The sequence below is a fragment of the Curtobacterium sp. 1310 genome (genome assembly GCF_017834105.1).
Taxonomy (GTDB): domain Bacteria; phylum Actinomycetota; class Actinomycetes; order Actinomycetales; family Microbacteriaceae; genus Curtobacterium.
In genome coordinates this window covers 286,780-517,465 of sequence record NZ_JAFICY010000002.1, presented here as the reverse complement: position 1 = coordinate 517,465, position 230,686 = coordinate 286,780, and the positions used below count along the sequence as shown (strand labels likewise).

Below are 230,686 nucleotides of genomic sequence, written 5' to 3'. Positions count from 1 at the left end.
GTCGGCAGCGTGTACTGCTTGCCGTCGAACTCGCCGGTCGAGAGCATGCCCTCGGTGAAGCTGTCCTTCGTGACGTCACCGCTCGACAGGTGGTCCTCGAGCGGCAGGACCTTGCCGGTCTGGATCACCTCGCCGGTCTGCTGCGGGGTGCTGTCGCCGAGCACCATGTCGGGACCGGTGTCGTTCTTCAGCGCGTTGATGAGCTTCGCGTCGAACTGGTCGGACGAGGCCGCGTACTGGGGCTGGACGTCGATCTCGTCCTGCGAGGAGTTGTACTCGTCGATGAGCTTCTTCACCTCGGTGGCCTGCGGCCCCGTGTAGTTGTGCCAGACCGTGATCGTGGTCTTGCCGCCGCTGCCGCCGGAGTTGCCGGTGACGGAGCCGCCGGAACACCCGGACAGGGCCAGTGCGGCACCCACGGCGAGGGCCGTGGCGCCGAGCAGTCGCTTGCGCATGAGTCGTCCTTTCTCGGACTTCGGGTGGAGCGAAGGGTGCCTCCGCGTGGAGCGGAGGGTGATGAGGAGGAGTGGAGCGAGGGGCGGTGCGGGATCAGCGGAGTCCGCCGGCCATGGCCGACACGATCTGCTTCTGGAAGATGATGAAGACGATGAAGACCGGCAGGATCGCCAGCGTCGAGCCGGCCATCAGCAGGTTGAAGCTCTGGCTCGCGTTCGCGGACTGCAGCTGCGTGAGGCCGACGGAGACGGTGAAGAACTCGGTCCGCGACGCCACGAGGAACTGGAAGAAGAAGTTGTTCCAGTTGTAGACGAACGACAGGACCGCGAAGGACCCGATCATCGGGGTCGCCATCGGCGTCACGACGGACCACATCCGCCGCCACACCCCGGCACCGTCCACCCGGCTGGCGTCCTCGATCTCGCTCGGGAACGACGTGAAGAACTGCCGGAAGAGGAAGGTGCCGAGGATCGACGGGATGTTCGGGACGATGAGGCCCTGGTAGCTGTTCAGCCAGTGCAGCGAGGACAGCAGGGTGATGAGGGGCGTGAACACGACCTCGAACGGCACGAGGAGCGCGGCGAGCAGGACGACGAAGACGATGTTCTTGCCGGGGAACTTCAGGCGCGAGAACGCGAAGCCCGCAGCCAGGCTCGTCACGATCTGCCCGAGGGTGGTCGCGATCGCCACGACCGTCGAGTTGAAGAAGTACAGCCCGAAGGGGGCGACGGTGAAGATGTCGGTGTAGTTCGACAGCTCCCACTGCCGCGGCAGGAAGGTCGGCGGGAAGGCGAGTGCCTCCTCCGAGGACTTGAAGCTCGTCAGCAGCATCCAGAGGAACGGGCCGAAGAACAGCACGACCGCGACGAGCAGGATGACGTGCCGCAGGACGGCGGGTGAGTGCTTGCGGAACAGCACGCCGAACGGGCGGCTGCGGTGCGGACGGGAGGCGCGGTGTGCGTCCGCCGGGAGGGTGCGGGAGGTGATCTGGGTCACGGTGGCGGTCCTAGTTCAGCTCGACGGGATCGCGGCGGTTGATGACCCGCAGCTGGACGACCGCGACGAGGATGCCGACGATGAGCAGGAGCACGGCGGCAGCGCTGGCCGAGCCACCGTGGAAGAACACGAAGCCCTGGTTGTAGATGTAGTAGAGGATCGTCTCGCTCGAGTTGATCGGGCCGCCCTGGGTCAGGACGTAGACCTGCGTGAAGACCTGCAGCGCGCCGATCACGCCGGTGATCGCGAGGAAGCCCGTGGTCGGGGCGACCAGGGGGAGCGAGATCCGGAAGAAGCGGCGGATCGGCCCGGCGCCGTCGAGCGTCGCGGCCTCCATGTAGGACGCCGGGATGTTCGTGAGCGCGGCCGAGTAGATGATCATCGTGTAGCCGACGCCCTGCCAGATCGAGAACACGATCACCGAGACCAGGGCCCACGGCTCGGACGTCAGGAAGCCGATCGGGGGAGCACCGAGCGCGGTGACCACGCCGTTCACCAGACCACCGAGCGGCGACAGGATGAAGCTGAAGATCAGCGCGCTGCCGACGATCGGGGCGATGTACGGCACGAAGAGCAGTGCCCGGTAGACGCCGCGACCGCGGAACGGCTGCGCCAGCAGTGCCGCGAAGAACAGCCCGAGGGCCATCGTGATCGGCACCACGACCACCACGTACAGCGCCGTGTTGCCGGCCGCCCGGACGAACTCGCCGTCCTGGAACAGCCCGGTGAAGTTCGACAGGCCGACGAAGCCGTTCGTCTCGCCGGACGCGGGGTTCCAGTCGGTGAACGAGTAGAAGACGGTCTGCGCCAGTGGGTACAGGTAGAACAGCGCCAGCAGCACCGTCGTCGGGGCGATGAGCACGTAGCCCGCTCGGCCCTCGCGTCGTTCCATCCGGCTCGCGTCCGCAGTGGACGACCGTCGACCGGGGACACGCACCCGGGCCGGGTTCTCAACCGCACTCGTCATGCGGACCTCCTCTTGGCTCGTCGTTGAACGCTAGGAATCGGCTGTTTCGAGCAGATTACCGTTCGATCACCAAAAGTAAACAGTCGAATCTGCAACGACTTCGTTCGATAATCGACCGTTTCGTCGCTACAGTGTCGGCATGCACGAGCAGCACTTCCAGGACATGGACCGGAACCCCGGGTCCGTCGGGGACGTCCTCCGACTGATCCGCGTCTCGGACACGACCTCGCGCTCGAGCATCGCCAGGAGCACCGGACTCGCACCGTCCACGGCCTCGGCCCGGGTCGACGCACTGACCGCGCTCGGGCTCGTGCGCGAGAGCGGCGCCGAGGGGTCCCGCGGCGGCAGGCGTGCCCGGCGGCTCGAACTCGTGGCGGACGCCGGCTTCGTCGCCGCGGCCGACCTCGGCGCCCACCACGTGCGCATCGTGCTCACCGACCTGGCCGGCCGGATCGTCGCCGACACCGACGCCCTCGAGCACGGCGCCGCGACGGTGCCCGTCGCCGCCGGACCGCGGGCGTCGGTCGCCGCGCTGTGGGACCGGTTCGTCGAGCTCGCCCGCGACGCCGGCCTCGACACGACCCGCTTCCGCGGCGCCGCGATCAGCGTCCCCGCGCCCGTGTCGTACCCGGGCGGCAGCATCGCGACCCCGTCGTTCGAGCCGTCGTGGCACGGTGCCGTGCTGCCCGAGCTCTTCGCCGAGCACACCGACGCCCCCGTCCTCGTGGAGAACGACGCGAACCTCATCGCCCTGGCCGAGCGTCCGGGCCCCGACCGCACGGGCACGCTCGTCGCGGTGAAGCTCGGCACCCGCATCGGCTCGGGGGTGCTGCTCGACGGGCGCCTGCACCGCGGGGTGAGCGGTGCCGCCGGCGAGATCAGCCACACCCCGGTCGACGGCCAGGCCGCGATCGGCTGCACCTGCGGCGTGCCGGACTGCCTCGAGTCGGTGGCGTCCGGGGGAGCGATCGCGGCGCGGCTGCGCGCGGGCGGACGGCAGGTCGGCGGGACGAGCGACGTGCTCGCGCTCGCGGCGCAGGGCGACGCGGTCGTCCTCGACGAACTCCGCCGGGCGGGGGAGCACATCGGCCGCGTGCTCTCCGGCATCGTGAACTTCTGCAACCCGAGCGAGGTCGTGCTGGCGGGGGCGATGTCGGCGTCGTCCGTCCTGGTCGCGACGATCCGCGGGGAGCTCTACCGGTCGTGCCTGCCGATGGTCGCGGACGCCCTCGACGTCCGGGCGAGCTCGTCCCCGCGCGACGCCGGCATCCGCGGGGCGACGGTGCTCGCGATCGACGAGGTGCTCGCACCGGCACGCGTCGACGAACTCGCCCGCGCGGCGACGGAGCGGACGGCATGAGCGCCGCGGGCACGGGCTCGCACGGCGGCCGGGAGTCATCGGGCGCGGTCGTCGCCGTCGACGTCGGCGGCACCACCGTCAAGGGGATGGTCCGGGTCGGTGACGTCGTCCTCGACCGCGCGGTCGTCCCCACCCTGGCGCCGGTCGCGGCGACCGACGCGCACGCGGCGGCCACGGACGCCACCGTGGGCGGTCCGGCGCTCGCCGCCGTCACCGCCGTCGTCGACCGGCTCGCCGCCGCCGCGGCCACCGCCGGGCACCCGCTCGCCGCCATCGGTCTCTGCACGCCCGGGGTCGTCGACGCCGAGACCGGGACGGTGGTCGTCGCGGTCAACCTCGACTGGCACGACCTGCCCCTCGCCGGACTCCTGCGCGACCGGTACGGCGTCCCCGTCGCCGTCGCGCACGACGCCCGCGCTGCCGCGACGGCCGAGATCGCAGCACGCACCGCGGCAGGCCGGGACGTCGCCGAGCTGGTCTTCATCCCGATCGGGACCGGCGTCTCCGCGAGCCTGGTCGTCGACGGGCGCCTGGTGGTCGGGGCAGCCGGAGGTGCCGGCGAGGTCGGACACGTGTGCGTCCGCCCGGGGGGCGAGCCCTGCACGTGCGGGCAGCGCGGGTGCGTCGAGGTGTACGCCTCCGCACGGAACATCCGACGGCGCTACCGCGCGGCCGGCGGAACGATCGACGGCGCGACCGAGGAGATCGTCGCCGCCGTGGACGCCGACCCCGTGGCCGCCGCGGTCTGGGCCGACGCGGTCGACGCGCTCGCCGCCGGGATCGCGATCCTGTCCGCCGTGCTCGACCCGGCGGTGGTCGTCGTCGGCGGCGGACTCGGCGAGTCCGGGGAACGCCTGCTCGCCCCGCTGCGCACCGCGGTGGACGCGCGGCTCGGCTGGCGTCCCGCGCCCCGCATCGAGCAGTCCCTCGCGGGCGCCGGTGCCGGCCTGGCGGGAGCAGCCCTGCTCGCCCGCACCGCTGCGCAGTCGACCGCAGCGCAGTCGACCGCAGCGCAGTCGACCGCAGCGCAGTCGGCCCCTGCGCCGCCTGCCGCCACCACCGCTGCCCACGGCGCCGAACCCACCACGGACACCGCACCACCACGAACCAGGAGGACCCCATGACCGCTCAGCGACTCCGGATCGGCCTCGTCGGCGCGGGGGTGATCGCCCACGCGCACCTGCCGAACCTGCTCCGGATCGGGGACGTCGTCGTCTTCTCCGAGGTCGGCGCCGAGGACCTCGTCGCAGCACACGGCGGCGAGGTGGTCGACTCGCTCGACGAACTCCTCGCCCGCGTCGACGTGGTGGACGTCGTCGTCCCCACGTACGCCCACGCCGAGGTCGTGCGCGCGGCGCTCGCCGCCGGCAAGGACGTCATCAGCGAGAAGCCGCTCGCCCGCACCGACGCGGACGCCGACGACCTGGTCCGGCTCGCGCACGAGGCCGGTCGCCAGCTCTACCCGGCACACGTGGTCCGCTACTTCCCCGAGTACGTCCGTCTCAAGGCCGCGGTCGAGGCCGGGCAGCTCGGCGAACTGGCCGTCCTGCGGTTCGTCCGCTCGGGTGCGTTCCCGACCCGCTCCGCCTGGTTCGCCGACCCCGAGCTCTCGGGCGGCATCATCATGGACCAGATGATCCACGACCTGGACATCGCACGGTGGATCGCCGGCGACGTCGTCCGGGTCAGCGCGGTGCACGTCCGCAAGGGCACCGTCGACCACCCGGTCGAGGCGGCGCACGTGCTGCTCACCCACGCGTCCGGGGCGATCAGCCACGTCGCGGGCATCTGGGGGCCGGCGCACCTGCCGTTCGTCACCGAGTTCTCGGCGACCGGCACCCTCGGGTCCCTGTCGCACGACTCCCGCGCCGAGCGGAACTACACGGCGGAGCTCCTCGACGAAGCCGGGGTCGGCGGCGACCTGCCCGAGCTCGACCCCGCCGAGGACCCGTACTTCCTCGAGATCCGCGAGTACCTCGGGGCCTTCCGTGGCGGCGCGGCGCCCCGCGTGTCCGCCGAGGACGGCGCCACCGCGGTCCGCATCGTCAACGCCGCGCTGCGGTCGGTCGCGACGGGGCAGCCCGTCGACCTCGAGCCCGCGCCGGCGGCCGGGACGCACGAGGGGGCGACGGCGTGACCGCCCTGCGCATCGGCGTGCTGTCCTTCGCGCACACGCACGCCCTGTCCTACCTGTCCGCGCTGCAGGCGATGCCCGACGTCGAGGTCGTCGGCACCGACCCGGACGGCACCTCGACGGGCAACGACCTGGTCGACCTGCGCGGTCGTGCACTCGCGGATGCCCTCGGGGTCGCGTACGTCGACACCGTCGAGGAGCTGCTGGCGAGCGGGGTCGACGCCGTGGTGGTCACGAGCGAGAACGCCCGGCACCGCGCCCTGGTCGAACAGGCCGCCGCCGCCGGGGCCCACGTGCTGTGCGAGAAGCCGCTCGCCACGACCTGGGAGGACGGGCTCGCGATGCGCGCCGCCGCCGAGGCCGCCGGCGTGCTGCTCATGGTCGCCTTCCCGGTCCGCTTCGCGAGCACCTTCGCCCGGCTCGCCGCGACGAAGCGGTCCGGCCGCCTCGGCGAGGTGTTCTCGGTCCGCGGTGCCAACAACGGCATGCTGCCGCTGACCCGCTCGTGGTTCACGGAACCCGGACTGTCCGGCGGCGGCGCGATCGTCGACCACGTCGTGCACATCGCGGACCTGCTCGACGAGCTCCTGGACGGCACGCCGGCCGAGACCGTCACGGCGGTCACGAACCGGGTGCTGCACGCGTCGCGCGCGCAGGCCGAGACCGCCGGTCTGGTCACCATCACCTACGCCGACGGCACGATCGCGGCGATCGACTGCTCGTGGAGCCGTCCGGACACCTCGCCGGCGTGGGGTGGGCTGGCCCTCACCGTCGTCGGGACCGAGGGATCGGTGGACGTCGACTTCTTCCGGCCCAGCGTCCGCGGGCTCGACGCCGCGAGCGGCCGGTCGGTCGTCCTGCCCTACGGGCCGGACTTCGACGCCGCGATGCTCGACACGTTCGTCGCCGCGGTGCGCTCCGGCGAGCAGCCCCAGCCCGACGCGGCCGTGGGACTGCGCACCCTGGCGATCGTGCTGGCAGCGCAGGAGTCGGCCGCGACCGGCGAGACGGTGCGGGTGCGGTCCGTCTGACCCGACCCGCTGACGGCCTGGAGGCGCGGTGCCGGCCGGCGCCGCGCCTCCAGTCCGTCAGCGGGTGCGGCCCGACCGCCGGGCGGTCGCGTCAGGAGCCACCGGCCGCCGCCCACAGGCGGCGTGCGTTCGCGAGTCCGCGCTCGACCGCGTCGACGTCGTCCTCGAGTCCCTCGAACTCGATCGACACCGGCCCGTCGAACCCGCTGGCGACGATCCGCTCGACGATCCGGCCGAGCGGCAGGTCGCCGTGCCCGACCACCGTGCCGAGGACGGCGCGACCGGCCAGCGTGGTGAGCCACCCGTCCGCCGCCGGCGGGGTCTCGCGCACCAGGAAGTCCTTGAGGTGCACGACCGCCGCGACCGGCAGCACCCGCTGCACCGCGCGCAGCGGGTCGTCGTCGAGGCAGACGAAGTTGCCGACGTCGAGCAGCGCGCGGAAGCCCGGGTGGTCGACCTCGTGCACCAGCCGCAGGATCCGCTCGCTGTCGTTGAAGGCGAAGCCGTGGTTCTCGACCATCGTCGTGATGCCGAGCGTCGCGGCGTGCTCGGCGACCGCGCGGCAGACCGGCACCACCTGCGCGAGCACCCGCTCGAACTCCGCGTGGTCGGCGTCCCGCCAGGCCCAGGGGACGACGTCGTGGCGGAGGTGCGTGATCCCGAGCCGGTGTGCGACGTCGAGGTGCTCGTGGACGCGGGCGACCTCGGCGTCGACGGTCGCCGGGTCCGAGAAGTCCGCACCGATCACGTGGTTCGCGAGCCCGATCCCGCGGGCGGCGGCGTGCTCGCGCAACCGGTCGACGAGCTCGGGCTGCCGGGGGAGGTCGTCGCCGAACCCGCCCGCGGCGATCTCGAGGTGCTCGCCACCGGCGTCCGCGACCCGGTCGACGACGTCGAGGATCGTCAGTGCACCGCGCTGGAGCGAGCGGGCGTAGCTGTAGGAGGACACTCCGAGTCGCATGGCGCGACCCTAGCCGCAGTCGGTGCGCCGCCACCAGGGGTGCTGCCCTGGCGTTGCGGGGACCACGGCAGGCGGCGGAAGAGCGGCATGAGCGGCTGCACCATCGGGCCGATCGCGAACGCCGCGACCACCGTGCCGGCCCCGACGTCGCCGCCGAGGAGCCATCCCACCACGACGACGGTGACCTCGATGACGGTACGGGCGAGCCACAGCGGCCAGCCGAACCGCTCGTGCACGCCGACCATCAGGCCGTCCCGGGCGCCGGTGCCGAGCCCGGCGCCGATGTAGCAGGCCGTCGCGACGGCGAGCAGCGCGAGCCCCGCGGCGAACAGCAGGATCCGGGGGACCAGGCCGTCGGGCTCCGGCACGAGCCAGAGCACCAGGTCGGCCGACGGGCCGATCGCCAGCACGTTGCAGAGCGTGCCGATGCCGGGCTTCTGGCGGAGCGGGATCCAGAGCAGCAGGATGACGACGCTCGACGCCACGGTGATGACGCCGAACGACCAGGGCAGCACGTTCTCCAGGCCCTGCGTCAGGACCGTCCACGATCCGACGCCGACCACGGCGCGGACCTGCAGCGCGGTCGAGGCGCCGTAGAGGAAGAGCCCGACGGCGAGCTGGACGGAGCGGAGCACGAGGGCGGTGGAGCGGCGCATGCACCGATGCTCCCGCCGGATTGGCCTGGCCGTCGAGAGCCAATCGGGCTAGCGTGGCCCCGTGCCCCCGGTCTCCCTCAGCGCCCGTGCCGCCGCCCTCCTGCTCGCCGACTGGCGGGACGGCACCGACGCCCCCGCGTACGAGGCCCTGTCCGACGCCGTCCGCGTGCTCGTCATCGACGGTCGGGTGCCGCTGGGCGTCCGGTTGCCCGCCGAACGCGGGCTCGCCGAGGCCCTCGGCGTCTCCCGGACGACCGTCGCGAACGCCTACGCCCGGCTGCGGGACGACGGGTTCGTGGTGTCGCTGCGCGGGTCCGGCAGCGTCGTGCACCTGCCGCGCGACCTGGCCGGTCGGCCCGACCCCGAGCGGCTCGGCGGCGTGGTGCCCGGGGACCTGCTCGACCTGCGGAAGGCCGCCCTGCACGCCGCACCCGAGGTCGCCGACGCCGTCGAGCGGGCGGTCCGGTCCGTGCCCGCCGCGCTCGCCGGCACCGGCTACGACACCGTCGGCGACCCCGGGCTCCGCGCAGCGATCGCGGACCGGTACACCGAGCGCGGGTTGCCCACCGACCCCTCGCAGGTGATCGTCACGATCGGTGCCCAGCACGCGATCGCACTGCTCGCCCGCGTCCTCGTGCGCCGCGGCGACACCGTGCTCGTCGAGTCGCCGACGTACCCGCACGCGCACGAGGCCTTCCGCGAGGCCGGTGCGCGACTCGTCGGTGTGCCCGTCGACGCCCGCGCCGGCTGGGACGCGGCAGCGCTCGAGACGACCCTGCGCCGGACGGCCCCGGCGGTCGCCTACGTCATGCCCGAGCTCCACAACCCGACCGGGGCGACCATGACGGCCGACACCCGGCGGCTGCTGCTCGACGTCGCCGCGACGACCGGCACGACCGTGGTCGCCGACGAGACGATGGGGGAGCTCCGCATCGACGGGGACCCCGCGCCGCCGCTCGCCGCGGCCGACCCGTCGGGCGCCTCGGTCGTGATGATCGGCTCCGCCGCGAAGGTCTTCTGGGGCGGCCTGCGCATCGGTTGGGTCCGGGCCGCACCGGAGCTCCTCCAGCGCCTGCTGCTCGCCCGCCCGACGGGCGACCTCGGCACGCCGGTCCTCGACCAGCTCGTCGCGCGCGAGCTCGTGCCGCGCACGGCGGCCGTCCTGGAGGGGCGGCGCACCTTCCTGCGCGCCGGTCGCGACGAGCTCGTGGCCGGCCTGCGCGCCCGGCTGCCCGAGTGGGACGTCCCGTCGCCGGCAGGCGGGTTGACGACGTGGGTCGGGCTCGGCCGTCCGGTGTCGAGCGCACTCGTCCTGGCCGCGCGGGCCGAGGGGGTGCTCCTGGCATCGGGTGGGGTGTTCGGCCCCGACGGCGGGTTCGAGCGGTTCCTCCGGGTGCCCTGGACGACGGCCGCGGCGGACCGGGAGCGCCTGGTCGACGTGCTCGGGCGCGCGTGGTCGCGGATCGGTGGCGAGGCAGCGGGCGCCCGGGGGTCGCTCGCCGCGGTGGTCTGAACGCCCGGTCGTCCACAGGTGCACGTTCGTCCACGGACCTGCGCCGGGCGGTCTGGTTCGCAGGTGGAACTGCGAGGATCGGCACGTGCACCTCCTCTCGGTCTTCAGCCTCCGGAACCGCGCCCTCATCGCGCTCGTCACGATCGTCGTCGCGGTGTTCGGCGGCGTCGCCCTGACGAACCTCAAGCAGGAGCTCATCCCGAGCGTCCAGTTCCCCCAGGTGGCGATCGTCAGCGCCTACCCCGGCGCGACGCCGGAGGTCGTGTCGAACGACGTCTCGACGAAGATCGAGCAGGCCATCCAGGTCGTGCCGAACCTCGAGTCGACGAGTGCGACCTCCTCGACCGGGCAGAGCGTGGTGTCCGCCTCGTTCGACTACGGGTCGAACCTGGCCAGCGCCGAGGACAAGATCCAGACCGCGGTGAACGCCCTGTCGCTGCCGGACACCGTGCAGACCCAGATCGTCACCGGGTCCTTCGACGACCTGCCCGTGCTGCAGCTCGCCGTCACGGCCTCGGGCAACCAGGAGCAGCTCGTCGACCGGCTGAACGCCACGGCGGTGCCCGACCTCGAGAAGCTCGACGGCGTGCGGCAGGCCGACGTCTTCGGCAACCCCGGCCGCCGCATCGTGATCACCCCGGACGAGGACGAGCTCGCGGCACGGGGGCTCACGACGCAGTCGATCTCGGACGCCCTCGACGACAACGGCACGCTGATCCCCGGTGGCACGATCACGCAGGACGGCACGACCCTCTCGGTGCAGACCGGGCAGCGCATCGCGTCGCTCGACGACATCCGCGGGCTGCCCCTGACGGCGTCGAGCGGGTCCGGGTCGTCCGGCTCGTCGACCGGTGGATCGTCCGCGGGCGGTGCTGCGACGGACTCCGGCAGTGCCGCGGGCGCTCCCGGCAGCACCGGCACGGCCACCGGCTCCGCGGGTTCCGGGGACGGCACCGCGGGCGGGACGGCCGCGGGCCAGGGCCAGACCGGTGCGACCGGCACCGGGACGACCGCGACCGGCGGTGCGGGCGGGAGCACCGCCTCCACGCCGACCTCGCTCGGTGACGTCGCGACGGTGCAGATCGAGGAGTCGCCGCGCACCTCGATCAGCCGCGTCGACGGCAAGACCGCGCTGACCATCGCGATCACGAAGACGCAGGAGGCGAACACCGTCGACGTCTCCGAGACGGTGAAGGCCGCACTGCCCGGCATCGAGGCCAAGGTCACCGGCGACCCGCAGTTCACCGTGGTGTTCGACCAGGCTCCCTACATCCAGCAGTCCATCGACTCCCTGGCGGAGGAGGGCCTGCTCGGCCTCGGGTTCGCGGTCGTCGTCATCCTGGTGTTCCTGCTGTCGTGGCGGTCGACGCTGGTGACCGCGATCTCGATCCCGACCTCGGTGCTGCTCGCCGCGATCGGCATGCAGGCCGCCGGCTACACCCTCAACATCATCACGCTCGCCGCGCTCACCATCGCGATCGGCCGCGTGGTCGACGACTCGATCGTCGTCATCGAGAACATCAAACGGCACCTGCAACCCGGCGTCGACCGCGGGCGGGCGGTGCTCGACGCCGTGCGCGAGGTCGCCGGGGCGGTCACCGCCTCGACGCTCACGACCGTTGCGGTCTTCCTGCCGGTCGCGTTCGTCGCCGAGCTCGTCGGCGAGCTGTTCCGGCCCTTCGCGCTCACGGTCACGATGGCGTTGCTCGCGTCGCTGTTCGTGTCGCTGACGATCGTGCCCGTGCTCGCGTACTGGTGGCTCCGGGCGCCGAAGACGCACCGGCACGCGGCGGTGCCGACCACCGGATCGACCGAGACCGGGTCGACCGAGACCGTGCCCGCGAGCTCGTCGGCACCGGTGTCGGCTGCGTCCGGGGCGGCTGGACCGACGTCGACCGGGGCGCTGACCTCGGCCGACGACCTGCACGACGCCGGGACGTCCGACCGGCTGCGTCGCGGGTACCTGCCCGTCCTCCGCTGGGCGGTCGGCCGCCCGGCGCTCGTCCTCGTGCTCGCCCTGGTCGTCCTCGGCGGCACCGCAGCGGCCGTGCCCTTCGTCAAGACGAACTACCTCGGCGACTCCGGGCAGAACACCTTCACCGTGACGCAGGACCTCGAGCCGGGCACCAGTCTCGACGAGCAGTCGGACGCCGCGCGCAAGGTCGAGCGGGTGCTGCAGGACGTCTCCGGTGTCGAGACCGTGCAGACCACGATCGGGTCGAGCGGCCAGTCCATCCAGGCCGCGTTCGGCGGCGGCGCATCTGCCTCCGTGCAGTACAACGTCACGACCGACGCCGGGGTCGACCAGACGACGATCCAGTCCGAGGCCCGCGACCGCATCGAGCGGATCGACGGCGTCGGCGAGGTCAGCCTGTCGAGCGCCGGTGGCGGCTTCGGCGGGTCGAGCGACATCGAGGTGGACGTCACCGCGCCGACCCAGGCCGAGCTGCAGACCGCGGCGGAGAAGGTCCTCACCGAGATGCGCGGCGTCGACGGCACCACCGCGGCGTCGAGCAACCTGTCCGCCGCCGAGCCGTACCTGGCCGTCCGGGTCGACCGGACGAAGGCCGCCGAGCGCGGGCTCACCGAGACCCAGGTCGGCGGGATCGTCGCCGCTGCGGTCTCGCCGCGGGACACCGGCAGCGTCGAGATCGACGACGCCACCCTCGACGTCTACATCGCCGACCCGGAGCCGCCGACCACCATCGACGCGCTGAAGTCGCTGTCGATCCCGACCGCGAGCGGCGAGGTCCCGCTGACCGACGTCGCGACGGTCGAGCAGTCCGACGGTCCGACCACCATCACCACGTCGAACGCCGTCCGCACGGCGACCATCACGGTCACGCCCGACTCGACGAACCTCGGACAGGCGGTGCAGAACGTCACGACGGCCGTCGATGCCCTCGACCTGCCGAAGGGTGCGTCGGCGACGATCGGCGGTGTGGCGTCGAGCCAGTCGTCGGCGTTCAGCCAGCTGCTGCTCGCCGTGCTCGTCGCGATCCTGATCGTCTACGTGATCATGGTCGCGACCTTCCGGAGCCTGCTGCAGCCGATCCTGCTGCTGCTCTCGGTGCCGTTCGCGGCGACCGGTGCGCTGCTCCTGCAGATCGTCACGGGCATCCCGCTCGGGGTCGCGTCGCTCATCGGCCTGCTCATGCTCGTCGGCATCGTCGTCACGAACGCGATCGTGCTCATCGACCTCGTCAACCAGTACCGCCGCCGGGGGCTCCGCGTCCGCGAGGCACTGATCGAGGGAGCGACCCGCCGCCTCCGGCCGATCCTCATGACGGCGCTCGCGACGATCTTCGCGCTGCTGCCGATGGCGGTCGGGCTGACGGGGAAGTCGGGCTTCATCTCGCAGCCGCTCGCCCTGGTGGTGATCGGCGGTCTGGTGTCCTCGACGCTGTTGACCCTCGTCGTGCTGCCGGCGCTGTACTCGGTGGTGGAGGGCTTCCGGGAACGCCGGGCCGACCGGCGGGCGGAGCGGGAGGCGGCAGCAGAGCACTGACACCGGGCGCCGGGGTCCGGACGCTCGAGGCGTCAGTCGCGGGTGCCGGACCGAGGGCGCCGGACCGCGGGCGCCGGGTGTTGGGCGTCAGACGGCAGACGCCGGGGTCCGGATGCCCGAGACCCGCGTCAGTCGCGGGTGCCGGACTCCTCGGCGTCGACCTGCCGGAACCACGACACGAGCACGCAGGTCAGGGTCACGAGGAACACGACGGCGGCACCCTGGGCGGCGATCGCCATGTGGCCGGTGGCCGCCGAGTATCCGCCGAAGGCCACGGCGGCGGCGAACGACAGCCCGAGCAGCAGCTCCGCGTACGTCCGGACGGAGGTCCGGGTGGGCCACTCGGTGACGGGGCGCGCGGGACGGCTCGTGGTGTCGGTCACCCCTCGAGTGTGCGCGGACGCCCCAGCCCCCGCACACCCGAGTCCGGGTGCCACCCGCACGGGGCACGGCCCGGCCGGACCCGTCAGCGGAGACGGTCGCGGAGGAACGCCACCACCCGCTCGCTCATCGCCCGGTCGAGCTGGGCGATCGAGTGCGCCGTCCCCTCGACCGCGACGAACGTCACGGGGACGTCGTGCTCGCGCAGGGTGGCGACGAACTCCTGCGACTCCCACAGCGGGATGAACTCGTCGGTGGAGTGCCCCACGAAGAACGGAGCGGTCTCGTCGGTGACGTGGTACCCCGGCGAGGCCGCCCGTGCCGCCGGGCACGTCGTGTAGTCCCGGCAACCGAGGTAGAGCAGCTGCTTCCGCTGGAACGACGCCGACACCCCGTCCGGCTCGGTCGACCGCGTCGTGAGGTCGGTCGGACCGCTGAGGTCGACGACCGCGCGGATGCGGTCACCGGCGGCCCACGCGGCCGACTCGTGGTCGGTCACCGCGAGCATCGCCACGAGGTTGCCTCCCGCGCTGCCGCCGAAGAGCCCGACGCGGTCCGGGTCGATGTCGTAGGTCCCCAGCGTCGCGGGTCGGAATACCCAGTCGAGCGCTCGGCGGACGTCGTCGAGCCCCGCCGGGAACGGGTCCGTCGGTGCGAGGCGGTAGTCCACGTTCACGGTGACGAAGCCCTCGGACGCCAGGTACTGGCACACCGCCCGGTAGGCGGCGGTCGCCTTGTCACCGTGCGACCAGCTGCCCCCGTGGACGAGCATCACGGCCGGTCGGCCGCCGGCAGCACGGGTGTCCCGTGCGTCCGCGCGCGCAGTGGCGTCACCGGCCGGCGTCGCTGGCGTCGACGTCGGGGCCGTCGGGGTCGCCGTGGTGTCCGGTGCGCTGTCGGGCGGCAGGCACACGTCGAGGCGCTGCAGCGGTTCCCGACCGTAGGGCACGTCGGCGACGACCTCGATGCCGGGGTAGCGCAGCGACAGCGGGTAGATCACGGGGTCGGCGGTGACGACGTCGTCACGGTCGCCCGCCGGTGTGCCGCTGCACGACCCGAGCACGGCCGTCGCCACGAGCGCGGTGAGGAGCGCGAGCAGGGTGCGGCCGGTCTTCATCGACGTCCACGCTAATCCCGCCCGCTCGGCGCTGCGTCCGCCGTCCGGACGAGTGGGCTCCTCCCCGCGGTCGAGCCGGGCACACCTGGTCGGACCGGGCGTACCTGGTCGAACAGATCGACCAGGTGTGCCCGATCTCGCCAGGTCCACCCGAAGTCACCGGGCGCCCGGGCCGCCCGATCTCGCCAGGTACGCCCGATCTCACCAGGGACGCCGGGATCCGCCGGGTGCCAGGATGGGCACGAGACCCGCAGGAGGACCCGTGAGCCGTCGCAAGGCCTGGAACACCGACCCCGAACCGCTGCTCCGCGTCGAGGAGGGTTTCCGCCTCGACCGCGTCGACCCCGACGGCACGCCGGGCTTCCCCGGCCGCAAGATCGACGGGCTCGAGGCTCTCGCCGCCGGTGCCGACCGCCTCGCCGCCCTGCAGGAACGCCTGCACGCCGCGAGCACCGCCGGCGACCAGCGTCGTGTGCTCCTCGTGCTGCAGGCGATGGACACCGCGGGCAAGGGCGGCATCGTCTCGCACGTCGTCGGCGCGGTCGACCCGAACGGCGTCCACTACGCGGGCTTCGGGGTGCCCACCGCCGAGGAGCGCGAGCACGACTTCCTCTGGCGCATCGAACGGCAGCTCCCCGCGGCGGGGCAGCTCGGTGTGTTCGATCGATCCCACTACGAGGACGTCCTCGTCCAGAAGGTGCGCGCGTTCGCCCCGCCCGAGGAGATCGAGCGTCGGTACGGCGCGATCGTCGACTTCGAGGACCGTCTGGTCGAGCAGGGCACGACGATCGTCAAGGTCATGCTGCACATCTCGAAGGACGAGCAGCGCGAGCGCCTCGGCGACCGGCTGGACCGCCCCGACAAGCACTGGAAGTTCACCCCGGGCGACATCGACGAGCGTCTGCGGTGGGACGAGTACCAGCAGGCGTACCAGACGGTGTTCGAGCGCACCTCGACGGCCCGGGCACCCTGGTACGTCGTCCCCGCGAACCGCAAGTGGTACGCCCGACTCGCCGTGCAGCAGCTCCTGCTCCGCGCGCTCGAGGACCTCCAGCTCACCTGGCCCGCCGCCGACTTCGACGTGGCCGAGCAGCGACGGCGGCTCGCGGAGTCCTGATCCCGCTCACCGTCTGGAGGCCCGGCACCCCTCCGCCCCGCGGCCGACGGCCCGCGCGCGGCCGGTAGCCGGTCGATCGGGGCTGGCCAGGCGGGCTCGTGTCACGTAGACTCGATCGGTCGGCCTTCGGCACCGCGGTATGTGACCGCGGGTTTCGTTTGGGTGTGTGTGCGCTCGAGGGCTGGATTCACGTCGATCCGCGACGGGAAGAACCCCCTCCCCGCTGAAGAGCCCCCGCCGATGTCGCTGCCGGGCGCTGTGGGACGTCTGCACCCCGGAAAGTAGCAATGGCCCCGTACGACAAGGGCGCGCGTCAGCGTGCCGACGACCGAGTCCGCCACGCGAACGGCACGCCCGCCGCTCGCAGCAGCAAGCACCGCGGGTACCGCGCCGCCGACCCGGCCCAGCCGCGGCAGAAGCAGCGCTGGGACGCCGAGGAGCGTCGCGGCCGCGCATCGCAGGGCGAGCGCCCGGCTCGCCCGAACTGGGAGCCGCGCGACGGCGGCCAGCGCCGTGACGACCGCGGCGGACGCGGGTTCGACCGTGACCGTGGTGGTCGTGGCCACGACCGCGACGACCGTGCTCCGCGTCGGTTCGACCGTGACGACCGTGCCCCTCGTCGTGACGACGACCGTGGTGCTCGTCGGTTCGACCGCGACGACCGTGCTCCGCGTCGGTTCGACCGCGACGACCGCGCTCCCCGTCGTGATGACGACCGTGCCCCGCGTCGATTCGACCGTGACGACCGTGCTCCGCGCCGGTTCGACCGCGACGACCGCGCTCCCCGTCGTGACGACGACCGTGCCCCGCGTCGGTTCGACCGTGACGACCGTGCCCCGCGTCGGTTCGATCGTGACGACCGTGCCCCCCGTCGCGATGACGACCGTGCCCCGCGTCGGTTCGATCGTGACGACCGTGCCCCCCGTCGCGATGACGACCGTGGTGCTCGTCGGTTCGACCGTGACGACCGTGCCCCGCGCCGGTTCGACCGCGACGACCGCGCTCCCCGTCGTGACGACGACCGTGGTGCCCGACGCCCCGACCGCGACGACCGTCCGCAGCGCCGGTCGTTCGACCGTGACGACCGTGCCCCGCGTCGCTTCGACCGTGACGACCGTGCCCCGCGCCGGTTCGACCGCGACGACCGCCCGCAGCGCCGCTCCTCCGACGACGACCGCGCGCCCCGCCGCGACCGCGACGACTCGCGCCCGGCCTACGTCCCCGCGGACGACGTCAAGCTCGAGAAGCTCCAGGCCGAGGCGACCGTCGCGGCCGACGTCGAGGGCGTGACCTTCGCCGACCTCGGCATCGGCGGCAACATCTCCCGCGCCCTGGCCGAGATGGGCGCCACGGCCCCGTTCCCGATCCAGGCGGCGACGATCCCCGACGTGCTGTCCGGCAAGGACGTCCTCGGCCGTGGCCGCACCGGTTCCGGCAAGACGATCGCGTTCGGTGCGCCCCTGGTCGAGAAGCTCATGGAGCACGGCGGCGGCACGAAGCGCAAGATGGGCCGCGCCCCGCGTGCGCTCATCCTCGCCCCGACGCGTGAGCTCGCCCTGCAGATCGACCGCACGGTGCAGCCGATCGCCCGTTCGGTGGGCCTCTTCACGACGCAGATCTACGGCGGTGTGCCCTACGGCCGCCAGGAGGGTGCCCTCGAGCGCGGCGTCGACATCATCGTCGGCACGCCCGGCCGGGTGCAGGACCTCATGAACAAGGGGAAGCTCGACCTCAGCGAGGTCGTCGTCTCCGTGCTCGACGAGGCCGACCACATGTGCGACCTCGGGTTCCTCGAGCCGGTGCGCGAGATCCTCTCCGCGACCGCCGAGGTCACCCCGCAGGGCAACCGCGCCCAGAAGCTCCTGTTCAGCGCCACGCTCGACGCCCAGGTGGCGTCGCTCGTGTCCGAGTTCCTGCACGAGCCGAGCGTCCACGAGGTCGCCGGCGAAGACCAGGCGTCCTCGACCATCGACCACCGCGTGCTGGTCGTCGAGCAGCGCCAGAAGGACCAGGTGCTCGAGGAGCTCGTCGCCGGCGACGGCAAGACGATCGTCTTCGCCCGCACCCGGGCCTACGCCGAGCGCCTGGCCGACCAGTTCGAGGACGCCGGCATCCGGGCGACCTCGCTCCACGGTGACCTCAACCAGTCGCGCCGCACGCGCAACCTGCAGCTGCTCACGAGCGGCCGGGTGAACGTCCTCGTCGCGACGGACGTCGCGGCGCGCGGCATCCACGTCGACGACGTGTCGCTCGTCGTGCAGGCGGACGCCCCGGACGACTACAAGGCGTACATGCACCGCTCCGGCCGCACCGGCCGTGCCGGCAAGGAGGGCACCGTCGTCACGCTCGTCCCGCGTGGCCGCGTCCGGAAGATCGAGGGCATCCTCGAGAACGCCGAGATCGAGGCGGACCTCGTGCAGGCCGCCCCCGGCGACGGCATCGTCGCGGAGCTCGCGGCGCGCTAGACGCGACCACCTCGACGGACGGGAGGCACGGAGCCAGCTGGCACCGTGCCTCCCGTCCGTCCGGAAGGGGTCAGCGGCTGAAGAAGAGCAGGCCGCGCACGTAGCCGGCCTGGCCGGCGTGCTGCGTGCAGTCGTCGAGGATGCTGACGAGCCGTGCGCCGCGGGTCACCGGCGGGTCCCAGGCGTCGTCGACGACGGCGTCGAGGTCCTCCGGCGCCAGCGTCGCGACGTACGCGACAGTCCGCTCGTGGACCGCGCGGAGGTAGCCGTTCAACAGGTCCGCCGAGGCGCGCACGCGACCGACGTCGTCGCGCGACATCCCGTACCCGAGCGCGTCGGCCGGGAACGGCAGGTCGAACCGATCGACCCAGCCGTCCGCGGTCCAGACCTGCTCGGAGCCGGCGAGGTCGGCGACCTGCGCGTCCTGCCCGCGAGCGATGTGCCAGGCGAGCCACGCGAGGGTGTTCGCGCCGGCCGCCGGGCGAGCGGCGAGCTGGTCCGCGGACAGACCGTCGAGCGCACGCTCGACCGTCTCGGGGACGCGGGAGAACGCTTCGGTGAGGAGTTCGGCAGGGGTCATGCGGCCGACGCTACGCGGCGGGTGCGGGCCCTGCTCCAGGGCACCGGTCCGCGCTCAGCGGGCGGTGGCCGCGCGGTGCCGCCGGTCGAGCGCTGCGCCGATGTCCTCGAGGGCAGCCGCGACGCCGTTCCGCTCGGTGGCGGGGACGGCCTCGCTGAAGGCCGAGGCGTACGCGGCGCTGACGGCCCGTGCGACGGCTGCGCCCGACGGCGTCAGGTGCACGAGGATGCTCCGCCGGTCGCCCGGGTTCGGGCGTCGCTCGAGGTGCCCGTGGCGCTCGAGCCGGTCGAGCAGCGAGGTCATCGCACCGGTGCTCAGCTCGAGGACGTCGCCGGCCTGCTTCGGTGTCGTCGCCTGCCCCTCCGATGCCGCGAGGTGCACCAGGAAGCGCGTGTCGGTGATGCCGAGGCCCTGCGCGGCGCTCTCGTGCGCGAGGACCCGAGCGTGCCGGACCTGCAGGACCCGGAAGGCCGCGATCATCCGTGCGAGCCCGGCGTCGTCCGCGGCCGTGCCGACACGGTGCGCCGGTGCCGGGTCGCCGATCGCGAGGTCGCTCGCGAGGTCGCTCTCGAGGTCGATCTCGACGTCGGGGGAGACCGGGGCCGGGGGGAGGCTGGTCGTGACGGTCAGGGGAGGCAGGGCGGGGGAGGTGTCCGTCACGGGGTGGCTCTTCTCGGGTGGTGATCGCGGCGGCGATCGACGGGACGCGGGCGGACCCGGGTCAGAGGTCCATGCAACAAGTATCTCAACGATTGAGACACCCCCCAACAATGGGGTCATTGCTTCCCTTGTCATCAACACGTTCGACAAGTAGCTTGATCGCCGTAGTACACAGGCACCGTAGCGCGACCAACCACCGCGGGTCCGGAGCCACCACCGATCAGAATCTCTCCTCCGGAGGACAACCATGTCCCGTGTGTCCCCTCGCGCCGCCCGTCTCGCCGCCTGGATCGCCGTGCCCGCCGCCCTCGTCGCCTCGGGCGTCGTCGTGTCGACCGCCTCGTACTCGGCCTTCTCGGCCACCACCACGAACCCCACCAGCAACTGGACCGCCGGCACCGTCGCGCTGTCGGACGACGACGCGAACACCGCGCTCTTCACCGCTGCGAACCTCAAGCCCGGCTCCGTCGACAGCAAGTGCATCACCGTGACCTCCACCGGGTCGCTGCCGTCGACCGTGAAGCTCTACGCGACCTCGCCGTCGACCTCGAGCGTGCTCGCACAGAACACCACGATCAAGATCGAGCAGGGCACCGGCGGCGGCCTCTCGTCGTGCTCGGGCTTCACCCCCGCGGCGACCGGCGGGACCCTCTTCGAGAACACGCTCCCGACCCTCGGGACGCAGGCGACGAACTTCGCCTCGGGCCTCGGCGCGTGGACCACGACCGGTGCCGCCAGCGAGACCCGGGTCTACAGGGTCACGTACACCGTCTCCGCGAACACCCCGAACGCGGCGCAGGGCACCAACGCCCAGATCGGTCTCACCTGGGAGGCCCAGAACAACTAGCAGGGCACCTCGCCCGTCACCACGCCCCCGGTCGAAGGCAGTCATGGTCAGCATCGCAGTGCACGGTGGTCACACCCCGCACGACGTGCTCCACGACGTCGTCGACTGGGGGCGTGTCGTCGTCGCGACCGCGGCTCGGGCCGTCGTCGCGACGCTCCTCGGGCTCGCGCTGTGGTCGGCCGCCCCGGCGCTCCTCGGCTGGCACCCGACCACCGTGATGACCGGGTCGATGGCACCGCGCCTCGCGCCGGGCGACGTCGTGGTGTCGCGGCCGGTCGCCTCGGCGGAGATCCGGCCCGGGCAGATCCTGCTCGCGGACGACCCCGACCAGCCGGGACACCTGCGGATGCACCGGTTCGTCGAACCCGGCCCGGACGGCACCGTCGTCACGAAGGGCGACGCGAACCCGCAGGTCGACTCGACGCCGATCGAGCGTTCCGCCGTGCACGGGGTCGGCTTCCTGCGGGTGCCGTCCGTCGCCACCCCGGTGCTCTGGGTCCGTGAGGGCCGCTGGGTCGAGGTCGGCACCGTCGCCCTCGCGCTCGTCGCGGTGCTCCTGCTCTGCACGGTCGACGCTCCGCTCCGTCGACGCGGTCCGCGGCACCGCGGCGACGGTGGGCACGCGGGTGACGGCGGGGCCGCGGGCCACGGCCGGGAGGCACGGCTCGCCTCCGCCGGGCAGGTCCCCCGCGGTGCTCACGCACCGGCGCACCGGACCCGACGGACGAGCCGCAGCAGCGGGGTGGTGCGCCGCGGCGTCGTCGCTGGGCTCGCCGTCATCGTCACCGGTGCGGCTGCCGTGACAGCCGGACCGGCGCAGGCCGCGCCCTTCGGCCGGACCACCGGCACCCTGGTCGGACTGACCGCCGGCGTCACCGCGAAGGCGACCGCCCTGACGTGCCGGAACGCCAACGGTTCGGTGGTGATCGGGTGGTCGTACAGCGGGGACGCGCCCCGGTCCTTCTCCGTCCTCGACACGACCGACGGCACGGTGCTCGCGACGACGACCAGCGGGACGGCCTCCGCCCAGACGGTGCAGCTCAGCGGACTGCTCGGACTCGGGGTGAACCACGCCGTGAAGGTGCAGACGAACGACCTGGGCTCGTGGACGGCGACCTCCACCGAATCGGTGCCGGTCAAGTTGGTGACGATCGCGGGCATCGGGACCGGGACGAGCTGCGGGCCCTGAGCCCGTGACTCCTGCACACCACCGCGCGGTGTTCCCCACGCCACAGCCGGAGCGCGGTGCCTCGGTGATGTCCCCGGCCGCCGCTACCGTGGCGGCATGCGGATCCTCCACACCGGCGACTGGCACCTCGGCCGCACGCTGCTCGGTGCGGACCTGCTCGGACACCAGTCGACCTTCGCGGACTTCCTCGTCGAGACCGTCCGCGACCGCGCGGTCGACCTGGTCGTCATCGCCGGCGACGTCTACGACCGTGCGATCCCACCGGTCGACGCCGTCCGGCTGCTCTCGCGGACGCTCGAACGTCTGGCCGAGACGGCGACGGTCGTGCTGACCCCGGGCAACCACGACTCCGCCGCCCGGCTCGGCTTCGGCGCGGGGGTCATGCACGACCGCGTGCGGATCCTGGCGGAGCCGACGGGCATCGGCACGCCGGTGCTGCTCGACGACGAGCACGGCCCGGTCGCCGTGTACGGGATCCCGTACCTGCACCCCGACCTGACGCGCTACGCCCTCGCGGACGTGCCGGACGAGCCCCTCGCCCGGTCCCACCAGGCGGTCGTCGGAGCAGCCACCGCACGGATCCGAGCAGACCTCGCCGAGCGCGCCGGCACCCGCAGCGTCGTCGTCGCGCACGCCTTCGTCGGCGGGGCTGCTCCGAGCGACAGCGAGCAGGACATCCGGGTCGGCGGGGTCGACCAGGTCGCTGCCTCGGTGTTCGACGGCATCGACTACGTCGCGCTCGGACACCTGCACGGACCGCAGCGCGTGGGCGCGGGGGACCGCATCCGGTACGCCGGGTCGCCGCTCGCGTTCTCGTTCGGGGAGCGGCAGCAGCGCAAGAGCGTCACCCTCGTCGAACTGGCGGCCGACGGTGGGGTCTCGGTGGAGCTGGTACCCGCTCCCGTGCCCCGGCGCCTGGTCGACGTCCGGACGAGCATGGAGGCGATCGAGTCCGGCGCGCACCGCGCGGACGCCGACGCCTGGGTCCGCGTCGCGGTCACCGACACCGTCCACCCCGAGCGGCTCTACGCCCGGGTGAAGGACCACTTCCCGCACGCGCTGGCGATCACGCACGAGCCCGCCGACCGCCCCGACCGGCAGGCGGCGCGGGCGGTCACGGCGACCTCCGACCCGGTCGAGGTCGCGGCCGACTTCGTCGCGTTCGCCACCGGCGCGACGCCGGGCGACGACGACCGCGCGGTCCTGACCGAGGCGTACGAGGCAGCGGTCCTCGCGATGCACGACGACCGGGGGCGCTGATGTACCTGCACCGACTCGAACTCCGGGCGATCGGGCCCTACCCCGAACTCGTGACGATCGACTTCGCGGCGCTCGCCGCCTCCGGGGTGTTCCTGCTCGAGGGCCCGACCGGCTCCGGCAAGTCGACCATCATCGACGCCGTGGTGTTCGCCCTGTACGGCGGGCTCGCGGGCGAGGGATCGACGCACGACCGCCTGCACAGCCAGCACGCCGACCCCGGGGTGGAACCCTTCGTGGAGCTCGTGTTCGAGACCGGTGCCGGCGTGTACCGGGTCCGCCGGACGCCGCAGTACGACCGGCCGAAGCAGCGCGGCGCAGGGACGGTGCGACAGCAGGCGTCGGCGCAGCTCTTCCGGCTCGCACACTCCGGCGACGTCGTCGGTGAGCCGGTGTCCTCGCGGATCCCGGAGATCGGGCTCGAGGTCGCTCGGGTCGTCGGACTCGACCGTGCACAGTTCCTGCAGACGGTCGTGCTCCCGCAGGGCGAGTTCGCTCGCTTCCTCCGGGCACCGGGCGAGGACCGCCGGAAGCTCCTGCAGTCGCTCTTCGGCACCCAGGTCTACGACCGCACGGCGGACGAGCTCGCCGCCCGCCGCCGAGAGGTCCAGGCCGAGGTGGAGTCCGCCGACGCCCGGGTGCGGGACGCGCTGAGCCGCTTCGCCCAGGCCGCCGGTGTCGTCGACGCCGACGAGGCCTCGGTGCCGGGGACCCTCGACGCGCTGCGCGCCGTGGCCACGGCGACCGCAGCAGATCGCACCGAGGCGGTCGCGGCGGCGGAACGCGCCCGGGTGCACGAGCACGACGTGGCCGCGCGACTGCAGGCCAGGGCGCGACGTGCCGTGCTCCTCGATCGTCGCCGCGCCCTCGACGACGCCGCACCCCGGGTCGAGGCCGCCCGCGCCCGGCTCGCGCTCGCCGAACGGGCCGTCCGGGTCACGACGCCGGCACAGGGGCTCGACGCCGCCCGTTCCCGTGCTGACGAGCACCGTCGCCGAGCGCACGACCTCCGTGCGCGCCTCGGTGTCCCGTCGGACGTCGACACCGCCGCACGCCGCACCGACCTGGCCACCTGCGTCGCGGCGGTCCGGCACCTCGTCGCGGTCGAGGCCACGCTCGACGACCGCCGACGAGCCCGCACGGACGCCGCCGACCGGGCCGCACTGCTCGTCCGACGGGTGGCCGAGCTCGACCGTGCGCTCGAGGCGCGTCCCGCCGGTCGGGCCGCGCTCGTCGAGGAAGCCCGGACCGCGGCCACCGCCGCGGGCGACGCCGAGGCCGCCCGAGCCGAGGTCGAGCGCCTCCGGCAGCTGCGCGCAGACCTCGACGCCCGTGACGCCGCAGCCGCCGCCGTGCACCGGGCGGAGCAGGTGGTGGCGGACCGCCGCGTCCGCGCCGAAGCGCTCCTGCGGACCGAGCAGGCCCTGCGTACCCGCCGCATCGCCGGACTGGCGGGCGAACTCGGCGCGGCACTCGTCCCGGGCGACCCCTGTCCCGTGTGCGGCGCGCTCGAGCACCCGGACGTCGCCCTGCCGCAGGACGACCACCCGGACGCAGCCGCCGTCGACGAAGCCGCCGACGCATCACGTGTCGCCGACGGCGCCCTCGCCGAGGCGGCGTCCGCGCTCGCCGTCGAGCGTGCCGCCCTCGAACGACTGCGCGCCGCCGTCGGGGAGACGGACGCCGACGCCCTGGCGACCCGAGCCGCGGCCGCCGACGCCCGCGTGCAGGCCGCCCACGCGGCGGCAGTCCGCGTGGCCGAGGTCGAGCAGCAGCGGACGGCGTACGACGACGAGACCCGGGCACTCGAGCGCGAGCACAACACCGTGCAGGCCGACCACGCCGTTCTCGTGGCGACGAGCGGGGCAGAGGGATCGCGGCTCGACCAGGACGCCGCTGCCGTGACGGACGCCCGACAGCGCGCAGCGACCGTCGCCGCGGGCTCCTGGGACGCATCCGCCGACACCGACGGCCGCATCGGTGGGACGTCGGACGACCGCTCCCTCGCGCAGCTGGTCCGGCAGCTCGACGACCTCGTCGCACGAGCCGACGAGGTCGCCGTCGCCGAGTCGCAGGCGACGACGGCGGCACAGGCCGTGCGCGAGCGGTCCGCCGAGGTCGACCTGGCGCTGACCGAGCAGGGCTTCGACACGCTCGACGCGGCCCGGGCAGCACTGCTCCAGCCGGATGCCTCGGCCGCGCTGCAGGCCGAGGTCGTCGCCGCCGAGCGGGAGCGTGCCGTCGTCGACGCCGGGCTCGTCGAACCGGCGGTGGTGGCGGCCGCCGCCGACGAGGGCTCCGCCGCCGGGGCCACCGTCGCGCTCGACCTGGACGCCGCCCGCACCGCGACCGTCGCCGCTGCCGAGCGTGCGGACGAGGCCACCCGCGCGGCGGTGTCCGCGTCCGACCGGTCGGAGGCCGCAGCCCGCTGTGCCGCCGAGGTGGTCCGGGCCGTCCGTGCTCGCGACGACACGTCGGCACGCAGCCGCGCCGTGGTCCGCCTGGCAGACGTCGCGAACGGTGTCACCGCCGTGAACCCGAGCGGGATCACCCTCGGTACCTACGTGCTCATGCGGCGCTTCGAGGACGTCGTCGCCGCAGCCAACGACCGGCTGCGGGGGATGCTCGGAGGGCGGTTCACCCTCGAGACGTCCGACGAGCGCGAGGCCGGGTCACGGGCCCGCCGGACCGGCCTCGCGCTGGCCGTCCACGACCACACCACCGACACCCGGCGCGCCCCGGGGAGCCTGTCCGGCGGCGAGACCTTCACGGTGTCGCTCTGCCTGGCACTCGGGCTCGCCGACGTCGTGCAGGCCGAGGCCGGCGGGGTCTCGCTCGGCACCCTGTTCGTCGACGAGGGGTTCGGCACGCTGGACCCGGAGACGCTGGACGACGTCATCGGGCAACTCGCACGCCTGACCGCCGGCGGACGGCAGGTCGGCATCGTGAGCCACGTCGAGGAGCTCAAGCAGCGCATCCCCGAGCGCATCGCCGTGCGGCGCACCGCCGAGGGCGGCTCGCGGGTCACGACCACGGTCTGACGGTCCGCGCGGGCAGCGGGCGGCGGGCAGCGGGCAGCAGACGTCGGACCGCAGACCGCCGCTGCGGACCTCGCGGGCGGTCGACGGACGGCTGTGGTCAGGGCGACGGCGGCGCGTCCACCGTGCCGTCGGGCGGCGGCAGGATGTCGGCGGCGATCCACGGGAAGACCCACGTGAACAGCGCGTACACGATCACCGCGAGCAGCACGAGCAGCTCGAGGACCTTCAGGGCAGCAGGGCCGGGCAGGATCCGCCAGACGAACGGGAAGATCACTTCGGCGTCTCCGAGAGTTCCTTGGGGGTGCCCTCCGAGACGGGCATCCAGTAGTCGAGCTTGGCGTGGGTCACGTAGCGCTCCTTGGCGGACCACATGGGGTGGCACGCGGTCAGGGTGAGCCAGCGGTCCTCGGCCGAGGGCGTGACACCCGGCTGGTTCGGCACCGGCGCGATCGTCTCGATCTTGTCCGGCGTGACGATCTGCGAGTCGGTGACCTTGTAGACGTACCAGACGTCGAAGTCCTTCTCCTCGTCGGTCACCCGGACGACGATCGCGTCGTCGGTCTTGAGCTCCGCGATCTGGTTGAGCGGCTTGCCGTACGTCACGCGGTGCCCGGCAACGGCGAAGTTGCCCTCGGCGCCCGGCATCGCGGTGTCCTGGTAGTGCCCGAGCCCGATCGTGTTGAGCACGCGCTCGCGGTCGGTGCCCTCACCGATCGGACGGAGGTAGTCGGCGCCGAAGCGGGGGATCTGCATCGTGCCGAACACGCTCGTGACCTCCGGCGGTTCGGCGAGCACGGGCGCCTCGCCCCGGTGCTCCGAGCCCTCGACCTTCGGCGCCGCGCGCTGCCCGAGGTCGTCGACGAGCTTCGTCTGCTCGTTCACGGCGACGACGTCCGTCCACCACGCGGTCCACACCACGTAGAGGCCCGTGCCGGCACCGGCGATGATCAGGAGCTCGGCCAGCAGCGAGACGAGCGCCCCGCCGACGGTCTGACGGCGTCGAGGGCGTCGTGGCGGCCGCGTGGCCTCGTCCTCGCGCGCCGAGCGGCGCGTCGGGGCGGTGTCGTGTGCGGTCACGGTGCTCCTGATCCGGATGGGGTGGTCGGACAGGTCTATCAGACCACGCCGACGAACAGGTGACGAGTCCTCGTACCTGTGGATGCCCACGGGGCCCGCTAGCGTGGACGGATGACCCCGGTGTTCCGACCGTTCCGCCCCGAAGACACCGAGGCGGTCGTCGCCCTGTGGGAAGCCTGTGGGTTGCTGCGTCCATGGAACGACCCGCGTCGTGACATCGCGCGGAAGGTCGCCGAGCAGCCCGAGCTCTTCCTGGTCGCCGAGCAGCCCGACCAGCCCGAGCAGCCCGAGCACGACGACGAGCGCACGGTCGTCGGCGTCGGCATGGCTGGGTACGACGGGCACCGCGGCTGGGTGAACTACCTGGCCGTCCGTCCCGACCTGCAGGGCTCCGGGCTCGGTCGCGCCTTCATGGCCGAGTTCGAACGGCTGCTCACCGAGCGCGGGTGCCCGAAGGTCAACGTGCAGGTGCGCGAGGGGAACGAGCAGGTCCTCGGGTTCTACGCCTCGCTCGGGTACGCCCCGGACCGCGCGGTCTCGCTCGGCAAGCGCCTCATCGCCGACGACTGACGCACGACGCCCGACGCCCGACGCCCGAGGCTCGACGCCCGCTAGGCCAGCGCCAGTCCGACCGCGGCCACGAACGCGAGCACGATCCCCGTCCACTGCACCGCGGTCAGCCGTTCGCGCAGCACGACGCCGGCGAGCACCACCGTGCCGATCGGGTACAGCGCGTTGAGGACGCTCACCACCGGGAGCGTGGCGTCGCCCGAACCGACGTGCAGCGCCGCCTGGATGCAGGCGTTCGCGAGGGCGTCGAGCACCCCGCACGCCACCACGGCGACCACCGTCGGCCGTGACCAGCGCGGCCAGCGGAACGGACCCCGCCACCGCACCGGCCCCGACCGCGCCGCCACCGCGACCGCCACGGCGCCGAGCAGCACCGTCTGCACCACCCGCCCGACCAGGAGCGTCGCGACCCCGGCGTCCCCGGGTGCCGCGTCGTACGCGAGCACGATCCCGCCGAACCCGCACCCCGCCACCGCTGCAGTGGCCACCCCGACCGCGGTCACCCGCGCACCCGAGGAGTCCCGCACCGCCGCGACCAGCACGACCGCGAGCACCGCGACCACGAGCGCGACCGACGCCGCGAACGACAGCACCGTCCCGCCCAGCAGCGCGACGACGACCGGGGTGAGCGCGGCGAACACCGCCGTCAGGGGCGACAGCACGCTCATCGGGCCGACGGCCAGCGCCCGGTACAGCAGCAGCACCGCCACGGACCCGGAGACACCCGCGGCCGTCCCCGCGACCACCGCGCCGGTCGAGAACGTCGCGCCCACGAGCGGCACCCCGGCACCGAGCGGGACCAGCCCGACCGCCGCAGCGGCGGCCGCGACGACCACGGCCCGGACCCGGCGTGCGGCGAGGCCGCCGAGGAAGTCGGCCGCCCCGTAGACGACCGCACCGGTCAGGCCGAGCAGGACGGAGAGCACGGCTCCCATCCTGCCCGTGCCGGTAGCCTGCGCGGGTGAGCGTTCCCTACCACCGCCTGCCCCGTGTCGATGCCCGTTGGCGCTGGTGGCGTCCGCTGGTCGCGCTCGCGTTCCTCGTCGGGTACTACGTCGTGACGCAGATCGTCCTCGCGGTGGCGTACTTCGTGCCGATCGGTGCGACGCAGGGCGCCGAGGGGCTGATCGGGTTCCAGGACGACCTGACGAGCGGCGCCCTCGACCCCACGGACCCGCTCATCCTGTCGCTGACCCTGCTGTCGCTCGTGGTGCTGCTGCCCGGCATCCTGCTCGCGGTGAAGATCGCCCGGATCGGCCCGGCGGGCATCCTGTCGTCGACGCGCTTCCGGGTGCGCTGGCGGTGGACGCTGTGGTGCCTGCTCCCCACGCTCGTCATCGCGATCCCGATGTTCCTGCTGCAGACGTGGGGGATGTTCTCGTTCGACGGCGGCTTCGGCTGGGACCATGACGCCATCGGGCAGTCGACGGTCTCGCCCGCCACCCTGACCTTCACGATCGTGATGGTCCTGGTGCTCGTGCCCTTCCAGGGTGCAGCGGAGGAGTACGTCTTCCGCGGTTTCCTGGTCCAGACGATCGCATCGTGGATCCCGGTGCGGATCGTCGGCGTCGTCGTCGCCGTCGCGGTGTCGACGGTCGTGTTCGCCGCGGGGCACATCCCGAACGGCTACAACGTGTGGGGCATCCTCGACGTCGGCTCGTTCGGGCTGATCGCCGCGATCATCGTGCTGCGGACCGGGGGCATGGAGGCCACCGTCCTCCAGCACGCCTTCAACAACATCATGATCTTCGTGCTGCAGGCCCCCGGCTGGTCGAAGGTCGACCTCGACGCCTCGGACGGCACCGCGGGTGGCTTCCTGGTCACGCTCGCGACCTCGCTCGCGTTCTGGGGCATGATCGAGCTCCTCGCGTGGTGGCGGGGGCTCGACCGTCGCTTCCCGGGACACGAGGCGCCCCGCTTCCGCGGTCCGGTTCCGGTCTGGGCGGGCGGTCGGCAGTGGACCCTGCCGGGAGGCACGGGCTGGGCAGCCGCACCGGCCCGCGGTCCCGAGACGGACCGGGACACGTCGGCGGCCGGCCCGGACGACGCGGTGCCTGTGGACGAGACGGTGGGTGTCGCCCCGCGCTCGTAGGCTGGGTGCATGAGCACGACGACCACGACCTCGCCGTCGCGGGCTGCCGCGCTCGACGTCCTGCACCGCGTGTGGGGGTACGACGCCTTCCGCGGCGAGCAGGCCGCGATCATCGACCAGGTCGTCTCCGGCGGCGACGCGCTCGTGCTCATGCCGACCGGTGGCGGCAAGTCGCTCTGCTACCAGGTGCCCGCGCTCGTCCGTGACGGCGTCGGCGTGGTCGTCTCGCCGCTCATCGCCCTCATGCAGGACCAGGTCGACGCCCTCGCCGCCAACGGTGTCCGCGCCGCGTTCCTCAACTCCACCCAGGGCCCCGACGAGCGCGCCCGGGTCGAACGGGCGGTCGTCTCCGGCGAGGTCGACATGCTCTACCTCGCGCCCGAGCGCCTGCGACTCGAGTCGACCCGATCCCTGCTCGACCGCGCACGCATCGCCCTGTTCGCCATCGACGAGGCACACTGTGTGGCCCAGTGGGGCCACGACTTCCGCCCCGACTACCTCGAGCTCAGCGTGCTGCACGAGCGCTGGCCGACGGTGCCGCGCGTCGCCCTCACCGCGACAGCGACGCCGCAGACCCACCGCGAGATCTCCGGCCGCCTCGGGCTCGACGACGCCGCGCACTTCGTGGCCGACTTCGACCGGCCGAACATCCAGTACCGCATCGAGCCGAAGACCGGTGCGCTGCAGCAGCTGCTGACGTTCATCCGCACCGAGCACAGCGGCGACGCCGGGATCGTCTACTGCCTGTCCCGCAACTCGGTCGAACGCACCGCGGCCGCCCTCGCCGACCAGGGGATCCCGGCGCTGCCGTACCACGCCGGCCTCGACGCGAAGGTCCGTGAGCGCAACCAGTCGACGTTCCTCCGTGAGGACGGCATCGTCATGGTCGCGACGATCGCCTTCGGCATGGGCATCGACAAGCCGGACGTGCGGTTCGTGGCGCACCTCGACCTGCCGAAGTCGGTCGAGGGGTACTACCAGGAGACCGGCCGTGCGGGTCGTGACGGGCTGCCCTCGACGGCGTGGCTCGCCTACGGGTTGAACGACGTCGTGCAGCAGCGCCGGATGATCGACCAGTCCGAGGGCGACGCGGCGCACCGGCGGCAGCTCAGCGCCCACCTCGACGCCATGCTCGCGCTGTGCGAGACGATCGAGTGCCGCCGGGTGCGGTTGCTGGCGTACTTCGGGCAGGAGTCCACGGCCTGCGGGAACTGCGACACCTGCATTGCGCCGCCCGAGCCGTGGGACGGCACCGTGCCCGCGCAGAAGTTCCTGTCGACCGTGGTCCGGCTGGAGCGTGAGCGCGGCCAGCGGTACGGCGTCGCGCACCTCGTGGACATCCTGGTCGGCAAGCAGTCGCCCCGCGTGCAGGAGCTGCGGCACGACTCGCTCGCCACGTTCGGCATCGGCAACGACCTGGGCGAGGGGGAGTGGCGTGCGGTCGCCCGGCAGCTCCTGGCGCAGGGCTACGCGGCGGTGTCGGGCGACGGCTTCGGCACGATCGTCCTCAGCCCCACGAGCGCCGAGGTCCTGAGCGGTCGTACGCGCGTGCTGATGCGTCGCGACCCGGTGAAGGCTCCGCGGGGTCAACGGGTGCGACGTCAGGCGGTCACCGACGTGCCGCAGGAGGCGCTCGGCCTGTTCGAGGCGCTGCGTGCCTGGCGTGCGGCGCAGGCCCGGGAGCAGGGGGTCCCCGCCTACGTGGTGTTCAACGACGCGACGCTGCGGGGGATCGCTGCGGTGAAGCCGGCGGACGAGGACGCCCTCAGCGAGATCTCCGGCATCGGCGGCGCGAAGCTCGAGCGCTACGGGCGCGCGGTCCTCGACGTGGTCGCAGCGCACGCGGACTGAGCCGCCGGCGGTCGCCACGCAGATGCATTCCGCAGACGGAATGTGGCCCGCCCGACGCTCACTACACTCGGAACCTCCCACGACGAGGAGGCCCGGTTGCCCGGTACGACGAAGTTCGCCACCACGATGAGCCGTGCGGTGGTGACCCCGCTCGCGCGCCTGGTCTGGCGACCGCGCATCGTGGGACGGAAGAACGTACCGAAGCACGGGCCGGTCATCCTGGCGAGCAACCACAGGTCCTTCATCGACTCCCCGGCGATCACCCTCATGGCGCCGCGCAAGGTGTCCTTCCTGGCCAAGCAGGAGTACTTCACCGGGACCGGTCTGCGCGGTGCGGTCTCGCGCGCGTTCTTCGGCGGGATCGGTGCCATCGGGGTCGAACGCGGAGCGGGAGCCGCGGCGCAGCACGCCCTCGACCTCGGGCTCGAGCGGCTCGAGGCCGGCGAGGCCTTCGCCATCTACCCCGAGGGCACCCGGTCCCTCGACGGTCGGCTCTACAAGGGTCGGACCGGCGTGGCCTGGCTGGCGCTGACGAGCGGGGCGCCGGTGGTGCCGGTCGCACTCACCGGCACCGAGGACGTGCAGCCCGTCGGCTCGCGGCTGCCGCGGCTCGCCCGCGTCACCATCGAGTTCGGTGCACCGATGGACCTGTCCCACTTCGGCGAGGCGTCGTCCGGCCGTGCACGGCGCCACGCGACCGACGCCGTGATGGACGCGATCCAGGCGTTGAGCGGGCAGGAACCCGCGAACGCCTACAACAATCCGCCGTCGACGATCGTCGAGCGGGTCAAGCAGGTGCTGCGGCGCGACGACCCGACGCAAGCGGTCGAGCCCGACTGATCCAGAACGCGCTATTGCACATTCGGAATATCAGTGGTTGAATCGTCCTCGTGCCCGAGGCACGAGCCCAGTCGGACCGCCCAGGACGGCCCGATCCACCACTGACCGGAAGGCAAGCAGCATGTCCTCCACGCCCCTCTTCGACTCGATCTCGCGTCGGGCCTCCCGCGCCGCGACCACGGCTCCGGAACAGGCGCAGCCCGCGGTGACCCTTCCGGCGGCACCGGCACCGGCCCCGACGGCGACGCCCGCTCCGGCAGCAGCGGTCTCCGTCACCGCCGCACGCACCCGGGTCGTCCCCGCACCCACCTCGCCGCTGACGGCTCCCGTGTCCCCGATGCGGTCCGCCCTGGTGCCGGCTGCCCTCGTCGCCGCGATCGACGAGATCCCGCAGCGGGTCGGGACCGCGCTCCCGAACGAGGTCGCCGTCACGCCCGACCAGCTCGCCCTGGTCGAAGCGGTGACCGATGCGATCACCCGCGCGGTCGTCGACGCCGTCGTCGGGGAGCTCGAGCGCATCACGCGCGACGGCGTCGTCCGCGGCTGAGCCGACCGGCACCGCCACCGATGACGGACGACGTCCGAACGTCCCGACACACCCGATCCCGACACACCCCATCCCGACCCACCCGATCCGACCTCCCGACACGATGACGACGACCACGACCGACAGCGCCCCCGGCTCGGCGCCGGCGGCACCGATCCGCCCCCGCGGAGCGGCCCGCCGAGCGGCGAACGACGCCACTGCCCGGTCCGTCCGTGTCGGCCACCAGACCGCCGAGGCGGCGGTCCCCCCTGCCGCCGCCTCGGTGTCCACCACCACCACCACCGCCATCGACGACGCTCGGTCCGGAGCAGCCCTGCCGAGTCGTCGTGACCTCCGCACCCCTCGCCGGTCCGCCGATCGTCCCGGCAGGCTCGGCAAGCACAACAAGCACAACAAGCACAACAAGCACGGCCTGCGCGTACCCGACCTGCGCGTGCCCGACCCGCGCATCTCCGGGCGACCCGGGCGTGACCGGCGCGTCCCCGAGCTCCGCAGGGGCGTCGCTGTCGGTCGGCCTCAGCGTCCCGCGGCGCTGCCGGCGGCCCGATCGGGGTCGTCCTCGCGACTCCTCCCGGTGACGGCGTCCGCCCTCGCAGCCTGCCTGGTCGTCTCCGTGTCGACCCCGGCCGCCGCACTCGACGACCCCACCGGGTTCGGTCTCGGCGCCGCACCCGCATCCGCACCCGCGCACCAGGTCGCCCCGGCGCCGGAGCAGCACTACCGCGTCGCGTCCGGCGTCACCGTCACCGTCGTCCGCGACGGCTTCGACGTGCAGGCGACCCGGGCGGGTGGCGATCGACACGGCCGCGTGCAGATCACGACGGGCTCGGACGTGGTCCGTCCCGTCGCGGGGACGATCCCGACCGCCGGAGGCTTCGGCGGTCGGCAGGTCGCCGGGTGTGGTGCGTGCTCGACGAACCACCACGGGCTCGACTTCGCCGCGGCATCCGGAACGCCCGTCGTCGCCGCGATGCCCGGACGGGTCGTGTCCGCCGGGCCGCTCGGCGGGTACGGCAACCAGGTGCTCCTCGCACATCCGGACGGCACGCAGACGCGGTACGGGCACCTGTCCCGCATCGACGTCCTGCCCGGGCAGACGCTGTCGGCCGGCGAACAGCTCGGCGCCGTGGGCAGCACCGGGGTCTCCACCGGCCCGCACCTGCACTTCGAGGTCATCGTCGGCGGGACGCCGATCGATCCGGCCCCGTGGCTGGCCGCTCGCGGCCTGCTCTGAACGGGTCGCACCGGCGACGGGTGTCGGCGTCCGCACGCCGACCGGGCCAGGCTGGTCGGGTCAGGCTGGTCGGGCCGCGCAGGCGTAGCGTCGAGAGCGACGTCGGCAGGGTGCCGGACGCAGGACGGAGACAGTGGTGCGCGTGACGGTGCTGGGTACGGGGACGATGGGTGCAGGGGTCGCGGGATCGCTGCTGCGCGAGGGCCACCGGGTGACCGTGTGGAACCGCAGCGCCGACAAGGCCCGCCCGCTCGGCGACGCCGGCGCCACCGTGGCGACGGACGCTGCCGCGGCGGTCAGCGACGCCGAGGTCGTCCTGCTGACGCTCTTCGACACCGATGCGGTCGTCGACGTCCTCGAGACCGCTGCCGGGGACGCTCCCGCGGACGCCGTGTGGGTGCAGGCATCGACCATCGGCGTCGCGGGGACCGAGACCGTGGTGCAGTTGGCCGAGAAGTACGGCATCACCCTCGTCGAGGCGATGATGCTCGGCACGAAGGCCCCGGCGGAGCAGGGCAAGCTCACCATGCTCGCCGCCGGCCCGTCGGACGTGCTCGACCGTGTGGACCCGGTGCTCGACGCCATCGGGGCGAAGACCGTCCGCGCGGGGGAGCGGGTCGGCGACGGTACGGCCCTGAAGCTCGCGGCCAACGCCTGGGTCGCGTCGATCACCGCCGCCACCGGCCAGTCGCTCGCGATCGCCCGTGCGCTCGGACTCGACCCGCAGCTGTTCCTCGACGCGATCGACGGCACCGCGAGCGACTCGCCCTACGCGCACACGAAGGGTGCAGCGATGATCGGCGGTGACCTGGCGCCACAGTTCGCCCTCGACGGCCTGCGGAAGGACATCGGGCTGATCGGCGACGCGGCACGGACCGCGGGGGTGTCGACGACCCTCCTCGACGCGCTCGACCGGGTCTACGCCGACGCCAGTGCAGCCGGGCACGGCGCCGACGACATCGCTGCGGTGGGCACCGCCTTCGCCGACGACCAGCGGTAGGCCGCCAGCCGGGTCAGTCTCGGCGCAGCCAGCGCAGCACGGCGCCGCGGAGCCGTCCGACGGCCTCGTCGTTCATCGTGTTCGCCAGGTCGAAGGCCTCCCGCGCGGGGTCGGCGCCGTTCCGGATGCGCCGGAGTGCGGCGTCGGCCCGGGCACGCGCGTCGAGCTCGGCGAGCGGCATGTCGTCCTCGGGGTCGCGCGCGTGCTCGCGGCCCGGCTCCTGCGACCGCGGACCGAGCGGTGGGACCCCGACGGGTTCGTCCGGTGCGCTGGGCATGGGACGAGGCTACGCGGAGCGCTCCGTGTCGGCCGCGTCCTCGTCGTGGTCGACGACCCGGGCCATCTCCTCGAGGAACGCGACGATGACCGACATGTCGGTCTGGGGCAGGTGCTCGGCGACCTCGATCGCGCGCGTGTCGAGCTGGTCGATCACCCGCAGCACCTGCCGCATCGACCCGCCGGACGCGGTGAGGATGACCCCGCGGCGGTCGTGGGGGTCGGGGTGTCGTTCGACGTGACCGCTGCGGACGAGTCGGTCCACGAGTGCCGACGTCGACGCCGGCGTGATCTCGAGTCGGTCGGCGAGTTCCTTCGCGTTGACGGAGCGTCCCTCGGACTCGGCGTCCAGCAGGACCCGGAGCGCGAGCAGTGCGTTCTCGCCGATGCCGAGTGCCTCGCGCGCCCGGCGCTGGGCAGCGCTCTCGGCACTCCGGTACCTACGGAGCGCGTTCAGTACGTCCACCGCGTCGACCCTGGATCCTGACCCGTACCAGAAGCCCGTGGTGGTGTTCGTCACCTCGGTCGTCATACGGACAATGCTAGACGCTCTAGTTAGATTGTCTAGCGAGTGTCCCCTGGGAGCGCGTCTGCCGGATGGCTCGCAACACCCGTGACGCGGTCCCGAAACACCGCCGCAACGCCCGCTCGGTAGCTTCGCCGCATGCAGGAGCCGACGTGCTGAGCCGACTCGCGGGGAGCGTGTTCCACGTCGGGAGCGCGGTGGAGCGGGCCGACGTGGTCGCGAGGATGCTCGACGTCTACGTCGTCCGGCCCGACGCGGGTGTGGTCGAGGAGGAGTCCACGGTCGGCTCCGTGCTGCACCGCGTCGTGGGGGCACGCGCGCCCGCACGACGCCGTGAGCGTGCGGCCGTCGTCGAGTCGCTCGCGCTCGACCGGCACGAACCCGCCTCGGTCGCACACGCGGTCGGTGTGGCACGGGACCACGCCCGTCGCGCGCGCGAGGTCGTGTCCACCGAGCTCTGGGACTGCCTCGACGTCACCCGGTCGCGCATGCCGCGCAAGGTCGCCGTCGACCGGGCGCACGAGTTCCTCGCGTGGGTGCGGGAACGGAGCGCGCTGGCCGTCGGCGTCGTCGAGGGTGACGTCAGCCGCGACGAGGTGTGGGAGTTCTTCACCCTGGGCAGGTCCCTGCTGCGGTGCGGCCTCACGGCGCGGTTGCTGGCGTCGTCGCTCGTCGATGCGGGGTCGGCGGCGTCGTGGACCACCGCGCTGCGGGCGTGCGGTGCCGGCGAGGCCTTCCGGCGGGGGCGCGACCACCACGGCGTCGATCCGCGGGACGCCGCCGGGTTCCTGCTCCACGAGTCGCACAGTCCGCGGTCGCTCGCGTTCCTCGCGGCGCGCGCCGACGACTGCCTCGCGGACGTCGCGCCCGCCTGCGTGGGGGACCAGGTCGCCGCGTTCCGGGTCGCGCGTTCGGCGCTCGGACGCGTGGAGGTCGGTGCTCCGGACCGGATCCGAGCCGCCGCCGAGGGACTCGCCGCCGCGGTCGACGCCGTCGTCGCGGCGCTCGAGGACCGCGTCTTCACGGTCGCGACCCCCGCGCGCTGAGCTGCGGTCGTCGGGCGGGGCACAGCGCCGGACGGGAGGATCGTGGCGGGCTGGCACCGTGCCTCCCGGCCGGCATCCCGTCGCGGTGCGCGCGCGGCGGGGGTGGCCCGTGCCTCCTGGCCGACGGTCCCGACGCTCAGACCGAGCTGGACCGGTCCGCCACCGCCTCGTCGCGCTCCAGGTCGCGCCGCAGCGCGGCACGCGACGCCCGCGTGCCGACCACCGGCACCGCGTGCGTGACCGCGAGGTGCAGTCGGGCGTCGGCGTCGTACCGCAGCCGCAGGTGTTCCCAGCGGACGAGCCAGACCAGGGCGATCGCGAGCGCGACGAAGCCCGACGCGGCTCCCACCACGATCGCCCAGCGTGGCCCCCACGCATCCGCGACGGCGCCCACCACCGGGGCGCCGATCGGCGTGCCCCCGGCGAAGATCGCCATGTACAGCGCCATCACGCGACCGCGCATCGCGGGCTTCGTGGTGGTCTGCACGAGCGCGTTGGCCGTGGTCATGAAGGTGAGCGAGGCCAGGCCGACGAAGACGAGCACGACCGCGAAGGTCCAGTACGTCGGGGCGAGGGCCGCCGCCGTGCACGCCAGGCCGAAGCCGGCCGAGGCGACGACGAGGGTCCGCATCCGCGGGCGGTCCCGCCGGGCGGAGAGGAGCGCGCCGGCGACCGAACCGATCGCCATGACGGAGTTCAGCAGGCCGAACTCGCCGGCACCCTTGCCGAACTCGACCCGCGCCATGGTCGAGGTGAAGATGGGGAAGTTCACGCCGAAGGTCCCCACGACGAAGATCATGCAGAGCACCACGATGATGTCCGGACGGGTCCGCACGTAGGTGAAGCCGGCGAGGATCTGCCCCTTCCCGCGCTTCGCGCGCACGCGTTCGGCGAGCTGGGCTGGGTCGACGAAGCGGAGCGCGACGAGGACGGCCAGGAACGAGCCGGCGTTGATGACGAACACCCAGCCGGACCCGATCGCGGCGATGAGCACCCCCGCGACCGCGGGCCCGATGAGCCGGGCGGCGTTGAAGGACGCCGAGTTCAGCGCAACGGCGTTCGAGACGTGCTCGCCCTGCACGACGTCGGAGACGAACGCCTGCCGGATCGGGGTGTCGAACGCGGCGACGATGCCGAGCGCCAGGGCGAAGCCGTACAGGGACCACAGGGTCGCCGTGTCGGTGAGGACCATGATCCCGAGGCCGAGCCCGAGGGCGCCCATGAGTCCCTGCGTCAGCATGAGCATCCGCCGCCGGTCGAAGCGGTCCGCGGCCAGGCCGGTCAGCGGGAGCAGGAGCAGCTGCGGACCGAACTGCAGCGCCATCGTGATGCCGACCGCGATCGCGTCGTTGTCGGACAGCTTCGTCAGGACGATCCAGTCCTGGGCGGTGCGCTGCATCCAGGTGCCGACGTTGGAGACCAGGGCCCCGGCGAACCAGATGCGGTAGTTGCGGGTGGACAGGGAGCGGAACAGGGCGGTCACTGCTGGGCAAGCCTCCTCATGATCTCGGTGGCCTCGGCGAGGGTGCGGCGCTCGGTGGCGGTCAGGGTCGTGAGGCGCGGAGAGAGCCAGTCGTCGCGGCGGCGCCGGGTCTCCTCGACGAAGGTCGCTCCGGCCGGGGTCGCGGCGAGCAGGACCTTGCGGCGGTCGTCGCCGTGGTCGACCTTGGACACGAGGCCGCGGTCCACGAGCACCGCCACCGACTTCGTCATGCTCGGCGGTGTGACGCCGTCCTGCCGGCTGAGCTCGGCGAGGGTCATGGCGCCCTCGCGGTGCAGTCGCGCGAGGGCCGAGAACTGGCCGTCCGTCATGCTCGCGTCGACCTTCTGTGCGCGCAGCGTCCGGGACAACCGGGCCACCGCGACGCGGAGGTCGGTGGCGAGTGAGGTGTCGGGCACGACCGTTAGCCTACCTCATTAGTTCAGCGAACGAACTGGTCTGCGCGAGGTGTACGCTGCGTACGCAACACGTGTTGCTTTGTGCACGATCGACGGAACGTCGAGGAAGAAGGAGAACATGTCCGAGTTCGAGGGCAGGGTCGCCGTCGTCACCGGTGGCGGCAGCGGCATCGGGGCTGCGATCGCGAAGGAGCTCGCGGCCGCGGGCGCGCGGGTCGTCGTCACCGACATCAAGGCCGAGGCCGCGCAGCGCGTCGTGGCCGAGATCGAGGGCGCCGGGGGCACCGCGAGTGCGTTCGAGGCGAACTCCGCGGTCGCGGGCGACAACGAGCGGATGGTCCAGCACGCGGTCGACACCTACGGCGCGCTCCACCTCGCGGTGAACAACGCCGGCATCGGTGCGGCTCCCCAGCCCATCGGCGAGTACGACGTCGAGGCGTGGGACCGGGTCCGCGCGGTCGACCTCGACGGCGTCTTCTACGGGCTCCGCTACGAGATCCCGGCGATCCTGGCTGCCGGTGGTGGCGCGATCGTGAACATGGCGTCGGTTCTGGGGTCGGTCGGCATCGCGCACAACGCCGCGTACGTGGCGTCGAAGCACGCGCTCGTCGGGCTGACCAAGGTCGCGGCGCTCGAGTACACGGCGCAGGGTGTCCGCACGAACGCGGTCGGTCCCGGGTTCATCGACACCCCGCTCGTCCGGTCGTCGCTCTCCGCCGAGGAGCTCGCGGCGCTCGAGGGTGAGCACGCGGCGAAGCGGCTCGGTACCGATGCCGAGGTCGCAGCGCTCGTGCTGTTCCTGCTGAGCGACAAGGCCTCGTTCATCAGCGGCAGCTACCACCTGGTCGACGGCGGGTACTCCGCGCACTGACCCCGGAGCGGGTGTACTTGGTCGGATCGGGCGTACCCGGTGAGAGCGGGCGTACCTGATCGCAACGATCGACCAGGTACGCCCGTTCTCACCTTCCATCGCAGGTGCGATGGGAAAGAACGGGCGAACGGGAGGCGCGGCGCGGCTCGAGCGCGCCGTCTCGCCAGCGCGGACGCGACGAGCATGGTGGCGCGCCTGGTCGGTCCGGGCGTACCTGGTCGGTCCGGGCGTACCTGGTCGGAACTTCCGGTCAGGTACGCCCGTTCTCTCCATGCATCGCGAGTGTCATGGGAAGGAGCGGGCAGACAGGAGGCGCGACCCGAGTCCCCGACGTCGAGCACGCTGGTCGCGCCTCCCCGTCCCGGCGCGTGGTGCCGATGGACCGTCGGCTCGCGTCGGGCGCTCAGCCTGCGTCGGGCGCGAGGATCGCGTCGTGGGGGAGCAGCGCGTGCACGCCCCAGGTCCGGTTCGCGACCTGGGTGATGCGCATGCTCACCGCGACGCTCGCCATCGCCAGTGCCTGCCCGCGGGTGATCCCGTGCAGCCCGACGATCCAGTCGACCATCCGATCGAGCGCCGTCGTCGTCGCCGTGTTGAGGTCGGCGTCGAACCCGAACGTGATGCGGCCGGCAGGGGTGTCGGCGTGGACGCCCTCGACCGGGGCGTGGTCGAGCAGGGACAGCGTCATCGTGGTGGTCATGCCGCACTCGACCGCGGTGCCGGAGACCTCGCCGTCGCCCTGTGCGGCGTGCCCGTCCCCGACGGAGAGCAGCGCGTCCGGCACGGTGACGGGCAGGTACAGCGTCGCGCCGGCGACCAGTTCTCGGCAGTCGATGTTGCCCCCGCCGAGCGGACGCGGCGGGATCGTCGAGTGCTCCCCGGTGGGCTCCGGCGGCAGACCGACCACGCCGAGGAACGGCGCGGTCCGGACGCCCAGCCCGAGCTGGTTCCACGCCGTGCCGGCGTCCGCGTCGACGTCCCAGAGCAGCGGCCCGCGCGACGCAGCGTCGACGAGCCCGAGCGCCCGGTTGACCGGGGTGTCGACGCCGCCGGACCCGGTGTAGCCCCAGTCGTCCGGCACCAGCGCGTCGAAGCGCACGGCGAGCACCTGTCCGGGTCGCGCTCCCGCGACCGCGATCGGTCCGACCAGGCAGTGCCCGCGTCGCGGATCGAGGAGCGTCGGCGCGTCCGCCCCCGGCGCGGCCAGCCGTTCGGTGTAGCCCGCGGCGCTCAGCGTCCGAACGGTCACGGTGTCACCGTCCTCGACGCGGAGCACGGGCTCGCGTTCCGCGGTGAGGACGTCGACAGCGGTGTCGGGCGAGGCATCGATGCGGTGGGAGGTCACCGGTCGATCCTCCCAGGCGTGCAGCGTTCCTGGTGGACATGCGCAGGCTCCGAGCCGGCTGCGTGGACGCCGGACGGACACGCCACGGACCGCCTGCGCCGCCCCCACGTCTGCGAGGATCGACCCGTGCCCACCTTCTCCGCCGCTCGAGGGGACTCCTCGTTCACCGACGCGCACGGCGTCGAGATCGTCTACTCGACCTGGCGCGCCGCCAGGCCGAAGGGCATCGTGCAGATCGCGCACGGCGTCGGGGAGCACGGACTCCGGTACGAGCCGCTGGCGCAGGACCTCGTGCGTGCCGGGTACACCGTGCACGCGAACGACCACCGCGGGCACGGCCGGACCGGTCTGGCGCAGTGGGACGGGGACCACGCGCGGCTCGGACGGCTCGGACCCGGTGGCCTGCGGGCGGCGATCGCGGCCGTGGAGCAGATGAGCGACGTCGCCCGCGCGCAGGACCCCGGCGTCCCGCTCGTGCTCGTCGGGCACTCGTGGGGGTCGCTCATGGCACAGCGGATCGTGAACACCTCGTCGGAGCGGTACGACGGGGTCGTGCTCTCCGCCACGGCGTACCGACTGCCCGGGTGGATGAACAGCGGCGACCTGAACGCCCGGCACGCGGGCTCCGGACCGACGAAGTTCGAGTGGATCACGCGCGACCGGGCCGTCATCGACGCGATCGCCGCCGACCCGCTCGCGGTCGAGGCCGACGTGATCAAGCTCTTCGGCGTCCGTGACGCCGCGCGGCTGCTCGGCGTGCCACGCCGAGGCATCCCGCACGACCTGCCGATCCTGCTGCAGGTCGGATCGGACGACACCCTCGGCGGCCCCCGTTCCGTGGAGCGGCTCGCCCAGGCGTACCGCCGTCGCGGTCGGCTGTCGGACGTCCAGGTCCACGTCTACGACGGGGCGCGGCACGAGGTCTACAACGAGACGAACCGCGACGAGGTGGTCGCCGACCTGATCGCGTGGCTCGACCGCCACGTGGCGCGCTGACGCGACGGGCTGCCGGACGGGAGGCGCGTGGCAGCGGTGCCCCGTGCCTCCCGTCCGGCGGACGGCGGGCGTAGGCTCGCCCTGTGCACGGTGAGTACAAGGTCCCCGGAGGCAAGCTGGTCGTCGTCGACCTCGAGGTCGTCGACGGGAGCATCCAGGAGTTCCGGCTGGCGGGTGACTTCTTCCTCGAGCCGGACGACGCGCTGCCGCTGATCGACCAGGCCGTGGACGGCCTGCCCGCGACCACCGACGCGGCCGGCATCGCCGCCGCGGTCCGCACGGCGCTGCCCGAGGGGGCGGTGCTGCTCGGCTTCACACCGGAGTCGGTGGGGGTCGCCGTCCGTCGCGCGCTCTCGCGGGCGTCGACGTGGCAGGAGTACGACTGGGAGATCGTGCACGAGGGGCCGATCAGCCCGAACGAGCACCTCGCGCTCGACCAGGTCCTGACCGAGGAGGTCGGTGCCGGCCGTCGCGGTCCGACCCTGCGCATCTGGGAGTGGGACCAGCCCGCGGTCGTGATCGGGTCGTTCCAGTCCTTGAAGAACGAGGTCGACCCGACCGGTGCCGCGAAGTACGGCGTCGAGGTCGTCCGCCGCATCTCCGGCGGTGGCGCCATGTTCATGGACGCCGGCGCGATCATCTCGTACTCGTTGTACGTGCCGACCGACCTCGTGCAGGGCATGACCTTCGCCGACTCGTACGCCTACCTGGACGAGTGGGTGATCGAGGCGCTGAAGTCCCTCGGGATCGACGCGTACTACCAGCCGCTCAACGACATCTCCTCGACCAAGGGCAAGATCGGCGGCGCGGCGCAGAAGCGGCTCGGCACCGGTGCCCTGCTGCACCACGCCACGATGAGCTACGACATGGACGGCCAGAAGATGGTCGAGGTGCTCCGCATCGGTCGCGAGAAGATGAGCGACAAGGGGACGACCTCGGCCGCCAAGCGTGTCGACCCGCTGCGTTCGCAGACCGGTCTGACCCGAGCCGAGATCATCGACCGGCTGATCGGCACCTTCACGAAGCTCTACGGCGCGCACGAGGGCCACGTGACCGAGGCGGAGCGGGCCCGCGCGCGCGAGCTGGTCGAGACGAAGTTCGCGACGCGGGAGTGGCTCGAGCGGGTGCCCTGACCGGGCAGTGACGCCCGTACGGAGCGCCCTCTATGCTCTGCGCATGCGTCGTCCGAGCCGTCTCCTGTCCGCCACGGTCGCAGGACTCGTGGTCCTCGGTGTCGCGACGGCCTGCTCGTCCGCACCTGTCTCCGGACTGCTGTCCGACGATGCCGACGCGACACGGGCGGCAGGACTCGACCGGTGGGGCGACGCGATGAACGCAGCGCTGCTCGACGGGGACCGCGGCTTCGGTTCGTCGAACGGACTCGACCGTGGCGCGGCCGGGACGGAGACGCCCGCCGGCGACTGGGACCTCCTCGTCGCCTGCAACGGCGTCGACGGCAAGCGCCTGCGGGTGTCCGTGGGACCCGGCGGCCGTGACGAGGTCCTGCGCACCGACGTACCGTGCGGCCTGGTCACGAGGGTGCCGGTCACGGTGCCGCGCGGCGGCGGGCTGACGGTCGAGGTGGAGCCGCAGTCGGACGCGAGCGATGCTGTCCGGCACGGCGACGTCGTCTCGTACTGGTACGTCTCCATCGTGCACCGCGGCTTCGAGCCGGAGGCGACGGTCGTCGTCGACTGATCCGCACGACGGACACCGTTGGACGAGCTCGCGAGCAGTCCGCCGGCGCGGCGGACCGATCGCCAGGATCATCCGCGCGGCGGAGGCCCTGGCCGGTCGACTGACGTAGCGTCGGGACCGTGAACTGGTTGATCCTCCTGGGGGCGGTGGCCGTGGCGGCCGTCGTGATGTGGGTCGCCGATCGCGTGGGGTGGATCGACCTGTCGAACAAGGCCACACGCAGCGGCGGATCCGGCGGTGTCGGCGCGATGATGGACGAGGTGTTCGCCCCGACCCGTCACGAGACGCAGGCCGAGTACGAGCGGCAGTCGCGCCTCCCGGAGGAGGCCCCGACGCCCGCCGACGACGACCACGACCTGCTCAGCGGCACCGTCCTCATCCGTGTGCCTGCGGTCGGACACGGCGGGCGGCACGAGGCGCGACCCGGCACGCTCGACCGCACCTACTGAGCGCTGGCACCCGCGGCGCTAGCGTGTGGTGAGCTCCTGGTAGTCCGGGTGCCGCTCGATCCACGCCTTGACGTAGGTGCAGAGCGGGACGACCCGCAGGGACCCCTCGCGGACGTCGTCGAGCGCGTGCTGGACGAGGATCGACGCGTGGCCACCACCGCGGTGCGCCGGGTCGACCTCGGTGTGGGTGAAGCGGATCTCGTCGCCGTCGACCTCGTACGCCGCGAAGCCGATGACCTCGCCGTCCTCGACCAGGGAGTACTGCTGCGCGTCGGTGTCGTTGCGGACCTCGGGTGATGCCATGCAGGGGACCGTACGCCGTCGGACGTGGTGGGGGCTGGGTGCGGTCGGGCGACGGTCAGCTCTGCGGGAGGATGGTCCGGTGCGCAGCATCGACGACTCGAGCCCCGACCTCGTCGTGCTCGGCGACAACTCCGACGTCCTGCCGACACTGCCCGACGCGTCGTTCACGGTCGTCTACCTCGATCCGCCCTTCAACACCGGACGGAAGCAGCGGCGCCGCGCGGTGACCGCCGAGCGCCGGACCGTCGGTGACGCCGGGACGATCACGGGCTTCCGTGGTCGGACCTACGAGCGGATCCGCGGTGACCTGATGCGCTTCGACGACCGCTTCGAGGACTACTGGGCGTTCCTCGAGCCACGCCTGCTCGAGGCCTGGCGGCTGCTCACCGACGACGGCACGCTGTACCTGCACCTCGACTACCGCGAGGCCCACTACGCCAAGGTGCTGCTCGACGCGCTCTTCGGCCGCGACGCGTTCCTCAACGAGATCATCTGGGCGTACGACTTCGGCGCGAAGTCCCGCACGCGCTGGCCGACCAAGCACGACACGATCCTGGTCTACGTGAAGGACCCGGAGCGCTACTGGTTCGACTCCGAGACGGTCGACCGCGAGCCGTACATGGCGCCGGGACTCGTCACGCCGGAGAAGCGCGAGCGCGGGAAGCTGCCGACGGACGTGTGGTGGCACACCATCGTGTCGCCGACCGGCAGCGAGAAGACCGGCTACCCGACGCAGAAGCCCGAGGGGGTCCTGCGTCGGATGGTGCAGGCGTCGTCGCGCGAGGGGGACTGGGTGCTCGACTTCTTCGCGGGGAGCGGCACGCTCGGTGCGGTCGCTCGTGACCTGGGCCGGCGGTTCGTGCTCGTGGACGACAACCCGGTGGCGGTCGACGTGATGCGGCGCCGGTTGCCGCACGCAGCGGTCGAGTCGGCGGTCGGTTCGGCGGTCGTGTCTCCCGTCGCGCAGGAGGACTGAGCGCCTGCCGCCCGGAGCGGCCAGGATGGATCGGGGCGGACGCGTTGCGCCCGGGGAGACGGGGGCGATGGCGGCGAAGAGGGTCCGCACGGCTGCGGTCGGACTGATGGTCAGTGGACTCGCCCTCACGGCCGGGTGCACGGGCGGGACGGGTTCCCCGTCGTCGCGGCCCGAGGACGCGGAGCGAGCGGTGCAGCAGATCGTGGACGACTCGGCCAGTGCGCTCGGAGGGGACTGGACCGTGGAGGAGGGCCCACGACTCGGGACGTGCACGGACGAACGCGGCAACGGCGAGGGCGTGAACTCCACGATCCTGTCCTCGCGAGCCGAGCGCGGCGACATCGAGACCGATGTCAGCACCCTCACCACGCTGTGGAAGCGTGCCGGGCTCGTGACGGAGCGCTTCACCAACGGGGACGGCAGCTACTCCGGACTCAACGGCAGGGGCGCCGGGATCGCGAACATCGCGTTCAACTCGTCCGACCTGGGCGGCGGCGACACGATCAGTGCGACCTCGGAGTGCGCGGCTGGCGACTACGTCGAGCTCCGGGAGCAGGAGCGCGGGCAGCGCTGACGAGCGCGGCGCCCGTCCGGTAGGGACGACGGAGGCGACACCCTCGACGTCGTACGACGTCGACGATGTCGCCTCCCAGCGGCGGCGGGCTACTCCGCCGTGTGTCGCCCGTGGTGCTCGGCCGTGGTACCCGGCGGCGTGGCCCCGTCCGACGAGGCGTGCGCCGGGTGCGTCCGGATGGTCGCGGTCGTGGCCGGAGGCTCGTCCACCGGTGCCGCCGCGGCGTGCGCGCCGTGCGTGGTCGCGTCGGTGAGCGGTGCCCGGGTGCCGCCCTCGGGGTGGTGACCGGCGCGGTCAGCTGCACCCGTGTCGGAGGCGGGCCGGTCGGCGGGGGAGGTGGAGCCTCCGGACCGGTCCTGCGGCTGCTGCACCGTGACGTCGGGCGAGGTCGGGACCGCCCGGACCGACCCCGTGTCCGGGGTGACCAGCGAGCCGGTGTCCGCCGCCGCCTGCTGCGCGTCCGCCGCCAGGCGGTCGGAGTCGCCCTTCGCCGCGTTCGCCTGTTCCTGCAGTGCAGACACCTTGCGGAGCGGCGGGACCCGGAAGAACCAGGTCAGGACGAAGGCGAGCAGGATGACGCCCAGCCCGACGAAGTAGACGACGACGGCCGACTGGCTGAACCCGACCAGGAACGGACGGGTGAGCCGCTGGTCCGCACCGTTGAGGAACGACGTGTCGCTCGTGGCCGAGCCGGCGGACGAGCTGGCCGCCGTGTCGCCGTTCTTCAGCTGGTCGACCAGCTTCGGCGCGACCTCGTCGACCACGGCCTTCCGCTGGTCGGCGTTGCTGTAGTCGATCTGCAGCGTGCCGTCGACGACGTCGGCGTTCGCCTTGGACGCGGCGGTCTCGAGCGCCTGCTGCTCGGCGGCCGACTTGTTCGCGGCGACCTGCTCGGCGATGACCGAGTCGGCGGAGGCGGCGGGGATCCGGCCGGCGGCGACCTGCTGCTGCACCTGCGCGGTGACCTGCTTCGTCACGGCCTGGTCCGCGGCCTGCTTCGCCGCTGCGGCACCCTGGTCGAGACCCTGCTGCACGTTCTGCTGCACCGGGTCGACGATCTTCGACCAGATCTGGTCCATCACGCCCTTGTTCTCGGACGCGCTGGCGACCGAGGGGGTGAGCGCGGCGGTGAGGGCCGGCTTGAGCGTCGACTCGTTCTGCATCGCGCCGGTGATGTTCGTCGGCATGAGCGTGAACAGGACGGACAGGAGCACCGCGGTGCCCATCGTGCCGCCGATCTGGCGGAAGAACGTCGCTGCACTCGTGGCAACGCCGATGTCCCGCGGGGAGACCGAGTTCTGCGCGGCGAGGGTCAGTGTCTGCATGAGCTGCCCGAGCCCGAGACCGATGCCGAACATGCCGAGCATGAGGAACCAGAGGGGGCTGTCGGCGGTCAGGAAGGTGAGGAGCGTGAAGCCGATCGCCGTGAACGCGGTGCCCGTGATCGGGAAGGCGCCGTAGCGGCCGGTGCGCGAGATGATCTGACCCGAGGCGATCGAGGAGATCATCAGACCGAGCACCATCGGCAGCATGGCGAAGCCGGACTCGGTCGGGGTGACGCCCTTGACGATCTGCAGGTAGAGCGGGATCGTCAGCATCGCGCCGAACATCCCGAAGCCGACGAGCACGGACAGGACCGCGGCCATCGAGAACACCCGCGAGCCGAAGAGCTTGAGCGGGAGGATCGCGTCGTCGCCCATGGAGCGCTCGACGATCACGAAGGCGACGAGACCCAGCGCGCCGATCGCGTAGCAGGCGATCGCGCCGGGGGAGTCCCAACCCCACTCGCGACCCTGCTCGGCGATGAGGAGCAGCGGGACGAGGGTGACGATGACCAGCGAGGCGCCCCACCAGTCGATGCGGGGCTTCCCGCGGTCGCCGAACTTCGGCAGGTGCAGGAACGTCGTCACCATGAAGAGCGCGATGATGCCGACGGGCACGTTGACCAGGAAGACCCAGCGCCACCCGCTGACGAACAGGATCTCGGACGCGCCGGCGAACAGGCCGCCGACGAGCGGCCCGATGACCGAGGAGATGCCGAACACGGCGAGGAAGTAGCCCTGGTACTTGGCGCGCTCGCGCGGGGCGAGCATGTCGCCCATGATCGCGAGCGGCAGCGACATCAGGCCGCCGGCGCCGAGGCCCTGCAGCGCGCGGAACCCGGCGAGCATGAGCATCGAGGTCGAGAACGACGCGGCGAGCGACCCGAGGATGAAGATGCCGATCGCGGTGAGGAACAGCGGGCGGCGGCCGAAGATGTCGGAGAGCTTGCCGTAGATCGGCGTCGTGATCGTGGACGCGATCAGGTAGGCCGTGGTCACCCACGCCTGCTGGTCGAGCCCGTGCAGGTCGTCGCCGATCGTGCGGATGGCGGTGCCGACGATGGTCTGGTCGAGCGCGCCGAGGAACATGCCGGCCATCAGTCCGTAGATGACGAGCAGGATCTGTCGGTGGTTCATCACCGCGTTCGAGGACGTGGTGGGGGCCGCGGGTGCGGTCGCCGTCTGGGTCATTCGGTCTCCCGTGCGTACTGGTGCTCGCGTGTCGCTCTCGCCCGGGCGCGGGGGAGCGTTGTTGCGCGCACTGCAAAAATACAACCAGCGCAAACGGATTGTTCCCATCCGCCTCGTTCCTGTGGACATCGGCAGGGTCCTCCCGCGGATGCGGAGGAGCGACAGGGGCGCCACCGGACGGATCCGGTGACGCCCCTGTCGGTCGTCGGGGACTACGCGCCCAGGGCGGCGTCCACGATCTCCTTCGCTTCGCGCTGCACCTGCTCGAGGTGCTCCTGCCCGACGAAGCTCTCCGCGTAGATCTTGTAGACGTCCTCGGTGCCGGAGGGCCGTGCGGCGAACCACGCGTTGTCCGTGACCACCTTGACGCCGCCGACGGCGGCGTCGTTCCCCGGCGCCTTCGAGAGCTTCGCGGTGATCGGGTCGCCGGCCAGGGTGTCGGCGGTGATCGCGTCGCCGTCGAGCTTCGAGAGCCGGGCCTTCTGCTCCTTGCTCGCAGCGGCGTCGACCCGCTGGTAGACCGGCGCACCGAAGCGCTCCGTGAGCTCGGTGTAGAGCTGCGAGGGGGTCTTGCCGGTCACCGCGGTGATCTCGGACGCCAGGAGCGCCAGGATGATGCCGTCCTTGTCGGTCGTCCACGCCGTGCCGTCCTTGCGGAGGAACGAGGCGCCCGCGGACTCCTCGCCGCCGAACGCCACGGAGCCGTCGATGAGACCGGGGACGAACCACTTGAAGCCGACGGGGACCTCCCACAGCCGGCGGCCGAGCGACTCCGCCACGCGGTCGATGATGCTCGACGACACGAGCGTCTTGCCGATCGCCGCGTCGTCGCGCCACTCGGGGCGGTGCGCGTAGAGGTACTCGATCGCCACGGCGAGGTAGTGGTTCGGGTTCATCAGGCCGCCGTCGGGCGTGACGATGCCGTGGCGGTCCGAGTCGGCGTCGTTGCCGGTCAGGACGTCGAAGTCGTCCTTGTGGGCGAGCACCGACGCCATCGCGGACGGGCTCGACGGGTCCATGCGGATCTTGCCGTCCCAGTCGAGGGTCATGAACGCCCACGTCGGGTCGACCTCGGGGTTCACGACGGTCAGGTCGAGGCCGTAGTGGTCGCGGATGCGCTCCCAGTACGGCAGGGACGCCCCACCCAGGGGGTCGGCGCCCATCTTCACCCCGGCGCGCTTGATCGCGTCGATGTCGATGATGTGCTCGAGGTCCGCGACGTACGTGCCGAGGTAGTCGTAGCCCTCGGCTGCGGTCTCGTCCTGGCGGCGGACGTCGGCGTTCCCGCCGGCGATGATCGCGTTCGCCCGGTCGGCGATCCACGACGTGGCGTCGCTGTCGGCCGGGCCACCGTGCGGCGGGTTGTACTTGAAGCCGCCGTCACGAGGGGGGTTGTGGCTCGGCGTGATGACGATGCCGTCGGCGGTGTCGCCGTGCTCCGCGCGGTTGTACCGGATGATCGCGTGGCTCAGTGCGGGCGTCGGGACGAAGCCGTCCTCGGCGTCGGCGAGCACGCGGACGCCGTTGGCGGCCAGGACCTGGAGCGCGGTCTGCTCCGCCGGCGCGGAGAGCGCGTGCGTGTCCCGGCCGATGAACAGCGGACCGGTGGTGCCCTGCTCGGTGCGGTACTCGACGATCGCCTGCGTGATCGCGGCGATGTGCGTGTCGTTGAAGGCGGTGTCGAGCGACGAGCCGCGGTGGCCGGAGGTGCCGAACACCACCTTCTGCTCGGGGATCGACACGTCGGGGACACGCTCGTGGTACGCGGCCAGGAGGGCGTCGAGGTCGACGAGGTCGTCTGCGGTCGCGGGGGTGCCGGCGCGGTCGTTCATGCGCCCATCCTGGCACCAGGACCCTCCGCGCGTCGCCGGGTGTCACGCAGCCGCACGGGTCCGGCAGGAGACCGCCCCGGTACGGCACGAGCGGCCGCCCTGCCGGGGACGTGGGGGGACGTCCCGGGTCGGGCGACCGCTCGCGGTCTGGGGGAGCCGGGGCTCAGGCGGTCCGGAACGACCCGGTCGTCGTCCGCAGCGAGCCGGTCACGGTCCGCGTCGAGGACGTCGCGGTGCCGGGACGGCGGAACTGGGTGTCCACGAAGCGGCCGAGCGCACGGCCCGCCCCGGTGCCGGTGTAGCTGCCGACCGGGCGCCATGCGGCCTCGACCGTGTACGCGCCGAGCTCGTCGCGCTGCTCGAGACCGGAGACGTAGGCGCCGCCGAGGGGGTTCTGTCGGTTCTGCACGGGTGCTCCTCGTCGTCGTGCCGAGGGTCCCGGTTCGTCGGACCGACGACCAGGACGCCGTCGGCTGTTGCCCACGACGCTACCGCGTTGTCTTGAATCATGCAAGACAACGCGACGCGGTCACGCGACGAGTTCGCAGAACGTCCGTCCGTCGGCGGTCCAGCTCTGCCGGGCTCGCAGCCCCGCCGTGGCCGCGTGACGGAGGAGTGCGTCGACGCCGACCTCGGCCCACGGGAAGCCCTCGCTCCGGTTGCCGTCCACGTCGACCACGTGCGCGGTGAACGCACGGTCCGCCGCGCGGTCCACGTGGGTCTCGACGACCACGCGGCCGCCGTCGCGGACGATCTCGCCGCACCGGGCCAGGAGCGCGACCGGGTCGCCGCCGATGCCGATGTTGCCGTCGATCACGAGGGCGGTGTCCCAGCGGCCCTCGTCGGGGATCGGGTCGAACACCGAGCCCTGCACGGCCGTGCCGCCGGAGCGTCGGGCGATCGCGACGGCCTCGGCGGAGACGTCCACGCCGAGCGAGGGGATGCCGAGCGCCCGGGCGGCGACGAGCATGCGACCGGGGCCGCACCCGATGTCGATCACGGGGCCGTCCGCGCCCTCGAGGAGGGAACGGTCGATCCGGTCGGCTGCGGCGCTCCACCGGCCGACGTCCATCGTGACCTCGACGTCGGGACGCTCCGGGTCGGTCAGGCGCAGGTGGCCGTCGGTCTGCAGGGCACGGGCGTACGGCTCGCCGCCGCCGGCGCCGAACGTGACGGTGTCGTGCATCGTCATCGGGCACCTCCGGTCGTCGTGGTCAGGGTCGTGTCGTGCTCGGCGGCGAACGCCGTGGCGAAGCGCGAGGTCGGCGCGAGGGCGGCGACCTGCTCGGCGTCCGCGACGGTGTCGACGTCGAGCAGCGCGGGCAGGGTGCCGACCGACAGGCCGGCGTCGGTCAGGCGCGCGAGCTGCACGGCGCCGGTGTCGTCCTGCGACATCGGGACGCCGCGGAGCAGGGCGCCGTCGGGCTCGCGAAGGTACAGCGACCAGAAGCCACCGTCGTCCGCCGGACCGAACCACGCGTCGCGGTCCGGGTCGTCGAACACGGGTGCGAGGTGCTCGGGGGTGGCCTGCGGGGTGTCCATGCCGACGAGCAGCGTCGGACCGGTCATCGCGTCGAACATCGCCCCGAGGCGTTCGTCGAGCCCGCCACCGACCTGGTGCAGGACCTCGAAGTCGTCGGTGCCCTCGGGCAGGACGACGCCGTCGTAGAGCAGCACGCGACGCGCGGCGGGCAGGGCACGCACCGTCGCGATCGTGTCGGCCAGCGCGGCCGAGGCGACGCGGGCGGCACCCTCCGGGGTCAGGGCCGGCGTCAGCCGGGTCTTGACCTTGCCGGGCAGGCACTCCTTGGCCACGACGACCACCGTGACGTCCGTCATGAGCGTGCTCCTTCCGTGGTGGACCCGGCCACGTCGCGGGCCGGACCGGGCGCGACCACGCGGGGGCGTGCCTCCCGGCCGTACTCGCGCAGCAGACGGGACATGTCGCGGACGGCGTTGACCGTCCCGCGGAGCGTGCCGGTGACCTTGCTGTCACCGACGCGCTGGGCGTACCCGATGTCGGACTCGTCGACCCGCCACCCGGCCGCGTGTGCCGCCAGGACCATCTCGAGCGGGTAGCCGCTGCGTCGGTCCTGCAGGTCGAGGGCGACCAGGTCGGCGCGGCGCATGACGCGCATCGGGCCGAGGTCGCGGAGGCGGTAGCCGGTGGCGCGGCGCATCAGGACCGCGAGCACGCGGTTCGCGAAGCGGGCGTGCGGCGCCCACGCGCCACGGGTGGTCGGCACGCGCCGACCGAGGGCGAGGTCGGTCCGCCCGTCGGCCACGCGGGCGACGAGGTCGGGCAGCTCTGCGGGGTCCATCGAGGCATCGGCGTCGCAGAACGCGACGTACTCCGCGGTCGCGGCGGCGACGCCGGCGGCACACGCCGAGCCGAAGCCCTTGAGCGGTTCGGTGACGACCGTCGCGCCGTGGGCGCGGGCGACGTCGGCGGATCCGTCGGTCGAGCCGTTGTCGACGACGATGGCGCGGTACCCCTCGGGCAGGCGGCCGATGACGCGCGGGAGCGCGTCCGCCTCGTCCAGGCAGGGGAGGATCACGTCGACGGTCATGTGGTCCATTCGGTGCGGGTCGCCCTGGCGACGGGGCCGATCTCCGGTCGCGCGCGTCGCGTCCTCGTCGGGCTGGTCGCCGGCGGGTGGGGTTCGGTCCATGCTCACGACGTAACACGATGACACGTCGCGGGGTACAGGATCCTGTCCCCCGGGGCGTGTCGAGCGCGGTGATCGGACCGTCTGGCCCGCGATCGGGGGACGGCCGGGAGGCCCGGGTGCGGTCCCGGGTCCGCGTGCGCGGGCGGGTGGTGCGTGCGCGCCCCGCGCTGGTGCGGTGGCGTCTCGCGCTGGTGCGGTGGCGTCCCGCGCTGGTGCGGTGGCGGACGCGAGACTCGCCTGGGCGGACACGGCTCGCGCCCCGAGGCGCGAGCCGTGTCCGCTGAGACGAGTCTCAGGCGTCGTCGTCCGCTGGACGCTGCGTCACCGCTGCACGGCGGCGCGGAGCGGTGCGGTCGCGAAGTCACGCATGCCCTGCTCGAAGTCGACCTGCGCGTGCCAGCCGAGCTCCGAACGGATCCGCTCGGACGACGCCGTGACGTGCCGGACGTCTCCGAGTCGGTACTCCCCGGTGACGACCGGCTGCGGGCCGTCCGGCCCGGCGATGGCCGCGGCCATGTCACCGATGGTGTGCACGACGCCCGAGCCCACGTTGTACGCACGGAAGGTCTCGGCGGGCAGCTCCGCGGTCGCGGCGATCGACGCGGCGTTGGCACCCGCGACGTCGTCCACGTGCACGAAGTCGCGACGCTGGCGGCCGTCCTCGAAGACGCGGGGTGCCTCGCCGCGGGCCAGGGCCGAGCGGAAGAGCGACGCGACGCCGGCGTACGGGGTGTTCGACGGCATGCCCGGCCCGTAGACGTTGTGGTAGCGCAGGGCGATCGCGGTACCGCCGGTCGCGCGGGCCCACGACGAGGCCAGGTGCTCCTGCGCGACCTTCGTCTGCGCGTAGACGTTGCGGGGGTCCAGGGCGGCCGACTCGTCGATCAGCCCGGGCACGAGCGCGCGACCGTCGGGCCCGATCGGGTCGAAGCGTCCGGCGTCGAGGTCCTCGCGTCGTCGTGCCGGCGGCCGCATCGGTTGACCGTCGGCGGTCTCGTACGCGCCCTCGCCGTAGACCACCATCGAGCTCGCGACGACCAGGCGGCCGATGCCGTGCCGGTCCATGCCGGCGAGCACGTGCGCGGTCCCGGCGTCGTTGGACGACACGTAGTCCGGGGCGTCCTGGAAGTCGACGCCGAGGCCGACCTTGGCCGCCTGGTGGCAGACGACGTCGACGCCGTCGAGCGCCGCCTCGAGGGCGACACGGTCACGGACGTCACCGTGCACGAACGACAGGCCCTGCTGCTCGTGGGCGCGGACGACCTCGGCCGGGTCGCCGTGCACGTCGTCACGCAGGGAGTCGAGCACGCGGACCTCGTGCCCCTCGGCGAGGGCGCGACGGACGATCGCGGACCCGATGAAGCCCGCGCCGCCGGTGACGAGCAGGCGGCTCACGCCGTCGCCCCGAGGACACTGGCGCTGGCGGCAGCGGGGACGAGCTCGCGCGGGGTGTAGTCGTCGGGCAACGCGGCGACGACGCCGCCGATGGCGCGGACGATGACCTCGTTCGCGCGGGCCAGGCGCTCCATGACGGCGCCGTGGGTGACCGGGGCGTCGGTGGACCGTGCCGCCTCGTCCTCGGTGGGGGCCAGGCCGGCGTCCGCGTCGGTCACGAAGGACAGGTTGACCGTGCCGATGCCGAGCTCGGCAGCGAGCGGCACCTCGGGCGTCATCGTCATGTTGATCGTGTGGCCGCCGGCCTCGCGCATCCAGGTCGACTCCGCGCGGGTCGAGAAGCGCGGGCCCTGGATGACGACGCACGTGCCCGTCGGCCGGAAGGGCACGTCGAGCGCGGCGACGGCGTCGATCGCGGCGCGGCGGAGCACCGGGTCGAAGGGGTCGGCGAAGGACAGGTGCTGCACCTGGTCCTCGAAGAACGTGTCCTTCCGGCCCCAGGTGCGGTCGATCAGCTGGTCGGTCACGACGAAGGTGCCGGGGGCGTAGTCCGGGTGCAGGCCACCGACCGCGCTCGACGAGACGATCGCACGCACGCCGAGGGACCGGAGGGCCCAGACGTTCGCGCGGTGGTTGATCAGGTGCGGGGCGACCGAGTGCTCGCGACCGTGGCGGGTGAGGAACGCGACGCGCTTGCCGGCCATCGTGCCGACCGTGATCGGACTCGACGTCGGGCCGTAGGGCGTGTCCAGGGTGATCTCGTCGGCGGTGCCCTCCTCGAAGAGGCGGTAGAGGCCGGAGCCCCCGATCACCCCGATGCGAGCCGTCGTTCCGTCCACAGGTTCGGTCGTGGTCACGTGGTCCTCCACAGGTCCTCCGGATGTCCTCGGCGCGTGGTGCGCCCTGGATACGCTACTGACGCCCCTCCGGCATCGACCGGGAACGGGGCGTCCCCACGAGGTTCGGAGGCATCCGTGCGCACGATCGGTCAGCACCGCGACGAGGTCGCCGCGCTCCTCGCGCCCGTGCTCGCTGCGCGGGCGGAGGAGACCCTGCCGCTCGACGCGCTGGCGGACGGCGCCGGTGCCGGCCGTGGGTACCGGGTGCTCACCCGGGCCGTCTCCGCGCCGGTCCCGCTGCCGGTGTTCGACAACAGCCAGATGGACGGGTTCGCCGTCCGGTCGACCGATGCCGGCAACGACGTCCGCGTGGTCGACCCGATCCCCGCCGGGGCCGTGCCGGCACCGCTCGGCCCGGGCACCGCTGCGCCGATCATGACCGGGGCGCGGATCCCCGAGGGCGCGGACGCCGTCGTGCCGGTGGAGGCGACACCGCCGGGGGCGTTCCCCGCGGCGCTGGGGCTCGACGTGCTGACCGTGCCCGCCGGGACGACCACCGGGACGTTCGTCCGCCGGGTCGGCAGCGACGTCGCCGTCGGCGCCGAGCTCGCCCCGGCCGGGTCCCCGGTGACTCCGGCGCTCCTGGGGGCCCTGGCCTCGGCGGGTGTCGGCGAGGTGTCCGTGGTCCGCCCGGTCCACGTGCTCGTCGTGTCCACCGGCAGCGAACTCGCCGGTGACGCCGCGCCTGACGGGCTGGACGGAGCGGGCGCGGTGATCCGCGACGCGAACGGTGTCGCGCTCCGTGCGGCCCTGGCCGAGGTCGGTGCGATCGCCCGTGGCGTCCGGCTCAGCGACGCCCCGGACGCCTTCCTGCCGGGGCTCGAGTCGGCCGTCGGTGACTGGGCCGACGTCGTCCTGACCACCGGTGGGATCAGTGCGGGGGCGTACGAGGTCGTGCGTCAGGTGCTCGAGCCGCGCGGACTCGCCGTGACCCCGGTCGCGATGCAGCCCGGCGGACCCCAGGCCCTCGGACTCGTCGACCTCGCCGGTCGACGAGTGCCGGTCGTGGCGTTCCCGGGCAACCCCGTGTCCGCCCTCGTGTCGTTCGAGGTGATCCTGCGGCCGGCGCTCGCGGCCCTCGTCGGTGCACCGGACCGCCCGACCGCCGAGCTGCCGGCCGCCGAGTCGGCGAGCTCACCCGTCGGCAAGCACCAGGTCCGCCGCGGCCGGGTCGCCGACGGGCGTGTGCACTTCGTGGGCGGGCCGAGCTCGCACCTGCTCGGGCACCTCGCCGCTGCCACCCACCTCGTCCACGTCCCCCTCGGCACCGACTCCGTCGAACCGGGGGACCCGCTGACCGTCTGGAGCCTCCGATGACCGACGACCACCCGAACGGCGTGCGCGACGCCGAGCTCTCCCACGTCCGCGCCGACGGCACCGCGCACATGGTCGACGTGTCCGACAAGGACGTCACTGCCCGCTCGGCCACGGCCACGGCCACGCTGGTGACCCGCACCGACGTCGTCGAGCGGATCCTCGACGGGTCGCTGCCCAAGGGAGAGGTGATCGGCACCGCCCGGATCGCGGCGATCATGGCCGTCAAGAAGACGTCGGACCTGGTGCCGCTCTGCCACCCGCTGCCCATCGCCGGGGTCGAGGTGGACATCACCGGCGACGGCGACCGCGTGCGGATCGAGGTCTCCGTGCGCACGACCTCCCGCACCGGTGTCGAGATGGAGGCCCTGACCGGCGCGAGCGTCGCGGCACTGACCGTGTACGACATGGTGAAGGCCGTCGACCGCACGGCCGTGATCACGGACGTCCGGGTGCTCGAGAAGCACGGCGGACGCTCGGGCGACTGGAGCAACCGATGAACCCCGAACCGACCAGGGGCCGCGCGGGCGTCGTCGTGGTCTCCACGCAGGCCTCGACCGACCCCGCGCTCGACCGCACCGGACCCGTCATCGCCGCGTGGCTGCGCGAGCGCGGCTTCGCCGTCGCCGAGCCGACGATCGTGCCCGACGGCGGCCCGATCGCCGAGACGGTGTCCGCCGAGCTCCTCGCGGACGCGAAGGTCGTCGTCACCACGGGCGGTACGGGCGTGACCCCGACCGACCGCACGCCCGAGGCCGTCGCACCCCTGATCGACCTCGAGCTGCCGGGCATCACCGAGGAGATCCGCCGGCGCGGACTCGCCGGTGCCGGTCCGACCGCGCTGCTGACCCGCGGGGTCGCGGGCATCGCCGGTGGCCGCACCGTCGTCGTGACCCTGCCCGGGTCGCGCGGGGGCGTCGCCGACGGGCTCGCGGTGCTGGACGGGGTGCTCGACCACGTGCTGGCCCAGCTGCACGGCGAGGGCCACGCACCCCGGAGCGCGTCGTGAGCGGCGACCGTGTCGTCGTGGCCGACGTCGTGGACCGGGTGATCACGGTGGACGAGGTCTCCGCTGCCGTCACGACCGACCGCGACGGCGCCGTCGTGACCTTCGCCGGGGTCGTCCGCGACCACGACGAGGGCAAGGGCGTCACGGCACTCGACTACGAACGGCACCCGAGCGCGGGAGACGTCATCGCCGAGGTCGCCCGGACGATCGCCGTCGACCACCCCGAGGTCCGCATCGCCGTGCTGCACCGCGTCGGCGCGCTCGGCATCGGGGACGTGGCGCTCGCCGCAGCAGTGGCGTCGCCGCACCGTGCCGAGGCCTTCGCAGCCTGCGCCGCGCTCGTCGACCTGGTGAAGGAGCGGACGCCGATCTGGAAGCGCCAGGAGTTCACGGACGGCACGGACGAGTGGGTCGCCGCGCTGTGACGGGACCGGGCTCCTGGTGATGGGCTCGGGGCGATGATCACGGACGAACTGACCGCTGCCGCGCATCGGTGGGCCCTGGCGGACGAGCGCGCACAGGTCGTCCTCGCCGCGGCCGATCCGTCGGCGCGTCGGCGTACGGCGGCTCCCGTCGTGTGGGTGCTCGTCGGTTCGGCCGCCGTGGCGGTCGCGCTGGTCGTCCTCGCGCTCGTGCTCCCGTCCGGTGCGCCCGGCAGGACGGTCACCACCACGGTCGTCATTGCCGCTGCCCTGGCCGGCACGGTGGTGCAGGTCGTCGCAGCGATCGTCGTCCGCCGCCGCCGCGGTGTGCCCCCGGCTCCCGTGGTCGCACTGCTGCAGACCCGCGAGCGGCACGCCGTCCGCCAGGCCTTCCACGGGAGTCGACCGGTGCCGGAGGACCGACGGCGGGTCGTGGACGCGGCCGCCGCCCAGGCGGCAGCCGGACAGGAACTCGTCGTGCTGTGTCTGTTCGCGGTGAGCAGCGTGGCGGCAACCGCGACGGGAAGCGAGCTGTGGCCGATGTACGTCGCCACCGGCCTGCTCGCCACTGGGTCGAGTGTCGTGTCGGCCCGTGACGCCGTCGCTGCTCGACGCTGGCTCGCCGACCGCACCCCCGCGATCGAGGCCCCGAGGCCGACGACCTGAGCGGCACCGCAGGAGACCGACGCAGGATCGTGATCCCGGCACCCGTTCAGGGCATGGTCCCGCACTCGGCGGATCCATAGAATCCGGAGCCATGAGCGTTCTGCTGTACGGCGCGGGGATCGTGCTGCTCGTCTTCGCCCTGATCGACATCGTCACCCGGGGCGAGGACCAGGTCCGCGGACTCCCGAAGTTCGCCTGGGTCCTGATCTGCATCTTCGTGCCCGTGGTCGGCAGCATCGTGTGGTTCGCCGTCGGGCACGACTGGAGCGCGAACGACCGGAACCACGGCCGCTACCTCGAGCCGAACCGTCACGAGGACCGGTACGCCAGCATCGGTCACGCCCGCGCCGCCCACGGCGACAAGCGCGTGAACGGCACCGAGCAGGAGCTCGCCGAGCTCGAACGCGAGATCGAGTACTGGGAGGCGCAGGCGCGCCTCCGGCGTGCCAAGGAGGCCGCGGGCGAGGGCGAGCCGACCCCGGGGAGCTGAGCCGCGCCTCCAGGCCGGCAGCCGCTGCCCCGCTCGCTCGCCGCAGCCGCCACCCCGCTCGCCGCAGCACAACCCAAAGCACGTCGCGCCGCGGAATTTCGTGGCGCGACGTGCTTACGGTTGTGCGGGAGCACTCAACGCCACCCCGCAGCACCCGCACCCCGCGGCACCCGCGCCCCGCGGCACCCGCGCCCCGCGGCACCCGCACCCCGCCGCGCCGCCTACCCTTGACGGGTGGCTCATCTCCTCGGCGCCGAGAACGTGCATCTCGAGTTCCCCACCCGTGTCGTCTTCGACAGCGTCACCCTCGGCCTCGACGAGGGCGACCGCATCGGCGTCGTCGGCCGCAACGGTGACGGCAAGTCGACCCTGCTCGCCCTGCTCGCGCAGCGCCTCGAGCCGGACGCCGGCCGCGTCACCCATCGGCGCGGCCTGACCGTCGGGTACCTCGACCAGCGCGACGTCCTGCCTGCGGGGGCGACCGTCGGCAGCATCGTGGTCGGCGAGCTCGAGGAACACGAGTGGGCCGGAGACCCGAAGATCCGCGACATCATCGGCGGCCTCGTGTCCGACATCCCGTGGGAGGCCACGGTCGACGACCTGTCCGGTGGGCAGCGACGACGGATCGCGCTCGCGAAGCTGCTCGTGGGTGACTGGGACGTGCTGTTCCTCGACGAGCCGACGAACCACCTCGACGTCGAGGGCATCCAGTGGCTCGCCGACCACATCAACCGCCGGTGGTCGTCGAACCAGGGCGGCATGGTCGTCGTGACGCACGACCGGTGGTTCCTCGACGCGGTGTCGACCGACACGTGGGAGGTCCACGACGGTGTCGTCGAGCCGTTCGAGGGCGGCTACGCGGCGTACATCCTGCAGCGCGTCGAGCGTGACCGGCAGGCCGCCGCGAGCGAGCAGCGGCGGCAGAACCTGGCCCGCAAGGAGCTCGCCTGGCTCCGCCGCGGTGCCCCCGCGCGGACCAGCAAGCCGAAGTTCCGCATCGACGCGGCGAACGCCTTGATCGACGACGTGCCGCCGATCCGTGACACCGTCGGCCTGTCGCAGATGGCGACCGCCCGGCTGGGCAAGGACGTCGTCGACCTGCTCGACATCGGTGTCTCGTTCGGCGACGACGTGATCCTGCATGACGTCGAGTGGCGGATCGCACCGGGGGAGCGGACCGGCATCCTCGGACCGAACGGTGCGGGCAAGTCCACGCTCCTCAACCTGGTGTCCGGCAAGCTGCAGCCGACCGCCGGCCGCGTGAAGACCGGCAAGACCGTGCAGGTCGCGGTGCTCGACCAGCAGCTCGCCGACCTGCAGCAGTTCGCGGACGACCGTGTCCGCGAGGTCGTCGCCCGCAAGAAGACGAGTTACATCGCAGACGGCAAGGAGATGACGCCGTCGCAGCTGCTCGAGCGGCTCGGCTTCACCTCGGAGCAGCTGTCCACGCCGGTCAAGGACCTCTCCGGCGGGCAGAAGCGCCGCCTGCAGCTCATGCTCATCCTGCTCGACGAGCCGAACGTGCTGATCCTCGACGAGCCCACGAACGACCTCGACACCGACATGCTCGCCGCGATGGAGGACCTGCTCGACACCTGGCCGGGCACCCTGCTCGTCGTGTCGCACGACCGGTACCTGCTCGAGCGGGTCACCGACCAGCAGTACGCGGTCCTCGGCGGGCACCTCCGTCACCTCCCCGGCGGCGTCGACGAGTACATGCGGTTGCGCGCGTCCGGCTCCGTCCCGCAGACGGCTGCTGCGGCTGCCGCCGCCTCGGCCGGGAGGCCCGACACGGCTCCGGCAGGCGGCTCCGGCGGTGCCGCGGCCGGGTCCACCACCCCTGCCGCGCCCGGCCTGTCGGGTGCGGACCGTCGCGTCGCGGAGAAGGAGATGTCGGCCCTCGACCGGAAGATCGCGAAGGCGGGGCAGGACCGGCAGAAGCTGCTCGACGCGTTCGCCGCGCACGACCAGTCGGACTACGCGGGGCTCGGGGCGCTGCAGACGAAGCTCGGCGCCCTCGACGCCGAGGTCGAGCAGCTCGAGGAGCGCTGGCTCGAGGTGGCCGAGCAGCTCGGGGTGTAGCGGGGGCCGCGGGTCCGAGACCCGTTGCTCGACCGACGCAGCGTTGCCGGACGACCCGGGTCAGGGGCCCTCGCAGCCGAGTTCGGTCGGCTCGAGGTCCTCGCCCCGGCTCACGCCGTACGCGGACGGATCCGTGACCGTGCGCAGTCGGCCGAGCCGGTCCTGCTCGGTGACGACGACGGCGCGGACGAACCCGGCGCGCTGGTCCGGGTCGAGCACGGTCCGACCGACGACGTCGAGGTGCCCGTGCGGCGGGACGACGACCCCGCTGTCGACCGGTACCGTCCGGCCGTACTCCGACGGGCGCGCGGCGTCCTCGGTGACGGTGAGCCCGGCAGCGTCGGCGGTCGGGTGCGGCGCGAGCGCGAGGTGTTCGAGCCGCACGCCCTGCACGGTGTCGACCCGGACCGTGCGGACATGCACGTCGTGGGCGGTGTCGTTGGCGAACGCCGTCAGGAACCAGGCGGCTGCGTCGCTGTCGTCGACTCCGGGTCGACGCTGTCCTGCTCGGGGTCGGCTCCGGCCGGGTCACCGCCACCGGGGTTCGCCACGACCTCCCAGAGGTGGCCGTCCGGGTCCTGGAAGAAGCCGGACCACATTCCCCACGGGCGCGTGTACGGCGCCGCGAGCATCGTCGCTCCGGCGGCTGCCGCACGGTCGAGGAACGCCTGTGCGGCCTCCTGCGACGGCTCGAAGTGCCCGATGGTGGTGCTCGGTGCCTCGGCGAGTGCGACGCCGGAGTCCTTCCGCATGTCCTCGCGCCCGTAGACACTGACGATCAACCCGTCGTCGAGGGTGAACATCGCGGTGGTGCCGCCCGCCGCGGTCTCGGTCGCGGGGTACTCGGTGCCGATGATCCCGCTGCCGTCGATGCCGAGCAGTGCGCGGTAGAAGGCTGCGGATCGTCCGACGTCGGCCACGGCGAGGGTGATGGCGTGCATGCCGGGCAGGCTACGCCCCGGCCGATCCACTCGACCGGGCCGACCTCGCTGAGCCAGCTGACCCCGTCGAGCCGTTCGGTCGTCAGTCGCCGAGCCCGAGGATGAGTCGTCGGAGCAGCCCGGACAGCCGCGCCTGCTCGTCCTCGGACACCCCGGACAGGATCGCGCGCTCGGCCTGGAGCAGGTCCGCGATCGCGGCGTCCACGGCCGCGCGACCGCTCGCCGTGAGGGACACGAGGATGCCCCGACCGTCCCGCGGGTCCGTCCGCCGGTTCACGAGCCCTCGTGCCGCGAGCCGGTCGACCCGGTTCGTCATCGTCCCGCTCGACACCAGGGTCTGCTGCAGCAGCGCCTTCGGGCTGAGCTCGTACGGTTCGCCTGCACGCCGCAGCGCCGACAGCACGTCGAACTCCCACGGCTCGACGTCGCTCGCGTCGAACGCGGCCCGTCGTGCGCGGTCGAGGTGCCGGGCGAGACGGTCGACGCGGGACAGGACCTCGAGCGGCCCGAAGTCCAGGTCGCCCCGCTCCCGACCCCACGCCGCGACGATCCGGTCGACCTCGTCCTGCTGCGGCATCCCTCCATCTTGGCCGAACCGGTCGCGCGCGGCCAGCGCCCGGGCCGTGGGAGGATGGACGGGCACCGGATGGGCTCCACCCCGTCCGGTGTGTTCCGCCTTGGTGTAACGGCAGCACGACGGCCTTTGGTGCCGTTAGGTCCGGGTTCGAATCCTGGAGGCGGAGCGCGGCGTCGGTCCGGTCGACGCCGGGCAGCCTCCCTCCTCGACGGGTGTCGCGACGCGCCCCGTCGCCTCCTCGAGAGCCCCGACCACGACCTGTGGTGCGCCGGGTCCACCTCCTCGCGGCTCGCAGCCGCGACGGGGCGGTGCTGACCCGTGAGCGTGGCGACGATCGCGTACTTCGAGCGACAACGGCGCATGCGCCTCGATACAACGGCACGAGCGTGCGCATGTCGCGCATGGTCATTGCGCACTTCGAGCAGGTCTGTCAGGATGAGCGCGCAGCACCGATCCACCGGTGCCCACCGTCAACGTCGACTGGAGGACCCCCGCATGAGTGACTTCGACGGGCTGTTGCGAGCCCGGTCCGACGGGGGCGCAGAAGCGCTCCTCCCGACTCCCACGGTCCAGTGCCACGCGGCCAACCTCGCGTTCCTGCCCGGGGGAGACCTCGCCTGCGTGTGGTTCGGCGGCACGCAGGAGGGTGTTTCCGACATCTCGATCCACCTGTCGCGCCTCCCCGCCGGGACGGCGCGCTGGCTCGAGCCCGTCCAGCTGAGCTTCGACAGTGCGCGTTCCGAGCAGAACCCGATCCTCTTCACCGCGCCGGACGGCACCGTCTGGTTGCTGTACACCGCGCAGCTCGCCGGGAACCAGGACACCTCCGAGGTACGACGACGGGTCTCCCGCGACGGCGGCGAGACCTGGGGAGAGCCGGCACCGCTGCTCGGACGCGATGCGCCGGTCGGCGTGTTCGTGCGCCAGGCACCCGTCGTGCTCGAGAGCGGTCGCATCCTGCTCCCGGTGTTCAACTGCCGGACGGTGCCCGGCGAGAAGTGGGTCGGCAACGACGACACCGCCTCGGTCTGGTACTCCGACGACGGTGGTGAGACCTGGTCCGAGGTCGCCGTGCCCGAGTCGACCGGGTGCGTGCACATGAACATCGTGCCGCGCGATGACGGCGTGCTCTGGGCGTGCTTCCGATCCCGCTGGGCTGACCACGTCTACGAGTCGACGTCGTCGGACGGCGGGATGACCTGGGAGCCGTGCCGGCCGCTCGACCTGCCGAACAACAACTCGTCGATCCAGGCGCGCTCCCTCGACGACGGCCGCATCGCGATGGTGATGAACCACTCGAGCAAGGACGACGCGACGAGCCGCCGTTTCTCCCTGTACGACGAGATCGACGACGCGGGCCTCGCAGCGGACAGCGGTCCGCGGGTCGCTGAGCCCGCGTTCGACGCCGACGGCCCCAGTGCGTTCTGGGGTGCCCCGCGCGCGCCGATGACGCTCGTGGTCTCGAGCCCCGACGGGCGATCCTGGCCGACCGCCTACGACATCGAGAACGGTGACGGGTACTGCCTCTCGAACAACAGCCGCGAGTCACGCAACCGGGAGCTGTCCTACCCCTCGGTACTCCCCGACTCGGCCGGGGGACTGCACGTCGCCTACACCTGGCACCGAAAGTCGATCAAGCACGTGTACCTGCCTGCTGACGTCCTCGCTGCGATCGTGTCGACGCCGTCCGTCTCCGCCGGTCCGGGCCTCCCTGCGAAGGAGCAGCGAGCATGACCCTCCCCATGGTCTTCGCACTCGCGATCACCGTCTTCATGATCGTGCTGATCATGATCGACCGCCTGCCGTTCGGCGTCCCGCCGTTGATCGCCTGCCTGCTGATGGTGGTGTTCGGCGTCGTGCCGATCAACGTGGCCTTCAGCGGCTTCGCCAACGCGACCATCATCATGCTCGCCTCGTTCATGGCGGTGATCGCCGCCTTGCAGAAGACCGACCTCGTCTCGGGCTTCAAGCGGATGATCACGAGACTCGGGACGAAGGGCGGGTTCCGTGCCTACGTCCTCATCGTCGTGTTCGTCATGGTGGGGTGCAGCATCTTCGGCACGGGGTCGACCGCTTACTACGTGCTGGTGATCGGCCTGCTGTCGACGCTCGCGTACAACAAGAAGCTGCCGCCGTCGAAGGTCCTCATGCCCGCCGGGTTCGCCGCGAACCACCCGATGCTGCCGTTCAACGTGGCGCTGCAGTACGGCATCGTCGTCGCGGTGCTCGAGGCAGCAGGGGTCCGGGAGAACATCGACCTCGTCCGGTTCTCGATCGTCAACCTCGTGCTCAGTCTCGGGTTCCTCGTCTGGTGTCTCATCGCCTACCGTCTGCTGCCGGACCACCCCATCGTCGACGGCGAGTCCGCCCCGGAGAGCACGAGCGCGGCGAAGGAACCGGCCACGGTCGGTGCCGGCAGCACCCCGATCGGCGACGCGTCCACGCCGGGCACACGTGCCGCTTCGTCCGCAGCGGACCCGGCCACGCCCGGCCCCCACGCCGCCGAGGCGAACGCGACCGCGATCGCCTCGTCGAGCGCGACCGCAACGGTCACCGCGCCGACGCTGGACCGTCGGAAGCAACTGGCGACGTACGCCTGCTTCGTCCTGGCGATCGCCGGCATGATCTCCTACAGCTACATCGGGGACGCGGGGTACGCGATCACGGGCCTCTCCGTGGCACTCCTCCTGGTGATGAAGGTCCTGGACTTCACGGAGATCCGCGACGCCATCAGCCAGCCGATCATCATCATGTCCGCCGGTGTCATCGGCATCGCTGAGGCGCTCGGCGCGACCGGGCTCACGAAGCTCGTCGGCGAGTCCGTCGCCGGACTGCTCGGCGGCAACGTCAGCCCCTTCCTGCTGGTGTTCGCGTTCTGTGTCCTGACGAGTGTCCTCGCGACCCTCACGGGGTCGACGATCGGCACGGTGTACGTCTTCGCACCGCTGGCGATCGCGACCTGCGTCAGCCTGGGGCTCAACCCCGCGGCTGCGGCCGTCGCCATCGTCATCTCCGGGTGGAACGGACACTTCCTCCCCATCGACGGGCTTCCCGCGATGGTCATGGGGGTCGGGAAGTACTCGCTCCTGCAATTCTGGAAGTTCACCATCCCGATGTACTTCATCCGCCTGCTGGCGCTGACGGCCGGCGCCCTCCTGCTCTTCCCGATGTGACGGACCTGACGTGACGGAGAACCTGTCGTGACGACCACCTTCGAGCTCGCCCACGTGGGCATCAACAACCCCGACGCCGCAGCCGCGCAGGAACTGTGCAACCTCTTCTGCCTCATGTTCGACCTCGACCCCCGCCAGGGGAAGAAGTCCGAGTTCGCCGGCACGTTCTTCGAGTGCGTGCGATCCCAGTACCTGGGTACGCACGGCCACATCGGGATGTCGACCGACGACTTGGAGGCAGCGGTCGAGGAACTCACCGCGAAGGGCTTCGGCTTCGACCAGGACACGGCTGCACACTTCGAGGACGGCCGTCTGCAGAACATCTACCTGGCGGGGGAGTACGGCGGCTTCGCGGTCCACGTGATGCAGCAACCCCGTCCCTGACCCACCACCCGACCGCCTGGCCCCCCAGCCGACAAGGAGCACCTGCAGTGACCACCACGATCAGCGGCAGCATCCACGCGCTCGTCACCCCGTTCCACGACGACGAGTCGCTCGACCTCGACCAGATGCGGCTGCACACTGACCGCGCTGTCCGGGCGGGCGCCGACGGCGTCTTCTGCCTCGGTACCAACGGCGAGTTCTTCCAGCAGACCGAGGACGAACGGCTCGCCGTGCTCGAGGCGGTCGTCGACGCCACCGGTGGCCGCGTCCCCGTCTACGGCGGCGCCGGTGCCGTCGGGACGAAGGAGACGGTGCGCATCGCCCAGCGCATGCAGGCGTCGGGTGCCGACGTGCTGTCGGTGATCACGCCCTACTTCGCTGCGGCGTCGCAGGACGAGCTGTACCGCCACTTCGCGGCGGTCGCCGCAGCCGTCGACATCCCGGTGCTCATCTACAACATCCCCGCGCGGACCGGGAACACCATCACGCCGGCGACGGTCGCCCGACTCGCGGAGATCGACAACATCGCGGGTGTCAAGGACTCGTCGGGGAACTTCGACGCGATCCTGCAGCTGATCGAGCTGACCGATCCCGAGCACTTCGCGGTGCTCGCGGGGACCGACTCGCTGGTCCTGCCGACGCTGCAGGCCGGCGGCGCGGGCGGCATCACCGCCGTCGCGAACGTCTACCCGCGGACCATGGTCGAGATCACCCGGAAGTGGGCGGCGGGCGACCTCGAGGGGGCCCGCGCGGCGCAGGCGTCGATCCGCCCGCTGCGCAACCTGTTCGCGCTCGGCAACCCGAACACGATCGTCAAGGCGGCCACCAACGCCGCCGGCGAGCCCGTGGGGCCGTGCCGCGCGCCGTTCAACCTGCTGAGCGAGGCGGCGCTCGAGAAGATCGCGGACACGGTGCGCGCCGATCAGGCGGCAGGACTGGGCTGAGCCTGCGCGACCCCGGACCGACGGGAGGCGCGGTGCCAGCCGGCACTGCGCCTCCTGTCCGTCACGTGGTCGGGCCGCCATCTATGCGTCAGCGGTTGTAGGCCGGCATCGGTCCGCGGAGCGCAGCGGCCACGTCGTCGACAGCCCGCTGCACGTCCTCCGGCAGCGCACCGGCGGCCAGCGCGGTGAGGTTCGCCTCGATGTTCGTGAGCCGCGACCCACCGATCAGGACGGCGTCCACGACGGCACGGCCGATCGTCCAGCGCAGCGCGAGCTCGGCCATCGGCATCCCCGCACCCTCGGCGATCGCACGGAGCTGTCCGACCGCGGCGAAGACCTCGTCGTTCCAGTACCGGTCGCGGTACATGCCGGCGAGCGGCGAGGACCCGAAGCGTCCCGCGGTCGGGTGCTCGTCCGGTCGGTGCCTGCCGGTCAGGAGCCCGCCGCCGAGCGGGTTGTAGACGATCGTCGCGAGTCCGGTGCTCCTGGCGTACTCGGCGTACTCGTCGTCGATGCGGGTCGCGATCACGCTGTAGACCTGCTGCCCGAGGACGGGCGCGTCGAGACCGAGTCGCGCGGCGGTGTGCCGCAGCTCCGCGATCTGCCAGGCCGCGAAGTTCGAGACACCCCACGTGCGCACCACGCCCGCCTCGACGAGCGCCCGGACGGCGGTCAGCGTCTCCTCCGCCGTGGTCGAGCGGTCGGGCTGGTGCAGGTAGAGGACGTCGACGTGGTCCGTCCGGAGCCGTCGGAGGCTCGCGCGCACGCACCGTTCGACCGCCACGGCGGACAGCGGCGCGGCCCCTCCGGCGTCCGGGTTCGGGATGCCGACCTTCGTCGCGAGCACGACCCCGTCGCGGCGTCCGGCGAGCACGGAGCCGAGGATCTCCTCGCTGCGGCCGCCGGCGTACCCGTTGGCCGTGTCGATGCCGGTCCCGCCGGATGCCAGGAAGCGGTCGACCATCTCGGCCGCCGTGGGCTCGTCGACGCTGTCGCCGAAGGTCATGGTGCCGAGAACGGCGGGGGCGAGCCGCCGGCCTCGGATGTCGGTGTCACGCACTGGGTTCCTCTCGTTCGGGCGCCGTCGGAGCGACTCGTCGTCGAGTCGCCGAGGGGCAGCCGTGCGCGCCCACTATTGCGTGTTTCACGCAGTTCGTCTAGCGTGTTTCGTGCACGCCGTCGATGCTTCGACGGGACCGTCCACCGAGCCCGAGGAGGGGTCCGATGTCGAACCGCCTCGCCGCGATCGCCGACGACCTGTCCGGAGCCGCCGAGGTCGCTGCGGTCCTCGGCACCGGGTCGGTCACCGTCGCCCTGACGCTCCCCGCCGCGCTCGAGCACGTCGCTCGATCGCGGTCCGACGTCGTTCTGGACTGCGACACGCGGTCGCTCGACCCGGCCGCGCGTCGTGCGGCCGTCGCGCAGGCATCACAACGGATGCGCGCAGCCGGAGCGCCGGTGCGGCTGGTGAAGACCGACTCGCTGCTGCGCGGCGGCGTGGGGGACGTCATCGACGGGCTCCTCGACGCCGGCGCACGCGTCGTGGTCGCCACGGCGCTCCCGGCACTCGGGAGGACGGTCGTCCACGGTCAGCTCCTCGTGCACGGCCGCCCGGTGGCGGATGCAGGGCTGCACGGCCTGGAGGCCCGGGTCGTCCCCGGCCCACTGGCCGCGGTCGGACCGCGAGCCCGGTCCGTCCCGCTCGCGGTCGTCCGCGCCGGGAGCGCGGCCGTCCTCGACGCGGTCGAGCGAGCGATCGGCGCCGGCGAGGTCCCCGTCGTCGACGCCGCCTCGGACCACGACCTCGACCGGATCGCAGCGGCGCTCGACGGTGCGGACTGCTCGATCGTCGGGTCCGGCGGGATCGCTGCGGCAGTCGGTCGCCTCCGCGGAGCGCAGCCCCCGGGCCCCGTCGTGACGAACGATCGGGAGCGGGTGGCGCTCGCCGGGGGACTCCAGCCCGTCCTCCTCGTCGTGGGCACGGCCAGCACCGAGGCGACCGGGCAGCTCGCGGCCCTCGCAGCGAACGGTGTCCCCGTCGTGCCCGTGCCCCGTGACGTCCTGCTCCGCGCCGTCGACCGCCGTGAGGTCGACGACGTCGACCACCCGGCGATCCAGGAAGCGCGCGCAGCCCTGCGCAGCGGGAGCGCGGCGATCTGCGTCGAGGACCGGAACGACCCGGTCCCGCACCTCGCCCGACGGCTCGCCGACGGTCTCGGCATCGTGGCCGCCACCATCAGCGGTCGGTCCGCCCTGGTGCTGACCGGTGGCGAGACCGCCCGCTCCGTGCTCAGTCGCCTCGGCATCGCGACCATCGTGCCCGAGGGCGCCGTCGAACCCGGATGCGTCGTGTCCCGCGCGGACGACGGCCGGCTCGTCGTCACACGACCCGGCAGCTTCGGGACCGTCACGAACCTGCTCGACGCGGCCACGTTCCTCCAGTCCGCTCGCGACGACCCGTCCGCGACGCAGGCCGCGTCGAAGCGGCCGCAGGCCGCACGAACCGAAAGGCAGTACCGCAGATGAACGCAACTCCGATCGTCGCTGTCACGATGGGTGACGGGGCCGGTGTCGGCCCAGAGATCGTCGTCGAGGCCGTCGTGTCGCCGGACGTCCTGGCCGTCTGCCGCCCCGTCGTCATCGGCGACCTCGGTCGTCTCCGCCAGGCCGCCGCCATCCGGAACGTCGACGTCACCTTCAACGTCGTCGAGGACGTCGCTGACGCCGGGCACCGGGACGGCGTCATCGACGTGGTCGACCTCGGACTCCTGCCCGAGGACCTGCCGTGGGGGCAGCTCTCGCCGGTCGCCGGCGATGCAGCCTTCCAGTACATCCGTGTCGCGTGCGAAGCGGCGATGGCCGGGAAGGTCCAGGCGATCTGCACGGCTCCGCTCAACAAGGAGGCGCTGCACGCCGGTGGCCACGTCTTCCCCGGGCACACCGAGCTCCTCGCCGAGCTCATGGGCGTCGACGAGGTCTCGATGATGCTCTCGACCGCCAAGCTGAAGGTCGTCCACGTGACCACCCACCTCGGTCTCATCGACGCCGTCGCGAAGATCGAACCCGGACTCGTCGAGCGGACCATCCGGCGCGGGAACGAAGCCCTCGTCCGGTCGGGCAATCCGCACCCGAAGATCGGTGTCGCGGCGATCAACCCGCACGCCGGCGAGAACGGCCTCTTCGGGTACGGCGAGGAGGCCGAGAAGATCGCTCCGGGCGTCGAAGCGGCGCGCGCCGACGGCATCGACGCCGTCGGACCGCTCCCGGCCGACACCCTCTTCTTCCTCGCCGGCCGCGGGGACTACGACCTGGTGGTCGCGATGTACCACGACCAGGGGCACGGCCCCGTGAAGGTGCTCGGGATCGAGGCCGGGGTGAACATCACGGTGGGTCTGCCGGTCATCCGCACGTCGGTGGACCACGGGACGGCGTTCGACATCGCGGGCTCGGGCAAGGCCGATGTCGCTAGCATGATCGAGGCGCTCCGCCAGGCCGCCGAGCTCGCCCCGACGTCGGGCGCGCTGCGACCGGCCTCGGGCGCCTGACAGGTCCTGAGTCCCCACTGTCCGGAAGGTGCCCGTGTCGATCTCGGCCAGAGCTCGGCGTGACGCGATCGTCACGCTCGCGACGACGGTCGGACTCGCGAGCGTCGACGAACTCTCGGAGCGGTTCGGGGTCACGGCATCCACCATCCGCCGGGACCTCGCGACCCTGCAGGAGCAGCGGAAGCTCACCCGGACGTTCGGTGGCGCGATGGCGGTGGCCGCGCACCCCGAGGCGTCGCTGCGGCAGCGGCTCGGTGAGCACTTCGACGCGAAGCGCGACATCGCGCGGCGCGCAGCCGAGGCCGTGCAGCCCGGGACGTCGCTCTTCCTCGACAACGGCTCGACCGTCGCGGCGTTCGCCCATGCGCTCCCGGTGGACGCCGACCTCACCGTCACCACCACCAGCGTCGGGGTCGTCACCGACATGGCGGACCGCGACGACGTCCGACTCGTCATGCTCGGCGGCGAGTACCGGTCGTTGAGCAACGGCTTCGTCGGACCCCTGACGGAGGCGGCGCTCGAGTACCTGACGTTCGATGCGGCGTACCTCGGCGCCGACGCGGTGTCCCCGGAGCGTGGGATCTGCGAGGCGGACCTCGGTCAGATCCGCCTGAAGGAACTCATCGCTCGTCGTGCGGCAGCGGTGTACGTCCTCGCTGACTCCTCGAAGCTCGCGCAGTCGGAGTTCCACGCATGGACCCGGCTCGGTGGCGGATGGACCCTCGTCACCGACGACGGCATCGCACCGGACCTCGTCGAGCGCTTCGACACCGCGGACGTCACCGTCGTCACGGCCTGACCGCCCGCACGTCCGAGGACGGGACGCGCCACCACCGGCGGGCCGTGCTCGCGGAGGTCCGGCGCTCGGCGCGCTGGTCACGGGGCTTCGGGGGCGGGACCGGTCGCGGCAGGTCAACGTCCGGGCCCTCGTCGATCGCACTGATCGTCTTGGGGCATCGTGCTCGTGGCGACCGGCGTCTTCGATCCGGCACGCCACGGCACCCGGGTCGGCGAGGGCATCATCGAACTCGCGGCCCAGTACCGGCCGGACCGGGTCGTCCTCGGTGGCGGCGCCGTCACCGGCATCCGCGAACAGACCGAACACCTCGCGCTGGGCTCGTTCACCGAGGTGTCGCTGGCGCCGCCCCGACCGCCGCAGACCGCAGTGCCGCCGCCTCCTGCCGCACGAGCGCCCCGAGCACCTCGACGGACGCCCCCGCCGGCTCGGCCGTCCACCGCTCGAACCCGTCCCAGTACGCCCGCACGCCGATCTCCGCGAGCACCACGGCCCGGTGCCCAGACACGCCCCGCTCGCGCAGCGCCGAGGCGAGCGCGTCGGAGACGACCGACCGCTTGTAGACGTACCGCTCGCGCAGTGCCTCGTGCTCGAGCGTCAGTGCCGTGATCGCGGCGCCGACCTCCTGCTGCTCCGGCACGTGCGCGGCAACGAGGGCGCCGAGCACGTCGTCGACCAGTGTCTCGTCCACCTGGTCCGCTGGCGCGTCCCGCACCACGCGCCGGACGGTGTCGATGGTGGCGGCCTGCCCCTGGAAGAGGATCTCGCGCTTGTCGGGGAACTGCCGGAAGAGCGTGGCCTTGGTGAGGCCGGCGCGCTCCGCGATCTGTGCCGCGGTCGTGGCGTCGTAGCCCTGCTCCGCGAAGAGCTCGAGCGCCGCTCGGAGGAGTCGACCCCGGGGGTCCGGTTGCCAGCGTGCCACGGGCAGAGTCTAGTCGATGCGACTCGGTCGCATCAGGTGTACGGTGACGATACCAAGTCTCATAACACGAGCGGTGTCGCATCGGCACCGGACGGGAGTCACCATGCACGTCTTCATCACCGGCGCGTCGGGTTGGATCGGCAGCGTCCTCACCCGCGACCTCGTTGCGCACGGACACGACGTCGTCGGGCTCGCCCGCTCCGCCTCCTCCGCCGAGCGCATCCGGGCCGCCGGCGCCGAGGCGGTGCGCGGCGAGATGGCCGACCACGCGCTCATCGTCGAGCAGGCCACCCGGGCCGATGCGACGGCGCACCTCGCGTTCACGCTCGACTTCGACGCGTTCGACGAGGCGATCGACAACGAGGTCGCGCTGTTCGACACGCTCGGTGACGCGCTGGCCGGCAGCGGGAAGGCCCTGTTCGCCGCTTCGGGCACCCCGACGACCCCGCGCGGCACGGCGACCGAGGGCGACCCGCTCGATCCTGACGGCCCGGCTGGTGCCCGTGCGCGCACGGCTGCTGCGGTCCTCGGGCTAGCCGACCGGGGCATCCGCGCCGGGCTGGTGCGGATGCCCCGGACGGTGCACGGCGTGGGGGACCGGAACGGGCTCGTCGCCGCACTCGTGCAGCTCGACCGACAGCTCGGCGCGGCTGCGTACGTCGGTGACGGATCGAACCGGTGGCCGGCGGTGCACGTCGGCGACGCAGCCCGTCTGTTCCGGCGAGCGCTCGAGAGCGCTCCGGCAGGGTCCGTCCTGCACGCCGTCGCCGAGGAGGGGGTCCCGATGCGCGCGGTCGCCGAGTCGATCAGCAGGCAGACCGGCATGCCGGCACAGCCGGTCGACGCGACGACACTCGGGGTGTTCGGTGCGCTGCTCGGCGGCGACCAGCCCGCGTCGAGCGCTCGGACGCGCGCGCTCCTCGGCTGGGAGCCGACGGGCCCGACCCTGCTCGAGGACCTCGACGCCGGGCACTACACGCAGGCCGCATGACGCGACGGTCCCGACGGACGAGGCACCGCCGATCGGCCCTTGCTCGACGAAGCGTCCGGCGCCCAGCGCGCTAGGGTCGGCGCATGGGGCTTCGGGGGCGGGACCGGTCGCGGCAGGTCAACGTCCGGGCCCTCCTCGCGATCGCACTGATCGTCCTGTGGGGCATCGTGCTCGTGGCGACCGGCGTCTTCGATCCCGCTCGCCAGACCCCGCCCTCCCAGTTCGACTACGACGACGGCATGCTCCCGCCCACAGCAGCCGATCGTCGGACCTCTGCCGTCCAGGCTGCCGCGCTGATCGGGTCCTTGCCCGTCGCCGTCCTCGCCCTCTGCATCGCGGCGAGCTCGCTCCGCGTCTGGCGCGAACAGGTGTCGGCGGTCGTCGCGACCGGTCTCGCCAGCCTCGCCGCGCTGGCCGCCATCGGCCTCGCCTGGATCGGCGTCGGCACCGTCGTCTTCTTCACCTAGCCGGTGCAGGTGACGGCACCGACGTCGGGGGAGACGGCACCGACGTCGCGTCCCGAGCGGTCGACGTGGCACGGCGATCGTGCCGGTCGTCCGCAGGCCGGCTGACGGACCGGCACCGCGACGACGGACTGGAGGCGCGGATCACCGTCGCCGGTCGGCGTCCGGTGGTCCGCGCCTCCCGTCCGCCCCGTCAGGACGACAGGTGCGCTGCCGCACGGACCGGACGGAGTGCGTGACCGGCGGGCGACGCCGCCCGCCGGCCGCCGGCCATCTCCTGCAGGACCCGGTGCACCTGTCGGCTGTAGCCGGACTCGTTGTCGTACCAGACGTACAGCACCGCGTGCTCGGACCCGTCCGCGATCGTCGCGAGCCCGTCCACGATGCCCGCCCGCCGACTGCCGAGCAGGTCCGTCGAGACGACCTCCGGCGACTCGACGTAGTCGATCTGCCGCCGGAGCGGCGAGGTGAGCGAGGCGTCCCGGAGCACCCCGTTCAGCTCGTCGCGTCCGACCGGGTGACCGAGCGTCAGGTGGATGACCGCGAGCGAGACGTTCGGCGTGGGGACGCGGACGGCGCTGCCGGTGAGCCGGCCGCGGAGTTCGGGCAGTGCCTTCTCGGCGGCCTTCGCTGCGCCGGTCGCGGTGATCACCATGTTCAGGCCCGCCGCCCGCCCTCGCCGGTCGGCGGGGTGGTAGTTGTCGACCAGGTTCTGGTCGTTCGTGGCGGAGTGCACGGTCTCGACGTGCCCGTGGACGATGCCCCAGGCGTCGGACACGACCTTGAGCACCGGGACGATCGCGTTCGTCGTGCACGAGGCGGCACTCACGACCGGGTCGTCGCCGATGCCGTCGTGGTTGATGCCGTGCACCACGTTCGGTACGTCGCCCTTCCCCGGCGCGGTGAGCAGCACGCGGGCCGCTCCGGGGGCGAGGAGGTGCTGCCCGAGCCCCTCGGCGTCGCGCCAGCGACCGGTGGTGTCGACGACGATCGCGTCCTCGATGCCGTGCGCGCGGTAGTCGACGGCGTCGGGGGAGTCGGCCGAGACGAACTGCACGAGGGTGCCGTTCGCGGTGATGGTGTCGTGCTCGGTGTCGACGGTCACCGTGCCGGCGAAGGGGCCGTGGATCGAGTCCCGGCGGAGCAGGCTCGCCCGCTTGACCAGGTCGCCGGGCCCGCGACGGCGGACGACGACGGCACGCAGGGCGAGCGGGGCGTGCTCCCCGGCGCGTTCGAGCAGGATCCGGGCGAGCATCCGACCGATCCGCCCGAACCCGTACAGCACGACGTCGCGCGGGGCGTCGCGGTGCGGTCCGTCCGCCGTGCCGCGGTGCAGGAAGAACTCGTCGGTGAGGAACTCGCGCAGGGTGCTGCCGAGGCGGTCACGTCGGTGGCGGGACGCGAGGTCGCCGAGGTCCACCGACACCGACGACAGTGCCATCGTGTCGAGCTCGGTCAGGATCGCCAGGCTCGTTGCGACCGGCAGTTCGGTCTCGTCGACCCGGCGGCTCGACCGGTGCGCCTTGACGATCCCGATCGGGGACTGCCCCACCAGGGGACGGCCGTGGACGGACGGCACGACGTCGTCCCGCCGGTACAGCCGTCCGATGAGCGGCACCATCGCCTCGGCGGCAGCGAGCTTCTCGTCCCACACCCGCTGCAGGCGCGCACGCTCGGCGGCGGCGGACACCCCGGTCGTGGTCGGGGCGCCGGACGGCATCAGGCGACCTGCCGGACGTCGGCCGTGGCGTGCAGGGCCGCGCGACGCTCGTCGAGGATCGCGGTGAGCACCGGGGGCGTGCGGTCGCCGAACCCGGCGAGGAACTCCTCGGTCAGGTCGCACTCCTCGAGCCACGGCCCGGGGTCGACGGCGAAGAGGGCCTCGAGCTGTGCGGCGGTGACGTCGAGCCCGTGCACGTCCAGGTCGTCCAGGTCGGGGAGGAGGCCGACCGGGCTCTCGACCGCCGGCACGGTGCCCTCGACGCGGCGCGCGATCCACTCGAGCACGCGGGCGTTCTCGCGGAAGCCCGGCCACAGGAAGGCGCCGTCCTCGCCCCGCCGGAACCAGTTGACCTGGAACACCGCCGGTGCCCCGGCGCCGAGGCGCTCGCCGATCCGGAGCCAGTGCGCCCAGTGGTCGGCCATGTCGTAGCCGCAGAACGGCAGCATCGCGAAGGGGTCGCGGCGGAGCTCCCCGACGGTGCCCTCGGCTGCGGCGGTCCGCTCGGACGACACCGTCGCACCCATGAACACGCCCTCGGCCCAGGTCGACGCCTGCGCCACGAGCGGGACGTTCGTCGACCGACGACCGCCGAACACGACGGCGTCGACGGCGACGCTGCGCTCCCACCCGTCGGCGAGCGTCGGGACCCGGTCGAGCGCCACCGTGAACCGGGCGTTCGGGTGCGCGGCCGGAGTGCCGCTCGCCGGTGTCCAGTCGGCGCCGGTCCAGTCGACCAGGTGCGCGGGCGGTTCGGGGGTGAGGCCCTCCCACCAGACGTCGCCGTCGTCCGTGAGCGCGACGTTCGTGAAGATCGTGTCCGCGGCGATCGTCTCGACCGCGACGGGGTTCGTGTCGGGGCCGGTCCCCGGTGCGACGCCGAACAGCCCGGCCTCCGGGTTGATCGCGTGCAGTCGTCCGTCGGCACCCGGGCGGAGCCAGGCGATGTCGTCGCCGATCGTCTCGACGGACCACCCGGGCAGGGCCGGCTGCAGCATCGCGAGGTTGGTCTTGCCGCAGGCCGAGGGGAACGCGGCGGCGACGTGGACGGCCCGGCCCTCGGGCGAGGTGAGCCGGACGAGCAGCATGTGCTCGGCGAGCCACCCCTCGTCACGACCCATCACCGAGGCGATCCGGAGCGCGAAGCACTTCTTGGCGAGCAGGGCGTTGCCGCCGTAGCCCGAGCCGTACGACCAGACCTCGCGGGTCTCCGGGAACTGCACGATGTACTTCGTCGCGTTGCAGGGCCAGGACAAGTCCGGCTGCGGGACGCCCTGGTCGTCGCGGAGCGGATGCCCGACGCTGTGCACGGTCGCGACCCACGGCACGCCGGCGTCGATCGCGCGGAGCACGTCCGCCCCGAGCCGGGTCGTCCTGCCCATGCTGAGGACGACGTAGGCCGAGTCGGTCACCTCGACGCCGAGCTGCGAGATCGGGCCGCCCACCGGTCCCATCGAGAACGGCACGACGTACATCGTGCGGCCGCGCATGCTCCCGGCGAACCGCTCGTCGAGCTCGGCGCGCATCGCGACCGGTTCCCGCCAGTGGTTCGTCGGACCGGCGTCTTCGGGCGTGCGGGAGCAGGTGAACGTGCGCCCCTCGACCCGGGCGACGTCGTCCGGGTCCGACCGGGCGAGGTAGCTGTTCGGTCGGCGTTCCGGGTCGAGGGCGATCAGCTTGCCCTCGTCGACGAGCTGCTGCGTCAGGCGGGCGGTCTCGTCGGCTGACCCGTCGCACCAGACGACCTGGTCCGGGCAGGTGAGGGACGCGATCCGGGCGACCCACGCCTCCAGGGCGACGCGGGGCGAGCCGGGCACGGTGTGCGGTGCGGGACTCGTGTGGTTGGGGTTCGTGATCATCGTCGATCTCCTCGTGACGGGGGACTACCGGCGGGTGGCGGTCGAGCCCTCGGGCTCGACGATGGTGCGGACGGCCTCGGTCGAGATCCGCTCGTCGGTGGCGGGAGCGGAGCCGGGACCGTCTGCGCGAGCCGACGCGCCGTGGTCGTCGGCGGACATCGTCCGCTCGTCGAACGGCGCCGCACCGGACAGCACCCGCTCGACCTGCTGCTTGTCGATCTGCTTCGTCCACGTCCCGACCAGCACCGTGGCCACGGCGTTCCCGGTGAAGTTCGTCAGCGCGCGGGCCTCGGACATGAACCGGTCGATGCCGACGATCAGGCCGACGCCGTCGACCAGGTCCGGGCGGTGCGCCTGCAGGCCGCCGGCGAGGGTGGCGAGTCCGGCACCGGTCACCCCGGCAGCACCCTTCGACGCGATGATCATGAAGACCAGGAGCGAGATCTGCTCGGGGATGTTCAGCGGCGTGCCGAGGGCGTTCGCGATGAACAGCGAGGACATCGTCAGGTAGATCGCGGTGCCGTCGAGGTTGAACGAGTACCCGGTCGGCACCGTGACGCCGACGACGGGCTTCGAGACGCCGAGGTGCTCCATCTTCGCGATGAGCCGCGGGAGGCTGACCTCGCTGGAGGACGTCGACACGATGAGCAGGTACTCGCGGCCGAGGTACTTCATGAGCCGGAAGATGTTGACGCCGGTCACGACGCGGAGCAGGACACCGAGGACGCCGACGACGAACACGATGCAGGTGATGTAGAACGCGACCATGAGGGTCCCGAGCGCGACGAGCGCCGCGACGCCGGTGGCACCGACCACCGCTGCGATGGCCCCGAACGCGCCGATCGGGGCGGCCCACATGACCATCGCGAGGATGCGGAACACCAGGGCCTGCAGGTGTCGGATGCCGGTGAGGATCGGCGCACCCTTCTCGCCCATCGCCTGCAGCGCGAAGCCGACGAGCAGCGCGACGAACAGGGTCTGGAGGATGCTGCCGCTCGTCAGGGACGACACGAGCGTCGCGGGGATGATCCCGAGCAGGAACCCGGACGTCGAGGACGCGCTCTCCTCGGTGCCGGCGGGCAGCTCGTACGTCGCCTTCGACATGTCGAGCTGGTCGCCGGGGTGGATGAGGTTGCCGACGACGAGGCCGATCGCCAGGGCGAACGTCGACATCGCGACGAAGTAGCCGAGCGCCAACCCGCCGACCTTGCCGACCGTCGCCGCCTTCGCGATGGAGCCGACGCCGAGCACGATCGTGCAGAAGATGACCGGCGCGATCATCATCTTGATCAGCGCGATGAAGCCGTCGCCGATCGGCTTGAGTCCGACGGCGAAGTCGGGGGCCGTCAGGCCGACCACGATGCCGGCGAGCACGGCCAGGATGACCGCGATGTAGAGCCAGTGCGAGCGATCCAGACCGCGTCGCCGTGGGCGGGCGGTGGTCGAGTGCGTCGATGCCATGCGACTTCCTTGTCGTCAGGACCGGGAGCGGCGTCGCTCCGGTCGGTTCGTCCTCGGGGGAACGGACACACCCTCGCGCGGAGCGACCCGCGGCGGCGACTTGTGTTCACAACGTTCACGGGGAGGCTGCGCGGACGGGCCCCCGTGCGCGAGGATGGGTCGTCCCGCAACGGAGCGAGGAGGCAGCTCAGTGGTACCCCGTCGGTGGAGCATCGCCGCGCGACTCTTCGCGCTGCAGCTGCTGTTCGTCGTGGTCGGGGTGGCGGTCGGTGGCGTCTGGAGCTGGACCTCGGCGCGAGCCGACCTCGAGGCGGACGCGGCCGAGAAGTCCACCGCCGTCGCGGTGTCGATCGCGCGGAACCCGTTCGTGGTCCAGCAGGCGACCACCGCGGACCCGTCCGAGCGCCTCGAGCCGTACGCGCTCGACCTGATGCGCCGCACCCACACGGACTTCATCACGATCATGGCGCCCGACCGGACCCGGTGGACGCACCCCGACCGGTCGGAGCTCGGCCGGCCGTTCCGCGGTACGGTCCAGCCGGCGCTCGACGGCCGGACCTTCACCGAGACCTCCACCGGGACGCTCGGCCCCTCGGTGCGGGCCGTCACGCCGATCACCGACGACGACGGCCGGATCGTCGGACTGGTCGCCGCCGGGGTCACCGTGGCGAACATCTCGAGTGCCCTCGTGCCGCGGCTCACGTCGGTCGTCCTGCTCGGCCTGGCGGTGGTCGCGGTGTCCGCGTTGTTCTCGTGGTTGCTCAGCCGGTACCTCGGTCGGGTCACCGCGGGACGGGGCCCGGAGGAGCTCGCGCGGGTCTTCGCGTCCTACGAGGGCGTGCTCCACTCGGTGCACGAGGGGCTCGTGGTCGTCGACCGGTCGGGGGCGGTCGTCCTGCACAACGACCGTGCGGCGGAGCTGCTGCACCTGCCGGCGCCGGCCGAACGCCAGGATCCGGTGCCGCTGGCGGCGCTCGACGTGCCGGACGCCCTCCGGACCCTGCTCGCATCGGGTGACCGTGCCGTGGACGAGACGTACGCCACGAGCGACCGGGTGCTCGTGGTGAACCAGGAGATGGCGTTCCCGCGGGGGGCGACCCGGCCGGTCGGCACCGTCGCGACCATCCGCGACCAGACCGACCTGCTGCACCTGTCCGGCGAGCTCGCCGCCACCAGGACGCTCACCGATGCGCTGCGCTCGCAGACGCACGAGTTCGCCAACCGCCTGCACACCGTCGTCGCGCTGCTGGAGCTCGGTCGGGTCGGCGAGGCGATCCGGTTCGCCGCACACGAGATCGACCGGCACAGCGAGGTCGAGCGGCACGGCGAGACCGACCGGCGCAGCGAGACCGACGCGTCCAGCGAGAGCGACCTGTGCGCCGATCCGGCGCACACCGAGCCCGAGGTGCTCGACGCCCTCCTCGCCGCCAAGCGGGCACAGGCGGGCGAGCGCGGCGTCGACCTGGTCGCCGACACGAGCGGACTGCTCGACCCCGTCCCGGCCGCACCCGCCGACGTGGTCACCGTGCTCGGCAACCTCGTGGACAACGCCGTCGACGCCGTCGCCGGCTCCCCGCAGGGCCCGGACCGCGGCCGCGTCGAGGTCGTTGTCGCCGCAGCCGGCGGGACCGTCCGGCTCGTCGTCCGCGACGACGGACCGGGCATCGCCGACGTCGACGCCGTCTACGAGCGCGGGTGGTCGACGAAGCAGTCCGGTCCCGAGGGACGCGGCATCGGCCTCGACCTCGTGCGCGCCACCCTGGCCCGCATCGGCGGTGACGTCGCCGTGACCACGGGACCGGACGGCAGCACGTTCACCGTCGAGATCACCACCGGGCGGGTGCCCTCGTGACCGCGCCCATCCGGGTCCTCATCGTCGAGGACGAGCCGCTGACCGCCGAGGCGCACACGGCCTACGTGTCGCGCCTCGAGGGCTTCGCCGTGATCGACACCGTGGGGACCGGTCGGGCGATGCTCGCCGCGGTCGCTGCGGAGCGACCGGACCTCGTGCTGCTCGACCTGAACCTGCCGGACGCCCACGGCCTGCAGCTCGTCCGCACGCTGCGGGCCGCCGGTTCCGCCGTCGACGTCGTCGCGGTGACCGCGGCACACGACGTCCAGGCGGTGCGGAACGCGATCGCCCTCGGGGTCGTGCAGTACCTCGTCAAGCCCTTCAGCTTCCGGTCGTTCGCCGACCGGATGACGTCGTACCGCGAGTTCCGGCGCGGGTTCGAGGACCGTCGTGCCCTCACGCAGGCCGACATCGACGAGCGGCTCGGGACGCTCCGTCCGGTCGCGCCCGCCGACCACGAGAAGGGCATCGCCCCGGAGACGCTCGAGGTGGTGCGCGACGCACTGCTGCAGCGGTCCGACGGTGGTTCGGCATCCGAGGTCGCCGAGGCGACCGGGCTGTCGCGGGTCACCGTCCGGCGGTACCTCGAGCACCTGGCCGCCGCCGGGCAGGTCGCCAAGGACGTCCGCCACCGCGGGCAGGGACGGCCGGAGTACGAGTACCGCTGGTTGCGCTGATCGGCGCGCTGCGGGCGTGCGACGTGCGGCGTACCGGACGGGAGGCACGACGCGTGCCGGCGCGGCACGCTGCGGCCGTGCGCGGTGCCGGACGGGAGGCACGGTGCGGGCCGGCACCGCGCCTCCCGTCCGTGGTCCGGTCGCCCCGGCAGCGGGGTCAGCGTGCGCGGGCCGTGCCCGCGTCCGCACCTGCTCCGGTCCGGTCCTGCCGGAACCACTGCAGGAGCTCCCGCACCGCGGCGAGGTCCGGTGCCCCGCCGTGGTCGTCCGGCAGGAAGTCGAGGTCGTCGAAGGTGGTGCGGTGACCGGGCACCGCGGCGCGCTGCAGGGTGGTCTCGGCCGCGTAGCCCATCGACCAGTCCGGGAACTGCCGTGCGGGCACCTGTTCCTCGAGCAGCACGGTGACCTGGTCGTGGCGCGGGTCCTCGGCGATGTACGCCATCTTCTCGCGGACCGCCGTGGCGGGCCCCTCGAGCAGCTGCAGGAACCGGTGGTCGCGGAACAGCAGCAGGCCGGTCACGCCGGCGCGGGCGTTCGCGCTGCGGGCGTGCGCCAGCAGGTCGTCGAGGTCGTCGAGTCCGAAGCCGACGACCGCGCGGCTGGCGTAGACGAGCGACAGCAGCGCGCCGTCACCCGGGGTCTGCGTCGGTTCCGATGAGGGCTGCACGGGTCCACTCAACCCGCGCGAGCCGAGAGCCGACCCGGTGACCGGGCGGTGACGTCCCCCGGTTCCCTGTGACCGACGTCGTGCCGCTCTCTACGGTGGAGCGATGCGAGAAGAGCTCGAGGCGGTCCTGCAGGCACACCGCGTCACGCCACTGCCCGACGGCGTGGACCGTGCCAGTGCCTGCGACCCGGAGCTGCCGAGCGCGGAGATCGTCGGGTGGGCGACCCTCGTCGTGGCCGGGGTGCCGCTGTCGGCGTCCGAGCAGGACCGGCTCGCGGACACCGCAGCGAACGCGTTCGCCCTGATCGCGGTGCTCCCCGTGGGCGCCCGACCGTACTTCGCCCGGCTCGGGCTGATCGCGACCCTGGCGTCGGCGCTCGCCGTGGGAGCGCCCGCTCCGCGCTAGTCCCTCGCCGCGCCCGCGTCCGCCGAGTGCGTGACTAGGCTCAGCACGTGCGGTCCGCGGGTGGTTCCCGGAAGGGCCGTCGGGCCGGACGGGCAGAGAGCAGGAGACCACGTGGCGCGAGCGACGAGCATCCGCGACGTGGCGGCCGAGGCCGGGGTGTCGATCACGACGGTGTCGCACGCGCTGAGCGGCAAGGGCACCGTGAGTGCCCGGACGCGCCTCCGGGTCGAGGAAGCGGTCGAACGGCTCGGGTACGCGCCGAACCCGATCGCCCGTGCCATGCGGACCGACCGACGGGCGGTCCTGGGGTTCGTGTCCGAGGAGATCGCGTCGACCCCGTACGCGGGCAAGATCATCGTCGGGGCGCAGGCCGAGGCGGCCGCGCACGACCACGTCCTGATGATCGTCGACATCGCAGCCGGGGAGTTCGACGACCCGCGCATCGACGCCCTGATCCAGCGGCAGGTCGACGCGGTGGTGTTCGCCTCGGCGTCGAACCGGGTCATCCGGCTGCCGCGGTCGCTCGACCCGGCCCGGACGGTGCTGCTCGACGCGTTCGACCCCGCTGCTCCGGTGCCGTCGGTGGTGCCCGACGAGCAGGACATCGCCGCGACGGCGGTCCGCGCGTTGCTCGCGGCGGGGCACCGGCGCATCGCGCACCTGACGGTCGAGGGCGCCGGTCCCGCCGTGACCGGCCGGGTCGAGGGGTACGAGCGGACCCTGGTGGAGGCCGGCGGCACCCCCGTGGTGGTCCGCGCGGTCGGCGAGGTCGCGGATGCCGCAGCGGGCTTCCGGGCGGCGACGGAGCTGTTCGGACCGGTACCGGAGGCAGCCGGCGACCGCGCCGCCGAGCGCCCGACCGCGGTGTTCGCCTTCAACGACCAGATGGCGATGGGGGTCTACCAGGTCGCGGAGGAGCGGGGCATGCGGATCGGCCGTGACCTGTCGGTCGTCGGCATCGACGACCTGCAGCTCGTGGCCGCCGCCCTGCGTCCGGGCCTGACGACCGTCGCGCTCCCGCACGAGCAGATGGGTCGTGCGGCGGTCCGCCGTGCGCTCGAGCAGACGGGAGCGCTGACCGCACCGCCGACGCCGCGTGCCGGGGTCGAGCGGCTCCGCGGAGAGCTCGTCGTCCGCGACTCGATCGGACCGGTAACCGTTACTCGTTCGTGACCCGCGCCCGTGGCGAGCGGACGGCCCCTGTGTGATGCTCTTCCTCAACACAAAACGATTTGGGTTTGTGCGAGTGAAAGGTCGAAGTAATGAGGCTTCGTAAGGGCATCGCCGTCGCCGCCGCGCTCGCGGTCGGGACCGGCTTGACGCTGACCGGCTGCAGCGCCGGAGGATCCGCATCGTCCGACGGCACGGTCACGATCTCCGGTGGCTTCACCGGTGCGCAGGCCACGGCGTTCCAGAAGGACCTGGACACGTGGGCCGAGGGCCAGGGCATCACCGTCAAGTACTCGGGCAGCGACAGCTTCCAGACGTCGATCGTCACGCAGGTGAAGGGCGGCCAGGCCCCCGACGTCGCGATCTTCCCCCAGCCCGGCGTGCTCAAGTCGCTCATCAGCCAGGGCATCCAGCCGCTCGACGACCTCGTGGACGTCAAGAGCGTCACCGCGGACGAGGCGAACGGCCTCGCCGACATCGCGAAGGTCAACGGCAAGACGTACGGCCTGCCCTACAACATCAACGTGAAGTCGCTCGTCTGGTACGACCCGGCCGCGTTCGAGGCCAAGGGGTACGAGGTCCCGAAGACCGACGCCGAGCTCACCGCGCTGCAGGAGAAGATCATCAAGGACGGCTCCGGCTACCCGTGGTGCGTCGGCATCGCGTCGCAGGGCTCGAACGGCTGGCCGATGACGGACTGGCTCGAGGAGTACGTGCTCCGCTACGGCGGCCTCGAGAAGTACGACGACTGGATCACCCACGAGGTGAAGTTCGACTCGCCCCTGGTCAAGCAGGCCGCGGGCAAGGTCGAGTCGATGATCTTCGCCGACGGCGCGGTCAACGGCGGCGGCAAGGCCATGGCGTCCACCGACTTCGGCGCGGCGGGCAACAACCTGTTCGTCGACGGCGGCAAGTCGGCGGGGCAGTGCTACATGATGCGCCAGGGCACCTTCATCACCGGCAACTTCCCGGCCGCGATCCAGGAGCAGATCGCGAAGGGCGACACGACGAACGTGAACGCCTTCCCGCTCCCGACGCCCGAGGGTGCCGCGACCTCCGGCACGCTCGGCGGTGGTGACCTGGTCGCCGCGTTCAAGACGGACGACGACACGAAGAAGGTCGTCGACTACCTGGTCGGCAAGGAGTTCGGCACGAACGGCTACGCCAAGAACTGGTCGGCCGCGCTCTCGCCGCACAACGACTTCCCGGCGTCCGAGTACACCAGCCCGTTCCAGAAGGTCGCGCAGCAGGCCGTGAAGGACTCGAAGGTGTTCGGCTTCGACGCCTCCGACCAGATGCCCGGAGCCGTCGGTGCCGGTACCGAGTGGACGAACCTGACGGCCTGGACCGCGGGTCAGCAGTCACTCGACCAGACGCTCAAGGCCATCGACGACTCCTGGCCGTCGCAGTAACACCCTCCACCTGCGCCGTGGCGGTGCCGACCGGCGCCGCCACGGCCGTCGGCGCCTGCACGCCGCGACGACACACCCCGACAACGAAGTGAGGTGACCCCTCGTGCAGCAAGTCCTCAGCGTCCTCGTCTCCGTCATCGGCGGACTGGCCGTCTCGTTCCTGATCTACCTCGGGCTGAACTTCCTGGTCTCGAAGACGCACGGCAAGTGGCACGGTCGACTGCTGCCCTACGTCTTCATCGGGCCGGTCCTGCTCCTCCTGCTCGTCTTCCTGGTCGTCCCGACGGTGCAGACGGTCATCCAGAGCCTGCAGAAGACGGACCAGTACGGGCTGACGTCCTTCGGCGGCCTCGACAACTACGTCTCGCTCTTCTCGACGCCGTCGTTCCTGTCGACCCTGTTCAACAACCTGCTCTGGATCATCGTCGTCCCGGCGGTGGTGGTCGTGATCGGCCTGCTCGTGGCGACCCTGGCGGACCGCCTCGGGCCGAAGCGCGAGAAGACGTTCAAGTCCCTGATCTTCCTGCCGATGTCGGTGAGCTTCATCGCGGCCGCGTCGATGTGGTCGTTCGTGTACGCGTACAACGCACCGGGACAGCCCCAGGTCGGCCTGCTCAACGGCATCTGGACCGCGATCACGCACCAGAACCCGATCCCGTGGCTGCAGAACGACTTCCTGCGCATGAACAGCTTCCTGCTCATGGCGGTCGTGATCTGGCTGAACGCCGGCTACGCGATGGTCCTGCTCTCCGCGGCGATCAAGGCCGTGCCCGAGGAGACGATCGAGGCGGCACGCATCGACGGTGCCAGCGAGCGGCAGGCGTTCTTCCGTGTGATCGCTCCCCAGATCCGCACGACCATCATCGCCGTCGGCATCACGGTCCTCATCACGGTGATGAAGATCTTCGACATCGTCTTCGCGATGACCAACGGGCAGTTCGACACGAACGTGCTCGGCGTCGAGTTCTACTCGCAGTTCTTCGCGTTCAACAACCCCGGGAAGGCGTCCGCCGTGGTCGTCATCCTCATCCTCGCCGTGGTGCCCGTCATCGTGTACCAGGTGCGGACCTACCGCGAACAGGAGGCCCTCCGATGACCGAGATCGTCCCGGTGGCCGGAGCCCCGGAGATCGTCGCGACGAAGCGCGAACGGGTCACGAAGACCAGCGCCGAGCAGCGTCCCCGCGTCCTGCTGAGCATCGTCATGGGCGTCATCGCCGTGCTCTGGATGGTGCCGGCGATCGGCCTGCTCGTCACGAGCTTCCGCACGACGACCGCCGCCCAGAGCACCGGGTGGTGGACCGTCTTCGGGAACCTGTTCGGTACGGAGTGGACCCTCGACAACTACTCGAACGCGCTGACGGGGGCGACCTCGGGGACCGGGCAGAGCCTGGCGGCCGAGTTCCTCAACAGCGTCGCCGTCGCGGTCCCGGCCACGATCCTGCCGCTCATGATCTCCGCGTTCGCGGCCTACGCGTTCACGTTCCTGCAGTTCCGGTTCAAGGAGTTCTACTTCGCGGTCATCGTCGGGCTGCTCGTGGTGCCCGTGCAGATCTCGCTGATCCCGGTCCTGCAGCTGTACAAGACGATCACGCAGGCGACCGGGCTGCAGATCACCGGCACCTTCCCGGCGGCGTGGATCGTGCACTCGGCGTTCGCGCTCCCGCTCTGCATCTACATCCTGCGGAACTACATGTCGACGCTCCCCGTCGCGCTCATCGAGGCCGCCCGCGTCGACGGCGCGTCGCACTTCCAGATCTTCTGGCGGCTCGCGGTCCCGATGTCGGTGCCGGCGCTGGCGTCGTTCGCGATCTTCCAGTTCCTCTGGGTCTGGAACGACTACCTCGTCGCGTACATCTTCATCGGCAACACGAACCCCGTGCTGCAGCAGGGCCTGCTCGGGCTGCTCGGACAGTACGGGTCGGGCTGGAACCTGGTCGCGGCCGGCTCGTTCATCGTGCTGATCGTGCCCCTCGTGGTGTTCCTGTCGCTCCAGCGCTTCTTCGTCCGTGGCCTCACCGCAGGGTCGGTCAAGTGAGCACGGAGACGGCGACGCAGTCCGACGTGCCGGCGACGGAGCGCACCCGGACCGAGCCAGCGGCCGACGGCGCCACGATCCGGCGCCCGCGGCAGCACTTCACGCCCGCCCGCAACTGGATGAACGACCCGAACGGCCTGGTCGTCCACGACGGCCGGTACCACCTCTACTTCCAGCACAACCCGGACGGGATCGACCACGGCACGGTCGGCTGGGGGCACGCGTCGAGCACCGACCTGCTCACGTGGACCGAGCACGAGGTGGCGCTCGAGGCCGACGCGGACGGGCAGGTCTTCTCGGGCTCCGTGGTGTTCGACGCGGAGAACACGAGCGGGCTCGGATCGGCCGAGCAGCCGCCGCTGGTCGCGATCTGGACGCAGGCCGCCGAGACCGAGCAGTCGCAGGCCCTCGCCTCCAGCACCGACGGCGGGTACCGGTGGTTGAAGTACCCGGGGAACCCGGTGCTGCGCCGCGGCTCCGCCGACTTCCGCGACCCGAAGGTGTTCCGGTACGAGGGCACGGACGGACCCTGCTGGATCATGGTCGCCGTCGAGGCCCAGGACCGCCAGGTGCTCGTGCACCGGTCGACCGACCTGCGCACCTGGACCCTCGTGTCGACCTACGGTCCCGCCGGTCCGGTCGGTGGCGTCTGGGAGTGCCCGGACCTCTTCCCCCTGACCGTCGACGGCGACCCCGACCGCGTGGTCTGGGTGCTGCTGGTCAGCCTCAACCCCGGCGGGGTCGCGGGCGGATCCGGTACGCACGTCGTGCTCGGGCAGTTCGACGGGGAGCGGTTCGTCCCGGACGAGCCGCTCCCCGCCGAGACCCGGTCGCCGGACGGGTCCTGGCGGCAGCAGTCCACCGAGGAGCTCGCGACGTACCGCTGGCTCGACCACGGTCCCGACTCGTACGCCGGCGTGACCTTCTCCGGTACGGGCCTCCGAGACCGGACGCTCGTCGCGTGGATGGACAACTGGGACTACGCGAAGGACCTGCCGACCACGCCGTGGCGCGGCGCGATGACCGCTGCTCGGGCCCTCGGTCTGACCGAGCGGGACGGACGCCTCGAGCTGGTGCAGCGGATCGTCGGCCCGACCGGTGCCGTGGACACGGTGCTCCGTCACGACGACGACGCGGCGAGCACCCACGAGCTCCCGGGACTCGTCCGCGTCGAGGTCGTGATCACGCTGCGCGGACCCGACGGTGTGGTCCGGTTGGAGCTCGACGACGCCGACGGCCGACGTCGGCTCGGCCTGCGCTACGACGCCGCCGACGCCTCGCTCCGGCTCGACCGTCCCGCCGTGCCGGGGCTCCCGGCGTCGTTCGGACGGCACGTGGCGTCGACGGTGCGACCGGAGGGCGACCGCGTCGCGCTCACCCTGTGGTTCGACGAGTCGTCGGTCGAGGTCTCGTCGGGTGCCGGCACCGGCTCGATGACGGCGCTGCTCGCCGGGTCGGCGACCGACGCACGCCGTCGCCTGCTGGTGGACCCCGGGCCGCACGCGGTCACCGTGACGGCATCCGCCGACGCGGACGAGACGACCCCGGTCGGCTGACCCGACGCCGTGCCGGACGGGAGGCCCGTGGCGAAGCCGCCACGGGCCTCCCGTCCGGCACCCGGTCCGGTCAGCGCGCGGTGCCCCGCTCCTGCTCGCCCGTCGCACGGTCCGGTGCGTCCGGCGCGTCGCGCCGTCGACCGCGCAGCAGGTCCGCCGACCGGATGAGGCGCAGCGACGTCACCAGCACGACACCGCCGAGCACGTTGAACACGAGCACGTAGCCGAACCAGGCGGCCCACTGGCCGTACGTGATCGACGCCCCCGCCTGGATGGCGCCGAAGACCAGCAGCGAGTCCAGGATCGAGTGGAAGAGCTGCAGACCGGCCAGCAGGAAGCCACCGGCGACCGCCGCGACGAGCTTCGCCGGGTCGGAGTCGGTGCCCTGCTGCATGCGGGTCACGAGGGTGATCGTGCTCCCACCGAGCACGGCGAGCACCGCGGTCTGCAGTCCGAAGGGGGCGTCGACGTAGTGCCGGGCGGACTCCTCGAGCACCGTGTGCCACTGCGGGAACGCCTGGACGACGAGCCACATCACGACCCAACCGCCGGCGAGGTTGCTGACCAGCGTCCCCGCCCAGAGCCGGACGAGCTGCCACACCGTGCCCTCCCGGGCGACGAGCGCCACGATCGGCACGAGGAAGTTCTCGGTGAAGAGCTCGCTGTGCGCCAGGTACAGCGCGACGAGCCCGATGCTGAAGGCGAGGCCCGCGAGCAGGTGGCTGTCGGTCTCGTGCAGGACGGCCAGGTACCCCATCACGCCGAGCCCGATCTCCAGGCCGCCGGCGAACCCGGTCGCGAGCACCACCCGCAGGGTCCGCTGCAGGCGCTCGGCCCCCTCGTCGACCACCGCGTCGAAGGACTCCTCGATCTCGTCCTCGACCGGGGCGTCGTTGTCGCCGACCTCGCGGCGTCGTTCGTCCGTCACCGTTCCGACGGTAGCCCCGGGCCTGCTGTGCACGGGCCGGGGTGCAGGGAACGGCTCACCGAGCGTGCGGTCTGCCGAACACGGCCGACGCGGTGGCCCGGGCGCCGTCCCACCTGGTCGCGCCCGCGGCGACGGCCGCCCGGAGCACGGAGACACCCGCAGTCGACGCGTCGCAGACGACGCGGACACCGAGCGTCCTGCTCACCCGGACGACCGATCCGACGGCGGCGCGATCGCGATCGGTGAGCGCACCGATGAGCAGCACGTCCGGCCGTGGTCGGAAGTGCTCGAGCGCGGAACCCCAGGTGCCCACGTGGAGCGCGGTGCTGCAATACTGCGGAGAGACGAGCCACCCGTACCGCTGGCGACCGGGCCGCGCGTCGAGGATGATCAGCGTGCCCGTCACGGTCGACCACCGTGGCGGGGGAGGGGGACAGCATCGTGGACGATTCCACGCAGGACCGGCGGGTGGCCGTGGTGATCGAGGACGACCTCGACATCCGGTACCTGCTCGAACAGGTGCTCGGGCAGGCGGGCTTCTCGACGATCAGCACCGGGAACGGTGAGGACGGAGTCCGGGCCGTCCTGGCCCACGAGCCGCTCGTGACGACGCTCGACGTGTCCCTGCCCGGCATCGACGGGTTCGAGGTCGCACGGCGGATCCGGGGGTCGAGCGGCACGTACATCGTCATGATCTCCGCGATGGGCGACGAGATCGACGTCCTCCAGGGTCTCGAGGCCGGTGCGGACGACTACCTGGTGAAGCCGTTCCGCCCGCGCGAGCTCCGGGCTCGTCTCGGAGCGATGCTCCGCCGGCCACGGACCATCGAGTCTGCGGGAGCCGACGCCGAGGGGACAGGTCCGATGGCGCCCGGGGACGTCCCCGTCCCGACTGCGTCCGCGTCGGCCGTGCTGTCGGTGGTCCCGGACCCCGGTGCCGCGCCCGCCGACGCTCCTCGGTCGTCCGGCGGTGCGGCCGCGCCGTCGTCCGGGGGTGCAGCCGCGCCGTCGTCCGGGGGTGCAGCCGCGTCGGAGGGCGCCGCCGTCGCGCGGGAGGGCGCTGCCGTCGTGCGGGACGACGCCGCGACGGAGGCCGAGACCACGTCCGACGGTGCGTCGTGGACGCGGCACAACGGACTCGCGATCGACCAGGAGGCGCGACTCGTCCAGGTGGACGGCGCTCCGGTCGAGCTGACCAAGACCGAGTTCGACCTGCTCGCGACGCTGGTCGAGTCCCGTCGGCGGGTGCGGTCGAAGGCGGACCTGGCGCTGGCCGTCCGCAACGACGCCTACGTCACGACCCACTACATCGGCGACGCCGACCGACGGAACGTCGAGGTGCACATGGCGAACCTCCGGCGCAAGCTCGCCGACGACCCGAACGCGCCACGGTTCGTCGTGACGGTCCGTGGCGTCGGCTACCGCCTCACCGGACCCGGCGACCCCGGGTTCGTTGCGGACTGACCCTCGGTACGGCATCCGTCAGACCTTGTAGCCGAACTGACGGCGCAGGAGCTTACCGACCATCCCGAGCGTCTGCAGCGCGGTGATCACGGCGAGCACGGGCCAGCCGAACCAGAGGACGGTCGACTGGGCGACGACGTCCAGCTGCAGCCAGCCGTAGACGGCAGCGGTCATCGCCAGCAGGACGATCGCGACCGGCGCGAGGTGCGCGTTGCCGGAGCCCCGCTCGGCCTTCGCCTGTTCCGCCCAGTTGTCGGTCTGCTTCTTGCTGGCGAACCGGGTCCACGCGCGCAGGAAGTGCCCGAGGCGGATCCACATGTAGATCTCGGCCGGAGCGACGAGCGCGGCGAACAGGACGTCCCGCCAGGTGCGCTGCTTCATCGATGCGACGACGCGCAGGTTCAGTGCCGCCGCGACGACCGGGGGGACGAGCCAGACCGGGCTGAAGACGAACGCGTGGATCGAGAGCGACGCCACGAGCAGCAGGACGAAGAGCACCCGCGTCAGGAAGTTCATCGCCATCGACGCGTGCTCGATCCAGCGCAGTCGCAGGTTCGGGTGGAACGGCTGTCCCTTCGTGTCGCCGCGCTGCCCCGGCCACATGAGTTCGATCGCACCGAAGTTCCACTTGACCTGCTGGGCGTCGAGGCCGCGCAGCGTGTGCATCCCGCCCACGTCGGCGCGGGCCCGCGCGCTGATCTTCGTCAGGTACCCGGCGCTCTTCACCTGCAGCGAGAGGAGGGAGTCCTCGACCTCACTGTCCTTCACCCACGGCGAGCCCTGGTGGTTCGCTTCCATGACCTCGTGCAGGGCTCGCATCGAGAAGATCGAGAACTGCCCGCCGAGCACCGCCATGTTGCGGCCCTTCAGCATGTTCTGCATGTTGAAGGCGGCGAACTGGGCGCGCTGACCCGCGATGAGGAACCGCTGCACCGGCCCGTGGAAGGGGCGGTCGTCGATGGAGTAGATCGCCGAGATCCCGCCGATGCGCGCGTCGGAGACGATCTCCTGGGCGAGCCACTCCACGGCGTCCGGGTGGGCGGTGGTGTCGCCGTCGACGCCGAGCATGTAGTCGCAGCCCTCGATGAGGCTGAAGCCGTAGTTGAGCGCTCCGACCTTCTTGTCGGGGTTCTCACCGATGTCGTGCACGTACACCTCGGTGCACTGCTCCACGCCGTCGCGCTCCACGCGGTGGGGACCGGCGTACTCGGCGGCCACGTCGAAGGTCGCGTCCGTGGTGTTGTTGATGACGACGTGCACGACGTCGGGGAGTCGGGTCTGCTCGAGGAGGGAACGGAGGACGTCGCCGATGCTCTCCTCCTCGTTGTAGGCCGGGATCACGCAACCGATGGTCGGGCGGTACTCGGGCAGTGCGTCGAGGTCCTCGAGGACCGAGGCCGCGAGCTCGGGATCATGGCGACGGGTCCAGCGCGAGCGGTCGGTGGTGGACGCGATCGGCTGCGTGGTGCCGGTGGTGTGGGGAATGGTCGACACGGTCCTGCTCCTGGTCGTTCGGTCGGTGCTGCGGTTGCTCCGAGTCTCGTTCCGGTCCCTCTGGTCCAGCGCTACCATGACGCAGCGGAACCTCAAGATCCGCTCTGGACGGGGGCGTCATGGCAGGGAACGGCAAGGCGGCGGCGGGCAGGGGAGCGGCCGGCACAGCACTGGTCGTCGTCACGGGGCTCCTCCTGAGCGGGTGCGGTACCCCGCCGTGGGAGACCGCGGCATCGGCATCGGCATCGGCATCGGCATCGGCATCGGCATCCGCGAGGTCGACCCCGCAGCGGTCGTCCGGCTCGGCGACGCCGGCTCCACCGGAGTCGGTCGCGGTCGGCGGGGACCTCGCGGCAGGCGCGGTCAGTCGGACGCTGACCGCCGGTGACCTGTCGGTCGACGTCCGGTACTGGTCCACGCTGCCGATGGACGAGTGGACGCCGGGGGCGGACAAGCCCCTCTCGATGTCGGTGACCACCCGCGGCGGCGGGAGCGACTCGGAGGTCCGGCTCGTCCGTGCCGCCGTCGCCGTCTCCTACCGGGACGGGTCCGGGGCGGACGTGACCGCCGCTGCGTCTCCCGCCGAGCAGTCGGACAGCCAGGGGTACGCCGTGGTGACGCCGCAGTCGTGGTCGGGCACGTTCGTGCTCGGTGCCGCGCCCGAGCGTGCCGCCCGGCTGCGTGCCGTCGTCACGCTCGTCCTCACCGAGACCCCGGTCGGGACCGGCGGTGCGACCGCGCAGCAGACCGCGACGGACACGCTCTCCGTCGACCTCGCACGCGCCGGGTGACACCGGCCCGCGGCGCTCACGTGCGTCCGTCGACCTCCAGGTCCTCGAGCCGGTAGCCGCGGTCGTCGGTCGACGTCGTCCCCCACGACGCGGTCGGCACGGTCGGCAGCCTGTCGGGCGGGAGCGTGGCGAGCGCGGCCTCGAGTCCGCCCCGCCAGTCAGCCAGGTCGCACTCGTCCTCCCGCACGAGGGTGACCACACGGTCGCGGTCCTCCGTCCAGAGCAGCGCGTCGGGCGGTACCACGGCGAGGAGCGCCCGTGCCAGTTCGGTGCGGGCGGCCTCGACGGCCGTGTGGCCGAACGCCGTGGCCAGCAGGTCGGCGTTCCCGAGGGTGACCGCGACGCGCACCACCGAGACCTGGTGGTAGTCCGCCCGGTCCAGCATGCGGCGAGCCGCGGTCAGCGCCTCGTTCCGCTGCGGGACGGATTCGTCCGTCGTCACGGTGGCGCCGCTCCGGACCCGCAGCACCGTGCAGAAGAGCGCCACGGTCAACAGCACGACGAGCCAGACGACGAGGACGCGGGTTGCCGGTCCCGCGAGCAGTGCTCCGCCGATGAGCACCAGGAAGGCGCCGACGATCGCGACCGCGACCTCGAGGGCGTCGCGGGGGACGTCCGCGCGCCGGCCGCTCGACCGACGGGAGACGAGGACGGTGACGAGCAGACCGAACCCCCCTGCGATCGCGGTCCACAGCAGGAACGGGTTCATGCGTCCACCTCCGTCGATCCGGGGCCCGCGGTCGGGATCGTCATCGTGACGGTCGTCCCCTCGTCGAGCACGCTCACCACGGCGAGGTCGCCGCCGTGTCGGCGGGCGATCTGTCGGCAGATGGCGAGGCCGAGGCCGGTGCCGTGGATGCCGGTGCTCCGGACACGCTCGGCGCGGAAGAACCGCTCGAACAGGCGGTCCTGGTCGTCGTCGGCGATGCCGATACCGTCGTCGCGCACGATCACCCAGACCAGCTCCCCGACCGTGTGCGCTCCGACCTCGACCCAGCCGCCGTCACGGTTGTACTTCACTGCGTTGCTGATGAGGTTGTCGACGACCTGGCGCATCCGGAAGGCGTCCGCGATCGCCGGGACGGGTCGCTCGGTCGCGGTCGTCCGGAGCGTGACCCCCGCTGCACGTGCGGCCGGTCCCGCTGCCTCCACCGCTGCGTCGATCACCTCGAGCAGGTCGCACGGCGCGAGGACCAGGTCCACGCGCTCCTCGCGTGCCGCCTCGAGGATCCCGCCGACGAGTTCGACCAGCCGCTCCGCGTTCCGCGAGGCGACGTCCAGCATCCGCTCCGCGTCGGCGGGCAGTCCGTCGACCTCGCGCGCGAGCTCGACGGAGCCGAGCACCGCCGTGGTCGGGGTGCGGAGCTCGTGCGACACCGAGGCGACGAGGTCGTCCCGCGCCGCGAGGGCACGCCGTTCGGCGGTGACGTCGCGTGCGACCAGGACACCGCCCGTCCCGCCCTCGTCCGGGAGGAGTCGGGTGCTGACCGTGTACGTCCTCGAGGAACCGTCGGGGCGTCGCACCGACACGATCTCCCCTTCGAACTCCGTGCCCTCGAGCGTCCGTCGGACCAGTTCGCCGGCGCCGGGTGCAGCGGTCGGGGCTGTCAGGTCGTCGAGCGCGGTCCGGCCCCTGCCGCGGTTCGTCACCGTCGTGCGCCCGCTGCCGTCGAAGGCCAGGACGTCGAAGTCGACCGAGTCGATGACCGCCCGGACGAGTTCCTCGCGCTCGCTCACTTCGCTGAGCCGCCGACGGAGGAGTGCCGCCTGGTCGTGGAGCAGGTCACGTTGCGCGCGGCTCCGGCGGGTGAGCGCGGCCGCGGTCCCGCTCACCGCCGCGATCACGAGCGGGAGCGACACCAGTCGTGCGGTGTCGTCGGCGTCGAGGACGTCCCATTCGCCGGGTGCGCCGATCCAGAGCAGTGCGACCGTGAACCCCGTCGTCACGGCGGCGCCTCGGAACCCGAAGGCGTAGCCGGCCCACAACGCCGGGAGGGTGAAGAGCGCGCTGACACCGATGGAGGGGACGTCACCGCGGATGAAGGCCACCGCCGCGACGTCGACGGCCAGGACCGCTGCGAACCACCGTGGGTCGGTCGCCGGCGGGGCTGCGGCGGTGAGCGCCAGGGCGACGAGCGGGAGCGCCGTACCGACCACCGTCAGCCCGGCGACGGACTCGCGCTCGACGACGAGCACGAACGCGACGACGGGCATGATGCCGGCGACGACGCCGAGCTGGTTGCGGAACGCACGCAGACCCGCGCGTTCGTCGCGGTCCGGACGGCTCCCCATGCGCACATGCTGTCACCCAGCGGCCGGTCGCGCAGCACGTCACGGGTTCAGCGCACGCGCACCGACGTCGTGCCGATGCCCACGTTGCCGTGCCCGTCGAGGGCGTAGACGGTGATCTTCCACGCTCCCGGGGTCGTCGGGGCCGTGATGCGCAGGGTGCCGTCGGCGCCGCGGACGACGGGCGTCGGACGCTGGGTGCCGTTGCCGTCGAGGTACCGGCTCGACGTGGCAGCGCGCCACGTGACGGCGTCCCCGTCGGGGTCGGTCGTCGGGGCCGTGACCGTGAGTGTCGAACCCGGAGCGACACCGGACGACGGGGCCACGGTGGTGCTCCCAACGACGGGTGGTCGGTTGCCCGCGACCGTCCCCTGGTACGCCTGCTGCACGGCGTACCAGGACGCCCGCTTGAGGCCGCCGGTGCGCAGGTTCAACCACACCCCGGGCTCGTCGTCCTCGATGCCGTAGTGGAACATCGTCGCTCCGAGCGCGACCCCCGGTGCCGCCCGCACTGCACTCCACGCGTCGGTGTACGCCTGTGCTGCGGCGGCGTCCGTCGGCTGACGCGGGACGCCGTTCGCGTCGAGCGGGACCTCCCAGGAGCCCGCCGGTCCGGTCTCGGTGACGAGGTACGGCTTGGTGTACCCGCCGTCGCGCCACGCCTGCTGCACCCAGCCGATGCCGCCGTACGAGTTGACCGCGTAGAGGTCGAGGCTCGGCGTGTACCGGCGGTAGTAGCTCCAGGCACCGGTCCAGGCGTCCGTGGAGGTCACCGGGTGGGACGGGTCGACGCGGTGGATCGCCTGCACGACCCGCTCGACGTACCGGGCGTACGCGACCCGCTGCGCCTCGTCCTGGCCGAGCATGACCTCGTTGCCGACGTCCCACACGAGGACCCCGCCGTGGTCGCGGTACGTCGTCACGGTCCTCGTGATGCTCGCGAGCGTCGCGTCCATGGACGCGGAGTCGTGCACGTAGTCGACACCCTGGTCGAGCCAGAGCCCGGCGACGACCCGCATGCCCCGGGCACGCGCCGCGTCGAACAGCTGCGCCGAGGACGCATCGGTGCCCCAGGTGCGGACGGTGTTGACGCCCATGGCCGCGATGTCGTCCAGGTACGACGGCGCCTCGGCGTTCGACGGGCCGTACGTGACGCCCCGGACGAGCCAGGGCTTGCCGTCGACGGTGAGCTGCCAGTTGCCCTGCGAGCCCGTGACACGCACCCCGTCCGTCGGGGTCGGGGTCGGGGTCGGGGTCGGCGTCGCGCTCGGTGTGGTCGTCAGCGGCGTCCCGTAGACCCGGAACTCCCACAGTGAGTAGCCGTGGCCGGTCCCACGCTGCACACCGAGCATCCGGACGTACCGGCCCGTGCCGGACACCGTCTTGCGCTCGACGCCGCCCCTGCCGGACGAGGTGCTGGCGAGGGTGCGCCAGGTCTTCGCGTCCGACGAGACCTGGAGCCGGTACGCCTTCGCGTAGGCCGTCTCCCACCGCAGGTCGATCCGCTCGAGTCGCGCCGCCGCACCGAGGTCGACACGCAGCCACTGCGCGTCCGACCGCGCGCTCGCCCACCGGGTGCCCGCGCGTCCGTCGACCGCCATCTGCGGACCACGGGACGCGGCGTCGCTCGACGAGGCGACGGCCGGGCGGCCCTTCGAGAGCTGGGCGGGTGCGGCGCTCGCCGCCGGTGCCCGGACCGTCACCAGCACCACCGCGACCAGGACGACGGCGACCACGGTCGCGATGAGCCGGACGGCCGTCGTGGCGGTCCGGCCGTGGGTGGTGGTGACGCGCATCGGGCCCCTTCCGACCGAGACCCGGCAACCGTACGGAAGCCGTCGGAGCGGGTCAACGGGTGGACGCCACCCCAGTCCGAGGGGACGAGCGAGGCGGGCCGACGCCGTGCCTCCCAGGACGGATCCTCACTTCTCCTGACGTCCAGCGCGGGCCTGCCGACAGGGGTCCCTGCGACCCGACGCACGCCCCGCCGCCGAACCTCCGCCCCCGGAAGGGACCCCTCCGTGCACCTGGTCCGCACCGTCGTCGTCACGCTCCTGCTCGGCGGGCTCTCGCTCGCGCCCGTCGCCGCCGCGGACCTCGCGTCGGCGAGCACCCTCCCGACGGTCCTGCCGGACCCTGCCGCAGGGACCGGAGCCGCCGACCCGGCAGACCCGCCGGTCGACCGGGCCGTGGCATCCGCTCCCGGTGCTGCCGGCCCGCAGGTCGACGGCGTGCGCGTCGGGGCCGGCTCGTACGCGCCGACGCCGCCGGCGGAGATCGCGTCCGTCGCCGACGTGCGGAAGACCGTCGACCAGCACCTGTACGTCGACCCGTCGCAGGCGGGGAAGCCCGTCCCCACGAACCAGTGGTGGACCGACCTGCTCGTCAGCAGGTACTCGGGCGACATGTGGGCGTACCCGTTCGTGTCGTCGAACAGTGCGCAGGGGACGAAGGTGACCCTCCCGACGTCCTGGAACGCGGACGGCACCGCGATGCGGCTCGACGCGCCGGTCACCGTGGGCGGCACGGTCGACCCGACGCCGGACGCCTCCGACCGGGTGCTCGCCGACTTCGAGGACGGTCTGCCCGACGGGTGGACCACGACCGGTGACGCCTTCGCCGGGACCTCGTCCGGGACCGCGTCGGGGCAGAGCGCCGTGTCCGGCTGGCTCGGTGGTGGGTTCGTCGACTCGTTCACCGACCGCGACGGCGACGGCGCGACCGGCACGCTCACCTCGCCGGGGTTCACGGTCGACCGGTCGACCCTCGCCTTCCTGGTCGGCGGGGGCCGACACCCCGGGGCCGAGGCGGTGCAGCTGCTCGTCGACGGCGCGGTGGTCGAGGAGGCGACCGGCGCGGACAGCGAGGAGCTGCGCTGGACGACGTGGGACGTCAGCGCGTACCGCGGACGGACGGCGCAGGTCCGGGTCGTCGACTCGCTCCGTGCCGGGTGGGCGCACGTCCTGGTCGACCAGGTGCTGCTCACGGACGCCCCGGACGGCATCGCGGAGCGCTTCACCACGGCGTTCTCCGCCGATCGGGCCGACGCCCTGCGCTGGGGCGACTGGAACGTGAGCTGGCGGATGCCGCAGGCCGGACCGGGCGGTCAGTACATGGACGTGACGAGCGTGCAGGGGTCGCCGTACGAGTGGTTCGAGTTCCACGGCATGACCCCGCGCATCACCCTGCAGGACGGCGCCGCGCTCACCGACGCCGACGGCCGCGGACTCACCGGGACGATCACGACCGACCGCTTCGAGATCCGGCAGGACGGGCACGTGTTCGGGGTGCACGCGCCCACCGGCACCACCTTCACCCGCTCCGGGAACGTGCTCGAGGCATCCGCGGGCACCCCCTTCCTCGTGCTCAGCGCGGTGCCCGAGCAGGGGCTGACGCTCGACGACCTGCACCGCACGGCCTTCGCCGTCCCGCGGGACACCCGGATGGACTACTCGTACGACCCCGCGGCGGGACAGGTCGAGCAGCGGTGGTCGCTGCAGACCGACGTGCTGCAGGGCTCGGACCACGACACCGTCCAGGGCTGGCTGCAGCACCAGTACGCCGAGGCGACGCACGACCTGTCGTTCACCGGAGCCACGTACGCGACGCCGCGCGGCACGATGAGGACGACCGTCGGGCACGACGGCTGGACGCTGCGGTACGCCTTCAGCGGGCTGACCCCGATCGGCGCCGAGCCGGCGAGCACGGGCGACGACCCGTACCGCGAGGAGGTCATGCGGCAGTACCTGTCGGACTACGCCGCGAAGGAGACCTACGGCGGCGACACCTACTGGGGCGGCAAGGACCTGCAGCAGCTCGGCGCGTACATGAGCGTCGCGGACCAGATCGGCGACACCGAGGACGCCGACCGGATGCGGGCGACCCTCGAGCGCGCACTCACGGACTGGTACACGTACAGCGAGGGCGAGCGGGAGCACTTCTTCGCGATGTACCCGACGTGGAAGGCCCTCATCGGGTTCGGCGACTCGTACGGGTCCGCCCAGTTCAACGACAACCACTTCCACTACGGCTACTTCACACTCGCGACCGCGCTGCTCGGACGGGCCGACCCCGAGTGGGCACAGCGGTACGGCGAGATGGCGACCCTCGTCGCGAAGCAGTACGCGAACTGGGACCGGGACGACGAGCGCTTCCCGCACTTCCGCACCTTCGGTGTGTGGACCGGTCACTCGAACGCCGGCGGTGTGTCCTCGCCGGGCGGCAACAACCAGGAGTCGTCGTCCGAGGCGATCCAGTCCGAGGCCGGGCTGTTCCTGCTCGGGTCGGTGCTCGGTGACGAGGACATGCAGGCAGCCGGTGCGGTGCAGTACGTCACCGAGCGTGCCGCCGTCCGCGACTACTACCAGAACGCCCACGGCAACCCGGCGTCGGCGGCGTACGACGGCGACGGCGCGTTCCCCGAGGCGTACGACGCCGGACAGGCCGGCATCCTCTTCGACTCCGGGCAGGCCGAGGCCACGTACTTCTCCGGCGACCCCGCGTGGATCTACGGGATCCAGTGGATGCCGACCGCGCCGTGGTTCACGTACTTCGGGTGGGACCCGGACTTCTCGAAGGCGATCATGCGGCAGATGATGGCAGCCCGGGGCGAGGTCGTCGGGCAGGACGGCGTCGTGGACGGCAACGCCGGGCACGTGCAGATGCTCACCAAGAAGTGGTGGGGCGTCGGTACCTACGGGGACGTCGCGATCACGCGGGACCGGCCGGCGGCGATCGGTGAGCTGCAGGACGCGATCCGGGCCGTGGAACGGAACCACCCGGGCTACGTGACCGCGAAGACCGCGACGAACCCCCTGTACGACCGGTCGACGGACACGCTGTACGTCTCGGTCGACGACGACGGCTCCGTCGTGTTCCCGTCCCGGTGGTGGACACCCGAGGCCCTGCCGCCGGCACTCGTGCCCGCGCAGCTCGACGGCCCGACGGCGGACCGGCAGCCGGGGGACTGGCCGGAGCCGTCGCCGCTCCTGCCGTTCCTCGTCACCGACTACCGGGCGGACCCCGACACCATCGGCCGGCTGTACGGCGTCGACCTGACCCACCACCGCCCGGGCGCCGACACCGCCCGCGCGGCCGCCGTCTTCAGCGAGATGGGCGATGCGCTCGGCAACGTCGTCCTCGGGTTCCTCGCCCAGTACGACCCGGACACCTACGCCGACGTCCACGCGGCGCTCTGGGAGGCGCAGGACCCGACCGTGACCGGACAGTCGATGGCCGGGATGGTCTACCACCAGGCGATGTCGAACCGCACCGTCGGGCACGAGGTCACCGACCGCCACACGTCGAACCCGCTGAGCCAGGTGTTCCGCGCCGCCGACGGCACGTACTCCTACGTGATCGACAACGTCGACGACGTCCAGCACACCTACGACGTGTACGCGGGGCAGCGGGTCGTCGGGCAGATCGCGGTGCCCGCCCGGACGCAGATCACGTCGCACCTCGATGCCCGACTGGCGAAGGTCGTCGTCGGGACGGCGGGCGACCCGCGCACGCTCGCCCCGGGCAGCACGACCGCGTTCACCGCGACGGGCTACGACCAGTACGGCGCGACCGTGCCGCTCGACGACGTGCGGTGGTCGACGAGTGCGGGGACGATCGACCAGGACGGCACCCTGCACGCGGGGGCCGCGGCGGACCAGGTGTCCGTGACCGCGACCGTCGGCACGGTCTCCGACGCGTACGACGTCCGTGTCGCCCCGGCACCGGTGCTCACGGGCATCGCCGTGACGCCCGGCACCGCCCGTGCCGTGGTCGGCGAGTCGGTGACGTTCTCCGCCGAGGGCCACGACCAGTACGGTGACCCGGCTCCGCTGCCCGCCGACGTCGCCTGGAGCACCACCGCTCCCGGCACGGTCACCGGTGACGGGACCCTCACCACCACCGCGCCCGGCGCAGGCTACGTCGTCGCGACGGTGGGCGACGTCGAGGCCGGCGGGGTCGAGGCCGGCGGGATCGAGGGCAGCGCCGTCGTGTCGTCGATCGCCTCGGTCCCGGTGGTCGAGGGGACCACCGCGACCGCGAGCTCGACCGACGGGGGCAACACCGCGGCGAAGGCCGTCGACGGGGACCCCGCCACCCGCTGGGAGAGCGCGCACGGCGTCGACACGGTGGACCTGACGCTCGACCTCGGGTCCGCGCGGGACGTCGACTCCGTCCGGGTCACGTGGGAGAACGCCGCGGCGGCACGGTACGTCGTGCAGGTGTCCGACACGGACGACGGCCCCTGGCGGAACGTCCGCACCGTCACGAATGCGGACGCGTCGGTGGACACCGTGCCGGTCGGCGCGACCGCCCGCTTCGTCCGGCTGCACATGACCGACCGCCTCACCCAGTACGGCTACTCGGTGTGGGACGTGCAGGTGACCGGGACACCGGCCACCGCCGACGTGGACGTGCGCGACCTGCTGGTCGCCCCGCGCAGCGTCACGGTGCTGCCCGGCTCCTCCGTCCGGCTCGCCGCGTACGGGTTCGACGCCGACGGCTACGGCGGTCTGCTGACCGGTGACGCCCAGCCCGTCTGGACCGCGGACGACGGTGCGACGGTGAGCGCCTCGGGCACGGCGACCCTGCCGGACCGCGGCGGTGCCACCGCGACGGTCCGCGCGGTCCGTGGTGCGGCGACCGGGCAGGCCGTCCTCACGACCCTCGACCAGGGTGAGTCGCCCGCGGTCTCCCGCGACGTCGCCGTCGGCAAGCCGGTGACGACCTCGTCCGACGAGCGCGGTGACCTGTCCGGCGACGCCGCCGTCGACGACGACGACACGACCCGGTGGTCGAGCACGGCTCGCGACGGCGAGTGGCTCGCCGTCGACCTCGGCTCGGTGCTGCCGCTCGACCGCGTCGAGGTCCTCTGGGAGACGGCTGCAGCGGCGTCGGACCACGTCGAGGTCCGCGACCGGGCATCCGACCCGTGGCGCACGGTCTCGACGACGGCCGAGGGACGGGGCGGGACGGAGACGCACGACCTCGACGGCATCCGGGCCCGCTTCGTGCGCCTGGTGGCCGACTCGCGCACGACCCGGTACGGCGTCTCGGTGTGGTCGTTCCGGGTGTTCTCCACCGAGGGCACGCCGACGCCGGACCTCGCCCGGCGCGCCGCGGTCTCATCGTCCGGCGACGAGTCGGCAGGCACACCGGCGCGCCACGCGGTGGACGGGGACCCGGGCACGCGGTGGGCGAGCGAGCACCGGGACGATGCCCGGCTCGACGTCGACCTCGGTGCGCGCCACGAGGTGCACGAGGCGACGATCCGGTGGGAGGACGCGTACGGCCGCGCCTACCGCATCGAGGGTCGCGACGCGACGACCGGAGCGTGGACGACCATCGCCACCGTCACGAACGGCGACGGTGGCACCGACCGGGTCCCGCTGTCCGGTACGTGGCGGCAGATCCGGTTGCAGGGTGTCGACCGGGCGACACCGTACGGCTACTCGGTCTACGGGTTCGAGGTCCGGTAGACCGGGCGGCGGGCGGCACACCCCGCCGCCCGCCCGCCGGATCATCCGAGCACCGCGGCGAGCAGCTCGTCGACGAGCTCGACGTAGCCGAGGCCCACCGCCGCGTACATCCGTGGGACCTGCGACTGCTCGGTGAAGCCCGGCGCGGTGTTCACCTCGTTGAGCACCACCCCGTCACCGGTCACGAAGAAGTCGAAGCGGGCGACCCCGGCGCAGCCCAGGACCTCGTAGAGCACGGCGGCGGCCCCGGTGACCGCTGCGTGCTCGGCGACCGACAGGCCGGCCGGGATCCGGAACGGGGCGCTGCCGTCGTACTTCTGTTCCCGGTCGAAGACGCCGCGCTCGTCGGTGGCGATCTCCAGTGTCGCGCCGCACCGCAGGACGCCGGTCCGGTCGCGGAACAGCGCCACGTCGACCTCACGCCCGGCGACGAACGACTCGACGAGTACGGTGCTGCCGGCGGAGCGTGCGTGCTCGATCGCCGCCGTCAGGTCGTCGTGCCGCCGGACCAGGGTGACGCCGTTGCTCGACCCGGCCGACGTCGGCTTCACCACGAGCGGGGGTGCGGACGGGACGGCCGCCGCTGCCTCGGTCGCCGACACCGCTGCCGCGACGCGCACGGCGGGCGCGCAGGCGATGCCGACCGCGCCGGCGACCGTCTTCGTCACCCACTTGTCCGCCGCGAGGGCGCCGGCTCGGACCGGTGAGCCGACGACGGGCACGCCGACGAGGTCGAGCAGCCCGGCGACGGCGCCGTCCTCGCCGTGCTCGCCGTGGAGCAGCGGGAAGGCCGCGTCGCAGGACGTCAACCGGGCGACGGCATCGGCCGGGGACAGGAGCGCCCCGCCCTCGTCGTGCCACGTGCCGTCACGGCCGACGGTCAGCGGGACCGCGGTGTGGCCGCCGGTGCGGAGTGCGGCGACGACGGCCGCCGCGGAGGCCAGGGACACGTCGTGCTCGTCGTTCGCGCCGCCGCCGATCACGGCGACGCGGTGGTGTGGTCGGTCGGTCACGGGTGCTCCTCGGTGCTCGGATTGGTGCTGGTGCTGGTGCTGGTGCTGGTGCGGTGCACGCGGGCGACCCGGCTGCCGATCCGCGTGACGAGCTCGTGCGGGATCGTCCCCGCCCACGCCGCCCACTCGGCGACGGTCGGTTCGCCGCCGTCCCCGGGGCCGAACATGGTGACCGGTTCGCCCGGGGACGTGCGTTCGGTGCCGGTGTCGACGACGACGCTGTCCATCGAGAAGCGCCCGACGACCGGACACCGGCGCCCACGGACCAGGACCTCGGCCCGGCCCGAGGCAGCGCGGGGGAGACCGTCGCCGTACCCGAGCGGCAGCAGCGCCAGGTTCGTCGCAGACGCGGTCGTGCTCGTCCCGCCGTACCCGATGCGGGTGCCCGCCCTCGCCGAGCGCGAGGACACGACCGCGGTCGTCAGTGACAGCGCCGGCCGCAGCCGGTCGGTCGTGCCCGAGGGGTCGATGCCGAAGAGTCCGGCGCCGATCCGGTGCAGGTCGAACCCGGCCCCGACGCCGGTCAGCGTGGCAGCGGTGGCCGCGAGGTGCACCGTGGACGGGGTCAGCCCGCGGCGACGGGCGGTCCGGACGGCGTTGCCGAAGAGCAGGCGTTCGCGGACGTTCTGGTCGTCCTCGGGGCGGTCCGCCGAGGACATGTGCCCCATCACGCCGACGACCCGGACCGCGCCGGTGCCCTCGGCCTCGCGCGCCAGCGAGCACAGCGCTGCCCAGTCGGCCGGCGCACACCCCTCGCGGGCCATGCCGACGTCGACGTGCAGGTGCACCCGTGCCGCGCGACCGACGGCGCGTGCCGCGACCACGACGGCGACCAGGACGGCGGGGTCGGCGACGGCGAGCGCGACGTCGGCGCCGACCGCCGCGGCGAAGTCCGCGTCCGGTGGGTTCAGCCAGCTCAGCACCGGTGCGGTCACGCCCTCGGCGCGGACCGCGAGCGCCTCGTCGACGCTCGTGACACCGACGGAGCCGGCCCCGGCCTCCAGGACGGACCGTGCGACCGCCCCGTGCCCGAACCCGTCGGCCTTGAGCACCGCCATCAACCGTCCGCCCGTCAGGGCGGCGAAGAAGGTCGTGTTGGCGCGGATGGCGTCGTCGTGGACCGTCAGGAGCGACCCGGACGCGGTCACTGCTGCATCCGCGGGTCGCCGGTCGGGTCCCAGTACTTGCGGGGGCACCCGTCGGAGGGGGCGTCCGGCCGGAGCTCGAAGTGCCACGCCTCGTTGTCGTAGACCTGGCAGAGCCCGTACCGAGCGCCGTTGTCCTGCAGCCAGGTGGCCGCATCCCAGTCCCCGATGTCGATCGCCTCGCCGCGGACGTGGAGCGACGTCTCGGGCGTCGAGACCCAGCGCGCCGCCTCCTGCCGCGAGCCGTACTCGGCGACGGCGTCGTCGAGGAGTCGTTCCTGGAGCGCGGGGGAGCGCCAGCCGCTGTTCACGACGAAGCGCACGCCCTCGCCCTCGGCGTCCCGGGCAGCGCGACGGACCGCGTCGAGCAGGTCCGGCTGCAGTCGTGCGACCGCGGGCAGGTCGTCGTCGAAGACCGACGCGCCGGACGGCACCTCGCCGGCGGCGGATCCGGTGGCGGCGCCGGCCGTGCCGTCGTCGTGTGTGCCGGCGGAGGCGCCGGTGAGGCCGTGCCCCGGTGCGCCGCCGGTCGCTCCGGGGCGGCCGGAGACGGCGGACAGCACGACGAGGACGACGGCGACCGCCGCGACGAGGGCGAGGAGGACGACGACCAGGACGGCCCCGGTTCGTCGCGGTCGTGCGGGGACGGGGACGGAGGGAGGAGCGGGACGGTGCTGCATGTCGACCAGTGCAGCGTGGACCGTGTCGTCGGAGCGTACGCGTTTCCGCATACGCTCCCGACACGTACCGCCGCCTAGCATCGGTGCCGTGCGTGTGCTGATCCTCGAGGACGAACCCCTGCTCGCCGAGGCCGTCCGCGACGGCTTCCGCCTCGAGGCCATCGCGGCCGACGTCGCGCAGGACGGGGACGCCGCGCTCGAGCTCCTCGCGCTGAACCGCTACGACGTCGCGGTGCTCGACCGGGACGTCCCCGGGCCGACCGGCGACGAGGTCGCCGCACACCTGGTCGCGACCGACGCCGGCGTCCCGGTGCTCATGCTGACCGCGGCCGACCGACTCGACGACAAGGTCTCCGGCTTCGCCGTCGGTGCTGACGACTACCTGACGAAGCCGTTCGCACTGCGGGAGCTCGTGCTCCGCGTCCGCGCGCTGGCACGGCGGAGCGGCGAGCACCGCCCACCGGTCCTCGAAGCGGCGGGGCTGCGGGTCGACCCGTTCCGCCGCGAGGTCTTCCGCGACGGCCACCACGTCGCCCTCACCCGCAAGCAGTTCGCCGTGCTCGAGGTCCTCGTCCGCGCCGGTGGCGGGGTGGTGAGTGCCGAGCAGCTGCTCGAACGCGCCTGGGACGAGAACGCGGACCCCTTCACGAACGCCGTCCGGATCACGGTGTCGGCGCTCCGCAAGCGTCTGGGGGAGCCGTGGGTGATCGCCACCGTGCCGGGCGTCGGCTACCGCATCGACACCGACGGACCGCGTGCCGGCGGCGTGACGGACGGCGGCTCGTGACCGACCGTCGCCGCGGCGCCAGCGTGCGGGTGCGACTCGCCCTCAGCTACGCGGGGGTGGTGGTGCTCACCGGCGCGCTGATCCTCGCCGTGGTCTGGGTGTTCCTCCTGCGGTACGTGCCCGTCGGGAACCTGGCCACGACCGACGGCTACGTCCCCGACCGTTCCGACCTCGTCCGTGCGTTCGTCCCCGCAGCGGCCGCGGTGTCCGTGGCACTCGTGGTCGTCGGGCTGGTCGGCGGGTGGTTCCTCGCCGGCCGGGTGCTGGCGCCGCTCCAGCGGATCACCGACGCCACGCGACAGGTCGCGGCCGGGTCGCTCGCGCACCGCGTCGCGCTCCCCGGGCGACGCGACGAGTTCCGTGACCTCGCCGACGCGTTCGACGGCATGGTCGGGCGGCTCGAGGCGTACGTGGCGGAGCAGCAGCGCTTCGCGGCGAACGCGTCGCACGAGCTGCGGACGCCGCTGGCCACGACGCGCGCGCTGCTCGAGGTCGCCGCCCGCGAGCCGGACCGCGACCCGGCCGGGGTCCTCGAGCGGTTGCGGAACGTGAACGAGCGGGCGGTCGACCTGACCGAGGCCCTGCTGGTGCTCGCACGAGCCGGCCGGGAGCTCCCGGACCGCGAGCGGGTGGACCTGTCGCTCCTGGCGGACGAGGCCGTCGAGACCGTCCTGCCCCTCGCCGAGGCGCGGGGCATCGACGTCGAGCCCGTCACGGCGACGGCGTGGACGACCGGCTCGACGTCCCTGCTGCTCCAGCTCGTGACGAACCTCCTGCAGAACGCCGTCGTCCACAACGTCGGCCCGGGGCGGGACGGCTGGGTCCGCGTCACGACGGGCACCCGGCACGGCGCGTCGGTCGTCGTGGTCGAGAACCCCGGTGCCGTCGTGCCGGCCGCGGTCGTCCCGACCCTCACCGAGCCGTTCCAACGGGTGGCCTCGCGGCGGCGCGAGGACGACGCCGGCGCCGGTCTCGGTCTGGCGATCGTCGCGGCGATCGTGACCTCGCACGGTGGCACGCTCGACGTCGCCGCACGTCCGGAGGGCGGTCTCGTCGTCGAGGTGGCACTGCCCGCCGCGGGGTGCCCGGCCGGGCCGTCCTCTGCCGCGTGAGCGCCGTCGTGCACGGGAGCCGGGCCGCTCCGTGCGAGGATCGGTCGGTGCAAGCAACGCCCGTCGCCGTCGTCATCGCCGCGATGACCGAGGAACTCTCCGCCGTCGCCACCCTGCTGGGTGGTGTCGTCATCGACGACGGGCCGGTGGGCGGACACGACGAGCACCACCTGCTCGACGTCGGCGGATCGGTGGTCGCCCTCCGCCGCAGCGGCATCGGGTTCACGAACGCGACGGCCGCCGTCGCGCACTGCTTCCACGACTTCGGCGCCGTCCCGGTGCTCAGCGTCGGGACCGCCGGCGGGCTCATGCGCGGCATCGAGATCGGTGACGTCGTCGTCGGCGAGCACTACGTGAACATCAACGCGGACGCGACGGCGTTCGGCTACGCGCTCGGGCAGGTCCCCGGGATGCCGCCGCAGTACGCGCCCGACTCCCGCATGCTCGCCCGCGCCGCCGCTGCTCGGACGCCGTACCGCATCCGCTCCGCGACCATCGGCTCGAGCGAGGTCTTCGTCACCGAGGGGCGCGCCCGCGCGCTGCGCGAGGTCTTCCCCGCGGTCGCAGCGGTGGACATGGAGTCCGCGGCCATCGCGCAGTTCGCGCACGTGCACGACATGCCGTTCCTGTCGATCCGTGGGATCAGCGACCTGTGCGCACCCGACGGCGACGAGTTCCGGGAGCACCTCGACGACGCGTCGGCACGCGCAGCGCGCGTGGCGCACGACGTGCTGCTCGACCTGGCGGCCTGAGGCGGCGACCACCAGCGATCGCCACCACCCGCCGGACGGGAGGCAGGGCACCCGTCGGTCCCGCGCCTCCCGTCCGTCGGTCGCCCGCGTCGGACGCGCGTGCCGGCAGACCGGGTGAGCGCCGGGTCAGCGACGCCGGCGGCTGGCGATCAGGCCGCCGAACACCAGGACGACCGCGATCACGAAGACGATCAGCTGGGCCGGTTGGAACCCGTCGAGGTCCATGGTGCACTCCTTCCGTGCGCGGGACGTCCGCGCTCGCATCGACCCGAACGGTAGGACGCGGTTCCTGTACGCGTCGAGGGGACGGGGTACGACTCCTGCACGACAGCCGGTCGCCGCACACTCGTGCACGGTTGGGCGCCAGCCGAGTGCCTCGACGCTCCGCCGGTGCGATGATGATCCGCGGCCGTCGCCCGGACGGCCCGGACGGAAGTGACGAGCGTGACCGAGACCCGCTCCCCGGCGCCGACGAGCGACACCGTCGACGACCCCTCGCACGGCCCGGCGAAGGGCCTCGCAGCCCTCGCCCTCACCGCCCTCGGCGTCGTGTTCGGCGACATCGGCACCAGCCCGCTGTACGCCCTCCGCACGGTGTTCACCATCGACGGCGGCATCGTGAAGGCGAACCAGGAGGACGTCTACGGCGTCATCTCGATCATGTTCTGGAGCGTCACGATCGTCGTGTCGATCAAGTACGTGCTCGTGCTCATGCGCGCCGACAACGACGGCGAGGGCGGTGTCATGGCGCTCGCCGCACTGGCGCGCCGGCTCTACGCGAAGCGGCGCGGGGGCGCGACGGTCTTCCTGGTGATCGGCATCATCGGTGTCTCGCTCTTCTACGGCGACTCGGTCATCACCCCGGCCGTGTCCGTGCTCTCCGCGGTCGAGGGGCTCTCGACCGCGGCGCCGTCGCTCGAGCACCTCATCGTGCCGATCGCGGCCGTCATCCTCGTGCTGCTGTTCCTCGTGCAGCGGTTCGGCACCGGCAAGGTCGGCAACCTGTTCGGTCCGGTGATGCTGCTCTGGTTCGTGGTCATCGCCGCGGCCGGCGTCCCGCACATCGTCGCGCACCCCGGCGTGCTGCAGGGGCTCTCGCCGACCTGGGCGATCTCCTTCCTCGTCGCCCACCCGTACATCACGTTCGTGGCGATGGGCGCCGTCGTGCTCGTCATCACCGGGGCCGAGGCGCTGTACGCGGACATGGGCCACTTCGGCCGTCCGGCGATCCTCCGCGCCTGGTTCTTCGTGGTGTTCCCGGCGCTCGTGCTCAACTACCTCGGCCAGGCGTCGCTGGTGCTGCAGGACCCCTCGGCGGCGAAGGACCCGTTCTTCCTGCTCTTCCCGGACGCCCTGCAGATCCCGGTCGTCGTGCTCGCGACGATGGCCACGGTGATCGCGAGCCAGGCGGTCATCTCCGGCGCCTTCTCGCTGACACGCCAGGCCGTCCAGCTCGGGCTGCTGCCGCCCCTGACGATCCGGCAGACCTCGCGGGAGGAAGGCGGCCAGATCTACCTGCCGGCGGTCAACCTGCTGCTCTTCATCGGTGTCCTCGCGATCATGCTCGCCTTCCGGTCGTCGGCGAGCCTCGCCACCGCCTACGGGGTGTCGGTGACCGGCGCGCTGGTCGTGGACACGCTGCTGCTGCTCCTGGTCGTCAAGCCGCTCTGGCACTGGGCGACGTGGAAGCTCGTGCTGGCCGCGGTGGTCTTCGGCGGGCTCGAGCTGACCTTCCTGGCCGGCAACCTGTCGAAGATCGTGCACGGCGGTTGGGTCCCGCTGCTCATCGCCCTCGCGGTGATCACGCTGATGACGACCTGGCGTCGGGGACGGCAGCTCGTGCAGGAGGAACGCAAGGAACGCGAGGGGTCGCTCGCCGAGTTCATCGAGCGCATCAACACGAAGCACGTCCCACGGGTCGAGGGCATCGCGATCTTCCCGCACCCCAACAAGGAGACGACCCCGCTGGCGCTCCGCGCGAACGTCGAGCACAACCACGTGGTGCACCGGACCGTGATCATCGTCTCGGTGCTCACCGCGAACGTGCCGCACGTGCCGCACGCCAAGGCGTTCTTCCGCGACGACCTCGGGTACGAGGACGACGGCATCGACCACATCACGGTGAAGTTCGGGTTCTCCGACGACCAGGACCTGCCGCGGGCACTGCACGCCGCGTGCCTGGCCGAGGTGCTCGACGTCGATCCGGAGGCGATCGCCGGGGCGTCGTACTTCATCTCGCGCGGTGCGCTCCGACCGCAGGCCGGCAACCGCGGCATGGCGCGCTGGCGGAAGAAGCTCTTCGTCGGGTTGGCGCACAACGCGGCCGATCCGGCAGCGCGCTTCGGGCTGCCGGCACAGCGCACGGTGACGATGGGCAGCGACGTCGAGCTCTGAGCGCCGTCCGTGCGGCTGAGCACCGTCCAGGCGGACGGCGTAGCGTCCGACGGGTCGTTCCGCCACCCGGGCTCCTGCGGCACCGAACGGAAGCCGCACCATGGCACACCGGAACGACCTCACCTGGCGTCAGGACAGCGACGCCTCCTGGTCGGCGTGGGCCGACGGCCGCGTGCTGGCCCGCATCACGCTCCAGCGGCAGTACGAGCTCGAGTCCGAGGACGGATCGGTGCGCGGGTCGCACAGCGCCCTCGGCAGTGCGCAGGCGCAGCTCGAGGCCTGGTACCAGTGGGAGACCGCGGTCGGCGACGCCTGAGGCCCCTGTCCCTCGGCCGGACCGGGCCGCCGCAGCACTCCGCCCGGTCGCGGTGACGACCTGCCGGCCACGTCCACAGCGCGCCAGGAGGACCGCGCGGACCGTGCCGTCGGGGGAGCCCGGCCGGGTCAGTGTGCGCGGCCCCGCAGGCGACCGACACCGAGCACGATGCCGACCACGACCATGCCGAGCACGAGCCCGAACACGGCCGACACCGCGGTGTCGACGATCCACGTGACGACCGGGCCGGCGACCTCGACCGCGTGCTCGACCACGTGCAGCAGTTCTTCCGGGCCCGCCCAGAACGTCTCCGCCAGGTTCGCGATCACCAGGTGCCCACCGACCCAGAGCATGGCGACCGTGCCGACGATGCTGATGACCCGGAACACCGTCGGCATCGCGCGCACGATCCGCGCACCGGCACGGCGGGTCCGCCGGGAGTCGTTCTTCATCATCTGCAGGCCGATGTCGTCGACCTTCACCAGGAGCGCCACGGCGCCGTAGACCAGGGCCGTCATCCCGAGCCCGATCAGCGCGAGGGCACCGACCTTCGGCCAGAAGTCGAGCCCGGTGTCCAGGCTCGACAGGGCGATGAGCATGATCTCGGTGCTGAGGACGAGGTCGGTGCGCACGGCGCCGAAGACGAGCTTGGGCTCCGTGGTCGGCTGCGCGTCGCCGGCGGCCTCGTGGTGCACACCGAACCACTCGGTGACCTTCTCGGCGCCCTCGAAGCACAGGTACGTGCCGCCGATGACGAGCAGCCAGGGCAGCACCCACGGGGCGAACGCCGACAGCAGCAGCGCCAACGGGATGATGATGACGAACTTGTTGAAGAGGCTGCCGAGCGCGATGCGCCCGACGACGGGGAGTTCGCGAGCCGGTTGCAGTCCCTGGACGTACTGCGGTGTGACCGCCGCGTCGTCGATCACGACCCCCGCGGTCTTCGCGCTGGCCTTGAGGGCCGCGGAGAGGATGTCGTCCACCACGGCGAGCAACCCGACTGACATGTCGCTCACCCTACTGGAGCGGTCACCGGCGTCCGTCCCGCGCCCTCCCACCGGCCGGCGCTTCCCCCAGATCGGGGTACGTGCGACGGCGGGTCCGCGCCGACATCCGCGAAGCGGCGCGCAGTCAGACCGTTCTGCTCGCGCGAACGGGGTACGCCGCTGGGGGTTGCCTGGCAGCCGCCCGTCGTTCCACTGACGGCAGCCCTTCCCGAGCCGACACAGCAGGGCACACCGAGCACCACCACCACGGTCCGCCGACGCCACCCACGTCGGCGCCCACAGGCAGGAGCGCCCCTTGCAGTCCTCGATCGTCGCAGCCCTCACCGTCGCCGTGCTCGCAGTCGGCGCGGTCGCCGATGTCTCGGCTCCCCCCTCCGCGTCCGCCGCACCGACGTCGACCACGACGACCTCCGCCCCGAAGGGCGCCGTCGTGTCGAACGGTCGGACCTGGAAGCAGACCTACCGGCAGGACTTCGCCACGGCCGCGCCGGCCGGCAAGGTCGCCGCGAAGTACCCGGGCATGGGCCTGTACGACGGGTTCTCCGACACGAGCGGTCAGGGGCGTTACACGCCGTCGAAGGTGCTGAGCGTGCAGAACGGTGCGCTCGACTTCTGGCTGCGGTCCGACCGCGGTCAGCCGCTCGCCGCGGCCGTCATGCCCGACGGCTACGCGCCGCACCGCACCGGCCGCGTCTCGATCCGCTACAAGACCACGAAGACCCCCGGGTACAAGTTCGTCGTGATCCTGTGGCCGTCGAGCGACCGGTGGAACGAGGGCGAGATCGACTGGCCCGAAGCGGCCCTCGGCGCGAAGCCCCGACCCGCGTCGGCCGTCCCGGGCAGCCTGCGGAACGGTGCCATGACCTTCCAGCCGGAGCGTGAGACCTTCGCGGCCACCGACACGAGCAGCTACCACGTCGCCACCACCGAGTGGGACAGCAAGGTGGTCCGCTTCTTCTGGGACGGCAAGCTGGTCGCGTCGACGACGAAGGCCGTGCCGACGAAGCCGATGCGGGTCACGCTGCAGGCCGAGACCGACACCGGTGGGCGCGTGCCGGCGGGCGCCTCGGGGCACGTGAGCGTCGACTGGATCGCGATCTACGACTGACGGGAGGCGCGGTGTCGGTGAGCGGGACCGCCCACCGGCACCGCGCCCCCCGGCTCAGCCTGCGGTGCGACGGGCGGTCAGCCGACCGCGGCCCAGTGGCAGTGCGCCGCTGCGGTAGGCGAAGCCGTCGGCATCGCCGACCGTGCCGCTGGCGGTGCCGAAGTGCCACAGGCGGTTGAAGCAGGAGACGCCGATCCGGGTCGACCCGTCGTCGGCGACCGCCCACGTGCCGGTGCCCCACTGGGCCGGGTGACCGACGCCGTCGATCGTCACCGTCGGTCGGGCTCCCCAGGTCAGCAGGGGGCGACCGAGGTCGAGGGTGATCCGGCGCTTCGTCGTGCCGGACGGCTGCGGGGTGTCCATGCGGTCAGGGTACGGGCGTCGGCACCCTGAACGCGCCCGGGCGGCCGTCCGTAGGATCCGCTGCATGGCTGACTTCACCGCTGCACAGGCCGCCGTCGTCCGGATCGAGCGCGCGGAGGAGGGCCGGTGGGACCTCACCCTCGTCAGCGACTCCGGCGTCCGGATGGGGCACGGCGTGCACCTCCCCGACGCTGCGTCCGACGATGCCGAGGACGAGCGGGTCGCAGCCCTCGACTTCGTGCGCGGGTACGGGTTCCGCTTCGAGGCCGACGCCGTCGTCACGGACGGCCCGGACGCGTTCTGGGCGCCGTTGCTCCCGCTCGGGTCCGACGAGCACCCGACGGACTGAGGCTGGTCAGTCCTGGTCGTCGAGCGCTGACCGTTCGAACCCGATCAACCAGGTCACCCCGAACGCGTCGCGCACCGTTCCGTCCCAGTCGCCCCACGGCCGCTCCTGGAGGTCGTCGACCACCGTGCCGTCGGAGGCCAGGTCCACGAACCACCGCCGGAGCACCTCGGGCCGGGCGCTCCCGAGCAGGGCGAACAACAAGCCGGAGACCGCGAGCGCGGTGTCGTCGGGGCCGGTGTCGGCGGCGAAGAGCCGGACCGGGCCGACGAGCTCGCCGTGCGCCACGGCGCCGGGCGGCCCGTCCTCGCGAGCGGCCTCCTCGTACGAGGTGACGCGGACGTCGCCGCCGAAGACCTGCTGCCAGCGGGCGAGCGCCGTGCGGGCGGTGCCGGGGAGCAGGAGGTACGGGGTCGGGGCTGTGCCGTCCATGGGCTGACCGTACTCCCGTGCTCGGCGGCGGGCCCCCTTCGGTCTCCCCGTCCGTGGTCGACGTGAGACGCCGCCGTCGTGCCGAGACGCCGGTGTCGTGCCGAGACGCCGCCGAAGAGGACGGCGTCTCGCGCGATCGGGGGCGTCTCGCGGTGACGCCGGCGTCTCGGACCCGTCCGGCACGGCGAAACGCCGGCGTCTCGGGCCGGCCGCCCGGCTCAGGCGCGGTGCCGCGTCCGACGCGCCCGGCGCAGTCCGACCACGGCCGTGCCGAGCGTGAGGAGCGCCACGGCCCAGCCGATCGGCACGGCGGCATCGGCCCCGGTCCAGGCGAGCTCACCGGCGGTGTCCGCGACGGAGCGGGCGCTCGACGAACCACCGTCCGGGTCCTGCCCGACCCGAGCTGCGGTGGTGGCGTCTCCCTCGGGAGCGGTCGCCGCCCGTCCGCCGGTCACCCCCACCGGGAACGTGGTCGCGGTGCCGTCGACCGACACCCGGACGGTCTGCGACGCCGCACCGGCGAAGGTCACCGTGACGGGCCCGTCGGCGCGGTCGACCCGGTCGGCGTCGTCGCTCGCACGGACCTCGGCGTCCTCGGCGACCGCCACCGTGTTGCCGAAACGGTCGGTCGTCCACGGTTCGAGCGTGAGGGAGCCGCCGAGCGCCACGCCCAGCGGATCCGGGTAGACCCTGCCGTCGGCACCGACCCAGGTGTACGTACCGTCCGACGCGGCGGGGACGGTGCGGACGACCACGCCGACGCCGGTGGCGGCAGCCGGCAGGACGGTCCAGCGCACCCAGTGCTCCGCGGAGCCGACCGCGGTCGTCGCGGTGACCCGCACGGTGGCGGTGCCCGCGTGGGTCGGGGTGCCGGAGAGCACACCGTGGGCGAAGGTCAGCCCGTCGTCAAGGTGGGCCGTGGCGCCGTCGGCGGTGGTGAGCGAGTACGCGGCTCCGTCGGCGTCCCGTGCGCGCAGGTCGGCGGAGGACGGTTCGCCGGCCCGGACGGTCGGGAGCACCTGGGGGGAGGACTCGCTGGTGGCCGCTGCCCAGGACGGCACGTCCGCCGTCGTCGGCGGGGTGACCGGTGTCGGCGACGACGACGCTGTCGACGCCGACACGGGCTGGGTGGCGGCCCGGGCCGTGGCGGCCGGCAGGACGCCGAGTGCGGCGGCGACCAGCACGGCGGCGGCCGCTGCGGTGGTGCGCGCTGCGGACCGAGCGCTCGGGACGTGGTGCATGGTGCTCCTCGCGGATCCCCGGAGCGTCGGGAGACCGCGCCGGGACCGGTCGTCGGGTACGTCCGGTGCCGCGAGCGTAGGCGGCGAGGAACCTTCGCGGACGATCGGTTGCGGCTTCCCGAAGGGACCCTGTGGAACCCCGCAGCGCCGTGCGGCACCGTGCGTCGCACCGCGGGCGCGGATCAGGACGCGGCGATCGCGCCCATCTCGGCGACGACGGTGCGGAGCTTCACCGCGAGCTCGTCGCTGTCACCGACGGTGTCGCGGTGCGCGACCTCGGACAGCGCGGACAGCACGAGTCCGACGGCCGTGCGAGCGGTCTGCTCGTCGGTGCGCGACGACACCGTGGCGAGGAGCGACTGCCGCGACTCGGCCATCCACTGCATGACCATCGGTGCCATCTCGGGTCGGAGCACGAGGAGCTCCTTCATCCGGCGGCGGTCCTGGGAGAGCGGGACGGTCGCGGCGATCAGGACGCACAGGTCGTCGACGAGTCGGCCGTCCGCCTCGGCGAAGCGCGTGGCCGCCCACTCCGGCACCTCGACGGTGTCGAGACCGAGCGCCGCGTGCGCCTTCGACGTGAAGTAGTTGAAGAAGGTCCGCGGGGAGACGTCGGCGTCGCTGCAGATCTGCTCGACGGTGACGCCGTCGAGACCGTGCTCGGAGACGAGCGTCAGGGCGGCGTCGTGGAGCGCCTGCCGGGTCTGCTGCTTCTTCCGCTCGCGCAACGTGCACGGCGCGGTGACCGGCTCCGGTGCTGCTGTGGTGCTCACGTGCACTCCTGTGGTGCTGGGCGGCCACCGTGTCCTGCGGTGGCCCGGGTCGTCTGCGCCGGACGGGTCCGGCACGGGGAGGCCGCCCGCACCCCGGGCGGGGTGCGGGCGGCCGGGGGTCACCGACGCTGGGTCGGCGTGGAGCCGGTCATCGGCCCGGTGAACGATCCGGCCTCGGCTGCTGCGAGCCCGGCGCGGGCCTCGAGCTCGGCCTCGGCCGACGGCACCGAGCGGTCGACATCGGACGAGGAACCGTCGGACGAGGAGCCGTCTGACGAGGATCCGTTCGCGGCGTCGTGCTGTTCCTGCAGCGCCGAGCGCTGGCGCAGCGGCGGCACCCGGAAGAACCAGGTGAGCACGAAGGCGAGCAGGATCACGCCGAGTCCGACCCAGTAGATCGTCACGGACGAGGCGTTGAAGCCCGCCATGAACGGCCGCGTGAGGCGGCTGTCGGCGCCGGTGAGGAACGAGGTGTCGTTCGTGCTCGTCGCCGCGGAGTCCGAACTGGCGCCGTCGTCGATCTGCTTCGCCAGGGCCGGCGTGAGCTCGTCCACCCAGTACGACCGCTGCGAGGCGTTCGACCAGTCGACCGACACGGTGCCGTCCTGGACGCTGGCGTGCGCCTCGTCCGCCACGGCCTCGAGGGCTGCGGACTCTGCGGCCGGGGTGGCCGCTGCGACCTGCTGGTCGATCACGCCCTGCGCGGCGGCTGCGGGCACGGCACCGGCGGCGACCTGCTGCTGCACGGCCGCGGTGACCTGCTGCGTGACGGCCTGGTCGGCCGCCTGCTTCGCCTGCGCCGAGGCGTCGTCGAGCTTCCCCTGGACGGTCTGCTGCAGCGGGGTGGTGATCGGGGCCCAGATCGTGTCGATCGCGCCCTGGTTGGCCGGCTTGCTCGCCACCGCGGGGTCGAGTGCGGCCGACAGCGCCGGCTTGAGGTCGGCCTGGTTCGCGGTCGCCGTCAGGATGTTGCTCGGCATGACCGAGAACAGGATCGAGAGCAGCACCGCGGTGCCGAGCGTTCCGCCGATCTGCCGGAAGAACGTCGCCGAGCTGGTCGCGACGCCCATGTCCCGGGCCTCGACCGAGCCCTGCGACGCCAGGGTCAGCGACTGCATGACCGAGCCGAGCCCGAGGCCGATCAGGAACATGCCGATCATCAGGAACCAGAGCGGCTTGTCGATCGTCATGAAGGTCAGGACGACGTAGCCGGCCGACACCAGGAACGTGCCGATGACCGGGAAGACCCGGTAGCGGCCGACACGGGCGACGATCTGGCCCGAGGTGATCGACGCGATCATCAGCCCACCGACGAGCGGCAGTGTGGCGAAGCCCGACTCGGTCGGGGTCAGGCCCACGACGATCTGCAGGTAGAGCGGGATGGTCAGCATGGCGCCGAACATCGCGAAGCCGACCAGGAACCCGATGACGGTCGCCATCGAGAACGTGCCGGAGCGGAAGAGCTTCAGCGGGATGATCGCCGCGTCGCCCATCTTCGACTCGACGAGCAGCAGTGCGACGAGTCCGAGCGCACCGATCACGTAGCTGGCGATCGCGGCGGGCGAGCCCCAGCCCCAGGTGCGGCCCTGCTCGGCGACGAGCAGCAGCGGCACGAGCGTGACGATGACGGCCGTCGCGCCCCACCAGTCGACCTTCGGCTTGTCGCCCTTGCCGTGCACCTTCGGCAGGTGCAGGAAGACGATCACCATGATGAGCGCGGCGACGCCGATCGGCACGTTGATGAGGAGCACCCAGCGCCACCCGGTGATCCAGAGGATCTCGGAGGAGCCGGCGAGCAGGCCGCCGATGAGCGGTCCGATGACGGACGAGATGCCGAACACGGCGAGGAAGTACCCCTGGTACTTCGCACGCTCACGCGGCGCGAGGATGTCACCCATGATCGCGAGCGGCAGCGACATGAGCGCGCCGGCGCCGATGCCCTGCACGGCACGGAAGGCCGCGAGCATGAGCATCGAGGTGGACATCGAGGACAGCACGGCGCCGAGGATGAAGACGACGATGCCGAAGATGTAGAGCGGCCGTCGGCCGAAGATGTCGGAGAGCTTGCCGTAGATCGGCGTCGCGATCGTCGACGTGATCAGGTAGGCCGTGGTCACCCATGCCTGCTGGTCGAGACCGTGCAGGTCGTCGCCGATGGTGCGGATCGCCGTGCCGAACACCGTCTGGCCGAGGGACGACAGGAACATGCCCGCCATCAGGCCGTAGATCACCAGGAGGATCTGGCGGTGCGTCATGAGCGGCTGCTGGCCGGAGGTGCCGGGCGCGTGCGCGCCGGTCGCCGCGTCGGGGCCGGCGGTGTCGCGGCCCTGCTGCACCGAGACGGGTGCGGTGGCGGTCATCGAACTCCTTTTTCGTACTGTGTAACTTTGCAGACCGCGCAACGATACATCCGGTGGTTCCGGAATGCAACTAAATGGCGACGGACGGGAGGCGCGTCGCGGCGCCGCCACGCGCCTCCCGTCCGGCCACCGCTCGCCCGGTCGCGTCAGCGGGCGTCCGCCGTCCGAGGTACCGTTTCCCCATGAGCACGGACACCGCCATCGCCACCGAGACCGCCGACGAGGGGCCCGTGGTGACCTTCGCCGACCTCGGCCTGAGCGATCCGGTGCTCAAGGCCGTCAAGGACATCGGCTACGAGACCCCCTCCGCCATCCAGGAAGCGACGATCCCGACGCTGCTCGAGGGGCGCGACGTCGTCGGCCTCGCGCAGACCGGCACCGGCAAGACCGCGGCGTTCGCGCTGCCGATCCTGTCCCGCATGGAGTCGGGCAGCAAGGTGCCCCAGGCCCTCGTGCTGTCGCCGACCCGTGAGCTCGCGCTGCAGGTGTGCGAGGCGTTCGAGCAGTTCGCGTCGCACATGAAGCACGTGCACGTGCTGCCCGTCTACGGCGGTCAGGCGTACGGCGTGCAGCTGTCCGCGCTGCGCCGTGGCGTCGACGTCGTCGTCGGCACGCCCGGTCGCATCATGGACCACATCGCCAAGGGCACGCTCGACCTGTCCCAGCTGAAGTACCTCGTGCTCGACGAGGCCGACGAGATGCTCAAGATGGGCTTCGCCGAGGACGTCGAGACGATCCTGGCCGAGACGCCGGACGACAAGCAGGTCGCGCTGTTCTCGGCAACGATGCCCGCGCAGATCCGTCGCATCTCGCAGCAGTACCTGAACGACCCGTCCGAGATCACCGTCAAGACCAAGACGAAGACCGCCGCGAACATCACGCAGCGCTACCTGATGGTGTCGTACCCGCAGAAGGTCGACGCGCTCACCCGCATCCTCGAGGTCGAGGACTTCGAGGGCATGATCATCTTCGTCCGCACGAAGAGCGAGACCGAGACCCTGGCCGAGAAGCTCCGCGCCCGCGGGTACGCCGCGGCGGCGATCAGCGGTGACGTCGCCCAGGCGCAGCGCGAGCGCACGGTCAACCAGCTGAAGTCCGGCAAGCTCGACATCCTGGTCGCCACGGACGTCGCCGCCCGTGGCCTGGACGTCGACCGCATCACCCACGTCGTGAACTTCGACATCCCCGTCGACATCGAGTCCTACGTGCACCGCATCGGCCGCACCGGTCGCGCGGGCCGCAAGGGCGACTCGATCAGCTTCGTCACCCCGCGCGAGCGCCGGCTCCTGTCGGCCATCGAGCGCCACACGAAGCAGCCGCTCACGCAGATGCAGCTGCCCACGGTCGAGGACGTCAACGAGACGCGCCTCAGCCGGTTCGACGACGCGATCACCGCGGCGCTCGAGCAGCAGGACCGCATCGAGAAGTTCCGTGACGTCATCGCGCACTACGTCCGCAACCACGACGTGCCCGCCGAGGACGTCTCGGCCGCGCTCGCGGTCGTGGCGCAGGGTGACTCGCCGCTGCTGCTCGACCCGGCCGACGACCAGCTCCGCAACCAGGTGGACCGCGACGGCCGCCGTGGTGAGCGCCGCGACCGTGACGACGACCGTGGTGGCCGCGAGGACCGTGGGCCGCGCCGCTCGCAGCCGATGACCGCCTACCGGATCGAGGTCGGGCGTCGCCACCGCGTCGAGCCGCGCCAGATCGTCGGCGCCCTGGCGAACGAGGGCGGCCTGCGGCGCGACGACTTCGGCGCGATCCAGATCCGACCCGACTTCTCGATCGTCGAGCTGCCCGAGAGCATGGACCCGGGCGTGCTCGACCGACTGGCGGACACCCGGATCAGCGGGAAGCTCATCGAGATCGCGCCGGACCGCCGCGGCGGTGCCCGTCGGTACGACCGCGACGACCGCGGACCGCGTGCGCCCCGTCGGGACGACCGTCCCCGCCGTGACGACCGCCGCGACGACGACCGTCCGGCACGCAAGCCCCGGCACTGACCAGCCATCGGTCGGTCACTGACCGGCCACTGACCGGCCACTGACCGGCCACTGATCCGCTGCGCGACCCCGTCCTCCGGGGTCGCGCAGTCGCGTCGCGGGACCCCATCGGCCCTGCCCACTGCCGGGCCGACTCCGGGACGGACGCGAGCCGCCCGCCCGTCGCGGGTCGTGCCTCCCGTCCGGTCGGCTCAGACGGTCAGCCCGTCCACCGTGCGGCGGCAGACCTCGTCCCAGGGCGTCGGGCCGAACCCGAAGTGCGCACGGGTCGCGGTGTCGTCGACCACGTAGGGGGCCGACCACTGGTAGCCGAGCTGCGCGACCTCCCGCATGAACGGGGACACCGCGCCGATCCCGCGGAGCAGGCCGATCGGCAGTGACCGCACGCGGACGGCGGGCCGACCGGCCGTCCGGAGCATCTCGGTGAGGACCTGCTCCTGGGTCCGCGGTGCGTTGGTCGGGACGATCCAGGTCCGACCGTGCGACCGCTCGTCGTCCGCCGCGGCGACGAGGAGCCGCGCGACGTCGCCGACGTCGGTGTACGAGTGCGGCTGGTCCGAGCGCCCGATCACGGTGACGGGCTTCCCCCGCATCGCGGTCGGGAGCACCCGCGTGACGTGCCCGTTGACGCCGGTGCCCGGGCCGACGTAGTCCGAGCCGCGGACCTCGACCGTGCGGATGCGTCCGGCCTCGTGCGCCGCCAGCGCGTCTGCCCACATCCGGGCCCGCAGGACGCCCTTGTGGTCGGTCGCGGCGTCGGGCAGGTCCGCGCGCATCGGTCCGTCGACCGGGCCGTACGGGTACAGGTTCCCGGTGATCGCGTACACGGCACCCGTCCGCTCGGCGGCGGTGAGGAGGGAGGACGCCAGCGGCGGCCACACCCGCTCCCACTGCGTGTAGTCGCCGGGGTTCGCGCAGTTGTGGAGTGCTGCCGCGCCGTCCGCGACGGCCGTCAGGGCGTCCGCGTCGGCGGCGTCGAGCCCGACGTGGCGGACCCCGGGCAGACCGGTGTCGCGTCCGGAGCGGGTGACGACGACGACCTCGTCGCCACGCTCGGACAGCAGTGCCGCAGTGTGGCGACCGACGGGGCCGGCGCCGACGACGACGTGGTGACGGGGCATGGTTCCTCCTGACATCCGGGAGAGCAGTGCTCTCGGAAGCCATCATGCAGCCGGACGGGCTCCATTGCAAGAGCAGTGCTCTCGTTTGTGTGCAGTGCTCTCCCGTGGCACGCTTGACGGCATGGTGGAGAAGGCGAGGACCGCCCGGTCCCTGGCACGGGAGGCCGTGCACGCGAGCATCCTCGCGGCCGCGCGCGCCCGGCTCACCGAGGAGGGACCGGCGCAGTTGAGCCTGCGCGCCGTCGCTCGTGACGTCGGCCTGGTGTCCTCCGCCGTGTACCGGTACTTCCCGAGCCGCGACGACCTGCTCACCGCGCTGCTCGTGCTCGACTACGACGAACTCGGCGCCGCGGTCGAGGCGGCAGAGGCGCCGGTCGACCGGTCCGACCACGTCGGCCGCTGGGTCGCCGCGTGTCGTGCCGTCCGGCAGTGGGCGATCGGGCACCCCGGGGACTTCGCGCTCCTGTACGGCTCACCCGTGCCCGGGTACGTCGCACCGCAGGACACGGTCGAGCCCGCCTCGCGGACGACGCACGTGCTCGTCCGCGTCGTCACCGACGCGTGGTCGGGGGTCGCCGGGTCCGAGCTGGCTCCGGACTGGAGGCTCGGTGCCGGTCCCGCGATCGGCTCGCGGCCCGCAGCGCCGGGCGCCGTCGCCGACGCGGTCGCCTACACACGAGAGCGCGGCTTCCACGACGACCCCTCGCCCGAGGTCGTCCTGCGGACCCTGATCGCCTGGACGACGGTGTTCGGCGTCCTGTCGTTCGAGCTGTTCGGGCACGCGGTCGGCTCGGTGACCGACCCGGCGGCGTACTTCGACGAGGTGATCGTCCGCCTCGCGCACGATCTGGGGCTCGCAGCGCCCGGCTGAGCCGATCTCACCCCGCGGACGGGGCGGCGGGCTGACAGCGGTGCCCTGCCTGCGGTAGACAGGGCGGTACGGCGCACTCACCCAGCGCTCGCCGGCTGCAGCAGGAAGGACGCCGATGACCGCGCTCGACGTCAGCCGTCAGGACCGTCGCCGACTCACCACCGGTACCCCGACCAAGCGGCTCGCGACCGTGCGCACCGTCGCGCTCCTCGCGTCGATCGCCGGCGTCAACTACATCGTCTGGCGCTGGATCGGCTCGGTGAACTGGCACTCGTGGTGGATCGCGGTGCCGCTGATCCTCGCGGAGACCTACAGCGTGATCGACTCGCTGCTGTTCGCGTTCGGCGCCTGGCGACTCCGCGAACGCGGGGAACCGCCGACGAAGCCCGCCGGGGACGTCACCGTCGACGTCTTCATCACGACGTACAACGAGCCGGTCGAGCTGGTCGTCCGCACCGCCCGTGCGGCGAAGGCGATCACGCACCCGCACGCCACGTGGATCCTCGACGACGGCAACCGCCCGGAGATGCGCGCCGCCGCCGAGTCCCTCGGCATCGGCGTGATCACGCGCGGCGCCGACTGGGTCGACCGGCCACGGCACGCGAAGGCCGGCAACCTCAACAACGCGCTGCTCGCGACGCAGGGCGAGTTCCTGCTCATCCTCGACGCCGACCAGGTCCCGGAGCCGTCGATCCTCGACCGGACGCTCGGCTACTTCAAGGACGAGCGCATGGCGCTGGTCCAGACGCCGCAGTGGTTCGAGAACGTGCCCGAGGCCGACCTGCTCGGCAGCCAGGCGCCGCTGTTCTACGGGCCCATCCAGCAGTCGAAGGACGGCTGGAACGCGGCGTTCTTCTGCGGGTCGAACGCGATCCTGCGGCGCGAGGCACTCATGCAGCTCGGCGTGACCCGCTACGTGCGCGAGGTCGAGGAGTCCGTCGAGCGGACCATCAAGACGTCGCGGAAGCTGCTCGCACGAGCCCGCGAGACCGAGACCGACCCGCGGGTGCTCGACGCGCTCGACGGTGCGGAGCAGGTCGTCGACCGTGCCCGTGACCAGATCGACCGCGGCGAACCGCTCGGCGACGTCACCTACGACTTCCAGCGCGGCATCGACGCGATCGCGTACCGGTTCGCCGCCGCCGACCTCGAGTCGGTCCGCCGTGACCTGCAGGAGCTCGCCGCGATGTCGACCGAGGCGGACACCTTCGCCGGCCTCGACGACGCTGCCCTCGACGTGCTCGGACGACGGGACGCCTCGCCGGTGGCCGCGATCGAGTCCATCGCGGTGCTCGCCCGGGCGCTCGACGTGAACCGCGACGACGAGGCCCAGCCGATCATGCCGCTCGCCACGATCTCCGTGACCGAGGACATGGCGACCGCGATGCGCCTGCACGGCCTGGGATGGAGGTCCGCGTACCACGACGAGATCCTGGCGAAGGGCCTCGCGCCGGAGGACCTGCCCACCATGCTCGTGCAGCGACTCCGCTGGGCGCAGGGCACCATGCAGGTCTTCTTCCGCGAGAACCCCCTCGTGCAGAAGGGCCTGTCGTGGGGGCAGCGCCTCATGTACTTCTCGACCATGTGGAGCTACCTTTCGGGCTTCGCGGCGATCGTGTACATCGCGGCCCCGGTGCTCTGCCTGTCGTTCGGTGTCGTGCCCGTGCAGGCCTACAGCGTCGACTTCTTCGTGCGGCTCATCCCGTTCCTCGTGCTCAACCAGCTGCTGTTCTGGGTGGTGGCCGCCGGCAGACCCACGTGGCGCGGGCAGCAGTACTCGCTCGCGCTGTTCCCCGTCTGGATCGAGTCGGTGACGAGCGCGTTCGAGAACGTGTTCCGTGGCAAGCCACTGGGGTTCCGGGTCACGCCGAAGGTCAAGGACGAGTCCGACCAGCGACCGCGGTGGGACCTCGTGAAGCCCCAGCTGTACGCGATGGGTGCGCTCGTCGCCGCCCTCGTGATGATCGCGATCCGGTACGCCACGGGCCAGGCGGACGGCATCGCGCCGCTCGTGAACACCGCGTGGGTGATCTTCGACCTGTTCATCTTCAGCATCGTCGTCCGCGCCGTGCTCTACCGCGGACCGGAGGCGGGGACGCCGCAGTCCGAACACGTGTCCTCGACGGCAGGAGGCCCACTGTGACCGACCACGACCTGACCTTCGACGTCCCGGCCGTCGCCGAGTCGCTCGACGTCGTGCAGGACCGCTTCGGCGCCTGGTGGGACACCATGGCGATCGACGACGCCCGTCTCCGCTTCTCGCTCGAGACCGCCCTCGCCGAGATCGCCGCCAACATCGTCGAGCACACGCGACGCACCGATGCCGAGGCCGGCCGCGGGTACACGGTGGAGCTCTGCGCCACGGACCGTGAGCTCGTCGCGGTGCTCACCGACAACGGGCGCCCCGCCGACGTCGACCTGTCCGCCGTGACCATGGCCGACCCCGACGAGGAGAGCGGTCGCGGCCTCGCGCTGGCGATCGCCGCGCTCGACCGCCTCGAGCACGAGCACACCGGCGGCCACAACATCTGGACCCTGGCGTGCAACCGGTGAGGGGCGCGCTGGCGAAGGCCGTCGCGTTCCTCGTCGTCGTCGGGACGCTGCTGCTCGGCGGGGCGCTCCCCGCGTCGGCCGTGTCGGCTCCGGGTCGTGCCGGCGAGACGCCCTCCGACGGGCGCGTGTGGTTCGGCCCGGACCTCGACTGGGGGAGCGACGCCCCCGACGGGTACGAGGGTCGGCTCGGCGCGACGCCGTCGGTCTACGGGGTCGAGATCGAGTACCCCTTCGACCGCAGCGCACGGGACGAGTTCCTGCGGGCGACCCGCGCGGCGGCGACCCAGGGCGCGGTGCTCGCGGTGAGCCTGGAGCCGTCGCGGTCGCTGCGGTCCCTCACGAAGGCCGACGCCGCCGCGGCGAACCGGCTGTTCGAGGAGGTCCACCGGCAGTACGACACCCAGTTGCTCGTGCGCTTCGCTCCCCAGATGAACGGCACGTGGGTTCGCTGGGGACAGCAGCCGACCGCGTTCGTCCCGGCGTTCCGGACGCTGGCCGCGGCCGTGCACGCGGGTGACTCCGACGCTGCCATGGTGTGGTCGCCGTCGTACGGCGCGGGCTACCCGTTCGGCGAGTCCGCCGGGCGGCTGCAGACCCTGTCGGGCAGCGACGTCGCCGAGCTGGACACCGACGGCGACGGCCGACTCACCGCCGCCGACGACCCCTACGGCCCGTACTGGCCCGGCGCCGAGAGCGTCGACTGGGTCGGGCTGTCGATGTTCTTCTTCGGCAAGGGCAAGGCGACCGAGGCCGCCGGTCGCGACGTCCCGCTGACCCGCAACGAGGTCCCGCAGGACGGCGAGGTCGCGGCACGCTTCGACGAGACCTGGGGCTACGAGCAGACGCAGTCCGAGGGCACGTTCACCGAGCGCTTCGCACAGGGCGAGGACCGGCCGATGCTGCTCGACACCGGCGCGCTGTACGACCACTCGTTGCGCGGTGCGGCCGAGCTCCCGGTCAAGCAGGCGTGGTGGCGGCAGGTGATCGCCGCCGTGCAGGACCACCCCGAGGTCCGGGGCGTGACGTTCCTCGAGACGAACCGGCGCGAGCCCGAGGCCGGCAACCGCGTCGCCGACTGGCGGGACACGGCCGACCCCGGGATCGCCGGGTCCTTCCGGACGGACCTCGAACAGGCCGGGGACTTCGTCCTCGGACCGGTGACGGAGCGCGTGACGACGCAGGAGGGTGCCGCGGCGATCAGCCAGCAGTACGAGACCGGCGGCGACCAGATGGCGTGGATCGTCTGGTGCGCCTTCGGCCTCGCAGCGGCGTTCCTGCTGAGCGGGCTCGTCGGACGGCTGCTGCCGAGCTGGCGGTACCCCGACGACGGCAAGCCCGGGCGCGACCTGCGCCTCGACCTCTTCCGCGGGTTCATCATCCTCGCGGTGGTGATCACGCACATCGAGATCGGCGGGCCCTACTCGTACATCACGCTGCACGCCACCGGTGCGATCACCGGCGCCGAGATGTTCGTGTTCCTGTCCGGCATGGTGCTCGGCATGACGTACCCGTTCGCGATCAAGAAGTTCGGCGAGTGGGTGGCGGCCGTCGGGGCGTGGAAGCGGGCGCGGAAGCAGTACGTCGTCACCCTGGCGGTGATCGTGGTCGTCTTCGCGCTGAGCTTCGTGCCGTTCCTGAACACCGATGCGATCACCACCTTCACCGACCGGGGGACCGGCACCGGGGGCGTCGGCGCCGAGGGCCGGGTGTACGACCTGTACCCGAACGCGATGCAGCTGCTGGCCTACCCGCCGCCCTGGTTCGCGATCCGGCAGTTCCTGCTGCTCGAGATGGGGCCGTGGCCGTTCAACATCATGGGCCTGTTCGTGGTGCTGAGCCTGTTCATCCCCGTCTTCCTGTGGGTGATCCGGCGCGGCTTCTGGTGGGCGCTGCTCCTCGTCAGCTGGGGGCTGTACGCGTTCCAGGCGCTGAACCCCGAGTTCCGCCCGCTGAACTCGCAGTTCGAGTCGGTGTTCCCGCTGCTCACCTGGCAGGTGGTCTTCACGCACGGCCTGGTGCTCGGCTACTACCGGCGCCAGGTGATCGGGGCGCTGACCGGCCGACTCGGCAAGGTCCTGATCGGCATCGGGATCACCGGGTACGCCGCGTTCCTCGTCTACGTGTGGGCGGGCGACCAGTTCGGGTTCACCCCGGCACCGTTCCCCGCGTCGATGTACAACGACCTGTACAACACGGCGTACCAGCGGGTGGACCTGCAGTGGGGGCGTCTGGTCGACATCGCCTTCTTCTCGATCGTCTCGTACGCGATCCTCACCGTGTTCTGGAAGCCCATCAGCGCCGTCATCGGGTGGCTGTGGATCCCGATCGGGCAGGCGAGTCTCTACGTGTTCGTCTGGCAGGTCTTCTTCGCGCTGGCCATCGCGTCGATCCCGGGCGTGGACTGGTTCAACGGCTGGATCGGCTTCGCGGCCCACACGGCCCTGATCCTGCTGGTCTGGTACATGATCCGGAAGCGCTTCATGTTCTCGGTCATCCCGCGCTGACCCGCGTGGGCGGCGTGGTCCGTCGCAGCGGGCTCCGAGTCTCGTCCTGACCGACGGTCCTCGCGGTCGGCGGCACGAGGACCGTCGCTGAGCCCGAGTCTCGGGCCGGGCTGGGCCGGGCCGGGCGGGCGGGACGGAACGACGGACGGGAGGCGCGGTGCCAGCTGGCACCGCGCCTCCAGTCCGTCGCGTGGTCCCGTCAGCGCGTGGCGACGCGCAGCGGCTGCGGGTCCACCGGGTCCGGGGGGACCGGCAGGGAGCCGCGGACCTGGTTCTGCGCCTGGCAGTCGCTCGTGCAGTTCGTCGCGCCCTGCGACAGCTCGACCGCGTCCTCGCCGAGCACACCACCCATGCGTCCGCCGGGCTGGACCGTCCAGGTCGTGGTCGTCGCGGTCTGCGAGGTCTTCGTCGCGACCTGCGGGCTGTCCTTGCCGAGCAGCATCTGGTGCGCGTCGCTGCCCGAGGACACCGCCGCGACGCCGTCGCCGAAGTTGATCTTCCCCGTGTAGGGGTTGATGAAGTAGAACAGCCCGGCTCCGAGCGTGTGCGTGAACGTCACGGGCTGGGCGAACTCGGTCTCCATCTGGAAGATCCCGCCCTGGGCGCCGTCCTTCGCCTGGATCTTGAACTTGCCCGCGCCGGTGCCGAAGATCGCCACGAGCGTGTCGTCGCGGACCTCGAGCGAGGAGAGCTTCGTGCCGGCGAGCTGCGCGGCGGTGAGCGACGGGACCTTCGAGGCGAACACCACGGTCGGCTTCGTCACCATCCGCTGGGTGTCCGGTGCCCCGGTCAGCGTGTAGTCGTACACGCCGAGGTCGGCGATGCGGATGTCGAAGCCGTTGTGCTTGCCGCGGACCGCGATGGTGCCGGTGACGGCGACGTCCTTGAGCTTGAAGTCCTTGCCGACCGCGGGGTTCGTCGTGGCGCCGTTGATGGTGACGGCGTAGTCCCCGCCGGTCGACGTCTTGCCGGACGCGTTCGCGGGGGACACCCCGACGAGGGCCGCCGCGGCGACGGCGCCGAGCGCGATCGCGGTGGCGATGCCGGTGGTGCGGCGTCGCGTGCGCTGGGTGGTCATGGGGTGCCTCCTGGGCTGGTCCGACGCGCCGGCGGTGGTCGCGTCCCTCGTGACGATCGTCGTCGGGACGCGGAGGCGGCACCATCGGACCTTGGTACTAGTACCCGCTCCGCCGGCGTGTGCACGGCCGGGTCGTCACCAGCCGTGGTCGCGGGCCCAGAGCGCCGCACTCGTCCGGTCGGCGACGCCGATGCGGCGGAACAGCGATCCGACGTGCACCTTCACGGTCCGTTCGGCGATCCCGAGCTCGGTCGCGATCTGGCGGTTCGACAGGCCACGTGCGATGCGGTCGAGCACGTCGCGCTCGCGGGGCGGCAGGGCCGGTCCGCGGTCCCGCCCCGGAGCCGGCGCACCCGGCAGCAGGGCACGGGCGACGCGTGGGTCGACGGGTGCCTCGTCGCGCGCCGTCGAGCGGACCGCGGCGACGACCTCCTCCGGGGCCGCGTCCTTGAGCAGGTACCCGGTCGCCCCGGCGGCCAGGGCAGCGCGCACGCGGTCGTCGTCGGAGAAGGTGGTGAGGACGAGCACCCGGACCGTCGGCATCGTGGTGCGGATCACCCGCGTCGCCTCGACCCCGCCCGCGCCCGGCATGGAGAGGTCCATCACGACGACGTCCGGGTGCAGGGACGCGGCACGCTCGGTGGCCTCCTCACCCGTGCCTGCCTCGCCGACCACGTCGCAGTCGGTCGTGGTCGCGAGCACGGCGCGGAGGCCCTGTCGGACCAGGGCGTGGTCGTCGACGAGCAGGACCCTCACCGCAGCGACTCCGTCCTGGCGGGCAGCGTCAGCTCCCAGGCGGTCCCCGCCCCCGCTGCGGTCCGCAGCAGCAGCGCGCCGCCGGTGTCCTCGGCGACCTCGCGCAGGAGCGTCGTGCCGAGGTGCCCGGCGGGAGCCGGCCCGTCGAGGAGCCGCGGGTCGAACCCCACCCCGTCGTCGGACACGCGCACCACCAGGTCCCCGCGGTCGGCCCGCACCGACACCCGGATGCGGGTCGCGTCGGCGTGCTTCACGGCGTTCCAGACCGCCTCACGCACGAAGCGCACGATCGCGGTCCGCGCGGCCGTGGAGGCCTCGAGCGGCTCCGGCACGTCGACGTCCGTCAGCACCCCCGCGGCCCGGGCACGGGCGCATGCGTCGTCGAGCGCGGCACCCAGGCCGTCGCGACCGGGAGCGGCCGGGCGGATCGTCGCCATCGAGGTCCGGAGGGCGGACACCGCCTGCCGGAGCGTCTCGGCGGCGGCACGGGTCTCGGGCACCGCACCGAGGGAGAGTGCGAGCCCGGCGACGTCCTGCACGGGACCGTCGTGCAGTTCGCCCGCGAGGCGTCGGCGCTCGGCCGCCTCGGCGTCGAGCGCGCGCCCGAGCAACCGCTCGCGGAGCCGCTGGCCCGTGCGGATCCGCACGAGCAGCCAGAGCAGCAGCGGCACGAGCAGCACGAGCACGACCCCGACGGTGCCGAACGCCAGCGCGGCGAACGCGGCACGCAGGTCGGCGGCGCGGGCGATGACCTGGTCGTACGGCCGGTACGCCTCGAACAGCAGGGCGTCGCCCGAGGGCGTGTGCACCGCCTGGTACGCCTCGAGCAGCGGTCCGTGCCCGCGTTCGTACCGGTTCTCGGGCTCGTCCAGGTCGGACACCTCGGCGTCGGACCGGTCGGTCCGGAGCGCCGCGAGGTCCTCGTCGGAGAGCGGGAAGCGCTCGCCGACCAGCCGGGGTTCGTCGGACCAGAGCACGGTGCCGTCCGCACCCCAGAGCTTCAGACGCACCGTCGAGCCGGCGCGGGACTCGCCGGCCAGGGCGTCGTCGAGTCGTGCGCGGGCGACGGCTCGGGCGTCCGGGTCGCCGCTGGTGACGTCGTCCACGAGGGCGGGCTCCACCACCACCCGGGCGAGCGCAGCCGTGTCGGCGGTGGCGTCCCGCACGGCGAAGGACTCGGCGACGCGCTGCGACACGAGGGTGCCCGCGGTCGCGACGACGGCGCCGCCGAGCAGCGCGGCGACGACGACCCCGACGAGGACCCGCCGCCAGGGGGTCCGTGCCGCACGACGACGCGGGTCGGCGGTGACGAGCACGACCGGGGTCGGCTGCCCGCTGGTCGACGCCCGGTGTCCACGCACGGAGCAACCGTAATCGCCCTGAGCTGCACTCGCGTCCTGGTCGCGGATGCCGGACGAGCCGACCGCGTGTCGTGTGCCCGTTCCTCCCCATCACGCCTGGAGTGGGAAGCGGAACCGCGCGTACCTGGTCAGGAGGAACGACCTGGTACGCGCGGATCCGCCCGCGACGCGCGGATCCGTCCGGCGGGGTGGCGCGAACAGCGACGGACGGGAGGCGCGGTGCCGGCCGGCACCGCGCCTCCCGTCCGTGCGTGCCTGCGTCAGCCCGCGGGCGTGCGGTCCGGCGCGGAGGCGAGCGCCTGCCGCACCGACCCCCACGCGGCGAGCCGCTCCCGGATGGCGTCGTCCCGCTCGACCTCGAGCGCCGTCGCGTGCGCCTGCTCGAGCACGTCGTCGACCACGACGCGCTGACCCGAGCGGGCGGAGGCGATCGCCGCGTCCACCATCACCAGGCTCATGACGTTGCCGTGCACCTCGCCGTCGGGGGTGACCCCGGTCCGGACGGCCCGCACGAAGGACGCGAGCGCCCCGGCGATCTCCGTACCGACTCCCGGCGCACCCGCCGGCGTGCCGGGTGCGTCGTCGATCACGCTCGACGGGTCGTGGTCGCCGTCCCACGACGCCGACCCCGACGCTCCCGACGCGCGCCAGTCACCGTTCCACGACGTCTCGTCACCGGGCGCGCACCACGAGCCGTCGTAGACGTAGCGGACGTCGTCCTCGAAGGTGAACACCGCGGCGGCGTCCGCGTCACCGCGGTACCAGGACCACGACGGGTTCCACGACTCGCAGTACACCGACACCGGGTCGCGCTCGAGCACGTAGCGGGCGGAGTCGAAGGCGTGGATCGCCATGTCGAGGAGCAGGACGTCGTCCATCTCCTCGCGGAAGCCGCCGAAGTGCGGGGCCTTCGCGAACCGGGTGTTCAGGCTGCCGACGCCGCCGAGCGCGCGGACGTGCTGCCGGAAGGCCACGAGCTGGTCGTTGTAGCGGCGCGACTGCGACACCATGAACAGCTGCCCGGTGGCCTCGGCGGCGGCGGCGAGGGAGAGCGCCTCGGCGACGGTCTGCGCCGCGGGCTTCTCGCCGAGGACGGGGAGCCCCGCGTGCAGGGCGTCCATCGTCACCGGGTGGTGGGCGACGGGCACCGTGATGTCGAGGACGGCCTCGGCGCCGGTCTCCGCCAGGAGTGCGGGCAGGTCGCGACCGACCGGGATCGTCGGGGACCCGGCGAGCTCGGCCCCGGCTCGGGCGGCGTCGAGGTCGAGGTCGACGACACCGACGAGCTCGACGTCCGGGTCGGCGGCGACCGTCCCGAGCCACGCGCGGCCCATGCCGCCGGCGCCGACCTGCACGACCCGCAGCGGGGCGTGCTCGGTCATGCGCGGGCCTCGGCGGGCTCGGCGGGCTCGGCGGGCTCGGCGGGGTCGGTGGGCTCGGCGAGCTCGTCCTCGGGTGCGTCGTCGAACGGGCCGCGGTAGTGCTGCCCGTCGAAGTACTCGCCGAGGTCGTAGCGGCGCAGGGTCGGCAGCTCGCGCTCGCGCTCCGGTCGCGCCCACTCGGTCGCGTTCGCGATCACCCGTCGGACGTCCGGGTGGTGGTACACGGGGAAGTCCTGGTCACCGGGGGAGAAGTAGAAGATCCTCCCCAGGCCGCGGCGGTAGGTCATGCCGCTCCGGAAGACCTCGCCGCCGGTGAACCCGGAGATGAAGACCAGCTCGTCGGGCGTGGGCACGTCGAAGTACTCGCCGTACATCTCCTGCTCGGGGATGACGATCGGGTTCGGGACACCGCGTGTGATCGGGTGCTGCGGGTTCACGGTCCAGACGAGCTCCTGGTCGTGCTCGCTCCGCCAGCGCAAGGTGCACGTGGTGCCCATGAGCTTGCCGAAGATCTTCGACCAGTGGCCGGAGTGCAGGACCACGAGCCCCATGCCGGACAGCACGTGCTTGTGGACGCGGTCGACCACGGCGTCGTCGACGTCGGCGTGGGCGGCGTGCCCCCACCAGGTCAGGACGTCGGTCTCGGCGAGCACGGCATCGGTCAGCCCGTGCTCCGGCTCCTGCATGGTCGCGGTGCGGACGACGGCGTCCGGCAGGTTCTCGCGGATGCCGTCGGCGATCGCGCCGTGCATGCCGTCGGGGTAGCGCTCGGCGACGTGCTGCTCGACCTGCTCGTGGACGTTCTCGCCCCAGACGGTGATGCGCAGCGGGGTGGTGGTCATGGTGTGGGCCTTCCTGGAGGGGTGGCGTGGAGCACGTCGGCGGCGGTCGTCACTTGACCGCCCCGCCGAGTGCACCGGCGGAGATGTAGCGCTGGGCGACGATGAGGAGCACGGCCGCCGGCAGGGACGCGAGGACCGACGTCGCCATGACGGGCCCCCAGTCGGTGACGTTCGAGCCGATGTAGTTGTAGATGCCGAGCGTGATCGGTCGGACCGCGTCGGTCGAGGTGAGCGTGAGCGCGATGAGGAAGTCGCCCCACGCGCCGAGGAACGTGAAGAGTGCCGCGGTGACGATGGCGTTGCGGCTGATCGGCAGCACGATCGACACGAAGGCACGCAGGTCGTTCGCCCCGTCGACGAGCGCGGCCTCGACCAGGCTCGGCGGGATCGACTCCATGAACGCCCGCATGAGCAGGATCGCGAAGGGCACCTGCACGGCGCTGTCGGCCAGGATCAGCCCGACGTAGCTGTTGAGCAGCCCGACGTTGTTGAAGAGCGTGTACAGCGCGTTGGCGATCACGATGCCGGGGATCATCTGCGTGATGAGCAGCACGAGCAGGAACACCTTCGTGCCGCGCATCCGGAACCGGGCGAGGCCGTACGCCGCCGGGGTCGCGATCGCCAGCGTGAGCACGACGGTGCCGAGACCGATGATCATGCTCGACACGAAGTTCTGCCCCTGCTGGGCGAAGGCCGCCCGGTAGCCGGCGAACGTCGGGTTCCACGGGAACCAGGTCGCGGTGGCGGCTCCCGAGGTGGCCTGGAGGCTCGTGTTCACCATCCAGTACACGGGGAAGACCATGATCGCGAGGAACACGATCCCGAGGATGGTGAACGGCAACCCCTTCGCGGTGCGGCGCGGGCGGGGCGCTCGTGCGCTCCGCTTCGTCGTGATCGCGCGGGTGACGGTGACGGTCTGGTTCGCGAGTCCGACGCTCATTCGTCGACCGCCTTCCGGGAGATCGCGATGTAGACCATCGCGAAGACGAACGAGACGACGATGAGCACGTTGCTCACCGCGGCTCCGATGCCGAACTGGAAGTTGATGAACGACTGGTGGTAGGCGTTCGTGGCGAGCGTCTGCGTCGAGTTCGCGGGACCGCCGCCGGTCAGGCCGAGGATGATGTCGACGACCTTCAGCGTGTAGACGACCCCGAGCACGATCACCACGCTCACGACGCTCCGGATGCTCGGCCAGGTGATGTACCAGAACGCCTTCACGCCGGTGGCGCCGTCGAGGGCGCCCGCTTCGTAGAGCTCCGGCGGGACGGACTGCAGCCCGCTGTACAGGATCGTCGTGTTGAACGGGATGCCGAGCCAGACGTTCACACCGATGACGGCGATGAGGGCCAGGCTCGGGCTGACCAGCCACGGCACGGGGCCGATGCCGACGACGCCGAGCAGCTGGTTCAGCGCACCGCTGTCCTGGTCGAGCAGCCACTTCCACACCGCGCTCGACGCGATGAGGGGGAGCAGCCACGGCAGGAGCAGCAGGCCGCGCAGGAAGCCCGACAGCGGGAAGTGCCGCCGGAAGAACAGCGCGAGGCCGAGGCCGAGGACGAACTGCAGGACGATCGAGCCCGCGGTGAACAGGGCGGTGTTGACGACGCTGGTCGTGAAGACGCTGCTCGAGAAGACCGCGACGTAGTTGCCGAGGCCGACCCAGGGGGCCTCGCCGGTGAAGAAGGTCTTCGTCGTGTAGTCCTGGAACGACATCAGGATGTTCTTGACCACGGGGTAGCCGAAGAACAGGGCCACGAACACCGCGGCCGGCACGACGAAGAGCCAGCGGGTGATGGACGACCGGAGGCGCGCGCGGCGCTGTCCGGGGCGGGCGGGGGCCGCGGGCGTCGTCGCCCGGGGCCGGATCTGCGTGGAGGCGCTCATGTCAGGTCCTTCCGTCAGGGAACGGGGAGCCGGTCTCGCGACCGGCTCCCCGGCTCCGCTACTGGTTCTGCGACTGCGCCTGCTCGAGCGCCTGCTCGGGGTCGGCCTTGCCGGTCAGTGCGAGCTGCACGGCGGTGTAGATCCTCGTGGCGGCCTTGGGCCAGTCCGGTCCGAGCTCGGCCGTCCGGGCCCGGGCGGTCTGCACGGTGGTGACGAACGAGGCCACGTCGGCGTGGTCCTCGGCCCACTTCTTGCCGACCTCGATGTTGGTGGGCACGTTGCCGCTGACCCCGGCCAGGACGGCCTGCATCTTGTCGCTGTTCAGGCACCCGACGAACTTGCCGGCGAGCTGCATCGTGTCCTTGTTCCCGGTCTGCGGGACGGTGAAGGCCTCGCCGCCGAGCGGGGCGACGGTCTCGGACCCGGTGCGCGTCGGGATCGGGACGCTGTCGAACTCCAGGTCCTTCGCCTTCTTGAGCGCCGGTAGCTGCCACGGACCGTTGATCATCATCGCGGCCTTGCCGGCGATGAACTGGTTGTTGACGTCGGCCTGCGCCCAGTTGATCGAGCTCTTCGACATCGAGCCGTCGTCCTGCAGGTCCTGCACGAGCTGCAGCGCCTGGGCGGCCTCGGGCGTCGCGATGTCCTTCTCGTCGCCGCCGTTCGACCAGAAGAACGGCAGGAACTGCCAGGTGCCCTCGTAGGTGTTGATGTTGCTCATCGCGAAGCCGTACGTCGACCCGTTCGTGAGCTTCTTCGCGGCTTCCTTGAGCTCGTCCCACGTCTTGGGCGGCTGGACGCCTGCCTCGTCGAGCAGCTTCTTGTTGTAGTACAGCGCGATGGAGTTCGTGTTCGGCTGCAGCCCGTAGAGCTTGCCCTCGAACGTGTTCGCGCCCTTCACGCCGGGGACGTCGTCGTCCGCGTCGAGGCCGTAGTCGGCGAGGTCGGACAGCGCCCCGGACGAGGCGATCTGCTGCACGTCGGGGTTGTCGAGCATGAGCACGTCGGGCAGGGTGCGCGACGACGCCTGCTGCAGGACCTTCGAGATGAGGCCGGCGCCGGCGACGTGGTTGATCTTCACCTCGACGCCGACGTCCTTCGCGCACTGCTGGTACACGGGGTCGTAGTTGGCGTCGTAGTAGTCCTCGATCGTGAGGGTCTTGCCGCCGCCGCCGGACGACGATGCGTTGCCGGAGCCGGAGCACCCGGCCAGGACGAGGGGGACCGTCGCGACGATCGCGGCGGCGCCGACGAGGGCGCGGCCCCGGCGGGACGTGGAGCGGAAACCAGGCTTCATTGCACTGCTCTTCTCTTCGCGGATGCGGGGAAGGACACGGTGCGTCGACTCCACTGACGTCGTCGTCGCGGTGGTCCTGGGGCGAGAAGCTAACAGAAAAGCGCTTCACCTGTAAAGCGCTTTTCTGGTTCCGGTGCGGGTCTATGCTCGTGACCACCGCAGTGCACGCGGAGCAGGACGGCACCGTCGCCGGCCTGCCGCCGGACGTGCACGGAACCCGACGGTGCCGATCGATCAGGAGGGGCCGATGGCCACGATGCAGCAGGTCGCCGACCGCGCCGGCGTCTCCATCGCGACGGTGTCGTTCGTGGTGAACGGCACGAAGTACGTCACGCCGGCGACGACGGCGAAGGTCACCGCGGCGATGCGCGAGCTGAAGTTCCGCGGCAACGTCGTGGCGCGCGCGCTCGCCAGCCGGCGGACGCGGATCATCGCCCTGCTCTTCCCGACCACGGGCAACCGCTTCAGCCCGACCACGTCCGAGTTCTTCATGAACGCCGCGGAGCGGGCCTCCGAGCGCGGGTACCACCTGGTGCTCTGGCCCGTCGACCCGGCCGGCGACGACCTCGACGACCTCGTCTCCGGCGGTCTCGTCGACGGCGTCGTCCTCATGGAGGTGCGGATGGACGACCCGCGCGTGGTCAAGCTGTCCGAGCTCGGGGTGCCCTTCACCCTGATCGGCCGGACGCGCGACGCGGACGAGCTGCCGTACGTGGACATCGACTTCGAGACCACCATCGAGGACGGACTCGACCACCTGCAGGGTCTCGGCCACCGGCGCTTCGGGCTCGTGCTCGAGAGCCTCGAGGGCACACCGATGGCCGGGTACGCACCGCACCTGCGGGTCGAGGACACCTTCCGCCGCTCGGTCGCCGAGCGCGGCGGTGCGGGAACGATCGTGTACGCCGGCCCCGGGAGCGAGGGCGGTCGCGACGCCGCCCGACGCCTGCTCGAGGCGGACCCGGACGTCACCGCGGTGCTCGTGATGAAGGACGACTCGTCCGCCGGTCTGCTGGTCGGTCTCTACGCCGCGGGTCGACGGGTGCCTGATGACGTCTCGGTGCTCAGCATCGCGTCGTCGGCCGCAGCGGGGGACCAGCACCACCCCCGCCTGTCGACGATGATCGCGCCCGGTCGCGAGCTCGGCGTGCGCGCGGCCGACGCGCTGATCGACCGCCTCGACGGCACGTCCGTCGAGCTCCCGCACTTCCTGCTGCCCTGCGTGCTCCGCCCCGCCGAGTCGACGGCCCCCGCACCCACCCGCTGACCCGCGCGGCCACGCCTCGGACGGGAGGCACGTGGCGGGCCCGCACCGCGCCTCCCGTCCGTCGCCTACTCAGGCTCCCTGTGCGGTCGCTCAGGCGCGCTTGGTTCTGTGGTGCCACGTGATCGCCGGGTGCTCGCGCACCCTTCGTCGAGGAGGACGGATGGCAATCGACCGCAGGCTCTTCCTGCTCGGGGGCACGGGGGTGCTGCTGCTCGCCGGCTGCTCCACCCGGCCGGAGCGCACCACCGTCGAGCAGTGGCCCACCGACCCGCCCGAGGGCGACGTCACGATCAGCTGGTGGGCGGGGCAGGTGGCCTCGAAGGACGGCGGTGACCTCCGTCGCCGGTTGATCGCGGAGTTCCAGAAGGAGCACCCGAACATCCGCGTGCGGATCGTCAGCGCCCCGAGCGACACCGACACGAACCGCACCAGCCTGACGACGCAGATCGCCGCGGGGAGCCCGACACCGGACGTGTACCTGGGCGACGTCGCGTGGCCCGGGCAGTTCGCGAAGAACAAGCTCGCGACCCCGGTGAACCAGCTCGTCGGCGAGGACTTCTTCGAGCAGTTCCCCGAGGGACTCCGGCTGGCCGCCAGCGTCGACGGGACCTACTACATGTTCCCGCTCTACATCGACGAGTCGTTCTTCCTGTACCGGCAGGACCTGCTCGACAAGCACGGGTTCCAGGTCCCGCGCTCGTGGGAGGAGGTCAAGGAGACCGCCGCGAAGCTCGTCGACGCGGGCGACGTCGACTACGGGCTGGCGTTCCAGGGGGACGTGTACGAGGGCCTCACCTGCAACGTCACCGAGTTCGTCGCCGACGCGGGCGGCTCGCTGCTCAACGACGACCTGACGAAGCCCGCGACCACGAGCTCGGAGACGAAGCGCGCCTTCGAGTTCATGCGGTCGCTCATCACCGACGGCGCCGCACCGCGCGCGACCCTGACGTACCAGGAGCAGGACACGAACGACGCCTTCGCGGGCGGTCGCGCCGCGTTCCTGCGCAACTGGTCGTACGCGTGGGGCATCGCGAACGGGCCGGACTCCGCGGTCGCGGGCAAGGTCGGTCTCGCCGCTCGCCCGACCTTCGACGGCACGGACGAGCACCACTCGACGATCGGCGGGTGGGGGAACTACATCAACCCGCACACCCAGCAGCCCGCGGCGGCGCTGACCTTCGCGGCCTGGATGTCGAGCGAGACGGCGCAGCAGTTCCTCACCCGCGAGGGCGGTGTCCTGCCGGCCCGCAGCGCGAGCCTGGTCAGCGACGACGCGAAGCGGCAGAACCGCCCGACCTACGACACCGCGGCGGGCATCACGCTCGTTCCCCGTCCGACCTCGACGGCGTACTACCCGAAGGTCTCGCAGGGCGTGTACCAGAACGGCAACAGCATCCTCGGCGGGCAGGCCTCCGTCGACGGCGGCACCCGCGCGATGGCCTCCGCGATCTCGCTCGCCCTGACCGGGGACGCACTGTGAGCGCCGGCACCGCGACGCGGACGCCGGCCGGTGCCGCCGGGGGACGGACTCCGGGGAGGAGGCCCGACGGGTACCGCCCGACGAGCGCACGGTCGCGGATGGAGCGCGTCCGTGCCCGGGGCGCGTGGGGCTTCGCCGCCCCGGCGCTCCTGGTCGTCGCCGCGGTCACGATCTTCCCGGTGGTGTACTCGATCGTCCTGAGCTTCGCGGACGTCGAGATCGGCTACGACGGCTTCACGATCCAGGGCTTCGGCCTCGGCAACTACGCGGCCCTGCTGCAGAGCGCCGACTGGTACCGGGCGCTCGGCTTCACGGTGCTGTACACGGTCGTCACGGTGTCCGTGGAGCTCGTCCTCGGCATGCTCGTCGCCCTGGTGCTCGAACGGCTCGGGGTCACCCGCGGCTGGATGCTCGCGCTGCTCCTCGTGCCGTGGTCGCTCGTGACGATCGTGAACGCACAGCTGTGGAAGTACATCTACGACTCGACGTACGGCGTCGCGACGTGGTTCTTCGGGCTGTTCGGCGACGCCCCGGTGATCCTCGGCGAACCCGTCCCCGCGATCACGGGTCTGATGGTCGCGGACATCTGGAAGACCACGCCGTTCGTGGCGATCATCCTGCTCGCGGGCCTCGTCCAGATCTCGGAGGACCTCTACGAGGCCGCCGAGCTCGACGGGGCGAACGGGTGGCAGACGTTCTGGCGCGTCGTCGTCCCGCAGCTGGCTCCGACCCTGACGATCGCGGTCCTGTTCCGCGTGCTGCAGGCGTTCGGCGTCTTCGACCTGCCGTTCGTGCTGACGAACGGCGGACCGGGCACCACCACCCAGTCGCTCGCGATCATGGGCTACAAGGTGCTCTTCCAGGACATCAACATCGGACCGGGCGCAGCGATCGCGACCAGTACCGCGGTCATCGTGGCCGTCGGGTGCCTGCTCTTCCTGCGGGCGTTCCGGAACCAGGCGAAGGGAGGGGATGCCTGATGCCCCGTCAACGTGTCCGCAAGGGCTGGCGGAAGTGGGTCAACACCGTCAACGTCAGCGGTGTCGTCATCGCCGTGCTCACCGCGCTGCCGCTCTACTGGCTCGTCTCGACCTCGCTCAAGCCGTCGTCGGAGATCGCCCAGTCGCCGCCGACCGTCGTGCCGCAGTCGCTGACGTTCGACAACTTCGTCGTGGCCTTCCGCGACAACGCCCTCGGGCAGTACATGGTGAACAGCATCGTGGTGTCGGTGGCGACGACGGTCATCGTGCTCGCGCTGTCGTTCCTCGCCGGCTACGCCCTCGCCGGGCGGTGGATCAAGGGCCGCACGGCGATCATGACCTCGCTGCTCATGCTGTCCGTCTTCCCGGCGATCGCGGTCCTGACGCCGCTGTACCTGCTCGAGCGGAACCTCGGGCTGCTCAACTCGTACCCGGGCCTGGTCGTGCCGTACGTCGCGTTCAACCTGCCCTTCGCCATCTGGATCATGCGCAACTACCTGCAGGGGATCCCCTCGACCATCGAGGAGGCCTCCGAGATCGACGGCGCCGGCGCCTGGCGCACCGTGCTGTCGGTGATCCTGCCCATGGCGAAGCCCGGGCTCTTCACCGTCGGGGTGTTCACCTTCACGGCGTCGTGGAGCGAGTTCCTCATGGCGCTCACGTTCAACAGCGAGAACTCGTTCCGGACCATCCCGGTCGGCATCGCCCTGTTCGGGACCCAGTTCACCGTGCCGTTCGCGCAGATCTTCGCGGCGAGCGTCGCCGCGACGATCCCGATCGTCATCCTCGTGCTGGTGTTCCGCCGCTCGATCGTCTCCGGGCTCACCAGCGGAGCGGTCAAGGGGTGACGTCCGCAGCCTCGGTGACCGCGGACCGGTCGCCGGCCCCGTGACGGACGGGAGGCCCGTGGCGATCCCGCCACGGGCCTCCCGTCCGTCACCCGGCCGGTGCGCGCTCGTCGCGGCCCGGACGGTGCCGTGCCGTCAGCGACGTGCGTCGCGCGCGGTGTCGGTGAAGAAGTCGGCGTACAGGCCGTTCACGTCCTGCAGCTCGCCGTACTTCCACCGCTTGCGCATCCGGCGGAACGTCTCGATGCGCACCGGGTCGATGCCCGGCTCGGACTGGTACGAACCCATGGTTCCTCCCCGTTTCCCTGATCCACCCCCGTGTGGGGGTACCCAGTGGTGACGGTACGGGCAGAGCGGCTCCGCGTCCGGCAAGATAGGTCGGGAAGTTACCTAACTGCGCTTGTTGGACAAACGTTCGAGCAGGGTCCTCGGCCGCCCGTAGCCTGCCGTCAGGGGGTCGGAGCGCCGTACTCGAGCGCCTCGATCACACGATCGATCACGCGGACGTACCGCGTGGTCTCGCGCTCGGAGAAGGAGGACAGGAGCTCGTGCAGGTGCTCGTTCGTGCTGTCCATCGCCGCGGCGTAGGCGCGCTGCGTCTCCGGCGTGAGCTCGATGAACCGGCTGCGGCCGTCCTCCGGGTTCGGCACGCGGCACAGGTGCCCGGCGCGTTCGAGCCGGTCGACCGTCCCCGTGACCGCCGGGCCCGTCAGGCCGAGGTGCGACACGAGGTCCTTCACCCGGACCGTCCGGTCGGCCGCAGCGGCGCGGGCGACGAACTGCAGGACCGTGAGGTCCGAGCCGGAGACGGAGAGGCGTTCCCGCAGTCGGCCGCGGAGGGCACCCATCGCGGCTTCGAGCCGGGTGATCGCCGCCGTCAGGTCGATCTCACTCACGTGGTCGCCCCCTCCGTGCGCATCGGTCGTGCGCGACACTACGCGGCACCCACCCCAGAACCGTATCCGGATAACGAGGAAGCATGCGCCATCTGGACAGAGCCACGCCGACGGACCTGCCGTGGCTGACCCGTTGATCGAGGCGTTCGGCGCCGAGGAGACCATCGCACCGGTGCGGTTCGAGGTGTCCGGGACGCGCCCGGACACCGCCGTCCGCGACCTCGGCGGCATCTACGCGGGGGAGCGGTGGAGCGCCGTGCCGTCCCACGGACGGTTCGACTACCGCTACACCGCGATCGGGGACAGCGAGGTCACCATCCGGCGCTCCCAGATGCACGGCGAGATCCGGGGCTGGATGCCCGTCGGCTCGGTCGACTACGTCGTCACGTGGATCAGCACCGGCACGGGTGAGCTCGAGATGCGCGGTGAGCGCTGGCCCATGCTGCACGACACCCCCGTGATGTTCCCCGCCGACGAGGAGTTCGGCTTCGTCACCGCGGACTACGACCAGCGGCTGGTGCACTTCGACCGCGAGTTCGTCCGACGTGTCGCCGCGGCGCGGTCGGACATCGCGGACCGGCCGATGCGGTTCGACCCACGACGCGGTGCCGACGAGTCGATCGAGCACCGCTGGCAGGGTGCCCTGACGGCGTTGTCCCGGGCGCTGCGCGTCGGCGGACCGGACTCGGACGCGTGGCAGGACGCCAAGGTCACCGCTGCCGAGGTCTTCCTCGACATGTTCCCGCCGCAGAGCGACGACCTGCCCGACGTGCTGGAGCAGCCGCGGAACGCCCGGCTCCGGGCCGCCGTGGAGTACATCCACGCGCACGCCGCCGAACCGGTGTCGATCGTCGACCTGTCCGAGGTCGCGGGGTTGAGCGTGCGGTCCGTCCAGGAGTCCTTCCGGCGGGTCTTCGACGTCTCCCCGCTGACCTACCTGCGCCACGTGCGGCTCGACCGCGTGCACGAGGAGCTCCTCGAGGCAGGACCGCAGGCCGGTGCCGTCGGGGACATCGCGCGCCGGTGGGGCTTCGCGCACCTCGGGCGGTTCTCGGCGTCCTACGCCGAGCGCTTCGGCGAGTACCCGAAGCAGACGCTGCGGCGCTGAGCGCTGCGCCGCGGGTGGCGCCGCACCGGTCGGCGCAGCGCGCAGCGGCGGGCGCGACGTGCTCACGCACGACCAGGAGCACGTCGCGCCACGGAACGCCGTGGCGCGACGTGCCGTCGGTTGTGCCGCTGGCGCCGCGGGCGCGAGGGGCGCGAGCGGCGCGGCCTGCGCCGCTGTCGGCGGGTGCGACGTGCTCACGCGACACCAGGAGCACGTCGCGCCACGGAACGCCGTGGCGCGACGTGCCGTCGGTTGTGCCGCTGGCGCCGCGGGCGCGAGGGGCGCGGCCCGCGCCGCGGCAACGACGTGATTCCGTCTCCCGACTGCGGCGCACTGTCGCTCCCGCGGACGACTCGCGCCACCGTGCAGCAGGCGAGCACCGCCGGACGGGAGGCGCGGTGCCAGGTCGCCGCGCGCCTCCCGTCCGTCGACCCGTCGCGACGGCTGAGCGGGTACGACACGCCGCGGGCGTGCGTCGGGCGGGTGCGATCGGTTGTCAGCAGTGCCGAGCGTGACGGATGTTGCCCGCTCGTCGTGCCGACGGGAGGCGCGGCGCCTGCCGCGCGCCTCCCGTCCGTCGACCTGTCCGTCGGCCCGTCGCGACGGCTGAGCGGGTACGGCACGCCGCGGGCGTGCGTCGGGCGGGTGCGATCGGTTGCCAGCAGCGCCGAGGGTGACGGATGTGGCCCGCTCGTCGTGCGGACGGGAGGCGCGGCGCCGGGCGCGCGCCTCAGGCGTGCGCCGGCGCCGTGCTGCTCCGGACGCGCAGCGTCGAGCGCAGGCGCACGTGGTCGCTCGTGGGTTCGCCGCGGAGCATGGCGAGGAGCATCGCGACCGCGCTCGCGCCGAGTTCGGCGAGCGGCTGGGCCACGGTGGTGAGCGGCGGCGTCGTGGTCGACGCCTGCGGGACGTCGTCGAACCCGACGACCGACAGGTCCTCGGGCACGCGCAGCCCCAGCGACGCCGCGGCGTGCAGCACGCCGATGGCCGACGAGTCGTTCGCGGCGAACACCGCCGTCGGCCGGTCGGGCAGCGTGAGGAGCTCGTGCGCGACGGCTGCCGAGCGCTCCTCCTGGTAGTCACCGGCGCGCACGAGTCGCTCGTCGACCGCGATGCAGGCGGCGGCGAGGGCGTCCCGGTAGCCGGTCTCGCGGAGCTGCGACGACGCCAGGTCACTGCGCCCCTGCACGTGGGCGATGCGGGTGTGCCCGAGCTCGAGCAGGTGGTCCACGGCGTCCCGGGCCCCGGCGACGTTGTCGGTGTCGACGGTCGCGTGGCCCTCCGGCCCGGTGTGCGGGTCGATCGCGACGACGGGGATCGACGCTCCCGACAGGGCGGCGGAGGGGGTCACGACGATGGCGCCGTCGATGAGCGTTCCGGACAGGCGTGAGAGCGAGCGGCGTTCCCACCCGGGCTGCCCCGTGCCGGCCTCGAGTCCGGCGTAGGCGAGCAGCTCGTAGCCGGTCCCCGTGGTCGCCGCCGAGACGCCGCGCAGGAGCTCGGTCGAGAACGGCTCGAACTCGGGGACCAGGATGCCGATGACGTTGGTGCGGGAGCTCCGCAGGCTGCGCGCGACGAGGGACGTCTCGTAGCCCAGGCGCTCGACCACCTCCTGGACGCGGAGCATGGTCGCGGGCGCCACGCCGTCGCGGTTGTTGACCACCTTCGACACGGTCGGGATCGAGACGCCGGCGGCACGCGCGACGTCCGCGATCGTGACCCGCCCCGGTCCGGGCGTGTGGTCGACGGCGGTCTGCATGTGCTCACCGTACCGCCGCCACAGCGTTCCGCCAGCGGACACATCACGGTTAGAAAACGTTATCGATAACGATTGACAAGCCCGTGGAGCAGCTGGCACGCTCTCCGCAGCGGCATCGACTGCCGCGAACGTCAACGACGACACCGAGGAGTTCCACGATGACGAGGAAGATCCGTGCCGCGGCAGCCATCGCGCTGGTCGGGGCCACCGCTCTCACGCTGGCGGGTTGTTCCGCCGGCGGCAGCGACCCGTCGGAGGACGGCGGCAAGGTCACGATGACCTTCTGGCACAACTCGACCACCGGTCCGGGCAAGGCCTACTGGGACAGCACCGTCAAGGCGTTCGAGGAGAAGTACCCGAACGTCACCATCAAGACCCAGGCGATCCAGAACGAGGACCTGGACGGCAAGCTCCAGACCGCGCTCAACTCCGGTGACGGCCCGGACGTCTTCCTGCAGCGCGGCGGCGGCAAGATGGACGCGATGATCGCAGCCGGTCAGCTCATGGACATCTCCGACTCGATCAGCGACGACGCGAAGCAGTCGATCAGCAAGGGCACCTTCGCCGGGTACGAGAAGGACGGGAAGACCTACGCCATGCCGGGCGCCGTGCTCCCCGAGGGCATCTGGTACTCGAAGGACCTGTTCGAGCAGGCCGGCATCGACGGCACCCCGACCACGATGGACGAGCTGAACGAGGACATCGCCAAGCTCAAGGCCAAGGACATCGACCCGGTGGCCGTCGGCGCGAAGGACGCCTGGCCCGCCGCGCACTGGTACTACAACTTCGCGCTCCGCGAGTGCAGCGAGAAGACGCTGAACGACGCGGCGAAGACGCTGAAGTTCGACGACGCGTGCTGGACCAAGGCCGGCCAGCAGCTCGAGGACTTCAACGCGACGAAGCCCTTCAACCAGGGCTTCCTCACCACCGCCGCGCAGCAGGGCGCCGGCAGCTCGGCCGGACTCCTGGCGAACCACAAGGCCGCGATGGAGCTCATGGGCGCCTGGGACCCGGGCGTGATCGCCTCGCTGACCCCCGACGCGAAGCCGCTCGGCGACCTCGGGTGGTTCCCGTTCCCCGCGGTGGACGGCGGCAAGGGTGACCCGAAGTCGATGATGGGTGGTGTCGACGGCAACTCCTGCTCGGCACAGGCCCCGAAGAAGGCCTGCACGGACTTCCTCAACTTCATCGTGCAGAAGGACAACCAGGAGGCGTACTACAAGGCCTTCAACGCGATCCCCGTCAACAAGGACGCGCAGTCCGTCGTGTCCGAGCCCTATCTGAAGACGGCCCTCGCCGCCTACCAGGAGGCCCCGTTCGTCTCGCAGTACCTCGACACCCTGTACGGCCAGAACGTCGGCAACGCGCTGAACACCAGCGTCGTCGACCTGCTCGCCGGCAAGGGCAGCGCGAAGGACATCGTCGAGACCACCAACCAGGCCGCGGCCAAGGGCTGATCATGGCGCTCGACACCTCCCTCGGCACGACCCCGGCGAAGGCGTCGGGCACGGCTCCCGGGACGTCCCCGGCGGGGAGCGGTTCGCCGCTCCCCGCCCGGCGGACCGCCCAGCGCGTCGCCGACTGGCGCAAGCGCGTCGAGATCGCGGTCCTCGCCGGACCCGCGGTCATCGTCTTCGTGACGTTCGTCATCCTGCCGGTGGCGCTCGCCGCGTACTACGGCTTCTACAAGTGGCAGGGCTACGGCCCGCCGACGAACTTCGTCGGGCTGCAGAACTACCTGATCATCTTCCAGGACAAGGCGTTCCAGTCGGTCCTGCTGCACAACGGCTTCATCGTCGTGATGTCGCTCGTGCTCCAGGGCCCGATCGCCATCGTCCTCGCCCTGCTGCTCAACCAGAAGATGCGCGGCCGCGGGCTCGTCCGCGTGCTCGTCTTCGTGCCCTACGTGATCTCCGAGGTCATCGTCGGCACCGGCTGGAGCCTCATGCTGCAGTCCAACGGCGCCGTGAACGACCTGATGCAGGGCATCGGACTCGGCGGACTCCGTCAGGACTGGCTGTCCAACCCGGACATCGCCATCTGGAGCCTCCTCGCGATCATCTCGTGGAAGTACATCGGCTTCGCGGTGATCCTGTTCCTGGCCGGTCTGCAGAGCATCCCCGAGGAGCTCTTCGAGGCCGCGGCGATCGACGGTGCGAGCTACTGGCAGATCCAGCGCCGCATCACCCTGCCGCTGCTCGGCCCCACCATCCGCATCTGGGCGTTCCTGTCGATCATCGGTTCGCTCCAGCTGTTCGACCTCGTCTACATCATCTGGGGCCAGTACATCTCGTCGACCGCAGGGACCTCGACCATGGCGACGTACATGGTCGCGAACGGCCGGACCTCGGGGAACTACGGCTTCGGCAGTGCCGTCGCGGTGGTCATGTTCCTGATCTCGCTCGCCGTCGCCCTGGTCTACCAGCACTTCGTGCTCCGTCGGGACACCGCCGGCGCCATCACCGAGAGGAAGCACTGATGGCCGTCACCAGCGCCACCACCAACCTCGTCGCCCCCGGCCGCCGCGGTGCCCGGGCACGGAAGTCCGGCGCAGCACTCGGCCAGGCGAGCCCACTGACCTACGTCGTCGCGATCCTGTTCGTCGCCGCGAACCTCGCCCCGGTGCTCTACATCGTGCTGGGCGGGTTCCGGACGAACTCGCAGATCACGACGAGCCCGGCCGGTCTGCCGGCACCGTTCCAGTTCGGCAACTACGGATCGGTCCTGTCGAGCGGGATCTTCTGGCAGCAGCTCGGCAACTCGACGATCAGCGCGGTCACCACGACGCTCGGCGTCGTCGTGCTCGGGCTCATGGTCAGCTTCGTGCTCGCCCGCTACTCCTTCCGGGGTCGCGGTGCGGTGTACGCGCTGTTCGCCGCGGGCCTGATGTTCCCGATCACGGTCGCGATCACACCGCTCTACCTGCTCGTCAAGGACCTCGGTCTCACGAACAGCCTGGCGGGCGTGATCCTGCCGCAGATCGCCTTCGCCCTGCCGACGACCGTCATCATCCTGGTGCCGTTCCTGCGGGCGATCCCGGACGAGCTCGAGGAGGCCGCCTCGATCGACGGGGCCAGCCGCCTCGGCTTCTTCTTCCGGATGATCGTCCCGCTGTCCCTGCCCGGTGTGGTGACCGTCGGCATCCTGGCGTTCATCGGCAGCTGGAACAGCTACATCCTGCCGCTGTTCATCCTCAACAACGAGGCCGCCTACACGCTGCCGCTCGGCGTCCAGGCGTTCTCGTCGCAGTACTCCGTCGACACGGCGAAGGTGCTCGCCTTCACGTCGATGTCGATGATCCCCGCGCTGGTGTTCTTCACGATCTTCCAGAAGCGCATCGTCGGCGGTCTGACCGGGGCGGTGAAGGGGTGACCACGCTCGACCACACGGTCACCACCGACGGCACCACCGACGGCCAGGCGGCACGCGGCACGTCCGCACCGCGGCCCGCCGCCACCCGTGACGGACGGGAGGGACGTGGCGACGCCGCCACGGGCCTCCCGTCCGACCCGGGACACGTCACGGACGCGACCGCGTCCGACCGCGTCACCACGCTGCTGGCCGCGATGACCCTCGAGGAGAAGACCGCGCAGCTGGTCGGCTACTGGCTCGACCAGAACGGCGTCGTCGCCCCGATGCAGGGCGAGATGGCCGCGGCCCAGCAGGGCACGACGCTCACCGACGTCACCCGGCACGGCCTCGGCCAGTACACCCGCGTGTACGGCACCCGTCCCGTCGAGCCCGACGAGCGCGCCGCCTGGCTGTGGGCGGAGCAGCGTCGGCTGAAGCGCGAGACCCGCCTCGGCATCCCGGCGCTCGTGCACGAGGAGTGCCTGACCGGGCTCGCGGCGTGGAAGGCCGCGACGTTCCCGACACCGCTGGCGTGGGGTGCGTCGTTCGACCCGGAACTCGTCGAGCACGTCGGCGCCGTGATCGGCCGCTCGATGCGCGAGCTCGGCGTCCACCAGGGCCTCGCGCCCGTGCTCGACGTCGTCCGCGACCCCCGCTGGGGACGGGTCGACGAGTGCATCGGCGAGGACCCGTACCTCGTCGGCACCGTCGGTACCGCGTACGTCCGCGGTGTGCAGAGCGCCGGCGTCGACGCCACGCTCAAGCACTTCCTCGGCTACTCGGCCTCGCGCGCCGGCCGCAACCACGCCCCGGTCCACGCCGGACCGCGCGAGGTCGCCGACGTGTTCCTGCCGCCGTTCGAGATGGCCCTCGTCGACGGCGGCGCGCGGAGCGTCATGAACTCGTACGCCGAGGTCGACGGCGTCCCCGTCGCCGCCGACCCCGCGCTGCTCACCGACCTGCTGCGCGACCGGCTCGGGTTCGACGGCACGGTCGTGGCCGACTACTTCTCCGTCGCGTTCCTCGAGGTCATGCACGGCGTCGCCCGTGACCGCGGCGAGGCCGCTGCGACGGCGCTCGCCGCGGGCATCGACGTCGAGCTGCCGACCGGTGACGCCTACCTGGCGCCGCTGGTCGAGCGGGTGCGCAGCGGACTCGTCGACGAGGCCCTCGTCGACCGCGCCGTGCTGCGCGTGCTCCGGCAGAAGGAGCGGCTCGGCCTGCTCGACCCGGACGTCTTCGAGGACGAACCGCCCACCGGTGTCGACCTCGACTCGCCGGAGCACCGGGCGCTCGCGCGGCGGCTCGCGGCGGAGTCGCTCGTGCTGCTGTCGAACGACGGCGTGCTGCCGCTCGACGGCGGCGCCGCAGCCCCCGTCTCCCCGACCCCGGGCGCCGCCCTGCAGGGCCCGCTCGCGGTGATCGGCCCGAACGCCCACCGCGCCGAGGCCCTGCAGGGCTGCTACTCGTTCGCCAACCACGTGCTGGCCACGCACACCGGGCTGGAGGCCGGTTTCGCGATCCCGACCGTGCTCGAGGCGTTGCAGGACGCGCTCGGGTCCGACACGGTCCGGTACGCCCGCGGTGCCGAGGTCGAGGGCGAGGACCGCGCCGGGTTCGCCGAGGCGGTGGCGGTCGCGCGGGAGTCCTCGGTGGCGGTCGTCGTCGTCGGCGACCAGGCCGGCCTGTTCGGTCGTGGCACGGTCGGCGAGGGCAACGACTCCGAGTCGCTCGACCTGCCGGGCGTGCAGCGCGAGCTCGTCGAGGCCGTCGTCGCCACCGGAACGCCGACCGTCGTCGTGCTGCTGACCGGTCGTCCGTACGCGATCGGCTGGGCACTCGACGGCGACCAGCCGAAGCCCGCGGCGGTCGTCCAGGCGTTCTTCCCCGGCGAGGAGGGCGGCACCGCGATCGCCGACCTGCTCACCGGTGCCGCGGCACCGTCCGGCCGCCTGCCCGTCTCGCTGCCGCGGTCGGCCGGCGCGCAGCCGTACTCGTACCTGCACCCTCGTCTCGGCGGACCGTCCGACGTCACCGCGACGGACTCCACGCCGGTCCGACCGTTCGGCTACGGCCTGACCTGGACGTCCTTCGCGTACGAGGACCTGACGGTGGACGGGACCGCGTCCACGGACGGAGCGCTCACCGCGTCGGTCACCGTGCGGAACACCGGCGACCGGGACGGCGTCGAGGTCGTCCAGCTCTACGGGCACGACCCGCACGCGTCGATCACGCGCCCGGTCGCGCAGCTGCTCGGCTACGCCCGGGTCGCGGTCGCGGCGGGGGAGTGCGTCACGGTGCGGTTCGACGTGCCGGTGCAGCGGTTCGCCTTCACCGACCGCGCGATGCGGAAGGTGGTCGAGCCGGGGGACGTCGAGGTGTGGGTCGCGTCCGACGCGGCGGCGTCGCGGCCGGGAGGCCCGGTGGAGACGGGCGGGATCGTCGCGTCCGGGGACGGTCCGGTCCGGCACGAGTTCCCCCGGTCGGCGACGGACCGTGCGGTCGTGCGTCTGACCGGCGCCGTGCACGAGGTCACGCTGGCCGACCGGCGCACCGTGACCTGGACGACCGTCTGAGCTGCCGACGCCGCCGTGGAGTGTCCGGATCAGGGCCTCCGCGGCGGCGTCCGCGTGCGTTCCGACGTCCGGCCGGTAGCGTGGAACGAGTCTTCCACGGGGACCGCGTCACGGTGCGCCACCACGCACCGCGGCCCCGGTGGACCAGGAGGAGGACGACACCCGTGAGCACCGACGACCAGGCACGCGTGCGCAGCGCGCTCGTGGCGGCACTCGACGTCGTCGACGCGCCACCGTCGGAGCGCTTCGAGCGCATCGTCCGGGTCGCGCGCGAGGTCTTCGACGTGCCGCTGTCGTACGTCAACGTGCTCGACGACGACCTGCTGCACACCCTCACCCCGAACGTGCCCGACGAGATCGTCTCCGGACCGGTCGGGTGGTCCTTCTGCCAGCTGACGGTGCAGCACACGGAGCCGACCGTCGTGCCGGACACCACGGCCGACCCCCGGACCGCCGACCTGCCGGGCGTGACACGGCGCGGCATCCGGTTCTACGCGGGCGTCCCGCTCACGATCGCGGGTGGGGAGCCCGTCGGGACGCTCTGCCTGATGGACACGCGACCGCGCGCCTTCTCGCCCCAGGACACCGCCGCGCTCATCGACCTCGGACACTGGGCCGAGCGCGCGCTCGCCCAGGGGTTGCACCACGACCGCCTGCTCGAGGTCGCAGGCGCACTCGCGCCGAGCGCCGTCGCGCCCGACGGCTACCGGATCGCCGGCACAACGGTGCCCTACGGCGACCTCAGCGGCGACCTGCACGACTGGTCGGTCGTCGACGGCGACCTCGTGCTGACGCTCGCCGACGTCATGGGCAAGGAGCAGCCGGCCGCGCTCCTCGCGGCCGGGATCCGGGCCGCCCTCCGGCAGCACCGCACCGTCGCGCCCGTGGCCGCCGTCGCCGCCGTCGAACCCGCCCTCGCCGAGGACCTCGGACGTGCGAGCGCCTTCGCCACACTGTTCCACGCCCGGCTCGACCCGGCCAGCGGCGTGGTCGACGTGGTGGACGCGGGCCACGGGCTGGCGGTGCACGTGCCGGCGGCGGGGACGCCTCGGGTGCTCCGGTCCCACGGGCTGCCGCTGGGGTTGCACGCCGAGGGTGCACGGCGCAGGGCGTCGACCACGGTCCTGGAGCCCGGGGACGCCCTCGTCGTGGTGAGCGACGGCGCGCTCGACCTGGGTGACGGGACGATCGACACCCTGCTGGACCTCGCGCGGACCCTGCGCGCCGCGTCGAGCGTCGACGCCTTCCTCGAGACGGTGCGGCTGCGTGCGGCCGAGCGGGCCGAGGACGACGTGACGGTCGTCGTCCTCGGCCGGGTCTGACCGCGCAGCGCCGAGGCGGTCCGTCACCGTGGTCGCTCGACCCCGTCAGGGGCGGTGGTCGTACCGACCCGGTGGTGGGTCGAGCGGCAGCTGTCGCGGCGACTGGCCGCCGTTCCTCGCAGCGCCCACGGCCGTGACGGAGCGGGTCACGATACTCACCGCGGTCGCGAACCACCCGCGCTTCCGCGGATGCTCGAACGCGTCGTCACCCCACGGTCGGTCGTCGTCCGAGTGCCCCATGACGCCCCTCCCGGTGTCGGTCCTCGTGAGGCTACACGGCCGCGGACCGCACCGGGAGGTCCGGGATCCGACCTCGCTCCGGGAACTCCGGGGGAGCGTGGGTACCGTGGCACTCCTCACACCGTGAAGGAGCACGCCATGTCGGACGCGCACGACCCCCGCGACACCACCAACGACCCCGAGGGCACCGAGAAGGCCGACGGCCTCGGCGAGGACGGCACGATCCCCGCGCACCCCGAGGGGGTCGCCGCCGGCTTCGCCGGTGACGACTCGCACTTCAACCCCGAAGAGGACGACGAGACGGCGGAGTAGCCGACCCGAGCACGAGACGCACGGGAGGCCCGTGGCGACGCCGCCACGGGCCTCCCGTTGCGTCTCCGGTCGCCGCGTCGCCTGCGGGACCGGGCCGCGGATCGGTACCGTGTCGGGCATGGCCCGCTTCACACCCCCCGCTGCCGACGCGATGCGTGCGGCCCTGCTCGCCGCCGCCCGCGACGAGTTCGCTGCGCACGGGCTGGGCGGGGCGCGGATCGAGCGCCTCGCCGCCGACGCCGGGAGCAACAAGGCGCAGGTGTTCCACTACTTCGGGGGCAAGGACGGCCTGTTCGACGCGCTGCTGACGAGCGAGCTGACGGCCGTGCACGAGGCCGCGCCGCTCGACACGGCCGACCTGGCGGCGTGGGCCGGACGCCTGCACGACGTCCTGGTCGAGCGTCCCTGGGTGCAGCGTCTCGCCACCTGGCACCGGCTCGAGCGGCCGGAGACACCGATCGAGGCGCTCGCCGAGCAGTACGCCGACGACGTCGCCGAGGTCGAGCGGGCACAGCGCGCCGGTGTGCTCCCGCGGCGCTTCCGCCCCGCGGTGCTCTACGGGCTGGTCGTCCAGCTCGCGGAGGTCTGGTCGACGCTCCGGCCCGAGGCGTCCGCTCCGGTCGCCGCGGTCGTGCCGCAGCGCCGCCGTCAGGTCGTCGTGGACGCCGTCGGAGCGCTGCTCGGCGACTGACCGGTGTCCCGTCGGGCCCTGCGGTGCAACGTGTCCGAGGGGCGCTCGCCGAAGGCGCCGGCGTAGGTCCCCGCGAACCGGCCGAGGTGTGCGAACCCCCACGCCTGCGCCACCTCGGAGACCGTGGTGGTGGTCGGGTCCCCGGCCTCGAGCGCGGCACGGACCCGGTGCAGTCGCACGTCGCGCAGGAACTGCATCGGGCTCGCGGCTCCGACGCGGTGGAACGCCGCCTGCAGCCCGCGGGCGCTGAGCCCGGTGGCGCGACAGACGTCGGCAGTGGTGAGCGGGCGGTGCGCGTTCGCGGCGATCCACTCCTGCGCGACCCGCACCGATCCCCGTCCTGCGGCCGTGACGCCGGACGCAGCGGTCACGTCGAACGCCCCGATGACGGCCTCGGCGACGCGACGGTGCTGCACCGAGCGGACGACGGGGTCGGCGCCCGGGTCCCACAGGGTCGTGGCGGCGCCCGCGATGGTCCGCCGCAGTGCGGGGAGCGCGTCCGGGTCGGCCTCCGCGCGCAGGTCCAGCGGGCCGGGGAGGTCACCGCGGACCGCAGCCGAGACGGACTCGAGGAAGGCGCCGTCGAAGCGGATCACGTGCTGGACCGCGGGGGCGGCGTCGAAGGTGAACGGGCGTCCTGCCGGGTACATCACGGGGACGTTCGGCCGCATGGTGATCCGGTCACGGCGGTCGGTGTCGAGGACCATGCCCGGCCCGGTCGCCCACGCCAGGGTGTACTGGCGCCCCGGGTTGATCGTGCCCCAGCGGTGCGCCGCGACCGCTGACGTCGCGGTGGTCACCTGGTCGTCGCCGACCGCGCGGTACCGGTACGAGAACCCCTCGGAGACCGCCTGTCCGATGTTGATGTCGTGACTGCTGTAGACGCCCTCGAACAGCTCCACGGCGTCGTCGACCGCTGCGCCGTGCTGTTCGGTGGCGGTGGGGGTGCGGAGATCGGTTCGCATGCGCGCACCAGTCTGCGCCTCCTCGCCGAGGACCAGTGGTGCAGTGCGCGTCGCGGCGTTCCGGCGTTGCGGCGTTGCGGCGTTGCGGCGTTGCGGCGTTAAATTTATCGTCGCCGGTCCGACGTTGTTAAATTTAACTGCGGGTCAGCCGAGGTGCCGAGCGAGGAACGCGGCCTGCCGCTCCCAGTGCCGGTGGCCGCCGCCCTCGTGGCCGTTGTAGGGGTAGACCTCGATGTGCTTGTCGGTCGACGCGAGCGCGTTGTACGCAGCGAAGGTCGTGCGCGGCGGGACCACGTCGTCCATGAGGGCGACCGAGAACAGCGCCGGGGCCGTGATGCCTGCGGCCAGGTTCACGCCGTCGAAGTACGCCGCGGTGTCCCACACGGTGTCGACCGCGTCCCGGTGCACGGAGAGGTACTGGGCGAGCTCGAGGTAGGGGCCGCCGGTCGCGACGTCGGTGCCGTGCTCCCAGTCGGACAGGAACGCGACGTCGGGCAGCACGGCGACGAGCGGCGCGGTGTGTGCCTCGACCAGGGCGGCCGCCGCGATCGCGATGCCCCCGCCCTGGCTGCCGCCGGTCAGTGCGATGCGGTCCCGGTCGACGCCCGGCAGTGTCCGCACGACGTCGACGAGTCGGACGGCGTCCGTGTAGACCCGCCGGTAGTAGTGCTCGGCGGGCGAGGCGATGCCGTTCGCCATCCACCCGCCACCGTTCGGGCCGGACCCGTGCGGGTCGGGGGTGTCGCCGCCGGTTCCCCAGCCGCTGCCCTGCCCGCGGGTGTCCATCACGACGTGCACGTACCCGGCGAGCGCCCACGCGACCCGCTCGCCGGGCAGCCCGCGACCACCGCCGTAGCCGATGAACTCGACCACGGCGGGCAGGTCGCCCGTCGAGCCCGCCGGCCGCGAGACCCAGGCGCGGACGGGGTCGCCGCCGAAGCCCGGGAACGTCAGGTCCTGCACGTCGAGCGCCGTGACCGGCGTGGTGGCGGGGACGAGCACGGGCTCGGTCCCGGCGCCGGCCGCCCGCGCCTCGGCGACGGTGGCCGCCCAGAAGGCGTCGAGGTCGTCGGGCCGCCGCACGGTCGGGCGGTAGGCGCGCAGCTGGTCGAGGGGCAGGTCGGTGAGCGGCATGGGGTCCTTGCTGGTGGTGGGTCGTTCCGGGTGTCCCTGGTCGGAACGGGCGTACCTGGTCGGGAGTTCCGACCGGGTACGCCCGATTCCACCAGGTGGACGCGCCTCAGCGCATCAGCGCGCGGCGGCGCGGTACTGCTCGAGCACCTCGGGGTGCGGGTCCGCGGGCACCACCGTCGCGGCGACCTCCCACGACGGCAGGCTCCCGGTCAGCACCCACGCGGCCTGTCGAGCGGCACCCGAGGCGACGTACTCGCCCGGTTCCGGGATCGACACGTCGCGGCCGAACACCTGCGCGGCGACGGCCCGGACGGCCTCGTTCCGTGCGGCGCCGCCGATCAGCAGCAGCCGCGACACCTGCACGCCGGTGGCCTCGACCGCGGCGAGGCCGTCGGCCAGGGCGCAGAGCATGCCCTCGACGGCGGCGCGGGCGAGGTGCGCCCGGTCGGTCGTCGCGGGCGTCATGCCCACGAGCGAGGCGGTGGCGTCCGGTCGGTTCGGGGTGCGCTCGCCGACGAAGTACGGCACGAGCACGAGCCCGCCCGCCCCTGCCGGCGCCTGCAGCGCCAGCTCGCCGAGCTCGCCGTGGTCGACGGCGAGGAGTCCGCCGATCACCTCGAGCACGCGGGCCGCGTTGAGCGTGGTGACGATCGGGAGGCGCGACCCGGTCCCGTCGGCGAAGCCCGCCACGGTCCCGCTCGGGTCCGTCACCTCGGTGTCGGTGACGCCGAAGACGGTCCCGCTGGTCCCGAGGGACACCGCGACGTCACCCGGGCCGAGCCCGAGGCCGAGCGCTGCCCCGGCGTTGTCGCCGAGCCCCGGGCCGACGACGAGACCGGCGCGGGCGACGGCGCCGCCCGGCAGCTCGACGTCGGACGCCAGGGTGCCCATCGCCTCGTCGGGCGCCACGACCCGCGGCACCACGACCGGGCCGTCGCCGTCGGCGTGCGCGTCGCCGTCGTGCGGTCCGGCAGCGACCCGCGAGGGACGCCCGAGCGCCTGCTCGAACAGCTCCGCGTCGTACTCCCGGCGCACCGGGTCCCAGTAGCCGGTGCCGCTGGCGTCAGAACCGTCGGTCGCCAGCGCGTCGAGGTCCGGCCCGAGCGGGCTCTCGTCGGCGGGGCCGTACCCGCGCAGTCGCCACGACAGCCAGTCGTGGGGGAGCGCGACGGCGGCGACGCGCGCCGCGTTGTCGGGCTCCGCGTCGCGGAGCCACCGCAGCTTGGTGCCGGTGAAGGATGCCACCGGGACCAGCCCCGTCCGGGCGACCCATGCCTCCCGGCCGAGCTCCTCGACCATCTGCGCGGCCGCGTCGGCGCTGCGGACGTCGTTCCACAGGAGTGCGTCGCGGACCACGCGACCGTCGGCGTCGAGCGCGACCATGCCGTGCTGCTGCCCGGCGATCGCGACGGCGGCGACGTCGTCGAACCCGCCGGCGTCCGAGATCGCGGTGCCGAGCGCGTCCCACCAGTGGCGGGGGTCGACGGAGGTGCCGTCCGGGTGGGACGCGCGCCCCTCCCGGACGACCGCACCGGTCGCCGCGTCACGGACCGTGACCTTGCAGGACTGGGTCGACGAGTCGACCCCTGCGACCAGCCGACGCTCGACGACGTCAGCCACGAGCGCCCATGAGGTGCTCGATCGCGAGCTGCTGCAGGCGCACGAAGCCGAAGCCCTTGCCGCCGAAGTACGCGTCGGCGTCGAAGTCCTCGTAGGCCGAGCGGTCGGCGAGGAAGTCGTCGTACGACTCACCGCTGTTCAGCGTCGGCGTCGAGAGCTCGTCGACCTTCGCGGCGGACAGGGCCTCCTGCACCTCGGGGTCGGCGCGGAACGCCTGGGCGCGCTCCTTGAGGAGCAGGTACATGCGCATGTTCGCCTGCGCCGAGTCCCAGACGCCGGTGATGTCCTCGGTGCGGCTCGGCTTGTAGTCGAAGTGGCGGGGGCCGTCGTACGCCTGGCCGCCCTGCGGGGCGCCGTGCTCGAGCAGGTCGACGAGCGAGAAGGCGTTCTGCAGGTCGCCGTGGCCGAACACCAGGTCCTGGTCGTACTTGATGCCGCGCTGCCCGTTGAGGTCGATGTGGAAGAGCTTGCCCTGGTAGAGCGCCTGGGCGATGCCGGCCGTGAAGTTCAGGCCCGCCATCTGCTCGTGGCCGACCTCGGGGTTGATGCCGAAGAGCTCCGGACGCTCGAGCGTCTCGGTGAAGGCGATCGCGTGACCGAGGGTCGGCAGGAGGATGTCGCCCCGGGGCTCGTTCGGCTTCGGCTCGATGGCGAAGCGGATGTCGTAGCCCTTGTCGGTGACGTACTGGGCGAGCAGGTTCACGGCCTCGCGGTAGCGCTCGAGGGCGGCCTGCACGTCCTTGGCGGAGTCGTACTCCGAGCCCTCGCGGCCACCCCACATGACGAACGTCTTCGCGCCGAGCTCGGCGGCCAGGTCGAGGTTGCGGAGCACCTTGCGGAGGGCGAAGCGACGGACGTTCCGGTCGTTCGAGGTGAAGCCGCCGTCCTTGAAGACGGGCGCCGAGAACAGGTTCGTCGTGACCATCGGCACGATGATGCCGGTGGAGTCGAGCGCGCCCTTGAGGCGGTCGATCTGCGCCTGGCGCTCGGCGTCGGTCGAGCCGAACGCGAACAGGTCGTCGTCGTGGAAGGTCAGGCCGTAGGCACCGAGCTCGTCGAGCTTCTCGACCGCCTCGACCACGTCCAGCGCGGGACGGGTCGGGCCGCCGAACGGGTCGGAGCCGTTGTAGCCGATGGTCCAGAGACCGAAGGAGAACTTGTCGTCGCGGGTGGGCGTCGTTGCCATGGTGGATCACCGTTCGTCGTCGAAACAAAATGTTGCCGCGCCCAACATAAGCGGTAGGGTGGATCCTGGCAACACCGGATCGCAAAGGAGCGAGTGGATGGCACAGGACGGACACGGACCGGGACGACTGCGCGTCGCCATGGTCGGGCACGGCTTCATGGGAGCGGCGCACTCCCAGGCGTGGCGGACCGCACCGCGGTTCTTCGACCTCGGCGTCGAGCCCGAGATGGCCGTGGTGGTCGGCCGTGACGCCGAGCGCACCGAGGCAGCGCGCGTGCAGTACGGCTGGCAGGCCGCGTCGACGGACTGGCGGCAGGTGGTGGCGGACCCCGACATCGACCTCGTCGACATCGTCTCGCCCGGTTCCTCGCACGTCGAGATCGCGATCGCCGCGCTCGAGGCCGGCAAGCACGTCCTCTGCGAGAAGCCCCTCGCCAACACGGTCGAGGAGGCCGAGGCGATGACCGCCGCTGCGGAGGCCGCCGCCGAGCGCGGCGTCCGCGCGATGGTCGGCTTCAGCTACCGCCGCGTCCCTGCGATCGCGTTCGCCCGGCAGCTGGTGGCGGACGGGAGGATCGGCACGGTCCGCCAGGTCCGCGCGCTCTACCTGCAGGACTGGTTGTCCGACGAGGACGGCCCGATGACGTGGCGCCTCGACAAGGCGCTCGCCGGCTCGGGCTCGCTCGGCGACATCGGTGCGCACGCGATCGACCTCGTCGAGCACGTCACGGGCGCGCACCTGTCGACCGTGTCCGGCACGCTCGAGACCTTCGTGCACGAACGTCCGCTGATGGCCGAGGGGGTCGGGCTCTCCGGCACCGCGTCGAGCGAGCGCGGACAGGTCACCGTCGACGACGCCGCGTTCTTCCTCGGTCGGCTCACCGGCGGCGCTGCCGAGGGTGCGATCGGCACCTTCGAGGCCACGCGCTACGCGACCGGGCGGAAGAACGGCCTGACGCTCGAGGTCAGCGGGTCCGAGGGCGCGATCCAGTTCGACCTCGAGTCCATGAACGAGCTGCGCCTGTACGAGTCGTCGGCGCCCGCGGGGGAGCAGGGCTTCCGTCGCATCCTCGTCACCGAGCCGGAGCACGAGTACATGGCCGCGTGGTGGCCGACCGGGCACCTCATCGGCTACGAGCACACCTTCAGCCACCAGGTCGCCGACCTCGTGCGGGCGATCGTCGCGGGCACCGACCCCTCGCCGTCGTTCGCCGACGGCCTGCACGTGCAGCGCGTCCTCGACGCGGTCGAGCGCAGCGCGTCCGACGGCAGCGCCTGGACGGCGATCTGATGGCCGACACGATGAACGACACGACGAAGCGAGCGCTGGTCGTCCGTGGCGGGTGGGACGGGCACATGCCCGTCGAGACCACCGACCTGTTCGTCCCCTTCCTGCGCGACAACGGCTTCGACGTCCACGTGTCGGACTCGACGGCCGTGTACGCCGACGAGTCCGTGATGGCGGACGTCGACCTGATCGTGCAGGTCGTCACGATGTCGACCATCGCCGACGACGAGTTCGCGGGACTGCAGCAGGCGGTGCTCGGCGGCGCCGGGCTCGCCGGGTGGCACGGCGGGATCGCGGACGCCTTCCGGAACACCGCCGACTACCTGCACATGGTCGGCGGGCAGTTCGCACACCACGCGGGCAAGCACCCGTCCGAGCGCACCGGCGAGCAGTCCGACAACTACATCCCGTACACGGTGCACATCACCGAGGCCGGGCACGAGCACCCGATCACGCAGGGCATCGAGGACTTCGACCTCGTGACCGAGCAGTACTGGGTGCTCTCCGACGAGTACAACGACGTGCTGGCGACGACGACGCAGGAGGCCCGGGACTTCGACGCCTGGAACCGTCCGGTCACCGCGCCGGCGATCTGGACCCGGCAGTGGGGGCAGGGACGCGTGTTCGTCTCGGCACCCGGGCACCGGCTCGAGGTCGTCGAGTCGCAGCCGCTCCGCACGATCATCGAGAGGGGACTCCTGTGGGCAGCCCGATGAAGGTCGGTGTCGTCGGGGTCGGCGTCATCAGCCAGCAGTACTTCGAGCACTTCCCGGCACTGCCCGGGCTCGAGCTCACCGCCGTCGCGGACATCGACGTGGCCCGGGCGCAGTCGGTGGGCGAGACGCAGGGCGTCCGCGGTTCCTCGGTCGACGAGCTGATCGCCGCGGACGACGTCGACGTCGTGCTCAACCTGACGATCCCGGCGGCCCACGCCGAGATCGCCACACGGGCGCTCGAGGCCGGCAAGCACGTGTACGGCGAGAAGCCGCTGGCGATGTCGACGGCCGAGGCGCGCCCCGTGCTCGACCTCGCCCGTCGCTCGGGCCTGCGGGTGGGCAGCGCGCCGGACACCGTGCTCGGTACCGGGATCCAGACGGCGCGGCAGGCGCTCGACAGCGGCGCGATCGGCACCCCGGTCGGCGCCGCCGTGTCGTGGTCGGCGCCCGGGCACGAGCTCTGGCACCCGGCGCCGGCGTTCTACTACCAGCCCGGCGGCGGCCCGCTGCTCGACATGGGGCCGTACTACCTGACGAGCCTCGTGTCGTTCTTCGGCCCGGTCGTCCGGGTCAGCGGAGCCTCGACCCGGTCGGACCGCGAGCGCACCATCGCGACCGGCCCCGCGGCCGGCACCCCGCTCCGGGTCGACATCGACACGCACGTCGTCGCCGTCCTCGAGCACGCGGACGGCGTCGTCTCGACCGTCACGGTGTCGTTCGAGGTCTGGGCCACCAGGGCGCCGCTGTTCGAGGTGTTCGGCACCGCGGGCACCCTCGGCGTCCCCGACCCGAACCGGTTCTCCGACACCGTGTCGATCGCCGACGCCGCCACCCGCGAGTGGCGGGACCTGCCGACGAGCGCCGGGTACGTCGACGCCGGACGCGGCTACGGCCTGGCCGACATGGCGCACGCGATCGCGACGGATCGCCCGCACCGCGCGTCCGGCGACCTCGCGTTCCACGTGCTCGAGGTGATGGAGGCGGTCTCCACCGCGGCCCGCGAGCACACCGTGGTCGAGGTCCGGTCGGGCGTCGACCGCCCCGACACCGTGCCGGCCGGTGCCACCCCCGGGTCCTGGTGAGCCAGACTCGGCAGCAGCAGCAGCAGCAGCAGCAGCAGCAGCAGCACGACGCGACACGACACGACAGGCGAGGAAGGACGACGACGATGACGACGACGGACGGAACCGGCGAGACCGGGGCGAGCGGCGCCTCCAGGCCGGACGGCGGCGGCCGCTCGACCAGGCCGGTGACCCTGTTCACCGGGCAGTGGGCGGACCTGCCCTTCGAGGAGGTCGCACGGCTGGCGGGCGAGTGGGGCTACGACGGGCTGGAGATCGCCTGCTGGGGCGACCACCTGGACGTCCGACGCGCCGCGACGGACCCGGCGTACGTGGCCGACCGGAAGGCGGTCCTGGAGCGCAACGGACTGCAGGTCTGGACGATCGCGAACCACCTGACCGGCCAGGCCGTCTGCGACGACCCGATCGACCAGCGGCACGAGGACATCCTCGCGCCGCACGTGTGGGGCGACGGCGACCCCGAGGGCGTCCGGCAGCGGGCGGCGGAGGAGCTGCAGTGGACCGCCCGTGCGGCCGCTGCGCTCGGGGTGTCGACCGTGACCGGCTTCTCGGGATCCTCGATCTGGAAGACCGTCGCCGGGTTCCCGCCCGTGCCCCCGGCGATGATCGAGGCCGGGTACCAGGACTTCCACGACCGCTGGTCGCCGATCCTCGACGTGTTCGAGGAGGTCGGCGTCCGCTTCGCGCTCGAGGTGCACCCGTCCGAGATCGCCTACGACTACTGGACCGCGAAGCGGGCGCTCGAGGTGTTCCGGGACCGCCCGTCGTTCGGGTTCAACTTCGACCCGTCGCACTTCGTGTGGCAGGACCTCGACCCCGCCGCGTTCCTGCTCGACTTCGCCGACCGGGTGTACCACGTGCACTGCAAGGAGTCGGTCAAGCAGCTCGACGGCCGCAACGGTCGACTCGGATCGCACCTGCCGTGGGGCGACCCCCGTCGTGGGTGGGACTTCGTCTCCGCCGGGCACGGGGACGTGCCGTGGGAGCGGGTGTTCCGCGTGCTGAACCACATCGGGTACGACGGCCCGACGAGCGTCGAGTGGGAGGACGCCGGCATGGACCGACTGGTCGGCGGCCCCGAGGCGCTCGCGTTCGTGCGTCGCCTGGGGACGATCGCCCCACCGGACGCCGCGTTCGACGCCGCGTTCTCCCGCTCGCGCTGAGCCGCGCGCGGGTACGGACGGACCCGCGAGACTCGGCACCGCGGACAGTTCCGCGGTGCCGAACCCGCGAAGGTGTCCGCCGAGCCGAGACTCGGCCCCCCCACACCACACCACCACCACGAGGAGGACCCATGGCCAGGTCGGCCACGACCACGCCCGGGAACGTCGCGCGCGTCCTCCGCATCGTGCACGAGGGCGGGCCGGTCACCCGTGCCGAGCTCACCCGTCGGACGGGACTCAACCGGTCGACGGTCCTGGCGCTCGTCGGGGAGCTCGTCGAGCAGGGGTTCGTGCACGAGGAGCTCCCGGGAGCCGGGGCGGACCGTCCCGCCGGGGTCGGTCGGCCGAGCGCCGTCGTCCGGGCATCGCGCGACGTCGTGGCCGCCGCGGTGACCGTGGAGATCGACGCCGTCGCGGTGGCGCTCGTCGCGCTCGACGGCACCGTGCGCGACCGCCTCGTCGAACCGCAGTCGAGCGTGCCCGGTGCCGCCGCAGCGATCGACGCCGTGGCCCGTGTCCTCGCCACGCTGACCGCACGCGCCGATCCGGCACTGCGGCTCGTCGGCGTGGGCGTTGCTGTCCCGGGCATCGTCCGGGTCGAGGACGGGGTCGTCCGCGACGCCCCGCACCTCGGTTGGCGGGACGAGCCCTTCGCCGGGCCCCTCGCCGAGCGTCTCGGGCTGCCCGTCCGCGCGGCGAACGACGCGAACGTCGGTGCGTGGGCCGAACGGCTCTACGGCAGCGCGCGCGGCGTCGACGACCTCGTGTACCTCAACGGCGGCGCCAGCGGCATCGGCGGCGGGATCGTCAGCGCCGGCCGCCCGTTCAGCGGCGCGGACGGGTACGCGGGCGAGCTCGGGCACACCTTCGTCGCGGCGAACGGCATCCGCTGCCACTGCGGGGCGATCGGGTGCCTGGAGACCGAGGCTTCACGCGGGGCCCTCACCGCGGTGACCCGGACCGCGCCCGACGACCTGGACGCCCTCGCCGCCGCCCTGGCCGAGCGACACGACGCGGTCGAACGGGTCGTGGACCGCCAGGTGACCGCGCTCGCGACGGCGATCCGGAACGCCATCCACACCGTCGACCCGCAGGTCGTCGTGCTCGGGGGGTTCCTCGGCGTGCTGCTCGGGCACGTGGGGGACCGCGTCGAGGACGACGTCCGGGCGCAGACGATGGCCGCGATGACCGACCGGCTGCGCATCGTGCCGGCGGAGCTCGGCCGTGACGTCCTCGTCCGGGGCGCCGCCGAGCTCGGCTTCGCCGACCTGCTGCGCGACGGGACGCTGCCGACCACGACCGGCGCGACCACGACCGGCCCGAGCGGCGCGACTCCGACCGGCGCGACCACGACCGGCGCGACCACGACCGGCCCGAGCGGCGCGACCACGACCGGCGCGACCGGGACCCGCGCGTCCGACACCGACCACACCACAGCCGACCGCGACGACGCGGTCGAGGAAGCGAGATCCGCATGAGCACCACCTCCGACACCCAGCGCGCGAGCGTCCTGCTCGGCACCGAGGACCTGACGATCGAGGACCGCCCCGTCCCCGAGGTCGCCCCCGGCGACGTGCTCGTCCGCGTGGCCGCCGTCGGCGTCTGCGGCTCCGACGTCCACTACTACCGCCACGGCCGCATCGGCGACTTCGTCGTCGAGGAGCCCCTCGTCCTCGGCCACGAGCTCTCCGGCACGATCGCCGCGGTCGGCGAGGGCGTCGACCCCGCCCGCGTCGGCGAGCGCGTCGCCGTCGAGCCCCAGCGCCCCTGCCACCGCTGCGCGCAGTGCCTGGCCGGCCGCTACAACCTCTGCCCGCACATGCGCTTCTACGCGACACCGCCGGTCGACGGTGCCTTCGCGGAGTACGTGACGATCGAGGCCGAGTTCGCGCACGCCCTGCCCGACACGGTGTCCTTCGAGGCCGGCGCACTGCTCGAGCCGCTGTCCGTCGGCATCGCCGCGGCGCGCAAGGCCGGCATCGTGCCCGGCTCGAGCGTCCTGATCGCCGGTGCCGGTCCGATCGGGGTCATCTGCGCCCAGGTCGCCCGGGCGTTCGGCGCGACCCGCGTGGTCGTCAGCGACCTCGTCCCCGAGCGGCGCGAGCGTGCGCTGTCCTTCGGCGCCACCGAGGTCGTCGACCCCGTCGCCGTCGACGTCACCTCGGACATCGTCCCCGTCGACGCGTTCATCGACGCCAGCGGTGCGCCCCGTGCCGTCTCGGACGGCATCAAGGCCGTCGGACCGGCCGGCGCGGCGGTGCTCGTCGGCCTCGGCAACTCCGAGATGGTGCTGCCCGTCGAGCACATCCAGAACCTCGAGGTGACGGTCACCGGCATCTTCCGCTACACGAACACCTGGCCGGTCGCGATCGGTCTGGTCGCGTCGGGCCAGGTCGACCTCGACGCGCTCGTCACCGGGCGCTTCGGACTCGACGCGGTCCGCGAGGCCCTCGAGAGCGACACCGACCCGGCCTCGCTCAAGTCCGTCGTCTACCCGAACGGCGTGCCCGCGGGCGCGTGAGGACGCGAGCCGACGTGCGCGACGCGGGTCGCGCCGTCCGGTGAGCGGTCGTCGGACGGGAGGCGCGGTGCCGGCGGGTGCCGTCCTCCCGTCCGTCGTCCGGTCACCACGGCGAGCCGTGGCCGGGTCGGCCCCGCCGCGACACCGCGACGCGCTACGGTTCGGCCATGACCGCGACACCGGCGGCGGCAGTGCCGCGACGCACCGACCGGCGGGCACTCGTGTCCTGGGCGCTCTGGGACTGGGGGTCCTCGGCGTTCACCGCCGTCGTCACCACCTTCGTCTTCAGCACCTACCTGGCGAGCCGGGCGTTCGTCGACCCGCGGCTCGTCGCTGCCGAGGACTCGTCGACGGCCGCTGCGCAGACGGTCGAGCGGGAGCTGGCGCACAACGCCGCGACGGTGTCGACGGCCCTGACCCTGGCGGGGATCGTCGTGGCGCTCGTCGCACCCGCGGTGGGGCGGCTGGCGGACTCGTCCGGGCACCGCCGCCGGTCCGTGCTCATCGGGACGATCGGGGTGGCGCTGTCGATCGGGGCGATGGTGTTCGTCGCGCCGCAGCAGCCGTACCTGGTGCTCGGCGCAGCGCTCCTCGGCATCGGGACCATCGCGTACGAGGTCGCCACCGTCGGCTACAACGCGATGCTCGGCCAGGTGGCGTCGGGCCCGCAGACCGGACGCGTCTCGGCGATCGGCTGGGCCGCCGGGTACTTCGGCGGGATCGTGCTGCTCGTCGTCCTGCTCCTGCTCTGCATCCAGGACTTCGGCACCGAAGGCGTCGCCGGCCTCCTGCAGCTGCCGTCGACCGTCGCGTCCGGGTCGTGGGACGTCCGGGTCGCGATCGGGATCGCCGCGGTGTGGCTCGCGGTCAGCTCGGTCCCGCTCTTCCTGACCGTGCCCGAGGCGGCGCCGGACCGTTCGCGCACGGGCGGTCTGCTCAGCGCCTACCGCGACCTCGGACGGCACGTCGCCCGGCTGTGGCGGGAACGCCGCAACGTCCTGGTCTTCCTGCTCGCGAGCGCCGTGTTCCGCGACGGCGTCGGTGCGGTCTTCACCTTCGGCGGCATCGTCGCCGCACAGGTGTTCGGCTTCAGCCCGTCGCAGGTGATCCTCTTCGCGATCGCGGCGAACGTGGTGGCGGGTGTCGCGACCTTCGCCTCCGGGCGGCTCGACGACCGCTTCGGTTCGCGGGCGGTCATCACGGTCGCGCTCGTCGGGCTCGCGCTCACCGGCATCGGGGTGTTCCTGATCGGGAGCGCGACGGCCGGGTTCTGGGTGCTCGGGCTCACGCTGGCGATCTTCGTCGGGCCGGTGCAGTCGTCGTCCAGGGCGTACCTGGCACGCCTCGCCACCCCGGGACGCGAGGGCGAGCTCTTCGGCCTCTACGCGACGACCGGGCGTGCGGCCTCGTTCCTCGCGCCGGCGCTGTTCGGCATCGCGGTGACGGTCGGCGGCTCGACGCGGTACGGGATCATCGGCGTGGTCGTGGTCCTCGTCGCGGGCCTCGTGCTCATGACGTTCGTGCAGCGGGAGCCCGCGCGGGCGTAGCGCACGGTCCGCTCGCCCCACGCCGGGCCGGCGCTGCCGGTGCGGGTCGAGCACCCGGTCGGAGCACATGCGCCAGGATGGGTGCATGACCGACCAGCGGATCGCCGTCGTCGTCCTCGCCGCCGGGCAGGGCACGCGCATGAAGTCGTCCACCCCGAAGGTGCTGCACCGCCTCGCCGGCCTGCCCCTGCTGGCGCACGTGCTGCGCACGGCGTCCTCGATCGAGCCGGAGCACGTCGCCGTCGTCGTGCGGCACGAGCGCGAGCGCGTCGCGGCCGAGGTCGCCGAGCGTGCCCCCGGGGCGATCGTGGTCGACCAGGACGAGGTGCCCGGCACCGGACGCGCCGTCGAGGTCGCGGTGCAGGCGCTCCCGGCGGACTTCGACGGCTCGGTCGTGGTGCTCTCCGGGGACGTCCCGCTGCTCGACACGGCGTCGCTCCGACGCCTCGTGGACGCGCACGCCGGCAACGCCGTGACCCTGGTCAGCGCGATCGCCCCGGACCCGACGGGGCTCGGCCGGGTCGTCCGCGACGCCGCCGGGGCGTTCGTGCGCGTCGTCGAGCACAAGGACGCCACCGAGGCCGAACGGGCCATCACCGAGGCGAACGCCGGCATCTACGCGTTCGACGTGACCCACCTGCGTGCGGTGCTGCCCTCGCTCACCACGGCCAACGCGCAGGGCGAGAAGTACGTCACCGACGTCCCCTCGCTCGTCGCCGCGCGCGGGGGAGCGATCGACGTCGTCACGCTGACCGACCCGTGGCTCGTCGCCGGCATCAACGACCGCGCGCAGCTCGCCGACGCGGCGCGTGAGCTCAACGCCCGCATCGTCCGCCGGCACCAGCTCGCCGGCGTCACCGTGCAGGACCCGGCGACCACGTGGATCGACGTCGACGTCACCGTCGAGGCCGACGCCGAGATCCTCCCCGGCACGCAGCTCGTCGGGGCGACGGCGATCGCCGCCGGCGCGGTGGTCGGACCGGACACCACGCTCCGCGACACCGAGGTCGGAGCCGGCGCGGTCGTGAACCGTGTCGACGCGACGCTGGCGGTCATCGGCGACGGCGCCACGGTCGGTCCCTTCGCCTACCTGCGACCGGGGACGGTCCTGGGCGAGCACGGCAAGATCGGCACGTTCGTCGAGACGAAGAACGCGGTGATCGGCCGCGGCAGCAAGGTCCCGCACCTGTCGTACATCGGTGACGCCGAGGTCGGCGAGGACTCGAACATCGGGGCCAACACGATCACCGCGAACTACGACGGCGTGCACAAGCACCGCACCGAGGTCGGGTCGAACGTCCGCACGGGCTCGCACAACGTGTTCGTCGCCCCGGTTAGGATTGGTGACGGGGCGTACACCGGCGCGGGTACGACCGTCCGCAAGGACGTACCGGCCGGGTCGCTGGCGATCAGCTACGCCCCGCAGCGCAACACCGACGGATGGGTCGAGGAACACCGACCCGGTTCGCCGGCGGCCGAGGCGGCTCGGCGCGCGCACGGCGAACAGATCTGACGGCGGTCGGGTCGATCGAGACGACCCCGAGCGGGTCAGGGAGTGAGCACCGCACTTGTCCGGAATCAAGACCACGGGCCAGAAACGACTCGTCCTCGTGTCGGGCCGGGCGCACCCGGAACTCTCGGCGCAGATCGCCGACGAGCTCGGAGTCGACCTGGTGCCGACCGATGCCCGGACCTTCGCGAACGGTGAGCTCTACGCCCGCTTCGACGAGTCGGTCCGCGGTTGCGACGCGTTCGTCATCCAGTCGCACACCGCGCCCATCAACGAGTGGCTCATGGAGCAGCTCATCATGGTCGACGCCCTGAAGCGTGCCTCGGCGAAGCGCATCACCGTCGTCGCGCCCTTCTACCCCTACGCGCGCCAGGACAAGAAGGGCCGCGGGCGCGAGCCGATCTCGGCCCGGCTCGTCGCCGACCTGTTCAAGGCCGCCGGTGCCCACCGCATCATGAGCGTCGACCTGCACGCCGCACAGATCCAGGGCTTCTTCGACGGCCCCGTGGACCACCTGTTCGCCATGCCCGTCCTGCTCGAGCGCTTCCAGCAGATCCTCGACCCGAAGACCCTGACCGTGGTGTCGCCCGACATGGGCCGTGTGCGCGTCGCCGACATCTGGTCCGAGAAGCTCGGTGCTCCGCTGGCGATCATCCACAAGCGGCGCGACCCGCTCGTGCCGAACCAGGTGTCCGTGCACGAGATCGTCGGTGACGTCTCGGGCCGCGTGTGCCTGCTCGTCGACGACCTCATCGACACCGGCCGCACCATCGCGAAGGCCGCCGAGGCGCTGAAGAACGCCGGCGCGACCGGCGTGGTCGTCGCGGCGACCCACGCCGTGTTCTCCGACCCGGCCACCGAGCTGCTGCAGAGCGAGTTCATCGATCGCGTCGTCGTCACCGACACGCTGCCCCTGCCCGAGGACAAGCGCTGGGACCGCCTCGAGGTCCTGCCGATCGCGCCGCTCATCGCCCGCGCGATCCACGAGGTCTTCGACGACGGGTCCGTGACCTCCATGTTCGACGGTGCCGCGTAGGCGGACCGGACGCGTGTCGGGCGTGACCCGGCCGGCGGGCTGAGCCGTGCCTCCCGTCCACCCGGCACGCGCTGCCCTGGCTGCCCGTCTGCGGGCGACGGGCAGCGTGTTCGCCGAGGACGAGGCCGACCTGCTGCTCGAGGCCGGCGACGGCGATCCGGTGAAGCTGCGCGGGCTCGTGCAGCGGCGACTCGGCGGTGAGCCGCTCGAGGTCGTGCTCGGCTGGGCCGCGTTCGACGGGCACCGTGTCCGGGTCGTCCCGGGGGTCTTCGTGCCGCGGACCCGCACCACCGTCGTCGCCGAGCAGGCCGCGCGACGCCTGCACCGCTACGACCGGGTCGTCGACCTGTGCTGCGGTGTCGGGGCGATCTCGGTGGCGTTGCTCGGACGGGTCGGCGCACTCGACCTCGTCGCGGCGGACATCGACGCGGACGCCGTCGACGTCGCGGCGGAGAACATCGGCGACCGGGGGATCGTCGTCCTGGGCGACCTGTTCGCGCCGTTGCCCGAGCGCTTCCGCGGCGTCGTCGACGTCATCGCGGTGAACGCGCCGTACGTGCCGTCGGACGCGCTGGCCACCATGCCGGCCGAGGCGCGGGAGCACGAGCGGCGCATCGCGCTGGACGGTGGACCGGACGGGCTCGACGTGCACCGGCGCGTGGCCGCGGGAGCGGGGGAGTGGCTGCGCCCGGGCGGCGCGGTCGTCATCGAGGTCTCGTCGACGCAGGCGCCGCAGTCCGCTGCGCTGTTCGAGGGCGCCGGGTTCACCGTGACGGTCGAGTCCGACGAGCAGGTCGAGGGCACGTGCATCGTCGCGGAGTTCCCCGCCTGACACTCGTCCGCCGCGGTACCGTCGCGGTGTGGAGTACTCGTTCGCACTGCCGACCGCAGCGGAGTTCCGGGCCCTGTACGACGAGACCGGGTGGGGTGCGTGGGACCTCGAACGGTTCCGTCGGGCGCTGGCCGGCAGCTGGGTGGTGTGCAGCGCACGCGACGAGACGGGACGTCTGGTCGGCATCGGTCGGCTGATCAGCGACGGCGCCCTGCACGCCTTCGTGACCGAGATGATCGTGGCGGAGGACGCGCGCGGCGGGGGCGTCGGCGGCGAGGTGCTCGCGCGGCTCGTCGACGAGTCGCGACGTCGCGGGGTCGACGACGTGCAGCTCTTCGCGGCTCGGGGCCGAGCTGCCTTCTACGAGCAGCGTGGCTTCGCACGCCGGCACGAGGACGGACCGGGCATGGACCTCGTGACGGTCGTCGCGGCGCCCGGCACCGGCAGCGACGGCATCGGCAGCGGGGTCAGCCGGCGCTGACCTGCACCGTGTGCCACCCGGTCGCGCCGTTCGGCGCCGGCGGCCGCTCGACGCTCGTCTGCACCTGACCGTCGGCGCTGACCGCCCGGACCCGGATCGTGTGCGAGCCGGCGTCGGGCGTCCAGCGGTACACCCACTGTCGCCAGGTGTCGGCCGAGACGGAGTCGGCGAGCGTGGCGTCCTGCCACGCGCCGTCGTCGATGCGGACCTGCACGGCCTTCACGCCGGTGTGCGGCTGCCACGCGACGCCGGCGACCGCGACCTGCTGCCCGGCGGTCACCGAGGCACCGCCGCGAGGGGTGTCGATCCGCGACTCGAGCTTCACCGGCCCGCGCTCCGACCACCCGCGGGGTGTCCAGTAGCCCTGGGCGTCGGCGAAGCGGGTGACCTCGAGCTCCGTCACCCACTTCGTCGCGGAGACGTACCCGAACAGCCCGGGGACCACCATCCGCACCGGGAACCCGTGCTCGGCCGGCAGCGGTTCGCCGTTCATCCCGATCGCGAGCAGCGCAGCCGTGCCCTCGTCCTGCAGCACGTCCAGCGGCGTTCCCGCGGAGAACCCGTCGATGCTGCGGGACAGCACCATGTCGGCACCGTCCTGGACACCCGCACGAGCGAGCAGCTCACGGATCGGGTAGCCCAGCCACAGCGCGTTGCCGATCAGGTCGCCGCCGACCTCGTTCGACACGCAGCTGAGCGTGGCCATGTGTTCCTGCAGCGGGAGTGCCAGCAGCTCGTCCCACGTCAGCTCGACCTCGCGGTCGACGGCGCCGTGGATGCGGAGCGACCAGTCCGCGGGGTCGACGGACGGGACCCGCAGCGCGGTGTCGATCCGGTAGAAGTCGGCGTTCGGGGTGACGTAGGGCGTGATCCCGTCGACGTCGAGGGACGCGCCCCCGGGAACGGCGGGCGCGGTCGTCGCCGCACGCGGCAGCCGGACCGCCCGCCGTGCCGCTGCGGCGGCCTGCACCGCCGCGGTGCCGGCTCGCGACGCTCCTCCCACGACGATCGCCGCCACGGCCGTCGTCGCGCTCCACACGAGGAAGGTGCGCCGCTCGGTCGCCGCGGGGCGGGGCGAGGCCGACGGTGCGGCGGTCGCTGCCTCCCACCGGCGGAGGCGACGCAGGAGCACGCGGAGCACGACGATCGCGGCTGCGACGCCGAGGACCGTGGGCGCTCCGTCCCACGTGCCGCTGCCCGATCGGGTGGTGACGGCGATCAGCGCGAGGACCGCACCGGCCGCGAGGACGAGCGCGCCGAACGGCGGCCGGGCACGTTCGAGCACACCGGCGCCGGCGCTGACCGCGGCCGTGACCACGGCCATGAGCACGAAGAGGGCGACCTTGTCCCCGGTGCCGAACAGGTTGACCATCAGGTCCTTCGCCGCCGGGGGAGCGAGGTCGATCACGGCGGAGCCGACGGCAACCAGCGGACTGCCCGCCCCGCCGAGCAGCAGTGCTCCGAGCTCGGCGACCGCCAGGAACGCGGCGATCGCGATCACGCCGCAGACCGCGGCGAGCAGGGCCGGGCGACGGACCGGGGTCGGGGTCGGTGCCTGCTCGGTGGTCGGTGCCGCTGACGTGCTCACCCGTGCAGCGTAGGTCGGCGCCACCGCGGATGGGCTGACAACAGCACGGCGGTGGACGCCTCGGTCCCGCTCCGCGCCGGGTTCGTCGGTCGTGCGCCGCTCCGGGACAGCGCCGCCGACCGCGGCCGTGCGAGGATCGGGAGCGTGTTGGACCGACCAGACCGCGTGCCCAGCGGCCGCCGCGCGCACCGGCCGCGGACGCCGGGGAGCGCTGGCCGCCGGTTCGCGGTCCTGCGGTGGACCCTCGTCGGTGTCTGGACCGCGCTCGTCGTCAGCCGCATCGTGGTCGTGGCGGCAGCGCCGCAGACCGACCTGGCGTTCCTCGGCATCGCCGAGCTCGTCGCGATCTCCGTCGGCGTGGTCGGGCTCGTCGTCGCCGTCGTCCGCGCCCGCGCGATCCGTCGGCGACGCGCGGACGAAGCGCTCGCACTGGCCATCCGTCGCATCGACCCGACGGTCTGGCTGGTCCCCGCGGCGCCGACACCGGAACTGCGCCAGGACGTGCTGCGGGCCCGCCCCGAGGTCACCCTGGGCGAGCGCGTGACCTGGGCGTTCGGAGCCACCGAGGCGTCGCTCTGGGAACTCGAGGAGCGCCGGGCGACGCGGCTGCTCGTGATCCGCTGGAGCCGGATGGTGCACGTCGGGGTCGAGGACGTCCCGGGGGAGCGCGACGCGAGCGCCGTGGCGATGCACTACGTCCGACCGGACGACTCCGCTGCCGTCGCGACGTTCTTCGTCCGCTCGTCGCCCGGGTCCCGACGGCTGCTCGGACGGGGACCTCGGCTCGAGCGACTCGTCGCCGACCTCGCGCGGGAGCGGATCGTGGCCTGACCGCGTCGCCCGTGTCCGGCCCCGGGGCCGAACGGATCGACCGACCGGCCGCGGCAGCTGCCTCCTCCGGCCGGGCGGCAGCACGCCCCGCTGACCCGGCGGGAGCACGCCCCGCCGACTCTGCGGCAGCAGGCCCCGCCGACCCGGCGGGAACACGCCCCGTCGACTCTGCGGCAGCAGGCCCCGCCGTCCGACGGGGCCTGCTGCCCGACCGGGTCAGTGCGTGGAGGGTTCCTGCTCGACCTCGCGCCGGCCGTCCTCGGACCACAGCGTGTGGAACGTGCCGTCCTTGTCGACGCGCTGGTAGGTGTGCGCTCCGAAGAAGTCACGCTGCCCCTGGATGAGCGCCGCCGGCAGTCGATCGGACGCGAGCGAGTCGAAGTACGCCAGCGCGGACGAGAACCCCGGGGCGGGGATGCCGGACGCAGCGGCGATGCCGACGATGCGACGCCAGGCCGCTTCGCCCTCGGCGACGGCGTCCGCGAAGTACGGGTCGACCAGCAGGCTCTCGAGCGCGGGGTTCTTGTCGTACGCCTCGACGATGCGGTTGAGGAACTGGGCGCGGATGATGCAGCCACCGCGCCAGATCTTCGCGACCGCGCCGAGGTCGATGTCCCAGTCGTACTCCTTCGCCCCGGCGATGATGAGGTCGAAGCCCTGCGCGTACGCGACCACCTTCGACGCGTACAGCGCGGCCCGGACGTCGTCCTCGAACGTGTCGGGGACGTCGACCACGTCCGGTCGGTTCGTCACGGAGCGCTGGACGGCTGCGCGCTGCGACGGCTTCGAGGACACCGCGCGGGCGAAGACAGCCTCACCGATGCCGGAGACGGGGATGCCGAGCCCGACCGCGTTCTGCACCGTCCACACACCCGTGCCCTTGGACCCGGCCTCGTCACGGATGACGTCGACGAGCGGCTTCCCGGAGTCGGCGTCCTGCTGCTTGAGGACCTCGCCGGTGATCTCGATCAGGTAGGACTCGAGGTCGCCCTCGTTCCACTTCTCGTAGATCTGGACGAGTTCGTCGACCGAGTGTCCGCCGGCACGACGGAGCAGGTCGTAGGACTCGGCGATCAACTGCATGTCCGCGTACTCGATGCCGTTGTGGACCATCTTGACGAAGTGACCGGCGCCGTCGGTACCGATGTGCGTCACGCACGGCTCGCCCTCGGCCACCGCGGCGATCGACTTCAGGATCGGGCCGAGGGTCTCCCACGCCTCGTCCGAGCCGCCGGGCATGATCGACGGGCCCTTCAGCGCGCCCTCCTCGCCACCCGAGATGCCGGTGCCGACGAAGTTCAGGCCCTGCTCACGCAGGTCGTGCTCGCGGCGGATGGTGTCGTGGAAGTTGGCGTTGCCGCCGTCGACGATGATGTCGCCTTCCTCGAAACGGTCGGCGAGCTGCTCGATGACGGCGTCGGTGCCCTTGCCCGCCTGCACCATGATGATCGCGGTGCGCGGCTTCGACAGCGACGCGACGAAGCCGTCGATGTCCTCGGACGCGATGAACCCCATGTCGCCGTGCTCGTCCAGCAACTCCTGGGTGCGCGCGTAGGTGCGGTTGTACACCGCGACCGTGTTGCCCTCGCGCGAGGCGAGGTTGCGGGCCAGGTTCGACCCCATCACCGCCAGACCGACGACACCGATGTTCGCCGTGCCGCCGTCGTCGTGCTGTTCGTTGTCCGCCACCTGAGTCTCCTTCGTCCTGACGTGTCGCGGCCCACGGTACGACCGACACCTGGGGTCGGCACGGGGATCCGGTCAACTGGGGACGGGAAGCGGACGACCCGTACTGTGGAGGGATGACCGACCACGACGTCCTCCCGCCCGTGCTCGTGATGGGTGTCTCCGGCTCGGGCAAGTCCACGATCGGTCAGGCGCTGGCCGACGCGCTCGCCGAGCAGGGCCAGCCGAGCACGTTCGTCGACGCCGACGACCTCCACCCGGCCGCCAACAAGGAGAAGATGCGGCAGGGTACGCCGCTGACCGACGAGGACCGATGGCCGTGGCTGGACGCCTGCGCGGCACGGATCGCCGAGGTGCAGGCGTCGGGGCGCCGGTGCGTCATGGCGAACTCCGCGCTGAAGCGCGTCTACCGCGACCGGCTGCGCAGCGCGGCACCCGACCTGGTGATCGCCTTCCTCGACGGGTCGCACGACCTCATCGCCGAGCGCCAGGCGCACCGTCACCACGAGTACATGCCGTCATCGCTGCTCGACTCGCAGTTCGCGACCCTCGAGCGGCCCCAGCCCGACGAGACCGTCGTCGCGGTGTCCATCGAGGGGTCGGTCGACGACACCGTGGCGACGATCACGTCGGCGCTGGCGGTCACTTCCGGCTGAGCTCCGCGAGCCGCGAGCGGTACTCGTCCGCGTCGATGTCACCCCGGGCGAACCGGTCGGCGAGGACGGCCCGGGCATCGGACCGCGCCCGCCAGCCGCCGCGACGCAGGACGCCGAACACGACGGCGGTGGCCAGGAGCACCAGCAGGAAGAACGCCGGGAACAGGAAGAAGGGCGGCCCGCCGTGCCCGAGGGGGCCGACGGCGGCGAAGGTGGTGAGAGCGGTGTGCACGGTTGCCTCCTGGGCGGATCGTGTCGCCCGGTCGGGCGACGTTCCCAGCATCCGGCCCGGAGGCTCGTCCCGCGTCCGCCACGGAGGCCGACTCCCGCCTGCTCCCGCAGCCGTACGACCGGTCCTCCTGCACCACCGACTACTCCCGTGGGAGTAGTCCACAGCTCCTGCCACGACCCGATGCCGTGCCGCCGAGGCGACCCTAGGCTCGGACGCATGCACCGCACCCCCACTGCCGCCGCCGAGGCGACCGACGACCAGCGAGACGGCGTCCGTCGCTTCGCCCGGTTCGGTCGGGTGCTGCCGGTCGCACTCGTGCAGATCGTGGGGACCCTGCTGGCGGCGCGTTTCCCGACCGGGCCGACCGACACCGTCGGCCCTCGCGGTGGCCCGCCCTGGGCGACCCACGTCCTCGGCTCCTCGATCGTCGACGCAGCGCAGCCGGGTCCACTCGCGATCGTGCTGCTCGTCGTCGGGGTGCTCGTCCTGCCGTGGCGCTGGCGGTGGCCGACGGGCGTCCTCGCCGTGACGCTCGTGACGACGATCGGCTACGCCCTGCTGGTCAGTCCGCGGGGGCCGTTCGTGGCCGCGCTGACGATGGCGGCGGTGAACGCGTGGCTGCACGGGGGCCGCACCGCAGTGGGTGTCGCGCTCGGACTGGCCGTCACGGTGCTGCCGACCGCCGACGAGTTCCTCGGCCGTGCACCCGCGCGGAACCTCGACGCGGTCGTCCTCGCCGTCGCCTGGGCAGCGGTGACCCTGTCCGTGGCGGAGCTCGTCCGCGTCCGTCTCGACCGCGTCGCGGACCGACGGCGTCGGCGCGCTGCCGCAGAGCAGGAACGCGCCCGTGACGAGCGCGTCCGCATCGCCCGTGAGCTCCACGACTCCGTCGCCCACAGCATGTCGCTCATCAACCTGCAGGCGGGTGTCGCGCTCCACCTGGGGTCCGCGCTCCCCGAGCAGACCCGCACCTCGTTGGCCGACATCCGTGAGACGAGCCGCGAGGCACTGGTCGAGCTGCGGACGATCCTCGGGGTCCTCCGGTCGGTCGACGGGTCCGGGGACCGGGTCGTTGACAGGACGGACGGACCGACCGGCGGAACGGCCGACCGCGGGTCCGCCGGGAGCGAGCCGCTCCCCGGCGCCGCGGACCGCACCCCCGTCCCGGGGCTCGACCGCCTGGCGGACCTGGTCGAGCGGGCACGCGCGGCCGGGGTCGACATCAGCGCGACGGTCGACGGTGACCCTGCACCGGTGGACCGGACCACGGACCGCACGGCCTTCCGGATCGTGCAGGAGTCGGTGACGAACGTGATGAAGCACGCTCCCGAGCACCGCGCCCGCATCGCGGTGCGGTTCGGACCGGAGATCGTGGACCTGTCGGTCGAGGACTCCCCGGCCCCGGACCGTGACCCGGCCGACGCCCGGGTCACGCCGCTGCTCGGACCGTCCGGCAACGGCATCATCGGGATGCGCGAGCGGGCCTCCGCCGTCGGTGGCACCCTGTCGGCCGGACCCACGCCGGACGGCGGGTGGCGCGTCGTCGCACGACTGCCCTCGACCGTCGCCGCGCGGTCGTCGGACGCGGCCGAGCACGAGCACGAGCACGAGCACGAGGACGAGGACGAGGAGCGATCGTGACGACCACCGACGAGGCCATCCGGGTCGTGCTCGTGGACGACCAGGTGCTCATCCGCGCCGGGCTCCGCGCCCTGGTCGACGCCGAACCGGGGATGACCGTGGTCGGCGAGGCCGGCGACGGTGACTCGGCCGTCGCGGCGGTCCGGCGTGAGCGTCCGGACGTCGTGCTGATGGACATCCGGATGCCGGGCACGGACGGGCTCGTCGCGACCCAGCGCATCTCGGCGGATCCGGACCTCGACGGCGTGCACGTGGTGATCCTCACCACCTTCGAGGAGGACTCGTACGTGTTCGAGGCGATCCGTGGCGGTGCGGCCGGCTTCCTCGTGAAGGACACCGAACCCGCCGAACTGCTCCGCGCCGTCCGTACCGTGCACGCCGGGGAGTCGTTGCTGTCGCCGGGTCCGACGCGCTCGCTCGTCGCCGCCTACGCAACGCACGCGAAGCCGTCCGCGCTGGCCCCGTCCCTCGACGTCCTCACTGAACGCGAGCGCCAGGTCATGCAACTCGTCGCCCTCGGCCTGACCAACACGGAGATCGCCGAGCGGCTCTTCGTCAGTCCGATGACCACGAAGACGCACGTCTCGCGCGCCATGATCAAGCTCGGTGCCCGCGACCGCGCGCAGTTGGTCGTCTTCGCCTACGAGACCGGGCTGGTCACTCCGGGATGGCAGCCGTGATCAGGCCCGGTGCGCGAGGACGGCCGCGTGCGGGCGCGCTCCGTCGTCGGAGCGTCGGTGCACGGCGTCGACCGTGAGACCCGCGTCCTCGATCGCAGCGACCATCCGCTCGACGGGCCATCGGTGGGCGGTCGTCACCGCGTGGTCGAACGGCTCGAGCGTCGGACCCTCGAAGAACCCGACGAGCAGCCCGCCCCCGGGTGCCAGGATCCGGCGGCACTCCGCGAGCGCGACCGGCACCCGGTCCGGACGGTGGTGCACGAGCGAGTACCAGGAGAGCACACCGCCGACACCGCCGTCGGACAGACCTGTCGCCTCGATCGTCCCGGTCCGGAAGTCGACCTCGGGAGCGGCAGCGCGCGCGAGCTCGACGAACCGCGGTACGGGCTCGATCCCGATGACGGCGTGGCCACGGCGGTGCAGGTGCGCGGTCCAGTGGCCGGGTCCGCACCCCACGTCGAGCAGGAGTCCGGGCGTCGTGTCCGCCCAGTCCTCGACGAGCGTCCGGTCCTCGGGGTGGACGGCGTCCATGGACCCGAGGACCTCGGCGTACTCGTCCGCCCGGTCGTCGTAGGCCGCCACGACACGGGCGTTCGCTCGAGCTGCTGCGCTCGGGGCGCTCATCGAGGCAGGGTCCACGGGGCGACGCTACCGCCGACCGCCGACCGCCGACCGCCGACCGCCGACCGCCGACCGCAGCCGTACCGACGGGCGCACGACCGGGGCCGCTGCTGCCCCACGGTGAGCGGTGGACGCACGACAGCGGGGTCGAGCCACCCGGAGGTGACCCGACCCCGCCGTGCCGAGCGCCGGATGCCGGATCAGTCAGACGACCGACGGGACCGTCGTCGGCTGATGAGCACGGTCAACCCGGGCACGAGGAGCGCGAGCGCCAGCGCCACCGCAGCACCGACGGTCGTCCCCGTGTAGGCGAGTCGGTCGGCGGACAGGGCCTGCGCCGCGCCGGTCCGCTCGTGACCGCTGCCGATCGGCGCGTCACCACCCCTGGTACCGGCACCGGCGCCACCAGGACGGCCGCCGTCACCGTCACCGGGGTTCCCCGGGCCATCGGTCCCGTCGCCTGCCCCCGGGTCCCCGCCGTCGTCCCCACCACCGCCGTCCCCACCGTCGCCGGGTCCGGCCTCGACCAGGCCGGCATCGACGGTCGTGTCGCGGCGCACCCCCTCGAGCGCACCCTCCGCGCTCGTGACCCGGTCGATCGTGACCGCCGCGGTCTCGCCGTCCGGTCCGGCGTCGGAGTCGACCGCCGGGTCCTCGCCGACGTGCTCCTCGGTGAAGTGCATCCCGTCGGGCGCCGTGAAGTGCACGCGGTAGTCGCCCGGCCGCAGCCCGTCGAACCGGTACCCGCCCTGGTCGTCGGTGGTCGCACGGCGATCGACCGCGTCGCCGTGGTCGTCGGTCCCGGTCAGGGCGACGGGGACGCCCCGGACGCCGGGCTCGTCGTCGTCCTGCAGGCCGTCGTCGTTCCGGTCGTCCCACACCCGGTCACCGATCATGCCGGCGACGACCCGGACCGTCGACGGGTTCGACTGCACCGGGAGCGCCAGGTCGGACGTCCGCAGGCCGAACCGGTTCACGTAGCGGTCGCCGTCGTGCGCGCCGCTCGTCGCGAGCACGAGCCGGTGCGTGACGGTCTCGCCGGCGGGGACCGGCGTCTGCCGTTCGATCCGGACGGCGGTCACCCGGTCGAGTGCGTCCGGGCAGCCGCTCGCACCGAACTCGTCCTCGGTGCACCAGCGGGTCGTACCGCCGGGCTGGTTGCTCGGGTCGGCACCGTCGGGGGAGACGTCGGCGGCCTCGGCGTCGGTGTACCGGACGACCTCACCGGCGTCGGGGTCGGTGGGGACCGGCGCCGCGAGTCCGACGGTGCCGTGGAAGTCCGAGCCTCGTGCGTCTCCGTGGTGCGGGAGCACGTCGATCAGGTCGAGGCCGCCGATCGCGGCGTCGTCGGTGTTCGTGACGTCGAGGTCCCACTCCGGATCGTCGCCGGTCACGACGACGGGGGTAGGCGTGCGCTTCTCGACCCCGACCCCGCCGGTGGTGACGACCTCCAGGCCGCGCTCGGCGGTGCGCCAGCGCTCGTCGGACCGGTCGGCCGGTGACGCCACGGTCACCGTGTTGCTGATCGGACCGGCCGGCGCCGAGCGGTCGATCCGCGCCGTGTAGGTGATCGGCGCGATGCGCGCGTTCGGCTCCACGTCGTGCAGCGTCCAGGTCAGCCGCTGGTGCTCCTGGCCGTCGGCACCCGGCACCGTGTCGACCTCGGGGGTCCTCGACGCACTGTCCTCGACGTACGAGGTGTGCGCGGGCAGGACGTCACGGACGGTCACGTCGGTGGGGCGTCCGTCGGCGAAGCCGTTCGTCAGGGTCGGCCGGAGCGCGTAGTCGACGGTGTTGCCCGGTGTGACCGCGCTCGTCCGGTCCGGAGTGTCGGCCGCGTCGTGCCCGGGGTCGACGACCACCTTGTCGACGCGGACCAGGTCCTCGGTGAGCACCACGCTGTCGGCCAGCCCGCCGGCACCGAGCTCGGGGTCCTGGTGGTCGTGCACCCACTCGGGCCGGTGGTCCCCGAAGCGAGCGTGCCCGAAGTCGTACACGCGGGTCCCGTCGGGCGCGCGCTGCGTCGTCACCGTGGAGTACAGACCGCCGCTCGCGCCGCCGGCCAGGTCGCCGGTGACGCGGACCGCCCCGACCGCCGCGATGCCGCCGGGGACCTCCGCCGGGTCGTCGAACCAGGGGCCGTCGCCGTCGTCGCAGGTGCGGACCTGGCCTGCCGCCGGTGACGCCATGTCGTACGCGGCGTACTGCACGTGCGCGTGCTCGAGGCCGCTCGACCACGCAGGAGCCCGCCCTGCCACCGTCGTCAGGCGCTGCGTCCGGCGGTCGAAGGTGTCGCAGAGCGCTGCGCCGCGGAAGGGTGCGAGACCGGTGTTCGCCATCGTGACGTCACTGCGGAGTCGGGTGCCGCCCGTGGCCCACGGGTCTCCGTCCTTCGCCGATCCGGCGGTCACGCCGCTGCCGTCGCTCCCGAGGCGCCAGAGCCGCTTGCCTGCGCTGCCCGGTCCGAGCTCGACGAGGTTCCGCCGAGCACTGTTGTCGGCCGTCGGCTCCGCGCCGCCGGGGAAGTTCGGGGTCCCGCTGACCGAGGTCGTCTGCAGCGGCGTGAAGGTGTTCACCGACTCGACGGACGTCGGCACCGACGGGGTGGGCATCCACAGCGAGATCCACCCGCTCACGACGTACGGCTTCACGCCGCCGCTGATCGGGCCGCCGCCGATGTTGCGCCCCGGCATGCGCGCGGCGTCCGTCACGGCGCCGTGGATCGTCACGTCGACCTCGCCGCCGGGCGCTGCCTGCGTGCAGGTGACGGTGCCGGAGTCGGCCACGGCTCGGTCGCCCCCGCCGCGGCCGCCCGGCAGACCGCCGAACTGCACGCCGTCCTCGCCGTTGCGGCCGCAGGCGGGTCGACCGCCGTTCCAGAGCACCGCACCCGACGGTCGGTCGCCGAGCAGGTGGGACAGGTCGTCGGTGAAGTGCATGTCGCCCGTGCTCCGCTCGAAGCCGAGCAGGCCCTGCCCGGGGACGGGGGACTGCCAGTCGACGGCGATCGGGTAGCGCAGTTGCACGCCGGGGGTGCCGTACGGCCCCGGCACGTCCGTCCGCAGGGTCGAGCCCACCACGGCCTTGCTGAGGTTGTACCGCGGCGCGGCGGACACGACGGTCGTCGCCGACGTGACCGGTGCGGTGGGCTCGGCGTCGTCCGCGGTCGCGGTGCCCGTCACGGCGATGCGGTCACCGTTCCGCAGGTCCCCGGAGACGTCGAGCACGGCCGGCACGGCGACGGCGTGCCCCGAGGGGACGTCGCCGAGGTCGCAGGTGAGCCGCTGGCCCTCGACCGCCGACCCGGCACCCGTGCACGCGAGCGGGACCCCCGCCCAACCCGTGCCCGCCGGAGCGTCGAGGACGAAGCGCTCGTGGTGCGCGGTCCCGTCGCCGGCGTTCACCGTGACCCGGTACGTGACGGCGTCGCGGGTCCGGACGATGCCGTTCGCGGGACCCCGGTCCCCGCCCGGGCCGTCGTCCGGCGTGAAGGGCCCGCGGCCGTCGGCGGCGACCTCGACGGCCAGGCCGACCACCGCTGCCGGCGCGGTCGCGGCAGCGGCAGCACCGGCCGGTCCGAGCAGGACGGAGGGGACCGCGAGGGCCACTGCCCCCAGGGCGCCGACCGCGCGGCCGAGCGAGGGCGGCCCGTCGGGTCCGCCGGGTCGGCCGGGTCGGCCGGAGCGGGCAGGGGCGGGCGAGGGAGGACGTTCGGACGACGGACGACGAGACATGGCGCTCCTCGGTCGGAGATCGGATGGACGACGGACGCCTCACCCTGACCCCGCCGACGCCGCAGGACCGAACACTCCGCATGTCACATGTGCGGCATCCCGCTCAGAGCTTGAACGTCGCCCGCGGGATGTCCGACACGATCCTCCGTGCCGTCCGCACCGCGTCCTCCTCGGAGAGCTGGTGCGACACCACGAGCGACGCCAGGTACGCCGCATCGGCCCGTCGTGCCATGTCGTGCCGTGCCGGGATCGAGCAGTACGCCCGGGTGTCGTCGATGAACCCGGAGGTCTTCGTGAACCCGGCGGAGTCCGTCACCGCCGCCCGGTAGCGGCCGATCGCCGCCGGGGTGTCGATGAACCACCACGGGGCGCCCGCGTACACGGCGGGGTAGAAGCCGGCCAGGGGGCCGATCTCGCGCGAGAAGACGGTCTCGTCCACGGTGAACAGCACGAGGTGGAAGCCGGGTGCGGTCCCGAAGGCCTCGAGCAGCGGCCGGAGCGGCTCCGTGAACGCGCCGACGGCCGGCAGGTCGTGGCCCGTGTCCGGGCCGAACCGCTCGAGGGTCGGCGTGTGGTGGTTCCGGAGCACGCCCGGGTGCAGCTGCATGACGAGGCCGTCGTCGACGCTCATCTCCGCCCACCGGTAGAGCATGTCGTGGCGGTAGGCGACCGCCTCGGCCGCGGTGACGCCCGACGGGCCCTGCATCGCCGCCGCGTGGATGCGCGAGCGCTCGGTCGCGGACAGCGGCGCGGATCCCGCGTCGAGCACGCCGGTGTCGGTGGCGGTCGCGCCGTGCTCGATGAAGTACCGGCGCCGGTCCCGGAGGGCCGCCAGCAGCCCGTCGTGGGTGCCCGTGTCGATGCCGGACGCCTCGCCGATCGACGCGACCACGTGCCTCCAGTCCGGGCGTGACGGGTCGAACACGGCATCCGCGCGGAAGGTGGGGAGCACCCGACCGGTGAAGGAGGGGTCGGCGGCGAGCCGTGCGTGCGCTGCGAGGTCGTCCGCGGGGCCGTCGGTGGTCGCGAGCACCTCGATCCCGAAGGAGTCGAACAGCGCGCGGGGTCGGAGCGCCGGCGTCGCGAGCGCGGCTGCGATGCGGTCGTACTGCGCGTCCGCGTTCGCGGCCGACGGCTGCTCGGTCAGACCGAAGACGTCGTGCAGCTCGGTCTCGAACCAGTAGCGGACCGGCGTGCCGGCGAAGTCGTCCCAGTGCTCGGCGAGCCGGCGCCAGACCTCCCGGCCGTCGGGGTCCGGGTGCGTGCCCGTCAGGTCGCGGCGACCCAGTTCCTGCAACCCGACCCCGTTCGCGTGCAGCAGGCGCAGGACGTAGTGGTCGGGCGTGACCAGCAGCGCAGCGGGGTCCGGGAACGGCTGGTCGTCCGCGATGAGTGCCGCGTCGACGTGCCCGTGCGGGGAGATGATCGGGGCGTCGCGGACCGCCTCGTAGACGGTGCGGGCGACCGAGCGCGTCCCCGGGTCCGCCGGGAACAGCCGGTCGGGGTGCGGTGCGAGCGGCGTGGTCGTGCTGGTGGAGGGCATCATCGGCTCCTTCGGGCAGGCGGGCGAGGTCGGGCGAGCGGGGGGCGAGGGCGAGCGGGCGGGCAGGCGAGCGAGGTCGGGCGAGCGGCGGGTGGGCGGGCGGGCTGGATCGTGCGGCGGTGCGGGGATCAGCGGGGCCGCACGGGTGCCGGGCCCGTGGACCCCCGGACGGTCAGGTGGGTCGGCAGCGCGACGGCGCCCGACGGGTGCTCACCCGGCGGCTCGTCGGCCGGCAGCGCATCGAGTCGACCGAGCAGCATCCGGATCGCCACCCGACCGGCGCGTTCGATCGGAGACGTCATGGTCGTCAGGGGCGGGTTGCAGAAGTCGGCGCCGAAGATGTCGTCGCAGCCGACCACGCTCACGTCCTCGGGCACGCGGACGCCCCGCTCCCGGAACCGCGTCAGCATCCCGATCGCGATGAGGTCGTTGAAGGCGATGCACGCGGTGGCCCCGGCGTGCACGGCGGCGTCGGCGGCGGCCGCTCCGGAGTCGACGAACGGCGCGTGCGGGCCGACGCGGGCGACCCGGACGCCCAGACGCCCCGCCACGCGGACGAGCGCCCGCCAGCGGCGTTCGTTCGACCACGAGCTGTCCGGGCCGGCCACGTAGAGCACGTCCCGGTGCCCGAGGGAGACCAGGTGCTGCACGGCCTGCTCGACGCCTCCGGGGGTGTCGATGAGGACCGACGGCACCCCGGCCGGGCGACGGTTCACGACGACGAGCGGGGTGCGCTCGGCGAACCGGGCGATCTGCGCGTCGGACAGGCGGGACGCCGTGAGCACGGCGCCGTCGGCCTTGCCGGCGACGGCACGCAGCGCCGCGACCTCGGCCTCGGCGGACTCCTCGGTGTCGACGAGCAACTGCGTCCACCCGGCGGCGGAGAGCTGGTGCTGCGTGCCGCGGATCACGTCGAAGTAGAAGGGGTTGGTGATGTCGGACACCAGGACGGCGACCGCCCGGGTCCGTCCCGAGGTGAGCGCCCGGGCCTGCGAGTTCGCGACGTAGCCGAGCTCGCGGGCGACCTGCTGGATCCGCTGCTGGGTGTCGCGGTTGACCCGGTCCGGCAGCGAGAGCGCGCGGGAGACCGTGGACGGGGCGACCCCGGTCGCGTCGGCGATGTCCCGGATGGTCACCCGCCGCGAGGTGTCCGTGTCTGCGCTGCTCACGAGGCGAAACTAGGCCGGCGTGGCAACAAGTGGCAACCGGTTGCCGGTTGTTGCCACGGCCGGGACAGTGGTGGCACGTCGGCAGCGCAGCCGCCGTCCCGGGCACCGTCGCCCGGGGGAGATGTCGAGGAGGACACCCCCGCATGAGCACAGGAAGACGCAGGACCCGCATCCTGGTCGGTGCCGCCGTCGTCGCCGTCGCCGCCCTCTCGCTGCAGGGCTGCGCGATCGTCGACGGCAGCGGCGACGACCCGGACACCCTCCGCGTGATGATGGGCGCGGACACCACCTACCCGAAGGAACGCGCGCAGTGGCAGCGGGAGACCGCCGCCGAGTTCGAGCGCACCACGGGTGCCGACATCCAGTGGGAGACCTACTCGACCCCGCAGGAGGAGCTCACCGCGATCCAGACCAGCGTCATCTCGGGCCAGGGCCCGGACGTCTACGCGATCGGGACGACCTTCACCCCGACCGCCTACGCCACCGGTGCCTTCGTCGAGATGGGGCCGGAGCAGTGGGACGCGGTCGGCGGCAAGGACCAGTTCGCACCGGCGTCCCTCGGCATCTCCGGTCCGAGCACGGCGGAGCAGATCGGGATCCCCTTCGCCAGCCGACCGTTCGTGATGGCCGTCAACACGGAGCTCCTCGAGCGGGCCGGGATCACGGACCTGCCGACGACCTGGGACGAGCTCACCGAGGACGCCCGGAAGACCACCGGCGACGGTACCTACGGCATGGCGATCGCCTACGCGGACGGCTTCGACCCGTGGAAGTTCGTGTGGGGCATGGCACAGAACGCCGGCAACACGATCATCGACGGTGGGAAGGCCGAGATCGACGCCCCCGCCGTCGAGCAGGCCTACCGCACCTACTTCGACTGGGTGACGGAGGACGGCGTGGTCGACCCCGCGGCGATCGGCTGGAACAACCCGCAGGCCCTCGCGCAGTTCGCCGACGGCAAGGCGGCGTTCTTCCCGATGACCACGACGACCTCCCTGAACTCGCTGCAGGGCTCGGCCGTCGACGGCAAGTACGAGTACGCCCTGCTGCCGACCGTGCCACCCGGCGCGACCGAGCGCCCCGCCGACGGCATCGAGGCGGCGAGCATCCTGTCCGGGGACAACCTCGTCGTCGCCGACTACGGCTCGAAGCAGGACCTGTCGTTCGACTTCGTGCGGCAGGTGTCCTCGCCCGAGGCGCAGGAACGCTACTTCGAGCTCTTCGGGCAACTGCCGACGAACACGGTCGCGGCGGACCGCATCGCGCAGCAGAACCCCGACCTCGCCCCCATCGTCCGCGCCGGCGAACTGTCGAAGCCCACCGCCTTCACCGGCGCCTGGTCGGACGTGCAGCTCTCGCTGGTCGACGTCGTCGTGCAGTCGATCCCGTCGCTGAAGCGCGGCGAGGTCAGCGACGACCAGCTCCGGAAGCGCCTCGCAGCGGCGCAGCGGGACGCCCAGGCAACGCTCGACCGCCAGAAGAACGGAGGGCTGTGATGACCACCACGCAGACCCGACCCCGCCAGGAGACCCCGCGGGAGGTCCGCCCGCACGGGACGACCCCGCTGTACCAGCGCGAGCGTCCGCTCTGGATGCTCCTGCCCGGCGGCGTCCTCATGCTCGCCGTCATCGTCGTACCGCTGCTCGTCGGCCTGTACATCGCGATGCTCGACCTCGACCAGTACACGCTGCGCCAGTGGTTCAGCGCTCCCTTCGTCGGGTTCGCCAACTTCGCCGAGGCCTTCACCGACTCGCCGCTCCTGCACTCGATCTGGATCTCGGTGTCCCTGTCGGTGCTCGTCACCGCGGTCACCGTCCCGATCGGTGTCGCCGCGGCGGTCTCCACGCAGAACCGGTTCCCCGGGCGCGGCCTGGTCCGGTCGATCTACCTCGTGCCGTACGTGCTGCCGGCCTTCGTCGTCGGGACGTTCTTCCGCACGATGCTCCAGCCGCAGGGCGTTGTGAACACCGTCCTCGGCACCGACGTCCTCTGGCTGAACGGCTCCGCGTCCTACTGGGCGCTCGCCGGCGTCATGGTGTGGACGAGCTGGCCGTTCGTCTACCTGCTCTCGCTCGCCGGACTGCAGGCGGTCGACAACGAGGTGCACGAGGCCGCCGCCCTCGACGGCGTGACGTGGTGGGCGAAGCTCCGCTACATCGTCTTCCCGTACCTGCGCGGACCGCTGAGCCTGGCGATCATCATCTCGATCCTGCACAACATCAACAACTTCACGCTGCCCTTCGTGCTCTTCGGCAACCCCCTGCCCTCGAGCGTCGAGGTGATGCCCGTCCTGACGTACATCGCGAGCTTCCAGTCGTTCCGCTTCGGCCTGTCCGCGGCGATGGCGATCTGCTCGCTGGTGATCGTCGCGATCCCGCTGTTCGTCTACCTCCGGGCCGTCAAGCTCGACACCGGAGACGACGCGGGCCCCACCCGGAAGCAGCGTCGCGCGGACCGCGCCCTGCTCGCCGCCCCGGCCGCCGCCGACCTCGAGGGAGCCCGCGCATGAGCGCCTTCAGCCAGACCCGCACCCGTCCGACCGCGACGCTCACCGAGAGCATCACCGCCGGTGGCGCGAAGCGCCCGAAGCGTCCGTACGACACCGACGTCACCCGGCTGCTGCCGCGGTGGCTGCTGGTCACCGTGATCGCGGTCCTCGTCGCGTTCATCGCCGTGCCGGTGCTGTACATCCTGTTCGGCTCGGTGAACTCGGACGTCGCGGTCGCCCGCGGCGAGTACTTCCCGTCCGAGTTCACGCTGTCGAACTACGTGGCAATCTGGGACACCGTGGCGCTCGGGCAGGGCCTGGTGAACTCCCTGCTCACCGCCGGTGCGGTGGCGGTCGCGAGTGCGGCGCTCGCCGTGTCCACCGCCTACGTGCTCGTCCGGTTCCGGTTCCTCGGCCGGCTGACGATCCTCCGCGGGCTGCTCGCCCTGCAGTCGATCCCCGGCACCCTGCTGCTCCTGCCCGTCTTCGTGGTCTTCGCCAACATCGCGAGCGCCACCGGCGTGCAGGTGATCGGCACCCGCTGGGGCCTCTTCGTCACCTACCTGACGTTCGCCCTGCCGTTCTCGACGTGGGTGATGGTGACGTACCTGCGCGGTCTGCCGAAGGAGCTCGAGGAGGCGGCCCGCATCGACGGCGCCTCGAGCACCCGCATCCTGCGGAGCGTCGTGCTGCCCCTCTCGTGGCCCGGCATCGTGGTCTCGGCGATCTTCGCCTTCCTGCTCGGCTGGAACGACGTGCTCTTCAGCACGATCATGACGACCCCGAACACCCGCACGGTCGCCGTGGTGCTGCAGGTGCTCGGCACCGCCCAGGAGGGCGGCGCCGTCCCGATCTACGGCCAGATGATGGCCGCGTCGATCGTCTGCGCCGTGCCGGTCGTCGCGCTCTACCTCATCTTCCAGCGCTACCTGGTCGGCGGGCTCACCGCCGGCTCCGTCAAGTGACCTGGTCGGCGGGCAGGACCCGTCGAGGCCGCCGGCTCCGTCAAGGAGCGAACGCAACCACACGACGGACGGGAGGCGCGGTGCCGGCCCGCCACGCGCCTCCCGTCCGACAAGGAAGGAACACGATGACCCAGCCAACGTGGGAGCTCTCCGGCTTCGGCGACGAGATCGATGCCGACCCGGCCGTCCAGGTCGCCGTGCTGCAGGCGCTCGGCGCGAGCGCGATCGAGGTGCGCAGCGCCTGGGGCACCAACGTCGTCGACCTCGACGACGACCAGCTCGCCGGCCTCCACCGCCTGTTCGAGGAGCGCGGGCAGACCGTGTCCGCGATCGCCTCGCCGATCGGCAAGGTGGTCGTCGACCGGCCCGTCGAGCACGAGGTCGAGCGGCTGGGCCGCGCGATCGCGGCCGCGCACGCGCTCGGCACGACGAACATCCGGATCTTCTCGTTCTACTTCGACGGGCGCACGGCGGACGAGGTGCGCGACGACGTCATGGTCCGGATGCGTGCGCTCGCCGACCTCGCCGAGCGCGAGGGCGTCACCCTCCTGCACGAGAACGAGAAGGACATCTACGGCGACGTCCCCGAGCGCGTGCTCGACATCGTCGAGAGCGTCGGGTCGAGCGCGCTGCGGCTCGCCTGGGACAACGCGAACTACGTGCAGTGCGGCGTCCGGCCGTTCACCGACGGCTGGGCGCAGCTCGCGCCGTACGTCGACTACCTGCAGGTGAAGGACGCCCTGGCCGCCGACGCGTCCGTCGTCCCGGCGGGGGAGGGCGACGGCGAACTGCTCGAGACCCTGACCGCCCTCCGCGACGCCGGCTACTCCGGGTACGCCTCCCTCGAACCGCACCTCAGCGACGTCACCTCCCTCGGCGGGTTCTCCGGCCCCGCGGCCTTCGGCCGTGCCGGACGGGCCTTCCGTTCCCTCACCGACCAGATCGGAGTCACCCTGCGATGAGCACCCCCCTGAAGTTGGCGGTCGTCGGCGCCGGCGTCATCGGACGCCACCACGCGCGCGTCGCCGTGCAGCACCCGGACCTGCAGGTCGTCGCCCTCGTCGACGCCGTCCCCGCAGCCGCCACCGGCGCGGCGGACGAGATCGAGGCGACGGGCGCCGACCGGCCCGTCACCACCGCGACCGTCGAGGAGGCCATCGCGCAGACCGACATCGACGTCGTCGCGATCTGCTCCCCGTCCGGCATGCACGTCCAGCTGGCCGAGGCGGCGCTCGCCGCGGGCAAGCACGTCGTCATCGAGAAGCCGCTCGACACCACGATGCCCCGGGCGCGCCAGATCGCGGCGCTCGCCGCGGACGCCCGCTCCCGTGGGGTGACGACGAGCGTGATCAGCCAGCACCGCTTCGACCCGGCCTCGGTCGCGGTCGCGGGAGCCGCGCACGGCGGCGACTTCGGCACCGTGACCTCCGGCGTCGCGAGCGTCGCCTGGTACCGCTCGCAGGGCTACTACGACTCGGGCGACTGGCGCGGCACGTGGGCGCTCGACGGCGGCGGCGCGGTGATGAACCAGGGCGTGCACACCGTCGACCTGCTCGTCTGGGCACTCGGTCGTCCCGAGGAGATCTCGGCGCAGGTCGGGCTCCTCGCGCACGACCGCATCGAGGTCGAGGACACCGCGGTCGCGACCGTCCGGTTCCGCGGCGGCGCGCTCGGCGTCATCCACTGCACGACCGCCGCCTACCCGGGACTCTCCGCGCGCTACGCGGTGTACGGCACGCACGGTTCGGCGATCGTCGACGACGACCGGCTCGCGTACTTCCACGTCGCACCGGACGCGGCGACGCTCGAGTCCGCGTCGACCACGGCGAACGCCACCGCGGTCGCCGACGCCGTCGACCAGAAGCACGACGTCGTCCCGCCGGAGCACGTCGTCGGCGGCCCGCCGGAGCCCGACCACTTCGCCGCGGGGCACGCCCGCCAGTACACGGACATCGTCGCCGCGATCCGCGAGGGGCGCGACCCCGGCGTGACCGTCGACGACGCCCTCGTGTCGCTCGCGACCGTCCGCGGCCTGTACGTCAGCGCGACCCTCGGGCAGCCGGTCCGGATCGACGACGTCATCGAGGGGAAGTACGACGACGTCGAACCGGTCGTCGCTCCCCGGGAAGGAGCAGTCCGGTGAAGTTCTCCGTGTTCACCGCGTCCACGCCCGACTGGACCCCGTCGCAGGCAGCCGACACCCTCGCCGAGCAGGGCTGGGACGGCATCGAGTGGCGGATCGTCGACGACCGCACCGAGGACGGCTCGTCCGGCTTCTGGGCCGGCAACCGGTCGACCTGGCAGTTCACCGGCATCGCGGACCGGGTCGGCGAGATCGCCCGCACCACCGCCGCCGCCGGCCTGCAGTACTCGGGCATCGGCGGCTACCAGCCGGTGTCCGACCACGAGGGCGTCGAGACGATGCTCCGGGTGACGAGCGAACTCGGCGCCCGCCAGGTGCGCGTCACCATGCCCTGGTACCAGCGGGAGCGCGAGCGGACCGGCGCCACCTACGGGGAGCTCTTCGACCGCACGCGCGCCGACCTCGAGTGGACGGCGGCACGCGCTGCCGAGCTCGGTGTCAAGGCACTCGTCGAGCTGCACCACATGACGATCACCCCGTCCGCGTCGGCCGCGCTCCGGCTCGTCGACGGGCTCGACCCCGAGCACGTCGGCGTCATCCACGACCTGGGGAACCTCGTGATCGAGGGGCAGGAGGACCACCTCGCGGCCTTCGAGCTCCTCGGGCCGTACCTCGCCCACGCGCACGTGAAGAACGCACGGTGGGTCGACACCGGCGAGACCCGGGCCGACGGCAGCCGGATCTGGCGGAACGAGTGGGCACCGCTGCGCGACGGCCAGGCGTCGGTGTCCGAGTACCTCGACGCCCTGCGACGGCACGGGTACGGCGGCTGGGTCACCATCGAGGACTTCTCGACCGACCTGCCGCTCGCCGAGCGCACCGCCGACAACCTGGCGTACCTGCGCTCCCTGGTCCCGGTGACCGCATGAGTCGGCGCCCCGGCATCGCCCACCTCGGCATCGGCGCGTTCGCGCGCGCCCACCTCGCCTGGTACACGCAGCACGCCAGCGGTGATCCGTGGGGGATCACCGCCTTCACCGGGCGCTCGCCCGGGGCAGCCGATGCGCTCGCCGGCCAGGACTGCCGGTACACGCTGGTGACGCGAGCGGCCGACGGCGACACGGCCGAGGTGGTCGACTCGATCGTGGCGGCGCACCCCGGCGGCGACGGCACGGCCTGGAGGCACGTGGTCGCGTCCCCGGGGACGACCATCGTCACGCTGACGGTCACCGAGGCCGGCTACCGCACCGACGCCGACGTGCCGGCCCGGTTGGTCGACGGGCTCGCCGCACGCCGGGCCGCCGACGGCGGACGCATCGCCCTGGTGTCGCTCGACAACCTGACGCACAACGGCGCCGTGCTCCGCGAGGCCGTGCTGGGGGCGACGGACGACCCGGCACTCCGGTCGTGGATCGAGTCGTCCGTCGCCTTCCCGTCGTCGATGGTGGACCGGATCACGCCGGCCACCACCACCGCCGACCTCGACGAGATCGGCGACCTGCCCGGGGCGCTCGACGGTGACCGTGTGCCCGTGGTCACGGAACCCTTCGCCGAGTGGGTGCTCGAGGACGTCTTCGACGGCATCGACCGCCCGGCGTGGGAGACCGCCGGCGTCCGGCTCGTGCCGGACGTCACCCCGTACGAGCAGCGGAAGCTCTGGCTGCTCAACGGGGCGCACTCGCTCCTGGCGTACCTCGGCCTGCTGCTCGGCCACGACACCGTGGCGTCGGCGATGGACGACCCACGCTGCCGGACCGCCGTCGAGCAGCTCTGGGACGAAGCCGCCGCCGAACTCCCGCTGCCGGCCGACGAGGTCGCCGACGCCCGGGCCGCGCTCGTCGAGCGGTTCGCGAACCCGCGCATCCGGCACACCCTGCGCCAGATCGCGTCCGGCGGCTCGCAGAAGCTGCCCGTCCGCGTCGTCGACGTCCTGCGTCGGCGACTCGAGCGCGACCCCGACGCCGGGGTCGGCCCGGGCGCCGCGACCCTGCTCGCCGCCTGGTGGGTGCACTGCACCACGCAGGCCGAGCTGGTGGACGACGCCGGAGCACCCGGGCCAGACTCGGACGTGCACGACGTGTTGGGGGTCGTCGCGCCCGACCTCGACACCACCCCCGTGGTGGCCGCCGTCACCGCGGCCGCCGAACGCATCCGCGCCGCCGCGGCACCAGCACGCGGCCCCGTCGACGAAGGAGTCCACGCATGACCGACACCGGCACCACGAACCCCGCTGCGCCCGTCCCCGGCGCTGCCGACGGCGGCGCGGCGACGGACCCGACCGCCGGCCGACCGGACACCTGGGCGTCGGCCGACCGCGGACAGCTCATCGACCGGGCGGAGGTCATCGTCACGAGTCCGGACCGCAACTTCGTCACCCTGCGGATCACCACCGCCGACGGTGTCACCGGGCTCGGCGACGCCACCCTCAACGGCCGCGAGCTCGCCGTGTCCGCGTACCTGTCCGAGCACGTCGTCCCGCTGCTCGTCGGGCGGGACGCCAGCCGCATCGAGGACGCCTGGCAGTTCCTCTACCGCTCGTCGTACTGGCGCCGGGGCCCGGTCACGATGGCCGCCATCGCGGCCGTCGACATGGCGCTGTGGGACATCAAGGCCAAGGTCGCCGGCATGCCGCTCTACCAGCTGCTCGGCGGGGCGTCGCGCACCGGACTCATGGCGTACGGCCACGCCTCGGGCAAGGAGCTCCCGGAGCTCTTCGACTCGATCCGCGAGCACCAGGAGGAGGGCTACCGGTCCATCCGCGTGCAGACGGGCGTCCCCGGGCTCGAGAGCATCTACGGCATCGCGTCGAACCGGACGACCGAGGGCAACGCCGGCGTCCGGTACGACTTCGAGCCCGCCCAGCGGGGTGCGTTCCCGGCGATGGAGGACTGGGACACCCGTGCCTACCTGCGCCACGTGCCGACCGTGTTCGAGGCCGTCCGGAACGAGTTCGGCCCCGAGCTGCCGCTCCTGCACGACGGTCACCACCGGATGACCCCGCTGCAGGCGGCCAAGCTCGGCAAGAGCCTGGAGCCGTACGACCTGTTCTGGCTCGAGGACTGCACCCCCGCCGAGAACCAGGAGGCGCTCAAGCTCGTCCGGCAGCACACCACCACGCCGCTCGCGATCGGCGAGGTCTTCAACACGATCTGGGACTTCAAGGACATCATCCGCGACCAGCTCATCGACTACGTGCGCGGTGCCGTGACCCACATGGGCGGCGTCACCCCGCTGCGCAAGACGATGGACTACGCCGCGATGTACCAGATCAAGTCCGGGTTCCACGGGCCGACCGACATCTCACCCGTCGGACTCGCCGCGCAGATGCACCTCGGGATGGCGATCCACAACTTCGGCATCCAGGAGTACATGCAGCACGGACCGAGGACGAACCAGGTGTTCCGGCAGACGTTCACCTTCACGGACGGGTACCTGCACCCGGGCGACGAGCCGGGCCTCGGCGTGACGCTCGACGTGGACGAGGCGGGGAAGTACCCGTACGAGCAGGCGTACCTGCCGTTCAACCGCCTGGCCGACGGCACCGTCCACGACTGGTAGTCCGACGCCGGACCGGCGGCCGACCCCGCCCCCGCCCCCGAGCGGGCGGCGTACGGCACGGTCGCGCACGACGGTGACGTACGCGGCCCGCTCGGTGGAGGACGTCCGGCGTGTCCTGCCCGGTCGCTCGTGCTTCCGACGAGAGCGCGGGTGCGTCGACGGGCATGCTGGGGGCATGGAGTTCGCGGACGAGGCGAGGGAACTGCTCCTCGTCGCGCCCGCCGACTTCGTCCGGCAACGCACCGCGCGGCAGCGTGCGGTGCGGAAGGACGACCGAGCGCTCGCGACGCGCATCGGCGGTCTGCGCAAGCCCGCGCCCGCGGCGTGGGTGGTCGACCTGCTCGCGCACGAGGGCGCCCTGGACGAGGCGGTCGACCTCGGCCCGGCGATCCGGCAGGCCCAGGCGGACGCCGACCCCGACGAGATCCGACGGCTCCGCCGCCAGCGGTCCGACGTCGTCGCCGCGCTGGCGCAGGCGGGGGCCGGCCTGGCGTCCGACGCCGGGCACCCGCTGACATCCGCCGTCCTCGACCAGGTCCGCGCGACGATCGAGGCTGCGACGGCCGACGAGCACGCGGGCGCCGCGGTCCGGTCCGGGCTGCTCGTCCGACCGCTCGAGAGCGCCGGGTTCGACGACGTCGACCTCGACGGGGCACTGGCCGATCCCGACGCGGTCCCGGACGCGTGGTCCGGTACCGACGCCAAACCCATCCCGATCACCAGCGCGCGCCGATCCCGGAAGGGGAGCCGAGCCTCCCGGCCGGAGCCGGAGCCGGAGCCGGAGCCGGAGCCGGAGCCGCAGTCCGAGCCGGAGCCGGAGCCGCAAGCCGAACCGCAGGCCGAATCCGGACCGCGTACCGACCCCGCTGCCGAGCGCCGCGCCGCTCGCGAGGCCGAGGCGACCGCTCGGGCCGAGTCCCGCGACGCCGACGCGGCGCTGGACGCCAGAGAGCAGGAACTCGAGGCCGCCGAGGACCGTCGTGCCGAGCTCGAACGGCAGCTCGCCGACGCCACCGCCGAGGTCGAGCGGGCCGAACGCGCGCGCGACGAGGCAGCGGACGCGAGCGATCGCGCGCGGGACCTCCTGCGCGCCGCGCAGCACCACCGCCGAGACGTCGGTCGCTGACCGGTGACGACCCTCAGGCACCAGCCGATCGCTCGGAACGCACCTCCGCGACGAGCCGCTGCACGCGCGACCACCGACGACGTTCAGCGACGGCGAGGACGACCACCAGGACGGCGGTCGCGATGACGATGGCGGGGACGAGCGGCCCCGGGGAGCCGAGCAGGACGATCCCCAGTCCGACGAGGCTCGGCAGGGTCGCCGCCGACGTCAGGCGCTGCCACCGGGTGATCGCGTCGACCAGGTCGACCGATCGCGGCGTGGGTACCTCCGCACCGCGGAGCTGTCGGCGGAGGTCCCGACGATCCGCAGCCCCGAGGAGTGCGACCGGAGACCGGGCAGGGAGGAACGATTCGAGTCGCCCGCGCCGTCGAGCGACCGACCACGCCCCGACCGCCACGACCCACCCGAGGACCGCGACGGCGACGCGCCAGTCGAGCCCACCGAGGACCGCGAGCGGCACGTCGATGCCGGCCACCAGCGTCGCGGCGGCGGCGAGGGTGGCCTGGATCGACGGCCCGCGTCCCCGCCTCGGTCCGCGGGCGAGCGCTTCGGCTGCGCGCGCCGCCGCTGCCCACCGGTCGTCGGTGGCCGGGTCGCGCGCGGGCAGGGACTCGTTCGTCGACACGCCCCGACGCTAGCGACGCGTCCTGACCGCAGGGCTCGACGACACCTCATCCACTCGGATGAAAGGAGCCGCCCGAGCTCGCAGCCGCGTCGACGCCCGCCCTACGCTCGCCGACATGACCTCCTTCCTGCGTCGCCGCGTCCGGCACGTGCTGCCTCCGGTCGTCGGTGCCGTGTACCTGGTGCTCTGGATCGTCGCCGAGGCCGGACGCTCCGAGCTGACCGGCCACGTGCTCGTCGTCGCCGCGTTCGCCGTCGCCATCGGGTTGACGAACTGGATGCCCGCGACGGCGCTCGGCCTGGTCGTGGTGGTCCCGCTGCTGCAGGCGCTGCACCTGCTCGACCGCCCGCGCGCGACGACGTGGCCGGAGTACCTGGCGATCGCGATCGTCGTGGGCGTCGTCGGTGCAGGGCGGTCGGGGCTGCTCCGGTGGCTCGCGGTCCCGGTGCTCGGCGTCGCGAGCATCGCCGCCGCCTGGGCGATGGCGGTGCCGACGGTCGCCGACCCCGACGTCTGGGGCAACTGGACCGGGGCGCACTCGGGGACGCGGAGTGACCTCGTGCTCCTGTCGCTGGCGATCGCCGGCGCGAGCGGCATCGCCTGGGCCGCCGGCGTCGCCGTCGGTGCAGCGTGGCGGATCGGCCTCGCCAGGACCCGCGCCGTCGCGGCCGAGCGGGAGACCGAGGTCACGACCGCCGAGCTCCGCGCGGAACAGGAACGCGCCAGGATCGCCCGCGACGTGCACGACTCGCTCGCACACTCGCTCGCCGTGGTGGTCTCGCAGGCCCAGGGCGCCGCGGCGATCGCCGGTGCCGGCGCACCGGCAGCGACGGCCCTCCGCGACATCGCCGACGTGAGCCGGAGCGCCCTCGGTGACGTCCGTGCACTCGTCGAACGCATCCAGGGCACCGGGTCGGTGGCGGTGCACGGCCTCGTGGACGTCCCCGACCTCGTCGAGGACATGCGCGACCTCGGCATGCGTGCGACGTTCGAGCAGCACGGTGTGCCCGGACCCGTCGGCACGGCGACCGGGGGAGCGGTGCACCGGATCGTGCAGGAGAGCCTGACGAACGTCCTCAAGCACCAGGGGCGGACGGCGTCGACCCGCGTCGTGCTCGACTGGCGCGGCCCGGGCCTCGGCATCGTGGTCACCTCGCGAGGGGACGCGCCCCTGGTGCAGCTCGACGGCGCGGGCTCGGGCATCGAGGGCATGCGGGAGCGGGCACGGCTCGCCGGCGGGTGGCTCCGGGCCGGTGCGGGTGACGACGTCGACGAGTTCGTCGTGACCGGTTGGGTGCCCGTCGAGGACGCCCGGTGAGCGCGATCCGCGTCGCCGTGGTCGACGACCAGCACCTCTTCGCCTCCGGCATGCGGATGCTCGTCGAGGCCCAGGACGACATGGTCTGCGTCGGCACCGCTGCCGACGGCGCCGCGGCGCTCGAGCTCTGCGCCGACGAGGACCCCGACGTCCTGCTCCTGGACCTCCGCATGCCGGTGCTGAACGGCATCGAGACCACCGCACGCCTGGCCGAGCAGGGCGGAGACCGCCCGAGGGTCGTGGTGTTGACGACGATCCGCCGCGACGAGGCCGTGCTCGCCGCCCTCCGTGCGGGAGCGGCGGCGTTCCTGACGAAGGACGCCCTGCCCGATGTGGTGCTCGGCACGATCCGCGACGTCCACGAGGGGCGTCCGGCGCCGACCGAGGCCGAGGCGCTCGACCTGCTCCGCGCCGACGGGACCCTCGTCGAGACCCCGCGCCCGGACGAGGTGCTCGACGTCCTCACCGCCCGGGAGCGCGAGGTCTTCCTGCTCGTCGCGAAGGGGCTCAGCAACCAGGAGATCGCGGCGACCGTGTTCCTCAGCGAGGCCACGGTCAAGACGCACGTCCGCGCGGTGCTCACGAAGCTCGGACTCCGGAACCGGATCCAGGTCGTCATCACCGCACACGAACGCGGACTCGTCCGCGCCTAGGGGGAACACCATGCGCATCACCCAGCGTTCCGCGAAGTCCGGCGCACTCGTCCTCGTCCTCGCCGGCCTCGGGGGAGCCGTGCTGCACAGCCTGCCCGAGCCCGCCGACCACGCCGTCCGCCCGACGGTGGAGCGCGACCTCGACACGTGGTCGATGCCGCTCGACGGCTACGCCCAGCCCGGTTGGTCCGAGACCGGGTACGCCGAGTCGCTCCTCGACCAGCCCTGCCTGCGTGACGTCGGCATCGACTTCCCGGTGCCGTGGGCGACGTCCGCGGGCCTGCAGGCAGAGTCGATCGCCGACGAGACGCCGGAACGCGGCAACGACGCTCCCGCACTCGACTGGTCACGACCGCTGAGCAAGGCGGCGGCGGCGGACCTCGGCTACCACCGGCCGTCGGCACGGGGTGCGAACCGTGACGGCTGGCGGCAGTGGGCAGAGGACCCCGAGCACAACGCGGCGTTCGACCGCGCCGACCGGTCCGCCGTCGATCGGTGCTTCGAACGTTCCCGTCGCGCGCTCGGCACGGACGACGACGGGGAAGCCCAGGGCGCCTCGATGACCGTGAAGCGCCTCACCTACCTCGCCGCGGACGAGGCACGACGAGAACCGGCGGTCGTCGCTGCGGCGGCCCGCTGGCGCACGTGCCTGGGACCGCACGCCCCGAGCGCGCTCCCAGAGGACCCGCACGGGATGCCGACCGCTCCGATGCGCCAGGCGTTCGGCATCAGCGGCCTCGCACTGCCCGTCACGAAGGCCGAGATCGCCCTCGCCGAGCACGACCTGGCCTGCCAGCAGTCGTCCGGCTACCGGGAGGCGCTCTACGACGCGCAGTGGTCCCGGCTCCTCCACGTCACCGCCACCGACGCCGCCGTGCTGGCAGCCGCCCGGCCGGACCAGCTCGCGGTCGCCGACCGCGTCGCCAGGACGATCGAGCGACTGGCGCCGGAGGCACCGGAGGGCGTCGACTGACGGGCACCGGCGACGGACCCGCGGTCGCGGGCAGGTGGACCTGGGGGGACCGGTCCGCGACCGTGCGCAGGGACGGACGGGAGGCTCGTGGCGGCACCGCCACGAGCCTCCCGTCCGGTGGTGGGCAGTGCCGCGGTGCGACACGCCCGACGTCCCCTGCTAGACTCACAAACCGACTTCGGCGAGGGCCGCGCAGCGCGCGGCCGTGATCGACGCGGTAGGGAGACCCGGCCCAGTCCTGGGAGCGTTCCTCACGCGTGCACGCGTTCGAGTTGCAACACCACAGACCCCCCGATGCCGGCACCCCGGCGTCGACCCCGACACCAGGAGGCACCATGGCCGACTACACCAAGCTCGCAGCGGAGACCCGCACCAAGTTCGGCAAGGGCGCTGCGCGCAAGCTCCGCGCCGCCGACAAGATCCCCGCGGTCGTCTACGGCCACGGCACCGAGCCGCAGCACATCACCCTCCCGGGCCACGAGACGATGCTGCTCGTCCGTACCGCCAACGCGGTCGTCGACCTCGACATCGAGGGTGCGGCCCAGCTCGCCCTCGTCAAGGACGTCCAGCGCGACCCGGTGCGCCAGATCATCGAGCACATCGACCTCGTCGTCGTGCGCCGTGGCGAGAAGGTCACCGTCGACGTCCCCGTCGTCGTCGAGGGCGAGTCGTTCTCCGGCACGATCCACGTCCAGGACCTCTCCTCGGTCTCGCTCCTCGTCGAGGCGACCGACATCCCGGAGCACGTGACCGTCGACGTCGAGGGCCTCGAGGACGGCACCCAGGTGCTGGCCTCGCAGCTCGAGCTGCCGACCGGCGCCGAGCTCGAGACCGACGGCGAGGCGCTCGTCGTGCAGATCGTCACCCCGCGTGGCACCGCTGACGACGACGCTGCCGACGAGGCTGCTGCCGAGGCGGGCGCCGAGGCCGGCGCCGAGGGCGGCTCCGCCCCGGTCGACTCCGAGTAACACACCCGCCGCGGAACGTCTGGCCGACGCTGATGACAGGAACGACCCTCGTCGTGGTCGGGCTCGGGAACCCCGGGCCCGGCTACGCGGGGAACCGTCACAACGTCGGCCAGATGGTCCTCGACGAACTCGCCGCCCGCATGGGTGCGACGTTCAAGAAGCACAAGACGCCGAACCAGGTCGCCGAGGGGCGCCTGGTGCCCGGCGGACCGAAGCTCGTCCTGGCGAAGCCGGGATCCTTCATGAACACCTCGGGTGGCCCGGTCTCGAGCGTGCTCGGGTTCTACAGCGCCACCCCGGCGGACCTCGTCGTCGTCCACGACGAACTCGACCTGCCGTTCGACACCGTCCGTCTCAAGGGCAGCGGCGGGCACGGCGGCCACAACGGGCTCCGCGACATCATCAAGGCGACCGGCACGAACGAGTTCACCCGGGTGCGGATCGGCATCGGCCGTCCCCCGGGTCGCCAGGACCCCGCCGACTACGTCCTGCGTGACTTCTCGCCGACCGAGAAGAAGACGCTGCCGAACCTGCTCGCCGACGGCGCCGACGCCGTCGAGGCGATCGCGGAGCTCGGGCTCCTCGCCGCGCAGCAGCGCGTGCACGCGCCCTCCTGACGCGTCCGGTCGAGTTCGCGGATCCGGCCGGGAGGCACGGTGTGGGTCGTCCACGCTGCTGTCCGGTTCCCGCCGGGTCCCCGAACTGGGGGACCGTCACGTCCCCCGGTCGTCGGTAGGTTCACCGTCGGGGCGACCGTCCCGACGACGAGGGGGCGACGTGGGGCGAGCACGACACCGGGCAGGACCGACAGACGTCGCACAGCGCTCCGGCACGGGGGTGCGTGCGGTCCTCGCCGTCGTCCCGGCCGCGGTCGCGCTCATCGCGGTCGGCATGGCCTCCCTGCTCACCCAGGACGGCGCGGTCGCAGCGACCGAGACCTGGACACCGACGAGCGCCGAGTCGTCCGCGCCACCGGTCGCGAGCAGCTTCTCCGCCCCGAACGACGTGCACCACGACGTCGACGGACGACTCCTGGTCGCCGACTTCGCCGGGAACGGCCTGCTGCGCCGCGGACTCGACGGCACCTGGAGCGTGGTCGCTCCGTTCGGCACGGCGCCGGGCGACATGTGGAACCCGTCGGCCGTGACCACCCTCGACGACGGCCGCATCCTCGTCGCCGAGGCCGGGCGGCGGTCGATCACGCTCCTCTCCCCGGACGGGCTCGTCCTCTCCCGGTGGGCCCCGCCTCCGAGCGGACGAGCCGTCTCCGAACTCGCGGTGCAGGGGACGACGGTCTTCGCGGCCGTGCCCGGCAGCGGATCGCTCTGGACGGCCGAGCTCGGCAGCGGGACGTGGACGGCGGTCGCGGGTCCGTGGTCCGACCCGAGCGGCGTCGCGATCTCCGCCGACGGTGGAACGCTCACCGTGACGGACGCCGGACCCGACGAGGTGTGGCAGGTCGACCGCGCGTCGGGCGTCGTCAGCGCGCTCGGGTTCCCGGCCGACGGGCAGACCCGGCTCCGCGGGGTGGCGGTCGACGACGGGGACGTCTTCGTCGTGGACAACGGGAACGGCCGCGTCTGGTCGGACGCCGGTGGCGCGTGGGCTCCGGCGTTCTCGACGGCGCCCGACGGATCGGCACTCGCGAACCCGACCGCCGTGTCCGTCGGCCCGGGTCGGAGCCTGGTCGTGGCGGACTACAACCGGCAGCGGATCGTCACCGCGACGTCGTCCGGCCGCGTCGAGGAGAGCCCGGGCACGAGCCCGACCGCACCGACGGCGGAGCCCCTGCCGTCGGACACCCCGACGCCCGAGCCGACCGCAGAGCCGACCGCCTCGCCGACGTCCGACCCGACGGGGGAGCCCACCCCCGAGCCGACGTCGGAACCGACCGCTGCACCGACGTCCGACCCGACGGGGGAGACCACCCCCGATCCGACGTCGGAACCGACCGCTGCACCGACGTCCGACCCGACGGGGGAGCCCACCCCCGGGCCGACGTCGGAACCGACCGCAGCGCCGACGTCGGATCCGACCGACCAGCCGACGCCGGCGACCGACGAGCCCACCCCCGCCCCCAAGGGTGAGCCGACCGACGAGCCCTCCGACGAGCCGAGCGCGACGCCGACGGTGACCCCTGCACCGACCTCGTCGCCCTCCCCGACCGACGATCCCACCGCGGAGCCGACCGCCACGCCGCAGCCCGTCCCCTCGACGGAGCCCGGTCCCTCGACGGACCCGGAGCCGACCGACGAGCCGGGCCCCACCCCGACGCCGCCCGGACCGACCACCCCGGAGCCGACCCCGACGCCGTCGGGCACCCCGGGCGCGACACCGACGACCGACCCGGACCCCCGACCCGAGCCGGATCCCGACCCGACGTGGGGGGCGAGCGCGACCCCGACCCCCTCCGCCCCGGCCACGGCAGGACCGCTCCCGACCGGGACACCCTCGACGGGAGCGCAGCCGTCGCCCGCACCGCCCCCGACGGCCGAGCCGACCGCGGGGCCGGAGCCCGGAGCGACCTCCGCGCCGGAGCCGACCACCGCGCCCGGACCGACCACCGCGCCGGAGCCGACCACGGCGCCCGGACCGACGACCGCGCCGGAGCCGACCACGGCGCCCGGACCGACGACCGCGCCGGAGCCGACCACCGCCCCCGAGCCGACCACCGCGCCCGAACCGACCACCGCGCCCGAGCCCACCACCGCGCCCGGACCCACCACGGCGCCCGAACCGGGGGCGACCACCGCCCCGGAGCCCGGACCGTCGCCCGCGCCCGACGTCTCGTCCGGACCCACCCCCGGTCCGACCGGCGCCCCCGGACCGACGCCCGCACCCGACCCCGACCCGTCGCCCGGCCCGGGCGGCACCACCGGCGGGGGAGGACCGACCGCCCCGACCCCGAGCGACCCGACCCCGAGCGCCGACCCGGGGGCGGCCCCCGGCCGCGGCGGGACCACCGGCGTGACGGGTGCCGACGCGGCGGACGGTGCCGCGCCTCCCGACCGGGCCGGCTCCACGTCTGCGGACCGCAGCCCGACCAGCCTCGCCTGGACCGGCGCCGCACCCGTCGCGCCCGCGCTGCTCGTGGCCGCGCTGCTCGTCCTGATCGGGTCCCGACTCCGTCGCCGCAGCTGACCGTGTTCGCCGCCCGCGCACGCCGGGCCGGGTGTCGGACGCCGCCGGTACCATCGTCTGAGTGACGATCTCGGGCATCATCCCTGCGCTCTCGCGCGCCTCCGCGTTCGATCGCGTCCTCCGCGCTGCCGGGCGTGACGCGGACTTCTCCGTCGTCGACGGCCTGCGGGTCCCGTTGCTCGGCGCGCTGCTCGCCGAGCGCAACGGTCCCCAGTGCCTCTTCGTCGTCACCGCCACCGGGCGCGAGGCCGAGGCGGTGCGCGGCGCCTTCACGTGCACGGTCCCCGACGCCGAGGTCCTCGAGTTCCCCGCGTGGGAGACCCTGCCGCACGAGCGCCTCAGCCCGAGCGCCCAGACGGTCGGCACCCGCATCGCGACGCTCCGCAAGCTCGCCGCGTGGCAGGACGCCGATCCGGCCGACCGCCGCACGATCGTCGTGGTCGCGAGCGTCCGCGCCGCACTGCAGCCCATCGCGGGCAACCTGACGTCGCTCGCCCCGGTCGCACTCGCGACGGGTTCACGCGGCAACGACCTCGCGGCCATCGCGTCGCAGCTCGTCGACCTGGCCTACGCCCGGGTCGACCTCGTCACCCGCCGCGGTGAGTTCGCGGTGCGCGGTGGCATCCTCGACGTCTTCCCGCCCGGTGCCGACCACCCGGTGCGCGTCGACTTCTTCGGCGACGAGATCGAGGCGATCAAGGCGTTCTCGGTCGCCGACCAGCGCACCACCGACGACGACCTCGGCTCGGTCGAGCTCACCGCCTCGCGCGAGCTCCTGCTCAGCGACGACGTGCGCCAGCGGGCACGCGAGATGCTGCACGAGTTCCCGAACCTGTCGCAGATGCTCGCGAAGATCGCCGAGGGGATCCCGGTCGAGGGCATGGAGTCCCTCGCGCCGGCGCTCGTGCAGGACCTCGTGCCGATCACCACCTACCTGCCCGAGACCGCCACGATCGCGGTCCTCTCGCCCGAGCGGGTCGCCGGTCGCGCGCACAGCCTGGCCGAGACGAACACCGAGTTCCTGCAGGCCGCGTGGAGTGCCGCGGTCGCGGGCGCACAGGCACCCATCGACCTCGACGCGGGCAACTTCCTGTCCGTGCAGCAGCTCAAGAACACCCGCGGCCAGCGCACCTGGTGGACGGTCACGCCGTTCGACTCGGGGCTCGACGAGGGTGACCGCGAGCGCGTGCTCACCGACGCCGAGGCCGCTGCCGAGGCCGGTGAGTACATCCGCGTCCGAGCGGAGTCGATCCCGAGCTTCGCGGGCAGCGCGGACGGTGCCGTCGAGCACGTCAAGCAGCTCGTCGACGACGGGTGGGGCGTCGTCGTGACGGCGCAGGGCAAGGGGCTCGTCGAGCGCGCGGTGCAGGTGCTCGCGGACGCGGGTGTCGCGGCTCGTGCCGAGGACCTCACCGCGCCGCCAGAGCCGGGTGTCGCGATCGTCACCACCGCCACCGTCGAGGCCGGCTTCGCGACCCCCGACCCGCGGATCGCCGTCCTGAGCGAAGCCGAGTTCTACGGCCGCAGCGTCCAGCAGGGCGCCCGCACCGTCAAGAAGCTCGCCGCCCGCCGCAAGAACGTCGTCGACCCGCTGCAGCTGAAGCCGGGCGACGTCGTCGTGCACAACACCCACGGCATCGGCAAGTTCGTCGAGCTCGTCTCGCGCGAGGTCAGCTCCGGCGGTCGCAACGCCGTGAAGACGCAGCGTGAGTACCTCGTGCTCGAGTACGCCCCGTCGAAGCGGAACTACCCGGGCGACAAGCTCTTCGTCCCGACCGACCAGCTCGACCAGCTCTCCCGGTACGTCGGCGGCGAGAACCCCACCCTGTCCAAGATGGGCGGCTCGGACTGGTCCGCAGCGAAGTCGAAGGCGCGCAAGGCCGTCCGCGACATCGCCGTCGACCTCGTGAAGCTGTACTCGGCGCGCATGGCCTCGAAGGGGCACGCGTTCGGCCCGGACACCCCGTGGCAGCGTGAGCTGGAGGAGGCCTTCCCGTTCGCCGAGACCGCCGACCAGCTCACCACCATCGACGAGATCAAGCGCGACATGGAGAGCCCGATCCCGATGGACCGCCTGCTCTCCGGCGACGTCGGCTACGGCAAGACCGAGGTCGCGATCCGCGCGGCGTTCAAGGCCGTGCAGGACGGCAAGCAGGTCGCCGTGCTCGTCCCGACGACGCTGTTGGTGCGTCAGCACATGGAGACGTTCCAGGAGCGCTTCGCGGGCTTCCCCGTGCACCTCCGCGCACTCAGTCGCTTCCAGACCGAGAAGGAGTCGAAGGAGACGATCGCCGGCCTCGCCGACGGCACCGTCGACATCGTGATCGGCACACACCGCATCCTGTCGCAGAACATCGCGTTCAAGGACGTGGGGCTCGTCATCATCGACGAGGAGCAGCGGTTCGGCGTCGAGCACAAGGACCAGCTCAAGAAGCTCAAGACCAACGTCGACGTGCTCGCGATGTCCGCGACCCCGATCCCGCGGTCGCTCGAGATGGCCGTCACCGGCATCCGGGAGATGTCGACGCTCGCGACCCCGCCGGAGGACCGCCACCCCATCCTGACCTTCGTCGGGCCGCAGTCCGACCTGCAGGTCGCCGCCGCGATCCGCCGCGAGCTCCTGCGCGAGGGCCAGGTCTTCTACGTGCACAACCGCGTGAAGGACATCCAGTCGGTGGCGTCGCACCTGGCCGAGATCATCCCCGAGGCCCGGATCCAGGTCGCCCACGGGCAGATGTCCGAGGGCACCCTCGAGCAGGTCATGGTCGACTTCTGGGAGCGCAAGTTCGACGTGCTCGTGTCGACGACCATCGTCGAGACGGGCCTGGACATCGCCAACGCGAACACGCTGATCATCGACAAGGCCGACAAGTACGGGCTGTCCCAGCTCCACCAGCTCCGAGGTCGCGTCGGCCGCGGGCGTGAGCGCGGGTACGCGTACTTCCTCTACGACGCCGACAAGCCGCTCTCCGAGACCGCGCAGGACCGTCTCGAGACCATCGCCGCGAACAACGAACTCGGCGCCGGTATGCAGGTGGCCATGAAGGACCTCGAGATCCGGGGTGCCGGCAACCTGCTCGGTGGTGAGCAGTCCGGGCACATCGCGGGGGTCGGGTTCGACCTCTACCTGCGGATGATCGGCGAGGCCGTGTCCCAGTTCCGGGGAGACGTCGCCGAGGGGCAGACCGAGCTCCGGCTCGAGATCCCGGTCGACGCGCACATCCCCGAGGACTACGTCGAGTCCGAGCGGCTCCGGCTCGAGGCGTACCAGAAGCTGTCGGCCGCATCGGCTCCGGCTGCGCAGCCCGAGGCGATCGACATGGTGCTCGACGAGCTCACCGACCGCTACGGCCAGCCGCCGCAGCCGGTGCTCACCCTGGTCGAGGTGTCGCGCCTGCGGCGCATGGCGCAGCAGGTCGGCCTGTCCGACGTCGTCGTGATGGGGTCGAACCTGCGGATCGCGGGCAAGGAGCTCGCCGACTCGGCCCAGGTCCGGCTGAAGCGCATGTTCCCCGGCGCGCGGTGGTTCCCGCAGCAGGACGCCGCGAGCATCCCGCTGCCGAAGCCGCACGGCGAGACGCTGCCCGACGACGGGCTCATCGAGTGGGTGGAGAGCATCCTGACGGCCGTCTACGGCGCGTCCAAGGCCCCCGCGGAGGCGCCCGCCTCCTGACACGGTCCGGCGCGAAGTGACGCGGCCCGACGCGGCCTGGAGGCGCGGTGCCAGCCGGTACCGCGCCTCCAGGCCGTCGGGTGGCCGTCTTCCGACATCGCACGTGTCGTCGTCCGACATCGCACGTGTCGATCGACCCGTGCGGAGTCGTACGATGCGCCTGCAACGACACGTCCGCGGTCGTCCGACCGCGGACGTGTCGCAGCGCAGCGGCCGCTCGGTGCGCTACTCGGTGGCCTCGGCCTCGGAGAGCTCGCGTCGCGCGCGGTAGCGGCGGGCGCGCAGGCTGACGACGACGGCGGACGCGAAGATCGCGATGCCGGACCCGACGAGCACGGCGAGGACGCCCTCGTCGAGGATCTCCTCGTTCCGGGCGAACGCCAGCTCGTTCATGAGCAGCGAGACCGTGAAGCCGATCCCGCCGAGCACGCCGACCGTCACGATCGACCAGAACGAGAGCGTCGATCGACCGGGGGCGCGGAAGATGCGCGTCGCGACGGCACCGAACAGCGTGATGCCGATGACCTTGCCGACCGGGAGCGCGAGGACGACGGCCCAGAACGTGGGGGAGAGCTCGCCGATGCCGACGCTCGGGATCACGACCGCCGCCGAGGCGAAGGCGAACACCGGCAGGACGACGGCGTTCGACCACGGCTCGACGTTCTCGTGCAGCGTGTGTCCCGGACGGCGGGGCAGGACGAGACCGAGCGCGACGCCGGCGATGGTCGCGTGCACTCCCGAGTGGTACACGAGCCACCACGTCACGAGGCCGACCAGCACCATCGCGGCGATGATCGACACGCGGCCGGTGCGGCCCGGACGCAGCAGCCGACCGAGCACCGCGAAGACGGCGAGGGCGACGACCGCACCGCCGAGCGCGAGGAAGTCGGTGCCGTGCGCGAAGACGACGGCGATGATGACGATCGCGATGAGGTCGTCGAGCACCGCGAGCGCGAGCAGGAAGACGCGGAGCGTGGAGGGCAGCCCTCGACCGAACATCGCCAGGACCCCGAGCGCGAACGCGATGTCCGTCGCGGTCGGGATGGGCCACCCGTGCTGGTAGGGCGTGCCCGAGGTCACCAGGAGGAAGATCCCGGCCGGCACGAGCACGCCGCCGACCGCGGCGATCGCCGGGATGACGGCCGTCTTCGGGTTCGAGAGTTCCCCGTCGAGCAGCTCCTGCTTCAACTCGATCGCGACCAGCAGGAAGAAGACCGCGAGCAGGCCGTCGCTGATCCAGTGCGACACGGACAGGTCGAGACCGGACGCTCCCCACGGCGAGTGCGCGTCGAGGGCTCGTTCGAGGCCCGGTCCGAGCGGCGAGTTCGCCACGAGGAGGCCGAGCACGGCGGCGGTCAGGAGCGCGATCGCGCTGAAACGGGGGGAGCGGACGAGTGCCGACATGGATCTCCGACGGTGTGCGGGTACGGGTACGGAACCGTCGACCAGACTTCCCGACACACCAGGGGTGAGCCTACCGGAGCGGCCTGCGTGCGAGCATGACGCCATGACCGCCGTCACGGACCTCGTCGAAGTCGTCGACCGCCTGCTCGCCCCCGACGGCGGTTGCGTGTGGAACCGTGCACAGACCCACGCATCGCTCGCGCGGTACGCCGTGGAGGAGTCGTACGAACTCGTCGACGCCATCGACTCCGGCGACGACGACGACCTCCGCGAGGAACTCGGTGACGTGCTCTACCAGGTCGTGTTGCACGCCGGACTGGCTGCAGCGCAGGGCCGGTTCGACCTCGAGGACGTCGCCGCCGGTGCTCGCGACAAGATGGTCCGTCGGCACCCGCACGTGTTCGGTGCCGAACGGGCGGACACGGAGGCGGAGGTCGTCCGGGTGTGGCGGGCGGCGAAGTCGGCCGAGAAGGCGTCGCGCACGAGCGTCCTCGACGGTGTCCCGAGGGCGATGCCGCCGCTGGAGCGAGCCGTGAAGCTGCTCGAACGCCTGGAGGACCGTGGCGACGCCGCCACGGTCGTCGCCGCCGCCGTGCGCGCATCGGGGCGGGAGATCGGGAAGACAGGCGGGTCGGCGGACGTGGGCACGGTCCGGTCGGCGGGTGCGAACGCTGTGGACGAGCGGTGGGGCGCGCGCATGCTCGCCGAGGTCGCCGCGGCGCGGGAGGCGGGCGTCGACGTGGTCGCGAGCCTGCGCGCTGCGGTGACCCGGCTGGAAGCCGAGGCGCGCGTCGGGGAGTGAGGCGGGCCTCCGAGGCCGGTGGGTTGCGCCGCTGAGGCGGGGCCGTCGCCCTACCGAGACGGGGCCGTCAAGCCGCTGAGACGAGAGAGCGGGCACCCTCCCAACCCGAAAAAGGAGGGTGCCCGCGAGCGGGCCACGACGTGCCAGGGGGACACGACGACAGGGACGCCCGCTCGAACCGCGGGGCACCGTTGCAGCACACCGGCCCCGCGAACGATCTGGTGGCCGGATCAGGAGGCCGCCAGACCGAGGTTCTGCATCCAGAGTATCAGTGGACCGGATGCGGCGCAAGGTCGTGCCCTGGTTCTGGCAGGATTGGCGGCATGGCGACGACCGTGACGGCTCCCCGTGGCATGCGTGACTTCCTCCCGGCGGACAAGGCCCGTCGCGAGCACGTCCTCGGGGTGGTCCGGGACGTGTACGCGCGACACGGGTTCGACGAGATCGAGACCCCGGTCGTCGAGGACGCCGCACGCCTGCACTCGGGGCTGGGCGGCGACAACGAGAAGCTCGCGTTCGCGGTGATGCGCCGAGGGCTCACCACCGAGGACCTCCAGAAGGCGGATGCGCCGCTCGACCTCGCGGACCTCGGGCTGCGCTTCGACCTGACGGTCCCGCTCGCCCGCTTCTACGCCTCGCACCGCGCCGAGCTGCCCTCGGTGTTCCGTGCCGTGCAGATCGCACCCGTGTGGCGTGCCGAGCGTCCGCAGAAGGGGCGCTACCGGCAGTTCGTCCAGTGCGACATCGACATCCTCGGCGAGCCGGGGCAGCTCGCGGAGATCGAGCTCATCCGCGCGACCACCGCCGCGCTCGACGCGCTCGGCATCGCGGACACCACCATCCGCATCAACGACCGACGCATCCTGCTCGCGCTGCTCGCCTCGTGGGGGATCACCGACCCGGACGCCGCGGACCGGGCGCTGATCACGGTCGACAAGCTCGACAAGATCGGTGCGGACGGTGTGGCCGCCGAGCTCCGCGCGACGATCGGCGCCGACCTGCCGGGCCTCGAGGACACGATCCGTGCGCTCGAGGCCGCGGACTGGGCATCCGTCGAGGGGGCGCCGTGGCTCGATGCCGAGGCGTTCGCGGACCTGCTCCGCCTCCGCCGGGCCCTGCCGGGCGTGGACCTGCGCTTCGACCCGACACTCGTGCGCGGCATGGGCTACTACACGGGCACGATCTTCGAGGTCGCCCACCCTGACTTCGGCTACAGCCTCGGCGGCGGCGGTCGCTACGACGGCATGATCGGACGCTTCCTCGGGCAGGACGTGCCCGCAGTCGGGTTCTCGCTCGGGTTCGAGCGGCTCGTCGACCTCGTCACGCTGCCGGAGTCGGCCGAGTCGGACGCCGTCGTGCTCCTGTACGACAAGGACGTCGACCCGGTCCGCCTCGCGGCGCTCAAGACCGAGGCCCTCGCGTCGCACCGTCGCGTCCGGCTCGAGCGGCGGCCGAAGAACACCAAGAACCTGCTCGCGAGCCTCGCCGAGCAGGGCTTCGCGGCCTTCGCCGGTGTGCGGGCCGACACGGAGACCCTGGAAAGTGTCGAGTTCCGCCCGCTGGCGTGAACTCCTCCACACCCGACGTCATCCGCGGCGAGGCGTCCACCGCGCCTCGGTAGGATCGACCCGCTGTCCACCACAACCGAACTCGTAGGGAGTACCCCGTGGCCCAGATCGATGCCGTAGGCGCACGCGAAGTCCTCGATTCCCGAGGCAACCCGACGGTCGAGGTCGAGGTCCTCCTCGACGACGGCGTGGTCTCGCGCGCGCTCGTCCCGTCCGGTGCCTCCACCGGTGCGTTCGAGGCGTACGAACTCCGCGACGGCGACGCGAACCGCTACGGCGGCAAGGGCGTCCTGAAGGCCGTCGACGCCGTCCTCGACGAGATCGGCCCGGCGCTCGAGGGCTTCGACGCCACCGACCAGCGCCTCGTCGACGCCGCGCTCATCGAGCTCGACGGCACCGAGAACAAGTCCCGCCTGGGCGCCAACGCGATCCTCGGCGCCTCGCTCGCCGTCGCCCGTGCCGCCGCCGACTCGGCCGACCTGCCGCTGTTCCGCTACCTCGGTGGCCCGAACGCGCACACGCTGCCCGTTCCGCTCATGAACGTCGTCAACGGTGGCGCGCACGCCGACACCAACGTCGACATCCAGGAGTTCTTCCTCGTGCCCTACGGCGCCGAGAGCTTCTCGGAGGCCCTGCGCTGGGGCGTCGAGACCTACCACGCCCTCAAGGGCGAGCTGAAGAAGCAGGGTCTCGCGACCGGCCTCGGCGACGAGGGCGGCTTCGCCCCCGAGCTCGCCTCGAACCGTGCTGCGCTCGACTTCCTGCTCGCCGCGATCGAGAAGGCCGGCTTCACCCCGGGCAAGGACATCGCGCTCGGCCTCGACGTCGCCGCGACCGAGTTCTTCCACGACGGCAAGTACGCGTTCGAGGGCAAGCAGCTCTCGAGCGAGGAGTTCACCGGGTACTTCTCGGACCTCGTCGCGAACTACCCGCTCGTCACCATCGAGGACGCCCTGGCCGAGGACGACTGGGAGGGCTGGAAGCACCTCACCGCCGAGCTCGGCTCGAAACTGCAGCTCGTCGGCGACGACCTGTACGTCACGAACCCGAAGCGTCTGCAGCGGGGCATCGACGAGCAGGCCGGCAACTCGATCCTGGTCAAGGTGAACCAGATCGGCACGCTGACCGAGACCCTCGACGCCGTCTCCCTGGCGCACCGCCACGGCATGACCGCGATCCTGTCGCACCGCTCGGGCGAGACCGAGGACACCACCATCGCCGACATCGCGGTGGCCGTCGACGGTGGCCAGATCAAGACCGGTGCCCCGGCCCGCTCGGACCGCGTCGCGAAGTACAACCAGCTGCTCCGCATCGAGGAGGAACTGGGCGACGCCGCCGTCTACGCCGGCCGCACCGCGTTCCCCCGCGCCGCTGCGCTCTAGGTCGCACCCGCACCACCACGAGACGCCGTCCTCCCCCGGGAGGGCGGCGTCTCGCCGTCCCCGGGCGCTCCCGTCGCCGTCGAACTGATCCGCCCTCGCCCTCGAATCGGTCTGCTCTCGCCCTCGAGCGGGCAACATCTGCGACGTCCGGCGCAGCAGTCCGACGGATCTCGCCCACTCGGCGGACGCGAGCGGCACGTCCTGCCCGTTCGACGGCCAGCTGGCTCAGCGGTGGACGCTCGGCGGTGGGTGGCGGACGGGAGGCGCGTGGCGGCCGTGCGCCGCGCCTCCCGGCCGCTGGGAGGGTGCCGAGCGACGCACGACGGTCCGCGTGCCGGGTCACGTGACCGTGCCGTGCCGGGTTATCGTCGAGCCGTGCCCAGCCAGAAGCCCCGCGTCCGCCGCATCCCCGTGGCCGTGCCGGAGTCCGGTGCGCACGAGCAGCCCTGGTACCGGTCCATCCGGTTCTCCGGCTTCAGCCTCCTCATGCTCGCGATCATCGTGCTGTTCGTCGTCGTGCTCGCCCCCTCGCTGCGGACGCTCATCCAGCAGCAGGAGCAGATCGCGCAGCAGCAGCGCGAGGTCGCAGCGCAGAAGGCCGACGTCGCGCAGAAGAAGCAGGACGTCGCGCGGTGGGACGACCCGGCCTACATCGAGGCCCAGGCCCGCGACCGGCTGCTCTACGTGTACCCGGGCGAGGAGAGCTACCTCGTGATGGGTGCGGAACAGGCGAAGGGGTCGGACCGGGCCGAGACCGACTCCGGCAGCCCGGTCAGCTCGACGGTGCAGACGCCGAAGGTCGACTGGGTGCAGGCGATGCTCTCCAGCGTGCTGCAGTCCGGACTGACCGAGAAGACCACCGAGCAGCTCGTGGCGCCGGACGTCTCCGGCACCGGGGACCCGACCGGCGCCGCGACGAGCGACAGCAAGTAGGGCAGCCGGGGGCGCCGCGACGTCACGGAGTGGGACGGCGACCAGGACTCGGGTAGGCTCACGTGCCCGTGACGACCCCTCCCTTCGATCCGCCGTCCGACCGCGACATCCAGGTCGTCTCGGCGCAGCTCGGGCGACCGGCCCGCGACGTCGTCGGGATCGCTGCACGGTGCGCCTGCGGCAACCCCACCGTCGTGTCGACGAAGCCCCGACTCGCGAACGGCACCCCGTTCCCGACGTTCTACTACCTGTGCCACCCCGCCGCCACCGCGGCCGTGAGCACGCTCGAGGCGAACCACGTCATGCCGGAGCTCGCCGCCCTGCTCGAGGACGAGACCGTCGCGGCGCAGTACCGCGCGGCCCACGAGTCCTACCTGGCGGACCGCGAGTCGATCGAGCACGTCGACGAGATCGACGGCATCAGCGCGGGCGGCATGCCCACCCGCGTGAAGTGCCTGCACGCGCTCGTCGGCCACGCCCTCGCTGCCGGACCCGGCGTCAACCCCATCGGCGACCTCGCGCTCGAGCGCGTGGACTGGTCGCCCTCCCGCTGTGAGTGCCGGGCGTATGATGGCATCGCAGACGCTGGAGTCGGGGCGGGTGGCGGCGAAGACTGACCAGCCTCCCGGCAAGCAACCACCCCACTCCAAGGAGATCATCCCCCGTGCCCAAGATCCTCGTCGTCGGCGGCGGCTACGCCGGTTTCTACACCGCCTGGAAGCTCGAGAAGCACCTGCGTCAGGGTGAAGCCGAGGTCACCATGGTGGACCCGCTGCCGTACATGACGTACCAGCCGTTCCTGCCCGAGGTCGCCGCCGGCTCGATCGAGCCGCGTCACGCGATCGTGTCGCACCGTCGTCACCTGAAGAAGACCCGTGTCGTCACGGCGAAGGTCACGAAGGTCGACCACGCCACGAAGACCGCGACGATCACCCCGGCCGAGGGCGAGGCGTGGGAGGAGTCCTACGACCAGATCGTCATGACCGCCGGTGCCGTCTCGCGCACCTTCCCGATCCCGGGCGTCGCTGACGAGGCCATCGGCCTGAAGACCATCGAGGAGGCCGCGGCGATCCGCGACAAGATCCTCACGAACTTCCACAAGGCGGCGAACCTGCCGGCCGGTCCCGAGCGCGACCGACTGCTCACCGTCGTCGTGGTCGGCGGTGGCTTCGCCGGCATCGAGGTGTTCGCCGAGCTCCGCTCCTTCGCGTCCGACCTGCTGAAGAGCTTCCCGCAGCTGTCCTTCGACGACACGCACTTCCACCTGGTCGAGGCGATGGGCCGCATCATGCCCGAGGTGTCGCTCGAGACCTCGCACTGGGTGCTCGAGAACCTCGCGTCCCGCGGCGCGACGGTGCACCTCGAGACCCAGCTGGCCTCGGCCGAGGGCGGCGTGTGCCAGCTCAAGGCCAAGGACGAGTCGATCGAGACCATCGAGTCCGACCTCATCATCTGGACCGCCGGCGTCATGGCGAACCCGATGGTCAAGGGCACCGACTTCCCGCTCGAGCAGCGCGGTCGCATCCGCGTGCAGCCCGACCTCCGCGTGGTCGACGACAACGGCGTGATCGCCGACGCGTGGGCCTGCGGTGACGTCGCGGCCGTGCCGGACCTGACCGGTGGCGGTGTCGGCGGCTTCTGCGTGCCGAACGCCCAGCACGCCGTGCGTCAGGCGAAGCAGCTCGCGAAGAACCTGGTCGCGGTCGTCCGCGGCGAGGCGACGACGGACTACAAGCACGAGAACCTCGGTGCCGTCGCGGGCCTGGGTCTCGGCACGGGTGTGTTCCAGTCCGGCAAGTTCGCCATGAAGGGCTTCCTGGCCTGGGGCGCCCACCGCGGGTACCACGGCCTGGCGATGCCGTCGTGGGAGCGCAAGTGGCGCGTCATCGGCGACTGGGTCGGCGGCTTCTTCCTGGGCCGTGACATCGCGTCGCTCGACGACCGTGAGACCCCGCGTGCCGCGTTCGAGGCCTTCGCGTCGCGCCCGAAGCCCGCTGCAGCCGAGGAGCCCAAGGCCGTCGCTGCCCCGGCTCCGGCGGAGGGTCAGCCGGCCGACGCGGCCGGCCCCGCGTACGCCACCCCGGCCGAGGACGTCTCCAAGGACGCTGCGCCCGTCGCCGCCCCGGCGGACGCCAAGTAGCACCAGCACCAGCACCAGCACCGACGGCCGTCGCCCCACGTGGGGCGACGGCCGTCGTCGCGTCGGTAGGCTGTTGCGGCCCGCCCCCGTGGCCCAATCGGTAGAGGCACGCGACTTAAAATCGCCGAGTTGTGGGTTCGAGTCCCACCGGGGGTACGCGAGGCGCGGGTGCGCCGCCGGCCGCGCCGCCGCGCTGGCCGCGCCGAGCAGCGCGGCCGCTGGCCGCGCCGCCGCCGGCGACGGCGGGCGAGACTCGGCTCCGCGGACAGTTTCGCGGATCGGCCGTCGCGAACGTGTCCGCACAGGCGAGTCTCGTGCGAGCGCCCCGCCGTCCGCACAGCCGAGTCTCGTGCGAGCGCCCCGCCCGCACAGCCCCGCCCGCACAGACCCCAGCCGCGCAGTAGCATCGACGTCCGTGGTCGGACTCGGAAGCGCTCTCGCGAACCTGCGCAACGCGCTCAACCGACCCGAGGCGCACGTCGAGGTCGTCGACGGCGAGACGGTCCCCACCGGGATGCTGCTCGGGACCCTCGGCGCCCTGCTGCTCGACGCCGGCAGCTCCGTCACCGACGTCCGCTCCGCGCTCGAGAAGGCCCGCGACGCCGCCGGGGTCGGACCGACGCTCGCCGTCGGCGTCCTGCCCGCACTCGTCATGGTCAGCGAGGTCGCCACCGGCGCCGCCACCATCGTGAACGCCGAGGGCGTCGAGCTCTCGTCGCGTCAGGCAGCGCGGGCGAACCGCCTCGTGCTCGGCCTGGAACGCGGGTCCATCGCCCTCGCCGAGATCCCCGCCCGGGTGCGCGCGATCCGGACCGGTACCGTGCCGCCGCCGGCGCTGCCGTGGATCACCGGGAACGCCCTCACCTCGGTCGGACTGGCCGTCGTGTTCCGCTGCCCGTGGTGGGCGATCGTGCTCGCGCTCGTCGTCGGTGCCCTGGTCGGTGTGCTCAGCCTGGTGCTCCGCCGCTTCCGCGAGGCCGTCGCGATCATCCCGTTCCTGGCCGCGTTCATGTCGACGAGCGTCGTCGGCCTCGTCGCCGCCGGCACCGGGTTCGACCACGTGCCCCTGTTCGCGGTGTGTGCGCCCGTCGCGGTCTTCGTGCCCGGCGCGCTGATCACGAACGCGCTGCTCGAGCTGACGGCCGCCGACATCGTGACCGGAGCCTCGCGCCTGGTGCAGGGGCTCATCACGCTCGGCTTCATGGCCGCCGGTATCGCCGCGGGGAGCGCCCTCACCGGCCTGCGCGTCGACCCGTCGTCGGCGGCCCTCGTCGGCGAGGTCGCCGGCGTCGGCACGCTCCGCGGTGGTTGGGAGGCCGTGCCGTCCTACTGGGTGTCCTGGGTGGCGGTGGCGGGCCTCGCCGTCGGCCTCGGGCTCGTGTTCCGCTCCGGCTGGCGGCTCACCGTCGTGTCCGTCGCCGTCATGATCAGCGCGTACGCGGTCGTGAGCGGGACGACGCCGGTGTGGGGCAGCGTGGTCGCGACCGGAGCTGCGGCCGCGCTGCTGTTCGTCGCGACGCGGTTGCTCGAGCGTGTGGTCCCGGTGATCCCGGCGACGGTGTCGTTCTTCCCCGCGTTCCTGCTGCTCGTGCCCGGCACCGTGGGACTCGTCGCGGTGACCACGTTCGACCCCGTCGCGCTCGGCACGCCCCTGGCCACGTTCGTCAGCCTGTGCATCGGGACGAAGATCGGCGGCCTGCTGCCCGGTCTGTTCCGGCGGAACGCCCCGCACCGCGTGGCCTGAGACCTGGGGCTCGCGGCGGTCGGGAGGCGCGCGGCCGCCCCGTCACGTGCCTCTCGTCCGACCGGTACGGGCCGGGAGGCGCGTGGCGGGCGAACCCGGCGTCTCCCGTCCGGTGGGTGGCGGGCCGGGAGGGGCGTGGGTGGCGAGCCCGGCGTCTCCCGTCCGGTGGGTGGCGGGCCGGGAGGGGCGTGGCGGGCGGGCGCGGCGCCTCCTGTCCGGTGGGTGGCGGGCCGGGAGGGGCGTGGCGGGCGGGCGCGGCGCCTCCTGTCCGGTGGGTGGCGGGCCGGGAGGGGCGTGGCGTGCGAGCCCGGCGCCTCCCGTCCCGTGGACGGACCGGTCAGCGGTGCTGTGCGGCGGTGCGCGAGCCGCGCAACCAGACCCAGCAGCAGGCGACGGCGGCGGCGCACAGGGCGGACGCCACCGCGGTCTCGGTCGGTGAGGGGACAGCGGGAGCTCCCGCGCCCGCCGTCACCGCCGCCAGCGCGACCCCAGCGGCGGTGAGGCCGACCCAGCGCGCACGCGCCCCGGCGACGAGCACCGCACCCGTCGACCCGGGCAACGGCAGCAGCGACACGACGAGTGCCCCGACCGCGCCGACGCAGAGCGTGGTGGCGAACTCGGCCGTCAGCGTCGTCCAGAAGCCCGACCCGTGCACCAGCGAGTGCAGGACCCAGCCGACGGTGGCGACGCCGAGCAGCGCGGCCGAGCGGGCCGTGGCGCTCCGGACCCCGCGGGCGAGGCTCGAGCCCAGTCGCAGGGCGGCGGTGTCGGCGCCGGGGCGGCCGACCGGGACGAGGACGGCCCCGACGACCAGGGCGGGGGAGAGGTCGGTGACGCGGGTCAGGGCGCAGCCCAGCACGGCGGCGAGCACGAGCCAGGGGGAGACGCGGAAACCGACGGCGGCGCGGTCCTTGCCGGCCGCCCAGCGGGTGGCCAGGACGACGACCCCGGTGGTGACCGCCGAACCGAGCAGCACCGCGAGCGCGAGCCGGACGTAGCGGGCCTCGAGCGCGACGCCGACACCGAGGAGCGTCGTGACGACCACGATCCCGACGCCGACGGCCGCCGCGGCCCAGGTGGGCAGGACCTCGTCCCCGAGTCGTCGCTCCGTGCGCGAGCGGTTGCGGCCGAGCAGCGCGGCGAACGGGTTGCGCAGGCGACCCCGGGCCGCGGCGCCGACCACCGCGAGCGGCACGGCGACGAGCACGAGGAACCCGGCGGCGACGCCGGTGGCGAGCAGGACGGTGCCCCACGAGAACGAGGCCTGGATCGTCGGGACGCCGCGGTCGTAGGCGGTGTCTGCGGTCCAGTCGCCCGCGGGGCCGGACCAGTCGGGCACCCCGCTGGTGCTGCCCCCGGCGCCTGCCGTGCCGCTGCCCCCGGCCGTCCCGGTCGACCCGCCGCCGCTCGTGCCGGTGTCGGTCGGGGTCCCGGTGCCGTCCGTCGCACCGGACGTGTGGTCCGGCGTCGTCCCCGGCGTGCCGGACGACGACGTCTGCCCGCCCGGGGCCCCGGAGGCACTCGCGCTCGGCCCGGCGCTCGGCGCTGCGGTCGCGTCGCTCAGCACGACGCGGACCCCAGACGACGACGGTGAGGAGTTGCCCGCGGCGTCCTGCTGCATCGCGCTCAGCACCCGGGTCCCGGCGGGTGCGGTCGCGCCCGTCGTCGTGCACGCCCACCGGCCGTCGGCACCGACGTCGGAGCGGCACACCGGCGAGCGGTCGACGTACACGGTGAGGACGGCGCCGGGCTCACCGGTGCCGCGCACGGTGAACGGCTGGGAGCGGACGCGCTCGTCGGACTCCGGCGTGGTGACGACCGGTGCTGCCGGGGCGGTCCGGTCCACGACCACCGTCCGCGGGGCCGAGGGGGCGCTCCGCAGGTCCGAGCGGAAGCCGTTCGCGGTGCTCGCGGTCTGCGCCGCGGAGACCGTGATGCGCCCGTCGCGCGCGCTGCCGGGCAGCGCGACGGTCCAGCGACCGCCGGCGTCCACCCGCGCGGTGCGGTCGGTCGGGGTGCCGGAGACCGACACGGCGACGGTCGCTCCGGGCAGGCCGGTGCCGGACACGGGACCCGAGGTGGGACCGTCGGTCGTGACGGCCGGCGGGACGACGACGTCCGAGGCCGGAGCGCGGGACGACCCGAGCGCGGCGTCGGTCTCGTCGGCGACCGTGAAGACCTGCTGCGGGCCCGAGCGGACGGTGGCGATGCACGACCAGGACCCGTCGGTCGCCACGGTCGTCGTGCAGCCGCTCGAGCCCGTGGCCGCCGGTCCGGTGACGCGCAGCCGGTGCCCGGGGGTCCCGGCGCCGTGCAGCCGGACGGTGGCGGTCGTGACGTCGCCGGGGTCGGCGATGCTCGGGCGGACGGCGGGGCGGTCCGTCGGCGAGGGTGCCGGGGAACCGGTGTCCGGTGGCAGGGTGCCGAACTGGGGGAAGGGCGTCGGGGAGGCGGTCCGGGCCGCGTCGTCGTCCTGCTGCGGCACGGTGTCGGTGGTGGACGTCGTGGACGTCGTGGACGTCGTGGTCATCGCGGTCGCGGACGTCGTCGCGGGCGCGGCTGCGGCGGGCTGTGCGCCGAGCAGGACCGTCCCGGTGGCGAGCACCGTCACCAGCGCCGCGGCCAGCAGCCCGACGCGCGATCGGGGTCGACCGACGGGACCGCCGCCCCCGACGGTCCCCTCCTGCGCGTTGTCCCCGAGCCTGTCCACCGTCTCCATCACACGCGATCATCGGGCTCGGGTCAATCCACCACCCGGATGATGTGTCCCGGGACCGATCCCCGGCTGGGGGTCCCCGGACGGTGGGTGTGCGCCACTCGGGAATCCCCCGTGAACCAGACTGCGCGAACGGGTCGTGCCGGTGCGCCTCGGTACACTCGTGGACGGTCGTCCCACGGCCACGCACCGGCCGCGGTCCCACTGCGCCGGACCCGAAGCGCAAAGGAGTACGCCCAGATGGACACCGGACTCGTCACGACGCTGATCGTCGTCGGAGTGGTGGTGGTCCTGCTCGTCGTGGTCGGGATCTACCTCTGGGTGACCTACAACTCGCTCGTCACGCTGAAGCTGCGCGTGGACGAGGCGTGGAGCGACATCACGGTGCAGCTGAAGCGCCGCGCGGACCTCATCCCCACCATCGTCGAGACGGTGAAGGGGTACGCCGCGCACGAGAAGTCCGTGTTCGAGTCGGTGACGCGCGCCCGCGCCGAGACCCTCGGCGCATCGGACGCCTCGAGCGCCTCGGAGGCCGAGGGGCACATGCAGAAGGCCCTGAAGGGTGTGTTCGCCGTCGCGGAGGGCTACCCCCAGCTGCAGTCGAGCCAGAACTTCCTGCAGCTGCAGTCGGAACTCGTCGACACCGAGGACAAGATCCAGTCCGCCCGGCGCTTCTACAACGGTGGCGTGCGCGAGCTGAACACGAAGATCCGGGTCTTCCCCAACTCGACCTTCGCGAAGAGCAAGGGCTTCAGCGAGGCGACGTTCTTCGAGACGGCCGAGCCCGCGGCGATCGCCGAACCGCCGCGCGTCCAGTTCTGACGCCGACCGGGGCGGCCTGACCCGTGTACAGCGCCATCGCGCGGAACAAGCGCAACACCGTCGTCATCATCCTGGTCTTCCTGCTCATCGTCGGGGCGCTCGGGTTCCTGGGCGGCTACCTCGCGGGCAACGTCTCCGTGGGCGTCATCGTGCTGCTCGTCGCGCTCGGGTACGCGGTGCTCCAGTACTTCCTGGCCGGGCGGCAGGCGACGGCCATCGCCGGCGGCGTCGAGATCGACCGGAACACGGAGCCGCGGCTCTGGCGGACGGTCGAGAACCTGGCGATCACGAACGGCATGTCGATGCCGCGGATGTTCGTCATCGAGGACCCGGCACCGAACGCCTTCGCCACCGGACGGGACCCGGAGCACGCGATCGTCGCGGCGACGACCGGGTTGCTCGCGATCATGGACGACAGCGAGCTGCAGGGCGTCATGGCCCACGAGCTCGGTCACGTCAAGAACTACGACATCCGCGTCTCGACCATGGTGTTCGGCCTGGTCGTCGCGGTCGGGTTCCTGGCGGACGTGCTCCTGCGCATCTCGATCTTCAGCGGGCTGAGCGGGCGCGGGCGGAACAGCGACTCCGGGGGTGGAGGTGGCAACCCGATCGTCCTCGTCGCGGGGATCGTGGCCGTGCTCGTCGCCCCGATCGCGGCCGCGGCGGTGCAGGCGGCCGTCTCGCGGCAGCGGGAGTACCTCGCCGACGCCACGGGTGCGATGACCACGCGGTACCCCGAGGGACTCGCCCGTGCGCTGGAGAAGCTCCAGGCGTACGGCCGACCGACCCGGTCGCAGAACTCCTCGATGGCGCACCTGTGGATCGCGGACCCGATGCGACCGGGCGTGATGGACCGGTTGTTCTCCACGCACCCGCCGCTGCCCGACCGGGTCGCGCGACTCCGGGGGAGCCTCGACCGGTTCTGACGGGCGCTGCCGCCGTCGCCGCCGTCGCTGCGATGCCGGCGCCGAGACGCCGGTGTCCACTCGAGACGGACTCGTGCCGGCGAGACGCCCTCGGAATCCGCGGCGTCTCGACGACGATGCGGCGTCTCGACGACGAAGCGGCGTCTCGACGAAGCGGCGTCTCGACGACGATGCGGCGTCGCCGCGACGCGGCGGCGTCTCGCGGGCCGTGCACGACCGGCGCGACGGAGCGGCGGGTGACGGGACCTCGACCCGAGCCGGACGGGCGGGGCGGACGGGCGCCGTGCCTCCCGGCCGCTGGTCACACGACCGTGTCGTCCTCGGGAGCCGGAGCATCGGCGTCGTCCGCCGCCTCGTGCGGGACGAGCGCGACCCCGAGCGCCGCGGCCACCGCACCCGCGGCGGTGCCGCGATCCGTGACCACGACGCCGTCGAGGCCCTGCCACGCCGCCGCCCGCCGCAGCGTCTCGGCGAGGCGCTCCGCGTCGAGGTGCTCGCCGGGCTCCTGCCAGGCAGTCCGGACCCGGAGCACGCCGCGCTGCCGATCGCTCTTCAGGTCGACGCGTCCGGTCAGCCGGTCGTCCTGCAGCACCGGCAGCACGTAGTAGCCGTACACACGCTTCGGTGCCGGCGTGTAGATCTCGATGCGGTAGTGGAAGTCGTACATGCGCTCCGCGCGACGCCGGAACCACACGACGGGGTCGAACGGGCTGAGCACCGCGTCGGCGGCGACGTGGCGTGGGACCCTGGCATCGACGTGCAGCCAGGCACGGTCCCGCCAGCCCGCCACCCGCGCCGGCACGAGTTCGCCGCGCTCCTCGAGCTCCGTGATCGCGGCGGCGGTGTCGTCCGCACGCAGGCGGAAGTAGTCGGCGAGGTCCGCGCGGGTCCCGACGCCGGACGCGCGCGCGGCACGCCGGACCAGCTCCGTGACGGCCGTGTGGCGGTCGGGCGCGGCCTCGAGCGTCCCCACCGGCAGCACCTGGTCGGGCAGGGCGTAGACACGCTCGAACCCGGCGCGTCCGGCGCTCACGACCTCGCCCCAGCGGAACATCTGCTCGAGCCCCGCCTTCACGTCGCTCCACCCCCACCACGGCCCGCGTCGGACGTTCGCCTCGTGCTCGACCGCGCTGGCGGGCAGGGGCCCCTCGGCGGCGAGCAGTGCGCGGAGCTCCCGGCGGACGCTCGCGGTCCGTTCCACGCCGGCGATCCGGTTCGGTCGGGCGTCGCGTTCGCGGTACGCGTCCATCCGCCACCGGAAGAGCGGGAGGTCCGTCCGCGGCAGGAACGCCGCCTCGTGCGCCCAGTACTCCGCGTAGGGGCCGGAGCGCCGCATGGTGAGCCGGTCCAACGTGTCCCGGTCGTAGGGACCGAGGCGGGCGAAGAGGGGCAGGTAGTGGCTGCGTTCGAAGACGTTGACCGAGTCGATCTGCAGCAACCCGAGCCGGCCGATCGTGCTGGTCAGGGTGCGGGTGCCCACCGCGTCGCGCGGGGGTGCGCCGAAGCCCTGGGCCGCCAGCGTGACGCGGCGGGCCTCGGCGGCGGAGAGCGTGGACCGGACCATGGCACGACGCTACCGATCGGCGCCGACACCGGGGTCGCGCCGACGTATGCCGCATCTGGAACACACACCGGCACGCGTCGGTACACTCACCGCATGGCCTGGGGAAAGAAGACGCATCCGGATCCCGTCGTCGAACAGGTCGTGCCGACGGGCATGCGGATCGCGGGCGCGTGGTCGTGGCGCGTGCTGGTGGTCGTCGGCGTGGTCGCGGTCTTCATCTACCTCGTGACGCTGTTCAGCGAGGTGCTCATCCCGTTCCTCATCGGGATCGTCGTCGCCGCCCTGCTCGTGCCGCTGTCGAACTGGATGCAGCGCCACCACGTGCCGAAGTGGATCGCCGTCGTGGTCAGCCTCGTCGGTGGCCTCGCGGCCGTCGGCGGACTCATCTGGCTCGTCGTCGACCAGATCGCGGCGGCCTACCCCTCGCTCCGCGACCGGACGCTCTCGCAGTACGACAACATCCGCGAGTTCGTCCTCAGCTCCGGTCTGGGCATCAGCCAGTCCGACCTCAACAACTACCTCAACCAGGCGACCGACTGGCTGTCGAGCAACTCCGGCTCGATCCTGTCCGGGGTCGCGAGCGCGGGATCGTCGCTGACGCACCTGCTCACCGGCTTGTTCGTGGTCATCTTCACGGTGATCTTCCTGCTCATCGACGGCAAGAACGTGTGGCGCTGGACCGTCCGGCTGTTCCCGAAGAACGCCCGCGCCGCGATCGACGGCGCCGGGGTCGCCGGGTGGACCACCCTGACGAGCTTCATCCGCGTGCAGATCTTCGTCGCGTTCGTCGACGCCGTCGGCATCGGCATCGGTGCCGCCGCGCTGCAGCTGCCGCTCGTCATCCCGATCGCCGTGTTCGTGTTCCTCGGCGCGTTCATCCCGGTCGTCGGCGCCATCGTCACGGGCTTCCTCGCCGTCTTCATCGCCCTGATCTTCAACGGCTGGGTCGCGGCGCTCGTCATGCTCGGCGTGATCCTCGTCGTGCAGCAGGTCGAGGGGCACATCCTGCAGCCGCTCGTCATGGGCAGCGCGGTCAAGGTGCACCCGCTCGCCGTCGTCCTCGGCGTCACCGCGGCGTCCGGGCTGGCCGGCATCGCCGGAGCCTTCTTCGCGGTGCCGCTGATCGCGACCGTGAACTCGATGGTGACGACGATCGCGAGCGGCCGGTGGAAGGGGCTCGACTCCGACCACGTGCTCGAGGCGAAGCAGCGCGACCACCACGCGAGCGTCGAGGCGAAGAAGCGCCGTCGCTGGCGGAAGCGCCACCCCGACGGCGTCCCGGCCCCGGGCAGCGACGAACAGCCCACCGCCGCGAAGGGGACCGCGGGCTGAGCGGGCGTTCACCGACGGACCGTCACGAGTTCGCCGTGACGGCTCCGACGGACGATGATGGGTCCGTGACCGACACCTCCGCGCCCCAGCAGCAGACCGACGCGTTCCCGACGCTGGCGGACATCGAGGCCGCTCGGCAGACCATCGCGGGCGTCGCACGCGTCACGCCGATGGAGACGTCGCAGTTCCTCGCGGAGCTGCTCGGCTCGCCGGTGCACCTGAAGTGCGAGAACCTGCAGCGCACGGGCGCGTACAAGGTGCGCGGTGCCTACAACCGCCTCGCTGCCCTCAGCCCCGAGCAGCGAGCGGCGGGTGTCGTCGCCGCGAGCGCCGGCAACCACGCGCAAGGAGTCGCCCTGGCCGCTCGGGAGCTCGGCATCCCGGCCACGATCTTCACCCCGGTGGGCGTCGCGCTGCCCAAGCTCCAGGCGACGCGGCACTACGGCGCCGAGGTCGTGCTGCGGGGTCACTCGGTGGAGGAAGCGCTGAGCGCCGCGAAGGACTTCGCCGCCCACACCGGTGCGGTGTTCATCCCGCCCTTCGACCACCCGGACGTCATCGCGGGCCAGGGCACGCTGGGCCTCGAGATCATCGACCAGGTGCCCGACGTCGACACGGTGGTCGTGCCGATCGGTGGCGGCGGGGTCATCTCCGGCATCGCGCTCGCGGTGAAGGGCATGTCCGAGCGCCTCGGTCGTCCGATCCGGGTGATCGGCGTGCAGGCGGAGAACGCCGCGGCGTACCCGTCGTCGATCACCGCGGGAGCACCGGTGACGATCACGACGAAGCCGACGATCTCGGACGGCATCGCGGTCGCCCGACCGGGCGACCTGAACTTCCCGATCATCCGCGACCTGGTCGACGAGATCGTGACCGTCTCGGACGACGACACCGCCCGTGCCCTGCTGGTGCTGCTCGAGCGCGCGAAGCTCGTGGTCGAGGCCGCCGGCGCCGTCGGCGTCGCGGCGATCATGTCGGGCGCCGTCCGCGACACCGGCCGCACCGTCGTGCTGCTGAGCGGTGGGAACATCGACCCGCTCATGATGGAGCGGATCATCACCCGCGGTCTCGTCGCGGCGTCGCGCTACATCGGCATCCGGATCATGCTGCCCGACCGCCCCGGGCAGCTCGCCCGCGTCGCCCAGGTCATCTCGGACGCCGGCGCCAACGTGGTCGAGGTGCTGCACACCCGGCACGGGCAGGGCCTGGTGATCAACGAGGTGGCCCTGGACCTGTCGATCGAGGCACGCGGTCCCGAGCACGCGCAGGAGGTCATCCAGCGCCTGCACGAGGTCGGCTTCCGCCCGGAGCTGCTCGAGAACTGACCCCGCCGCGCTGGCTGCACGCGTCGGTGTCAGCGGTGCGCACGGGGGACGGCCGCGCAGGCGTCAGGGTCGCGTGAGCGACACCGCGGACGGCCGGGAGGCGCGTGGAGCTCCCGTCATGACCCTCACGGTGATCCTGCCCTCGCTTCGCGACGTGGTCGCGCACTGACCGGCCCCGAGAGCTCAGTCGGCCCCCGCACGACGAAGAGCAGCTCGCGCCACGTGGTTCCGTGGTGCGAGCTGCTCCTCGTTGTGCACTGGCACGTCGCGCCGCCTGCTGGCCCGCCGCGCGCTCTGCGCCGCCCGCCGCGCGCTCTGCGGCGTTCGCGCGCCGGGCGCACTGCGGCGCGCTGCGGCGCCTGGCGCCCTACGGCTCGTAGCGCTCGACCTTCGTCACCTTGGCGCTGATCTCCTTGCCGTTCGGCGCGGTGTAGGTCGTCTCGTCGCCCGCGCGCAGCCCGAGGATCGCGGCACCGACCGGGCTCACCGGGCTGTACACGGTCAGGTCGGACCCCTCGGCCACGATCTCGCGGTTGCCCACGAGGAAGGTCGACTCGTCGCCGGCGATGACCGCCGTGACGACGGTCCCCGGCTCGACGGTGCCGTCGAAGTCGGCCTCGCCCACGGTGGCGTGCTTGAGCAGCTCGGTGAGCTGCCGGATGCGGGCCTCGATCTTGCCCTGCTCGTCCTTCGCGGCGTGGTAGCCGCCGTTCTCCTTGAGGTCGCCCTCTTCACGCGCCGCCTCGATGCGGTCCGCGATCTCCTTGCGGGCCGGGCCCGACAGCTGTTCGAGCTCGGCCGTGAGACGGTCGTGCGCCTCCTGGGTCAGCCAGGTGGTCTGCGTGTCGTTGCTCATCGGTCTCCCTTTCGACAAAGGACGAGACCGGCCGGTGTGGCCGGTCTCGTCCGCGAATCAGTCGAGTCTAGGGAACCCAGCAGTCGTGGATCAAGCCGGTCACGCCGCGGGTCGTGGTGTTCACCTCGGTCGAGATCGAGCGGGTGCGCTGCTCGGATGCCGGCAGCGTCACCTCCTTCCACCCGACGATCGAGTACGACTTGTCGAGCACCTGCACGGCGCACCGGACCTCGGTCCCCGGGTCGGCCGACACCTGTGAGTGCACGACGGTGCGGTGGTCGGAGACGACGGTGTACCCGAGCTCGGTGTTGTCGAGCCCGTGTGACTCCTGGTCGAGGCCGGCCCAGACCACCCACGCGACGAACACGAGCACGACGGCGATCGCCGCGAGGACCCCGAACAGCTTCCCGCGGCGCCGACGATCCGGCGTGCGCCCGTACCGGTCGTCCAGCGACGCGGCGGTGGTCGTGGCCGACGCAGCGGTGGGGGTGGGGTGCAGCGGTTCGGACAGTTCGGGGCTCCTGGGGTGATTATCCTGGTCCCAGGGTAGTTCACGCCCCGCTGTGCGCTGCCCCCACGCCCGGGTCGATCCGTGCGCGTCCCGCCCGCTCCGTCACCCGTGAGGATCCTCCGTGCCGTACCGCCTGCTGGCCGTCCACGCCCACCCCGACGACGAGTCGAGCAAGGGTGCCGCGACGGCCGCGAAGTACGTCGCCGAGGGGCACCAGGTGCTGGTCGTCTCCTGCACCGGCGGCGAGGCCGGGGACATCCTCAACGACCAGCTCGGTGAGCCGGCGACGAGCCGCGCCCACCGCGACATGGCGGGCTACCGGCGCACCGAGATGGCGGCTGCGCAGGCAGCGCTCGGCATCGACCACGTCTGGCTCGGCTACCACGACTCCGGGCTGCCGGACGCCGAGAAGGGCGAGACGGTCCGTCCGGGCACGTTCTCGACGGTGCCCCTCGAGTACTCGACCGAGGCACTCGTCCGCGTCGTCCGCCGCTTCCGTCCGCACGTGCTCGTCACCTACGACGAGAACGGCGGCTACCCGCACCCCGACCACATCCGCACGCACGAGGTCTCGGTGGCCGCCTGGCGGGCCGCCGCCGACCCCGCGGAGTACCCGGACGCCGGGGAGCCGTGGTCGATCAGCAAGCTCTACTACGAGCGCACCATGAACCCGCGCCGCTTCCGCACGATCTACGAGGCACTGCGCGAGCGCGACCCGGACAGCGCTGCCGTCGAGCAGCTGCGCGAGTGGGTGGAGCGGTTCGCCGACCGGCCGGACCTGGCGACGACCCACGTCGACGTCCGCGACCACTTCGACGCCCGCGACGCCGCCCTGCACGCGCACGCCAGCCAGGTGCCGCCGGACAGCGTCTTCTTCTCGTGGCCGAACGACCTCCTCGCGACGGTGTGGCCCACCGAGGACTACCAGCTCGTCGAGGCCCGCGTGCCCACCGACCTGCCGGAGTCCGACCTGTTCGCGGGGCTCCCTGACGACGAGGACACCACCGCGTGAGCACCATCCTGACGGCCATCGCCGCCGCCCCCAGCCCGAGCCCGTCGGTCGTGCCCGACGTCGACGTCACCCCCGGGGTCGCCGGCTTCGTCGCGATCGCGGTCGTCGCGGTCGTCACGATCCTGCTCGTGGTCGACATGACCCGCCGGATCCGTCGGACCCGCTACCGCGCGGAGATCCGCCAGCGGCTCGAGTCCGACGCGGGCGACGGCACGTCGACGGACGAGCCGGTGCGTCGCGCCGACGAGGACGGCCGGACCGACGTGGGCGACGACACCGAACGCGGCTGAGCCCGCGACGTCGGCAGCGGCGACACCAGCAGCGGCGACGTCGGCAGCAGCGACGTCCCCAGCAGACGGACGGGAGGCCCGTGGCGAGCGTGCCACGGGCCTCCCGTCCGTCGTCCGGTCGCCCCTGCCGGCCGGTGCCGCGGTCCGCAGCGGCTGCGGTCAGCGCACCGGGTCGAGGGCCACGATGAGCACGCCGACCCACTGCGCGGCGAACGCGACGACGGTCAGTGCGTGGAAGACCTCGTGGAAGCCGAACACGGTCGGGGCGGGGTCGGGGCGCTTGAAGCCGTAGACCAGGGCACCGATGACGTACGCCAGGCCGCCGGAGAGCACGAGGACCGTCATGGGGACGCTCGCGGCGAAGAACTGCGGGAGCAGACCGAGCGCGGCGCACCCGAGCACGAGGTAGATCGGCACGTACAGCCAGCGCGGGGCGCCGATCCACAGGACGCGGAAGGCGATGCCCAGCGCGGCTCCGGACCACATCACCCAGAGCACGACCACCATGAGCGTGTGCGGCAGCGCGCAGATCGCGATCGGCGTGTAGGTGCCGGCGATGAGCAGCAGGATGTTCGTGTGGTCGATCCGCTTGAGGACCTTCTTCACCGTCGGGCCCCACGGGAAGCGGTGGTAGGTCGCGGAGACGCCGAACATGAGCAGCGACGTCGCCATGAACACGGCGCTGCCGGCCTTCGCGGCCCCGCTGTCGGCCAGCGAGATGAGCACGATGCCCATCGCGATGGCGAACGGGAACGTGCCGAGGTGGATCCAGCCGCGCCAGGCGGGGCGCGGCGGCTCGGTGGTGTCCGCTTCCTCGGTGAACGGGACGTGGGGGAGCGTGGCGGTCTCGTCCTGCATGGGGCGACAGTAGGGCCCCCGGCCGAACGGCAGCAGGGAATGCACAGCCCCGCACGACCGGCGCCACGGTGCACTACAGTCGTGGCGTGACCGGCAGGGTGGGATGGGCAGGGCGCGGCGTCCTCTACCGTGCCTACCAGCGTCGTATCCGCCGCCAGATCGACGGCCAGGCGATGCCGAAGCACGTCGCCATGATCGTCGACGGCAACCGTCGCTGGGCCAAGCAGCTCGGCCTCGAGTCGGCCGCCCACGGGCACCGTGCCGGCGCCGCCAAGATCCCCGAGTTCCTCGACTGGTGCGACGAGCTCGGCATCGAGGTCGTCACGCTCTACCTGCTGTCCGCCGACAACCTGACGGGTCGGGGCGGCGAGGAGCTCGAGCAGCTCGTCGGCATCATCGGCGACCTGGCCGGGACGCTCGCCGTGCACCGCGACTGGCGCGTGCAGCACGTCGGGTCCGACGAGGGGCTGCCCGCGGGTCTCCTCGGGGCGCTCGCGGACGCCGAGGCCCGGAGCGCAGCCCACACCGGCCTGCACGTCAACCTCGCGGTGGGCTACGGCGGACGCCGGGAGATCGCCGACGCCATGCGGAGCATCGTCCGGGCGCACGGCGAGGGCGGCGGCACGCTCGACACCCTGGCCGAGGTGCTGACGCCCGAGCTCATCGGCGACCACCTGTACACGCAGGGCCAGCCCGATCCCGACCTGGTGATCCGCACCTCGGGTGAGCAGCGGTTGTCGGACTTCATGCTGTGGCAGAGCGCGCACAGCGAGTTCTACTTCGTCGAGGCCCTCTACCCGGACCTGCGCGAGGTCGACTTCCTGCGGGCCGTGCGCGACTTCGGGCTGCGCTCCCGTCGTTTCGGCGGCTGATCGCGGGAGGCTCCCGACGGCGGCGGCGAGTGCGTCGGGCGGCTCAGGTTCGCGCGGCCTCCGTGCGTCCCAGTAGACTCACAGGGTTTTCGTCCCACGGAAGGTTGCCCCTGTGAACATCGCCGAGTACGCGGCCGGCTTCGACGAGGAGCCCGGCTACCTCGACCACGCCGCCTTCGGGCCGGTGCAGACCGCCGTGCTCGAGGAGCAGCGGGTGCTCGGGACGATCCAGGAGCGCATGCGCTTCGGCGCCGTGGAGACCCTCGACGAGCAGGACGCCCGGGTGCGCACCGTCGCTGCCCGGCTCGTCGGCCGTCGCGAGGACCAGGTGGTCTCGCAGACCGCCACGACGCCGGGGCTGCTGCACACGGCGTTCGGCCTGACCGGCGGTGTCCTCGTGGCCGCCGACGAGTACCCGTCGCTGCCGCTCGCACTGGCGAGCGCCGCCTCGGCGACGGGTGGCCGCGTGCAGCCCGTCGTCGTCGAGTCCGGTGCCGGCTGGATGACCCCGACGCTGGTGCGGGAGCGCCTGACCGACGACGTCGCCGCCGTCGCCGTGTCGCTCGTCGACTGGCAGACCGGGT

General features: G+C 72.6%; 204 protein-coding genes, 2 tRNA genes and 1 pseudogene (2 of these 207 running past the window's edge). 127 read left to right on the top strand and 80 right to left on the bottom strand.

From position 1 onward, the window contains the following. The 3 genes from JOD95_RS06510 to JOD95_RS06500 form a co-directional block, all read right to left on the bottom strand. Nucleotides 1-455, bottom strand: partial view of an ABC transporter substrate-binding protein gene (locus JOD95_RS06510; RefSeq protein WP_209684011.1) — the 5' end (the start) only. 853 nt of this gene lie to the left of the window's left edge; only the first 455 of its 1,308 coding nucleotides appear in the window; it begins with the start codon at nt 453-455; its stop codon lies beyond the left edge, outside the window. A gap of 94 nt (nt 456-549) precedes the next feature. Then, complete coding sequence (locus JOD95_RS06505) at nt 550-1,452, bottom strand: carbohydrate ABC transporter permease (protein ID WP_209684009.1); 903 nt, start codon at nt 1,450-1,452, stop codon at nt 550-552. A gap of 10 nt (nt 1,453-1,462) precedes the next feature. Then, entirely contained in the window at nt 1,463-2,419 is a 957-nt protein-coding gene (locus JOD95_RS06500) for a carbohydrate ABC transporter permease (RefSeq protein ID WP_081984625.1), read from the bottom strand. Between the two features lie 139 nt (nt 2,420-2,558). Here JOD95_RS06500 and JOD95_RS06495 point away from each other — a divergent pair, with 139 nt between their 5' ends. From JOD95_RS06495 to JOD95_RS06480, 4 genes are read left to right on the top strand one after another with little or no spacing between them, the layout of a single operon-like run. Next, complete coding sequence (locus tag JOD95_RS06495; RefSeq protein WP_209684007.1) at nt 2,559-3,779, top strand: ROK family transcriptional regulator; 1,221 nt, start codon at nt 2,559-2,561, stop codon at nt 3,777-3,779. Beyond that, nucleotides 3,776-4,903 carry an ROK family protein gene (locus tag JOD95_RS06490; RefSeq protein WP_209684005.1) on the top strand — a complete coding sequence of 376 codons (1,128 nt, stop codon included), beginning with the start codon at nt 3,776-3,778 and terminating at the stop codon, nt 4,901-4,903. The genes JOD95_RS06495 and JOD95_RS06490 overlap by 4 nt, the downstream gene beginning before the upstream one ends. Continuing rightward, complete coding sequence (locus tag JOD95_RS06485) at nt 4,900-5,916, top strand: Gfo/Idh/MocA family protein (protein WP_209684003.1); 1,017 nt, start codon at nt 4,900-4,902, stop codon at nt 5,914-5,916. The genes JOD95_RS06490 and JOD95_RS06485 overlap by 4 nt, the downstream gene beginning before the upstream one ends. Then, nucleotides 5,913-6,944: a Gfo/Idh/MocA family oxidoreductase gene (locus JOD95_RS06480; RefSeq protein WP_307810395.1), complete on the top strand. Its 1,032-nt coding sequence runs from the start codon at nt 5,913-5,915 to the stop codon at nt 6,942-6,944. The genes JOD95_RS06485 and JOD95_RS06480 overlap by 4 nt, the downstream gene beginning before the upstream one ends. A gap of 91 nt (nt 6,945-7,035) precedes the next feature. Here the strand turns inward: JOD95_RS06480 and JOD95_RS06475 are convergent, their stop codons facing one another. Then, nucleotides 7,036-7,905, bottom strand: a complete 870-nt coding sequence (locus JOD95_RS06475; protein WP_209684002.1) for a sugar phosphate isomerase/epimerase — start codon at nt 7,903-7,905, stop codon at nt 7,036-7,038. Continuing rightward, nucleotides 7,848-8,561 (bottom strand): YitT family protein, encoded by a 714-nt coding sequence (locus tag JOD95_RS06470; RefSeq protein ID WP_245171599.1) that lies wholly within the window; start codon nt 8,559-8,561, stop codon nt 7,848-7,850. The genes JOD95_RS06475 and JOD95_RS06470 overlap by 58 nt, the downstream gene beginning before the upstream one ends. Before the next feature lie 61 nt (nt 8,562-8,622). Between JOD95_RS06470 and JOD95_RS06465 the strand changes: the two genes are divergently transcribed. Both JOD95_RS06465 and JOD95_RS06460 read left to right on the top strand, forming a co-directional pair. Continuing rightward, nucleotides 8,623-10,074 (top strand): PLP-dependent aminotransferase family protein, encoded by a 1,452-nt coding sequence (locus tag JOD95_RS06465; protein ID WP_209684000.1) that lies wholly within the window; start codon nt 8,623-8,625, stop codon nt 10,072-10,074. Nucleotides 10,075-10,159: 85 nt separating this feature from the next. Next, a complete protein-coding gene (locus tag JOD95_RS06460) occupies nt 10,160-13,582 on the top strand; it encodes an efflux RND transporter permease subunit (RefSeq protein WP_209683998.1) in 3,423 nt (1,140 codons plus the stop codon). A gap of 128 nt (nt 13,583-13,710) precedes the next feature. Here the strand turns inward: JOD95_RS06460 and JOD95_RS06455 are convergent, their stop codons facing one another. Together JOD95_RS06455 and JOD95_RS06450 are read right to left on the bottom strand one after the other, a co-directional pair. After that, on the bottom strand, nt 13,711-13,965 hold the full coding sequence (locus JOD95_RS06455) for a hypothetical protein (RefSeq protein ID WP_066652192.1): 255 nt from the start codon (nt 13,963-13,965) through the stop codon (nt 13,711-13,713). 83 nt (nt 13,966-14,048) lie between these two features. Continuing rightward, on the bottom strand, nt 14,049-15,080 hold the full coding sequence (locus JOD95_RS06450) for an alpha/beta hydrolase (RefSeq protein ID WP_066652193.1): 1,032 nt from the start codon (nt 15,078-15,080) through the stop codon (nt 14,049-14,051). A 235-nt stretch (nt 15,081-15,315) separates the two neighbouring features. On the opposite strand from JOD95_RS06450, the gene JOD95_RS06445 reads away from it, so the two are divergent. Continuing rightward, nucleotides 15,316-16,197, top strand: coding sequence for a PPK2 family polyphosphate kinase (locus JOD95_RS06445; RefSeq protein WP_209683996.1), 882 nt, complete (start codon nt 15,316-15,318; stop codon nt 16,195-16,197). 287 nt (nt 16,198-16,484) lie between these two features. Then, nucleotides 16,485-18,662 (top strand): DEAD/DEAH box helicase, encoded by a 2,178-nt coding sequence (locus tag JOD95_RS06440; RefSeq protein ID WP_209683994.1) that lies wholly within the window; start codon nt 16,485-16,487, stop codon nt 18,660-18,662. A gap of 70 nt (nt 18,663-18,732) precedes the next feature. Here JOD95_RS06440 and JOD95_RS06435 read toward each other — a convergent pair whose 3' ends face one another. Both JOD95_RS06435 and JOD95_RS06430 read right to left on the bottom strand, forming a co-directional pair. Continuing rightward, entirely contained in the window at nt 18,733-19,242 is a 510-nt protein-coding gene (locus tag JOD95_RS06435; protein ID WP_066652197.1) for a DUF664 domain-containing protein, read from the bottom strand. Nucleotides 19,243-19,296: 54 nt separating this feature from the next. Then, complete coding sequence (locus tag JOD95_RS06430; protein ID WP_209683992.1) at nt 19,297-19,902, bottom strand: MarR family transcriptional regulator; 606 nt, start codon at nt 19,900-19,902, stop codon at nt 19,297-19,299. Nucleotides 19,903-20,149: 247 nt separating this feature from the next. Between JOD95_RS06430 and JOD95_RS06425 the strand changes: the two genes are divergently transcribed. From JOD95_RS06425 to JOD95_RS06410, 4 genes are all read left to right on the top strand, one after another. After that, nucleotides 20,150-20,749, top strand: coding sequence for a hypothetical protein (locus tag JOD95_RS06425; protein WP_209683990.1), 600 nt, complete (start codon nt 20,150-20,152; stop codon nt 20,747-20,749). 43 nt (nt 20,750-20,792) lie between these two features. Next, nucleotides 20,793-21,938, top strand: a complete 1,146-nt coding sequence (locus JOD95_RS06420) for a S24/S26 family peptidase (protein WP_209683988.1) — start codon at nt 20,793-20,795, stop codon at nt 21,936-21,938. Between the two features lie 96 nt (nt 21,939-22,034). Next, nucleotides 22,035-23,198, top strand: a complete 1,164-nt coding sequence (locus JOD95_RS06415) for an exonuclease SbcCD subunit D C-terminal domain-containing protein (protein WP_209683987.1) — start codon at nt 22,035-22,037, stop codon at nt 23,196-23,198. Continuing rightward, complete coding sequence (locus JOD95_RS06410; RefSeq protein ID WP_209683980.1) at nt 23,198-26,236, top strand: AAA family ATPase; 3,039 nt, start codon at nt 23,198-23,200, stop codon at nt 26,234-26,236. The genes JOD95_RS06415 and JOD95_RS06410 overlap by 1 nt, the downstream gene beginning before the upstream one ends. 97 nt (nt 26,237-26,333) lie before the next feature. On the opposite strand, the gene JOD95_RS06405 is transcribed toward JOD95_RS06410, so the two are convergent. Both JOD95_RS06405 and JOD95_RS06400 read right to left on the bottom strand, forming a co-directional pair. Next, entirely contained in the window at nt 26,334-26,510 is a 177-nt protein-coding gene (locus JOD95_RS06405; RefSeq protein WP_158407726.1) for a hypothetical protein, read from the bottom strand. Further along, nucleotides 26,507-27,313: a class E sortase gene (locus JOD95_RS06400; protein WP_235426468.1), complete on the bottom strand. Its 807-nt coding sequence runs from the start codon at nt 27,311-27,313 to the stop codon at nt 26,507-26,509. Before JOD95_RS06400 ends, JOD95_RS06405 begins: the two co-directional genes overlap by 4 nt. A gap of 111 nt (nt 27,314-27,424) precedes the next feature. Here JOD95_RS06400 and JOD95_RS06395 point away from each other — a divergent pair, with 111 nt between their 5' ends. Next, a complete protein-coding gene (locus JOD95_RS06395; protein WP_209683978.1) occupies nt 27,425-27,883 on the top strand; it encodes a GNAT family acetyltransferase in 459 nt (152 codons plus the stop codon). A 41-nt stretch (nt 27,884-27,924) separates the two neighbouring features. Here the strand turns inward: JOD95_RS06395 and JOD95_RS06390 are convergent, their stop codons facing one another. Then, nucleotides 27,925-28,809, bottom strand: coding sequence for an EamA family transporter (locus tag JOD95_RS06390; protein ID WP_209683976.1), 885 nt, complete (start codon nt 28,807-28,809; stop codon nt 27,925-27,927). Between the two features lie 35 nt (nt 28,810-28,844). Here JOD95_RS06390 and JOD95_RS16890 point away from each other — a divergent pair, with 35 nt between their 5' ends. From JOD95_RS16890 to JOD95_RS06360, 6 genes are all read left to right on the top strand, one after another. After that, the gene (locus JOD95_RS16890; RefSeq protein ID WP_209683974.1) at nt 28,845-29,975 is read left to right on the top strand and encodes a CPBP family intramembrane glutamic endopeptidase; all 1,131 of its coding nucleotides are present in this window, start codon (nt 28,845-28,847) and stop codon (nt 29,973-29,975) included. Between the two features lie 9 nt (nt 29,976-29,984). Continuing rightward, on the top strand, nt 29,985-31,826 hold the full coding sequence (recQ, locus tag JOD95_RS06380; RefSeq protein ID WP_209683972.1) for a DNA helicase RecQ: 1,842 nt from the start codon (nt 29,985-29,987) through the stop codon (nt 31,824-31,826). 126 nt (nt 31,827-31,952) lie between these two features. Continuing rightward, the gene (locus JOD95_RS06375; RefSeq protein WP_081985203.1) at nt 31,953-32,666 is read left to right on the top strand and encodes a 1-acyl-sn-glycerol-3-phosphate acyltransferase; all 714 of its coding nucleotides are present in this window, start codon (nt 31,953-31,955) and stop codon (nt 32,664-32,666) included. Nucleotides 32,667-32,787: 121 nt separating this feature from the next. Beyond that, entirely contained in the window at nt 32,788-33,213 is a 426-nt protein-coding gene (locus JOD95_RS06370) for a hypothetical protein (protein WP_209683971.1), read from the top strand. A gap of 103 nt (nt 33,214-33,316) precedes the next feature. Continuing rightward, entirely contained in the window at nt 33,317-34,447 is a 1,131-nt protein-coding gene (locus JOD95_RS06365; RefSeq protein ID WP_209683969.1) for a M23 family metallopeptidase, read from the top strand. Between the two features lie 142 nt (nt 34,448-34,589). Beyond that, the gene (locus JOD95_RS06360; RefSeq protein WP_209683967.1) at nt 34,590-35,447 is read left to right on the top strand and encodes an NAD(P)-dependent oxidoreductase; all 858 of its coding nucleotides are present in this window, start codon (nt 34,590-34,592) and stop codon (nt 35,445-35,447) included. Between the two features lie 13 nt (nt 35,448-35,460). On the opposite strand, the gene JOD95_RS06355 is transcribed toward JOD95_RS06360, so the two are convergent. Then, on the bottom strand, nt 35,461-35,724 hold the full coding sequence (locus tag JOD95_RS06355) for a hypothetical protein (RefSeq protein WP_066652222.1): 264 nt from the start codon (nt 35,722-35,724) through the stop codon (nt 35,461-35,463). A 9-nt stretch (nt 35,725-35,733) separates the two neighbouring features. After that, nucleotides 35,734-36,255: a MarR family winged helix-turn-helix transcriptional regulator gene (locus JOD95_RS06350; RefSeq protein ID WP_066652224.1), complete on the bottom strand. Its 522-nt coding sequence runs from the start codon at nt 36,253-36,255 to the stop codon at nt 35,734-35,736. Nucleotides 36,256-36,401: 146 nt separating this feature from the next. Between JOD95_RS06350 and JOD95_RS06345 the strand changes: the two genes are divergently transcribed. After that, nucleotides 36,402-37,295, top strand: a complete 894-nt coding sequence (locus JOD95_RS06345) for an alpha-E domain-containing protein (RefSeq protein WP_209683965.1) — start codon at nt 36,402-36,404, stop codon at nt 37,293-37,295. A 136-nt stretch (nt 37,296-37,431) separates the two neighbouring features. Here JOD95_RS06345 and JOD95_RS06340 read toward each other — a convergent pair whose 3' ends face one another. Both JOD95_RS06340 and JOD95_RS06335 read right to left on the bottom strand, forming a co-directional pair. After that, complete coding sequence (locus tag JOD95_RS06340) at nt 37,432-38,778, bottom strand: MFS transporter (protein ID WP_066652228.1); 1,347 nt, start codon at nt 38,776-38,778, stop codon at nt 37,432-37,434. Further along, complete coding sequence (locus JOD95_RS06335; RefSeq protein ID WP_307810393.1) at nt 38,775-39,194, bottom strand: MarR family transcriptional regulator; 420 nt, start codon at nt 39,192-39,194, stop codon at nt 38,775-38,777. The genes JOD95_RS06340 and JOD95_RS06335 overlap by 4 nt, the downstream gene beginning before the upstream one ends. 118 nt (nt 39,195-39,312) lie before the next feature. Here JOD95_RS06335 and JOD95_RS06330 point away from each other — a divergent pair, with 118 nt between their 5' ends. After that, nucleotides 39,313-40,065, top strand: coding sequence for an SDR family NAD(P)-dependent oxidoreductase (locus JOD95_RS06330; RefSeq protein ID WP_066657758.1), 753 nt, complete (start codon nt 39,313-39,315; stop codon nt 40,063-40,065). A gap of 403 nt (nt 40,066-40,468) precedes the next feature. On the opposite strand, the gene JOD95_RS06325 is transcribed toward JOD95_RS06330, so the two are convergent. Further along, nucleotides 40,469-41,410 carry an acetamidase/formamidase family protein gene (locus tag JOD95_RS06325; RefSeq protein WP_209683963.1) on the bottom strand — a complete coding sequence of 314 codons (942 nt, stop codon included), beginning with the start codon at nt 41,408-41,410 and terminating at the stop codon, nt 40,469-40,471. 126 nt (nt 41,411-41,536) lie between these two features. Here JOD95_RS06325 and JOD95_RS06320 point away from each other — a divergent pair, with 126 nt between their 5' ends. The 4 genes from JOD95_RS06320 to JOD95_RS06305 all read left to right on the top strand — a co-directional run bounded on the left by JOD95_RS06320 (nt 41,537) and on the right by JOD95_RS06305 (nt 44,553). Continuing rightward, nucleotides 41,537-42,406 carry an alpha/beta hydrolase gene (locus JOD95_RS06320; RefSeq protein WP_066657760.1) on the top strand — a complete coding sequence of 290 codons (870 nt, stop codon included), beginning with the start codon at nt 41,537-41,539 and terminating at the stop codon, nt 42,404-42,406. A gap of 83 nt (nt 42,407-42,489) precedes the next feature. Beyond that, nucleotides 42,490-43,539, top strand: coding sequence for a biotin/lipoate A/B protein ligase family protein (locus JOD95_RS06315; protein ID WP_066652234.1), 1,050 nt, complete (start codon nt 42,490-42,492; stop codon nt 43,537-43,539). 43 nt (nt 43,540-43,582) lie between these two features. Beyond that, nucleotides 43,583-44,104: a hypothetical protein gene (locus JOD95_RS06310; RefSeq protein ID WP_066652236.1), complete on the top strand. Its 522-nt coding sequence runs from the start codon at nt 43,583-43,585 to the stop codon at nt 44,102-44,104. 119 nt (nt 44,105-44,223) lie between these two features. Continuing rightward, a complete protein-coding gene (locus JOD95_RS06305) occupies nt 44,224-44,553 on the top strand; it encodes a hypothetical protein (protein WP_209683961.1) in 330 nt (109 codons plus the stop codon). Nucleotides 44,554-44,571: 18 nt separating this feature from the next. Here the strand turns inward: JOD95_RS06305 and JOD95_RS06300 are convergent, their stop codons facing one another. Next, complete coding sequence (locus JOD95_RS06300; RefSeq protein WP_209679875.1) at nt 44,572-44,856, bottom strand: GNAT family N-acetyltransferase; 285 nt, start codon at nt 44,854-44,856, stop codon at nt 44,572-44,574. A 79-nt stretch (nt 44,857-44,935) separates the two neighbouring features. Here JOD95_RS06300 and JOD95_RS06295 point away from each other — a divergent pair, with 79 nt between their 5' ends. Both JOD95_RS06295 and JOD95_RS06290 read left to right on the top strand, forming a co-directional pair. Beyond that, nucleotides 44,936-45,832 carry a site-specific DNA-methyltransferase gene (locus tag JOD95_RS06295; RefSeq protein ID WP_374191720.1) on the top strand — a complete coding sequence of 299 codons (897 nt, stop codon included), beginning with the start codon at nt 44,936-44,938 and terminating at the stop codon, nt 45,830-45,832. A 67-nt stretch (nt 45,833-45,899) separates the two neighbouring features. After that, the gene (locus JOD95_RS06290) at nt 45,900-46,406 is read left to right on the top strand and encodes a hypothetical protein (protein WP_209683957.1); all 507 of its coding nucleotides are present in this window, start codon (nt 45,900-45,902) and stop codon (nt 46,404-46,406) included. 89 nt (nt 46,407-46,495) lie between these two features. Here the strand turns inward: JOD95_RS06290 and JOD95_RS06285 are convergent, their stop codons facing one another. The 8 genes from JOD95_RS06285 to JOD95_RS06250 all read right to left on the bottom strand — a co-directional run bounded on the left by JOD95_RS06285 (nt 46,496) and on the right by JOD95_RS06250 (nt 55,675). After that, nucleotides 46,496-48,919: an MDR family MFS transporter gene (locus JOD95_RS06285; protein ID WP_209683955.1), complete on the bottom strand. Its 2,424-nt coding sequence runs from the start codon at nt 48,917-48,919 to the stop codon at nt 46,496-46,498. 212 nt (nt 48,920-49,131) lie between these two features. Continuing rightward, a complete protein-coding gene (gene pgm / locus JOD95_RS06280) occupies nt 49,132-50,751 on the bottom strand; it encodes a phosphoglucomutase (alpha-D-glucose-1,6-bisphosphate-dependent) (protein WP_209683953.1) in 1,620 nt (539 codons plus the stop codon). Nucleotides 50,752-50,914: 163 nt separating this feature from the next. Then, nucleotides 50,915-51,160, bottom strand: a complete 246-nt coding sequence (locus tag JOD95_RS06275; protein WP_209683951.1) for a hypothetical protein — start codon at nt 51,158-51,160, stop codon at nt 50,915-50,917. A gap of 120 nt (nt 51,161-51,280) precedes the next feature. Continuing rightward, on the bottom strand, nt 51,281-51,943 hold the full coding sequence (locus JOD95_RS06270) for a class I SAM-dependent methyltransferase (RefSeq protein ID WP_066652249.1): 663 nt from the start codon (nt 51,941-51,943) through the stop codon (nt 51,281-51,283). Next, entirely contained in the window at nt 51,940-52,590 is a 651-nt protein-coding gene (locus JOD95_RS06265; RefSeq protein ID WP_209683949.1) for a DUF2064 domain-containing protein, read from the bottom strand. The genes JOD95_RS06270 and JOD95_RS06265 overlap by 4 nt, the downstream gene beginning before the upstream one ends. Then, a complete protein-coding gene (locus JOD95_RS06260; RefSeq protein ID WP_209684457.1) occupies nt 52,587-53,330 on the bottom strand; it encodes a glycosyltransferase family 2 protein in 744 nt (247 codons plus the stop codon). Before JOD95_RS06260 ends, JOD95_RS06265 begins: the two co-directional genes overlap by 4 nt. A gap of 414 nt (nt 53,331-53,744) precedes the next feature. Then, complete coding sequence (locus JOD95_RS06255) at nt 53,745-54,818, bottom strand: NAD-dependent epimerase/dehydratase family protein (RefSeq protein WP_209683947.1); 1,074 nt, start codon at nt 54,816-54,818, stop codon at nt 53,745-53,747. Continuing rightward, nucleotides 54,815-55,675 carry an MTAP family purine nucleoside phosphorylase gene (locus JOD95_RS06250; RefSeq protein WP_307810392.1) on the bottom strand — a complete coding sequence of 287 codons (861 nt, stop codon included), beginning with the start codon at nt 55,673-55,675 and terminating at the stop codon, nt 54,815-54,817. Before JOD95_RS06250 ends, JOD95_RS06255 begins: the two co-directional genes overlap by 4 nt. 117 nt (nt 55,676-55,792) lie before the next feature. Here JOD95_RS06250 and JOD95_RS16885 point away from each other — a divergent pair, with 117 nt between their 5' ends. The 8 genes and pseudogenes from JOD95_RS16885 to JOD95_RS06215 all read left to right on the top strand — a co-directional run bounded on the left by JOD95_RS16885 (nt 55,793) and on the right by JOD95_RS06215 (nt 61,700). After that, entirely contained in the window at nt 55,793-57,034 is a 1,242-nt protein-coding gene (locus JOD95_RS16885) for a molybdopterin molybdotransferase MoeA (protein ID WP_307810391.1), read from the top strand. After that, nucleotides 57,031-57,531 (top strand): cyclic pyranopterin monophosphate synthase MoaC, encoded by a 501-nt coding sequence (moaC, locus tag JOD95_RS06240; protein WP_066652259.1) that lies wholly within the window; start codon nt 57,031-57,033, stop codon nt 57,529-57,531. The genes JOD95_RS16885 and moaC overlap by 4 nt, the downstream gene beginning before the upstream one ends. Further along, complete coding sequence (locus JOD95_RS06235; RefSeq protein ID WP_066652261.1) at nt 57,528-58,040, top strand: molybdenum cofactor biosynthesis protein B; 513 nt, start codon at nt 57,528-57,530, stop codon at nt 58,038-58,040. Before moaC ends, JOD95_RS06235 begins: the two co-directional genes overlap by 4 nt. Before the next feature lie 17 nt (nt 58,041-58,057). Continuing rightward, entirely contained in the window at nt 58,058-58,465 is a 408-nt protein-coding gene (locus JOD95_RS06230) for a molybdenum cofactor biosynthesis protein MoaE (protein ID WP_209683943.1), read from the top strand. 33 nt (nt 58,466-58,498) lie between these two features. After that, nucleotides 58,499-59,128, top strand: a complete 630-nt coding sequence (locus JOD95_RS06225) for a hypothetical protein (protein WP_209683941.1) — start codon at nt 58,499-58,501, stop codon at nt 59,126-59,128. A gap of 91 nt (nt 59,129-59,219) precedes the next feature. After that, nucleotides 59,220-59,618 carry a PLD nuclease N-terminal domain-containing protein gene (locus JOD95_RS06220; RefSeq protein ID WP_209683939.1) on the top strand — a complete coding sequence of 133 codons (399 nt, stop codon included), beginning with the start codon at nt 59,220-59,222 and terminating at the stop codon, nt 59,616-59,618. Between the two features lie 234 nt (nt 59,619-59,852). Then, nucleotides 59,853-60,321 (top strand): annotated as a pseudogene (locus JOD95_RS17055) (ATP-binding cassette domain-containing protein); the annotation flags it as partial. A gap of 56 nt (nt 60,322-60,377) precedes the next feature. After that, nucleotides 60,378-61,700, top strand: a complete 1,323-nt coding sequence (locus JOD95_RS06215; RefSeq protein WP_374191724.1) for an ABC-F family ATP-binding cassette domain-containing protein — start codon at nt 60,378-60,380, stop codon at nt 61,698-61,700. A 60-nt stretch (nt 61,701-61,760) separates the two neighbouring features. Here the strand turns inward: JOD95_RS06215 and JOD95_RS06210 are convergent, their stop codons facing one another. The 3 genes from JOD95_RS06210 to JOD95_RS06200 form a co-directional block, all read right to left on the bottom strand. Beyond that, nucleotides 61,761-62,084 carry a hypothetical protein gene (locus tag JOD95_RS06210; RefSeq protein ID WP_209683936.1) on the bottom strand — a complete coding sequence of 108 codons (324 nt, stop codon included), beginning with the start codon at nt 62,082-62,084 and terminating at the stop codon, nt 61,761-61,763. A gap of 68 nt (nt 62,085-62,152) precedes the next feature. Further along, the gene (locus JOD95_RS06205; RefSeq protein ID WP_209683933.1) at nt 62,153-62,641 is read right to left on the bottom strand and encodes a VOC family protein; all 489 of its coding nucleotides are present in this window, start codon (nt 62,639-62,641) and stop codon (nt 62,153-62,155) included. Nucleotides 62,642-62,723: 82 nt separating this feature from the next. Further along, nucleotides 62,724-63,218 carry a MarR family winged helix-turn-helix transcriptional regulator gene (locus tag JOD95_RS06200; protein WP_209683931.1) on the bottom strand — a complete coding sequence of 165 codons (495 nt, stop codon included), beginning with the start codon at nt 63,216-63,218 and terminating at the stop codon, nt 62,724-62,726. A gap of 94 nt (nt 63,219-63,312) precedes the next feature. Between JOD95_RS06200 and JOD95_RS06195 the strand changes: the two genes are divergently transcribed. The 5 genes from JOD95_RS06195 to dapA all read left to right on the top strand — a co-directional run bounded on the left by JOD95_RS06195 (nt 63,313) and on the right by dapA (nt 67,719). Then, nucleotides 63,313-63,384 (top strand) — tRNA-Gln (locus JOD95_RS06195). A gap of 329 nt (nt 63,385-63,713) precedes the next feature. Then, nucleotides 63,714-64,952, top strand: a complete 1,239-nt coding sequence (locus JOD95_RS06190; RefSeq protein WP_209683929.1) for an exo-alpha-sialidase — start codon at nt 63,714-63,716, stop codon at nt 64,950-64,952. Beyond that, nucleotides 64,949-66,391, top strand: coding sequence for an SLC13 family permease (locus JOD95_RS06185; protein ID WP_209683928.1), 1,443 nt, complete (start codon nt 64,949-64,951; stop codon nt 66,389-66,391). The genes JOD95_RS06190 and JOD95_RS06185 overlap by 4 nt, the downstream gene beginning before the upstream one ends. A 27-nt stretch (nt 66,392-66,418) precedes the next feature. After that, nucleotides 66,419-66,775: a hypothetical protein gene (locus tag JOD95_RS06180; RefSeq protein ID WP_209683927.1), complete on the top strand. Its 357-nt coding sequence runs from the start codon at nt 66,419-66,421 to the stop codon at nt 66,773-66,775. A gap of 47 nt (nt 66,776-66,822) precedes the next feature. Next, on the top strand, nt 66,823-67,719 hold the full coding sequence (gene dapA / locus JOD95_RS06175) for a 4-hydroxy-tetrahydrodipicolinate synthase (protein ID WP_209683926.1): 897 nt from the start codon (nt 66,823-66,825) through the stop codon (nt 67,717-67,719). A gap of 88 nt (nt 67,720-67,807) precedes the next feature. On the opposite strand, the gene JOD95_RS06170 is transcribed toward dapA, so the two are convergent. Continuing rightward, nucleotides 67,808-68,779 (bottom strand): aldo/keto reductase, encoded by a 972-nt coding sequence (locus JOD95_RS06170; protein WP_307810390.1) that lies wholly within the window; start codon nt 68,777-68,779, stop codon nt 67,808-67,810. A gap of 164 nt (nt 68,780-68,943) precedes the next feature. Here JOD95_RS06170 and JOD95_RS06165 point away from each other — a divergent pair, with 164 nt between their 5' ends. From JOD95_RS06165 to JOD95_RS06155, 3 genes are read left to right on the top strand one after another with little or no spacing between them, the layout of a single operon-like run. Then, entirely contained in the window at nt 68,944-70,245 is a 1,302-nt protein-coding gene (locus JOD95_RS06165) for a four-carbon acid sugar kinase family protein (RefSeq protein ID WP_209683925.1), read from the top strand. Beyond that, entirely contained in the window at nt 70,242-71,264 is a 1,023-nt protein-coding gene (gene pdxA / locus JOD95_RS06160; protein WP_209683924.1) for a 4-hydroxythreonine-4-phosphate dehydrogenase PdxA, read from the top strand. The genes JOD95_RS06165 and pdxA overlap by 4 nt, the downstream gene beginning before the upstream one ends. Before the next feature lie 28 nt (nt 71,265-71,292). Beyond that, nucleotides 71,293-72,063 carry a DeoR/GlpR family DNA-binding transcription regulator gene (locus tag JOD95_RS06155; RefSeq protein ID WP_307810389.1) on the top strand — a complete coding sequence of 257 codons (771 nt, stop codon included), beginning with the start codon at nt 71,293-71,295 and terminating at the stop codon, nt 72,061-72,063. A 322-nt stretch (nt 72,064-72,385) separates the two neighbouring features. Here the strand turns inward: JOD95_RS06155 and JOD95_RS06150 are convergent, their stop codons facing one another. Continuing rightward, nucleotides 72,386-72,982 carry a TetR/AcrR family transcriptional regulator gene (locus JOD95_RS06150; RefSeq protein ID WP_209683923.1) on the bottom strand — a complete coding sequence of 199 codons (597 nt, stop codon included), beginning with the start codon at nt 72,980-72,982 and terminating at the stop codon, nt 72,386-72,388. Between the two features lie 103 nt (nt 72,983-73,085). On the opposite strand from JOD95_RS06150, the gene JOD95_RS06145 reads away from it, so the two are divergent. Together JOD95_RS06145 and JOD95_RS06140 are read left to right on the top strand one after the other, a co-directional pair. Further along, complete coding sequence (locus tag JOD95_RS06145; RefSeq protein WP_209683922.1) at nt 73,086-73,973, top strand: SDR family oxidoreductase; 888 nt, start codon at nt 73,086-73,088, stop codon at nt 73,971-73,973. Between the two features lie 83 nt (nt 73,974-74,056). Further along, on the top strand, nt 74,057-74,440 hold the full coding sequence (locus tag JOD95_RS06140; protein ID WP_209683921.1) for a hypothetical protein: 384 nt from the start codon (nt 74,057-74,059) through the stop codon (nt 74,438-74,440). 190 nt (nt 74,441-74,630) lie between these two features. On the opposite strand, the gene JOD95_RS06135 is transcribed toward JOD95_RS06140, so the two are convergent. Genes JOD95_RS06135 through JOD95_RS06125 form a run of 3 tightly spaced genes read right to left on the bottom strand, consistent with a single transcriptional unit; the run spans nt 74,631 to nt 79,477 of the window. After that, on the bottom strand, nt 74,631-76,157 hold the full coding sequence (locus JOD95_RS06135; RefSeq protein WP_209683919.1) for a glyceraldehyde-3-phosphate dehydrogenase: 1,527 nt from the start codon (nt 76,155-76,157) through the stop codon (nt 74,631-74,633). Next, nucleotides 76,157-78,016, bottom strand: a complete 1,860-nt coding sequence (locus tag JOD95_RS06130; RefSeq protein WP_209683918.1) for a phosphoenolpyruvate carboxykinase (GTP) — start codon at nt 78,014-78,016, stop codon at nt 76,157-76,159. The genes JOD95_RS06135 and JOD95_RS06130 overlap by 1 nt, the downstream gene beginning before the upstream one ends. A 24-nt stretch (nt 78,017-78,040) precedes the next feature. Next, nucleotides 78,041-79,477: a cation:dicarboxylate symporter family transporter gene (locus tag JOD95_RS06125; protein WP_209683916.1), complete on the bottom strand. Its 1,437-nt coding sequence runs from the start codon at nt 79,475-79,477 to the stop codon at nt 78,041-78,043. A 190-nt stretch (nt 79,478-79,667) separates the two neighbouring features. On the opposite strand from JOD95_RS06125, the gene JOD95_RS06120 reads away from it, so the two are divergent. Continuing rightward, a complete protein-coding gene (locus tag JOD95_RS06120; protein ID WP_209683914.1) occupies nt 79,668-81,329 on the top strand; it encodes an ATP-binding protein in 1,662 nt (553 codons plus the stop codon). Next, nucleotides 81,326-82,006 (top strand): response regulator, encoded by a 681-nt coding sequence (locus tag JOD95_RS16880; protein ID WP_209683912.1) that lies wholly within the window; start codon nt 81,326-81,328, stop codon nt 82,004-82,006. The genes JOD95_RS06120 and JOD95_RS16880 overlap by 4 nt, the downstream gene beginning before the upstream one ends. A 157-nt stretch (nt 82,007-82,163) precedes the next feature. On the opposite strand, the gene JOD95_RS06110 is transcribed toward JOD95_RS16880, so the two are convergent. After that, nucleotides 82,164-82,673 (bottom strand): BLUF domain-containing protein, encoded by a 510-nt coding sequence (locus JOD95_RS06110; RefSeq protein ID WP_066652328.1) that lies wholly within the window; start codon nt 82,671-82,673, stop codon nt 82,164-82,166. A gap of 103 nt (nt 82,674-82,776) precedes the next feature. Here JOD95_RS06110 and JOD95_RS06105 point away from each other — a divergent pair, with 103 nt between their 5' ends. From JOD95_RS06105 to JOD95_RS06080, 6 genes are all read left to right on the top strand, one after another. Beyond that, complete coding sequence (locus JOD95_RS06105) at nt 82,777-83,079, top strand: hypothetical protein (protein WP_066652329.1); 303 nt, start codon at nt 82,777-82,779, stop codon at nt 83,077-83,079. 111 nt (nt 83,080-83,190) lie between these two features. Beyond that, the gene (locus tag JOD95_RS06100) at nt 83,191-84,252 is read left to right on the top strand and encodes a LacI family DNA-binding transcriptional regulator (RefSeq protein WP_066652330.1); all 1,062 of its coding nucleotides are present in this window, start codon (nt 83,191-83,193) and stop codon (nt 84,250-84,252) included. Between the two features lie 89 nt (nt 84,253-84,341). After that, nucleotides 84,342-85,661, top strand: coding sequence for an ABC transporter substrate-binding protein (locus tag JOD95_RS06095; protein WP_066652332.1), 1,320 nt, complete (start codon nt 84,342-84,344; stop codon nt 85,659-85,661). A gap of 103 nt (nt 85,662-85,764) precedes the next feature. After that, nucleotides 85,765-86,757, top strand: a complete 993-nt coding sequence (locus tag JOD95_RS06090) for a carbohydrate ABC transporter permease (protein ID WP_066652333.1) — start codon at nt 85,765-85,767, stop codon at nt 86,755-86,757. Then, a complete protein-coding gene (locus JOD95_RS06085; protein ID WP_209683910.1) occupies nt 86,754-87,698 on the top strand; it encodes a carbohydrate ABC transporter permease in 945 nt (314 codons plus the stop codon). Before JOD95_RS06090 ends, JOD95_RS06085 begins: the two co-directional genes overlap by 4 nt. After that, a complete protein-coding gene (locus tag JOD95_RS06080) occupies nt 87,695-89,254 on the top strand; it encodes a glycoside hydrolase family 32 protein (protein ID WP_209683908.1) in 1,560 nt (519 codons plus the stop codon). The genes JOD95_RS06085 and JOD95_RS06080 overlap by 4 nt, the downstream gene beginning before the upstream one ends. Before the next feature lie 70 nt (nt 89,255-89,324). Here the strand turns inward: JOD95_RS06080 and JOD95_RS06075 are convergent, their stop codons facing one another. After that, entirely contained in the window at nt 89,325-90,182 is an 858-nt protein-coding gene (locus tag JOD95_RS06075; protein ID WP_066652338.1) for a formate/nitrite transporter family protein, read from the bottom strand. Nucleotides 90,183-90,237: 55 nt separating this feature from the next. Continuing rightward, the gene (locus JOD95_RS06070; protein WP_209683906.1) at nt 90,238-90,588 is read right to left on the bottom strand and encodes a hypothetical protein; all 351 of its coding nucleotides are present in this window, start codon (nt 90,586-90,588) and stop codon (nt 90,238-90,240) included. A gap of 35 nt (nt 90,589-90,623) precedes the next feature. On the opposite strand from JOD95_RS06070, the gene JOD95_RS06065 reads away from it, so the two are divergent. After that, nucleotides 90,624-91,646: a response regulator transcription factor gene (locus JOD95_RS06065; RefSeq protein ID WP_209683904.1), complete on the top strand. Its 1,023-nt coding sequence runs from the start codon at nt 90,624-90,626 to the stop codon at nt 91,644-91,646. Nucleotides 91,647-91,664: 18 nt separating this feature from the next. Here the strand turns inward: JOD95_RS06065 and JOD95_RS06060 are convergent, their stop codons facing one another. Further along, nucleotides 91,665-93,140: a glycosyltransferase family 2 protein gene (locus JOD95_RS06060; protein ID WP_307810387.1), complete on the bottom strand. Its 1,476-nt coding sequence runs from the start codon at nt 93,138-93,140 to the stop codon at nt 91,665-91,667. A gap of 119 nt (nt 93,141-93,259) precedes the next feature. Between JOD95_RS06060 and JOD95_RS06055 the strand changes: the two genes are divergently transcribed. Further along, entirely contained in the window at nt 93,260-93,931 is a 672-nt protein-coding gene (locus tag JOD95_RS06055) for a hypothetical protein (protein WP_209683901.1), read from the top strand. A gap of 16 nt (nt 93,932-93,947) precedes the next feature. Here the strand turns inward: JOD95_RS06055 and JOD95_RS06050 are convergent, their stop codons facing one another. Genes JOD95_RS06050 through JOD95_RS06040 form a run of 3 tightly spaced genes read right to left on the bottom strand, consistent with a single transcriptional unit; the run spans nt 93,948 to nt 98,016 of the window. Further along, complete coding sequence (locus JOD95_RS06050) at nt 93,948-94,640, bottom strand: hypothetical protein (RefSeq protein ID WP_209683899.1); 693 nt, start codon at nt 94,638-94,640, stop codon at nt 93,948-93,950. Then, entirely contained in the window at nt 94,637-96,223 is a 1,587-nt protein-coding gene (locus tag JOD95_RS06045) for a cell wall metabolism sensor histidine kinase WalK (RefSeq protein WP_209683898.1), read from the bottom strand. Before JOD95_RS06045 ends, JOD95_RS06050 begins: the two co-directional genes overlap by 4 nt. Nucleotides 96,224-96,270: 47 nt before the next feature. Next, entirely contained in the window at nt 96,271-98,016 is a 1,746-nt protein-coding gene (locus tag JOD95_RS06040) for a discoidin domain-containing protein (RefSeq protein ID WP_209683896.1), read from the bottom strand. Between the two features lie 225 nt (nt 98,017-98,241). Between JOD95_RS06040 and JOD95_RS06035 the strand changes: the two genes are divergently transcribed. After that, complete coding sequence (locus tag JOD95_RS06035) at nt 98,242-103,698, top strand: discoidin domain-containing protein (RefSeq protein ID WP_209683893.1); 5,457 nt, start codon at nt 98,242-98,244, stop codon at nt 103,696-103,698. Nucleotides 103,699-103,739: 41 nt separating this feature from the next. On the opposite strand, the gene JOD95_RS06030 is transcribed toward JOD95_RS06035, so the two are convergent. Genes JOD95_RS06030 through JOD95_RS06020 form a run of 3 tightly spaced genes read right to left on the bottom strand, consistent with a single transcriptional unit; the run spans nt 103,740 to nt 106,536 of the window. Then, entirely contained in the window at nt 103,740-104,711 is a 972-nt protein-coding gene (locus tag JOD95_RS06030; RefSeq protein WP_209683891.1) for an ATP-grasp domain-containing protein, read from the bottom strand. Next, nucleotides 104,708-105,859 (bottom strand): alanine racemase, encoded by a 1,152-nt coding sequence (gene alr, locus JOD95_RS06025; RefSeq protein WP_307810386.1) that lies wholly within the window; start codon nt 105,857-105,859, stop codon nt 104,708-104,710. The genes JOD95_RS06030 and alr overlap by 4 nt, the downstream gene beginning before the upstream one ends. Beyond that, on the bottom strand, nt 105,856-106,536 hold the full coding sequence (locus JOD95_RS06020) for a M15 family metallopeptidase (protein ID WP_209683889.1): 681 nt from the start codon (nt 106,534-106,536) through the stop codon (nt 105,856-105,858). The genes alr and JOD95_RS06020 overlap by 4 nt, the downstream gene beginning before the upstream one ends. Before the next feature lie 88 nt (nt 106,537-106,624). On the opposite strand from JOD95_RS06020, the gene JOD95_RS06015 reads away from it, so the two are divergent. The 5 genes from JOD95_RS06015 to JOD95_RS05995 all read left to right on the top strand — a co-directional run bounded on the left by JOD95_RS06015 (nt 106,625) and on the right by JOD95_RS05995 (nt 111,897). After that, on the top strand, nt 106,625-107,323 hold the full coding sequence (locus JOD95_RS06015; RefSeq protein ID WP_209683887.1) for a response regulator transcription factor: 699 nt from the start codon (nt 106,625-106,627) through the stop codon (nt 107,321-107,323). Further along, nucleotides 107,320-108,435 carry a HAMP domain-containing sensor histidine kinase gene (locus tag JOD95_RS06010; protein ID WP_209683885.1) on the top strand — a complete coding sequence of 372 codons (1,116 nt, stop codon included), beginning with the start codon at nt 107,320-107,322 and terminating at the stop codon, nt 108,433-108,435. The genes JOD95_RS06015 and JOD95_RS06010 overlap by 4 nt, the downstream gene beginning before the upstream one ends. Nucleotides 108,436-108,482: 47 nt before the next feature. Further along, nucleotides 108,483-109,187 (top strand): 5'-methylthioadenosine/S-adenosylhomocysteine nucleosidase, encoded by a 705-nt coding sequence (gene mtnN, locus JOD95_RS06005; protein ID WP_209683883.1) that lies wholly within the window; start codon nt 108,483-108,485, stop codon nt 109,185-109,187. 444 nt (nt 109,188-109,631) lie between these two features. Then, nucleotides 109,632-111,581 (top strand): potassium transporter Kup, encoded by a 1,950-nt coding sequence (locus JOD95_RS06000; protein WP_209683882.1) that lies wholly within the window; start codon nt 109,632-109,634, stop codon nt 111,579-111,581. 100 nt (nt 111,582-111,681) lie between these two features. After that, entirely contained in the window at nt 111,682-111,897 is a 216-nt protein-coding gene (locus JOD95_RS05995) for a hypothetical protein (RefSeq protein WP_066652356.1), read from the top strand. A 128-nt stretch (nt 111,898-112,025) separates the two neighbouring features. Here JOD95_RS05995 and JOD95_RS05990 read toward each other — a convergent pair whose 3' ends face one another. After that, nucleotides 112,026-112,904 (bottom strand): DUF808 domain-containing protein, encoded by an 879-nt coding sequence (locus JOD95_RS05990; RefSeq protein ID WP_209683879.1) that lies wholly within the window; start codon nt 112,902-112,904, stop codon nt 112,026-112,028. 295 nt (nt 112,905-113,199) lie between these two features. Between JOD95_RS05990 and JOD95_RS05985 the strand changes: the two genes are divergently transcribed. Next, nucleotides 113,200-114,012, top strand: a complete 813-nt coding sequence (locus JOD95_RS05985; protein WP_209683877.1) for a glycoside hydrolase family 16 protein — start codon at nt 113,200-113,202, stop codon at nt 114,010-114,012. Nucleotides 114,013-114,066: 54 nt separating this feature from the next. Here JOD95_RS05985 and JOD95_RS05980 read toward each other — a convergent pair whose 3' ends face one another. Beyond that, nucleotides 114,067-114,375: a hypothetical protein gene (locus JOD95_RS05980; RefSeq protein ID WP_066652360.1), complete on the bottom strand. Its 309-nt coding sequence runs from the start codon at nt 114,373-114,375 to the stop codon at nt 114,067-114,069. 64 nt (nt 114,376-114,439) lie between these two features. Between JOD95_RS05980 and JOD95_RS05975 the strand changes: the two genes are divergently transcribed. Continuing rightward, entirely contained in the window at nt 114,440-114,724 is a 285-nt protein-coding gene (locus tag JOD95_RS05975) for a hypothetical protein (protein WP_066652361.1), read from the top strand. A gap of 6 nt (nt 114,725-114,730) precedes the next feature. On the opposite strand, the gene JOD95_RS05970 is transcribed toward JOD95_RS05975, so the two are convergent. The 4 genes from JOD95_RS05970 to JOD95_RS05955 all read right to left on the bottom strand — a co-directional run bounded on the left by JOD95_RS05970 (nt 114,731) and on the right by JOD95_RS05955 (nt 119,527). Further along, nucleotides 114,731-115,153: a glyoxalase gene (locus tag JOD95_RS05970; RefSeq protein WP_066652363.1), complete on the bottom strand. Its 423-nt coding sequence runs from the start codon at nt 115,151-115,153 to the stop codon at nt 114,731-114,733. Between the two features lie 218 nt (nt 115,154-115,371). After that, nucleotides 115,372-116,394 carry a hypothetical protein gene (locus tag JOD95_RS05965; protein WP_209683875.1) on the bottom strand — a complete coding sequence of 341 codons (1,023 nt, stop codon included), beginning with the start codon at nt 116,392-116,394 and terminating at the stop codon, nt 115,372-115,374. A gap of 182 nt (nt 116,395-116,576) precedes the next feature. Then, nucleotides 116,577-117,167 (bottom strand): TetR/AcrR family transcriptional regulator, encoded by a 591-nt coding sequence (locus tag JOD95_RS05960; protein ID WP_066652370.1) that lies wholly within the window; start codon nt 117,165-117,167, stop codon nt 116,577-116,579. A 119-nt stretch (nt 117,168-117,286) separates the two neighbouring features. Continuing rightward, entirely contained in the window at nt 117,287-119,527 is a 2,241-nt protein-coding gene (locus JOD95_RS05955; RefSeq protein WP_209683873.1) for an MDR family MFS transporter, read from the bottom strand. Nucleotides 119,528-119,709: 182 nt separating this feature from the next. Between JOD95_RS05955 and JOD95_RS05950 the strand changes: the two genes are divergently transcribed. Continuing rightward, the gene (locus tag JOD95_RS05950; RefSeq protein ID WP_209683871.1) at nt 119,710-121,530 is read left to right on the top strand and encodes a DEAD/DEAH box helicase; all 1,821 of its coding nucleotides are present in this window, start codon (nt 119,710-119,712) and stop codon (nt 121,528-121,530) included. 191 nt (nt 121,531-121,721) lie between these two features. Here JOD95_RS05950 and JOD95_RS05945 read toward each other — a convergent pair whose 3' ends face one another. Further along, nucleotides 121,722-122,651: an NAD-dependent epimerase/dehydratase family protein gene (locus tag JOD95_RS05945; protein WP_209683869.1), complete on the bottom strand. Its 930-nt coding sequence runs from the start codon at nt 122,649-122,651 to the stop codon at nt 121,722-121,724. Nucleotides 122,652-122,772: 121 nt separating this feature from the next. Between JOD95_RS05945 and JOD95_RS05940 the strand changes: the two genes are divergently transcribed. The 4 genes from JOD95_RS05940 (at nt 122,773) to opgC (ending at nt 128,579) form a co-directional block, all read left to right on the top strand. Further along, nucleotides 122,773-123,522, top strand: coding sequence for a TetR/AcrR family transcriptional regulator (locus JOD95_RS05940; protein WP_209683867.1), 750 nt, complete (start codon nt 122,773-122,775; stop codon nt 123,520-123,522). Nucleotides 123,523-123,637: 115 nt separating this feature from the next. Beyond that, entirely contained in the window at nt 123,638-125,665 is a 2,028-nt protein-coding gene (locus JOD95_RS05935) for a glycosyltransferase (RefSeq protein ID WP_066652384.1), read from the top strand. Further along, entirely contained in the window at nt 125,662-126,075 is a 414-nt protein-coding gene (locus JOD95_RS05930; protein WP_066652386.1) for an ATP-binding protein, read from the top strand. Before JOD95_RS05935 ends, JOD95_RS05930 begins: the two co-directional genes overlap by 4 nt. Next, entirely contained in the window at nt 126,063-128,579 is a 2,517-nt protein-coding gene (gene opgC, locus JOD95_RS16875) for an OpgC domain-containing protein (RefSeq protein WP_209683864.1), read from the top strand. Before JOD95_RS05930 ends, opgC begins: the two co-directional genes overlap by 13 nt. Nucleotides 128,580-128,778: 199 nt before the next feature. Here opgC and JOD95_RS05920 read toward each other — a convergent pair whose 3' ends face one another. The 8 genes from JOD95_RS05920 to JOD95_RS05885 form a co-directional block, all read right to left on the bottom strand. Beyond that, nucleotides 128,779-129,657 carry a hypothetical protein gene (locus tag JOD95_RS05920; protein WP_209683861.1) on the bottom strand — a complete coding sequence of 293 codons (879 nt, stop codon included), beginning with the start codon at nt 129,655-129,657 and terminating at the stop codon, nt 128,779-128,781. Nucleotides 129,658-129,792: 135 nt separating this feature from the next. Further along, nucleotides 129,793-130,413, bottom strand: a complete 621-nt coding sequence (locus JOD95_RS05915) for a response regulator transcription factor (RefSeq protein ID WP_066652392.1) — start codon at nt 130,411-130,413, stop codon at nt 129,793-129,795. Continuing rightward, nucleotides 130,410-131,774 carry an ATP-binding protein gene (locus JOD95_RS16870; RefSeq protein WP_209683858.1) on the bottom strand — a complete coding sequence of 455 codons (1,365 nt, stop codon included), beginning with the start codon at nt 131,772-131,774 and terminating at the stop codon, nt 130,410-130,412. Before JOD95_RS16870 ends, JOD95_RS05915 begins: the two co-directional genes overlap by 4 nt. A gap of 260 nt (nt 131,775-132,034) precedes the next feature. Next, entirely contained in the window at nt 132,035-133,156 is a 1,122-nt protein-coding gene (locus tag JOD95_RS05905) for a Gfo/Idh/MocA family protein (RefSeq protein WP_209683856.1), read from the bottom strand. After that, entirely contained in the window at nt 133,153-133,998 is an 846-nt protein-coding gene (locus tag JOD95_RS05900) for a ThuA domain-containing protein (RefSeq protein ID WP_245171596.1), read from the bottom strand. Before JOD95_RS05900 ends, JOD95_RS05905 begins: the two co-directional genes overlap by 4 nt. Nucleotides 133,999-134,047: 49 nt before the next feature. Beyond that, a complete protein-coding gene (locus JOD95_RS05895) occupies nt 134,048-134,938 on the bottom strand; it encodes a carbohydrate ABC transporter permease (RefSeq protein WP_209683854.1) in 891 nt (296 codons plus the stop codon). Then, nucleotides 134,935-135,885 (bottom strand): carbohydrate ABC transporter permease, encoded by a 951-nt coding sequence (locus JOD95_RS05890; RefSeq protein ID WP_245171594.1) that lies wholly within the window; start codon nt 135,883-135,885, stop codon nt 134,935-134,937. Before JOD95_RS05890 ends, JOD95_RS05895 begins: the two co-directional genes overlap by 4 nt. 58 nt (nt 135,886-135,943) lie before the next feature. Then, entirely contained in the window at nt 135,944-137,182 is a 1,239-nt protein-coding gene (locus JOD95_RS05885) for a sugar ABC transporter substrate-binding protein (RefSeq protein ID WP_066652409.1), read from the bottom strand. Nucleotides 137,183-137,429: 247 nt separating this feature from the next. On the opposite strand from JOD95_RS05885, the gene JOD95_RS05880 reads away from it, so the two are divergent. The 4 genes from JOD95_RS05880 to JOD95_RS05865 all read left to right on the top strand — a co-directional run bounded on the left by JOD95_RS05880 (nt 137,430) and on the right by JOD95_RS05865 (nt 141,757). After that, nucleotides 137,430-138,449 carry a LacI family DNA-binding transcriptional regulator gene (locus JOD95_RS05880; RefSeq protein ID WP_245171591.1) on the top strand — a complete coding sequence of 340 codons (1,020 nt, stop codon included), beginning with the start codon at nt 137,430-137,432 and terminating at the stop codon, nt 138,447-138,449. A 160-nt stretch (nt 138,450-138,609) separates the two neighbouring features. Continuing rightward, a complete protein-coding gene (locus tag JOD95_RS05875) occupies nt 138,610-139,929 on the top strand; it encodes an ABC transporter substrate-binding protein (RefSeq protein ID WP_209683851.1) in 1,320 nt (439 codons plus the stop codon). 98 nt (nt 139,930-140,027) lie between these two features. Then, on the top strand, nt 140,028-140,909 hold the full coding sequence (locus tag JOD95_RS05870; protein WP_066652417.1) for a carbohydrate ABC transporter permease: 882 nt from the start codon (nt 140,028-140,030) through the stop codon (nt 140,907-140,909). Next, nucleotides 140,909-141,757, top strand: coding sequence for a carbohydrate ABC transporter permease (locus tag JOD95_RS05865; RefSeq protein ID WP_081984659.1), 849 nt, complete (start codon nt 140,909-140,911; stop codon nt 141,755-141,757). The genes JOD95_RS05870 and JOD95_RS05865 overlap by 1 nt, the downstream gene beginning before the upstream one ends. A 135-nt stretch (nt 141,758-141,892) precedes the next feature. On the opposite strand, the gene JOD95_RS05860 is transcribed toward JOD95_RS05865, so the two are convergent. Both JOD95_RS05860 and JOD95_RS05855 read right to left on the bottom strand, forming a co-directional pair. After that, entirely contained in the window at nt 141,893-142,045 is a 153-nt protein-coding gene (locus tag JOD95_RS05860; protein ID WP_209683848.1) for a hypothetical protein, read from the bottom strand. Nucleotides 142,046-142,206: 161 nt separating this feature from the next. Beyond that, a complete protein-coding gene (locus tag JOD95_RS05855; protein ID WP_209683845.1) occupies nt 142,207-142,653 on the bottom strand; it encodes a MarR family winged helix-turn-helix transcriptional regulator in 447 nt (148 codons plus the stop codon). 121 nt (nt 142,654-142,774) lie between these two features. Here JOD95_RS05855 and JOD95_RS16865 point away from each other — a divergent pair, with 121 nt between their 5' ends. After that, complete coding sequence (locus tag JOD95_RS16865) at nt 142,775-143,761, top strand: helix-turn-helix domain-containing protein (protein ID WP_209683842.1); 987 nt, start codon at nt 142,775-142,777, stop codon at nt 143,759-143,761. 730 nt (nt 143,762-144,491) lie between these two features. On the opposite strand, the gene JOD95_RS05845 is transcribed toward JOD95_RS16865, so the two are convergent. Then, nucleotides 144,492-145,520, bottom strand: a complete 1,029-nt coding sequence (locus tag JOD95_RS05845; RefSeq protein WP_209683839.1) for a LacI family DNA-binding transcriptional regulator — start codon at nt 145,518-145,520, stop codon at nt 144,492-144,494. Between the two features lie 158 nt (nt 145,521-145,678). On the opposite strand from JOD95_RS05845, the gene JOD95_RS05840 reads away from it, so the two are divergent. The 7 genes from JOD95_RS05840 (at nt 145,679) to JOD95_RS05810 (ending at nt 154,012) form a co-directional block, all read left to right on the top strand. Further along, the gene (locus JOD95_RS05840) at nt 145,679-146,977 is read left to right on the top strand and encodes an ABC transporter substrate-binding protein (RefSeq protein WP_209683836.1); all 1,299 of its coding nucleotides are present in this window, start codon (nt 145,679-145,681) and stop codon (nt 146,975-146,977) included. Nucleotides 146,978-146,979: 2 nt separating this feature from the next. Continuing rightward, nucleotides 146,980-147,999 (top strand): carbohydrate ABC transporter permease, encoded by a 1,020-nt coding sequence (locus tag JOD95_RS05835; protein WP_058728968.1) that lies wholly within the window; start codon nt 146,980-146,982, stop codon nt 147,997-147,999. Next, entirely contained in the window at nt 147,999-148,892 is an 894-nt protein-coding gene (locus JOD95_RS05830; RefSeq protein ID WP_066652437.1) for a carbohydrate ABC transporter permease, read from the top strand. Before JOD95_RS05835 ends, JOD95_RS05830 begins: the two co-directional genes overlap by 1 nt. Nucleotides 148,893-149,074: 182 nt before the next feature. Then, nucleotides 149,075-151,447 (top strand): glycoside hydrolase family 3 N-terminal domain-containing protein, encoded by a 2,373-nt coding sequence (locus tag JOD95_RS05825; protein WP_245171810.1) that lies wholly within the window; start codon nt 149,075-149,077, stop codon nt 151,445-151,447. 164 nt (nt 151,448-151,611) lie between these two features. After that, nucleotides 151,612-152,769: a PP2C family protein-serine/threonine phosphatase gene (locus JOD95_RS05820; protein ID WP_209683834.1), complete on the top strand. Its 1,158-nt coding sequence runs from the start codon at nt 151,612-151,614 to the stop codon at nt 152,767-152,769. Nucleotides 152,770-153,147: 378 nt separating this feature from the next. Then, a complete protein-coding gene (locus JOD95_RS05815; RefSeq protein ID WP_200884131.1) occupies nt 153,148-153,321 on the top strand; it encodes a hypothetical protein in 174 nt (57 codons plus the stop codon). Nucleotides 153,322-153,439: 118 nt separating this feature from the next. Then, the gene (locus JOD95_RS05810) at nt 153,440-154,012 is read left to right on the top strand and encodes a TetR family transcriptional regulator (protein ID WP_066652443.1); all 573 of its coding nucleotides are present in this window, start codon (nt 153,440-153,442) and stop codon (nt 154,010-154,012) included. Here the strand turns inward: JOD95_RS05810 and JOD95_RS05805 are convergent. The 4 genes from JOD95_RS05805 to xylA form a co-directional block, all read right to left on the bottom strand. Beyond that, entirely contained in the window at nt 153,970-154,977 is a 1,008-nt protein-coding gene (locus JOD95_RS05805; RefSeq protein ID WP_209683830.1) for a helix-turn-helix domain-containing protein, read from the bottom strand. The genes JOD95_RS05810 and JOD95_RS05805 overlap by 43 nt on opposite strands. A gap of 144 nt (nt 154,978-155,121) precedes the next feature. Beyond that, complete coding sequence (locus JOD95_RS05800) at nt 155,122-156,111, bottom strand: acetylxylan esterase (RefSeq protein ID WP_209683827.1); 990 nt, start codon at nt 156,109-156,111, stop codon at nt 155,122-155,124. Nucleotides 156,112-156,225: 114 nt separating this feature from the next. Further along, the gene (locus JOD95_RS05795; protein WP_209683824.1) at nt 156,226-157,731 is read right to left on the bottom strand and encodes a xylulokinase; all 1,506 of its coding nucleotides are present in this window, start codon (nt 157,729-157,731) and stop codon (nt 156,226-156,228) included. Then, a complete protein-coding gene (gene xylA / locus JOD95_RS05790) occupies nt 157,724-158,917 on the bottom strand; it encodes a xylose isomerase (RefSeq protein WP_066652452.1) in 1,194 nt (397 codons plus the stop codon). Before xylA ends, JOD95_RS05795 begins: the two co-directional genes overlap by 8 nt. 97 nt (nt 158,918-159,014) lie before the next feature. Here xylA and JOD95_RS05785 point away from each other — a divergent pair, with 97 nt between their 5' ends. The 11 genes from JOD95_RS05785 (at nt 159,015) to JOD95_RS05735 (ending at nt 171,093) form a co-directional block, all read left to right on the top strand. Next, nucleotides 159,015-160,208 carry a Gfo/Idh/MocA family protein gene (locus JOD95_RS05785; protein ID WP_245171588.1) on the top strand — a complete coding sequence of 398 codons (1,194 nt, stop codon included), beginning with the start codon at nt 159,015-159,017 and terminating at the stop codon, nt 160,206-160,208. An 11-nt stretch (nt 160,209-160,219) separates the two neighbouring features. Further along, nucleotides 160,220-160,921, top strand: a complete 702-nt coding sequence (locus tag JOD95_RS05780) for a ThuA domain-containing protein (protein ID WP_209684439.1) — start codon at nt 160,220-160,222, stop codon at nt 160,919-160,921. Beyond that, complete coding sequence (locus JOD95_RS05775; protein ID WP_307810384.1) at nt 160,906-162,003, top strand: Gfo/Idh/MocA family oxidoreductase; 1,098 nt, start codon at nt 160,906-160,908, stop codon at nt 162,001-162,003. The genes JOD95_RS05780 and JOD95_RS05775 overlap by 16 nt, the downstream gene beginning before the upstream one ends. 86 nt (nt 162,004-162,089) lie before the next feature. Beyond that, a complete protein-coding gene (locus JOD95_RS05770; protein WP_235426493.1) occupies nt 162,090-163,166 on the top strand; it encodes a sugar phosphate isomerase/epimerase in 1,077 nt (358 codons plus the stop codon). Nucleotides 163,167-163,297: 131 nt separating this feature from the next. Beyond that, nucleotides 163,298-164,644: an ROK family transcriptional regulator gene (locus JOD95_RS05765; RefSeq protein WP_209683821.1), complete on the top strand. Its 1,347-nt coding sequence runs from the start codon at nt 163,298-163,300 to the stop codon at nt 164,642-164,644. Then, nucleotides 164,641-165,687 (top strand): NAD(P)-dependent alcohol dehydrogenase, encoded by a 1,047-nt coding sequence (locus JOD95_RS05760; RefSeq protein WP_209683818.1) that lies wholly within the window; start codon nt 164,641-164,643, stop codon nt 165,685-165,687. The genes JOD95_RS05765 and JOD95_RS05760 overlap by 4 nt, the downstream gene beginning before the upstream one ends. Nucleotides 165,688-165,854: 167 nt before the next feature. Beyond that, nucleotides 165,855-167,234: an MFS transporter gene (locus JOD95_RS05755; RefSeq protein ID WP_209683815.1), complete on the top strand. Its 1,380-nt coding sequence runs from the start codon at nt 165,855-165,857 to the stop codon at nt 167,232-167,234. A gap of 85 nt (nt 167,235-167,319) precedes the next feature. Then, a complete protein-coding gene (glmU, locus tag JOD95_RS05750; protein ID WP_209683812.1) occupies nt 167,320-168,747 on the top strand; it encodes a bifunctional UDP-N-acetylglucosamine diphosphorylase/glucosamine-1-phosphate N-acetyltransferase GlmU in 1,428 nt (475 codons plus the stop codon). 55 nt (nt 168,748-168,802) lie between these two features. Continuing rightward, complete coding sequence (locus tag JOD95_RS05745) at nt 168,803-169,780, top strand: ribose-phosphate diphosphokinase (RefSeq protein ID WP_066652469.1); 978 nt, start codon at nt 168,803-168,805, stop codon at nt 169,778-169,780. Nucleotides 169,781-169,826: 46 nt separating this feature from the next. Further along, the gene (locus JOD95_RS05740) at nt 169,827-170,612 is read left to right on the top strand and encodes a putative protein N(5)-glutamine methyltransferase (protein WP_209683810.1); all 786 of its coding nucleotides are present in this window, start codon (nt 169,827-169,829) and stop codon (nt 170,610-170,612) included. Nucleotides 170,613-170,640: 28 nt separating this feature from the next. After that, nucleotides 170,641-171,093, top strand: a complete 453-nt coding sequence (locus tag JOD95_RS05735; protein WP_209683807.1) for a GNAT family N-acetyltransferase — start codon at nt 170,641-170,643, stop codon at nt 171,091-171,093. Here JOD95_RS05735 and JOD95_RS05730 read toward each other — a convergent pair. Further along, nucleotides 171,080-172,681: a molybdopterin-dependent oxidoreductase gene (locus JOD95_RS05730; RefSeq protein ID WP_209683804.1), complete on the bottom strand. Its 1,602-nt coding sequence runs from the start codon at nt 172,679-172,681 to the stop codon at nt 171,080-171,082. The two genes, JOD95_RS05735 and JOD95_RS05730, sit on opposite strands and share 14 nt — an antisense overlap. Before the next feature lie 144 nt (nt 172,682-172,825). On the opposite strand from JOD95_RS05730, the gene JOD95_RS05725 reads away from it, so the two are divergent. After that, complete coding sequence (locus JOD95_RS05725) at nt 172,826-173,512, top strand: hypothetical protein (RefSeq protein ID WP_144411237.1); 687 nt, start codon at nt 172,826-172,828, stop codon at nt 173,510-173,512. Between the two features lie 216 nt (nt 173,513-173,728). Here the strand turns inward: JOD95_RS05725 and gndA are convergent, their stop codons facing one another. Next, nucleotides 173,729-175,201, bottom strand: coding sequence for an NADP-dependent phosphogluconate dehydrogenase (gndA, locus tag JOD95_RS05720; protein ID WP_081984671.1), 1,473 nt, complete (start codon nt 175,199-175,201; stop codon nt 173,729-173,731). A gap of 113 nt (nt 175,202-175,314) precedes the next feature. Between gndA and JOD95_RS05715 the strand changes: the two genes are divergently transcribed. Further along, nucleotides 175,315-175,854 carry a gluconokinase gene (locus JOD95_RS05715; RefSeq protein WP_209683801.1) on the top strand — a complete coding sequence of 180 codons (540 nt, stop codon included), beginning with the start codon at nt 175,315-175,317 and terminating at the stop codon, nt 175,852-175,854. Here JOD95_RS05715 and JOD95_RS05710 read toward each other — a convergent pair. Next, a complete protein-coding gene (locus JOD95_RS05710; protein ID WP_209683798.1) occupies nt 175,841-176,086 on the bottom strand; it encodes an SHOCT domain-containing protein in 246 nt (81 codons plus the stop codon). The two genes, JOD95_RS05715 and JOD95_RS05710, sit on opposite strands and share 14 nt — an antisense overlap. Before the next feature lie 216 nt (nt 176,087-176,302). Here JOD95_RS05710 and JOD95_RS05705 point away from each other — a divergent pair, with 216 nt between their 5' ends. Then, nucleotides 176,303-177,727, top strand: a complete 1,425-nt coding sequence (locus tag JOD95_RS05705; RefSeq protein WP_209683795.1) for a sensor histidine kinase — start codon at nt 176,303-176,305, stop codon at nt 177,725-177,727. Then, complete coding sequence (locus JOD95_RS05700; protein ID WP_251155288.1) at nt 177,724-178,407, top strand: response regulator transcription factor; 684 nt, start codon at nt 177,724-177,726, stop codon at nt 178,405-178,407. Before JOD95_RS05705 ends, JOD95_RS05700 begins: the two co-directional genes overlap by 4 nt. Here the strand turns inward: JOD95_RS05700 and JOD95_RS05695 are convergent, their stop codons facing one another. The 4 genes from JOD95_RS05695 to JOD95_RS05680 form a co-directional block, all read right to left on the bottom strand. Beyond that, nucleotides 178,408-179,031: a class I SAM-dependent methyltransferase gene (locus tag JOD95_RS05695; protein ID WP_209683792.1), complete on the bottom strand. Its 624-nt coding sequence runs from the start codon at nt 179,029-179,031 to the stop codon at nt 178,408-178,410. 197 nt (nt 179,032-179,228) lie between these two features. Beyond that, nucleotides 179,229-182,636, bottom strand: a complete 3,408-nt coding sequence (locus JOD95_RS16860; RefSeq protein WP_209683789.1) for an SdrD B-like domain-containing protein — start codon at nt 182,634-182,636, stop codon at nt 179,229-179,231. 229 nt (nt 182,637-182,865) lie between these two features. Further along, on the bottom strand, nt 182,866-184,305 hold the full coding sequence (uxaC, locus tag JOD95_RS05685) for a glucuronate isomerase (RefSeq protein ID WP_066657811.1): 1,440 nt from the start codon (nt 184,303-184,305) through the stop codon (nt 182,866-182,868). Nucleotides 184,306-184,433: 128 nt separating this feature from the next. Then, the gene (locus tag JOD95_RS05680; protein ID WP_066652489.1) at nt 184,434-185,474 is read right to left on the bottom strand and encodes a LacI family DNA-binding transcriptional regulator; all 1,041 of its coding nucleotides are present in this window, start codon (nt 185,472-185,474) and stop codon (nt 184,434-184,436) included. Between the two features lie 143 nt (nt 185,475-185,617). Between JOD95_RS05680 and JOD95_RS05675 the strand changes: the two genes are divergently transcribed. From JOD95_RS05675 to JOD95_RS05635, 9 genes are all read left to right on the top strand, one after another. Further along, nucleotides 185,618-186,970: an ABC transporter substrate-binding protein gene (locus JOD95_RS05675; RefSeq protein WP_209683786.1), complete on the top strand. Its 1,353-nt coding sequence runs from the start codon at nt 185,618-185,620 to the stop codon at nt 186,968-186,970. Then, nucleotides 186,970-187,983, top strand: a complete 1,014-nt coding sequence (locus JOD95_RS05670; protein ID WP_066652494.1) for a carbohydrate ABC transporter permease — start codon at nt 186,970-186,972, stop codon at nt 187,981-187,983. Before JOD95_RS05675 ends, JOD95_RS05670 begins: the two co-directional genes overlap by 1 nt. Continuing rightward, nucleotides 187,980-188,927 (top strand): carbohydrate ABC transporter permease, encoded by a 948-nt coding sequence (locus JOD95_RS05665; RefSeq protein ID WP_066652496.1) that lies wholly within the window; start codon nt 187,980-187,982, stop codon nt 188,925-188,927. Before JOD95_RS05670 ends, JOD95_RS05665 begins: the two co-directional genes overlap by 4 nt. Nucleotides 188,928-189,052: 125 nt before the next feature. After that, nucleotides 189,053-189,889 (top strand): sugar phosphate isomerase/epimerase, encoded by an 837-nt coding sequence (locus tag JOD95_RS05660; RefSeq protein WP_209683783.1) that lies wholly within the window; start codon nt 189,053-189,055, stop codon nt 189,887-189,889. After that, complete coding sequence (locus JOD95_RS05655) at nt 189,886-191,070, top strand: Gfo/Idh/MocA family protein (protein ID WP_066652507.1); 1,185 nt, start codon at nt 189,886-189,888, stop codon at nt 191,068-191,070. Before JOD95_RS05660 ends, JOD95_RS05655 begins: the two co-directional genes overlap by 4 nt. Then, complete coding sequence (locus tag JOD95_RS05650) at nt 191,067-191,939, top strand: sugar phosphate isomerase/epimerase (RefSeq protein ID WP_209683780.1); 873 nt, start codon at nt 191,067-191,069, stop codon at nt 191,937-191,939. Before JOD95_RS05655 ends, JOD95_RS05650 begins: the two co-directional genes overlap by 4 nt. Beyond that, on the top strand, nt 191,936-193,216 hold the full coding sequence (locus tag JOD95_RS05645; RefSeq protein ID WP_209683777.1) for a mannitol dehydrogenase family protein: 1,281 nt from the start codon (nt 191,936-191,938) through the stop codon (nt 193,214-193,216). Before JOD95_RS05650 ends, JOD95_RS05645 begins: the two co-directional genes overlap by 4 nt. After that, on the top strand, nt 193,213-194,568 hold the full coding sequence (manD, locus tag JOD95_RS05640) for a D-mannonate dehydratase ManD (protein WP_245171582.1): 1,356 nt from the start codon (nt 193,213-193,215) through the stop codon (nt 194,566-194,568). Before JOD95_RS05645 ends, manD begins: the two co-directional genes overlap by 4 nt. A gap of 175 nt (nt 194,569-194,743) precedes the next feature. Further along, nucleotides 194,744-195,694: a hypothetical protein gene (locus tag JOD95_RS05635; protein WP_209683774.1), complete on the top strand. Its 951-nt coding sequence runs from the start codon at nt 194,744-194,746 to the stop codon at nt 195,692-195,694. 13 nt (nt 195,695-195,707) lie between these two features. Here JOD95_RS05635 and JOD95_RS05630 read toward each other — a convergent pair whose 3' ends face one another. Beyond that, the gene (locus JOD95_RS05630) at nt 195,708-196,319 is read right to left on the bottom strand and encodes a hypothetical protein (RefSeq protein WP_209683771.1); all 612 of its coding nucleotides are present in this window, start codon (nt 196,317-196,319) and stop codon (nt 195,708-195,710) included. Nucleotides 196,320-196,434: 115 nt separating this feature from the next. On the opposite strand from JOD95_RS05630, the gene JOD95_RS05625 reads away from it, so the two are divergent. The 7 genes from JOD95_RS05625 (at nt 196,435) to mfd (ending at nt 207,045) form a co-directional block, all read left to right on the top strand. After that, nucleotides 196,435-197,637, top strand: a complete 1,203-nt coding sequence (locus JOD95_RS05625; RefSeq protein ID WP_209683769.1) for a sensor histidine kinase — start codon at nt 196,435-196,437, stop codon at nt 197,635-197,637. Next, complete coding sequence (locus tag JOD95_RS05620) at nt 197,634-198,290, top strand: response regulator transcription factor (RefSeq protein ID WP_209683765.1); 657 nt, start codon at nt 197,634-197,636, stop codon at nt 198,288-198,290. The genes JOD95_RS05625 and JOD95_RS05620 overlap by 4 nt, the downstream gene beginning before the upstream one ends. Before the next feature lie 10 nt (nt 198,291-198,300). Further along, on the top strand, nt 198,301-199,263 hold the full coding sequence (locus JOD95_RS05615) for a hypothetical protein (protein WP_209683762.1): 963 nt from the start codon (nt 198,301-198,303) through the stop codon (nt 199,261-199,263). Nucleotides 199,264-199,598: 335 nt separating this feature from the next. Beyond that, nucleotides 199,599-200,231, top strand: a complete 633-nt coding sequence (locus JOD95_RS05610; protein ID WP_066652537.1) for a 50S ribosomal protein L25/general stress protein Ctc — start codon at nt 199,599-199,601, stop codon at nt 200,229-200,231. Nucleotides 200,232-200,263: 32 nt separating this feature from the next. Further along, nucleotides 200,264-200,848 (top strand): aminoacyl-tRNA hydrolase, encoded by a 585-nt coding sequence (gene pth, locus JOD95_RS05605; RefSeq protein ID WP_058742290.1) that lies wholly within the window; start codon nt 200,264-200,266, stop codon nt 200,846-200,848. Between the two features lie 160 nt (nt 200,849-201,008). Next, a complete protein-coding gene (locus JOD95_RS16240; protein ID WP_245171580.1) occupies nt 201,009-203,372 on the top strand; it encodes a hypothetical protein in 2,364 nt (787 codons plus the stop codon). A 61-nt stretch (nt 203,373-203,433) separates the two neighbouring features. Beyond that, a complete protein-coding gene (gene mfd / locus JOD95_RS05590; protein WP_066652554.1) occupies nt 203,434-207,045 on the top strand; it encodes a transcription-repair coupling factor in 3,612 nt (1,203 codons plus the stop codon). Nucleotides 207,046-207,270: 225 nt separating this feature from the next. Here the strand turns inward: mfd and nhaA are convergent, their stop codons facing one another. Further along, the gene (nhaA, locus tag JOD95_RS05585; protein ID WP_209683756.1) at nt 207,271-208,449 is read right to left on the bottom strand and encodes a Na+/H+ antiporter NhaA; all 1,179 of its coding nucleotides are present in this window, start codon (nt 208,447-208,449) and stop codon (nt 207,271-207,273) included. Between the two features lie 103 nt (nt 208,450-208,552). Between nhaA and JOD95_RS05580 the strand changes: the two genes are divergently transcribed. The 8 genes from JOD95_RS05580 to JOD95_RS05545 all read left to right on the top strand — a co-directional run bounded on the left by JOD95_RS05580 (nt 208,553) and on the right by JOD95_RS05545 (nt 217,018). Then, nucleotides 208,553-209,251 carry a MazG family protein gene (locus JOD95_RS05580; RefSeq protein ID WP_209683753.1) on the top strand — a complete coding sequence of 233 codons (699 nt, stop codon included), beginning with the start codon at nt 208,553-208,555 and terminating at the stop codon, nt 209,249-209,251. 323 nt (nt 209,252-209,574) lie between these two features. Then, nucleotides 209,575-210,819: a histidine--tRNA ligase gene (hisS, locus tag JOD95_RS05575; protein ID WP_209683750.1), complete on the top strand. Its 1,245-nt coding sequence runs from the start codon at nt 209,575-209,577 to the stop codon at nt 210,817-210,819. Between the two features lie 98 nt (nt 210,820-210,917). Beyond that, on the top strand, nt 210,918-212,201 hold the full coding sequence (gene eno, locus JOD95_RS05570) for a phosphopyruvate hydratase (protein WP_058728084.1): 1,284 nt from the start codon (nt 210,918-210,920) through the stop codon (nt 212,199-212,201). A 375-nt stretch (nt 212,202-212,576) separates the two neighbouring features. Further along, nucleotides 212,577-213,134 carry a septum formation initiator family protein gene (locus tag JOD95_RS05565; protein ID WP_066652590.1) on the top strand — a complete coding sequence of 186 codons (558 nt, stop codon included), beginning with the start codon at nt 212,577-212,579 and terminating at the stop codon, nt 213,132-213,134. Between the two features lie 68 nt (nt 213,135-213,202). Then, nucleotides 213,203-213,751, top strand: coding sequence for a DUF501 domain-containing protein (locus JOD95_RS05560; protein ID WP_066652599.1), 549 nt, complete (start codon nt 213,203-213,205; stop codon nt 213,749-213,751). A 47-nt stretch (nt 213,752-213,798) separates the two neighbouring features. Next, nucleotides 213,799-215,274 carry an NAD(P)/FAD-dependent oxidoreductase gene (locus tag JOD95_RS05555; RefSeq protein ID WP_066652606.1) on the top strand — a complete coding sequence of 492 codons (1,476 nt, stop codon included), beginning with the start codon at nt 213,799-213,801 and terminating at the stop codon, nt 215,272-215,274. 82 nt (nt 215,275-215,356) lie between these two features. Further along, nucleotides 215,357-215,430: transfer RNA gene (locus JOD95_RS05550), tRNA-Leu, on the top strand. A 259-nt stretch (nt 215,431-215,689) separates the two neighbouring features. Continuing rightward, nucleotides 215,690-217,018, top strand: coding sequence for a threonine/serine exporter family protein (locus tag JOD95_RS05545; RefSeq protein ID WP_081984684.1), 1,329 nt, complete (start codon nt 215,690-215,692; stop codon nt 217,016-217,018). A 337-nt stretch (nt 217,019-217,355) separates the two neighbouring features. On the opposite strand, the gene JOD95_RS05540 is transcribed toward JOD95_RS05545, so the two are convergent. Then, the gene (locus JOD95_RS05540; RefSeq protein ID WP_209683747.1) at nt 217,356-219,737 is read right to left on the bottom strand and encodes an Ig-like domain-containing protein; all 2,382 of its coding nucleotides are present in this window, start codon (nt 219,735-219,737) and stop codon (nt 217,356-217,358) included. A gap of 237 nt (nt 219,738-219,974) precedes the next feature. Here JOD95_RS05540 and JOD95_RS05535 point away from each other — a divergent pair, with 237 nt between their 5' ends. Further along, nucleotides 219,975-220,556, top strand: coding sequence for a LemA family protein (locus JOD95_RS05535; protein WP_209683744.1), 582 nt, complete (start codon nt 219,975-219,977; stop codon nt 220,554-220,556). Between the two features lie 23 nt (nt 220,557-220,579). Beyond that, a complete protein-coding gene (locus tag JOD95_RS05530; RefSeq protein ID WP_209683741.1) occupies nt 220,580-221,482 on the top strand; it encodes a M48 family metalloprotease in 903 nt (300 codons plus the stop codon). A gap of 301 nt (nt 221,483-221,783) precedes the next feature. Here JOD95_RS05530 and JOD95_RS05525 read toward each other — a convergent pair whose 3' ends face one another. Further along, complete coding sequence (locus JOD95_RS05525; RefSeq protein WP_209683739.1) at nt 221,784-223,046, bottom strand: winged helix-turn-helix domain-containing protein; 1,263 nt, start codon at nt 223,044-223,046, stop codon at nt 221,784-221,786. A gap of 93 nt (nt 223,047-223,139) precedes the next feature. On the opposite strand from JOD95_RS05525, the gene JOD95_RS05520 reads away from it, so the two are divergent. Next, nucleotides 223,140-224,378 (top strand): AI-2E family transporter, encoded by a 1,239-nt coding sequence (locus JOD95_RS05520; RefSeq protein ID WP_066652641.1) that lies wholly within the window; start codon nt 223,140-223,142, stop codon nt 224,376-224,378. A 65-nt stretch (nt 224,379-224,443) separates the two neighbouring features. Next, nucleotides 224,444-225,703, top strand: a complete 1,260-nt coding sequence (gene ilvA, locus JOD95_RS05515; protein ID WP_066652647.1) for a threonine ammonia-lyase — start codon at nt 224,444-224,446, stop codon at nt 225,701-225,703. A gap of 367 nt (nt 225,704-226,070) precedes the next feature. Here ilvA and greA read toward each other — a convergent pair whose 3' ends face one another. Both greA and JOD95_RS05505 read right to left on the bottom strand, forming a co-directional pair. After that, nucleotides 226,071-226,559 (bottom strand): transcription elongation factor GreA, encoded by a 489-nt coding sequence (gene greA / locus JOD95_RS05510; protein WP_066652650.1) that lies wholly within the window; start codon nt 226,557-226,559, stop codon nt 226,071-226,073. A 67-nt stretch (nt 226,560-226,626) separates the two neighbouring features. Further along, nucleotides 226,627-226,941, bottom strand: a complete 315-nt coding sequence (locus JOD95_RS05505; RefSeq protein WP_268746777.1) for a DUF4307 domain-containing protein — start codon at nt 226,939-226,941, stop codon at nt 226,627-226,629. A gap of 250 nt (nt 226,942-227,191) precedes the next feature. Here JOD95_RS05505 and mca point away from each other — a divergent pair, with 250 nt between their 5' ends. Then, on the top strand, nt 227,192-228,082 hold the full coding sequence (mca, locus tag JOD95_RS05500; protein ID WP_209683737.1) for a mycothiol conjugate amidase Mca: 891 nt from the start codon (nt 227,192-227,194) through the stop codon (nt 228,080-228,082). After that, nucleotides 228,079-228,372: a hypothetical protein gene (locus JOD95_RS05495; protein WP_081984689.1), complete on the top strand. Its 294-nt coding sequence runs from the start codon at nt 228,079-228,081 to the stop codon at nt 228,370-228,372. Before mca ends, JOD95_RS05495 begins: the two co-directional genes overlap by 4 nt. 159 nt (nt 228,373-228,531) lie before the next feature. Here JOD95_RS05495 and JOD95_RS05490 read toward each other — a convergent pair whose 3' ends face one another. After that, complete coding sequence (locus tag JOD95_RS05490) at nt 228,532-229,230, bottom strand: hemolysin III family protein (RefSeq protein ID WP_209683735.1); 699 nt, start codon at nt 229,228-229,230, stop codon at nt 228,532-228,534. Nucleotides 229,231-229,316: 86 nt separating this feature from the next. On the opposite strand from JOD95_RS05490, the gene JOD95_RS05485 reads away from it, so the two are divergent. Continuing rightward, nucleotides 229,317-230,102 (top strand): isoprenyl transferase, encoded by a 786-nt coding sequence (locus JOD95_RS05485; RefSeq protein WP_235426501.1) that lies wholly within the window; start codon nt 229,317-229,319, stop codon nt 230,100-230,102. A gap of 112 nt (nt 230,103-230,214) precedes the next feature. Then, on the top strand, nt 230,215-230,686 hold the start of the coding sequence (locus JOD95_RS05480; RefSeq protein ID WP_209683733.1) for an aminotransferase class V-fold PLP-dependent enzyme. 638 nt of this gene lie beyond the right edge of the window; only the first 472 of its 1,110 coding nucleotides appear in the window; the start codon lies at nt 230,215-230,217; the stop codon falls past the right edge of the window.

Excerpts from the sequence above, each read along its gene's own strand:
- JOD95_RS06500 (WP_081984625.1), bottom strand. The coding sequence starts at position 2,419 with ATGACGAGTGCGGTTGAGAACCCGGCCCGGGTGCGTGTCCCCGGTCGA.
- JOD95_RS06495 (WP_209684007.1), top strand. The coding sequence starts at position 2,559 with ATGCACGAGCAGCACTTCCAGGACATGGACCGGAACCCCGGGTCCGTC.
- JOD95_RS06490 (WP_209684005.1), top strand. The coding sequence starts at position 3,776 with ATGAGCGCCGCGGGCACGGGCTCGCACGGCGGCCGGGAGTCATCGGGC.
- JOD95_RS06485 (WP_209684003.1), top strand. The coding sequence starts at position 4,900 with ATGACCGCTCAGCGACTCCGGATCGGCCTCGTCGGCGCGGGGGTGATC.
- JOD95_RS06475 (WP_209684002.1), bottom strand. The coding sequence starts at position 7,905 with ATGCGACTCGGAGTGTCCTCCTACAGCTACGCCCGCTCGCTCCAGCGC.
- JOD95_RS06470 (WP_245171599.1), bottom strand. The coding sequence starts at position 8,561 with ATGCGCCGCTCCACCGCCCTCGTGCTCCGCTCCGTCCAGCTCGCCGTC.
- JOD95_RS06450 (WP_066652193.1), bottom strand. The coding sequence starts at position 15,080 with ATGAAGACCGGCCGCACCCTGCTCGCGCTCCTCACCGCGCTCGTGGCG.
- JOD95_RS06445 (WP_209683996.1), top strand. The coding sequence starts at position 15,316 with ATGGGCACGAGACCCGCAGGAGGACCCGTGAGCCGTCGCAAGGCCTGG.
- JOD95_RS06440 (WP_209683994.1), top strand. The coding sequence starts at position 16,485 with ATGGCCCCGTACGACAAGGGCGCGCGTCAGCGTGCCGACGACCGAGTC.
- JOD95_RS06435 (WP_066652197.1), bottom strand. The coding sequence starts at position 19,242 with ATGACCCCTGCCGAACTCCTCACCGAAGCGTTCTCCCGCGTCCCCGAG.
- JOD95_RS06425 (WP_209683990.1), top strand. The coding sequence starts at position 20,150 with ATGTCCCGTGTGTCCCCTCGCGCCGCCCGTCTCGCCGCCTGGATCGCC.
- JOD95_RS06420 (WP_209683988.1), top strand. The coding sequence starts at position 20,793 with ATGGTCAGCATCGCAGTGCACGGTGGTCACACCCCGCACGACGTGCTC.
- JOD95_RS06415 (WP_209683987.1), top strand. The coding sequence starts at position 22,035 with ATGCGGATCCTCCACACCGGCGACTGGCACCTCGGCCGCACGCTGCTC.
- JOD95_RS06410 (WP_209683980.1), top strand. The coding sequence starts at position 23,198 with ATGTACCTGCACCGACTCGAACTCCGGGCGATCGGGCCCTACCCCGAA.
- JOD95_RS06395 (WP_209683978.1), top strand. The coding sequence starts at position 27,425 with ATGACCCCGGTGTTCCGACCGTTCCGCCCCGAAGACACCGAGGCGGTC.
- recQ (WP_209683972.1), top strand. The coding sequence starts at position 29,985 with ATGAGCACGACGACCACGACCTCGCCGTCGCGGGCTGCCGCGCTCGAC.
- JOD95_RS06375 (WP_081985203.1), top strand. The coding sequence starts at position 31,953 with ATGAGCCGTGCGGTGGTGACCCCGCTCGCGCGCCTGGTCTGGCGACCG.
- JOD95_RS06370 (WP_209683971.1), top strand. The coding sequence starts at position 32,788 with ATGTCCTCCACGCCCCTCTTCGACTCGATCTCGCGTCGGGCCTCCCGC.
- JOD95_RS06365 (WP_209683969.1), top strand. The coding sequence starts at position 33,317 with ATGACGACGACCACGACCGACAGCGCCCCCGGCTCGGCGCCGGCGGCA.
- JOD95_RS06355 (WP_066652222.1), bottom strand. The coding sequence starts at position 35,724 with ATGCCCAGCGCACCGGACGAACCCGTCGGGGTCCCACCGCTCGGTCCG.
- JOD95_RS06350 (WP_066652224.1), bottom strand. The coding sequence starts at position 36,255 with ATGACGACCGAGGTGACGAACACCACCACGGGCTTCTGGTACGGGTCA.
- JOD95_RS06330 (WP_066657758.1), top strand. The coding sequence starts at position 39,313 with ATGTCCGAGTTCGAGGGCAGGGTCGCCGTCGTCACCGGTGGCGGCAGC.
- JOD95_RS06310 (WP_066652236.1), top strand. The coding sequence starts at position 43,583 with ATGCGTCGTCCGAGCCGTCTCCTGTCCGCCACGGTCGCAGGACTCGTG.
- JOD95_RS06300 (WP_209679875.1), bottom strand. The coding sequence starts at position 44,856 with ATGGCATCACCCGAGGTCCGCAACGACACCGACGCGCAGCAGTACTCC.
- JOD95_RS06290 (WP_209683957.1), top strand. The coding sequence starts at position 45,900 with ATGGCGGCGAAGAGGGTCCGCACGGCTGCGGTCGGACTGATGGTCAGT.
- JOD95_RS06285 (WP_209683955.1), bottom strand. The coding sequence starts at position 48,919 with ATGACCCAGACGGCGACCGCACCCGCGGCCCCCACCACGTCCTCGAAC.
- pgm (WP_209683953.1), bottom strand. The coding sequence starts at position 50,751 with ATGAACGACCGCGCCGGCACCCCCGCGACCGCAGACGACCTCGTCGAC.
- JOD95_RS06270 (WP_066652249.1), bottom strand. The coding sequence starts at position 51,943 with ATGACGATGCACGACACCGTCACGTTCGGCGCCGGCGGCGGCGAGCCG.
- JOD95_RS06265 (WP_209683949.1), bottom strand. The coding sequence starts at position 52,590 with ATGACGGACGTCACGGTGGTCGTCGTGGCCAAGGAGTGCCTGCCCGGC.
- JOD95_RS06260 (WP_209684457.1), bottom strand. The coding sequence starts at position 53,330 with ATGGACCACATGACCGTCGACGTGATCCTCCCCTGCCTGGACGAGGCG.
- moaC (WP_066652259.1), top strand. The coding sequence starts at position 57,031 with ATGACCGACGACCACCCGAACGGCGTGCGCGACGCCGAGCTCTCCCAC.
- JOD95_RS06235 (WP_066652261.1), top strand. The coding sequence starts at position 57,528 with ATGAACCCCGAACCGACCAGGGGCCGCGCGGGCGTCGTCGTGGTCTCC.
- JOD95_RS06225 (WP_209683941.1), top strand. The coding sequence starts at position 58,499 with ATGATCACGGACGAACTGACCGCTGCCGCGCATCGGTGGGCCCTGGCG.
- JOD95_RS06220 (WP_209683939.1), top strand. The coding sequence starts at position 59,220 with ATGAGCGTTCTGCTGTACGGCGCGGGGATCGTGCTGCTCGTCTTCGCC.
- JOD95_RS06215 (WP_374191724.1), top strand. The coding sequence starts at position 60,378 with ATGGTCGTCGTGACGCACGACCGGTGGTTCCTCGACGCGGTGTCGACC.
- JOD95_RS06205 (WP_209683933.1), bottom strand. The coding sequence starts at position 62,641 with ATGCACGCCATCACCCTCGCCGTGGCCGACGTCGGACGATCCGCAGCC.
- JOD95_RS06200 (WP_209683931.1), bottom strand. The coding sequence starts at position 63,218 with ATGCCGCAGCAGGACGAGGTCGACCGGATCGTCGCGGCGTGGGGTCGG.
- JOD95_RS06190 (WP_209683929.1), top strand. The coding sequence starts at position 63,714 with ATGAGTGACTTCGACGGGCTGTTGCGAGCCCGGTCCGACGGGGGCGCA.
- JOD95_RS06185 (WP_209683928.1), top strand. The coding sequence starts at position 64,949 with ATGACCCTCCCCATGGTCTTCGCACTCGCGATCACCGTCTTCATGATC.
- JOD95_RS06165 (WP_209683925.1), top strand. The coding sequence starts at position 68,944 with ATGTCGAACCGCCTCGCCGCGATCGCCGACGACCTGTCCGGAGCCGCC.
- pdxA (WP_209683924.1), top strand. The coding sequence starts at position 70,242 with ATGAACGCAACTCCGATCGTCGCTGTCACGATGGGTGACGGGGCCGGT.
- JOD95_RS06145 (WP_209683922.1), top strand. The coding sequence starts at position 73,086 with ATGCACGTCTTCATCACCGGCGCGTCGGGTTGGATCGGCAGCGTCCTC.
- JOD95_RS06140 (WP_209683921.1), top strand. The coding sequence starts at position 74,057 with ATGGGGCTTCGGGGGCGGGACCGGTCGCGGCAGGTCAACGTCCGGGCC.
- JOD95_RS06135 (WP_209683919.1), bottom strand. The coding sequence starts at position 76,157 with ATGCCGTCCGGCGCCCCGACCACGACCGGGGTGTCCGCCGCCGCCGAG.
- JOD95_RS06130 (WP_209683918.1), bottom strand. The coding sequence starts at position 78,016 with ATGATCACGAACCCCAACCACACGAGTCCCGCACCGCACACCGTGCCC.
- JOD95_RS06125 (WP_209683916.1), bottom strand. The coding sequence starts at position 79,477 with ATGGCATCGACGCACTCGACCACCGCCCGCCCACGGCGACGCGGTCTG.
- JOD95_RS06105 (WP_066652329.1), top strand. The coding sequence starts at position 82,777 with ATGCGAGAAGAGCTCGAGGCGGTCCTGCAGGCACACCGCGTCACGCCA.
- JOD95_RS06095 (WP_066652332.1), top strand. The coding sequence starts at position 84,342 with ATGAGGCTTCGTAAGGGCATCGCCGTCGCCGCCGCGCTCGCGGTCGGG.
- JOD95_RS06085 (WP_209683910.1), top strand. The coding sequence starts at position 86,754 with ATGACCGAGATCGTCCCGGTGGCCGGAGCCCCGGAGATCGTCGCGACG.
- JOD95_RS06055 (WP_209683901.1), top strand. The coding sequence starts at position 93,260 with ATGGCAGGGAACGGCAAGGCGGCGGCGGGCAGGGGAGCGGCCGGCACA.
- JOD95_RS06050 (WP_209683899.1), bottom strand. The coding sequence starts at position 94,640 with ATGAACCCGTTCCTGCTGTGGACCGCGATCGCAGGGGGGTTCGGTCTG.
- JOD95_RS06045 (WP_209683898.1), bottom strand. The coding sequence starts at position 96,223 with ATGGGGAGCCGTCCGGACCGCGACGAACGCGCGGGTCTGCGTGCGTTC.
- JOD95_RS06040 (WP_209683896.1), bottom strand. The coding sequence starts at position 98,016 with ATGCGCGTCACCACCACCCACGGCCGGACCGCCACGACGGCCGTCCGG.
- JOD95_RS06020 (WP_209683889.1), bottom strand. The coding sequence starts at position 106,536 with ATGCAGCACCGTCCCGCTCCTCCCTCCGTCCCCGTCCCCGCACGACCG.
- JOD95_RS05995 (WP_066652356.1), top strand. The coding sequence starts at position 111,682 with ATGGCACACCGGAACGACCTCACCTGGCGTCAGGACAGCGACGCCTCC.
- JOD95_RS05990 (WP_209683879.1), bottom strand. The coding sequence starts at position 112,904 with ATGTCAGTCGGGTTGCTCGCCGTGGTGGACGACATCCTCTCCGCGGCC.
- JOD95_RS05980 (WP_066652360.1), bottom strand. The coding sequence starts at position 114,375 with ATGGACACCCCGCAGCCGTCCGGCACGACGAAGCGCCGGATCACCCTC.
- JOD95_RS05975 (WP_066652361.1), top strand. The coding sequence starts at position 114,440 with ATGGCTGACTTCACCGCTGCACAGGCCGCCGTCGTCCGGATCGAGCGC.
- JOD95_RS05970 (WP_066652363.1), bottom strand. The coding sequence starts at position 115,153 with ATGGACGGCACAGCCCCGACCCCGTACCTCCTGCTCCCCGGCACCGCC.
- JOD95_RS05965 (WP_209683875.1), bottom strand. The coding sequence starts at position 116,394 with ATGCACCACGTCCCGAGCGCTCGGTCCGCAGCGCGCACCACCGCAGCG.
- JOD95_RS05955 (WP_209683873.1), bottom strand. The coding sequence starts at position 119,527 with ATGACCGCCACCGCACCCGTCTCGGTGCAGCAGGGCCGCGACACCGCC.
- JOD95_RS05950 (WP_209683871.1), top strand. The coding sequence starts at position 119,710 with ATGAGCACGGACACCGCCATCGCCACCGAGACCGCCGACGAGGGGCCC.
- JOD95_RS05945 (WP_209683869.1), bottom strand. The coding sequence starts at position 122,651 with ATGCCCCGTCACCACGTCGTCGTCGGCGCCGGCCCCGTCGGTCGCCAC.
- JOD95_RS05940 (WP_209683867.1), top strand. The coding sequence starts at position 122,773 with ATGGTGGAGAAGGCGAGGACCGCCCGGTCCCTGGCACGGGAGGCCGTG.
- JOD95_RS05935 (WP_066652384.1), top strand. The coding sequence starts at position 123,638 with ATGACCGCGCTCGACGTCAGCCGTCAGGACCGTCGCCGACTCACCACC.
- JOD95_RS05920 (WP_209683861.1), bottom strand. The coding sequence starts at position 129,657 with ATGACCACCCAGCGCACGCGACGCCGCACCACCGGCATCGCCACCGCG.
- JOD95_RS05905 (WP_209683856.1), bottom strand. The coding sequence starts at position 133,156 with ATGACCGAGCACGCCCCGCTGCGGGTCGTGCAGGTCGGCGCCGGCGGC.
- JOD95_RS05900 (WP_245171596.1), bottom strand. The coding sequence starts at position 133,998 with ATGACCACCACCCCGCTGCGCATCACCGTCTGGGGCGAGAACGTCCAC.
- JOD95_RS05895 (WP_209683854.1), bottom strand. The coding sequence starts at position 134,938 with ATGAGCGTCGGACTCGCGAACCAGACCGTCACCGTCACCCGCGCGATC.
- JOD95_RS05890 (WP_245171594.1), bottom strand. The coding sequence starts at position 135,885 with ATGAGCGCCTCCACGCAGATCCGGCCCCGGGCGACGACGCCCGCGGCC.
- JOD95_RS05885 (WP_066652409.1), bottom strand. The coding sequence starts at position 137,182 with ATGAAGCCTGGTTTCCGCTCCACGTCCCGCCGGGGCCGCGCCCTCGTC.
- JOD95_RS05880 (WP_245171591.1), top strand. The coding sequence starts at position 137,430 with ATGGCCACGATGCAGCAGGTCGCCGACCGCGCCGGCGTCTCCATCGCG.
- JOD95_RS05875 (WP_209683851.1), top strand. The coding sequence starts at position 138,610 with ATGGCAATCGACCGCAGGCTCTTCCTGCTCGGGGGCACGGGGGTGCTG.
- JOD95_RS05870 (WP_066652417.1), top strand. The coding sequence starts at position 140,028 with ATGGAGCGCGTCCGTGCCCGGGGCGCGTGGGGCTTCGCCGCCCCGGCG.
- JOD95_RS05865 (WP_081984659.1), top strand. The coding sequence starts at position 140,909 with ATGCCCCGTCAACGTGTCCGCAAGGGCTGGCGGAAGTGGGTCAACACC.
- JOD95_RS05860 (WP_209683848.1), bottom strand. The coding sequence starts at position 142,045 with ATGGGTTCGTACCAGTCCGAGCCGGGCATCGACCCGGTGCGCATCGAG.
- JOD95_RS05845 (WP_209683839.1), bottom strand. The coding sequence starts at position 145,520 with ATGCAGACCGCCGTCGACCACACGCCCGGACCGGGGCGGGTCACGATC.
- JOD95_RS05840 (WP_209683836.1), top strand. The coding sequence starts at position 145,679 with ATGACGAGGAAGATCCGTGCCGCGGCAGCCATCGCGCTGGTCGGGGCC.
- JOD95_RS05835 (WP_058728968.1), top strand. The coding sequence starts at position 146,980 with ATGGCGCTCGACACCTCCCTCGGCACGACCCCGGCGAAGGCGTCGGGC.
- JOD95_RS05830 (WP_066652437.1), top strand. The coding sequence starts at position 147,999 with ATGGCCGTCACCAGCGCCACCACCAACCTCGTCGCCCCCGGCCGCCGC.
- JOD95_RS05815 (WP_200884131.1), top strand. The coding sequence starts at position 153,148 with ATGTCGGACGCGCACGACCCCCGCGACACCACCAACGACCCCGAGGGC.
- JOD95_RS05810 (WP_066652443.1), top strand. The coding sequence starts at position 153,440 with ATGGCCCGCTTCACACCCCCCGCTGCCGACGCGATGCGTGCGGCCCTG.
- JOD95_RS05805 (WP_209683830.1), bottom strand. The coding sequence starts at position 154,977 with ATGCGAACCGATCTCCGCACCCCCACCGCCACCGAACAGCACGGCGCA.
- JOD95_RS05800 (WP_209683827.1), bottom strand. The coding sequence starts at position 156,111 with ATGCCGCTCACCGACCTGCCCCTCGACCAGCTGCGCGCCTACCGCCCG.
- xylA (WP_066652452.1), bottom strand. The coding sequence starts at position 158,917 with ATGGCAACGACGCCCACCCGCGACGACAAGTTCTCCTTCGGTCTCTGG.
- JOD95_RS05785 (WP_245171588.1), top strand. The coding sequence starts at position 159,015 with ATGGCACAGGACGGACACGGACCGGGACGACTGCGCGTCGCCATGGTC.
- JOD95_RS05780 (WP_209684439.1), top strand. The coding sequence starts at position 160,220 with ATGAACGACACGACGAAGCGAGCGCTGGTCGTCCGTGGCGGGTGGGAC.
- JOD95_RS05770 (WP_235426493.1), top strand. The coding sequence starts at position 162,090 with ATGACGACGACGGACGGAACCGGCGAGACCGGGGCGAGCGGCGCCTCC.
- JOD95_RS05765 (WP_209683821.1), top strand. The coding sequence starts at position 163,298 with ATGGCCAGGTCGGCCACGACCACGCCCGGGAACGTCGCGCGCGTCCTC.
- JOD95_RS05760 (WP_209683818.1), top strand. The coding sequence starts at position 164,641 with ATGAGCACCACCTCCGACACCCAGCGCGCGAGCGTCCTGCTCGGCACC.
- JOD95_RS05755 (WP_209683815.1), top strand. The coding sequence starts at position 165,855 with ATGACCGCGACACCGGCGGCGGCAGTGCCGCGACGCACCGACCGGCGG.
- glmU (WP_209683812.1), top strand. The coding sequence starts at position 167,320 with ATGACCGACCAGCGGATCGCCGTCGTCGTCCTCGCCGCCGGGCAGGGC.
- JOD95_RS05715 (WP_209683801.1), top strand. The coding sequence starts at position 175,315 with ATGACCGACCACGACGTCCTCCCGCCCGTGCTCGTGATGGGTGTCTCC.
- JOD95_RS05705 (WP_209683795.1), top strand. The coding sequence starts at position 176,303 with ATGCACCGCACCCCCACTGCCGCCGCCGAGGCGACCGACGACCAGCGA.
- JOD95_RS05695 (WP_209683792.1), bottom strand. The coding sequence starts at position 179,031 with ATGAGCGCCCCGAGCGCAGCAGCTCGAGCGAACGCCCGTGTCGTGGCG.
- uxaC (WP_066657811.1), bottom strand. The coding sequence starts at position 184,305 with ATGCCCTCCACCAGCACGACCACGCCGCTCGCACCGCACCCCGACCGG.
- JOD95_RS05675 (WP_209683786.1), top strand. The coding sequence starts at position 185,618 with ATGAGCACAGGAAGACGCAGGACCCGCATCCTGGTCGGTGCCGCCGTC.
- JOD95_RS05670 (WP_066652494.1), top strand. The coding sequence starts at position 186,970 with ATGACCACCACGCAGACCCGACCCCGCCAGGAGACCCCGCGGGAGGTC.
- JOD95_RS05665 (WP_066652496.1), top strand. The coding sequence starts at position 187,980 with ATGAGCGCCTTCAGCCAGACCCGCACCCGTCCGACCGCGACGCTCACC.
- JOD95_RS05660 (WP_209683783.1), top strand. The coding sequence starts at position 189,053 with ATGACCCAGCCAACGTGGGAGCTCTCCGGCTTCGGCGACGAGATCGAT.
- JOD95_RS05655 (WP_066652507.1), top strand. The coding sequence starts at position 189,886 with ATGAGCACCCCCCTGAAGTTGGCGGTCGTCGGCGCCGGCGTCATCGGA.
- JOD95_RS05645 (WP_209683777.1), top strand. The coding sequence starts at position 191,936 with ATGAGTCGGCGCCCCGGCATCGCCCACCTCGGCATCGGCGCGTTCGCG.
- manD (WP_245171582.1), top strand. The coding sequence starts at position 193,213 with ATGACCGACACCGGCACCACGAACCCCGCTGCGCCCGTCCCCGGCGCT.
- JOD95_RS05635 (WP_209683774.1), top strand. The coding sequence starts at position 194,744 with ATGGAGTTCGCGGACGAGGCGAGGGAACTGCTCCTCGTCGCGCCCGCC.
- JOD95_RS05625 (WP_209683769.1), top strand. The coding sequence starts at position 196,435 with ATGACCTCCTTCCTGCGTCGCCGCGTCCGGCACGTGCTGCCTCCGGTC.
- JOD95_RS05615 (WP_209683762.1), top strand. The coding sequence starts at position 198,301 with ATGCGCATCACCCAGCGTTCCGCGAAGTCCGGCGCACTCGTCCTCGTC.
- JOD95_RS05610 (WP_066652537.1), top strand. The coding sequence starts at position 199,599 with ATGGCCGACTACACCAAGCTCGCAGCGGAGACCCGCACCAAGTTCGGC.
- pth (WP_058742290.1), top strand. The coding sequence starts at position 200,264 with ATGACAGGAACGACCCTCGTCGTGGTCGGGCTCGGGAACCCCGGGCCC.
- nhaA (WP_209683756.1), bottom strand. The coding sequence starts at position 208,449 with ATGTCGGCACTCGTCCGCTCCCCCCGTTTCAGCGCGATCGCGCTCCTG.
- JOD95_RS05580 (WP_209683753.1), top strand. The coding sequence starts at position 208,553 with ATGACCGCCGTCACGGACCTCGTCGAAGTCGTCGACCGCCTGCTCGCC.
- hisS (WP_209683750.1), top strand. The coding sequence starts at position 209,575 with ATGGCGACGACCGTGACGGCTCCCCGTGGCATGCGTGACTTCCTCCCG.
- JOD95_RS05540 (WP_209683747.1), bottom strand. The coding sequence starts at position 219,737 with ATGGAGACGGTGGACAGGCTCGGGGACAACGCGCAGGAGGGGACCGTC.
- JOD95_RS05535 (WP_209683744.1), top strand. The coding sequence starts at position 219,975 with ATGGACACCGGACTCGTCACGACGCTGATCGTCGTCGGAGTGGTGGTG.
- JOD95_RS05525 (WP_209683739.1), bottom strand. The coding sequence starts at position 223,046 with ATGGTCCGGTCCACGCTCTCCGCCGCCGAGGCCCGCCGCGTCACGCTG.
- JOD95_RS05520 (WP_066652641.1), top strand. The coding sequence starts at position 223,140 with ATGGCCTGGGGAAAGAAGACGCATCCGGATCCCGTCGTCGAACAGGTC.
- greA (WP_066652650.1), bottom strand. The coding sequence starts at position 226,559 with ATGAGCAACGACACGCAGACCACCTGGCTGACCCAGGAGGCGCACGAC.
- JOD95_RS05490 (WP_209683735.1), bottom strand. The coding sequence starts at position 229,230 with ATGCAGGACGAGACCGCCACGCTCCCCCACGTCCCGTTCACCGAGGAA.